Below are 226433 nucleotides of genomic sequence, written 5' to 3'. Positions count from 1 at the left end.
CGCAGGCGCGCGCCCGCGGCCTGAAGCCGGGCGACGCGGGCTGGCCGGAAGCCGCGTACAACGGCGAGTACATCGCCGACATCGCGCGCGACTACCTGAACGGCGAAACGGTCGCCGCATCGGACGGCGAGCCGGTCAAGGGCGCGGGCGACGTCGAGGATCTCGACGCGATCCGCAAGTTCGCGGTCACGTACCTGCGTCGCGAGCAGGACATGGACCTGCAGGCGTTCGGCGTGAAGTTCGACCAGTACTATCTCGAGTCGTCGCTGTACAGCGAAGGCCGCGTCGAGAAGACGGTCGACGCGCTGGTCAAGGCCGGCATGACCTACGAGCAGGACGGCGCGCTGTGGCTGCGCACGACCGACGAAGGCGACGACAAGGACCGCGTGATGCGCAAGTCGGACGGCACGTACACGTACTTCGTGCCGGACGTCGCCTACCACGTGACGAAGTGGGAGCGCGGCTTCACGAAGGTGATCAACATCCAGGGTTCGGACCACCACGGCACGATCGCGCGCGTGCGCGCCGGCCTGCAGGGGCTGCACGTCGGGATCCCGAAGGGCTATCCCGACTACGTGCTGCACAAGATGGTCACCGTGATGCGCGACGGCCAGGAAGTGAAGATCTCGAAGCGCGCGGGCAGCTACGTGACGGTGCGCGACCTGATCGAATGGTCGGGCGGCGCGGCGGCGGGCCAGGAAGCGGCCCCCGACCTGATCGACGAGGCGACCATCACGCGCGGCCGCGACGCGGTGCGTTTCTTCCTGATCTCGCGCAAGGCCGATACCGAGTTCGTGTTCGACATCGACCTCGCGCTGAAACAGAACGACGAGAACCCGGTCTATTACGTCCAGTACGCGCATGCGCGGATCTGCTCGGTGCTCAACGAACTGAAGTCGCGCTACAACGTCGACGTCGCGCAACTGCCGGGCGCTGACCTGTCGCAGCTGACCAGCGCACAAGCGGCATCGCTGATGCAGAAGCTGGCCGAGTACCCGGACATGCTCACGCACGCGGCGAACGAGCTGGCGCCGCACGCGGTCGCGTTCTACCTGCGCGATCTCGCTGGCGAATTCCACTCGTTCTACAATGCGGAGCGCGTGCTGGTCGACGACGAAGCGCCGCGCAATGCGCGCGCCGCGCTGCTCGCCGCGACCCGGCAGGTGCTGGAGAACGGTCTGGCGGTGCTCGGCGTATCCGCGCCCGCCAAGATGTAAGGATGTCAGCGCGGCCCCGAACCGGGCCGCGAATGGCCGCGGCAGCGCCCGCCGTCGGATTGCCGTCGTCGGATGCCCGTCGCCGGATGCCCGTCGCAGCCTTTTCACGATTCTTTTTGCAGGTAACTCAAGCAATGGCACAACCACGCCGAACTTCGAAGCAATCGAAACAAGCCGGAGGAACATTTCTTGGAATCGTGCTGGGCCTGATCGTCGGCCTCGCGATCGCCGTGGTGGTGGCGCTCTACATCACGCGTTCGCCGTCGCCGTTCGTGTCGAAGGTCGCGCCGCCGCCGGCCGACAACGGCGCGAGCCAGCCGCAGCAGTTCGACCCGAACCGTGCGCTGCAGGGCAAGACGCCCGGCCAGCCGGTGCCGCAGGCCGCCCAGCCCGCGCCGCCGAACACCGCGCCCGGCCAGGCCGCGAACCAGACCCAGGGCGGCGGCCTGCTGCCCGAGCCGCAGATCGTCGAAGTGCCGCCGTCGGGTAACACGAACGGCGCCACCGGCTCGAGCCCCCCCACCGCGTCGAACAATCCGTCGTCGGGCAACGGCGTCGCCGTCGCACCGAAGCCGGCCGACACCACGCCGCCGCCGAAGAAGACGCAACAGGCGCAGCAACAGCAGCAAGGCGGCGAGGACGACCTCGCGCGCTTCGCCGCGCAGAAGCAGGCGCAGCAGGCCGCCGCGCAAAAGCAGCAGCAACAGCAGCAGGCCGCGAACACGCCGAAGCCGACGTCGTCGGCCACGGCAGCAGCGGCAACAGCGAAGCCGCCGACCGCGAACGACGCGAACACCGGCTACTTCCTGCAGGTCGGTGCGTACAAGACGGAAGGCGATGCCGAGCAACAGCGTGCGCGCCTCGGCTTCCAGGGCTTCGAATCGAAGGTGTCGAAGCGCGACGTCAGCGGCGTGACCTATTTCCGCGTGCGCGTCGGCCCGTTCTCGAAATTCGAGGATATGAACTCGGCCCGTCAGCGCTTGTCCGATGCAGGTGTCGATACGGCGGTGATCCGTTTCACGAAGCAGTAAGCAGCCGGCCGCACCCACGCAGAACCCGTTACGTTTCGTAACCCGAGCAACTGATTCGACGTCCACAACATGAAAAAACTGCTTAGCACGCTCCTTCTGTCTCTCGGCCTGGTTGCCGGCCTGGCCCAGGCATCGCCCGCCGCGCCGGTGTCCGGCAAGGACTTCGAGGTGATGAAGTCGCCGCAGCCGGTGTCCGCGCCGGCCGGCAAGGTCGAGGTGATCGAGTTCTTCTGGTACGGCTGCCCGCACTGCTACGAATTCGAGCCGACGATCGAGGCCTGGGTGAAGAAACAGGGCAACAACATCGACTTCAAGCGCGTGCCGGTCGCATTCCGTGACGATTTCCTCCCGCACTCGAAGCTGTTCTACGCGGTGTCCGCGCTCGGCATCTCCGAGAAGGTCACGCCGGCGATCTTCAATGCGATCCACAAGCAGAAGAACTACCTGCTGACGCCGCAGGCGCAGGCCGACTTCCTGGCCACGCAGGGCGTCGACAAGAAGAAGTTCATGGACGCGTACAACTCGTTCAGCGTGCAGGGCGAGGTGAACCAGTCGGCCAAGCTGCTGAAGGACTACGCGATCGACGGCGTGCCGACGGTCGTCGTCCAGGGCAAGTACAAGACGGGCCCGGCTTACACGAACAGCATCCCGGGTACCGCCCAGGTGCTCGACTTCCTCGTGAAGCAGGTTCAGGACAAGAAGCTCTGATCCCCGCCCACGCGCCGGCATGACTACTCCGCTGAAGGTCTTCATCACCGGCGCGTCGAGCGGCCTCGGCCTCGCGATGGCCGAGGAATACGCCCGCCAGGGCGCCACGCTCGCGCTCGTCGCACGACGCACCGATGCACTCGATGCGTTCGCGCGGCGTTTCCCGAAGCTGTCCATCTCCGTCTATTCCGCCGACGTGCGCGACGCCGATGCGCTCGCGACGGCCGCCGCGTCGTTCATCGCCGCGCACGGCTGCCCCGACGTCGTGATCGCGAACGCGGGCATCAGCCAGGGCGCCGTCACGGGCCAAGGCGATCTCGCGGCGTTCCGCGACGTGATGGACATCAACTACTACGGGATGGTCGCGACGTTCGAGCCGTTCGTCGGCCCGATGACGGCCGCGCGCCACGGCACGCTGGTGGGCGTCGCGAGCGTCGCCGGCGTGCGCGGCCTGCCCGGCTCCGGCGCGTATAGCGCGTCGAAATCGGCCGCGATCAAGTATCTCGAATCGCTGCGCGTCGAGCTGCGCCCGGCCGGCGTCGGCGTCGTGACGATCGCGCCCGGCTACATTCGCACGCCGATGACCGCGCACAACCCGTACCGGATGCCGTTCCTGATGGACGCCGACCGCTTCGCCGCACGCGCGGCGCGCGCGATCGCAAAGCAGCACGCGTTCCGCGTGATTCCGTGGCAGATGGGCGTCGTCGCGAAGGTGCTGCACGTGCTGCCGCGCTGGCTGTACGACCGCCTGTTCGAAAAGGCACCGCGCAAGCCGAAGGCCGGCGCGCACTGAGTGCGTCGTGGATCCGGCGCGCGTCGCGCCGGATCGCTGTCAGGCCTCGGCCTGATCTGCATCGCCATACCGCGCGAATCCGCGCGGGTCTCTACCTTCGTGTCGCATCACGTACCGCGCACCGCTGCCGTGATCCTGTGCGTTCCGTCGCTCACACCGCGCCGCGCATTTCCGTCACGCGTTCGAAGCCGCCCACCCCGTCCCGCCCCCTCGCCTCCCGCGCCGCGCTCGCACTATGCGAACCGCCGCATCAACACCCGTTCCGTCGCTAACGCAGCCGTTTTTCGGTCAATTCGCCGCGTTCCGGCGCCTTTTTTCACGTGTCGCGCGCTTTGACGGTATGCTATTCGCCAGCCGCGCCGGCCCTGCCTGCTTCCGGGTCGCGCCTGCCTCCGTCACCAGCAAAAAACACAAGCCACGTGGGAGATCCTATGCACGTCAAGCTGTTCGCCGCGGCCGCCGCCGCCGCCGCCCTTGCCGCCCCCGGCCTCGCCGCCGCCAAGCCGCTCACCGTCTGCACGGAATCGAGCCCGGACGGCTTCGACGTCGTGCAGTACAACTCGCTCGTCACGACCAACGCATCGGCCGACGTGATCTTCAACACGCTCGTGTCCTACGACGAAGCCGCGAAGAAGGTCGTGCCCGCGCTCGCCGACAAATGGGAAGCCAGCGCCGACGGCCTCACGTACACGTTCCACCTGCGCCCGAACGTCGCGTTCCAGACCACCGACTATTTCAAGCCGGGCCGCACGCTCAATGCGGACGACGTCGTGTTCACGTTCACGCGGATGCTCGACGATGCGAATCCGTGGCACAAGGTGGCCGGCGCGAGCGGCTTCCCGCACGCGCAGTCGATGGGCCTCGTGAAGCTCGTGAAGTCGGTCACGAAGGTCGACGACAGCACGGTGAAGTTCGTGCTGAACGAATCGAACGCGACCTTCGTGCCGATCCTGACGATGGGCTTCGCGTCGATCTACTCGGCCGAATACGCGGACCAGTTGCTGAAGGCCGGCAAGCAGGCCGACCTGAACGCGAAGCCGGTCGGCACCGGCCCGTTCGTGCTGAAGAGCTATACGAAGGACGCGCTGATCCGCTACGACGCGAATCCGACGTACTGGGGCACGAAGCCGAAGGTCGACCGGCTGATCTATGCGATCACGCCCGACCCGTCGGTGCGCCTGCAAAAGGTGAAGGCCGGCGAATGCCAGATCGCGCTGTCGCCGAAGCCGCAGGACGTGCTCGCCGCGAAGGGCGAAAGCGCGCTGAAGGTCGTGCAGACGCCCGCATTCATGACCGCGTTCGTCGCGCTGAACACGCAGAAGAAGCCGCTCGACAACGACAAGGTGCGCGAGGCGCTGAATCTCGCGTTCGACCGCGCGACCTACCTGAAGGTCGTGTTCGACAACACGGCGACGGCCGCGAACAACCCGTATCCGCCGAACACGTGGAGCTACGCGAAGGACGTCGCGCCGTATGCGTATGACCCGGCGAAGGCGAAGCAGCTGCTCGCGCAGGCCGGCTTCCCGAACGGCTTCTCGACGACCATCTGGACGCGCCCGACCGGCAGCGTGCTGAACCCGAACCCGAAGGTCGGCGCGGAACTGCTGCAGGCCGACCTCGCGAAGATCGGCGTGAAGGCCGAAGTCAAGGTGATCGAATGGGGCGAGCTGATCAAGCAGGCGAAGCTCGGCCAGCATGACATGCTGTTCATGGGCTGGGCCGGCGACAACGGCGATCCGGACAACTACCTGTCGCCGCTGTTCAGCTGCAACGCGGTGAAGTCGGGCATCAACTTCGCGCGCTTCTGCGACGCGCAGCTCGACAAGCTGATCGCCGACGGCAAGTCGACCGCCGATCAGGCCAAGCGCGCGAAGCTGTATGAAAGCGCGCAGAAGATCATCCACGATCAGGCGCCGTGGATCCCGCTTGGCTACCCGACCGCGGCCGCGCTCACGCGCACGAACGTGAGCGGCTATCACGTGAGTCCGTTCGGGCGGCAGAATTTCACGACGGTCGCCGTGCAGTAACCGTGCGTGGCGCGCAAGCGACGGCGTGCACGCCGCTCGCTTGCGGCCCGCGCGCCGCGCTTGCTACACTGCGCGCCTATTCCTCCTACCGGACGCCAGCCAAAGTGAACAACTAAGCCTTCCCGAAATGTTTTCGCCGCCCGTGCCACGTACGCTGCGCGCGAAGGTCTTCACGCATTTTTGGAGGTGCTTATGGCTGCAGCCACGCCCACCGGCGCGCTCGTCGCGCTTCATCACGTTTCCTTCCGCTTCGACGACGGCGTCACGCTGTTCGATTCGCTCGACCTGTCCATCGACCGCACGCCGACCGGCATCGTCGGCCGCAACGGCGTCGGCAAGAGCCTGCTCGCGCAACTGATCGCGGGCCGCCGCGCGCCCAGCGCGGGCATGATCGAGCGGCATACGCACGTCGTCTACGTCGCGCAACAGCAAGATCACGACGATGCGGCCGCCGCCCCGCGGAGCGTCGCGCAGATCGCCGCGCTCGATGCGCCGCTCGGCGCGCTCGCGCGTCTCGCGGACGGCCGCGCCGAGCCGCACGACTTTGACCTGATCGGCGATCGCTGGGATCTCGCGGAGCGGCTGCGCACGGCGCTCGACGCGGCCGGCCTGCACGACGTCCACGCCGACACGCCCGCGCACGCACTGAGCGGCGGCCAGCTCGCGCGCGTCGCGCTGACCGGCGCACTGCTGTCCGGCGCCGGCCTGCTCGTGCTCGACGAACCGACCAACCATCTCGACGCACCGGGCCGCGCGTGGCTGCGCACGGCGCTCGACGGCTGGCGCGGCGGGGTCGTCATCGTGAGCCACGACCGTGCGCTGCTCGCCGGCGTGCAACGAATCGTCGAGCTGACGCCGCACGGCGCGCGCTCGTACGGCGGCAACTACGCGCTCTACCGCGCGCAGCGCGACGCGGAGCAGGAAGCCGCGCACGCGGCGCTCGACCATGCGCGCACCGAGCGCGGCCGCGTGCGGCGCAGGCTCGAACAGGAACACGACACGATCCAGCGCCACGCGGCCGCGTCGCTGCGCGACGCGAAGACGGCCAACCTGTCGTCGATGGCGCGCCAGAACCGCAAGGGCGCCGCGCGCGCCATCATGGGGACGGTCCGACGTCATCAGAGCGACTTCAAGGCGACGCTCGACGAGCGCGTGCAGGAAGCGGCCGCGCGCGTCGAGGCCGACGCACCCGTGCTGGTGTCGCTGCCGGGCACGGAGGTCAGCGCGCGCCGCCAGCTGTTCACGCTCGAACGCGCGCACCTTCCATGGCGCGTCGCGGGCGACACCGACGCGATCACTTGGTCGGCGAGCGGCGCCGTGCGCATCGCGCTGACGGGCCCGAACGGCTGCGGCAAGTCGACGTTGCTGAGGATGCTCGCGGGCGAGCTCACGCCGCGCTCAGGTACCTGCACGACGCACGTGAGCGCCGCGTATCTCGACCAGCGGCTCGCGCTGCTGGACCCGGAGCGCTCGATCGTCGAGCAGTTGGGCCTGCTCGATACGCCGCTCGCCGAAGGCGACCTGCGCAGCCGTCTCGCGCTGCTGCAACTCGACGCGACGCGTGCGACGCAACCGGCGCGGCAACTGAGCGGCGGCGAACGGCTGAAGGCCGCGCTCGCATGCGCGTTGTGGCGCGGCACGCCCGCGCAACTGCTGCTGCTCGACGAGCCGACCAATCACCTCGATCTCGAATCGGTGCGCGCGATCGAAGCGGCGCTGGCCGGCTTCCCGGGCGCGATCGTGGTCGCGTCGCACGACGCCACGTTTCTCGCGGCGCTCGAACCGACGCACACGATGCAATGGCAGCGCGACGGATGGCGTTACGAACCCGTCGTGTAACGACGATGAAGCGCGCTCAGTCGGCGGTGCGGAACCGCAGCACCCCGTCGTCCCCCTGCTCCCGCACGAGTTCGCCCGCGAGCCACAGCAGGTTCAGGTGCGCGAGCGCCTCGCCGAGCGCGAACGTCATCTGGTGGATGTCGAGCTCGCGGCGGCGGAACATGATCGGCACGATATCGGCCGCGCTCATCGGCTGCTCCGCGCACGCGACGCGCACTTCGGCCAGACGCGCATCGTGGTGTTCGCGCAGTTGCGCGATGCGCGTGCGCACGCCGCGGAACGGCTTGCCGTGCGACGGCAGCACGAGCGTGTCGGGCGCCATGGTCTCGTAGCGGCCGAGCGATTCGAGGTACAGCGCGAGCGGGTTCGCTTCCGGTTCGAGGTCGAACACCGACACGTTCGTCGAGATGCGCGGCAGCACCATGTCGCCGGAAATCAGCACGCCGTCCGCTTCGCTGTGGAGCGCGCAATGTTCAGGCGAATGGCCGAAGCCGGTGACCACGCGCCACGTACGCGCGCCGATCGTCACCGCGTCGCCTTCGCGCAGGCGCCGGTAGCGCGGCGGCACGGCAGGCACGAGGTCCGCGTAATAGCTGCGGCGGTTGCGCAGCTTGTCGAGCGCGGCCGGATCGGTCAGCCCGTGGCGCGCGAAGTGATCGGCGGCGGCCGCGCCGCCCGCGTTCGAACCGTTGCCGGCCGCCATCAGGCAGCCGAACAGGTATTCGCCGAGCGTCATCCACAGCCGCACGTTCCAGCGGCCTTTGTCGCCGCCTTCGCACAGCCAGTTCGCGAGGCCGAAGTGATCGGGGTGGCAATGCGTGACGAGTACGCGCAGCACGGGCAGGCCGTCGAGCTGCGTGTCGAAGATCTGCTCCCAGTGCGTGCGGATCGCATCCGACGCGATCCCGCAATCGACGACCGTCCAGCCGGCCTGCCCGTCGATCTCGTCGCGCAGCAGCCAGAGATTGATGTGATCGAGCGAGAACGGCAGCGGCATGCGCAGCCAGCGCACGCCGGGCGCGACCTCGAACGTGTCGCCCGCAGCGGGCAGCGTATCGGCGAAGGGGTAGTCGAGTTGGTGTTCCAGGGCATTCATCGGTGGGGCGTCTCGTCGTTATCGGTGCGAATGCGCGCCGGCGACAGGCGCGGCGGGCGGTGCGTCGATTCTATCGCCGTCGCGAAAAACGCGTGCCCGGCGAGCGCCGGGCGGCCCAAAAAAGTTCGTGTCAGAATCGGTTCTATACCCGTATCTTTACGCGAAGATGCACTGAACGGCGCCCAACGGCGATCAACACGCCGATTGGCGATCGTTCGCACATCACCTCAAAAGTCATTGAAACGCCGACTTGGGCGCTAAAATGGCGGGTGCTTACAGCCCCTTCCGAACGAGCCTGCACGCGATGAATCACTTCCCCAAACTGCTGTCGTCGCAGATCGGTTTCGACGTCGCGCAGACGATGCTCGAATACTTCGATCGCCATTACCGGATCTTCCGCGAAGCGGCGGTCGACGCGAAGACGCTGTTCGAGCGCGGCGACTGGCACGGGCTGCAGCGGCTCGCGCGCGAGCGGATCACGTCGTACGACGATCGCGTGAAGGAATGCGTCGAGGTGCTGGAAGACGAATACGACGCGGAGAACATCGACGACGAAGTGTGGCAGCAGATCAAGCTGCACTACATCGGGCTGCTCACGTCGCACCGCCAGCCCGAGTGCGCGGAAACCTTCTTCAATTCGGTGTGCTGCAAGATCCTGCACCGCTCGTATTTCAGCAACGATTTCATCTTCGTGCGCCCGGCGATCTCGACCGAGTATCTGGAAAACGACGAGCCAGCCGCGAAGCCGACCTACCGCGCGTACTATCCGGGCACCGACGGGCTCGCGGTCACGCTCGAGCGCATCGTCACGAACTTCCAGCTCGAGCCCCCGTTCGAGGATCTCACGCGCGACATCGGCTGCGTGATGCAGGCGATCGACGACGAATTCGGCCACTTCGACGAAGCGCCGAATTTCCAGATCCACGTGCTGTCGTCGCTGTTCTTCCGCAACAAGAGCGCGTACATCGTCGGCCGCATCATCAACGCCGACCGCGTGCTGCCGTTCGCGGTGCCGATCCGCCACGTGCGCCCGGGCCTGCTCGCGCTCGATACCGTGCTGCTGCGCCGCGACCTGCTGCAGATCATCTTCAGCTTCTCGCATTCGTACTTCCTCGTCGACATGGGCGTGCCGTCCGCGTACGTGGATTTCCTCTGCACGATCATGCCGGGCAAGCCGAAGGCCGAGATCTACACGTCGGTCGGGCTGCAGAAGCAGGGCAAGAACCTGTTCTACCGCGACCTGCTGCACCATCTGTCGCATTCGAGCGACCGCTTCATCATCGCGCCCGGGATCAAGGGCCTCGTGATGCTCGTGTTCACGCTGCCGTCGTTCCCGTACGTGTTCAAGATCATCAAGGATCAGTTCCCGCCGCCGAAGGAAACGACGCGCGCGCAGATCATGGAGAAGTACCAGCTCGTGAAGCGCCACGACCGCCTCGGGCGGATGGCCGACACGCTCGAGTATTCGAGCGTCGGGCTGCCGCTCGCGCGGCTCGATCACGCGCTCGTGCGCGAACTCGAGAAGGAAGTGCCGTCGCTGCTCGAATACGAGGACGACAAGCTCGTGATCAAGCACCTGTACATCGAGCGCCGGATGACGCCGCTGAACCTGTACCTGCAGAACGGCAGCGACGCGGACGTCGAGCACGGCGTGAAGGAATACGGCAACGCGGTGAAGGAGCTGATGAAGGCCAACATCTTCCCCGGCGACATGCTGTACAAGAACTTCGGCGTCACGCGCCACGGCCGCGTCGTGTTCTACGACTACGACGAGATCGAGTACCTGACCGACTGCAACGTGCGGCGCGTGCCGCCGCCGCGCAACGAGGAAGACGAGATGTCCGGCGAACCGTGGTATACCGTCGGCCCGCACGACATCTTTCCGGAAACCTACGGGCCGTTCCTGCTCGGCGACCCGCGCGTGCGCGGCGTGTTCATGAAGCATCACGCGGACTTTTTCGATCCCGCGCTGTGGCAGGCGAGCAAGGACAAGCTGCTGCAGGGCGAATTGCCCGATTTTTATCCGTACGACGCAGCGCTGCGTTTTTGCGTGCGCTACCCCGCGCGCTTCGGCGCGACGGGCCGGAACGACGGCGGAGGCGACGCGCAGCGCGCCGCCTGACGCCGGCAACACCGAATTCCATATCGACCCGATTTCCGCCAACGGAATCCACACCGATGACTACCCAAGACAATCCGCTTTCACATCTGTTCGACAACAACGATGCCTGGGTCAAGCGCCAGCTCGCCGACGATCCCGATTTCTTCGCACGGCTCGCCGACCAGCAGGCGCCGGAATATCTGTGGATCGGCTGCTCGGATTCGCGCGTGCCGGCGAACCAGATCATCGGCCTGCCGCCGGGCGAAGTGTTCGTGCACCGCAACATCGCGAACGTCGTCGTGCACAGCGACCTGAACTGCCTGTCGGTGATCCAGTTCGCGGTCGACATCCTGCGCGTGAAGCACATCATGGTCGTCGGCCACTACGGCTGCTCGGGCGTGAACGCAGCGCTGCACAACCGCCGTGTCGGCCTCGCGGACAACTGGCTGCATCACGTGCAGGACGTGCGCGAGCGCCATGCGGCGCTGCTCGACGAATGGCCGGTCGGCGAAGCGCGGTATCGGCGCCTGATCGAGCTGAATTCGATCGAACAGGTCGTCAACGTGTGCCGCACGACGATTGTCAACGACGCGTGGGCGCGCGGCCAGTCGCTGACCGTGCACGGGCTCGTGTACGGCGTGCACGACGGCCGGATGCGCAACCTCGGGATGTCCGTGTCGAACTTCGACGCGCTCGACGCAACCTACAGGCGCTGCGTGGCGGCGCTGACCGCACGCGGCCAGCATGCGCCCGACAACGACATGGTCGCGGCGGATGCCGCGCAACTCGACGGCGTCGCGCAGGCGGTCGCCGCCACGCTGAAGCCGTGCGACGACGCGCAGTAACCGGCGTCGATGCAATGCCGACGCGGCGCGCGCGCCGCGCGGCATCCGGCGGGACGCGCACCATGCCCGTGGCCGCGCCGCCCATCTGCGCTACCGGACCGGCACGACCGGCATCGAACTGAGCTGGCACTGGCACTGCCGCGACGGCGGTGCAACGACAAGGAGCGACGAGCATGAAAACCGTATTGATCATCGGCGCATCGCGCGGCCTCGGCCGCGAATTCGTCCGGCAATACCGGCGCGACGGCTGGAACGTGATCGCCACCGCGCGCGACGCGGCGTCGCTCGACGCGTTGCGCGCGCTCGGCGCGCAGCCGCATGCGCTCGACATCGCGCAGCCCGAGCAGATCGCGGCGCTCGGCTGGAAGCTCGACGGCGAGCGGCTCGATGCGGCCGTGCTCGTGTCGGGCGTGTACGGGCCGCGCACCGAAGGCGTCGAGACGATCACCGCCGAGGATTTCGACGCGGTGATGCATACCAACGTGCGCGGGCCGATGCAGTTGCTGCCGATCCTGCTGCCGCTCGTCGAGGACGCGCGCGGCGTGCTGGCCGTCGTGTCGAGCCGGATGGGCAGCATCGCCGAGGCGACCGGCACGACCGGCTGGCTGTACCGCGCGAGCAAGGCCGCGCTGAACGACGCGCTGCGCATCGCGTCGCTGCAGACGCGCCATGCCGCGTGCATTTCGCTGCATCCCGGCTGGGTGCGCACCGACATGGGCGGCGCGCAGGCCGCGATCGATCCGGAAACGAGCGTGACCGGCATGCGTCGCGTCATCGCCGAATCCGGTTCGGACGTGTCCCAGGCGAACGGCCGGTTCTTCCAGTACGACGGCGTCGAGCTCAGTTGGTGAGCGGCGCCGGCAACCAAGCGTTGTTAATTCACATTTCGCATGATTTTGAACCGACCTGACGCGTGCCCGTGCGGCGGCGCGTCACCCGCGCCCGCCGGCAAAGCGCCGGCGCCGCGCTACGCGGCCTGCTGCGGCCGCTTCATCGACGGCGGCGAAGCCGCCCCGACCGCGCTCGAATTGATGCGTTCGCGGTACAGCGCGTACGTGCTCGGCGCGACCGCTTACCTGCGCGCGACGTGGGCCGCGCGCACCTGCCCGCCCGATCTCGACACCGACCCCGCAGCGCCGGACGCGCCGCGCTGGCTGGGCCTCGCGGTCAAACGCCACGTGCTGCTCGACGACCGGCACGCGGAGGTCGAATTCACGGCCCGCTACAAGGTCGGCGGACGCGCGTACCGGCTGCACGAGACGAGCCGATTCGAGCGCGACGAGCACGGATTCTGGCGCTATGTCGACGGCGAAGTAAGTGAACGCTGACAAATAGTTGCCATGTCAGACGCCGGGTAATTCCCGCATTGCACAACCTGATTTTGTCGGGCTACGATGGCCTCGAATTGGTCATGTTGCGTGGCAGGGCTTACGGATGGCGTTCAGCAAGGTATTGGTGGGATGGATGGCGGCCTGTGCGCTGTCGGCCGCTCAGGCCGGTACGCTGCCGAGCGTCAATACGGGTGCAGGCACCCGCGGATCGCTCGCCCATGCCGAGCACTTCGATTACGGCGACTCGAACCTGCCGCAGGTCAGCGCCGACCTCAACGAACAGATCCTCCGCATTCCGGCCGACGCGTCGGGCGCCGTCACGCTCGAGGCGACGCTCTTCAAGCCGAACGGCCCCGGCCCGTTCCCGCTCGTCGTCTTCAACCACGGTAAAAATACCGGCGATCTCCATTTGCAGCCGCGCAGCCGGCCGCTCGCGTTCGCGCGCGAATTCGTGCGCCGCGGCTATGCGGTAATCGCGCCGAATCGCCAGGGCTTCGCCGGTTCGGACGGCACGTACCAGCAGGAAGGCTGCAACGTCGGCAAGAACGGCCTCGCGCAGGCCGCCGACGTCGATGCGACGGTGCGTTACATGTCGCGCCAGCCGTACGTCGATGCGTCGCGCATCGTCGTCGCCGGCACGTCGCACGGCGGGCTCGTGTCGGTCGCATACGGCACCGAAGCCGCGGCGGGCGTGCGCGGCATCATCAACTTCTCCGGCGGGCTGCGCCAGGACCTCTGCGACGGCTGGCAGCGCAACCTCGTCGAGGCGTTCGACCACTACGGCGCGCACACGGCCGTGCGGTCGCTGTGGCTGTACGGCGACAACGATTCGGTATGGACGCCCGCGCTCGTCGCGCAGATGCACGATGCGTACGTGTCGCATGGCACGCAGGCCCTGTTCATCGATTTCGGCCGCTACAAGGACGACGCGCACCGGCTGATCGTCGATCGCGACGGCGTGCCCGTGTGGTGGCCGGCCGTGCACGCGTTCCTCGCCGATCTGAACCTGCCGACCGCGGTGCGCTATGCGGTCGCGGACCCGCACGAGCCGAAGGCCACCGGCTATGCGTCGATCGATGCGGTCAACGCGGTGCCTTATGTCGACGAAGCGGGCCGCGAAGGCTATCGCCGCTTCCTGAACCAGCATCCGAGCCGCGCGTTCGCGGTGTCGTCGGAAGGCGCGTGGTCGTGGGCCGAAGGCGGCGACGACCCGATGGCGCTCGCGCTCGACAACTGCGCGAAACAAGGCGCAGGCGCGTGCCGGCTGTATGCGGTCAACGACCGCGTCGTGTGGAACGCCACCACGACGCAAACGGCCGACAACGGCGACGATCACACTCGCGACGCCGATACGCGCGCACTGGCTTCGCGCTGACGCGCGGCTGTCGTTCTTCCGGCTTCGCTCCCCGTCCATTCAAGGTCATCGCGGCGCGCCACCGCCTGCTCGTCAAATCGAGCACACACTGCGTAATGCTCGTTTTTACGAGCAATCGACTTGAATTCGCGCCGGATTTCGTCCCGTCGCCCGGCCTTGCGCCGCCCCCGTCGATCGGACAATCCGCGAAGCAGGATCGCCCCTTGTCGCCGCAAACACCGCACCCTCATCGCTCCCCATATTTCGCCGCTGAATCGCGCCCGTCCCGCGATTTTTTGCTGTCGGGGGTGTCACTCGAACGTCGTCATCTGCGTGCATTTCGCCCGATCCGCCGCGTTCCGTTCCGAGCACCGCCGAACTGCGGCGAACTCCCGCCCGACAAGGCTTTGCGGCGTTTGTAACCGCTAGTGCAACGTCCGGCGGAACACGCTAATCTCTGCGCGTTTCGTGTCCCGCCGCGCGGCATCCCGTCGATGCCGCGCGGTCGTTTTACCCCCGGAGTCGCCTTGAGTACGCCAGCCACCGACGACTGGGTCGCGCGCAGCCTGCGCGCGGTCTGGCATCCCTGCACCCAGATGAAGCATCACGAGCGCCTGCCGCTCATCCCCGTCGCGCGCGGCGCGGGCGTGTGGCTGTACGACCGTGACGGCCGCCGCTACTTCGACGCGATCAGTTCGTGGTGGGTGAACCTGTTCGGCCATGCGAACCCGGACATCAACGCGGCGCTGAAGGACCAGCTCGACACGCTCGAGCACGCGATGCTCGCCGGCTGCACGCACGAACCGGCGATCGAGCTCGCCGAACGGCTGCATGCGCTCACTGCGCGTACGCTGGGCCATGCGTTCTTCGCGTCGGACGGCGCGTCGGCCGTCGAGATCGCGCTGAAGATGAGCTTCCACGCGTGGCGCAACCGCGGCCGCGCGAACAAGCAGGAATTCGTCTGCGTCGCGAACAGCTATCACGGCGAGACGATCGGCGCGCTCGGCGTGACCGACGTCGCGCTGTTCAAGGATGCGTACGACCCGCTGATCCGCCACGCGCACGTGGTCGCGTCGCCCGATGCGCGCGGCGCGCTGGCGGGCGAGACGGCCGCCGACGTCGCGGGCCGCGCGCTCGCGGACGTGCGGCGCCTGTTCGTCGAACGCGGCGACCGGATCGCCGCGCTGATCGTCGAGCCGCTCGTGCAGTGCGCGGCCGGCATGGCGATGCACGATCCGTCGTACGTGCGCGGGCTGCGCGCGCTGTGCGACGAATTCGGCGTGCACCTGATCGCCGACGAGATCGCGGTCGGCTGCGGCCGCACGGGCACCTTCTTCGCGTGCGAGCAGGCCGGCGTCTGGCCCGATTTCATGTGCCTGTCGAAAGGAATCAGCGGCGGCTACCTGCCGCTGTCGCTCGTGCTCACGCGCGACGACGTGTTCGCCGCGTTCTACGACGACGACACGACGCGCGGCTTCCTGCACTCGCATTCGTACACGGGCAACCCGCTCGCGTGCCGCGCGGCCGTTGCAACGCTCGACCTGTTCGCGCGCGACGACGTGCTCGCGAGCAACGCCCGCAAATCGGCGACGCTGCGCGCGGCGCTCGCGCCGCTCGACACGCATCCGCACGTGCGCCACCTGCGCGAGCGCGGCACGCTGTTCGCATTCGACGTCGCGCTCGACGGCGACGCGGCGCGCGGCTTCTCGCGGCGCTTCTTCGAACAGGCGCTCGCGCGCGAGCTGCTGCTGCGCCCGATCGGCACGACCGTGTACCTGATGCCGCCGTACGTGATGAGCGACGACGACATCGCGTGGCTCGCGCAGCACACGCGCGACACGCTCGACGCCACGCTGGAGGACCTCGGCCGATGAGCCTGCTCGACACCCTGCAACGCGGCCTCGCCGAGCTCGACGCCCAGGGGCTGCGCCGCGTACGCCGCATCGCCGACACCGCATGCGACGCGCGCATGACCGTGAACGGCCGCGAAATCGTCGGCTTCGCGAGCAACGACTACCTCGGCCTCGCCGCGCATCCGGCGCTCGTCGCCGCCTTCGCGGAAGGCGCGCAGCGCTACGGCTCCGGCAGCGGCGGCTCACACCTGCTCGGCGGCCATTCGCGCGCGCACGCCCGGCTCGAGGACGAACTCGCGGGCTTCGCGGGCGGCTTCTCCGATGCGCCGCGCGCGCTGTACTTCAGCACCGGCTACATGGCGAACCTCGCCGCGATGACGGCGCTCGCCGGCAAGAATGCGACGATCTTCTCCGACGCACTGAACCACGCATCGCTGATCGACGGCATGCGGCTGTCGCGCGCGCACGTACAGGTCTATCCGCACGCCGATACGGCCGCGCTCGCCGCGCTGCTCGACGCATCGGAGGCCGAAACGAAGCTGATCGTCAGCGATACCGTGTTCAGCATGGACGGCGATATCGCGCCGCTCGCCGAACTCGTCGCGCTGGCCGAACGCCACGGCGCGTGGCTCGTCGTCGACGACGCACACGGCTTCGGCGTGCTCGGCCCGCAGGGTCGCGGCGCGCTCGCGGCCGCCGCGCTGCGTTCGCCGCATCTCGTGTACGTCGGCACGCTCGGCAAGGCGGCCGGCGTCGCCGGCGCGTTCGTGATCGCGCATGAAACCGTGATCGAATGGCTGATCCAGCGCGCGCGCAGCTATATCTTCACGACCGCCGCGCCGCCGGCCGTCGCGCATGCGGTATCGGCAAGCCTGAAGGTGATCGCGGGCGACGAAGGCGACGCGCGCCGCGCGCACCTCGCCGCGCTGATCGAACGCACGCGTGCGCTGCTGCGCAACACGCGCTGGCAGCCGGTCGATTCGCACACGGCCGTGCAGCCGCTCGTGATCGGCAGCAACGACGCGACGCTCGCGGCGATGCGTGCGCTCGACGCACACGGCCTGTGGGTGCCCGCGATCCGGCCGCCGACGGTGCCGGCCGGCACGTCGCGGCTGCGCGTGTCGCTGTCGGCCGCGCATTCGTTCGACGATCTCGCTAGGCTCGAAGCCGCGTTGACCCAGGCCAGCGAGGGGGCTGCAGCATGACCACCGCCCCGCTCTCCGTCTTCGTCACCGGCACCGACACCGAAATCGGCAAGACCTTCGTGTCGGCCGCGATGCTGCACGGCTTCGCGCGGCACGGCCTGCGCGCGGCTGCGCTGAAGCCGGTCGCGGCCGGCGCGTACGAACGCGACGGCGTGTGGCGCAACGAGGACGCCGACCAGCTCGACGCCGCCGCGAACGTCGTGCTGCCGCCCGAGCTGCGCACGCCGTTCCTGCTGAAAGCGCCGGCCGCGCCGCACATCGTCGCCGCGCAGGAAGGCGTGACGCTCGACCTCGACACGATCGTCGCGTGCCATCGCGAAGCGCTGACGCGAGCGGACGTCGTCGTCGTCGAAGGCGTCGGCGGTTTTCGCGTGCCGCTGAACGACACGCAGGACACCGCCGATCTCGCGGTCGCGCTCGGCCTGCCCGTGGTGCTCGTCGTCGGCGTGCGGCTCGGCTGCATCAGCCACGCGCTGCTGACGGCCGACGCGATTCGCCAGCGCGGCCTCACGCTCGCCGGCTGGGTCGCGAACCACGTCGACCCGGCCATGTCGTTCGCCGACGAGAACGTCGCGACGATCCGCGACTGGCTCGCGCGCGAGCACCGTGCGCCGCTCGTCGGCCGCATCGCGCACATGACGCCGGCCGCCCCCGAATCCGCCGCGGCGATGCTCGACATCGCCGCGCTCGTCGAGTCGCTGCGCGCCGCGCGGCATTGACCCAACCGATCCCCCAATCCCGCCCAGGACAGGAAAACGAAATGACCCAAGCCCAGACCGCCGCCGTGCAACCCGCCGCGATCCCCGTGGCCGCCCCGACGTCGCAGCGCTGGCGCGTCGCCGACGTCGTCGCGCTGTTCGAGCTGCCGTTCAACGACCTGATGTTCCGCGCGCAGCAGGTGCATCGCGAGCACTTCGACGCGAACGCGGTGCAGCTGTCGACGCTGCTGTCGATCAAGACGGGCGGCTGCGAGGAAGATTGCGGCTACTGCTCGCAGTCGTCGCATCACGACACGGGCCTGAAGGCCGAGAAGCTGATGGACGTCGACACGGTGCTCGACGCCGCGCGCGCGGCGAAGGCGAACGGCGCGAGCCGCTTCTGCATGGGCGCCGCGTGGCGCAACCCGAAGGAGCGCCACATGCCGGCGCTGACCGAAATGGTGCGCGGCGTGAAGGAACTCGGCCTCGAGACCTGCATGACGCTCGGCATGCTCGAGGACGAACAGGCGCAGCAGCTCGCCGACGCGGGCCTCGACTACTACAACCACAACCTCGACACGTCGCCGGAGTTCTACGGCCAGGTGATCTCGACGCGCACGTACCAGGACCGTCTCGACACGCTCGACCGCGTGCGCGACGCGGGCATCAACGTGTGCTGCGGCGGCATCATCGGGATGGGCGAATCGCGCCGCGAACGCGCAGGCCTGATCTCGCAGCTCGCGAACCTGAACCCGTATCCGGAATCGGTGCCGATCAACAACCTCGTCGCGATCGAAGGCACGCCGCTCGAAGGCACCGCGCCGCTCGATCCGTTCGAATTCGTGCGCACCATCGCGGTCGCGCGCATCACGATGCCGAAGGCGGTCGTGCGCCTGTCGGCCGGCCGCGAGCAGCTCGACGACGCGATGCAGGCGATGTGCTTCCTCGCGGGCGCGAACTCGATGTTCTACGGCGACCAGCTGCTGACGACGAGCAACCCGCAGACGCAGCGCGACCGCGCGCTGTTCGAGCGCCTCGGCATCCGCGCGAGCCAGGCCGGCGCGCTGGCGGAAAACGCGTAAGCGATAACGGCCGGCGGGCCGCGCCCGCCAACGAAAAAGCCGGGGCGTGCCCCGGCTTTTTTCATCCGATCGTCTGCACCGGATTGCCCTGCGCGTCGCGGATCACCGTCTTCTCCACGCGCCAGCGCACGCCGTCGAGCCCGTCGATCGCATACTCGCCGGCGCGCGGCTTCAGCGTGCGCGCGAGCGCCTGCACCGTCGCGTCGGTGAGCCGCAGCGTCAGCGTGCCGTCTTCGTCGGTCACGCCGTTCGCGTCGCCGCGCACGAACCGCACCGCGCCGTCGTGACCGACGAGGCGAAACGGCCGGTCGAACGGCAGCCGCAGCGGCAGCAGCGTGACGAGTTCGTCGACCTGCCGCGCGCCGACGGTGATCTCGATCACCGGCGCGCGCAGCAGCCGCTTGCGGGTGCCCCATCCGAGCACGTCGGTGAACAGGTAGCCGCTCGCCGAGCCGTCGCGCTGCGTGCCCGCGTCGACCTGCTCGCGCACGTCCGCGCGTTGGAGCAGCGACGCGCGGCCGAGATCGGTCACCCAGAGCGGCATGTGCGGCAGCAGCGTGTCGAGCAGCGCGCGCGTGCGCCAGCGCTTCGCGGCGCGCTCCTCGTCGAGCGTCAGCCCGACGACCTGCAGGAACGCGAGACGGCCGTGCGGTGTATCGATCGCCGGCAGTTCCGGATCGAACGCGAAGCCCATCGAGCAGAGCGCCGTATCGGTATCGAGCGCGATCGGGCCATTGGCCGTCATCCAGTGGCCATCGTCGAACGCGTTGCCGCTCTGGAACACGTAGCGCGCGAGATTCTGCAGGAAGCTGAACACCCAGCGCGGCGGTTCTGCGTCGTCGGCCGCGCATGCGACGCGCATCGTCAGCTCGAATCCGAAGCCGCTGACGGCCGGATCGTCCGATTCCTTCGCATACAGCTCGCTCAGCCCGTACGTGACGAAATGCCAGTGCGGCACGGGCGCCGTGCGCTGCCATACGCTGATCCCATCGAGCGGATCGGGGCCGCCGAACCGCCACTTGACCAGCGTGCCGTAGTGCTTCGGCTCCTGGCCCGGATAGAGGCGATCGAGCGCACCGTCGATCGCGTCCCAGCCCGGCGCGGCATCGTCGTCCGCACCGTCGTGCGTGTCGTGCGTGGCGTCGTTCATGTGGCCTTCTCTCCCCGATGATGTTCTGGCGTGTCGTGTCCGTGCGTGCGTCACACGTGCGACGCCGCGCCGTCGAGCGCCGCGCGCACGCGCTCGACGCGCTGCGCGTCGACGGGCGCCAGCACCTCGCCGCGCGGCCGCACGCCCGAGCCGAAATGCACCGCGCGCACGCCGGTGGCGCGCACGAAATCGCCGACCGCGTCGATCGTGAGCCCCGAGCCGGCCACCACCGTGCAGGTCGTGTCCGCCGCCTGCCGCACGAGCCGCGTGATCGTCGCGACCGCATCGAGCACCGACGGATGGCCGCCCGACGTCAGCACGGACGTGACGGCCGGCACGCGCAGCAGCGCGTCGAACGCGGCGTTCAGATCGCGCGCGACGTCGAACGCGCGGTGGAACGTGAGCGCGCGCCCGTCCGCGGCGGCCGCGATGCGGGCCAGCGCGCCGAGATCGACGTCGCCGCGCACATCGAGCGCGCCGAACACGACGCCGTTCGCGCCGGCCGCGACGGCCGCGCGCACGTCGCGCTCGATCACGCGCAGGTCGTCGGCGTCATAGACGAACGAGCGGCTGTGCGGACGCACGATCACGTTGACGGGAATCGGCACGGCGGCCACGACGGCCTCGATCAGGCCGACGCTCGGCGTCAGCCCGCCTTCGGTGATCGCGGTCACGAGTTCGAGGCGGTCGGCGCCCGCGCGGGCGGCGGCCTTCGCATCGCCGACGGTCGTGGCGATCACTTCGAGGAGAACGGAGGAAGCGGCGTGTCGGTTCATGGGCGGCCCGCGAATCGTCTGGACAATTCGCGCATCCTAGCCGAGCCGCGTGACGGACGCCAGCGTGCCGGCGGCCGCATGCTTCAGCGGCGTGCTTCAGCGGCGTATTTCAGCCCAGTACGTCAGCCGCGCCGCACGAGCCAGACGCCGACGAGCGCGGACAACGCCGTCACGCCGGTGCCGGGCACGAAGCGGAACATCCGCGCGTTGAAGTACGCGCCCTGCTGCTGCATCACGTCGACGATCGCCGGTGTGAGCACGAGCATCGCCCAGCCGATCATCCCGAGCGCGGTGATCGCAGCCGCGACGAGCAGCGCGACGCCCGCGCCGCGCGCACGCGGCCGGAACGCGCCGGCAAACGCGCCCGCCGCCAGCAGCACCGCCGACACCGCGAACAGCACGGCGACGAATATGACCGTCGCGCCCGCCTGGCCGACTTTCATGAACGCGACCATCTGCGCGGCGATCACGCAGAAGCCGGCGATCGAGAACAGCACGATCGCCAGCGCGTTGCGCACGAAGCTCACACGAGGGCCTGCCTGAAATACGCGGTCGCGGGGCGTCGGAACAGCAGGTAGATGAACAGCGCGAACAACAGGACGCCGGGGATCAGCACCGCGAGCATCGACACCGGCATGTTGATCAACGAGAACGCGATGCCGATCACGAACGTTACGATGTATGCCTTGCGCGACCACTCGCGCCCCTTGAGGATCGCGATGCCGATCACGACGTTCGCGGCTTCGATGATCACGCTGATGCCGAGCGTCGCCCAGACGGGCAGCAGGTAGTGCGACAGCAGCGCCTGGGTGGTCGGCATGCCGATCGAGAACGGTGTATAAACGCAGGTGATCGCGTTGGTCACGATGATGACCCACGCGAGGATGGTCAGCGAAAGCGGTCGCTTCATGGTGTTTTCCTTTTTTTATTCGCCGCCATGGTGGCCCCCGGGACGGCGCGAGCGCGGTCACGATGGCCGCGCTCGCGCCATTGTCGGGGAAGCGCGCGGCGAACGCAACGGCCGCCGCCGCGCGCCGATCGCCGCATGCGAACCGTGCGTCGCTACGCTGCTTCGGCCTCGTCGTCGACCCAGTCGATATCGCCGCACAGCACGCGCTGCGCATCGCCGACGCGCACGGCCACCGACAGCGTCACGCACGGCTGCGCCTCGTTGATCGACAGGTACGGCCGCGTGACCTGCACGCGCCCCGGTTCGGCGATCGCCGAGCGGAAATACGGCCGGCGCAGCCAGTTCGCGCCCTGCGCGTCCGCCAGCGGCGAAAAGCGCGCCTCGGCCAGCGCGCGATCGGCGCGCAGCACGACGTTGCGGCCCGACTGCCGGCCGTGTGCATCGAGCAGGAAACAGCGCGCGGCCGCGTCGAGCGCGAGGAAGTTCCAGCACACCTCGTCGAGCGGCTCGCCGGCCTCGAGACGCTCGGCCGCCCGTTCGAACGCGCGCAGGTACGGTGCGAGCCGCTGCGTGTCGCGCCGCTCGCGCGCTTCGGTCTGCTGACGAAAGCGCTCGGTCAGCTCGCCGATGCAGCCGGTCGCGGCCGCGCTGTCGGGCAGCCCCGGCGCCGGCCGGCCGAAGTAGTAGCCCTGCACGAAATCGGCCTCGCACGACAGCGCGATCTGCGCTTCGTGCTCGGTCTCGATCCCTTCGACGAGCACCAGCTTGCCGGCCTCGTGCAACAGCGTCACGAGCCCGTGCAGGATCGCGGTGAGCCCCGTGCGGTGCGCCGCGTGCGACAGCATGATCCGGTCGAGCTTCACGATGTCCGGGTTCAGCTGCCAGATCCGTTCGAGGTTCGAGTGGCCCGCGCCGAAATCGTCGAGCGCGATCAGGAAGCCGTGCGAGCGGAACTCGCGCACGGCCTCCGCGAGCCGCTCGACGTCGTCCGCGCGCTGTTCGAGCACTTCGAGCACGATGCGCCGCGCCGGCATGCCGAGCCGCTTCAGGTTCGCAAGCAGCGCGGCCGCCTGGAACGGGTCGGTGAGCACGCCCGGATTGACGTTGAGAAACAGCCACTCGCGCTCCGCGCCGAGCAGCGCGAAGTTCTCCAGATGCAGCGCCTGCGCGAGCCGGTCGAGCTGCAGCAGTTCGCCCCGGCGCGCGGCTTCGCCGAATACGTCGAGCGGCGACACGGCGCGGTCGAGCGCATCGTGCGCGCGCAGCAGCGCCTCGTAGCCCACCGCACGCTGGTGCGACAGGCTGAATATCGGCTGGAACACGGTCGTGAGCGTCAGGTCGCGGTGCTGCGTCGCCAGCCGTTCCAAGCCGGAGCTCATCTCCCGCTCGAACCGGTACGGCGACGCGGCGGCCGGACGCTCCTGTTGCACGATCGTCATGCCTTCCTCCTCGTGATGCACTCAGGCGCGACGTCCTGCGTAACGGACGACCAACGGAACGGCGCGCAATGTCATTGGTTGGACCCTCGGTTGCCCGGCGCAAGCCGGACGGCTGCTCTCCCTGAAGCAAGCTCCGTGCGAGGTGCCGACAACCCGTGCGCCACGCGGCTGTGCCGGGCTGCCGCACCACCGTGGCGCGCCTTCGACGCACCATTTCCGTGCGCACGCACCGACCGCTTGAGCGCATCCGTCACGTCGGCACGCTACACTCCGTACGATCGTTTCATTCCGCGTCATTCGCCGTATCGATGGAAATCGTTTTCACAGTCCTCATTCTGCTGCTGACCGTCGCGCTGTCCGGCGCCGTCACGCGCCTCCTGCCGTTGCAACTGCCGCTGCCGCTGATGCAGATCGCATTCGGCGCGATGCTCGCGTGGCCGAAGCTGAACCTGCACGTCACGTTCGACCCTGAAATCTTCATGCTGCTGTTCATTCCGCCGCTGCTGTTCGCGGACGGCTGGCGGATTCCGAAACGCGAGCTTTACCTGCAGCGCCGCGCGATCCTGATGCTCGCGTTCGGGCTCGTGTTCATGACGGTACTCGCAGTGGGCTACTTCGCGCATTGGCTGATTCCCGAGTTGCCGCTGCCGATCGCGTTCGCGCTCGCGGCGGTGCTGTCGCCGACCGACGCGGTCGCGCTGTCCGGCATCGCCGGCCGTGGCCGCATTCCGCCGCAACTGATGCACATCCTCGAAGGCGAGGCGCTGATGAACGACGCGTCGGGCCTCGTTGCGCTGAAGTTCGCGATCGCGGCCGCGCTGACGGGCGTGTTCTCGCTGCGCGCCGCGTCGGTCACGTTCGTGATCGTCGCGGCCGGCGGGCTCGTGACGGGCGCGATCGTGTCGTGGGTGTTCAGCGCGCTGTCGACGCGCTTCCTGAATGCCGAGCAGGAAGGCGACCCGGCCCCCGGCATCGTGATGACGCTGCTGGTGCCGTTCGCGGCCTACCTGTTCGCCGAGCATCTCGACCTGTCGGGCGTGCTCGCGGCCGTGTCGGCCGGGATGATGATGAATTACACGAGCTTCTCGCGCAAAAGCACCGTCGCGTCGCGCGTGCGCGCCGAAAGCACGTGGGCGATGATCGAGTTCGTGTTCAACGGCATGGTGTTCATCATGCTCGGGCTGCAACTGCCGCACATCATCGGCCGCGCGCTCGTCGACGCGCACCATACGAGCGACGCGCTGGTCGGCCGCATGATCTTCAACGTGTGCGCGATGATGCTCGCGCTGTATGCGATCCGTTTCCTGTGGGTGTGGCTGCTGCGCTGGTTCGCGAGCCGCCGCGCCGCACGCCGCGGCCTCGCCGGCACGATGGCCGGCGTGCGCACGATCGCGGTGATGACGGTCGGCGGCGTGCGCGGCGCGGTCACGCTCGCCGGCGTGCTGTCGATCCCGGTCGCGCTGTCCGATGGCACGCCGCTGCCGGGCCGCGACACCGCGATCTTCATCGCGTCGGCCGTGATCCTCGGCTCGCTGATCGTCGCGGTGATCGGCCTGCCGCTGCTGCTGCGCGGCGTGCGCTCGACGCGCAACCCGCTCGGCGACGAGGAACGCATCGCACGCTCGGCCGCCGCGCAGGCCGCGATCCGCGCGATCGATTCGTCGCACGACGCGATCTCGGCCGATCTCGACGAATCGGGCGCGGCACGCTGCGCGGACATTTCCGCACGCGTGATGGACCAGTACCGCCGCCGGCTGGCCGCGCTGGCCGAGGACGGCCCCACGCCGCGCGCGGAAGCGAAGCAGGCCGAAACGATGGAGCTGCAGATGCGGATCGCGGCCGTGCGTGCGGAACGCTCGGCGCTGTACCGGCTGCGCAGCGACAGCAAGATTTCCGACGAGACGCTGACGAAGCTGCTTCGCGAAATCGACCTGTCGGAAACCGCGCTGTCGACGCGCAAGAAAGGCATCGTCTGACCGTGAGGCAGCGCGGCGGCCTGCCGTGCTGCCGCGTTTGAAGCCGGCCCGAGGCCGAGCCCCGTGTTACCCGGGGCTCGGCCTTTTCATTTTGGCTCGTGCGTTCGCAGCCGCGTCTTCAGCAGGTTTCAAAAAAATTAAACAATACATCCTTATTATTTAATGCAGGCCGACACGATACCGGTTCCCGCTCGCGCGTCGACACGGTCGATGCCATGCGGATCGGTCGATTCATGCGTCGTCGGCAACGGGCGACGCCCGGAATCGCTGATCCGGTGCATGCGAAGCTTGCCCCGCCTCATTCCACTTTCGTCGCAATCCTAATCAAGACGCGTACGTCATCGTCCGCGAAACAACCCACCCCATGATCAAACCCCTCTCGCTCCAGAGCCGCCGACGCTTTCTCGCACAAGGCACCGCCATCCTCGGAAGCGGCATGCTGTCCGCCTGCGGCGGCGATTCGATCGACTCCGCCGACGCATCCGCCCGCTTCGCCGACGACTTCGTGTGGGGTGTCGCCACCGCGGCGCCGCAAATCGAAAGCCGCGACGGCCGCGGCCGAAGCAACTGGGACGTGTTCGCCGACCAGCCCGGCACGATCGCCGACGGCTCGACGAACGCACGCTGCATCGAATTCGAGCAGCGCTACCCGGGTGACCTCTCGCTGCTCGCGAACGCGGGCGTCCAGGCGTTCCGTTTCTCGACCGCATGGCCGCGCGTGCAGCCGGACGGCGCCGGCGCGCCGAGCGAAGCGGGCCTCGCCACCTACGACCGCATGGTCGATGCGATGCTGGCGCGCAACCTCACGCCGTACCTGACGTTGTTTCACTGGGACATCCCCGTATGGGCCGGCGATTTCCGCGACCGCGACATCGCGTACCGGCTGGCCGACTACGCGCAGATCGTGTCGCGCCGCGTCGGCGACCGGGTCAAGCACTGGATGATGCTGAACGAGCCGAACGGCGTCGCGCTGTCGGGCTACGCATACGGTGCGTCGCCGCCGCGCGCGCAGTCGATGGGTGCGATGTTCGCCGCGATCCACCATCAGAATCTCGCGCAGGGATTGATGTTCCAGGCCGTGCGCGCGAACGTGCGGGGCGTCGCGCAGGTCGGCACGACGATCAGCGGGCGGCCCGTTCTCGCGGTGACGAATTCGGCCGCCGACCAGGCCGCCGCCGCGCAGTTCGACGCGATCTGGCATCGCGCGTTTCTCGATCCGTTGTACGGCAAGGGCTATCCGGCCGAACTGCAGGCGGCGCTGGCGCCGCTCGTCCAGCCCGGCGACATGAGGACGATCGCCGCGAACCCGGATTTTCTCGGCGTGCAGTATTACAACTGCTTCTACGTGAAGGCCGGCGCCGGCGGCACGGGCTTCACGCTGGCCGCAAGCCCGGCGAACGAAATCCAGACGATGGGCTACCCGGTCGAGCCGTACGGGATGTCCGAGATGCTGCTGCGCGTTCACCGCGACTATGGCGCGCCACGCATCCTCGTCACCGAGACCGGCTTCGCGATCGCCGAACCCGCGCCGAGCGGCGGCTTCGTCGACGACGGCGCGCGCATCGACTATCTCGCCAGCTACCTGAACGCCGCGCACGATGCGTATCGGCAGGGCGTGCGCCTGCACGGGCTGTTCTACTGGGCCGGCATAGACAGTTGGGAATGGTCGAGCGGCTTCGCGAAGAAATTCGGGCTGATCCACGTCGACCCGGCCACGCAGGCACGCCTGCCGAAACGCAGCCTCGCGTACTACTCGCGCTGCATCGCCGGCAATCGCGTCGCGTAGGCGGCGAGAGCGGCAAGAGCGACGCGGACTGCACGGGCAGGCACGCCGCGAACCGATGTGCCCGTCTACCCGCGGCGTCCCGCCTGCCCCTCGCGTGACGCGGTGCCCCGTTGCCGCGCCGGCTTGCCGGCGCGGATCGCCGCGCCCGCACCCCGCGTTCGCGTTACTTCGCGACGACGACCGGAATCCCCTTCAGCATCCCTGCGCCCTTCATCTCGTCGAGTGCGTGCTGCACGGCCGCGCTCGTCGCCGCGTCGATGCCGAGCTGCAACGCGAGCTCGCGTTCCGCGCGCTTCACGCCGGCCAGGTTGCGCACCTTCACGTGGCCGAAGCCGCGCACGCGGGCGTGCAGGTCGGCCAGTTGCACGACCTGCGCCGCATTGCCGGGGGTCATCGCGGCGAACGCACGCGCGAGCGTGGTCTCGTAGTCGTCGGCCAGCGCGCGCTCCATCCTGCGCTCCGCGGTGCGGCCGAACGGATCGAGCCACGTGCCGCGCAGGCTGCGCACGCGCGCCAGCATGCCGAACACCGGCCACATCCACTGGCCGAACACGCGCTTCTTCGGCGCGCTGCCGTCGCCGCCGGCCTTCGCGACCGTCGGCGGCGCCAGGTTGAACTTCACGCGGTACGTCTGCCCCGGCACGCCTTCGAACTGCGCTTCGAGCGCCGTGCGGAACGCGTCGTCCGTGTACAGCCGCGCGACTTCGTATTCGTCCTTCACCGCGAGCAGCCGGTAGAACGTCGTCGCGACCGCGCGCGTCAGCGCGTCGTCGCCCTTCGCGGCCGCCGCGTTCACGAGCGCACGGTAACGCTCGACGTAGCGCGCGCCGCCGTATGCGTCGAGGCGCGCTTCGCGATCGGCGATCAGCTCGGCAAGCGTCTCCGGCGCGGCGTGGGCGGCCACCGCATGCCGCGCGTTCCACAACGCGTCGAGGCCCGCCGCGTCGCCGGCCGCCATCCGGCCGATCGAGAACGCGAGCTTGTTCATCGGCACCGCGACGTTGTTCAGCTCGATCGCACGCATCATCGCGGCGAGCGACACCGGTACGAGGCCGAGTTGCCACGCGTAGCCGAGCATCAGGATGTTCGCGCCGATCGAATCGCCGAGGAACTTCGCGGCGAGCGCCTGCGCGTCGCAGCTCGACAGGTAGCCGTCGCCGGCCGCGTGGCGCATCTTCTCGAGCAGCGCATCCGCGTGCAGGTTCGCGTCGGGGTTCTGCACGAACGACGCGTTCGGGATCCGGTGCGTGTTGACGACGATCCGCGAACGCGCGTGACGCACCGTCTGCAGCGCTTCGGCGCTCGCGCCGACGACCATGTCGCACGCGAGCAGCACGTCGGCCTGCTGCGTGTCGATGCGCACCTGGTTCAGCCAGCGGTCGCTCGATGCGATCCGCACGAACGACAGCACCGAGCCGCCCTTCTGCGCGAAGCCCATGAAGTCGAGCACCGATGCGCTCTTGCCTTCGAGGTGCGCGGCCATGCTGATCAGCGCGCCGACCGTCACGACGCCCGTACCGCCGACGCCCGTCACGAGCATGTCGAACGGCGCCGCGTCGAGATGCGTCGCCGGCACCGGCAGCGCGTCGACGCGCGCGGCGAGCGCCGCTTCGTCGAATGCGGCGCCGGCGGCCTTCTTCAGTGCCGCGCCTTCGACCGTCACGAAGCTCGGGCAGAAGCCGTTCACGCACGAATAGTCCTTGTTGCACGACGACTGGTCGATGCGGCGCTTGCGGCCGAGCGGCGTCTCGAGCGGCTCGACCGACAGGCAGTTCGACTGCACGCCGCAGTCGCCGCAGCCTTCGCACACCGCGTCGTTGATGAACAGGCGCTTGTCCGGGTCGGGGAATTCGCCTTTCTTGCGGCGGCGGCGCTTCTCGGCCGCGCAGGTCTGGTCGTAGATCAGCACGGTGACGCCCGGCGTCTCGCGCAATTCGCGCTGCACCGCGTCGAGTTCGCTGCGGTGATGGAACGTCGTGCCGGTCGGGAACTGCCCGTGATGGCCGTCGTACTTCTCCGGTTCGTCCGACACGACGACGAAGCGCGACACGCCTTCCGCCTCGACCTGCCGCGCGATCTGCGGCACCGAGATGCTGCCGTCGACCGGCTGGCCGCCCGTCATCGCGACCGCGTCGTTGTAGAGGATCTTGTACGTGATGTTCGTTTTCGCGGCGACCGCCTGGCGGATCGCGAGGATGCCCGAGTGGAAGTAGGTGCCGTCGCCGAGGTTCTGGAACACGTGCTTCGTGTTGGTGAACATCGCGTGCGCGGCCCAGTCGACGCCCTCGCCGCCCATCTGGATCAGGCCCGTGGTGTCGCGCTCCATCCACGACGCCATGAAGTGGCAGCCGATGCCGGCCTGCGCGATCGAGCCTTCCGGCACCTTCGTCGACGTGTTGTGCGGGCAGCCCGAGCAGAAGTACGGCGTACGCTTCACCGCGTCCGCCTCGTTCGACAGGATCTGCGGCGCGACGAGATCGACGACGCGTTCGCGGCGGTCGAGCGCCGGCTTGTGCCGCGCGAGCCACGCGGCGAACACCGGCAGGATGCGCGACGGACGCAGCTCGCCGAGCTCGGACAGCAGGCACGCGCCGGCCGCGTCGTGCTTGCCGAGCACGCGCGGGCGCGCGCCTTCGGTGCGGTTGTACAGGTAGTCCTTGATCTGCTGCTCGATGACCGGGCCCTTCTCCTCGATCACCAGCACTTCGGCGAGCCCGTCGACGAAGGTCTCGAGGCGCGTCATTTCGAGCGGATACGACAGGCCGACCTTGTAGATCCGCACGCCGGCCGCGTCGAGATCGGCGACCGTCAGGTCGAGGCGGCGCAGCGCTTCCATCAGGTCGAGGTGCGCCTTGCCGCAGGTGACGATGCCGACGTTCGCGTGCGTGCTCGGCGCGATCCACTTGTCGATGCTGTTGGCGCGCGCGAAATGGCGGACGGCGTCGAGCTTCGCGGCGAGGCGCGCCTCGATCGTGAGGCTCGGCAGGTCGGGCCAGCGATTGTGCAGGCCGCCCGCGGGCGGCGTGAAGCCTTCCGGCGCCGGCCAGCGCGTCTGCAATGCATCGAGGTCGACGGTGGAGCCCGACTCGACCGTTTCCGAGATCGCCTTGAAGCCGACCCACGCACCCGAGTAGCGCGACAGCGCCCAGCCGTACAGGCCGAATTCGAGCATGTCGGCGATGTTCGACGGGTTCACGACCGGCATGTGCCACGCCATCATCGCGAAGTCGCTCTGGTGCGGCATCGACGACGACACGCAGCCATGGTCGTCGCCCGCAACGACCAGCACGCCGCCGTGCGGCGACGAACCGTACGCGTTGCCGTGCTTCAGCGCGTCGCCCGCGCGATCGACGCCCGGGCCCTTGCCGTACCACATCGCATACACGCCCTCGACCGTGCGCTCGGGGTCGGCCTCGACCCGCTGCGTGCCGAGCACGGCCGTACCGCCGAGTTCCTCGTTGATCGCGGGCAGGAAGCGCACGCCGCTCGTGTCGAGCAGATTCTTCGCCTTCCACAGCTGCTGGTCGACCATGCCGAGCGGCGAGCCGCGATAGCCGCTGACGAAGCCGGCCGTGTCGAGCCCCTGTTCGGTATCGACCGTGCGCTGCATCAGCAGCAGGCGGACCAGCGCCTGCGTGCCGGTCAGGAAGATCCGGCCGCGCGTCGCGGTCAGGTTGTCGGTCAGGCGGTAGTCGGACAGGGCAGGCGGGCCGTCGACGGGCAGGCGGGCGGTCATGGGGGGAAGTCTCCGGATTGTGCTGTTCTGGGCCGTGCGCGGCGGAGCGTCGGATGACGCAGGGTGCCGGCAGCGAATGGCTCTATTTTTTCGCGCGCAGCCGAGAATGTTTTTCCTCATCTTGCTCGGACCGGCGCGCAGCGAGAAAAACTGCGCAGCTTTTTGCCGGGATTTGAGAGAGTTTTCGCGCGGGGTGCCGGCGCGCGATGGGTGGCGCGTCGGGGCGGTCGGATGGTTTGGCGGAAAAGGCGGTGTAGGTCGCAACGCTCGCGGTCTGCCCGGCGGATGGCGCTCGAACCCCGGCCGACAAGGGTTTCGGCGGCATCGGGCCGTCACCCTCACCGTTGAAATGCACAGCGTTCCGATTGGTCGGCGGCGACGGATGTCCACAATGCCGCACCCTTCGGCCGATCGGGCTCGCGCGCTCACCGTTCGATTGCACAGCATTTCGAGTGGCGTCGGGGCCGGGATGTCCACATCCGGAATCGGCACGCGGGGCGCTCGGGCAGAGACGCTCACCGTTGAAATTCACAGCTTGGCGAGTGGATGCCGGCGGCGGATATCCACATCGGACACCGCGCGTTTCGTCGGTCCGACTTTCACTCTCACCCTTCGAATACACAGGGTCGAGAGTGGGCTTCCCGATCGAATATCCCCGTCCGAACGCGCATGCCGCGCGCCTGCCGTCCCGCACTCACCGTTGAAATTCACAGGGCTTCGACTGGCTGCGGTGGCAGTTGTCCACGCGCGGATCTGCGTTGTCTCCCGGGCATACGCGGACCCTCACCGTTGAAAACCCCAGCACTCAGAGTGATTGGGCGGGCCGGATATCCGCGTCTGAACACGCAGGCCGCGCGATCGCCGACTCGCTCTCACCATCGAAATACACAGGGCTTCGTCTGGCCGCGGTGCCAGTTGTCCATGTCCGGATCCGCGTTGCCTCCCGGCCATGCGCGGACCCTCACCGTTGAAAACCACAGCGCGTCGAGTGATTAGGCGGGCCCGATATCCACATGGGCGAGCGCTCTCCAATCGATGGCAGAAGTATGTTTCGAAGGGTATCGACGAGGGGCAATCCATGCCGGGAGCGGCTCATCACCGGATCGGGCGCTGATGCTCACCGTCGAAATACACAGTGCCGCGAGTCGTTTCCACGGACGGATATCCACACGGACACGCGCGTCGTCGTTGCTCGCAACCTTGCGCCCGGCCTGACAGGAACACCGCTTCGCGCGGCTTCGGCGGTCGAACGGCCGCATCCTGACGGGCTGCGCGCCGATCGCGGGCTCAAGCTCACCATTGAATTGCACGGCGCGCCGAGTCGCTGGAGAAAGCAGATCGGTGCGTCGAAATCCGCACGTTGCGAACCACGCACCGGCGCTCACCGTTAGAATGCACAGCCCTTCGATTAGGGGCCGGAGCCGGATATCGACGTCGCGAGGCGCGCATCTGGTGGTCACGCACTCGCGCCATTCGGCTAGAATGCGCGGCGCTCCGAACCGCGGCAACGGCCGGAAACCCGCGCTGGTGCAGGCGCGCCGCCAGATCGGGGGCGACACTCACCATTGAATTTCACAGCATTTCGCTTCGTCTTGCCGCGAGTTGTCCACAACCCGCTTCATGTATCGCGCAGCATCCGGTCATCCTCACCTGTGAAAACCACAGGGCGCCGAGTCGTTTCGAGGCCCGGATATCCACAACCGGGCGCGCGACCGGATCTTCATCTGCCGCTCGACGGACGACTCGGGCGCGACAACCAGGAAAAGCCGGAAAGGCTTGTCCGATGGGCCTCGGCGGCACACTCACCGTTCAAATGCACAGCGTTTCGAGTGGCTGTGGCGATGGGTTGTCCACATCCCTCCCGCCGGGGTTTCATCGCGCCGGCGCGCGCCCGGGCGACGTTATTCCGCGATCGACCGGATGATCTTCGCCGGATTGCCGCCGACCAGCGTATTCGGCGGAACGTCCCGGGTGACGACGGCCGCGGCCGCGACGACCGCGTTCTCGCCGATCGTCACGCCGCCGATGATCGTCGCACCCGCACCGATCCATACGTTCCGCTCGATCACGATCGGCTTCGCGACCACGCAGTCGCGCCGCCGCGAAGGCTCGACCGGATGACCGGACGTGATGAGGCTGACGTTCGGGCCGATCATCACGTCGTCGCCGATCTCGAGTCCGCCCAGATCGTAGAACGTGCAGTTCTGGTTGACGAACACGTTGCGCCCGAGCTTCATGCCGGTGCCGCCCGTCGCATGGAACGGCGGGATCAGCACGAAGCCGTCGTCCACCTGCGTGCCGATCAGTTCACCGAACAATGCGCGCACGTCCGCCGCATCGTCGAACGTCAGCCGGTTGAGCCGCGCGGTGATCGCCATCGCCCGTTTGATCTCGGCCACCATGGCCGCCGATTCGGGTGTTCCGCGCGAAATGATCGTGGTGCGATCGTCGTTTGCCATGCGTGACTTGTCTCCGGTGTGTGCGGGGTTGCGTGATGCGTTGGCGAACGCGGGCGGGCGATTGCGTTGCCGTGTGCGGGTACCGCGGGATGGGCCGGGCACATTGTAGTGATGCCGATTTCCGGTGGGATTTTCTAGATTTTTTCATAACTAGTTTCAATATAACTAGTTATTTATCGAACTCCCGTCATATAAGGCTTCACGGCGCATTTCGCCCGCTTCACCGCATGCAACCGAATCGAACGCCCCTGGCCGGGCGCCCCTAGCCGGGCGCCCCTGTCCGAACCTCCTGCGCTCGGGTACGCTTGAGCATCCACCGGATCGACACCTGCATCCAAACGCGGAGGCGCGATGAAGCTCTACTACTGGCCGAAGACCCGGGCATTCCGGGCGCTGTGGATGCTCGAGGAAATCGGCGTGGTGTACGAACTCGTGCCGATCGACCTGCGCTCGCACGAACAGGGCAGCGATGCGTTCGTGCAGGTCAACCCGATGGCCAAGCTGCCCGCGCTCGACGACGGCAGCGCCCCGTTCGCCGAATCGGGCGCCGTGCTGCTCTATCTCGCCGACCGCTGCCCGGGTGCCGGGCTCGGCGTCGCGCCCGACGATCCGCTGCGCGGCCGTTTCCTGCAGTGGATGTTCTTCACGCCGACCTGCCTCGAGCCGGCGATGGCCGAGAAATTCACCGGCGCGTCGAGCAACCCGGTCGCGTTCGGCTGGGGCAACATCACACGCGTGCAGCGCGCCCTCGCGCAAGCGCTCGCCCACAGCCGCTGGCTCGTCGGCGAGCGCTTCACCGCGGCCGACCTGCTGCTCGCCAGCACGCTGAAGATCGCGTTCGACGCGCATCTGCTGCCGCACGAAGGCGTGCTCGGCGACTACGTCGCGCGCGCCGAGGACCGCGACGCGTTCCGCCGCGCGGTTGCGATCGAACAGCGCGAAGCGGCGCGTCTGCTGCACGCGTGACGCGTGAAGGGGCGGCGCCCCGCCGCCCTCGATCACGCCTGCGCGGCCGGCCCCGGCGCCGACGCGCCCGCGTCGATCACCACGCCCGGCGAACCGCGCTCATCGGTATCGACCTCGATCGGCACGACGTCGTGAAAATGCGTGTAATCGATGTGCGTGATGCCGTCCTCGTCGTGCATCAGGTCGACATAACGGTGGCGCCAGCGGATCTCGCCATGCGCCCACGCATGACGCGCCTGCATGACCTGCGCGGTGGTCTCGTCCGAGCCCTCGATCGTGATCAGCAGCGACGCGTCGCGCGCGGCGAGCGATTCGGGCGTCTCGCCGAACAGCGCGCTCGACTCGTCGATCACGTGCATCAGGTTCCAGCCGAGCAGGAAGATCGGATGCTCGTTGCGCACGAGCGGCAGGTCATGAAGCTTGCGCAGCGAGTAGCCCTCGTGCGTGCCTTCGACGCGCATCAGCCGCAGTTTCGCCTGCGCCTCGGCAATCACGTTCTGGCGGGCATTCGCGGCGCGCACCATCAGCGTCATCCGGCCGTTCAGCGGCCGCACGATCGCATAGCGCGCGAACAGGATCTTCGCCTGCGGCCGCGAAAACCGTGCGAACACGAGCCCCGTGGCCAGCGCGATGCCCGACATCCCGACGAAGATCTCGAACGTCGCGACGAGGTGCGCATAGACCGTCTGCGGATGCATGTCGCCGTAGCCGACGGTCGCGAGCGTCTCGACGCTGAAGAAGAACGCACCGCCGAAGCCGGGCGGCGACTGGTTCGCGATCGGCGCATGGCCGAGCAGGTAGAGCATCGCGAAGCCGCCGTTGAGCAGCAGGAACAGCACCGCGAGCGACAGGAAGAAAACGGGCCAGCTCACCGTCAGCGCGCGGTGATAGAAGTCGCGCCAGCCGAGCGGCGGCATCCCGTACGCGATCACCGGGCGGGTGCCCGACCAGATCTTGCGGCCACGGCCGCGGGAGGTTGGGGAGGACGAATCGACGTTCATCGCGCGGCGCCGGTTGCAGGGAGGCGATGAGCGTAGCACGCGCGACAGCGGCCGGGAATGCGGGCCGGTTCGGAACGGCAATCCGCCGCGTAACTACAAAAAAACCGGCCGCACAAGCGGCCGGCTGCATCGTCATGCGGACTCGCGCGTGGCGCGCGCCGCGATCACTTCCGGTCGACGATCACCTGATCGAACGTGCCGCCGTCGGCGAAATGGGTCTTCTGCGCGTTCGCCCAGTTGCCGAAGACCTGCTCGACGCTGAACGTCTTCAGCGCCTTGAACTCGGCCGCATGCTTCTTCAGCACGGTCGCGTCGCGCGGGCGCAGATGGTGCTGCGCGATGATCTCCTGCGCTTGCGGCGTGTACAGGTAGTCGAGATACGCCTGCGCGACCTTGCGCGTGCCTTTCTTGTCGACCACCTTGTCGACGACGGCGACGGGCGGCTCCGCGAGGATGCTCGCCGACGGATACACGGCGTCGAACTGCGCGCCCGATGCGCCCGTGTCCATCAGCGCGACCTCGTTCTCGAACGTGACGAGCACGTCGCCGATGCCGCGCTGCGTGAACGTCGTCGTCGCGCCGCGGCCGCCCGAATCGAGCACCGGCACGTTGCGGAAGATCGCCTTCTCGAAGTCGAGCGCCTGCTGGTCGGTCGCGCCCTTCTGCTTCTGGAAGCCCCATGCGGCGAGATACGCATAGCGGCCGTTGCCCGACGTCTTCGGGTTCGCGATGATCACCTGGACGCCCGGCTTCGCGAGATCGCTCCAGTCCTTGATCGCCTTCGGGTTGCCCTTGCGCACGAGGAACACCATCGTCGTCGAGTACGGCGAGCTGTTGTCCGGGAAGCGCGCGCGCCAGTCCTTCGGCAGCAGCTGGCCGCGCTCGGCGAGCAGGTCGATGTCGTTCGGCTGGTTCATCGTCACGACGTCGGCCTGCAGCCCTTGCAGCACCGACAGCGCCTGCGCGCTCGACGCGCCGTGCGACTGCTTGATCGTGACCGTCTCGCCGGTCTTCTGCTTGTAGGCGGCGGCAAAGCTCGTGTTGATGTCCTTGTACAGCTCGCGCGTCACGTCGTACGACACGTTCAGGATCGACGTGTCCGCATGCGCGGCCGTCGCCGCCACGACCAGCGCCGCCGCCGCGCCCGTGTGCAGCCAGCGGCCGATCCCCTTGATGCTTGCCATCGTGATATGCCCCGTTTCCAGTGGTGGTGAATGTGCGTGACCGCACGCGTACGCGCTGTCATCGAAACGTAAGCGGGCATTCTAGCGGCCGGGCGCGGTGGGTCTTCCAATCAGTCGTGGAAAGCAAATCTCGAATCCTGCTAAACGGCGGCCGGGGCTCGCGCGCGCCGCCGCCCCGGTGTTAAGATCGCCGCTCAGCCCACTCACGGTTCATCCATGTCCGCTCCCCTGCGCTCGCCCTCGATCCTCGCCGCCGTCGCGGCAGGTGCGCGCGCGGCCGGGCTGAAACTGAAAAAACGACTCCTCGACTGACGGGGACGTCGCGTCCCGTCAGGCGAATGCCGGACGGGATGCCCGCAGGTCGTTTCTTTCTCCTTGCACGCACGCCTCGCTCCGGCACGCCGCCGGCGGAACGGTTCCTTCCCACTCCGTTTCCACCATGAGGCTTTGCATGAACACACGTTTCGAAGGTATCTGGCTGCCGATCATCACGCCGTTCCACCACGGCGAGGTCGACCACGCGGCGCTCGCGCGACTCGCGCGCCACTATGCGGCCGCGGGCATCGCGGGCTTCGTCGCGGGCGCGACGACCGGTGAAGGCGTGCTGCTCGACGCGCGCGAACAGGACGCGGTATTCGCGACGCTGCGCGACGCGGCGCCCGGGCTACCGATCGTCGTCGGGCTGACCGCGAGCGCGACGCACTTCGCGGCCGCCCGCGCGCGCGAACTCGCGGCGCTGCGCCCCGACGGGCTGCTCGTCACGCCGCCCGTCTACGTGCGGCCGACGCAGGACGGCATCCGCCGCCATGTCGAGACGATCGTCGACGCGGCCGACCTGCCCGTGCTCGTCTACAACATCCCGTACCGCACCGGCGTGAACGTCGAACTGGACACGCTGCAGGCGCTTGCACGCGATCCGCGCGTCGCGGGCATCAAGGAATGCGGCGGCACGCTCGACCGGATGAGCCGGCTGGTGCACGACACGCCGCTCGCGATCCTGTCCGGCGACGACAACCAGAACTTCGCGGCGATGTGCGCGGGGGCGCACGGCGCGATCGCGAGCAGCGCGCACGTGCTGCCCGACTGGCATGTGCGGATTCATGCGTGGCTGCGCGACGGGCGGCTCGCCGACGCGCGGCGCCTGTCGGTCGCGCTGCAGCCGCTCGTCGCGGCGCTGTTCGCGGAACCGAACCCGGCGCCGGTGAAGGCCGTGCTCGCCGCGCAAGGATGGTGCGAGGACGGGTTGCGGCTACCGTTCGTGCCGGCGAGCGAGGGGCTGCGGGCGCGGTTGGAGGCGATCTGCGCGGCGCTCGAAGCAATCGAGCCGGACGTCGCCACGGCATAGGCCGCTACGCTGCGCATGGTGCCGGGGGCAGATGAATTCCGACCCGACAGATTATTTCAAACTGTCAGAACCAGAGACAGGCCGTACCGTGCAAGATGCGCATCCGCCGTCATGAGTCGAAGCGGTTCGTGTCGCGCCTGCGCGACCAGCAATCGATCGAAAGGATCGCGATGGTGGTGAGGTAAATCGCGCACCGCGGCTCCATGTACGGCCCGAACCGGCAACTCGCGAATCCCGCTTGCGCCGATTGCGCGGATCAGCTTGCCCACGTCGATGTCGAGCTTTCCCAGGCCGGCCTTGATGGCGGCCTCCCAGATGCTCGCGCTGCTGACGAAGCGTTCGTCAGCAGCCGAGATCAGTCTGCGCGCACGCGTGCTGAGCCTGGGATCGTTGGTCACGATCCACAGGAAGATGTGCGTATCGAGCAACAGGCGCATCACCGTCCTTCGAAAGCATCCAGCAGATAATCGGGGAGCGGCGCATCGAAGTCGTCCGCGATCCGGACCTGCCCCTGCAGGAGGCCAAACCGAACGGGTAGCGAAGCAGGGGCGGACTGATCGGCGGATTCCCCGTCACTGCGGCTCGAAACATCCGTCCGTTGCGCAGGATCGATCGCGCCGGCACCAGGAATGTTCGCTTTTTGCATGATGACCTCCGTTTCAGATGATCATCACTGTAGTCAGGTTCGCCCGATCGATCCATTCAGCCAATCGGCAGAGGGGATATCGGACGACCGCCTGCAGCGACCATCGCGAACGTGTCGTCAGGCCGCCAACGCCACGCCTCCCCCCTCCGTCGCCCCCCGCACCGCCTGCGTCACGATCCGTGCAAGCCGGTCGACCGTCGGCGTCGCCGACGACGTGCGCCGCAGCAGGATCAGCGGCAGGCCGGGCAGCGCCGGCAGCCCGCACGACGCGGCATCGAGCACGCGCACCGACGCCGGCAGCCCGTAATGCGAGCGCACCGTCAGCCCGAGGCCGGCCGCCGCGGCCGCCCATAGCCCGGCGAGGCTCGGCGTCGTGAACGCGACGCGCCACGGCACGCCGGCACGATCGAGCGCATCGGTCGCCGCGCCGAAGAACCGGCACGGCCGGTCGAACACGACGAGTGGCAACGGCTCGCCCGTCGCATGCATGGCACGACCGCCGGTTTCGCCCACACGGCGCTCACCCACCGCCCCGCCCTCCCCACCCGCGTCCCCGCCGCCATCCGGCACACCGAAACCGCCGCCCGCCACCGCGCCGATCCATTGCATCGGCACCTGCGCGATCGCTTCGCTGTCGATTCCCGCCCGCGACACGAGCGCCGCCGACACCGGATCGCCCCACACGAGCGCCAGATCGAGCTGGTTCGCATCGAGCCGGTCGAGCAGATCGGCATTGCGCGCCACACGCGCCTCGATCTTCACCTTCGGATGCGCGCGCGCGAACCGCCCGAGCACGTCCGGCAGGATCGCCTCGCCGAAATCCTCCTGCAGCCCGACCCGTACCCAGCCGTCGAGATTCACGCCGCGTACGGCTGCGGCCGCCTCGTCGTTCAGCTCGATCATCCGCCGCGCGTAGCGCAGCATCGCGTCGCCGGCGTCGGTCAGCGCGAGCCCGCGCCCGGCCTTCACGAACAGCGGCGTGCCGGCCTGCTCCTCGAGCTTGCGGATCTGCGCGCTCACCGCCGACGACGAGCGCGCAACGCGGTCGGCCGCCTTCGCGAAACTGCCGAGATCCACGCCCGCGACGAGGCTGCGCAGCGCCGCAACGTCGAAGTTGGGCCGCGCCAGCGTGGCATCGGCCACCGCGAGCGGCTCGCCGCCGTCGCGCGGAATGTCTTGTCCGGGCATCTCAATCATCCTGATTTATCGAACGATTCATCAAAAACTTTCCGATTTTCAGGACGAATGTAGGCCGCCAGACTGTGCACGTCAACTTCGAACCGGGCCTGCCGTCATGGATACCTCGTGCATCGCTTCCCCCTCTTCGCCTGCCCGCGACGTGCGCGGGCCGGCCCATCGCTGGCGCGTGCTGGCCGCCGGCGTCGCCGCGAACATGAGCTTTTCGGCCGCCGCGGCCGGCATTCCGACCACGGCCGTGTGGATGCGCACCGCCTATCGCCTCGACAACGGCGCACTCGGCCTCGTGCTCGGCGCGCTCGGCTTCGGCGTCGCGCTGTCCGAGCTGCCGTGGGGAATCGCCGCCGACCGCTTCGGCGACCGCCGCGTGCTGCTGACCGGGCTCGTCGCGACGGCCGCGATGCTCGCGTTGATGATGGGCACGATCGCCCCGACCGCGCACGCGGTGCCGCCGCTGATGCGCGTCGTCGCGGCCATGGGCTGCGTCGGCCTGCTCGGCGGCAGCGTGAACGGGTCGAGCGGGCGCGCGGTGATGCGCTGGTTCGGCGAGCGCGAACGCGGGCTCGCGATGAGCATCCGCCAGACGGCCGTGCCGCTCGGCGGCGGCTTGGGCGCGGCGCTGCTGCCGTCGCTCGCGTCGCATGTCGGCTTCGCCGCGGTGTTCGGCGCGCTGATGCTGCTGTGCGCGGGATCGGCCGCGCTCACGTGGCGCTGGCTGCACGAGCCGCCCGCCGAGCCGCCCGCGGCGAACCTCGCCACGCGTCACGCCGCCCAGTGGCCGCAGCCCGCCGGGCACGCGCGCAATCCGCTCGCGAGCGGCCCCGTGTGGCGCATCGTGCTCGGCATCGGCCTGCTGTGCGCGCCGCAATTCGCGGTGCTCACGTTCGCGACGGTGTTCCTGCACGACTTCGGCCGGCTCGGCCTCGCCGGCATCAGCGCGGCGATGGTCGCGCTGCAGCTCGGCGCGATGGTGATGCGCGTCTGGAGCGGCCGCCATACCGACCGGCACGGCAACCGGCGCGCGTACCTGCGCGGTTCCGTGTTCGTCGCGGCCGGATCGTTCACGCTGCTCGCGGCGGCGACGGCCGGCAGCCCGCATGTGCCGCTCGCCGCGATCGTCGCGATTCTCGTGTTCGCCGGCATCTGCGTGTCGGCATGGCATGGGGTCGCGTACACGGAGCTCGCGACGCTCGCGGGCGCGAATCACGCAGGCACCGCGCTCGGGATGGCGAACACGATCGTCTACCTCGGGCTGTTCGCGACGCCGCTCGCGATTCCGCCGCTGCTCGCCGCGAGTTCGTGGAGCATGGTGTGGCTCGCGGCGGCGCTGGTCGCGGGCGCGACCTATCCGCTGTTCGCGCGATGACGGGCACGCAGGGCGCGGTCAGAACTTGTACACGGCTGACAGCATTGCCGAACGGCCGTCGCCGAACTCGACCGCCGACGACCGCGACTCGCTGCCCGACACCTGTCGCACGCGTTCAACGTAAGCGCGATCGAACAGGTTGTCCACGTTCAGCTGGATGTGCAGCCGACGGCTCACGTCGTAGCTCGCCATCAGGTTGTGCACCCAGTATGCGCCGAGCTTGCCGTCGCCCTGCGACGTGACGTTGCGCCGGCCGACGAAGTGCGAACCATAGCCGACCGTCCAGCCCGCCGGCAACCGATAGGTCGTCCACACGTTGAACGCGTGCCGCGGCGTGTTGCCGAGCGCCTGCCCGTCGCGCCGCGGCGACGCAGGCGAGCTGAGCGTCACGCTCGCCAGGTACGTGTAGTTCGCGAACACGTCCCAGCGCGGCGTCACCTTGCCGGCGGCACCGAGCTCGATGCCGCGCACGCGTTGCCGGCCCACGAGCGCATAGCTGCCGTCGGCCATTCGTTCGCGCGCGTTCTTCTTTTCAGTCTGGAACAGCGCGCCGTTCAGCGCGATACCCGCGAGCCCTTCCCATTTCGCACCGAGTTCGAAGCTCTCGTTTTTCTCGGGCGCGAGCGCGCCGGTCGCCGCGCTCAGGCCGGAGCCGGTGGTCACGAGAAATTCGGCGGACGGGTTGAACGACGTGCCGTAAGCGAAATACGCGCGACCGTTGTCGGTCGGCTTGAACACGAGCCCCGCGCGCGTGCTCAGATGGCGATCGGCGGTGTCCGCGCGCTCGGTGGGCTTGCCCGCCGCGGTGCCTTCCGACCGGCCGTCGATCCAGTCGTGCCGCAGCCCGACATCGATGTCCCAGTAGCGGCCAACCGCGATCGTGTCGAACGCGTACAGCGCCTTCACGACCAGCACGGTGTCGTTGCGCGCACTGTCCTGGCGCTGCGCCGGGCCGCGCCACACGCCGGGCGGCGCGGCGAGCGGGAAGCCGTCGGCCGGGTAGAAGCGGTTGAGCCCGTACGAATAGGTCGTGCGGCCGTACGTCTCGCGCGAGATCTCGAAGCCCGTGACCAGCGTGTGTCCGATGCCGAACGTCGAGAACGCATTGGTGACGTTCGTCTGGTTCGCCCACATCGCGGTCGACGCATCGCGGCCATAGCCCTGCGGCCCGGCCGGCTTGTAGCGCCCCGGCGGCAGCCCCTGCAGGTTCACGTGCGATGCTGAAATCACCGTGTCGCGATTCAGGTGCGCATAGCGGCTCAGGTTCTGCACCTTCAGGCCGGATGACACGTCGTGTTCGGCCTTCACGGTGAACGTATCCGACGTGATGCGTTCGCGGTCGAGATTGCGCCAGCCGAAATAGCGGTCGCGCGACACGCCGGCCAGCACCTGGCCGTTGTGCGCAGGCAGCCCGTAGTCGGGCAGGTTGTTGTCGTACTGGTGGAAATAGCCGAGCGTGACGCGCGTCGGTGTGCCGAGACCGAACGCGAGCGACGGCGCGATGCCCCAGCGCCGCTTGCGGATGTCGTCGCGGCCCGGCACGTCGTTGACATGCGCCATCGCGTTCAGGCGGAACGCCGCGCGGCCGTCGGTGCCGGGCAGCGGCCGGTTCGCATCGAGCGTCATGCGTCGGTAGCCGGACGTGCCGAGCATCGTGCCGGCCTCGGTAAACACGCCGGCCTTCGGTGTCTTGCTGACCAGGTTCACCGAGCCGCCCGTCGTGCCGGCGCCGCCGAACACGGAGTTCGGCCCCTTGATCACCTCGACCGCCTCGACGTTGAACAGGTCGCTGCGATTGTTCTGTGCGCTGTCGCGCAGCCCGTCGAGCTGCAGGTTCGCGTTCGCGCCGAAGCCGCGGATATTGAACATGTCGCCCGACCCGCCGCCGCCCTCGCCGGCATTGAACGTGATACCCGCCACGTTCGACAGCGCCTCGCGCAGGCTCAGCGCCTGCTGTTCGTCGAGCACCGCGCGCGGCACGACGGTGATCGTCTGCGGCACGTCGAGCAGCGGCGTTGCGTACTTGGCGGAACCCGACCGGTCGACGCGCGAACCGGCGTCGCGCGCGCCATGCACGACGATCGGGTCCAGCCGCGGCGCGTGGCGCGGCTCGCCGTCTTCCGCGCATGCCGGCGCGGCCGCACTGGTCATCATCGCGAACGCGATGGATGCGGTCGCGCGCCGCGGCGGCGTCGCACTCGACTGGAAGCAACAGCTCATGTTCACTCCACTCCATTGATGAGAATGATTCTCATTCAATCGGATTGGGTGCGACATGACAATTGGACACGTCCGAACTTCGCGATCCGAACGAACTGCCGAACGAAACGGCCGGGCCACCGGCCGCCCACGTGCCGTCGCGTCAAACCGCCTCGCGCGCCAGCGCGCGCCGCGCGGCCGGCCGTTCGGCCTCGCGCTGCGCATGAGCCGTCCATGCCGGATGCCGCGTCATGTCCAGCCCGATCGCGACGCCCCAGCGATACAGCACGAGCAGGAACGGATCGACGATCGAATGCGCGCCCGGCTCGGCCCACCTGCGGCCGTCGGCGAGCGCGGTTTCGATCGACGCGTTCGCGGCGTCGATCGTGCCGCGCCCGTGCGCGCTGATCGCGCCGTGCAGGGCCGGATCGTCGATGAAGCGGCCCGGCCGCCACAGCGCGCCGTAGCCGACGCCATGCACCCAGCCGACCAGCCAGGCGAGCCATTCGTGGCACCGCGCCTCGCGCAGCGGATCGCCGAGCGGCAGCAGTTGCGCATCCGGGTAGCGGCGCGCGAGATACGTGAGGATCGCCGGCGTTTCGGTCAGCACGCGCGGCTCGCCCGGAATCGCGAGCACGGGCACGCGCGCCTTCGGGTTGATCGCGAGGTAGCGCGCTTCGAGGTTCTGTTGCTGCCTCACCGAGACGATCTCGACGTCGAACGGCGCGCCGGTTTCCTCCAGCGCGATGTGGGCGGCGAGCGAGCAGGCGCCCGGCGAAAGATAGAGACGATAGGCGTTCATGGTGGTGTGGCCCGACGGGCTGTGGAAGACGGAACCGAGTGTAGGAACGCCTGCCGATGCGCGGCAAACGATGAATTGTCGTGCTCAGACATTAGTGTTACTAATACCCGCATGCGACGCATCCACCTCCCTCCGCTGCAGACGCTGCGCGCGTTCGAGACCGCCGTACGGCTGCAGAGCTTCACGCGCGCGGCCGACGAACTCGCGCTCACGCAGGGCGCGGTCAGCCAGCACATCCGCGCGCTCGAGGCGCAGCTCGGCTATCCGCTTTTCACGCGCGAACGCAACGGCGCGACGCCGACCCACGCCGCGCACGCCCTCGCGCTGCAGGTACGTCAGGGCCTGAGCGTGCTCGAACGCGCGTTCGAGCCGGCGCTGGCGGTACGCCGCCGCCCGCGCACCTGCGACGCGACGCTGAACGTGAGCGTGCTGCCGAGCGTCGCCGAGCGCTGGCTCGCGCCGCGCCTGCCGCGCTTCTCGGCCGCGCATCCGCACATCGCGATCGCGCTGCATCCGGACGTGGCGCTCGCGCCGCTGCGCAAGCGCGACCGCATCGACGTCGCGTTGCGCTACGGGCCCGGCACGTGGCCCGGCGTCGTCGCCGAGAAGCTGATGAACGAGACGATCTTTCCGGTCGCGAGCCCCGCATACCGCAATCGCGACGGCGTCGCACCGCGCACGCCGGCCGACCTCGTGCGCGCGACGCTGCTGCGCCATCCCGCGCAGCCGTGGGAACCGTGGTTCCAGGCCGCGCGGCTCGACCTCACCGAATCCGCGCGCGCACCGCGCTTCACCGATGCGAACGCGTTGATCGACGCGGCGCTGAAAGGACGCGGCGTCGCGCTCGCGCGCCGCTCGCTGATCGAGCCCGAACTCGCGGACGGCACGCTCGTGCGCGTGTCGACGGTGCGCATCACCGACGTGTACGCGCACTACGTCGTGTGGCGTCCCGGCCATCGTCACGAAGCAGCGATCCGCACCTGGCTCGACTGGCTGCGCAGCGAAGTGCGGCGCAGGACGCCGCGGCGCTGACGCCGGGGCTCACGCGCGCATCGGCATCGCCACCTTGTCGAGCGTGATCGGCAGATCGCGCACCCGCACGCCGGTCGCGTGATAGACCGCACTGGCGATCGCGGCCAGCACGCCGGTGATACCGATCTCGCCGATGCCGCGAATGCCGAGCGGATTGAAATGCGTGTCGCTTTCGTCGACGAAACTCACGTCGAACTCGCCGATGTCCGCGTTCACGGGAACGTGATATTCAGCGAGATTCGCGTTCGTGAAGCGGCCGTGCCGCACGTCGGGATGCGAGCCCTCCTCGAGCGCGGTGCCGAGCCCCCACACCATTCCGCCGATCAACTGGCTGCGCGCCGTCTTCGCGTTGAGCAGGCTGCCGACGCTGTAGACCCCGACGATGCGCGGTACGCGAAGCGTGCCGAGCTCGGCATCGACGTGCACTTCGGCAAACAGCCCCTCGCCGTGGCCGGGTCGCGGCGCTGCGCGCCGTGTAAATGCGCGCAGCCTCCTCCGCTGCTGGAAAATTCCGCCACGCGTGCCGGCGGATCGCCGCGAAGGCATTCGGTAGTCAGCCTGACGAAAACATGTCGCGATCGCGCCCCGATCGCAAACGATTCACCGAAACGTCGCATCGCGGCGGCATACTCGAAAGCGTTTCCCGATCAGCCTGCCAGGAGAGAAGTCATGCGTCGCGTTTCCGTCGCCGTCGTTCTGTGTGCCGCCGTGTTCGCCGCCGCGTGCAGCGACGACGCACCGCACGACGCCAACGCGACCGACGCCGCGCCGCAGGCCGGCGCATCGAGCGGCGCCGCCAGCGCGTTCAACAGCGACGCGAGCGCGAACGCCGCCGCGTCCGATGCCGCGCCGCTCGCGCCGCCCGTCGTGCACTACCCGCCCGATGACGACGACGATGCGAAGCCCGCCGCGAACGCGGCCGCATCGAGCAGCGCCGCGTCGTCGCCGGGCTGATTCCGCCGCCGCGTGATATGAGTCAGTACCGCTCGGGGAGAGCGGTGGGCGCTCGCGTCGAGCCACCACGGGCATGACGTAACGGTCGGCGACGGCGCGAACGGCACCGTGTCACGCCGTTTCGCAGGCCACGTCGGGCACGGCCGGCCGAGCGATTCGGACCCGGCCGCCGTCAGGCCTGCCTGCGCGTCGCAAGCGCGACGGCGCGCCATGTCGCGACCGCCACCGCGCAGCCTGCGCCGCGCAACCCGCCGTCAGACCGCGTGCGCGAGCGCGCGGTCGACGAGCGCGGCCTCGAAGCCGTCGTCCGCGTCGCGAAAGCGCAGCGGCGCCGCGCAATGAACCAGCGTGTCGATGAAGTATTTCGCGCGCGGCCACGGCCCGAAGCCGGCCGCCGTGTTGATGTGCCCGGCATCGCCGAGGTTCACGAACGCGCTGCCCAGGCGCTGCGCGAGCGTGCGCGCATCGGCCAGCGGCATCCACGGGTCGGTCTCGCTGCCGATCACGATCGACGGCACCGCGAGCCGGCGCGCGTCGAACGGCCCGGCAAACGTGAATTTCTTCGGGCTGGCCGGCGCGACGAACAGCACGCCTGCCACATCGCCCACATGCGGCCACTGCGCGAGCGCATGCGCGGCCGCGAGGCAGCCGAAGCTGTGCGCGGCGAGCACGAACGGGCCGCGCTCGCGATCGAGCAGCGCGCGCACCGATTGCGCCCAGCCCGCGAGATCGGGCGCATCCCAGTCGTGCTGCTCGACGCGCAACGAGCGCGGAAACTGCCGCTCGAGCCAGGTCTGCCAGTGAGCGCCTTCACTGCCGTGCAGGCCCGGAACGGTGACGAGCCGCGGCGGCCACGCCGATTTGCTGCATGCGCGCATGATTGCCCTCGCTTGCTTGAAGACGAGATTCGATTGTGGCGTCGGGTACGCGGCGGCCGAACCAATATTTTGTGCTTTGCTTTTGCGCGGGGCGGTGACCGGTGGCGGCCCGGCGACGGCGTGACCGCCGCACGTCCCGCGCGGCGGCGCAATGGGCCGCGAAACCGTAGAATGTGGGCTTCCCGTCAGCTTCACACGGAACCGGTCCCGGCGCGTGACGCGCCGGCCGTCGTCAGGAGACGCCCGATGTCCGCTACGTCCGCCGGCGCGCCGCGCCCGGCTTCGCTCGCCGCTCCCGTGACGCGCCTCGCCGGCGCGCGCGCCGTCACGCCATGAAGATCCTGTTCCATTCGCCGCATCAGGATGCCGGCGCGTGGCGCGACGAGATCGCGCGTGCGCTGCCGGAAGCCGAACTGCGCGCGTGGCAGCCGGGCGATACGGCCGCCGCCGACTACGCGCTCGTGTGGCGCGCGCCGCGCGAGTTCTTCGCACCGCGCGACGGCCTGCGCGCGATCTTCAACCTCGGCGCGGGCGTCGATGCGCTGCTCGCGCTCGACCGCGCGCATCCGGGCACGCTGCCCACGCACGTGCCGCTGGTGCGGCTCGAGGATTCGGGCATGGCGCAGCAGATGGTCGAATACGTGACGCACGCGGTGCTGCGCTACCTGCGCCGTTTCGACGAATACGACCTGCAACAGCGCGAACGCCGCTGGCAGCCGCTCGAACCGCATGCGCGCGCGAGCTTCACCGTCGCCGTGCTCGGCCTCGGCGTGCTCGGCGCCGAAGTCGCCCGCGCGCTCGCCGCGCTCGGCCTGCCGGTGCGCGGCTACAGCCGCAGTGCGAAGCAGCTCGACGGCATCGCGACCTTCGCCGGCGACGGCGCGTTCGACGCGTGCATCGACGGCGCGAAGGTGCTCGTCAACCTGCTGCCGAGCACGCGCGACACCGACGGCATCCTGTCGACGCGCGCGTTCGCGCGGCTCGCGCGCGGCGCGTACGTCGTCAACGTCGCGCGCGGCGCGCATCTCGTCGAAGCCGACCTGCTCGACGCGCTCGCGAGCGGCCAGGTCGCCGCGGCCACGCTCGACGTGTTCCAGCACGAACCGCTGCCGGACGACCATCCGTTCTGGCACGCGCCGCGCATCACGATCACGCCGCACAGCTCGGCCGAGACGCTGCGCGCGGAAGCCGTCGAGCAGATCGCCGGCAAGATCCGCGCGTTCGAGCGCGGCGCGCCCGTCAGCGGCATCGTCGACTACGCGCGCGGCTACTGAATTCCGCCCTACACCAAACCGGAGACAACCATGACGTTCCCCACCGCCGTCAAGATCGTCGAAGTCGGCCCGCGCGACGGCCTGCAGAACGAGAAGACCTTCGTGCCGACCGACGTGAAGATCGCGCTCGTCGACCGGCTGTCGCGCGCCGGCTTCCGCAATATCGAGGCCGCGTCGTTCGTGTCGCCGAAATGGGTGCCGCAGATGGCCGACGGCGCCGACGTGATGGCCGGCATCGAGCGTCGTGCGGGCACCGTGTACTCGGTGCTCACGCCGAACCTGAAGGGCTTCGAGCATGCGCTCGCCGCACGCGCGGACGAAGTCGTGATCTTCGGCGCGGCGAGCGAGGCGTTCTCGCAGCGGAACATCAACTGCAGCATCGCCGAAAGCATCGCGCGCTTCGAGCCCGTCGCGAAGGCCGCGAAGGACGCGGGCCTGCGGCTGCGCGGCAGCGTGTCGTGCACGCTCGGCTGCCCGTACCAGGGCGAGGTGCCGGTCGCGTCGGTCGTCGACGTCGTCGAGCGCTTCGCGGCGCTCGGCTGCGACGAGATCGACATCGCCGACACGATCGGCGTCGGCACGCCGAAGCGCACGCGCGAAGTGCTCGCGGCCGTCACGCGCGTGTTCCCGCGCGAACGCCTGTCGGGCCACTTCCACGATACCTACGGCCAGGCGCTCGCGAACATCTACGCGGCGCTGTTCGAAGGGATCGAGATCTTTCACGCATCGGTCGCGGGCCTCGGCGGCTGCCCGTACGCGAAGGGCGCGACCGGCAACGTCGCGACCGAGGACGTGCTGTACCTGATGCAGGGCCTCGGCATCGAGACCGGCATCGATCTCGCGCAGGTCGTCGCCGCCGGCGATTTCATCTCGAACGCGATCGGCCGCGCGAATGTGTCGCGCGCCGGTCGTGCACTGCTCGCCAAGGCGCAGAGCGCGGCCGACGCCGCGAACTGCGTCTGATTACGCCATTCCACGGATTCCTCGACATGACGACACCCGCTTCATTCGATTCCCTGCCCGATTCCGCGCGACGCGTCGCGCTGCTGCTGCGCGAGCGCGGCCATGCGAAAGGCATCGTGATGCTCGCCGAAACCGGCAAGACGTCGGCCGAGGCCGCGGCCGGGCTCGGCTGCTCGGTCGCGCAGATTGCGAAGTCGATCCTGTTTCGCCGGCAGGCCGACGGCGCGCCCGTGCTGGTCGTCGCGAGCGGCGTCAACCGCGTGGATGAAAAGAAGGTCGCCGCGCAGGTCGGGCCGGTCGGCCGTGCGGACGCGAAGTTCGTGCGCGACAACACCGGCTATGCGATCGGCGGCGTCTGCCCGATCGGCCATCTGGTCGAACCCGTCACGCTGATCGACGCCGACCTGCTCGCGCTCGACAGCCTGTGGGCCGCCGCCGGCCATCCGCACGCGGTGTTCAACCTGTCGCCGCACGAACTCGTGTCGCTGACCGGCGCGCCGGTCGCGGACGTCGCGTTGCGGGAGTCCACATGAGCGACGTGATGGTGCCGGTCGCCACGGTCGCGTCGCCGTGCACCGACGTCTGCCGGATCGATCCGCGCACCGACTGGTGCGCGGGCTGCCTGCGCACGCGCGGCGAGATCAAGGGATGGCGTGAGTCGGACGACGACGCGAGGCGCGCGCTGCTCGCGCGGCTGGACGCGCGGCGGCGCCTGATCGCGGGCAGCGAAACATAAAAAAAAGCCGTTCAACCTCACGGGCGAACGGCATCGAGATCGGAATCCTGTGAACGTGATCAACGTCACAGCCCGCATCATACGAGCGACGCGGCCGCATCGCATCGGGTGTTTCCCTACAACTTCTTACAGCGCTTTTCACGGCTGTGCGCGACGGCATTCGGCGCGCAATCTTCATTCCACACACGTCCATTCGACGGGCCGCGGGCGACCGCGCAGCCGCGCCGAATCGTACGACCGTTTCAGTTGCCGACCGCCGCGCGACGTGCCGGCACGATGCGCCAGCCGAGGTTCACGCCGGCCGCCGCGAGCAGGATCAGCAGCGCGCCGAACACCTGCGTCCACGCAAGCGTCTGCCCGAACGCGACGCGATCGACGACGATCGCGACGACCGGATAGACGAACGACAGCGCGCCCGTCATCGCAGTCGGCAGCTTCTGGACCGCGCCGTACAGCAGCACGTACATCAGCCCCGTGTTGACGATGCCCAGCACGATCAGGTCGGCCCATTGCCCGCCCGTCGCCGGCAAGGTGTCGAAGTGCGCGAACGGCGCGAGCAGCAGGACGCCGAGGCCGACCTGCAGCAGCGCGAGCAGATGCGGCGGCGTGCCCTTCAGGTGCTTCGTGATGATCGACGAGATCGCATACAGGAACGCCGCGCCGAGCGACAGCGCGACCCCTTCCAGGTATTCGCCGGGCACCGCGAGCACGGCCGGTTCGACGCGCACCACGAACACCAGCCCGGCAAACGCGAGCACGAGCCACGCGACCGTCGACGCGGTGATCCGCTCGCGGAACACGATGGCGCCGAGCGCGACGAGCATGAAGGGCTGCGTGTTGTAGACGGCGGTCGCCATCGAGATCGACGCGCGCGAATAGGCGGCGAAAAGCAGCAGCCAGTTCGCGACGATCGCGAGGCTGCCGAGCGTCGTGAGCACGAGCATCCGCGGCGAGAACAGCGAGCGGCGCAGGAAACCGAGCGCCGCGCAGACGATTGCGAGCGTCGCGGCACCGAACACGCAGCGGAAGAACACGACATTGGTCAGCGGCTGCTGCGACGACATCACGAGCCAGCCGATCGTGCCGGACATCAGCATCGCGACGATCATCTCGGCGGCGCCGCGGCGAATTTCATTCGAGGCCATCATGAACTCCGTTGAAAAGCGTGGATGAGTTCGATTCTAGAAACTTGCTTTCGCCGCGACCACGGCTAAACTGAAGTGAATCAGCCGATTTACCTTCGAAAGCAAAGCGATCATGCCGAAACGCCTTTCCCCGCCTGCCATCGCGTCGCTCGACGCGACCGACCGCGCGATCCTCGCCGCGCTGGCCGACGACGCACGCATCGCGACCAGCGAACTCGCCCGGCAGATCGGGCTGTCGGCGCCCGCGACCGCCGACCGAGTGCGGCGGCTCGAGGCGCAAGGCGTGATCGCCGCGTTCACCGTCGAGCTCGACCCGCGCGCGCTCGGCTACACGCTGCAGGCGATCGTCCGCGTGAAGCCGCTGCCGGGCCAGTTGCATCTGGTCGAGGAGTTGCTGCGGCGGATCCCCGAATTCGTCGAATGCGACAAGGTCACCGGCGACGACTGCTTCATCTGCCGGCTCTACCTGCGCACGATCGAGCACCTCGACGACATCCTGTCGAAGGTGACGGAGCGCGCGGAGACGAGCACCGCGATCGTGAAATCGACGCCCGTGCCGCGCCGCCTGCCGCCGCTCGTCGAGGACGACCACGCGCACCGCTGAGTCGGGGCGGCGCACGTCGCTGAGCCGCAGACGGCGCACGCCGCCCGCTCGCACCGTCACGCGGCCGGGTCGCGCGCCTCGAAGAACGCGAGCAATTCGTCGATCAGCGCGGCGGGCGCCTCTTCCGGAATGTAGTGCCCGCAGTCGAGCGCGCGGCCGCTGACGTCGCGCGCGACGCGCCGCCACTCGTCGAGCGGATCGAAGCAGCGGCCGACGACGCCGTGCTCGCCCCACAGCACGCGCAGCGGGCACGCGACCTTGTTGCCGCGTTCGAGATCCGCACGGTCGTGCTCGAGATCGATCGTCGCCGACGCGCGGTAGTCCTCGCACATCGCATGCACGGCGCCCGGCTGCGCGAGCGCCGCCCGGTACGCGTCGAGCGCCTCGGGTGCGAACGGCGCGAGCCCGGCCGAGCGGTTGCCCATCACGCGCTCGATGTACGCATCGGTGTGCGCGCCGATCAGCGTCTCGGGCAGCGGCTCGGGCTGGATCAGGAAGAACCAGTGGAAATACGCGGTCGCGAATGCGCGATCGGTTTTCTCGTACATCGCGAGCGTCGGCGCGATGTCGAGCAGCATCATCCGCTCGACGGCCTCCGCGTGATCGAGCGCGAGCCGGTGCGCGACCCGCGCGCCGCGATCGTGCGCGCACACGTGGAAATGCTCGAAGCCGAAATGCCGCATCACGGCGACCTGGTCGGCCGCCATCGCCCGTTTCGAATACGGCGTGTGCTGTGCGTCGCTCGGCGGCCGGCCCGATGCGCCGTAGCCGCGCAGGTCGGTGGCGATCACCGTGAAGTGATCCGCGAGCGTCGCGGCAACGCGATGCCAGATCATGTGGGTCTGCGGATGTCCGTGCAGCAACAGCAGCGGCGGACCCGCGCCTCCTTTGACACCGAAAATGTCGGTGTCCTGCACCGTCACGCGAAACGGTGCAAACGCCTCAAACGACATGGTTTGTTTCTCGTTGGTTTGTTATGGCGGCTATTTTATGAGCGCTGGCGCGTCTTCACAGCGGGGTCGCAGCCAGAATCCCTAGAAAGAGAACACTCACTCGATTGCCGCCACACCGCACATTTTGTTAAGCTCGCGTAGAATCGCACGACCGTTCGTATTAATCCCGACGAACGACTTGGTTCCGCAGCTACACTCGAATCACCGTTCGACCGCAAAGCATGGTGTCGGCATCGACGCGACCGCGCCGGCGCCGACCGCCCCCGGAGACTGGAGACATCACATGGCATTGCCCACCGTCCTGCAGAACCTGACGCTCCCCGTCATCGCGTCGCCGATGTTCATCGTCAGCTATCCCGAACTCGTGCTCGCGCAATGCAAGGCGGGCATCGTCGGTTCGTTCCCCGCGCTCAATGCGCGCCCGGCCGAACTGCTGGACGAGTGGCTCACGCAGATCCAGTCGGAACTCGCCGATCACAAGGCGAAGCACCCCGAGGCGGTGATCGGGCCGATCGCGGTCAACCAGATCGTCCACCAGTCGAACGCGCGGCTCGAGCACGACGTGCGCGTGTGCGTCGAGCACAAGGTGCCGATCTTCATCACGAGCCTGCGCGCACCGGCGCGCGAAATCGTCGACGCGGTGCACAGCTACGGCGGCATCGTGCTGCACGACGTGATCAACCTGCGCCACGCGCAGAAGGCGCTCGAAGCCGGCGTCGACGGGCTGATCCTCGTCGCGGCCGGCGCCGGCGGCCACGCGGGCACGACGTCGCCGTTCGCGCTGGTCGGCGAAGTCCGCAAGATCTTCGACGGCCCGATCGTGCTGTCCGGCTCGATCGCGAACGGCGGCTCGATCCTCGCCGCGCAGGCGATGGGCGCCGACTTCGCGTACATGGGCACGCGTTTCATCGCGACGCAGGAAGCGCATGCGATCGACGACTACAAGCACGCGATCCTGAACGCGAAATCGTCGGACATCATCTACACGAACCTCTTCACGGGCGTGCACGGCAACTACATCCGCGAGAGCATCGAGAAGGCCGGCCTCGACCCGGAAGCGCTGCCGGAATCCGACAAGACCAAGATGAATTTCGGCGGCGACAAGACGAAGGCATGGAAGGACATCTGGGGCGCCGGCCAGGGCGTCGGCCTGATGGACGATCTGCCGAGCGTGGGCGCGCTCGTCGAGCGGCTCAAGCGCGAGTACGACGACGCGAAGGCGCGGCTCGGCATCCCGCGCTGACGGATGCGGCGGCCGTCGCGGCCGCCATCGACGCGAGATCGTCGAACCAAGCAAAAAGCGCGAACCGCAGCGGTTCGCGCTTTTTTATTGCCCCGCCGCGGCGGACGATGCGGCTCAGACCGCGCGCTTCATCCGCGTGATCGGCAGCACGCGCAGGCGCGATTCGATCGACGGGCATAGCGACTGCCCTTCGAAACGCGCGGCCAGGAAGTCGACGAACGAGCGCACCTTCGCGGAGACGTGACGACGGCTCGCGTACACCGCATAGATCGGCGCCTCGTGCGGCGGCACCGAATCGAGCAGCACCGGCACGAGCCGGCCCGATTCGATGTCGTCGCCGACCACTTCGGTGCCGAGCAGCGCGATGCCCGCGCCGGCGAGCACGGCCGCGCGCAGCCCTTCGAGATGGTTCACGATCAGGTTGCCGTTCAGGCTCACGCGCGACGCGGCGGCCGCGTCGATCACCAGCGAATCGAGCATCGTCGAATTCGAATCGCGCCGCAGGTAGTTGTGGTTCGCGAGATCGGCGATCGTCTGGGGCGTGCCGTGCTTCTCGAGATACTCGGGCGACGCGACCAGCAGGATGTGCGCGGTCGCGATCTGGCGCGCGACCAGCGACGACGATTTCAATCCGTTCGGCGCCGCGCGCACCGCGACGTCGTAGCCTTCCTCGATCAGGTCGACCACGCGATCGGACAGCGTCATGTCGACGGTCACGTCCGGGAAGCGGCCCGCGTAATCGGTGACGGCCTGCATCACGTGCCGCAGCCCGAACGCGGACAGCGACGTCACGCGCAGCCTGCCCTGCGGCACCACGCTCGCGGCGCCGACGGCCTGGCCCGCTTCGTCGAGTTCGGACAGCGCCTGCACGAGGCGCTCATAGTATTCGCGTCCCGCCTCGGTCGGCGCGACGCGTCGTGTCGTGCGATGCAGCAGCCGCGCGCCGAGCTGCTGCTCGAGGTGCATCACGTGCTTGCTCGCCATCGCCGCCGACATCTGCATGCGCTCCGCCGCGCCGACGAAGCTGCCCACTTCGACGACGTAGCGAAACACATTCATGCTGACGAGGGTATCCATCGAACTAGCTCGCAATCCCGGGGGAATCAACCAATTACGAGATAGGGTAACAAAGGCGAGGAAACAGAAAGGTCAAGAAAGGCAAAACGACGCCGCGAGTGGCGGCGCCGTTTCGGGCGGGAAAACATGCAGCCGAAACGCGCGATTGACGCGCGCGGCCGGCGCACCGATCGCGCGGGCGCGTCAGAACTTCGCGCGGATGCCAGCGCCGAACGTGTTGCCGTTCGACAGGCCGCTGATGTGGTCGTTCATGTAGGCCGCGTAGACGTCGGTGCGCTTGGACAGCGGATAGTCGTAGCCGACGGCCCAGGTCTGGCGCGTCTGGTCGAGGCCGCCCGCGTCGCGCGAGTACGCATACGACGCCATCGCGTTGCCCACGCCGAGCGGCACCGACACGCCGCCCTGCGCGGTGTTCACGTGCCAGCTGCCCGCGACCTGGTCGTTCTTCGTATACATGTACTGGCCGAACAGCTTCACGAGCTTCAGGTCGTAGGTCGCGCCGACCAGCGCGATACCCTGGCTCTTCAGGCCGGTCACGAGCGCGCTCAGATCCTGCGGGCCGTTGTTGAAGTTCACGTACTGATACACGGCGGTCGCCGCGAACGGGCCGTTCGCGTAGTTGAACTGCGCGCTCCACTTCTTCGAACGGTTGTCGCCGGCCTGGTTGCCGAGTGCGTACATCGCGCCGAAATTCAGGCCACCGAACGAAGGCGACGTGTACGACAGCGCGTTGTTCCAGCCCGAATCGCCGACCGCGCCCTGGTCGCTCGGATAGGTCGGGAACGTGCCGAGGCCGAGGAACACGTGGTACACCATCGGCGAGAAGGTGTACGAGTCGTAGAACGGGTTGAACAGGATCGTCGACAGGAACAGGTGCGTGGTCAGGCGGCCTGCCGTCACCGTGCCGTACGGCGAGCTGATGCCGACGTACGCGTTGCGCGCGAAGAACGTGTCGCCCTGGAAGCGGCCGTACTGGCCGTTCTGCGCACGGAAGAAGCTCTCCAGCGTGAAGATCGCCTTGTAGCCGTCGCCGAGATCCTCGGCGCCGTGCAGGCCCCAGTACGAGGTCGACATGCCGCCGCCCGACACGTTCCACGCACGATCGCTGCCCGGGAACTTGGTGGCGCCGACCCATTCGTCGACCTGCCCGTAGAGCGAGACGCTCGACTGCGCATGGGCGGGTGCGGCGGCCGCCACGCAGGCGGCTGCGGCGATCAGCTTGACGGACGTGCGCGACGCACGGCGGGCGAATGCTTTCATTGGATCTCCAGGTTTTGTCGAATAGTCGATAAGTGGCGCGAGCGTTGTTGTTTGGAGCCGAGTGCTTGCGTCGTATGGGGCGCAGCCATCTTTACGGATCATTTGTCCGGTCAAAATTGCGCACACTTATTGCGGGTATAGCGCCGGCATTAACTTCGCGGCATGTATCCATGGCCGGATGGACGGCGGCGGCCCGGCGCGAACGCGGTCGCACGGGCGGCGGCGGCGTGCCATGCGCGCACCGGGCGCGAAAGATAGCGCAATGCGGCGGGAAAATCAGCGGAAATCTGCGCGCGACTGTGGCGAATTCGCATCAGCCGGCAAGGGGACGAGCGCCGGGGCGCTCAGTTTCGGTAGAACGGGGAGAAAGAAGGCGAGTGCGCAGGTTCTTCCTGCGAGCGGGGCGGCGGCATCGGGCGACCGCCGCGCTCCTCGTTGTAGCGGGCGACGTCGGCGCGGATCGAGCCGGCCCGCAACGGGACATTGCCGCCGCCCGGCGGGCGCGGCATCTGGCGGACTTCGGCGCTGATCGGCCGATACGGACTTTGCGCGGCGTAATGGCCGTACGACGGCGTCGGGCGCAGCCCCCAGCGGGAGCCGGAGCCGCTCACGCCGCCGGGACGCATGCCGGCCGGCGGCGGAACGCGGCGCCAGACCGGACCACCGCTGGGGCCGCCGGCCGGCTGACCGTACGCGCGCATGTCGCCGCCGCCGAAGCCGTGGCCGCCGAACCCGTGACCGCCATGGGGCGGCTGGGCCAGCGCGAGCGGCATCAGCAGCGCGCCGAGCACGCCTGCCACCCATCGTCCGATCTTCCGTTTCACCCGTTCCGTCATCGTTCCGTGCCCATCCACGCCCGCCGTCGGCTCCTTTCGGCCGACCCAAGGCTTTCATCAGTAATTTATGAGCGGGCGGAAAGTGTGTCGAGCCAAAAAGTGTTATGTCGCGGGCATCGGTGTAACACCATGTTACTGCTAGGTTTTTCCGCTTCGGGACGCGATCGCGACAGAACATTCTTCTGCGGTTTCACGCTTGGCCGGACAGGTGCGGTGGCCGCCGCCTCATGCGATCGATTCATCAATCGATTTGCACAATGAATTTGTGTAGTGAATCGCCAACCGGGACAATAACGCCATCCGCGCGCGCGACGCGCGCCTTCGCCATTTCCGAATCGAGTTCCCGATGGCCCGTCCCCGTTTTCTTCCCGACAACTTCACGCTCGCGCTCGTCGGCACCGTGGTGCTCGCGAGCCTGCTGCCCTGCCGCGGCCCGGCCGCCCATGCGTTCAACTGGGCGACCAACATCGCTGTCGGCCTGCTGTTCTTCCTGCACGGCGCGAAACTGTCGCGCGAAGCCGTCGTCGCCGGCGCGACGCACTGGCGGCTGCACGCGGTCGTGCTGCTCAGTACGTTCGCGCTGTTCCCGCTGCTCGGCCTCGCGCTGAAACCCGTGCTGCAGCCGCTCGTCACACCGACGCTGTATGCGGGCGTGCTGTTCCTGTGCACGCTGCCGTCGACGGTTCAGTCGTCGATCGCGTTCACGTCGATCGCGAAGGGCAACGTGCCGGCCGCCGTGTGCGCGGCATCGGCGTCGAGCCTGCTCGGGATCTTCGTCACGCCGGCGCTCGTCGGGCTGATGATCACGTCGCAGTCGGCCGCGGCCGCATCGCCGTGGAGCACCGTCGGCAGCATCGTGATGCAGCTGCTCGTGCCGTTCATCGCCGGCCAGTTGCTGCGGCCCGTGATCGGCGGCTGGATCGACCGCAATCGCGGCGTACTGCGCTTCGTCGACCAGGGCTCGATCCTGCTGGTCGTCTACGTCGCGTTCAGCGAGGCCGTCAACGAGGGGCTGTGGCACCAGATTCCGCCGCGCGCGCTCGGCGGCCTGCTCGTCGTCAACCTCGTGCTGCTCGCGATCGCGCTGCTGCTGACCGCGTTCGTCAGCAAGCGGCTCGGCTTCAACCGCGCCGACCAGATCACGATCATCTTCTGCGGATCGAAGAAGAGCCTCGCGGCCGGCGTGCCGATGGCGAAGGTGATCTTCTCGGCGAACGCGGTCGGCGCGATCGTGCTGCCGCTGATGCTGTTCCACCAGATCCAGCTGATGGCGTGCGCGGCGCTCGCGCAGCGCTGGGGCGCGCGCGACACGAGCGGCGAGCACGAGGGCGACGCGACAGCCGCGTCCGGCGCGCTGAGCACGGGCAAGCGCTGACGCGTCCGGGGGCGCGATGGCCGCGGCTTTCCGCCTTCCGCCGCCCGCCTTCCGTCCACCGCCCCTTCCCGCCCCGCCCCCAGCCGTGTCCGGCGCGACGCACCAGCAGCGCCCATCGCGTCACGAAATCTTCATTCAATTCTCCGCGAGCGCTGCCGTTAAGCCGGTCGTCCCGTCGATCCGGCTGCCCTCGCCCATGCCCGCGCCCTCCTCCGATTCCGCCGCCACCCGCACCACGCGCCTGATCGCGGATCGCGCGCTCGCCGCCGTTTTCCAGCCGATCGTCGACCTCGGGTCGGGGACGGTCGTCGGTTACGAAGGGCTGATCCGCGGCCCGCGCGGCACCGACCTCGAGCCCCCCGCCGCACTATTCGCGCAGGCCGCGCGCGAAGGCGCAACCATCGCGCTCGAACAGGCCGCCGCGCTCACCTGCCTCGACGCGTTCGCGGCGCTCGGCTGCGACGGCAAGCTGTTCCTCAATTTCAGCGCGGGCACCATCCTCACGCTCGCCAGCGAACGCGAGCGCGCACGCCAGTTCCTCGGCCGCGCGCGGATCGGCGCCGAGCGCATCGTGATCGAGCTCACCGAGCAGAACGCGATTCCCGATATCGCGGACATCGGGCCGGCGGTCGCGTCGCTGCGCGACGCCGGCATCCAGTTCGCGCTCGACGACTACGGCACCGCGAACGCGAGCATGAACCTGTGGCTGCGCCTGCACCCGGACGTCGTGAAGATCGACCGTTTCTTCATCCACGACATCGCGCGCGACCCGCTCAAGTTCGAAGCCGTGAAGGCGATGCAGCACTTCGCGCACGCGAGCGGCGCACAGCTGATCGCGGAAGGCATCGAGAACGAATGCGACCTGATCGTCGTGCGCGACATGGGCATCTGCTGCGTGCAGGGCTTCCTGCTCGGCCGGCCGAACGCGCAGCCGTCGCGGGTGGTCGCGCCGGCCGCGCGCGACGCGATCCGCGCGCCGCACATCGCGGTGTTTCCCGGCGTGACGCGCGCGGTGCGGCCGGCCGGCACGATCGCCGGGAAGATGCTCGTGCCCGCCCCGGCGCTGCCGCGCGACGCGACCAGCAACGACGTGCTCGACCTGTTCAACCGGATGCCCGACCTGCACGCGGTCGCGCTCGTCGAGCGCGGGCGGCCCGTCGCACTCGTGAATCGCCGCGGCTTCATCGACCGCTTCGCGCTGCCGTATCACCGCGAGGTGTTCGGGAAGAAGCCGTGCCTGCAGTTCGCGAACGATGCGCCGCTGATGATCGACAACGCGACCACCTTCGAGCAGCTCGCGATGCTGCTCGCGCGCCACGACCAGCGCTATCTCGCGGACGGCTTCGTGATCACCGAACACGGCCGCTACGTCGGGCTCGGCACCGGCGAGAGCCTGGTGCGCACCGTGACCGAGATGCGCATCGAGGCCGCGCGCTACGCGAATCCGCTGACCTTCCTGCCCGGCAACATCCCGATCAGCGCGCACATCGACCGGCTGCTCCAGCGCGACGCCGGCTTTCACGCGTGCTACGTCGACCTGAACCAGTTCAAGCCGTTCAACGACCAGTACGGCTACTGGCAGGGCGACGAAGTGCTGAAGTTCGCCGCGACGGTGCTGGCCGGCGTGTGCGACCCGCAGCGCGACTTTCTCGGCCACGTCGGCGGCGACGATTTCCTGGTGCTGTTCCAGCGCGACGACTGGCGCGAGCGCGCCGCCGACGCGATCGCGCGCTTCAACGACGGCGCGCGGCTCTTCTACACGCAGGCCGACCGGCAGGCGGGCGGGCTGCGCGGCGAGGACCGCCACGGCAACCCGGCGTTCTTCGGCTTCGTGACGATGGCGATCGGCGCGGTCGGCGTGCCGGCCGGCGCGCACGGCGCGAAACGCTACGGCAGCGACGAGATCGCGTCGGTCGCGGCGCTCGCGAAGCGGCGGGCGAAGCAGCAGCCGGACGGGCTCGCGGTCGTCGATCTCGATGCCGGCCGCGCCGCGCTACGCCATCGCGGCGAACCGCCGGCCGTGGCGATGGCGGCGGGCTGAACGACGGACAGACAGTCGGCGAGGTGCGCACGGAAAACGCCCGCGCACCATGCGGCCAGCCCGATGCCCGTCCGGCGCAAGACCAGGCTGTTGCGTAACGGCTTCCCGCCGTCGCACGCGGAGGCCGCGGGGCGCCGCGCCCTCCTGCTGGCCCGCAAGCCCACGCGCCGGCTGCCGCCGCTTTTTCCTGCGCTCCGCCGGCACCGCCGGACACCCACACGCCCACCTTGCCTTTTTCGCGTTTTGTTTAGTATTTTTAGTAACGGCGTTTTCGCAGATTAGTGCATTAAAAGCCGTTATTCGCGGGTATTCCCCGGTTATCCGGCCCGAATTACGCGATACGTTTTACTATACAATCGCCTTCAACCTAAACAAACCGGACCCCGAACGATGGGTACGACCATTCGCGATGTGGCGCGGGCGGCAGAGGTTTCGATCGGCACCGTCTCCCGCGCGCTGAAAAACCAGCCCGGCCTGTCCGAAGCCACGCGTGCGCGCATCGTCGAGATCGCACGGCAGCTCGGCTACGATTCCGCCCAGCTGCGGCCGCGCATCCGCCGGCTCACCTTCCTGCTGCACCGCCAGCACAACCGCTTTCCCGCAAGCCCGTTCTTCTCGCACGTGCTGCACGGCGTCGAGGACGCCTGCCGCGAGCGCGGCATCGTGCCCACCCTGCTCACGGTCGGCCCGAACGACGACGTGCTGCGCCAGATGCGCCCGCATGCGCCCGATGCGATCGCGGTCGCCGGCTTCATCGAGCCCGAGACGATCGAGGCGCTCGCCGCCACTGGCCGGCCGCTCGTGCTGATCGACCTGTGGGCGCCCGGGTTGCGCTCGGTCAACATCGACAACGCGACGGGCGCGGCGCTCGCGATGCGCCACCTGCTCGCCACCGGCCGCTCGCGGATCGCATTCATCGGCGGGTCGGCCGCGCACTACAGCATCGCGCAGCGCGCGATCGGCTACCGGCGCGCGTTCTTCGAAGCCGGGCGGCTGTTCGATCCCGCCTACGAAGTGACGATCGATGCGGGCCTCGACCCCGACACGGGCGCCGCGCGTGCGATGGAGCAATTGCTCGACGCGCCCGGCCCACGCCCCGAAGCCGTGTTCGCGTACAACGACGCGGCGGCGCTGGCCGCGCAGCGCGTGTGCATCGCGCGCGGCCTGCGGATTCCGGACGACATCGCGATCGTCGGCTTCGACGACATCCCGGCCGCCGCGCACGCGAGCCCGCCGCTCACGACGCTCGCGGTCGACAAGGAAGCGCTCGGCCGCCGCGGCGTCGAACTGCTGCTCGCGGAAGCGCCCGAGCGCACCGAGATCTCCCTGCCGGTCGAGCTGATCGTGCGGGCCAGCAGCCAGCCCGCCGGCTCCCCGGCATTCGATACCGTAACGGCCACCGAATCATGAACATGCCCCCGGTCCAACCCTGCACGGCCGCGCCGGCCGCCCACACGCAAGCCGCACCGTTCGTCGCGAGCTTCCGCGATCCGTCGTTCCTGCTGTCGCACATCGAAGACACGCTGCGCTTCTACGCAACCAACGCATTCGACCCGACGGGCGGCTTCTACCATTACTTCCGCGACGACGGCAGCGTCTACAACCGCACGTCGCGCCACCTCGTCAGCACCTGCCGGTTCGTCTTCAACTACGCGATGGCGTACCGCCATTTCGGCGATCCGCGCCACCTCGACTACGCGCGCCACGGGCTGCGCTTCCTGCGCGACGCGCACTGGGACGACGCGCTGCAGGGCTACGACTGGGAACTCGACTGGCGCGACGGCGCGAAGCACGCGACGCTCGACGGCACGCGCCACTGCTATGGGCTCGCGTTCGTGCTGCTCGCGGCCGCGCACGCGACGATGGCCGGCATCGACGAAGCGCGCCCGCTGATCGCCACAACCTACGAGCTCGCCGAGCACCGCTTCTGGGATGCGGCCGCGGGCCTGTATGCGGACGACGCGACGCCGAACTGGAACGTGTCGTCGTACCGCGGCCAGAACGCGAACATGCACATGACGGAAGCGCTGCTCGCCGCCTACGAGGCGACCGGCCATCTCACGTACCTCGATCGCGCGGAAAAGCTCGCCTCCCACATCACGCAGCGCCAGGCCGCGCTGTCGGGCGGGCTCGTGTGGGAGCACTACCATGCGGACTGGTCGGTCGACTGGGACTACAACAAGGAAGACAGCTCGAACATCTTCCGTCCGTGGGGCTTCCAGCCCGGGCACCAGACCGAATGGGCGAAGCTGCTGCTGATCCTCGAGCGGCACCGCCCGCTCGACTGGCTCGCGCCGCGCGCGGCCGAACTGTTCGACGCGGCGCTCACGCACGCGTGGGATACCGATCACGGCGGCCTCTGCTACGGCTTCGGCCCCGACTTCACGATCTGCGACCACAACAAGTATTTCTGGGTGCAGGCGGAAACCTTCGCGGCGGCCGCGATGCTCGGCGCACGCACCGGCAGCGAGCGCTTCTGGGACTGGTACGACGAGATCTGGCGCTACAGCTGGGCGCATTTCGTCGATCACCGCTATGGCGCGTGGTACCGGATCCTCACCTGCGACAACCGCAAGTACAGCGACGAGAAGAGCCCGGCCGGCAAGACCGACTATCACACGATGGGCGCCTGCTACGACGTGCTCGCGACCCTCGCGCGCGCGCAACGCAGCGAGCCGACGCAATGAGCGGCGGCACGTTTCCGGCTTTCGTGTCGGCCGGCGACATCCTGACCGACATGGTGCGCGCGGGCGACGCGCAGTGGACCTCGGTGCCGGGCGGCGCCGGCTGGAACGTCGCGCGCGCGGTCGCCCGGCTCGGCGTGCCGAGCGCGCTCGCCGGCTCGATCGGCGAAGACTGCTTCTCCGACGTGCTGTGGCACACGAGCGAAGCGGCCGGGCTCGACCTGCGCTTCCTGCAGCGCGTCGCGCGCCCGCCGCTGCTCGCGATCGTCCACGAGACGCGGCCGCCCGCATACTTCTTCATCGGCGAAGCGAGCGCCGATCTCGCGTTCGATCCCGCGCGGCTGCCGGCCGGCTGGACCGATCACGTGCAATGGGCGCATTTCGGCTGCATCAGCCTCGTGCGCGAACCGCTCGCGGGCACGCTGGCCGCACTCGCGGCCGACCTGCACGCGCGCGGCGTGAAGATCAGCTTCGACCCGAACGTGCGGAACCTGATGACGGCCGCGTACCGGCCGACGCTGGAGAAGATGGCCGCCCTCGCCGACCTGATCAAGGTGTCCGACGAAGACCTGCGGCACCTGTTCGGCGGCGACGGCCCCGACGCGATCGCGGCGGTGCGCGCGCTGAACCCGCAGGCGGCCGTGCTCGTCACGCGCGGCGCGCTGGCGGCGACGCTCCACGCGGACGACGACGTGCACGAGGCCAGCCCGCCGCGCGTCGAGGTGGTCGACACCGTCGGCGCGGGCGACGCGTCGATCGGCGGCCTGCTGTTCAGCCTGATGGCCGCGCCGCAGCGCGGCTGGCGCGAGCATCTCGCGTTCGCACTGGCGGCCGGCGCCGCCGCGTGCCGGCACACGGGCGCGCACGCGCCGACGCTGGACGAGGTCGTCGCGCTACTCGAAGGTTGAAGGGAAGGTGACCGGTCGCTGATCGGTCACCGATAAACCGCACGCACCATGCTGCGCCGCAGTGCTACGATGAAGTGTCCTTTTGCGGGAGAGCACGATGGACACCAACACGTTCACGAAAGGCATCTACACGGCCAAGGCGCATACCCAGCATGCGGGCAACGGCCAGTTCCAGGGTTACGTGATCCTCTCGCGCGACGACGGGGACGACACCGAGAATATGCGCTACGACGTCCACTCGACGAGCCCCAGCGAGGAAGAAGCGTTCGACGAGGCGAAGGCCCTCGCGCACCGGATCCTCGGCGAGATCGAGCTGTGACGCGCGCCCCCTGTTCGGCGCGGCTCAGAGCAGCCGCGCCACCATCGATACCAGCATCGTCAGCACCAGCGTCGACATGAACGGGAACGGGTAGCGCCGCCCGCCGAGCGTCAGCGTGACGTCGCCCGGCATCCGCCCGATACCGAGCTTGCCGAGCCACGGCCAGCAGCGCGTCAGGATCATCACCGCGATGAACGTCGTCAATAGCCAGCGCAGCATCCCGGGTTCCTCGTCAGAGCGCGTGCGAGCGGTCGCCGCGCGCGAATGCGTCGAGCGTGCCGTCGATCCCGCGCGAAAACGCGATCACCTTGAACAGCTCGCCCATCTCGGCCTCCGAGATCAGTTTCTGCACCGCGTTCGCGGCCGGCAGGAAGGCGCGGGTGTCGGACGGGTCGATCGCGGCCAGCGCGTCGGTGATGCCCGCATTCAACAGGAAGCGCGCCTGCGACGTGTAGCCGAGCAGATCGGCGCCGGTCGCGACGCCCGCGTCGTAGATGCCGGTGAATTCGACGTGCGCGGTGATGTCCTGCAGGCCCGGGTACACGAACGGATCGTCGTGCGCGTGGTGACGGTAGTGGCACATCAGCGTGCCGCGGTCGCGCTGCGGGTGGTAGTACTCATGCGCGGGAAAACCGTAGTCGACCAGCAGCACCGCGCCGCGGCCAAGCATCGTGCAGACGGTGCGCGTGAACGCGAGCGCCGCCTCGTGCGTTTCGGTCACGTAGCCGTCGCCGACGTCGAGCGCCTCGAGCACCGCCGGCAGGCCGGCTGCGCCGACCGGCCGGTCGTCGAACACGAACGCCTGCCGCGCGTCGAGCGCAACGCCGCGCTCGCGCCACGCGCCGTCCGCCTTCGCGAACAGCCGCACCGGCATCGCGTCGAGCACCTCGTTGCCGACCACGACGCCGTCGAACCGCTCGGGCAGCGCATCGAGCCAGCGCACCTTCGCGGCCAGCGCCGGCACCGCGGCTTCGATCGTGTCGCGCTGCCGTTCGCGCAACTCGCCGGACAGGTCGACGATCAGGTATTCGTCGAGTTCGACGCCCCGCGCGTCGAGCGCCGCGAGCAGCCCGGCCGCGAGCTTGCCGGTGCCGGCGCCGAATTCCATCACGCGGCGCGTGCCGCTCGCCGCGAGCGCCTCGGCCACCGGTTGCGCGAGCGTCTGCGCAAACAGCGGCGACAGCTCGGGCGCGGTGACGAAGTCGCTGCCGTCGTCGGCGCGGCGCCCGAACTTGCGCGCGCCGCCGCTGTAATAGCCGAGGCCCGGCGCATACAGCGCGCGCTCCATGAAGCGGTCGAACGGCAGCCAGCCGCCGGCGGCCGCGATCTCGTCGCGCAGTTGCGCGGCAAGGGTTTCGGACTGCGCGAGCGCGTCAGGGCCGGGAGCAGGTAAACTAGCGGGTTCGTGAGCTTTCGGGTTCATCCCGGCATTGTAAATGACCGTTTCAGCCGATACGTCGACCCCACGCGTGGTGCTCGTCACGGGCGCCCTGGGCAGCGCGGCCGACGCCGCGTCGATCGGCCGCGCGCTCGCGACGGGTTTCGCGCGCCACGGCTGGGACGTCGCGCTGCAGCGCAGCCACGGCGCGCCGCGCGCGGCCGCCGACGCGCTCGTCGCCGAAGTCGCGGCGCTGGGCCGCCGCGCGGCCGTGCTCGACGCCGATCCGGCCCTGGAAGCCGATGCCGCGGCCCTCGTCGCCGCGTGCGGCGAAGCGCTCGGCCGGCCCGCGTGCGCGGTGTTCGTCAGCGCCAGCGCAGGCGCCGACGACGCGTACACGGTGGACGGTGCGTCGCTCGCCGCCGCGCTCGCGCGCAACGTGACGGCGCCGCTCGCGCTGGCCCGCGCGCTCGCCGACGCGACGCCCGACGCCGCGCGCGAGCACGAAGCGCTGCGCGCATGCGCGATCCACGTACTGGATCAGGCCCTGTTTCACCCGGCACCGGCACAGCTGTCGCACGCGCTGATGCAGGCCGCGTTGAACCGCGCGACGTCGGCGCTCGCACTGGCGCTCGCGCCGAAGGTGCGGGTCGCGGCGCTCGTGCGCGGCCACGCGCCGCACGCGGACGACATCGCGGCGGCCGCCTGCTATCTCGCGAGCGCGCCCGGCATCACGGGCGCGACGCTGACCGTCGACGGCGGCGAGCACCTGGTGCCGCCCGCCGCCGGCCCGAATGAATGAACCGCGCGGGCGCGGCCTGACCGCCGCCGCCCGCGCCGCTTTGCGTGCGCGCACGCCAATTTGACTGGGACGACCATGTTTTCCGCTCTCCTGCACCCCCGCCTCGCGGATTGCCGCAGGCTCTACCTGCGCGACTACGAGGTGCACATCAACATCGGGGCCTTCGAACACGAGAAGCGCGGCGAGCAGCGCGTCGTCATCAACGTCGACCTGTTCGTGCCGCTCGCTCAGTCGACGCCCGTCGACGACCGGCTGCACGAAGTCGTCGACTACGACCTGATGAAGCAGAGCGTCGCGCAGTGCCTCGCGCGCGGCCACATCCACCTGCAGGAAACGCTGTGCGACTCGATCGCCGCGCACCTGCTGGCGCACGATGCCGTGCGCGCGGTACGCGTCCGTACCGAGAAACCGGACGCCTATCCGGACTGCGACGCCGTCGGCGTCGAAGTCTTTCGCATCAAGGACGAGGAGCGCCCATGAACGCCCCCCACATGAACGACACGGCGGCCGACGCCGCCACGCTGGACGAAGCCGCCGCGCCGGCCACCCGCCAGGCGCTGACGCGCCGCGAGCAGAAGGAAGCGTACGAGAACAACAAGCTGTTCAAGCGGATCGTGCGCCAGGTCGGCCAGGCGATCGGCGACTACAACATGATCGAGCAGGGCGACAAGGTGATGGTGTGCCTGTCGGGCGGCAAGGACAGCTACGCGATGCTCGACGTGCTGCTGCGCCTGCGCGAGCGCGCGCCGATCGACTTCGACATCGTCGCGGTGAACCTCGACCAGAAGCAGCCGGGCTTCCCCGAGCACGTGCTGCCCGAATACCTGAAGCAGGTCGGCGTGCCGTTCCACATCGAGAACCAGGACACCTACAGCATCGTCAAGCGGCTCGTGCCGGAAGGCAAGACGACCTGCTCGCTGTGCTCGCGGCTGCGCCGCGGGATCCTGTACCGCGTGGCCGGCGAGCTCGGCGCGACCAAGATCGCGCTCGGCCATCACCGCGACGACATCGTGCAGACGCTGCTGCTCAACATGTTCTACGGCGGCAAGCTGAAGGGCATGCCGCCGAAGCTGCAGTCGGACGACGGCAAGAACATCGTGATCCGCCCGCTCGCGTACGTGAAGGAAACCGATCTCGAGAAATACGCGGAGTTGCGCGAATTCCCGATCATCCCGTGCAACCTGTGCGGCAGCCAGCCGAACCTGAAGCGCGCGGAAATGAAGGCGCTGATCCGCGAATGGGACAAGCGCTTCCCGGGCCGCGTCGAGAACATGTTCAACGCGCTCGCGAAGGTCGTGCCGTCGCACCTGATGGACACGACGCTGTACCCGTTCCAGTCGCTGCGCGCGACGGGCGAAGCCGATCCGCAAGGCGACATCGCGTTCGACGAGGAACCGTGCGCATCGGGTGACGACACCGCCACGCCGGGCGCCTCCCGACCGATCTCGATCGTCCAGTTCGACGACCTGTAAGCAGGGACCGAACACCCGCCGAAACCGGGGCCGGCGGCCTCGTTTCGGCGTTGTCGCCCCACCGCGACAGGCCCGGAGCGCCAGGGGCCGCATGCTAAAATGGACGGCTTCGAACTCCCTGACCAAGCGCGCGCCATGAATATCGTGATTTTGGCGGCAGGCACCGGCAAGCGCATGCGTTCCGCGCTGCCGAAAGTGCTTCACCCGCTGGCCGGCAGGCCGCTCCTCTCCCACGCCATCGCCACCGCGCGCACGCTGCAGCCGTCCCGGCTCGTCGTCGTCGTCGGTCACGGCGCCGAGCAGGTCCAGGCCGCCGTCGCCGCACCCGACGTCCAGTTCGCGGTGCAAGCAGAACAGCTCGGCACCGGTCACGCGGTGCGCCAGGCGCTGCCGCTCCTCGATCCCGCGCAACCGACGCTCGTGCTGTACGGCGACGTGCCGCTCACGCGCGCATCGACGCTGCAGCGCCTCGTCGATGCCGCGCGCGAGGGCCGCTACGGGATCCTGACCGTCACGCTCGACGACCCGACCGGCTACGGCCGCATCGTGCGCGACGCGTCCGGTTTCGTCACGCGCATCGTCGAGCAGAAGGATGCGTCGCCGGACGAGCTGAGGATCGCCGAGATCAACACCGGCATCATCGTCACGCCGACGGCCCAGCTGTCGATGTGGCTCGGCGCGCTGAAGAACGAAAACGCGCAGGGCGAGTACTACCTGACCGACGTCGTCGAACTCGCGATCGAGGCCGGCTTCGAGGTCGTCACGTCGCAGCCCGACGACGAATGGGAAACGCTCGGCGTGAACAGCAAGGCGCAGCTCGCGGAGCTCGAACGCATTCACCAGCGTAACGTCGCCGATGCGCTGCTCGTCGACGGCGTCACGCTCGCCGATCCGGCGCGCATCGACGTGCGCGGCACGCTGCGCTGCGGCCGCGACGTGTCGATCGACGTGAACTGCGTGTTCGAAGGCAACGTGACGCTCGCCGACAACGTGACGATCGGCGCGAACTGCGTGATTCGCAACGCGTCGGTCGGCGCGGGCACGCGCATCGACGCGTTCACGCACATCGACGGCGCCGTGCTCGGCGCAAATACCGTGATCGGCCCGTACGCGCGGCTGCGCCCCGGCGCGCAGCTCGCGGACGAAGCGCACGTCGGCAACTTCGTCGAGGTGAAGAACGCGGTGATCGGCCACGGCTCGAAGGCGAACCACCTCACGTACATCGGCGACGCCGACATCGGCGCGCGCGTGAACATCGGCGCGGGCACGATCACCTGCAACTACGACGGCGCGAACAAGTTCCGCACCGTGATCGAGGACGACGTGTTCGTCGGCTCGGACACGCAGCTGGTCGCGCCGGTGCGCGTCGGCCGCGGCGTGACGATCGCGGCCGGCACGACGATCTGGAAGGACGTCGCCGAAGGCGTCCTCGCGTTGAACGAGAAGACGCAGACCGCGAAGAGCGGCTACGTCCGCCCGGTCAAGAAGAAGAGCTGAACCTTTTGCGGGCGCCCGAGCGGCGCTCGCTTCGACTGACAGGATTGACCATACATGTGCGGCATTGTCGGCGCAGTTGCGCAACGTAATATCGTCCCGGTGCTGATCGAAGGATTGCGGCGCCTCGAATACCGTGGCTACGACTCGTGCGGCGTCGCCGTGCTCGAACCGGGCGCGCCGAAACGCGCGCGCAGCGTCGCGCGCGTCGCCGATCTCGATGCGCAGGTGCGCGAGACGCACCTCGAAGGCACGACCGGCGTCGCGCACACGCGCTGGGCCACGCACGGCGCGCCCGTCACGCACAACGCGCACCCGATCTTCTCGTCGAACGCGCTCGCGCTCGTGCACAACGGCATCATCGAGAACTTCGAGTCGCTGCGTGAAGCGCTGCGCGCGAAGGGTTACGAATTCGTGTCGCAGACCGACACCGAAGTGATCGCGCATCTCGTGCACAGCCTGTACCGCGGCAACCTGTTCGACGCGGTGCGTGAAGCCGTGCACCAGCTGCACGGCGCATATGCGATCGCCGTGATCCACAAGGACCAGCCGCACACCGTCGTCGGCGCGCGCCAGGGTTCGCCGCTCGTCGTCGGTCACGGCGACGGCGAGAACTTCCTCGCGTCCGATGCGCTCGCGCTCGCGGGCAGCACCGACCGCTTCACGTTCCTCGAGGAAGGCGACGTGTGCGAGCTGTCGCTCGACGGCGTGACGATCGTCGATCGCCACGGCGCCACCGTGCAGCGCGAGATCCGCGTCGTCAGCGCCTACGGCGGCGCGGTCGAGCTTGGGCCCTATCGCCACTTCATGCAGAAGGAAATCTTCGAGCAGCCGCGCGCGATCGGCGACACCGTGCCGCAGACGGAAGCGTTCGACGCGACGCTGTTCGGCGACGCCGCGCCCGCCGCGTTCGCGGAGATCGACAGCCTGCTGATCCTCGCGTGCGGCACGAGCTACTACTCGGGCCTCACCGCGAAGTACTGGCTCGAATCGATCGCGAAGATCCCGACCCAGGTCGAGATCGCCAGCGAGTACCGCTATCGCGAGTCGGTGCCGAACCCGCGCCAGCTCGTGCTCGTGATCTCGCAGTCGGGCGAGACGGCCGATACGCTCGCGGCGCTCAAGCATGCGCAGTCGCTCGGTCACACGCATACGCTCGCGGTGTGCAACGTCGCGACGAGCGCGATGGTGCGCCTGACCGACATGCAGTTCCTGACGCACGCGGGCACCGAGATCGGCGTCGCGTCGACGAAGGCGTTCACGACCCAGCTCGTCGCGCTGTTCGTACTGGCCGCGACGCTCGGCAAGCTGCGCGGGCACGTCGATGCTGCGCAGGAAGCGCAATTCCTGAAGGAGCTGCGCCACCTGCCGGCCGCGCTGAACAGCGTGCTCGCACTCGAGCCGCAGATCATCGCGTGGTCGGAGGAATTCGCGCGCAAGGAAAACGCGCTGTTCCTCGGCCGCGGGCTGCACTACCCGATCGCGCTCGAAGGCGCGCTGAAGCTGAAGGAAATCTCGTACATCCACGCCGAGGCCTATCCGGCCGGTGAACTGAAGCACGGGCCGCTCGCGCTCGTCACGGAAGCGATGCCGGTCGTCACGGTCGCGCCGAACGACACGCTGCTCGAAAAGCTGAAGTCGAACATGCAGGAAGTGCGCGCGCGCGGCGGCGAGCTGTACGTGTTCGCCGATGCCGACACGCAGATCGTCAACGACGACGGCCTGCACGTGATCCGGATGCCGGAGCACTACGGGCAACTGTCGCCGATCCTGCACGTCGTGCCGCTGCAAATGCTTGCTTATCACACCGCGTGTGCGCGCGGCACCGACGTCGACAAGCCGCGGAATCTCGCGAAGTCGGTGACGGTGGAGTAAGGCCGGTTTGCCGGACGGGCCGTCGCCGGCCCGTCCGGGCGTCGTATCGGCGTCGTATCAGCGTCGTATTGGCATGCAGCGGCCATTCGGCCAGGTCGAAATATGTACCACGTAGTGGTATATAATCCTGTGCCAACTCGACCGGCTCGACATGTCTGCTTCCGTACGACGCGTCTTCAAGACGAAGTGGTTTCACAAGGCAGCCGGGAAAGCGGGAATCGCCGATGGCGAGCTCTGCCGCGCGGTGCGGGAACTGGCCCGCGGCCAGGGCGTCGATCTCGGCGGCAACGTCTGGAAGAAGCGCCTCGACGGGAATCGGCAACGCGGGATCGTGCTGGGCAAGGTCGGGCACACGTGGGTGTTCGTGTTCCTGTTCGCGAAATGCGACCGCGACAACATCGACGCACGCGAGCTGCGCGCCTTCAGAAAGCTCGCCGCGGACGTGGGTCGACACACCGACAGCGACATCGCGACGCTGGTCGCACTGAAAGAGCTTGTGGAGATTTGCAATGGCTAAGGGTCGATTCAAGAGCGACGCGACGGAGGCGGTCCACAGCGCCGCGTCGGGGCTTTATCGCGCCAGCCTGATCGACAAGAAGACGATGCGGGAATACGACGATCTCTGCATCGAAGCCGCCCCGCAGTTCGATCCGGAAGCGATCGCCCGCATCCGCAAGTCGGTCAACGTCAGCCAGAGCGTGTTCGCGCTCTACCTGAACACGACGACATCGACGATCCGCCAATGGGAACAGGGCGACAAGCGGCCGAGCGGCATCGCCGCGCGCATGCTCCAGATCGTCGAGAAACACGGGCTCGAGGTGTTCTCCTGAGCCGGCTTCCCCGAATGCACAGGGTCGGCCCCGGCCGGACGCGCCGCAACGAATATGACGGAGAGACAATGGTAAGACTGTTTGGATGCGGATTGCTGGCGCTGACGTTCGCGTCGACGGGCTGGGCCGCCGAGCACTATGTCGAGGTCTGGAACCCGCCCGAGGCGCGGCAGCCTGCGGCACGTACGCCGGCTGCACGCACGGGTGCCGATGCGCGCACCGGCAAGAGCGCGGAGAAGCACGCGAGCGCCACGCCGAAAGCCGCCGCGAAACCGCCCAAGCGCCGCGTCGCGCAGGCCGTGAAAGCCGGCTCGCACCGCCCGGCCGCGGCCGCGACCGAAACCCCGGTCGCCCCGCGCCCCGTCGCGCAGCCCGCGCCCGGGCGTCTCACGGTGATGCAGCCTGCCGCGCCGGACGCGACACGCGCGCTCACCTTCTCCAACATCCCGCGTCAATACACGCCGGACGGCAACGTGCTGCAGGTCGGCACGCACGGCCGCTCCGCGGAGGTGACTCGATAATGGAAGCGCAGACCTACCACGGCTACCAGATCTGGGGCCACGCGATCCTGCAGCAGGACGAGATCATGCAGCCCGAGCGTTTCGCGGCGAGCGGCACGATCACGCAGAACAACCGGCTCGTCGAGGCGTCGGGCGTGCTCGGCGTGTTCGACACCGAAGACGACGCGCGCGATGCAGGGCTCGAATGGGCGCGCGCGTGGATCGACAACCACTGCTGATCGAAACCGACTGCATGCATCCCGAATGAAAGAAGGGGCGTCCATGACACCCCTTCTTTCATTCGAACCCGGAAACCCGGAAACAATCACGCCGCGGCGTGCGGCGGCCTCACCGTCTGCTGCGGCCGGCCGACGAGCCGTGCCAGCACGAGGATCGCCACCAGCGTCGCGACGTACGCGGCGATCTGGATGCCCGCCGGACGCGCGGTATAGCCGATCAGCGTATGCAGCGCCTTGCCGACGATGCTCGATTCCTTGAGCAGCCACGACGTGTCCCAGACCGCATCGCCCCACGACGGCACGAGGCCGGCGGCGAGCAGGAAGCCGACGCACTGGCTCGCCATGCCCGCGGCGAGCAGCACGATCAGCGCGTTGGTGACGGAGAACAGGCGCTTCAGCGGAATCTGCAGCAGGCCCGCATACATCGCGTAGCCGAGCCCCGCGCCACCGAGCACGCCGAGCAGCCCGCCGGCGATCATCTGCGGCGTCTGGCCCGGATCGCCTGCCGCGATCCCGTACAGGAACAGCACGGCCTCGGAACCCTCGCGCAATACAGCGACGCCGACCACGATCGCGAGCCCGGTCAGCGGCCGGCTGCCCGCCGCGACCGCCCGCCCGACCTCGCCCATGTGCAGCGCCATTTCGCGGCCGTGCCGGCTCATCCAGATGCAGTGCCACGCGAGCATCAGCGTCGCGACGGCCATCACGCCCGCGTTGAAGACTTCCTGGCCCATGCCGGACGCCCATTGCGAGATCGCGTCGGCGAACGCCGCGATCAGGCCGGCGCCGACCACGCCGCCGACCAGCCCGCCGCCCACCCACCAGCCGCGCCGCGGCACGCCCTTCGTGGCGGCCATCACGATCGAGACCACCAGCGCGGCCTCGAGCACTTCACGAAAGACGATCAGGGCAGTAGACAGCATGTCGGTATCGGCTTACTTGACGGTCAGGTGCGTCTTCGACTGCGCTTCGTGATACTCGTCGTGGAACTCGTAGGTCCCGGCCTTCAGCGGCCCGACCAGGATCTCGACCGACTTGCCGGCCGGCACGACCTTCTCCGCCTTGAAGTCGTCGCTCTCGAATTCCGCGGGCGTCGCGTCGAGGTTCTTCACGACGAACTTCACCTTCTTGCCGGCGGGGATCGTCACGCCCTCGGGCGAAAACTTGTGGTCCTTCAACGTCAGGTTGACGACGTCGTCGGCAGCGAATGCGGACGTGGCCGAGGCGCCCAGCAGGGCCAGTGCGAAACCGATAGCGAAGCGGGTCATGTGCGTAATGAGCGGAAATATAGAAGGGAATCGATACTAAGATCGATTCGCATTTTCACCTCGGAGTACCCTTACTCCGGTCATGGGGATCGTGCGCCATCGATCCCACCCGCTCGTTACCGCACAAGGCTCCGCCGGATTTCGCCCATAATGTGCGGCCGTCAATCGGGAAAAATTCGGACTGACGCGCGCACGCGAATGGCTATTCGTCAGACCTCAGCATTACAAATGGCTGATGCGATGCGCATCGCTGCGTGCGCCGCTTGACCTTCCCACCATGGCAAGCTTCATGCTGAACGTACTCGTCAACCATCCACCCGGGAGAACACGATGGAATTCGAAGTCCAGGACATGACCTGCGGCGGCTGCGCCAACGCAATCACGCGTGCGGTGACGGCCGCCGACCCCGCCGCGAAGCTCGACATCGACGTCGCGGCGAAGCTCGTCAAGGTCGACTCGGCGCAAGGCGCCGAGCGCGTGCAGTCGATCATCGAAGCCGCCGGCTTCCATCCCGCGCTGCGCTCCGCGTAACGCGCGCCGAAGGCCGCCGGTGCAGCGCCGGACGGCGCCGCGCCCGCGCCCGGCGTCGCGTCAGCGCAGCCGGATCAGCGTCGACTTCAGTTCGGTGTACTTCTCGAGCGCATGCAGCGACTTGTCGCGGCCGTTGCCCGACTGCTTGTAGCCGCCGAACGGGAAGTTCATGTCGCCGCCCTCGTCATAGCAGTTCACCCACACGGTGCCCGCACGCAGCCGGCGCGACACGTCGTGCGCGGTCGTCAGGTTCGACGTCCACACGGCGGCGGCCAGCCCGTATTCGGTGTCGTTCGCGATCCGCACGGCCTCGTCGACGTCGTCGAACACGATCACCGACAGCACGGGCCCGAAGATTTCCTCGCGCGCGATCTTCGCATCGGGCTTCACCTCGAACACCGTCGGCTCCACATAGAAGCCGCCCGGTTCCGCGTTCACGCGCGCACCGCCCGTGACGAGCCGGCCTTCGCTGCGCCCCGCGTCGATATAGCCGAGCACGCGCTCGAGCTGGATGCCGTCGACGATCGCGCCCATCGATACCGACGGATCGAGCGGATTGCCCGGCACGTATGCGCGCGCGGCCGCGACGAGCTTCTCGATGAACGCGTCCTTGATGTCGCGATGCACGAGCAGCCGCGAGCCAGCCGTGCACATCTCGCCCATGTTGTAGAAGATCGCGCCGGCCGCCGTCTGCGCCGCGCGGTCGAGATCGGGGCAGTCGGGCAACACGATGTTCGGCGACTTGCCGCCGAGCTCGAGCCACGCGCGCTTCAGGTTCGACTGCGCCGCGTACTGCATGATCAGCTTGCCGACCGCCGTCGAGCCCGTGAACGCGATGCAGTCGACGTCGCGATGCAGCGCGAGCAGCTTGCCCGGTTCGCCCGCGCCCGGCACGACGTTGAACACGCCGGCCGGAATGCCGGCTTCGAACGCGAGCTGCGCGACGCGGATCGCGGTCAGCGGCGATTTCTCCGACGGCTTCAGCACGACGCTGTTGCCGGCCGCGAGCGCGGGTCCGAATTTCCATGCGGCCATCAGGATCGGGAAGTTCCACGGCACGACGGCGGCCACCACGCCGACCGGCTCGCGCGTGACGAGGCCGACGAGATGGTGATCGGCCGGCGCGACCTCGCCGCCGACCTTGTCGATCGCCTCGGCGAACCATTCGACGCAGTAGGCGGCGCCCGGCACGTCGACCGTCGTCGTGTCGCCGATCGGCTTGCCCGCATCGAGCGTCTCGAGCAGCGACAGTTCGTCGAGATGCTCGCGCATCAGCGCGGCCCAGCGCAGCAGCACGGCCTTGCGTGCGCGCGGGTTCAGGCCGGCCCACACCCCTGCGTCGAACGCGCGCCGCGCCGCCGCGACGGCGGCATTCACGTCCGCTTCGCCGCAATCGGCGACCTTCGCCAGCACGCGGCCGTCGATCGGGCTCACGCAGTCGAATGTCCTGCCGCCGTGCGCGTCGCGCGACGCGCCATCGATGAATGCGCGCCCTTCGATCTCGAGCGACGCTGCCTTGTCTTGCCAGTCAGCCAAAGTCAACTTGTTCATCAGGATGCCTCAATGGTTTGACATTCGCGATGCGGCACGCCGCGCGCCTGGCACGCAGCCGGCCTGCAGCGAATGCGGTAACGCGCGGTCAGAAGGTCGCCGGCGAATTGGCCGAGACGACCTCGCAGAGCAGCTCCGCGCTGGGATTGCGAAAACGATGCGGCAAACGGCTTTCGAAGTAGTAGCCGTCTCCGGGGTCGAGCAGCCAGGTCGCGCCGTCGACGGTCAGCTCGAGCCGGCCCGACACGACGACGCCGCCCTCGTGCCCCGCGTGCACCAGCATCTCGGGCCCCGTGTCGGCCAGCGGCTGGTAGATCTCGCGCAGGATGCACATGTTGCGATCCTTCACGTTCGCGCCGACCAGGTGAAACGCAAGCGACTCGTTGCCGAGGTTCGGCATCTCGTCGCGACGCGACACGATCGCGCGCGATTCGACGAGCTCGAACGTAAAGAACTCCGCGAGACTCATCGGGATGCATTCGAGCAGTTTCTTCAGCGAGCCGACCGACGGGCTCACGCGGCCCTGTTCGATCAGCGAGATCGTGCCGTTGGTGACGCCGGCGCGTTTCGCGAGTTCGCGCTGCGACAGGCCATGCTTGTTGCGCACGAAACGCAGGCGCTCGGCGACTTCGGTGGACATCGATTCGGTTTCGGACACGATAGTAGTGCGGTGAAAAAGTGAAACGACGCGTGGAGCTGCCGTTGAATATTCTAATCACTTTATGCCGCACATCAGCGGGGAAAACCCTGAAAGGCGTTCGAAATAATGAACAGCGCGTCGATTATTCCTTTTGCGAATCTTTTGTTCTCACTGCTCGGGAAAGCCCTGATGCAGGACCATTAAAAAACATTTGACGCCGTTATTGGCTCGTATATGCTGGCTCTCAGGTCAGCGTCATCAAGCTTTCACAGGCATCGAAAAGCGTTATCGCAACGCAACAATCGATGCCCGTCAATGTAAATGATGCAGGACCGGCGCCTTGATTATTTTAAACGCCCCGCGCGTCGAAACGATCAGGTGTTCAATACTTTCAACAAACCAGTCGAGTGTAATCGTGAGAGTCCGTGGCCCTCTGGTGAGGTGGGATCGAGGCGATGTGCGAAGTTTGCGCAGCGCCGTTCCCGCTTCCGACGGCAGTTGCGGCTGGCATAGTCCTCGCCTGCTTCACCTGTCGATCTACACCATCCTGTCCCGTCGTTCCGTTCGGCGCCACAACGCCGTTTCCGCACGCGCATTCGTCGCCGTCGATACCGACGAAGTGGCGTCGCTGCTGCCGTAGCGCCTCTCCTTTCTTCACGTCGTTCGTTTCGTCCGTCGATTCGCCAACCGCATTGTCCGTGCGGTGACGGAATGCGTTCGCGCATTCGTTGGCGCGTCGCGTATCGCGATGAAACGAACGACGGCCTGACCGTCGCGCGCAGCGCGGATCGCCACGCCATCCTGTTGCGCCCATTCACCAGCGGCCGTGCGCCCAGCGCCCGGCTGCGGGGTCGTGTCGCGCCTGCGTTTTGCCGCATCCGGCTCGGCGCACGTCACGTCCCTACGGATTACTGATTGACGTCATGGAAAGGAAACCTCTCGTCGGCATCACCGCCGACCTCACCCAGATCGGCGCCCACGCGTCGCATACGGTCGGCGACAAATACGTCGCCGCGATCGTCGACGGCGCGCAGGCACTCGCGATGGTGCTGCCGGCCCTCGGCGAACGCCAGTCGACCGCCGACGTGCTCGACGCGGTCGACGGGCTGCTGTTTACCGGCAGCTACTCGAACGTCGAGCCGCATCGGTATGGCGGCGAACCGAGCGCACCGGGCACGAAGCACGACCCCGCACGCGACGCGACGACGCTGCCGCTGCTGCGCGCGGCGATCGTCGCGGGCGTGCCCGTGCTCGCCGTGTGCCGCGGCTTCCAGGAGCTGAACGTCGTCTGCGGCGGCACGCTGCACCAGCACGTGCACGACGTGCCCGGCTTCGCCGATCACCGCGAGGACGACGACGCGCCGATGGACACGCAATACGGCCCCGCGCACGTCGTGCGCCTGACGCCCGGCGGCACGCTGCATGCGCTCGCCGGCGGCCGCGACGAAGTGCACGTGAACTCGCTGCACAAGCAGGGCGTCGCGCAGCTCGGCTCAGGCCTCGCCATCGAGGCCGTCGCGCCGGATGGCCTGATCGAGGCCGTGAGCGTCGTCGATGCACCCGCTTTCGCGCTGGCCGTGCAGTGGCATCCGGAATGGCGACATGCGCAGGACCCGCTGTCGAGCGCGATCTTTCGCGCGTTCGGCGATGCCTGCCGCGCCCGCCGCGCCGCCCGCCCGTGCGAGACGGCCGCCGCCGCGCTCGCCTGAGCGCGCCGCCCCACAACCGAGAACAGACAGGCAAGACATGGAAGACTTTCTGAAGCAGCACCGGATCACCGAGGTCGAGGCGATCATCCCCGACATGGCCGGCATCGCGCGCGGCAAGATCACGCCGCGCAACAAGTTCACGTCCGGCGAATCGATGCGCCTGCCGCAGGCCGTGATGGTGCAGACCGTCACCGGCGAATATCCGGAAGACGGCTCGCTGACCGGCGTGACCGACCCCGACATGGTGTGCGTGCCCGACACGTCGACGATCCGCCTGATCCCGTGGGCCGTCGATCCGACCGCGCAGGTGATCCACGACTGCGTGCACTTCGACGGCTCGCCGGTCGAGATCTCGCCGCGCTACGTGCTGCGCCGCGTGCTCGACCTGTACAAGGCGAAGGGTTGGAAGCCGGTCGTGGCACCCGAGCTCGAGTTCTATCTGGTCGACATGAACAAGGACCCCGACCTGCCGCTGCGGCCGCCGGTCGGCCGCACGGGCCGCCCCGAAACGGGCCGCCAGTCGTATTCGATCGAGGCCGTCAACGAATTCGATCCGCTGTTCGAGGACATCTACGAGTACTGCGAAGCGCAGAACCTCGACATCGACACGCTGATCCACGAAGTCGGCGCGGCGCAGATGGAGATCAACTTCATGCACGGCGACGCGCTGTCGCTGGCCGACCAGGTGTTCCTGTTCAAGCGCACGGTGCGCGAGGCGGCGCTGCGTCACAACATGTACGCGACGTTCATGGCCAAGCCGATGGAAGACGAACCGGGTTCGGCGATGCACGTGCACCAGAGCATCGTCGACGAGGAAACGGGCCAGAACCTGTTCACGTCGCCGGAGACCGGCGGCGCGACGTCGATGTTCTACAACTACCTCGCGGGGCTGCAGAAGTACACGCCGGCGCTGATGCCGATCTTCGCGCCGTACATCAACTCGTATCGCCGCCTGTCGCGCTTCATGGCCGCGCCGATCAACGTGCAGTGGGGCTACGACAACCGCACGGTGGGGTTCCGCATCCCGCATTCGGGCCCGGCCGCGCGCCGCATCGAAAACCGCATCCCGGGCGTCGACTGCAACCCGTACCTCGCGCTCGCGGCGACGCTCGCGGCCGGCTATCTCGGCATGACGCAGCGCCTGGAGCCGACCGAGCCGCTGGTGAGCGACGGCTACAGCCTGCCGTACCAGTTGCCGCGCAACCTCGAGGAAGGGCTGACGCTGATGGCCGCGTGCGAGCCGCTCGGCGAGATCCTCGGGCACAAGTTCCTGAAAGCGTATTTCGCGCTGAAGGAAACCGAATACGAAGCGTTCTTCCGCGTGATCAGCTCGTGGGAACGCCGCCATCTGCTGCTGCACGTGTAAGCGTGCCAACCGCATACGGAATCACGGAGGAAAACATGACCTACCGCAACGAATCTGCCTGGATCCAGCCGGCCGCGCCGACGGCCGCGGCCGCCGCGCCGCGCGCGACGCAGGCACGCTCGACCGCCGAATACCGCGCGCTCGACGCCGCGCACCACATCCACCCGTTCTCGGACATGGGCGCGTTGAACCGCGCCGGCAGTCGCGTGATCGTGAAGGCCGACGGCGTCTACCTGTGGGACTCGGACGGCAACAAGGTGATCGACGGGATGGCCGGCCTGTGGTGCGTGAACGTCGGCTACGGCCGCAAGGAACTCGCCGACGCCGCGTATCGCCAACTGCAGGAACTGCCGTTCTACAACACGTTCTTCAAGACCACGCATCCGCCGGTGATCGAACTCTCCGCGATGCTCGCGGAAGTGACGCCCGCCGGCTTCAACCACTTCTTCTATTGCAACAGCGGCTCGGAAGGCAACGACACCGTGCTGCGGCTCGTGCATCAGTACTGGCGTGTGCAGGGCAAGCCGCAGAAGAAGTTCGTGATCTCGCGCAAGAACGGCTACCACGGCTCGACGATCGCAGGCGGCACGCTCGGCGGGATGGGCTACATGCACGAGCAGATGCCGTCGAAGGTCGAGCACATCGTGCACATCGACCAGCCGTATTTCTTCGGCGAAGCGCAGGCCGGCGAAACGCCGGAAGCGTTTGGCCTCGCGCGTGCGCAGCAGCTCGAAGCGAAGATTCTCGAACTCGGCGCGGAGAACGTCGCGGCGTTCATCGGCGAGCCATTCCAGGGCGCGGGCGGCGTGATCTTCCCGCCGTCGACATATTGGCCGGAAATCCAGCGGATCTGCCGCAAGTACGACATCCTGCTGGTCGCCGACGAAGTGATCGGCGGGTTCGGGCGCACCGGCGAATGGTTCGCGCACCAGCACTTCGGCTTCGAGCCGGACCTGATCACGATGGCGAAGGGCCTCACGTCAGGCTACGTGCCGATGGGCGCGGTCGGCATTCACGAGCGCATCGCGCGCCCGATCATCGACAACGGCGAATTCAATCATGGCCTCACGTACTCAGGGCACCCGGTGGCGGCAGCGGTCGCGGTCGCGAACCTGAAGCTGCTGCGCGACGAAGGGATCGTCGAGCGCGTGAAGACCGACACCGGCCCGTACTTCCAGGCGCTGATGCGCGAAACCTTCGCGCGTCACCCGATCGTCGGCGAAGTACACGGCCACGGCATGGTCGCGAGCCTGCAACTGGCCGAAGCGCCGGCCGAACGCCGCCGCTTCGCGAACGGCGGCGACGTCGGCACGATCTGCCGCGACTTCTGCTTCAACGGCAATCTGATCATGCGCGCGACCGGCGACCGGATGCTGCTGTCGCCGCCGCTCGTGATCTCGCGCCAGGAAATCGATGAACTCGTATCGAAGGCGAAGAAGGCCGTCGATGCAACCGCCCAGCAACTGGGTATTTCGTAACGGCCTTGCCTACAGGCGTGCGGCGGGCGCCGCACGCTGCCATCACCAGGGGAATTCCACCATGCGTGCCTGCATTCTTCGCCAAGCCTGTTCCGTCGCCGCCCTCGCCGCCGCGGCCGCGTTCACGTCGGTCGCCAGCCCGTCGGCGCATGCCGACGAGCTGAACGTCTACAACTGGTCCGACTACATCGCACCGGACACGATCCCGAACTTCCAGAAGCAGACGGGCATCCACGTCAAGTACGACAACTACGACAGCGACGACACGCTGCAGGCCAAGCTACTGGCCGGCAGCTCGGGTTACGACATCGTCGTGCCGACGTCGAACTACATGGCCAAGCAGATCCAGGCCGGCGTGTACCAGAAGCTCGACAAGTCGAAGATTCCGAACCTCGCGAACCTCGACCCGCTGCTGATGAAGATGATCGCCGACGCCGATCCGGGCAACCAGTACGGCGTGCCGTGGGCCTACGGCACGGACGGCATCGGCTACAACGCGCAGGCGGTGAAGAAGGCGCTCGGCGACAAGGCGCCGGTCGACAGTTGGGCGCTGGTGTTCGATCCGGCCAACATGGAGAAGCTGAAGAGCTGCGGCGTGTCGTTCCTCGACCAGGCCGTCGACGTGTTCGCCGCCACGCTGCAGTACATGGGCAAGGATCCGAACAGCAAGAACCCAGGCGACTACCAGGCTGCATTCGAAGTCCTGAAGAAAGTCCGCCCGTACATCACCCAGTTCAACTCGTCCGGCTACATCAACGACCTTGCGAACAACGACGTGTGCGTCGTGCTCGGCTGGTCGGGCGACGTCGGCATCGCGCACCGCCGCTCGGCCGAAGCGAAGCGCTCGTACGACATCAAGTTCTCGAACCCGAAGGAAGGCGGCCTGCTGTGGTTCGACGTGATGGTGATCCCGAAGGACGCGCCGCACCCGGAAGCCGCGCTGAAGTGGATCAACTACATTTCCGACCCGAAGGTCAACGCGGCGATCACCAACACGGTGTTCTACCCGACCGCGAACAAGGCCGCGCACCCGTTCGTCACGCCGGCCGTCGCGCAGGACCCGACCGTCTACCCGCCCGAAGACGTGCTGAAGAAGATGGTGCTGATGAAGCCGATGCCGGCCGACATCCTGCGCCTCGAGAACCGTCTGTGGGCCCAGTTGAAGACGGGCCACTGATCGCCATGCATCACGGCGGCGCAGGCATCGCGGTACGCCTGCCCGCCTGACATTCGCGGACCTCCGTCCGCCCGCGCGCACCGCGCGCTGTTCCATCCGGCACGAGCCGTCGTCCGCGAGTCGCGTTGCGCGCCTCGCGCGGGGACGCTCACGCCTGCAATCCGTGAAGAACGAATGGTGACTCCCATGCAATCGATACCCTCTTCCGCTGCTGCACGACAGACCCAACCGGCCACCGCGCCCCGCACGCAAAACGACGCGTTCGTGCGCATCGAAAACGTCGTGAAGAAATTCGGCGACAGCACGGCCGTCGACAACGTGAACCTGACGATCGCGAAGAACGAGCTGTTCGCGCTGCTCGGCAGCTCCGGCTGCGGCAAGTCCACGCTGCTGCGCATGCTCGCCGGGCTGGAAACGGCCACCTCCGGCAAGATCTTCGTCGACGGCGAGGACCTCGCGTCGCTGCCGCCGTACCGTCGGCCGGTCAACATGATGTTCCAGTCGTACGCGCTGTTCCCGCACATGACGGTCGAATCGAACGTCGCGTTCGGCCTGAAGCAGGAAGGCACGCCGAAGAACGAGATTAGGGAACGCGTGGCCGATGCGCTCGCGCTCGTGCAGATGAGCAAGTACGCGAAGCGCAAGCCGCACCAGCTCTCGGGCGGCCAGCAGCAGCGCGTCGCGCTGGCCCGCTCGCTGGTGAAGCGGCCGAAGCTGCTGCTGCTCGACGAGCCGATGTCCGCGCTCGACAAGAAGATCCGCCAGAAGACCCAGCTCGAACTCGTGAACATCATCGAGAAGGTCGACGTGACCTGCGTGATGGTCACGCACGACCAGGAAGAGGCGATGACGATGGCGAGCCGCCTCGCGGTGATGAGCGAAGGCAAGATCGTGCAGATCGGCTCGCCCGGCGAGGTCTACGAATACCCGAACAGCCGCTTCTCGGCCGAATTCATCGGCTCGACCAACCTGTTCGAAGGCCGCGTCGTCGAGGACGAGCCCGATCACATCTTCGTCGAAAGCGACGACCTCGAAACCCGCATGTACGTGAGCCACGGCGTGACCGGCCCGCTCGGGATGCCGGTCGGCATCTCGGTGCGCCCGGAGCGCGTGCACGTGTCGCGCGAAAAGCCGGGCTCGAAGCACAACTGGGCGCGCGGCGTCGTCACCGACATCGCGTACATGGGCAGCTATTCGCTGTACCACGTGCGCCTGCCGAGCGGCAAGACGGTGGTGTCGAACCTGTCGAGTTCGCACCTGATGAACGACGGCGCGCCGGCGTGGAACGACGACGTGTTCGTGTCGTGGTCGCCGGCCAGCGGCGTCGTGCTGACGCAGTGAGGACGCCACGATGAGAACCTCCGCTTCCACGCCTTCCGCGCCGGTGCCGACCGGCGCGACCGCCGCCACACCGGCTACCGGACGCCACCGCCGCTTCGCCGCGCTATCGCGCTTCCTGCCGTCGGGCCGCAGCGTCGCGATCGGCGTGCCGTTCCTGTGGCTGGCCGTGTTCTTCGCGCTGCCGTTCGTGCTGGTGCTGAAGATCAGCTTCGCCGACCAGGTGATGGGCATCCCGCCGTACACGTCGCTCGTCGAGTTCAAGGACGGCGTCGTGCACCTCGCGCTGCAGCTGTCGCACTACGCGTTCCTGCTGCAGGACGACCTGTACATCGCGACCTACCTCAGCTCGCTGAAGATGGCCGCCGTGTCGACGGTGCTGTGCCTGCTGATCGGGTATCCGATGGCGTACTACATCGCGCGCTCGGAGCCGAACCGCCGCAACGTGCTGATGATGGCCGTGATGCTGCCGTTCTGGACGTCGTTCCTGATCCGCGTGTACGCATGGATCGGTATCCTGAAGGACGACGGCCTGCTGAACCACACGCTGATCGCGCTCGGCATCATCCACACGCCGCTGCGGCTCTATCACAGCGATGCGGGCGTCTACATCGGGATGGTCTATTCGTACCTGCCGTTCATGGTGATGCCGCTCTATGCGCACCTCGTGAAGATGGACCTGACGCTGCTCGAAGCCGCGTACGACCTCGGTGCGAAGCCGTGGGTCGCGTTCACGCGCATCACGCTGCCGCTGTCGAAGAACGGGATCATCGCCGGCAGCCTGCTGGTGTTCATCCCGGCAGTCGGCGAGTACGTGATCCCCGAGCTGCTCGGCGGCGCCGACACGCTGATGATCGGCCGCGTGATGTGGGATGAATTCTTCAACAACATGGACTGGCCGATGGCGTCCGCGGTGACGGTCGCGATGGTGCTGCTGTTGCTGGTGCCGATGGCGCTGTTCCAGTACTACCAGGTCAAGGAACTGGAGGACGCGAAATGATCAAGCCGAGCAAACCGCTGTCGACGGGCGTTCTCGCCTTCGGCTTCCTGTTCCTGTACATCCCGATCATCAGCCTCGTCGTGTACTCGTTCAACGAGTCGAAGCTGGTGACGGTGTGGTCGGGCTTCTCGCTGAAGTGGTACGCGGCACTGCTGGACGACGACGAGCTGCTGACCGCCGCGTGGCTGTCGCTGAAGATCGGCCTGTTGACGGCCACCGCGTCGGTCGTGATCGGCACGTGGGCCGGCTTCGTGCTCGCGCGCTTCGGCCGCTTCAGGGGCTTCACGCTGTACACGGGGATGATCAACGCGCCGCTGGTGATTCCGGAGGTGATCCAGGGGATCTCGCTGCTGTTGCTGTTCGTCGCGCTGGAGCAGATGTTCGGCTGGCCGAAGGGGCGCGGGATGGCGACGATCTGGATCGGCCACGTGATGCTGTGCGTGTCGTACGTGGCGATCATCGTGCAATCGCGCGTGAAGGAGATGAACAAGTCGCTCGAGGAGGCCGCGCTGGATCTCGGCGCAACGCCGCTGAAGGTGTTCTTCGTGGTGACGCTGCCGCTGATCTCGCAGGCGCTGCTGTCGGGGTGGCTGCTGTCGTTCACGCTGTCGATCGACGATCTGGTGCTGTCGGCGTTCCTTTCCGGGCCGGGGTCGACGACGCTGCCGCTGGTGGTGTTCTCGCGTGTGCGGCTGGGACTGAACCCGGAGATGAATGCGCTGGCGACGCTGTTCATCACCGCCGTGACGATCGGCGTGATCGTCGTGAACCGGATGATGATCGCGCGCGAGCGGCGCCGGATGGCGGACTTGAAGGCTGCGTTCGCGCTGGCCTGACCGCTGGCCTCGTGCTTCAAAGATAACAAGCAGTGCAGACAAGCATGACGCGCTGCCCCAGGGGGGCGCGCGATTCGATCCCGATTTGACAGGCACACGACTAGGAGAATCCGCAATGAAGAAGAAACTGATCTGCCTGCTGGTGGCCGGCGCGTTGCCGGGCATCGCGCTGGCCGGTTCGACATCCGCCGAAATCAAGGCGCTGCAGGCGCAGGTCGCGGCGCTGCAGAAACAGATGAAGGCGATGCAGGCGCAGCTCGCCGCGAAGCCGGGCGGCGCGGCAGTCGCGACGTCCGGCGCGAGCGTCGGCATGGCTGGTGGCGGCAACGCCGTCGCGGTCGCCGCCGATCCGGGCTCGCCGGATTACGGCCGCGCACGGGCCACGCTGACCAACGACGAGGTCAGCGAAATGAAGCAGCAGATCGCGAACCAGCAGCTGAAGGTCGACTCGCTCACGGACGCGGCCACCACGGGCCCGCTCGCCGGCCTGTCGGTCACCGGCTACATCGATCCGACCTACATCTACAACCGCGCGGCCGGCACGTCGTCGTTCCTGTTCGCGAACCACGAGAACGCGTACAACTATTTCAACAGCACGTTCGGCGATCTCTATCTCGACATCAAGAAGACGTTCGGCGTCGGCCCGATGGCGCCGTCGGCCGAGATCACGTTGATGCCGAACCGCGGCAACGGCATCACACTGCTGCAGAACTCGCGCGGCTCGATCACCGACAACCTGCTGAACACGGCGGTCATCAACGTGCCGATCACCGCGGAAACGACGCTGGTCGCCGGCCTGATCCCGAGCTTCGGCGGCTACGAAGTGCAGCAGTCGAACCAGATGCTCACGCTCACGCACAACCTGCTGTACGATTTCTCCGATCCGGGCAGCTACGTCGGGATCGGCGCGAACTACACGAAGGGCGCCTGGGCATGGAAGTTCTTCCTCGGCAACGAGCAGTACCGCACGTACGGCTCGGTCACGCAGACGGGCACCAACGCGCTCGGCGACCCGATCACCACCAGCAACAAGGTGCCGACCTTCACCGCACGCGCGGACTACACGTGGTCGAGTGCGCTCGATCTCGGCGGTTCGTTCAACATCGGCCGGCAGACGCTGTCGAGCGCGATCGATTCGGACGGTGTGGTCCATTACGGCCCAGGCGGCGCGGCGCCGAGCGGCTACGGTTCGTTCTTCTTCGGCGAACTCGACGCGACCTACACGCTCGCCGACATTCAGTACAACGCCGAAGTCGACTACGGCCGGCAGCAGCATGCGGCGTTCAACGGCGGGCTTGCGCAGTGGTACGGGCTGTCGCTGCTCGCGCACCGCAAGTTCAACGCGCCGGTGGTCGGCCGCATGGGCGTGACGCTGCGCTACGACCTGCTCGCGAATTCGAAGAACGGCGGCGGCGGCGGCGGCATCGCGCTGAACGGCAACGGGATGGACCCGAGCAACGGCTTCGGCGTCGATGCGGACTGCCTCGCGCAGTCGAAGGCCGGCGGCGGCCTGGGCTTCGAGTGCAAGGGCGCCGTGCGCCAGGACGTCGCGCTCGACCTGCTGTTCTATCCGACCCAGCAGATCACCGTGAAGGTCGAATACCGGCACGACTGGGCGAACAACAAGGTGTTCCTGCGCAACGACGGCTCGTACGGCAAGTCCAACGACCTGCTCGCGACGCAGTTCATCTATTCGTTCTGATGCAGGACGCGCGGGGCGCCGTGCCGCACGCACGGCGTCCCGCGCCGTTTTCGAGGTGGCTGCGCGCAGGTTGCAGCCTTGTCGAGGGAGTCGGTTTCATGACGCAGTCTTTCACTCGCCGCGCCGACGCGCTCGCGCGCGACTCGTATTACGAAGCCACGGTCACGCGGCCTGTGGCGGATGATCCCGTGCTCGAAGCGGCGATCGACGTCGATGTCTGCGTGATCGGCGCCGGTTTCGCGGGCCTGTCGACGGCGCTCGACTGCCGCGCACGCGGGCTGTCCGTCGCCGTGATCGATGCACACCGGCCCGGCTGGGGCGCATCGGGCCGCAACGGCGGCCAGGCGATCACGGGCTTCGCGAAAGACGAAGTGATCGAGCGACAGCTCGGCATCGACGGCGCACGCGCCGCGTGGTCGCTGTCGCTCGACGGCGTCGCGCTGATCGCCGAGCGCATCGCGCGCTACGGGATCGATTGCGACTTCACGCGCGGCTACCTGACGGTCGCGACGAAGCCGCGCCGCATCGACGATCTGCGCGCGTGGATGAACGCCGCGACGTCGCGCTGGGGCCATCCATCGCTCGCGTGGCTCGATACCGGCGAGATCCAGGCGCGCATTGCATCGACGCGCTATCTGGCCGGCGTGCACGATCCGCTGTCGGGCCATCTGCATCCGCTCAAGTACTGCCTCGGCCTCGCCGATGCCGCGCGCCGCGAAGGCGTCGCGCTGTACGCACACACGCCCGCGCTCGACGTCGTGCGCGGCGCACGGCCCGTCGTGCGCACGCCGTCGGGCGAAGTGCGCTGCCGCTTCGTCGTGTCGTGCTGCAACGCGGGCCCCGGCGGCGTGCTGCCGGCCGCGACCGCCGCGCGCATCGCGCCGATCGCGTCCTACATCATCGCGACCGAGCCGCTCGGCCGCGCACGCGCCGACGCGCTGATCGCGCGGCGCGAAGCCGTGTGCGACAACAACTTCTTCCTCGACTACTTCCGGCTGTCGGCCGACCACCGGATGCTGTTCGGCGGCCGCGCGAATTCGGCCGGCGCGTCGCCCGCCGCGCTCGCCGAAGCGATCCGGCAGCGCATGGTCGGCGTGTTCCCGCAGCTCGGCGACGTGCGCGTCAACCACGCGTGGGGCGGCTTCGTCGACGTCACGCGCAACCGTGCGCCGGACTTCGGCGCGATCGATCCGAACTTCTTCTACGTGCAGGGCTTCAGCGGCCACGGCGTCGCGCTCACCGGCATCGCCGGACGCGCGGTCGCCGGCGCGATCGCGGGCGACACGCGCGCGTTCGACCTGTTCGCACGCTTGCGTCACCGGCGCTTTCCCGGCGGCGATGCATGGCGGCAACCCGCGCTCGAGCTCGGGATGCTGTACCACCGCGTGCGCGAGCTGTTCTGAGCCCTCTTTATCCGTTCTCCTACCATGCAGACATTCGCCAACCAGCCGCACGTCGCGTCGTACTACGCGGCGACCGCCAACGACACGACCCGCCACGCGCCGCTCGCCGGCACGACCGACGCCGACGTATGCGTGATCGGCGCGGGCCTCACGGGCCTGTCCGCCGCGCTCAACCTCGCCGAGCGCGGCCATTCGGTGACCGTGCTCGAAGCGTCGCGGGTCGGATGGGCGGCGAGCGGCCGCAACGGCGGCCAGTTGATCGGCGGCTTCGCGTGCGGCATCGACACGTTCGCGCAGTTCATGCCGGAAGGCGACGTGAAGCGCATCTGGGACATGGGGCTCGAAACGCTGTCGCTCGTGAAATCGCGCATCGCGCGGCACGACATCGACTGCGCGCTGGTGCCCGGCTACCTGACGGCGGCCAACACCGAACGCGACGCCGATGCGCTGAGACGGTGGCGCGACGAAGCCGCGAAGCGCTTCGGCTACGACCGCTTCCACTTCGTCGAAGCCGACGCGCTCGGCGACTACGTGCAGTCGGCCCGCTATTGCGGCGGCCTGTACGACCCCGACAGCGGCCATCTCCATCCGCTCAACTACACGCTCGGCCTCGCGCGGGCGGCCACCGATGCGGGCGTGCGCATCCACGAGGACAGCTGCGTGACGCGCGTGCGCGACGTGTCCGGCGGCCACGTCGTCGAGACGAGCGGCGGCAACGTGCGTGCGCGCTTCGTCGTGCTCGCCTGCAACACCTACGTCGGCACGCTCGCGCCCGCGCTGTCGAGGAAGATCATGCCGGTCGGCACCTACGTGATCGCGACCGAGCCGCTCGGCGAAGCGCGCGCCGCCGCGCTGATGCCCGCCCGCGCGGCGATCTGCGACAGCCGCTTCGTGCTCGACTATTTCCGGCCGGCGCCCGACACGCGGCTCGTGTGGGGCGGCAAGGTCAGCTATTCGACGCGCGAGCCGCGCGACCTCGCGGCGGCAATGCGCGCCGACATGCTGAAGACGTTCCCGCAGCTCGCGGACGTGAAGGTCGACTATGCGTGGGGCGGCTTCGTCGACATCACGATGAACCGCGCGCCGCACTTCGGCCGCCTCGCGCCGACGACGTACTTCGCGCAGGGGTTCTCAGGGCACGGCGTGAACACGACCGCGCTCGCGGGCAAGCTGATCGCCGAAGCGATCGACGGCCAGGCGAGCCGCTTCGACCTGTTCGACAAGATCCGGCATCGCGACTTCCCCGGCGGCGAGGCGCTGCGCACGCCGGCGCTGGTGCTCGCGATGAGCTGGTACCGGCTGCTGGATGCGTTCGGCGTGCATTGAGCGCGTCGCGCACTATTGCCGCGCAGAAGCAGAACGGCCGCTCGTTCGAGCGGCCGTTCGGTCGGGCGGCAGGATTTGCGTGTAGCAGCCGCGCGTCAGTCGGTACCGTACTTCGGCGAGCGCGGCCCGTACAGCAGCCCGTTCGGCGGGCCGGCCGACAGCAGCCGGGTGCTCGTCAGCCCGGCGACGTCATGCGCTTCGTCGGTCAGCGAATGCGCGACCTGCTTGACGGCCGCCTGCACGAGCGCCCCGACGACCCCGAACGCATTGACGCTCATGTTGTTGCCGATTTCCTTGCCGGTCGCCCGGCCCTCGCCCTGCCACAGCACGTCGCCGCTCTTCAGGTCGACGAGCTTCGCCGACGCGGAAACGATCGTCGTGCTGTCTACCAGCTGGTAGACGGAGCCGTACTGCGTGACCTTCGAATACAGCGCGGCGTCCGCGCCGAAGATCTCGCGCAGCTTCGCCGGCGACGTCGCCTGGATGTCGGTCGCATTCGTCAGGCCGTTCTGCTTGAACGTCTCGTCCATCACCGCGACAGGCACCACGTAGTAGCCCGACTCGGCGAGCGGCAGCGTCATTTGCGACAGCACGCCGTAAGTCGCGCCGACGTCGGTGGTTTCGTTGACCGGCGGCAGCACGAGGATCGAGCGCGGCTGGCTCTTCTTGAACGCCGTGTAGTCGGGACGTTGCACCGGCTGCGCGCACGCGCTCAGCAGCGCGGCGATCGACAGCACGGACAGCAGCTTGAATGAAAGTGTCTTGAACATGGCGGGCGTGTCACTGTTTGGCAGGGTTCGAATCGGCATTCTTCTGACCGGCAACCGTCTGGCCGGCTGCCGTCGGATTTGCGGCTTTCGATGTACCGCCCTTCTTCTTCATCAGGAAATCCATATACGACGCGGATTCCGGGAACAGTTGCTTTTCGGCCTGCAGTTCCTGCTCGGCCTGCTGCTCGTTGCCGACGCTCGCATACAGCATCCCGAGATGCGCATGGAAACCCGGCGGCGGCGTATGGCCCTTCGCGCGAATCTCCTGCAGCGCTTTTTCGAGCGCATCGATCTGCTGCTGCGGCGCTTGCTGCCCCTTGAAGTATTCGTACACCTGCGGCTGATAGCCGGTCCACTGATACAGCGGCGGCGTGGTCGGCGCCGCGCAGCCCGCGAGCAGCAAGGCAGCCGCCGTCGCCGGCAGCCAGATTCCCCGTTTCATGGTCTTGTCTCTTCTGGTTGGTGAGATGATTCGTTCGTCCCGCATCGCGCGCGGCACTTACTGCGCCGCCTTCAGCGCGCCGGCGTCGACCTGGTCGACGAGATGGTTGACGGCTTCCTGGATCGCGAGGTCCAGCACCTTGCCGTTGAGCGTCGAGTCGTAGCCGGCCGTGCCGCCGAAGCCGATCACCTCGCGGTTCGACAGGCTGAACTCGCCCGCCCCCTGGCTCGATGCGATGACTTCCGACGTCGTCGTATCGACGATGTTCAGGTTGACCTTCGCGTACGCGACCTGTGTCTTGCCGCGGCCGAGAATGCCGAACAGCTGATGATCGCCGACGTCCTTGCGGCCGAACTCGGTCACGTCGCCGGTCACCACGTAGTTCGCGCCCTTCACGGCCTGCGCTTTCTTCATGAAGCCGGCTTCCTGCTTGATCTCGTCGAGGTTCTCGCGATCGAGCACGTTGAAGCGGCGGCTCTGCTGCAGGCGCGTGACGAGGATCGTCTTCGCCTGTCCGCCGAGGCGGTCGATGCCGTCGGAGAAAATGCCGCGCATGTAGCTCGAGCGGTTGTCGAACTTGCCGACGGCGATCGCAACGGGCTTGCCCGCGTACGGCTTCTGCGCGCTGCTGACGGCCGGCACATCGAGCGTGCGCGACGATTCGGTCGCGCAGCCGGACAGCGCTGCGACGACCGCTGCCGCCACGAGGACGGTGCGTCGTGTCTGAATGTTCACTGCTGGTCTCCTTGCTGGAAAAGAGGGCACTACGCGGGCACGCGTTCATCGCCGGTTCGGCGATCGCGGTCAGTCATGGAGGGCGCGCGCAACGGATGCGTTACGGCAAAAAGAGGATGGGTATTGCGATGCGCGCCTGCATCGCGCGCACGGATGACTCCGTTATTCTGGTTACCGCGCTGTTGATCGCGCATGGTCGGCCCCGTATATGATTTTTCGCGATCATATCAAGCCTGTTTATCAAGACGGCGTATCTTGATAATAATTGACGATTTTCGCACTTATATTAAATACGCGACCCATTCGTGCGCGAAGCCTTGCAAGCACGGGCTCGCGCGACACACGACCGATACGCGTCGGCTTTTCCGTGTCGATATCGCCGGATTAACGAGCAATCCAACGATATCGGCACACGTCATCCGTACATTCGATCCGAACGATCAATATCTCGACAATAAGCCGTCCGGCATGCCAGCCGCACGCGCACCTGCATCGGTGCAAACGCGCGTGCGATTCCCGCTAGTCGGCCACCTTCTGCCGCATCGTCACGAACTCCTCGGCCGCGGTCGGATGAATGCCGATCGTGTCGTCGAACTGCGCCTTCGTCGCGCCCGCGCGAATCGCGATCGCGATGCCCTGGATGATCTCGCCCGCATCGCGGCCGACCATGTGCGCGCCGACCACACGCTGGCTGTCGCGCGCGACGACGAGCTTCATCAGCGTGCGCTCGTCGCGGCCCGACAGCGTGTGACGCAGCGCCTTGAACGACGTGCGGTAGATATCGACGTCACCCAGCGTGCGACGCGCATCGGCCTCGCTCAGGCCGACCGTCGCGACCTCCGGCTGGCTGAACACGGCCGACGGCACGTACGCGTGATCGACCGCGACGCGCGACCCGCCGAACAGCGTGCGCGCGAGCAGCCCGGCGTCGCGCGTCGCGACCGGCGTGAGCTGCGGCCGCGACGTGACGTCGCCGATCGCGTGGATCGACGGCACCGACGTCGCCGAATACGCATCGACGGCAATCGCGCCGCGCGCATCGAGCAGGATGCCCGCCTGCTCGAGCCCGATCCCGTCGACGTTCGGCACGCGCCCCGTCGCATAGAGCACCTGATCGTACGGCCCGTGCCGCGCGTCGCCGACGCGCACGAACAGCGTGCCGTCGCTCGCGCGCTCGATCGATTCGATCACCGCGCGCGGATGAATCGTGACGCCCTGCTTCGTCATCTCGTCGGTCAGGAACTGGCGCACGTCGTCGTCGAAGCCGCGCAGGATTCTTTCGCCGCGATAGAACACGTCGACGTGGCTGCCGAAGCCGTTGAAGATGCCCGCGAACTCGACCGCGATATAGCCGCCGCCGACCACCGCGATGCGTGCGGGCAGCGTCGCGAGCGACAGCGCCTCGCGCGACGTGATCGCATGCTCGATGCCGGGTCGCGGCGGCAGCGACGGCCGCGAGCCGGTCGCGATCGCGATGTGGCGCGCGCGGATCGTGCGCGCGCCGATCGCGACCGTGTGCGCATCGACGAGCGTCGCGCGGCCGGCGTGCATGTCGACGCCCGATTGCTGCAGCAGGTTGATGTAGATGTCGCTCAGCCGGTTGATCTCGCGATCCTTCGCGGCGATCAGCGCGGGCCAGTCGAGCGTGCCGGCGCCGAAGGTCCAGCCGAAGCCCTTCGCGTCGTCGACTTCGTGCGGGTAGTGCGATGCGTAGACGAGCAGTTTCTTCGGGATGCAGCCGCGCAGCACGCAGGTGCCGCCGATCTGCTCTTCTTCCGCAATGCCGACGCGTGCGCCGTATGACGCGGACATCCGCGCGAGCCTCACGCCGCCCGAGCCGGCGCCGATGACGAACAGGTCGTAGTCGAAATCCATCGCATCCCCTCATCGCAGTTCGGATGGAGGCACGATAGCAAGATTCGGGAATTCGTGCGGCGCATGGCGTGTGCGGCGCGCCCAATAAAAAACGGCGAGAGACGAGGCCTCTCGCCGGTCAAACCGGCTGGCGGTTGTACCATGCGTCACCGATCGACCGCATGCCCGACCTGCCGATTGCGCGGCACCGGTCGGCCCGGGCGCGCGAAGGGCGCGCCCGCGGCCGGACCGGCCGCCATGCTCATGCCTGCGACGTGTCGCTGCCGTCCGTCGCCTGCGTATCGTCTGCCTGCTGCGGCTGCTCGTCCTTCTTCTCGAGCAGGCCTTCGATCGCCTCGGCGCCCTTGAAACCGGCGACGGCCGCGGCCGCCTTGGTCAGCAGGCCCGCATCCGGATCCAGCTTTTCCGCGCCTTCGACGGCGGCGACCGCACCGGCGATTTCACCCACGACGTTCAGGATACCCATCGTCATCCCCTTTCAAGAAAATCGTGAGCGCATCGTCCCACGAAAAAAAACCGGCAGACCGTGTTTGTCATCACCGGATACACAAATTACGCACCAGGCCGGCCGCGCTCACCGAACACCGCCGGAACGACACACGCGCGCGCACGGCGGCACGCAGCGGGCGATGCACGCAGCGTAGCGGAAAGCCTGCGCGCGCACTGTAAAAGTATGTTCTGGAATGCCGACGGATCGCTTACGGCGCGGGGATGCCGTGATGAAGCGATTGCCGAATAGTCGTGTGCGCGTATGAATGCCGCATGACGAAAAAAAGAGGCTCCTCGCGGAGCCTCTTCGATGCGCGCCGGACGAAACCGGCGCATGCGTTCCGACGTTCGTCAGAAGATATTGCGCAGGCCGATCGCGATGCCCGTCTGGTTGCTGCGGCCGGGCAGTTCGACGTTCGCCGCGCCGTTCGTCTTGTTGAAGTCGACGGTGCCGTAGATTTCGGTGCGCTTGCTCAGCGCGTACTCGGCGATGCCGACGATCGCGTAGCGGTTGCCGCTCGCGAGCGTGCCGTTCGTGGTCATCGCATTGCGCATGTGGTCGTAGTAGAACGCGCCCGTCAGCGTCAGCGGCGCGCTGACCTGCCAGCTCACGCCCGCGAACGGACCGTCGTCGATGCGGCCGGTGCCCTTCGCGACCGGAATCGTCTGCTGCGCGAGCAGGCTGTCGACGAAGCCCGTGTCATCCTTCGAGCGCAGGTAGCCCGCGTAGATCTTCGCCTTGCTGAACGCGTACACGACGTTCGCGTGGTAGATCGTCTGCTTGCGCGCCGAGTTGTCGCTGTTCTGCTGCGCGCCGGCCGCGATGCTGAGCGGGCCCATCACGTACGACAGCGACACGCCCCACGCATTGCCCTTGCCGAGCGAGCCCGGAATCTGGCCCGAGAAGCCGCCGGCGCCGGTCGATTCGTAGTTGGTGCCGGTCGAGTACATCGCCTTCGCCGTCAGGCCCTCGAACTTGCCCGTGTACTTGATCTGGTTGTCCGCATACAGGCCGCCGCCGAGTGCGACCGGCAGCCATGCGTTTTCGAGGTAGTTGCCGACCGTGAGCGGATCGTAGGTATCCGACAGCAGGTCGAACAGCGGCGTCTTCTGGCGGCCGAGGGTCACCGTGCCGTACGGGCTCTGCAGGCCGACGTACGCCGCGCGGTTGAACAGGCGGCCGCTGTCGGCGAACGCGCCGTTCTGCAGGTTCACGCCGCTCTCGAGGTTGAACACGGCCTTCAGGCCGCCGCCGAGATCTTCCGTGCCGTAGATGCCGAAGCGGCTGTTCGTGATCGCGCCGTTGGTCATCGACAGCAGGCCGTCGTTCTTCGCGTTGGCGTTGGTCAGGTAACGGATGCTGGCATCGGCGACGCCCCAGAGCGTGACCGAGCTTTGTGCTGCTGCGTACTGGCTGGCGAAGGCCAGCGCCGCGCCCCCTGCGATGATTGCGAGTCGGGTGGTCTGCTTCATGAGCTTTCCTTTTTTAGGTGTCTCCATTCATGGCCGGCCGCGTGCGCAGCCGGGTGGCGATCGCGGACGTTCATGGCGGGCGCGATGTGGGCTGAATCATAAGACGAGTACGAACACTGAAAGAAATTGAAATACGCGGCAATCGCGCGATTGTCGTCCGGGAACAACGTTTCCCGCGCCGGGTCCGTCTCGCGCGGCGGCGGGACGGTGGGAGGGTGCGCGACGGCGGGCACGCGCGGCGCCGCAAGGTTCGTCGATGGTGCGGTGCGGTCACGCGGATCGTGGCGAAATGATCGGTGCGATCGTTGCGGCGGCCGGCCGGCCGCTTGCCGCTTGCCGCTTGCCGCTTGCCGCTTGCCGCTTGCCCGCTTGCCCGCTTGCCCGCTTGCCCGCTTGCCCGCTTGCCCAGGTCGCGAGCGTATCGAAGTTCAACAGGCGCAACACCCGCCGTCAGGCCGTTTGCGTCGCCCCGTCGCTGCCGTTGCCCGCGTCACCGTTGCCGCCCGCGTCGCCCGCACCGCCGTTCCCCGCACGCCGCCGAGCCCGCCGCACGATCTCCGCGAATGCGCCGACGAGCAGAAGCACGGCGCCCCACAGCGCGATGTCCGGCGCGAGCCGCGTCACGAGGCCGCCGACCACCGCACCGGCCAGGAAACAGAAACTGATCGTCGCGAGCAGCGCCGAGTCGTGCAGCGCACCGGCGTCGTAGCGCGGAATGAGCCCGACGAACAGCTTCTGCGCGGCGCGCCGCAGGTTGCCGGTCGTCATCACCGACGTGTACGACAGTTCCTCGAGATGGGTGAACGACAGCGTCTGCAGCGTCGCGACGAACGAGATGCCCGGAATCAGCCACGCACTCGACGCACCGACGAGGCCGCTCGCGGCGACGCCGAGAAACGCGATTTCGACGATCAGGCTCACGAACGCCGTATGCCGCATCCAGCCGCGCTGCGCGGCGAGGCCGAACAGGTGCGCGACGAACACTGCGATGACGAAGCCGCCGAGCGGCGGCACGTGATGCAGCGCGGCGGCCCATTCGCCGGCCGACAGGTTGATGCCGAGCAGCGCGACGTTGCCGGTCATCGTGTTCGCGAACACGTGGCCGTGGCCGACGTACGTGTAAGCGTCGAGGTAGCCGCCGGACAGCGTCAGCAATGCGGCGACAGTGAGATTGCGGCTGGCGCCGTCGAGATCCATCGATCCTCCGTGGTGCGCGCCGCCCGGCCGCGCGCGGCGGGCGGCGCGAATGTCAGTCGTGCCGGCAGGTGCGCCGCCGGCACTGCGCGGCCGGGCTTCGCCGCCTGCCGCACGCCAATATGATGTTCGCCGTCGGGGTACGGGCGAGCGCCGCGCATCGCACCCGGCCGGAACGAGCCGACCGCGCGCGTTTCACCGCCGCAAGACCGGCCGAGTATACCGGGCCGACCGGCGCCGGCCGCAGCCGCGCGCGTCGCCCCGCCCCGCTTCACCGGGCCTTCGAATGACACTCGCGAAGTGCTTCCTGCGCTACACGGTCATCCCGTTCGCCGCGATCGTGCTGGTGGCCGTCTGGGCGTTCAACCGCGAATCGGGCGAGATCGATGTGCGCCAGTACGCGGCGCTGGTGGCCGCCTATCCGTCGTTCACGCCGAAGCTGAAGCACGAGGTGGCCGACGCATTGCGCGGCGGCAGGCTTGCGAAGGCCGATTACGGCACGATCATGCGCGACGCGCTCGACGCGGGGTTCGTGATCGACTGGCCGGATCCGACGGACGACGTCGGCCGCGAGCGCAGCCGGCTGCTCGGCCTCGTGAACGGCGACCTGCCGGCATCGCAGTAACCCGCAACCGCCGCGGACAATGGCCGGCGGCACGACGCGCCGATCACTGCCCGATGCCCGTGAGCCCGATCAGCGCGCCGCCCGCGAGCAGCCACAGCGGATGGATGCGCGTGCGCCACGCCAGCACCGCGCACGCGGCCGTGATGCCCCACTGGATCGCGGTGCGGTTCGACGCCTCGGAAATCAGCACCGCGCTTGCCGCGACGAGCCCGGCCGTCACCGGCATCATCCCCTGCTGCACGTAGCGGCGCCACGGCCGGTCGCGAAAACGCTCCCACGCATGCAGCGCGAGCACGGTGACGATCGACGACGGCCCGAACTTCGCGAGCGACGCGACGAGCAGCCCGGCCCAGCCGGCCACGTGCCAGCCGACCAGCGACACGATCATCATGTTCGGCCCCGGCGCCGCCTGGGCCAGCGCGAACAGCGCGGTGAACTCGTGCGCGCTCATCCAGTGATGCACGTCGACGACCTGCCGCTGCATCTCCGGCAGGATCGTGTTGCCGCCGCCGAACGCGAGCAGCGATAGTTGGCCGAAGATCGTCGCGATGGCGATCAGCGTATCGCTCATGGCCGGCCCTCCTGTTGCGAGTGAGGCGAATCGGGCGAGTGGGGCGAGTGGGGCGAGTGGGGCGAGTGGGGCGCGTCAGCCGGCGCCGGCCGCGGCGTGCCCGCGTCGCGGCGGCGCGACGCGAGCCAGATGCTGACGGGCGTCAGCACGAGCATCGTGGTCAGCAGCGGCATGCGCAGCACCGCGATCGCGACGAACGCGACCACCGCAATCGCCGCCGCCGTGCGCGGCGCCCGAAGCAGCGGCTTTGCGACCTTCACGGCCATCGCGACGAGCAGGCCGGCCGCCGCCGCGGCGAGCCCCGCGAACAGGTGCTGCACGCGCGGATCGCTCTGGGTCTTCGCATACAGCACGCCGAGCGCGACGACGACCAGCGTCGGGCCGGCGATCAACCCGAGAATGCCGGCGAACGCACCGGCGACGCCGCGAAAGCGCATACCGACGGCGACCGACAGGTTGATCACGTTGCCGCCCGGCAGGAACTGGCACAGGCCGAGCAGATCGGTGAATTCGTCGGCGGAGAGCCACTTGCGCTCGTCGACGATCGTGCGCCGCGCGAACGGCAATGCGCCGCCGAACGACATCAGGCCGAGCGACAGGAAACCGGTGAACAACTCGGCGAGGCCGACGCTGCGGGAGGACGCGGCAGGCGGCGGGGAGGCAGGCGGAACAGCGGATTGCATGGGGCTCCTCATCAAACGGTGAACCGAGGTTACCGCCGTTCAGGATTCCGGCAAAACGATTTTATCGGCGCGCCCTTGTGATCTAGAATCACAAGCATGGCACGCGATCTCCCGCCCTTTTCCGCGCTTCGGGCCTTTGAAGCCGCGGCACGACATGAAAGCTTCAGCGCCGCCGGCGACGAGCTGCATGTGACTCACGGTGCCATCAGCCGGCAGATCGCCGGGTTCGAGGCGTGGCTCGGCAAGCCGGTGTTCCACCGCTACGGCAAGCGCGTGAAGCTCACCGACGAAGGCCGCCGCTATCTGGACACGGTGCGCGCGGCGTTCGACAGCATCGCGCACGCGACCGAGCAGTTGCGCCACACCGGCGCGGCGCGCGTGCTGCGCATCAATGCGCTGCCGACCTTCGCGATGAAATGGCTGCTGCCGCGCCTGTCGCGGTTCCAGCGCGACGTGCCGAACGTCGAGCTGAAACTGTCGACGTCGAATGCGCCGCTCGACACGCTGGACGGCTTCGACGTCGCGATCCGCCGCGGCCCTGGCCGCTGGCCGACCTGCACGAGCGGCCACTTCCTCGACGAAAGCGTGATTCCGGTGTGCAGCCCGGCGCTGCTCAAGCGCACGCCGATCACCCGCGCGGACGATCTCGCGCGACATGTGCTGCTGCATTCGGATACGCGGCCGGAAGGCTGGCGCGACTGGTTCGCGGCGGCCGGCGTCGCGATGAAGGGCCGCAAGCGGCAGTCGTTCGACCATTTCTATCTGGCGCTGCAGGCGGCCGTCGACGGGCTGGGCGTCGCGCTCGGCCCGCTACCGCTGATCGACGACGAACTCGCGAGCGGGCGCCTGGTGATGCCGCTCGACGGGCCGCGCATCGCGACGCGCAGCTACTGGTGGATCACGCCGGGCGCGCCGGCCGACGATCCGCTCGTCGCGCAGTTTTGCGCGTGGCTCGAAGCGCAGGCCAATGCGAACGCATGACGCGCCGCGCCTTCGATACCTGATCGACACGGCGGCGATGCCGCGCCGCCCGCCCCCGCACGCGATGCAAAAGTGAAACCGATCCGCGCGCAGCGTGTGCGTTTCTCCTGCGGAATCGCCACCGCTCGACACTGCGCTTGCACGGCCATTCCGGCCATTGCGCGCCAGACCTGATTCCCCCCCGACCGCCCCCGCCGCCTCATGTATCGCACCTGAAACATTTGCGCCGCCCCGGCGCTGCATGACGGCACGCAGCTACCGCTCAGCCCCGGTGCGCGCGGCCGTCCGCGTGCTGGCCCGTTGCTTGCTGATGCAGCCGTGCAGACAACGACGACTGCACGGGCAAGCGGCTCGATGCAGACACAAACAAAACATCAAGCGGGTCGGGGAAATCATGTTGACACTCATATCGGCCGTCACACGGCTGCTGTCCTGCATCACTGCTCCTGTTACGCATCCGTGGATGCCGACGGCGCGACTGCGCACCGTCGACGCCCGATGCGCGAACACGGTCCACCCCGTCACCCGACGTCACGACGCCCCGATTCGATAGGCGAACCCCGGAAAGCCCCCCTGCCGGGCGCATACGCGCCACGACGAGCCGCGCCCTTCGCGCGGGCATCGCCGCCGGCGACCGACCCATGCGCGGGCGGCGCCGGCCGCGACGGACGTCGTATGCGCCGCGCCGCGGCCGGGGTGCGCATGCCCGAGCTTCGCACCGGTCCGATTCCGCATACCGACACACAGGAGGTGCCCACCCAGCAAGCGAACCGATTCCGACGCATCCAGAAGATCCATCGCGCATCCGGACGATCGGGATTCCGTCCCGAATGACCCTCTCGTCGCACCGGCTGCACAGTCAGCTTTCAAGGGGAGAAACCCATCATGAAGCAGTCCGTATTGACCCACGCGGCACTTGCCGCATCGCTCGCCTGCGCCGCCGTCGCGGCATCGGCCGGCCAGACCTCCACGACGTTCGGCGTGTCCGCCACCGTCAACGCAACCTGCCTGATCGACTCGGCGGGCGCGATGACCTTCCCCGCCTATACGCCGGGCACCGGCGATCAATCGGCACAGTCGGCGATCACGGTCCGCTGCACGAACGGCACGAATTTCAACATCGGCCTGAATGCGGGCACCACGTCCGGCGCCACGGTTGCCAACCGCGTCATGACGAGCGGCTCGAACCAGCTCAACTACTCGCTGTACCAGGATTCGAGCCGCACGGTCGTCTGGGGCAACACGCCGCCGACCGACACCGTCACGGGCACGGGCGCCGGCATGGCGATGGCCCAGGCGATCACCAAGACCGTCTACGGCAAGGTGCCCGACCAGCCCAATGCGGTGCCGGGCAGCTACGCCGACACGGTGACGGTCACCGTGACGTTTTAGTGCCGCGCGGAGGGCTCGTCGCATCCCGCATGCGCGCGCCCTCCCGACCGGCCGCCGCCGCGCGTGGCGAAGCGAATCTCCTGGAGGTGGATCTGTCATGAAACCGAACGTGTGCAAACTCGCGACCTGGATCGCGGCCGTGACGCTCGCCGCCGCCTGCGTCGACAGCCGGGCCACCGACTTCACCGTATCTCCCGTTCGCGTCGAGCTCTCCGCCGCGCAGCGCAGCGTCGCGCTCATGGTCAGGAACGAGTCGCCCGACCAGCCGGTGATCGTCCAGCTGCGCACCGTGGCGTGGTCGCAGAACGCCGGCGACGACGTCTACGCGTCCACCGGCGACCTGATTGCCGCGCCGCCCATCTTCACGATCGCGCCCGGCGGCTCGCAGGTCGTGCGAATCGGCCTGCGGCACGCACCGGCCGCCGATCGGGAAACCGGCTACCGGCTCTATCTGCAAGAGATTCCGCCCGCGCCGAAGCCGGGCTTCGCCGGCGTGCAGATCGCGCTCGAAATGAGCCTGCCGATCTTCGTCAAGCCGGCCACCGACACCGCCCCGCGGTTGCGCTGGAGCGCGGAGCCGCGCCCGGGCGGCGCGGGCCTGCTCGCGCTGCGCGTGACCAACGACGGCACCGCGCATGCGCAGGTCGCGAACCTCGCGCTGTTCGCGCCGGGCAGCGACCGTCCCGTCGCCACGCATGCGGAATTCGCGTACGTGCTGCCGGGCCAGTCGCGGGAACTGATGTTCAAGCCCGGCGCCGCAACCGCGCCGGCCGTTGCTTCCGGATTGCATCTGGTCGGCTACTCCGATGCGGGCGACATCGACTCGACGGTCGCGCCGAGCGCCCGCTAACGCGGCGCTCCTGATCGCGATTCTCATGAGCGCGCAGACCACCCTCGCGGAAGAACGCCTGGTCACGGCCCCGGCGGTCGCGGCGCATGGCGCGGCGGGCGGCCCGGCCGAGCTGCTGTACCAGGTCGACATCAACCGGCAGGGGCTCGACGAAACCGCGCTGCTGATCAAGGCGGCCGACGGCGCGTTCTACGTGTCGGCCGACGACCTGAAACGCTGGCGGCTCAGGCAGCCGGACGTCCCGCCGCTGGCCGGCAACGACACCCCGTTCTATCCGCTGAAGGCGATTGCGGGGCTCACGTACACCGTCGACGAGTCGGGCCTGACGATGGCGATCAGCGTCCCGGCCCAGGCATTCGTCGGCGCGACCTTCGACGAGACCGACCGGCGCCGCGCGCCCGCGGTCGCGCCGGGCATCGGCGGCTTCTTCAACTACGACCTGCTCGCGGAGCAGGCTGCAGGTCAGACGCACGGCTCGGGCCTGTTCGAGCTCGGCTTCTTCAACCGCTTCGGCGTCGGCGTCGGCACGTTCCTCGCCGACGAATCGGGCCCGACGCGGCGCCTGACGCGCCTCGAAACCACCTGGACAACCGATCGGCCCGACAAGCTCGCCAGCCTGCGCTTCGGCGACGCGATCAGCCGCCCCGGCATGTGGGGCCGCGCGATCCGCTTCGGCGGCATCCAGTACGCGACCAATTTCTCGACGCAGCCCGGGCTCGTCACGATTCCGCTGCAGGGCGTGAGCGGACAGGCCGTGCTGCCGTCCACCGTCGACGTCTACGTCAACAATGCACTCACGTCGTCGCGCGACGTCGCGCCCGGCCCGTTCGCGATCAACAACGTGCCCGTGGTGACCGGCCAGGGCGACGTGCGCGTCGTGGTGCGCGACGTGATGGGACGCGAGCAGGTGATCACCCAGTCGTTCTATGCGAGCGCGAATCTGCTCAAGCAAGGCATGCAGGACTTCTCGTACGAACTCGGCAAGGAGCGGCGGGATTTCGGCCTCGCGAGCAACGACTACGGGCGCTGGTTCGCCAGCGCGACGCACCGGATCGGCATGACCGACCGGTTCACCGGCGAGATCCATGCCGAAGCCGAAGGGTCCCGGCAGAACCTCGGCGTCGGCGGCGTGATGCTGGCCGGGCCGCTCGGCGTCGTCAACGCGTCCGCGGCGGTGAGCCGCAGCGCCAATGGCCCGGGCGCGCTCGCGACGATGGGTATCGAAAGCCAGTCCGGCTTCGTCGAGATCGGCGCGCACGCGCAATGGGCCACGCCGCATTTCGCGCAGATCGGGCTCGAGCCGGGCACGCCCGCGCCGAAGCTGCTGACGAGCGTCAACCTCGGCATCGGGATGGGCCGCTTCGGCTCGCTCGGGCTCGCGCACGTGTTCCTCGACAATCGCGGCGGCTACAAGACCCAGTTGCTGTCGCTGAGCTACAGCGCGCAGCTCGGCCGCTTCGGCTTCGCCAACATCAGCGTCAGCAAGCCGCTGGGCGGCTCGGGCGCGACGCTGGTCGGCGTCGCATGGACGATACCGGTCGACAACCGCACGAGCGCGTCCGTCACGATGACGCACCAGCAGGGCGCCACCGAAGTGCTCGCGCAACTGCAGCGCAGCCTGCCGGTCGGCGAAGGCTTCGGCTACTCGCTGCAGGCCGGCAACGACACGCAGGACGCGAGCGCGACGCTGCAGACGCGCACCGGCACCTACAGCGTCGAGGCGGCGGCGTATCGCGGCCGCGCCGGCGTGCGTGCCAACGTCGCGGGCGGCGTCGCGTTCGTCGACGGCACCGCGCGCCTGTCGCGGCAGATCACCGACAGCTTCGCGCTGGTCAAGGTGCCGGGCTTCGCCAACGTCGGCATCCTCGCGGACAACCAGATCGTCGCGCACACCGACGCGAGCGGCGTCGCGCTGCTGCCGCGGCTGCGTGCGTATGAAAGCAACCCGATCTCGATCGAGCAGGCCGACCTGCCGTTCGACGCGACGATCGGCACGCTGAAGCTCGACGCGGTGCCCTACTTCCGCAGCGGCATGGCGCTCGCGTTTCCGATCACGCGCTCGCGCGGCGCGATGCTCACGCTCGATCTCGAGAACGGCGCGCACCTGCCGGCCGGCGCGATCGTCACGATCGCAGGACAGAAGGACGCATTTCCGGTCGGCCGCGACGGCGTCGTCTACTTGACCGGACTGTCGGAGCAAAACCAGCTGCATGCGGCGTGGCGCGACCGGCAGTGCGACGTGACCGTGCGCTTTCCCGCCGGCGACGACCCGCTGCCGGACCTGGGCACCCATCTTTGCAAGGGAGTCACACCATGAGACATCGCAAGCATGCCGGGCGACCGGTCCGGCTCGCGCGCCTTCGCGCCGCCGCGGCGCTCGCGGCCGGTGCGGTCATGCTGGTCGCCCTGCCCGCGCGCGCGGCGACGACCTGCACGATGAATGCGCCGTCGTCGATGGCGTTCGGCACGTACGACACGCTCAACGCCGCCACCTCCGCCGCCACGATCTCGATCAGCTGCTCCGGCAGCGGCAACGCGACGCCGACGATCACGGCGAGCGCGGGCGGCGGCACCTTCGCGAACCGCCTGATGACGCGGACCGGCGGCACCCAGACGCTGGGCTACAACCTGTATCTCGACAGCGCGCACACGTCGATCTGGGGCGACGGCACGAGCGGCACGTCGGCGATTTCGTGGGGCAAGATCTCGGGCGCCGGCACCTTCAGCGCAACCGTGTACGGGCTGATCCGCGGCGGCCAGAACGTCGTGCCGGGCGGATACGCGGACAGCAACATCACGATCCTGTTCAACTACTAGGCAACGACCCGGTGCGGTGGCAGCGGTGCGTGGCACGTACCGCCGTCGATCGCCACCACGGACTTGGACAACGGGGGCATACCATGAATCGAACCGAGACAGCGAGCGCCGCCGCAGCACGGTGCGGCCGCCGCGGGCCGACCCGCGCGGCGTCTGTCGCCCCGCAGCGGACCGCCCGCCGCGCGCGCGGGCTGCTTGCGGCCATCGCCGCGCTATCGATCGCACTGCTCGGCGCGGCGCCCGGCCCTACCGATGCGAAGCAGGCCAGCCGGTCGGTGCAGGTCGGTGCGACGGTGCAGGCGTATGCGCGGCTCAAGGCGGCCTATCCGGCCAAGCTCATGATCGCGAACAAGGACACGAGCACCGGCTACGTGGCCGTGCCGAACGTCAACAACACCACGGGGACGACGCTCGCGATCCAGACCAACGACCGGGCCGGGTACACGGTGCGGGTGCAGGTGGCCGCCGCCAGCCAGGCGCTGTTCAGTTCGATCGAGATCAGCGGATTCGGCGGCAAGGTCGTGCTGCCGGCGACGGGCGGCACGATCGTCGTGCCCTATACGGCGCTGAACACGACCTTCACGCTGACCTATCGTTTCGTGTTCGCGCCGAAGGCGAAGGACGGGACCTTTGCGTGGCCGCTCACGTTTTCGGTGCAGCCGAACCCGTGATGTCCGCCCTGCCCGTTCCCGTTCCCGCGGCCATGCGCCACGGCGCCGCTCACACCACCGGCCCCGGTTCCTTCTCCTTGCGCAGGATCGCGTACAGGATGATCGCGCCGAAGGTCGCGGTGCCGATCCCGCCGAGCCCGAAACCGCCGATCTTCAGCGAGAAGTCGCCGGCGCCGAGCACCAGCGTGACCGCCGCGACGATCAGGTTGCGGTTGTCGGAGAAGTCGACCTTGTTGATGACCCAGATTCGCGCGCCCGTCACCGCGATCAGCCCGAACACGACGATCGACACGCCGCCGAGCACGGGGCCCGGGATCGTCTGGATCACCGCGCCGAACTTCGGCGAGAAGCCAAGCCCGATCGCGATCAGCGCGGCGACCGCGAACACCAGCGTCGAATAAATCCGCGTGACGGCCATCACGCCGATGTTCTCCGCGTAAGTGGTCACGCCCGTGCCGCCGACGCTGCCCGACACGATCGTCGCGAGCCCGTCGCCGATGAACGCGCGGCCGACGTAGCGGTCGAGGTTGGTGCCCGTCATCGCGCTGACGGCCTTGATGTGGCCGAGGTTCTCCGCGACCAGGATCACCGCGATCGGCGCGAGCATCAGCATCGCGTGCGGATCGAACACCGGCGCGCGGAAGCCCGGTACGCCGAACCACGCGGCCTGCGCGACGATCGCGAAATCGATCGGCTTGCCGAGGCCCATTCCGTTGGTCGCGATCGCGTAGATCACGTACGCGATCACGAGCCCGACGAGGATCAGGAGGCGCTGCATCATCCCGCGCGCGAACACCGCGACGCCGCCGACGCACAGCACCGTGACGAGCGCCATCACCGATTCGAAGGTCGAGCCCGACACGCCCTTGACCGCGATCGGCGCGAGGTTCAGCCCGATCACCGCGACCACCGCGCCGGTCACGACCGGCGGCATCAGCGTCTCGATCCAGCGCGTGCCGATCGCCTGCACCAGCGCGCCGAGCGCCACGTACACGACGCCGCACGCGACGATCCCGCCGAGCGCGACCGGAATGTTCGGGTTCGGGCCGCTGCCGCCGTAGCCCGTCACCGCGATCACGAGGCCGATGAACGCGAAGCTCGAGCCGAGATAGCTCGGCACCCGGCCGCCGACCAGCACGAAGAACAGCAGCGTGCCGATGCCCGACATGAAGATGCACAGGTTCGGGTCGAAGCCCATCAGCAGCGGCGCGAGCACGGTCGAACCGAACATCGCGACGACGTGCTGCACGCCCATCGCGACCATCTGCGGCCACGCGAGGCGCTCGTCGGGGCCGACCACGCGCGCGGTCGCGCCGGTCGATTGGACCCGCCAGCGCGGGAAGTAGGAATCGGACATGGGGAAAGCGCTCCTGTCGGTCGTCGGTCGCCGGCTGCCAAGGATGCGCCGGTCTGGAATCTGGCGCGAGTTTACGGAGCGGGAATGGGGCTGGCAAGCGGCCTGACTCGCGGGGCCGCCAGGCGTGCGACGGCGTGTGCCGCGTGCGCGAACCGGTGCGCGGCCGCGCGGCCCGGCGAAACGGCCGCCCGCGCAGGGCACGCGGGAGGCGGATCGCGCCGGCGGCGACGCAAGCGTGCGCTCACATCGCCACCGGCGCGCCGTGCATCAAGGATTGATGTACTGGAACAGCGACATGTTCTGCAGTTGCACGTAGGCCTTCTGCGCGCCGGTCAGCGCGTTCTGCACCTGCAGGTACTGGCTGATCGTCGTGACCATGTTGGTGCTGGTCAGGTCCGACAGGTTGCTGGTCGTCTGCAGCGCCGCCGTCTGGTTGACGGCCTGCATCGCCTTGATTTCCTGCTCGCGGCCGCCGACCGATGCCTGGATCGTCGTCACGTTGCGCATCGTGTTGCCGAGCTTGATCGAGCCCGTCATCAGCGCGTTCTTCAGCGCCGCGCCCGCCACCGCATTGCCCGTCACGGGCGTCTGCAGCGCCGAGATCATCGCGTCGAGCGTCGAGAACACGTCGGAGCCGCCGCTCGCCTGCGGCGCGGGCGAGACCGCGAACGTGTCGCCCGCGGCCGGCGTGCCCGACACGGGCACCGTCATCCCGCCGCCGAGCGAGATCGCCGAGCCCGCCGAATAGGCCTGCGCCGGCGTGGTGGTCGGCGGGCTGGCCGAGTTGTCGGTCACCGTGTAGGTCGGTGCGGCGGCCGTGCCGCCGAACTTGATCGAATACTGATGGCCGTTCGTCGCGATCGACGGGTTCGTCACCGTGACCGTGCCGATCGTGCCGGTGCCCGTGTTGCCCGCGCCGGCCGACGGCACCGGCGAGCTGCCGATCGCCTGCACCGACATGAAGACGGCCGCGCCCGGGTCGCCCTGCGACACGGTGCTCGAATCGGCGATCTGCACCTGGCGCGTCCCCGTGTCGCCGACGTAGGCGACGCTGCCGCTCGGCGTCGTCGAGAACGGCGCCGCCGAATTCTTCGTGCCGGCGAACAGGTAATTGCCCGCGCCGTCGTTGGTGTTCGCGAGCGTCATCAACTGGTCGCGGTATCCCTGCAGCTGCGTCGCGAGCGCCGAGCGGTCGCTGTCGGCCAGCGAACCGTCGCCGGCGCGCACGAGCAGCGACTGCGCGCCCGTCAGCACGCCGCTGACGCTCTGCAGCGTCTGGTCCTCGGCCTGCAGCGACGCAAGCGCCGCGTTCTGGTTGGTCGCGTACTGCGACAGCGTCGCCGACGTCATCGACAGCTGCACGGCCTGCGCCGCGCCGGCCGGGTTGTCGGCCGCCGTCTGCAGGCTCACGCCGCTCCCGATCTGCTGATACAGCTGCGCGAGCTGGGCCTGCTGGTCGTTCATTTGTGAAACGTTCAGCTGGAAGAACTGGGCGCTGGAAATCCGCATCGCTTCTATCCCTCGAATCCGGTCAGTTGAACAGGCCCAGCACGGTCTGGAACAGCGTCGCCGCCGTCTGGATCACCTTCGCGTTCGCCTGGTAAAGCTGCTGGTACTGCATCAGGTTGGCCGCTTCCTCGTTCTGGTTCACGCCCGACACCGACTGCTGCGCCTCGGTGATCTGGCCGATCAGCCCGGTCTGCGCGGCGCTCGACGATTTCAGCTGGGTCGTCATGTTGCCGATGCCGTTCACGTAGCTCGCATACGCGCCCGTGAGCGTCGCCGTGCCGTTGCCGAGCGCCTTGGCATTGACCAGCTTCGACAGCGCGAGCGCATTGGAACCGTCGCTGGTGCCGCCCGCGTACGGCCCGATCGTGAACGAGTCGCCGGTCGCCGGTGCGCCGGACAGCGTGACGCTCACGCCGTTGAGCGCGCCCGCGGCCGTCCCCGACATCGCCATCGTCGCGCCGGCCGCCGGGTCGTACGGGACGGTGTCCGTCGGGTTGTTGATCGTGACCGACGTCGGCGGCGTGGTGCCGATCGTCACCGTGGTGCCGACCGGGAAGCCCGTCAGCGTCTTCGCCGTCGCGTCGTAGGTCAGCTTGGTCGTCGGCACCTGGTAGCCCGCGGTCACGCCGCCCAGCGCGATCTTGCCCGTGCCGGTGTTAGTGCTCGCCGCCGACGTGACGGCCGGCGACGCAGCCGCGATCGCCGACGCGCTCGTCGTCGCGAGACCGAAGCCGTTCAGCGCGCCGCGCGTCGGCAGCACGGTGAACTTGTCGCCGGCGTTCATCGAGCCGGACGGCGTCGAGAAATTCAGCCCGCCGAGCGAGACCGGCATCGGCCCCGACTTCTGGTCGACCACCGCGCCGCTCGCGCGGTCGGTCAGCGTGTAGTTCGTGCCATCGTACGACAGCGTGTAGTCGCTCGTCGTCGGCTGCGACGCGTTCGCGAACGACACGGACAGCGACGCGTTGCCGGTATTGCCCTGGTCCGAGTACACGGTCGGCGACGGCGTCGTGAACAGGTTGCCGCCCTTGTTGCCCGACAGGTCGATGCCGAGCGCGTTCTGCGCGTTGACCTGCGCGGCGAAGCTGGTCGCGATCGCGCCGAGCTGGGCCTGCGCAGGGTCGAGCGTCTGGCTGCGGAACGCGAGCAGGCCGCCGAGCGTGCCGCCCGACAGCGACGAATCGGGCAGCGCCTGGTTCGGCCCCTGCGGGTTCGCGCCGGCGATCCCCTGCGACACGACGGTCAGCTCGCTCGGGTCCGACGGCGACGTGACGGTCGCGAGGTGATAGCTCTTGTCCGCGACGACGAGCGGCTGGCCGCCCGACAGGAACACGCTGTAGCCGCTGTCGTTGCGCACGACCTGGATGCCGGCGAGGCCCGACAGGTTCGACACCGCGAGGTCGCGCTGGTCCATCAGCTGGTTCGGCGGCTGCCCCTGGCTGTTCGCCGCCCCGATCTGCTGGTTCAGCTGCGCGATCTGCGCGGTGTACGTGTTGATCTGCGACACGGTGCTGGTGAGCTGCGTGTTCACGCTCTGGCGCAGCGCGTCGTACTGCTGGCCGGCCGCGTTGATCTGGTTGGCCAGCGTCTGCGCGTTGCTGATCGCGGTCTGCCGCACCGACGGGTCGGACGCGTTGTTCGCGACGTTCTGCAGCCCGGTGAAGTAGCTCGTGATCCCGGTCGAGATCCCCGCCGTCGGGCTGCCGATGTAGTTGTTCAGCTGCGCGACGAGCGTGTACCACGTCGACAGCGCGCCGCCCTGCGTCTGCGCGGTGTTCAGCTGGTCGCTCAGGTGCTGGCTGTACTGGCGCTGCACGGTGACGGTGCTCACGCCCTGCGGCATGTAACCGCTGCTCGTGTACTGGCCGCTCGTTTCCGCATAGACCGGCCGCTCGACCGAATAGCCGGGCGTCGCGGCGTTGCTGATGTTCTGGCCGGTCGTCGTGAGGCCCCAGAGCGCGGCATTCAGGCCGCTGACGCCGAGGTTCATGAGTGTGTTGGACATGCGCGATCCTGATGAGCCGGCCGCGCTGCGGCCGCCGGGTTGCGTGACTCCCGGTATAACGGCCGCGGATCGAAAAAATTGAGGAAAAAATGCACGCGCGGCACACGGGCGTGCGTCGCCGGTCTAAGCGGCCGGCAGGTGCGCCGGCGCTGCTTTGCGGGCGGCCCGTGCGGGAGCCGCCAGCCGGGTGCGCGTCAGGCCCGCGCGAGCGAGCGGCGCTTCATTTCGAGCTGCGTGATCAGCCGCTGCAACGTGTTCTCCGCGCTGCCCGGCAGCGACATGTAGCGAAAGCCGAGCTGGTAGCGCCGCGACCCGTTCGGCAGCTGCGTCGAACGCTGCGACACCAGTTGCAGGTCGAGCGACAGCTTGCCGTGGCCGGTCAGCTCGAGCTCGACGTCCGGCAGCAGCGTGCCGACCTCGAGCGCCTCGACGCGCTCGTCGGCCGTGCGCAGCCCCACGCCGCCGAGCGACAGGTTGTGCACCTCGAACAGGAAGCCTTCGCCGTCCGGCAGCTTGCCGCGGCACAGAAACGGATCGACGATCGGCGCATCGACGCGGAAATATTCGCGGCGCTGGATGCAGACCAGCACGTCGGGGAAATCGGCGACGAACGCGGGCAGCCCCTCGTAGCGCGTCTCGCGCGGCGTGCCCGTGGTGAATTCGACCCGCACGCCCTCCGGCGCGGCCGCGAACGTGCAGTGCGACGCGCCGAGGATGCCGGCGTTCTGCTCGGACAGCGCGCCCCAGTCGAACGTGAACGTCCGTGCGCCGACATCGACCTCGAGCAGCCGCGTGACGAGCTGGCCGCCCGGGTACTGGACGGTCAGGAAATCGCCGCGATTCACCAGGTTGCGCAGCTGCACGCCGATTTCCAGCGGATTGCGGCGGGCATAGTCGGGCCCGGAGTGGCCTGCATCCAGGCTGGGGTCCGTCGACGTTTCGATATTCATGGCTAGCCGGTCTTTCTTGTCATGGGCGCCCGGGGCAACCGGTGCGCAATAAAACCGGGCCAGAACGGGGGCCCGGTCGCAGGTCTCTCACACTTAGCGGCAGTGCTGACCGAAAGTTTAGATCGAAACGGCGATTTATTTCGCGCAAACGTTGAAACCGCGCGCGGCGGGGTGCCGGGCGCGGTCCGAAGGGGGGATGAACCGGTGGCGGGTGGAGCCCGTCAGCCGATCTGCTGCATGATCGAGATCAGCTTCTTCGCGTAATTCGGGTCGGTTGCGTAGCCGGCCTTCTGCATGCCGTGCGCGAAGCCTTCGACGCTGCGGCTCGCGCTCAGCACGCCCGCGTAGCGCGGATTGTTCTTCAGCAGGTTCGCGTAATCGGTCATCGCGTGCTCGTACGAGTCGTACGCGCGGAACTTCGCGACCACACGGCGCGGCGTGCCGTTCACGTATTCGGTGGTCAGCGCCGATACGGTGCGGCCCGTCCAGCCCTTGTTCGCCTTGATGCCGAACACGTTGTAGCTGCTCGAGCCGTCGGCCGCGCGGATCTCGCGCTTGCCCCAGCCCGATTCGAGCGCGGCCTGGCCGACGATGAAACGCGCCGGGATGCCGGTCGTCGCACTGGCCGCCTGCGCGGGGGCCGCGAGGCGATCGACGAACGCGTCCGCGTCCTGCACGCCGCTCGCGCCCTTCAGCGGCGGCGTCAGCGCGCTGCCGGCCGAGTAGCCGCGCGCGCCGGCGAGCCCGCCGTTGTTCGCCGCGTTCGCATAGGCCTTCGCCATCGCGTTCATCGCGGCGAGGCTGCCTTCGTTGCCGGCCGTGCCGAGGCCGCCTGCGCCCATGCCGCCTGCACCGACGTCGGCCGCCGTGTCGCCGCCCGCGCCGCCGCCCGCATTGCGCAGCAACTGCTTCATCAGCGCGTCGGCGACGCCGATCCCGCGCGTCGACATCTGCTGCGCGAGCTGCTGGTCGAGCATCGACGTGTACATCTTCGACGTGTGCGAATCGAACAGCCCGCCGTCGGGCGACGCGTCGCGCATGCTCTTGAGCATCATCTGCGTGAACATCGCGTCGAACTGGCCGGCCACCGCCTTCGCGCCGGCCTGCGGCGACTGCTTCGCCTGCGCGCGCAGCGCATCGAAACCCTGCACGTCGAGCGCGAAGCGCTGCGTGAGGTCGTTCGCGTTCGGAAGGTTCGCCGCCATTTAGATCACCTCCAGGTCGGCGCGCAGCGCGCCGGCCGCCTTCATCGCCTGCAGGATCGACATCAGGTCCGCGGGCGTCGCGCCGAGCGTGTTCAGCGCCTTCACGACGTCGGCGAGATTCGCGCCGGCCGTCACCATCTTCAGCGCGCCGTTGTCCTGCTTCAGCTGGATCTGCGACTGCTGCGCGACCACCGTCTGCCCGTTCGAGAACGGCCCCGGCTGCGACACCACCGGCTGCGTGTTGACGACCACCGACAGGTTGCCGTGCGCGACCGCGCAGCTTTGCAGCGTGACCATCTGGTTCATCACGATCGAGCCGGTGCGCGCGTTCAGGATCACCTTCGCCGCGGCCTTGTCCGGGCTCACGTCGAGGTTCTGCAGCCGCGCCATGAACGCGACCTGCTGCGCCGAATCGGCCGGCGCCGCGAGCTGGATCGTGCGGCCGTCGAGCGCCGTCGCGGTGCCCGGGCCGAAGCTCGAGTTGACCGCGGACACGATGCGTTGCGCGGTGCCGTAGTCCATGTCGTTCAGTTGCAGTTGCAGCACGCCGTTCATCTGCGCGATCGCGTTCGGCACCGCGCGCTCGACGATCGCGCCGCCGACGATGCGGCCGGCCGCGAGCTGGTTCACCTGCACGCGGCTGCCGTTCGCGCTGGCGCCCGCGCCGCCGACCGCCATGTTGCCCTGCGCGAGCGCGTATACCTGGCCGTCCGCGCCCTTCAGCGGCGTGAGCAGCAGCGTGCCGCCGCGCAGGCTCTTCGCATTGCCGAGCGACGACACGGTCACGTCGAGCGCCTCGCCGGGCCGCGCGAACGGCGGCAGCGTGGCCGTCACCATCACGGCCGCGACGTTCTTCAGCTGCATGTTGTTCAGCGACGACGGGCCGCCGTTGGCCGAACCGTTGTTGATCGAGATGCCGAGGTTCGCGAGCATGTTCGCGAGCGTCTGCGTCGTAAACGGCGTCTGCATCGTCTGGTCGCCCGTGCCGTCGAGGCCGACGACGAGGCCATAGCCGATCAGCGGGTTGTCGCGCACGCCCTGGATCTGCGCGAGATCCTTCAGGCGTTCCGCATGCGCGGGCGCCGTGCCGAACGCGCAGGCGGCGAGCGCCAGCATGGCGGCGAGCCGCACGATTGCATGCGCACGCAACGATAGACGGTGGAAAAGGGGCTTGCGCATCGTCATCACCACGGCGCGATGTTGAGGAAGAAGCGCTGCAGCCAGCCCATCGTCTCGGCTTCGTTGATGTAGCCCTTCGACGAGTATTCGATCTTCGCGTCGGCGACCTGCGTCGAATAGACCGAGTTCGCGCCCGAGATCGTGTTCGGGTTGACGACCCCCGAGAAGCGCACGAATTCGTTGCCCTGGTTGATCAGCATCTGCTTCTCGCCGCTGACCACGAGGTTGCCGTTCGGCAGCACGTTGGTGACGGTCACCGTGATCGTGCCGTTGAACGTGTTCGCCGCGCTCGCGCCGCCGGTGGCCGCGAACTTGTTCGCGCCGGTCGCCGACAGATTCGCCTTCGCGAACAGCCCGCCGAGGAAGCCGGCCGTCGGCACGTTGAAGTCGGTGTTGCCCTGCCGGTTCGTGTTCGCGCCCGACGACTTGGTCGCGTTGATGTTCTCCGCGATCATGATCGTCAGGATGTCGCCGATGTTGCGCGGCCGCTGATCCTCGAACAGCGGCCGCCCCGCGTAGCCGGGGTTGTAGATCGAACCGGGCGCCTGCATCGACATCGGCGTCGGCGGCTGCGCCGTCATCGGCTGCTGGATGATCGGATCGCGCGGAATCTGCGCGCAACCGGCGAGCGCCGCCACCGCGACCGCGCAGGCGGCGCGGACGGTGGCTGACGAGGGGAGGCGAACCTGCTTCATGGCGACGACGGGACGTTCCGGTTAGCTCTTCATCTGCGTGACGGTCTGCAGCATCTGGTCGGACGTCGTCACGGCCTTGCTGTTGATCTCGTAGGCACGCTGCGTCTGGATCATGTTGACGAGTTCCTGCACGACGTTCACGTTCGACGCCTCGACGTAGCCCTGGTTGAGCACGCCCGCGCCGTTCAGCCCCGGCTGCGACACGTTCGGCGCGCCCGACGACGTCGTTTCCGCGAACAGGTTCTCGCCCTTCGCCTCGAGGCCGGTCGGGTTGATGAAGGTCGCGATCTGCAGCGAGCCGATCTGGACCGCGTTGCTCGAGCCCGGCTGCGTGACCGACACGACGCCGTCCTTGCCGATCGTCAGCGACTGCGCGTTCTGCGGCACCGTGATCGCCGGCAGGATCTGGTAGCCGCTCGACGTGACGAGCTGGCCCTGCGCGTTGGTCTGGAACGAGCCGTCGCGCGTGTACGCGTTGGTGCCGTCCGGCATCAGCACCTGGAAGAAGCCCGCGCCGTTGATCGCGACGTCCTTCGAGTTGCCGGTCTGCGTGAGGCCGCCCTGCGTGTACAGGCGCTCGGTCGCGACCTGCTGCACGCCGGTGCCGAGCTGCAGGCCCGACGGCAGCTCGGTCTGCTGCGTCGAGTTCGCGCCGGGCTGGCGGATGGTCTGGTACAGCAGATCCTCGAACACCGCGCGCGACGCCTTGAAGCCGTTCGTGCTGGTGTTCGCGAGGTTGTTCGAAATCACGTCCATCTGCGCCTGCTGCGCATTCATGCCGGTCGCGGCGATGTAGAGCGAACGATTCATTTGTCGATTCTCCTGCGTAAGCTGGCGCGGGCGCTCAGCTGAAGTTGAGCAGCTGGTTCGCCGTCTGCTCGTTCTGGTCGGCCGTCTGGATCAGCTTCGACTGAAGCTGGAATGCGCGCGCGTTGTCGATCATCGCGACCATCGCGGTCACCGGGTTCACGTTGCTGCCTTCGAGCGAATTCGGCGTGACGACCACGTTCGGATCGACGTCGGCCGGATTGCCGTCGGCGGTGCGGAACAACCCGTCGTTGCCGCGCGTGAGCGTGGCCGGATCGGGATTGACGAGCTTCATCTGGTCGACGATCGCGACCGCCGTCGGCGGGTCGCCCGGCATCAGCGCGGACACCGTGCCGTCCTTGCCGATCGTCACTTCCGCGTTCGGCGGCACCGAGATCGGGCCGCCGTTGCCGACCACCGGCAGGTTGCTCGCGTTGACGAGCTGGCCGTTCTCGTCGACATGCAGGTTGCCGGCGCGCGTGTACGCCTCGCTGCCGTCGGCCGTCTGCACCGACAGCCAGCCCGCGCCCTGCACGGCGACGTCGAGCGGATTGCCGGTGCGCGTGATCGGACCCGGCGCGTAATCGGCGCCGGGCGTGGACGCGAGCACGTAGGTGCGCGTCGTCGTCGGGTCGATGTTGCTGCCGTCGCCGAAATTCATCGGCACCGCGCGATACGTCGCGAGCTGCGCGCGAAAGCCCGTCGTCGACGCGTTCGCGAGGTTGTTCGCGACCACCGCCTGCTGGTCGAGCGACTGCGACGCGCCCGTCATCGCCGTATAGATCAGTCGGTCCATGGCTGCCGGTTATCCGCGCTTACAGGTTGATGAGCGTCTGATCGACGGTCTGCTGCGTCTTGATCGTCTGCGCGTTCGCCTGGTAGTTGCGCTGCGCGGTGATCAGGTTGACGAGCTGCGACGTGAGGTCGACGTTCGAGTTCTCGAGCGCGCTGCCCTGCAGCGTGCCGTGATTCGTGCTGCCCGGCGCCGACACCTGCGGCACGCCCGACGCGGAGGATTCCGCGTACTGGTTGCCGCCGAGGTTCACCAGCCCGTTCGGGTTGTTGAAGTTCGCGAGCGCGATCAGGCCGAGCACGGCGGTCTGGCCGTTCGAGTAGTTGCCGGTCAGCTTGCCGTCGGCGCCGATCGAATAGGTGGTGAGCGTGCCGCTCGCGTAGCCGTTCTGCGCGAGGTTGTTCACGCCGTCCTTGCCGCCGTACTGCGTCGTGCCGGTCAGGTCGAGCGTGAGCGATTGCGGCGTCGCCGAGCCGTCGGTGTTCGGCACCGTGAACTGAAACTGGCCGAGCGACGCGGTCGGCGCGGCCGGCGTGCCCGTCGTCGTGCTCTTGATCGCGCCCGACGTATCGAACGTGATCGTGCCGAGATCGGTCGTCGCGCCGCCCTGGACGCCCGCGTACGCTTCCCACGTGCCGGCCGCCGACTTCACGAAGTACATGTTGACCGGCTGCGAACCGCCGAGCGAGTCGTACACCTGGATCGCCGTCGAGTAGTTGTAGGTCGTGTTGTCGGTCGCGCTGAACGGCGTCTTGGCGGGCACCGTGTCCTGCGAGTTCAGGTTGAACTGGCCGGTGATCTTGGTCGTCGCGGTCGGCGCGATGTTGTTGGTCGGCGCCTGCAGCGGCACGGTCTGCGCGGTGTTGATCACGCCGCCCGCGTTGGCCGCGTAGCCCATCAGGTTACGGCCCTGCGAGTCGACGATGAAGCCGTTCTTGTCGCGCTGGAACGTGCCGTCGCGCGAGTACGTCGTCACGCCGTTGTTCGACATCTGGAAGAAGCCGTTGCCGTTGATCGCGACGTCGAGCGACGAGTTCGTCGTATTGATCGTGCCCTGGCCGAACTGCTGCTGCACCGAGTTCAGCGACGTGCCGATGCCGATCTGCGTGTTGACCGACGTCGCGACCGAGTTCGCGTACATGTCGGCGAACTGCGCGGTGCTCGACTTGAAGCCGACCGTGTTCGCGTTCGCGATGTTGTTGCCGATCACGTCGAGCGCGTTCGATGCGCCGGCGAGGCCGCTCAGACCCTGTTGATAACCCATTTCGGTCTCCGTTACGAGAAAACTCGATCAGTTGGTGGTGGTGTCGCCGGACGTGGACGACTTGGTGTTCGGGAAGATCGACGCAACCTGGGTGAGCCCCACCGTCGTGCCGTTCGACAGCACGAGCCCCGCGGTGCCGTCCGCCTGCTTGACCACGCTCTGCACCGTGGCGGCTGCCAGCACGGTCGGCGCGTAGGCCTTGCCGTCGGTGCCGGCGTACTGCGCGCTGACCGTGTACGCGCCGTCCGGCAACGCGTTGCCGGCCGCGTCGGTCGGCGTCCAGTTGAACGGCACCGTGCCGGCCGACTGCTTGCCCGCGTTGATCGTGTTGACGACGACGCCCGAGCTGTTCTTCACGGTGATCGTCAGGTTCGACACGTCGCTCGCGAGCGACACGCCGAACGGCGACGCCGCGCCGCTCTTCACCGCGACCGCGTTGCCCGGCGCGAGCACATTCGTGCCGATCAGCAGCGCCGCCTGCGTCTGCTGGCCGGCCGTGAGCTGCGTCGACAGCGACGTCAGCGACGTGTTCAGCTGCGCGATGCCGCTCACCGTGTTGATCTGCGCGAGCTGCGACGTCATCTGCGAGCTGTCGACCGGGCTCGTCGGATCCTGGTTCTGCAGCTGCGTGACGAGCAGCTTCAGGAACGTCGCCTGGAGGTCGCTCGCCGACGTGCCTTTGGTCGACGACACGTTGTTGGTATTCATCGTGTCGGTCGGCAGGGTCGACACGTTCGTGCCGTTGCTGCCGATCGTCGTGCTGGAGGAAGTCATCCTGGGTGGCCTTCTGTCGAAACTGTCGGGTCTGTGAGGTCGGTGGACGCGCGGCTTACGAGCCGATCGTCAGCGTCTTGAGCATCAGCGTCTTCGCGGTGTTCAGCGTCTCGACGTTGGCCTGGTACGAGCGCGACGCCGAGATCATGTTCACCATCTCCTGCACCGGATCGACGTTCGGCATCTGCACGTAGCCGTTCGCGTCGGCGGCCGGGTTCGCCGGGTCGTAGGTCGACTTCATCGGCGACGGGTCGTCCATCACCTTGGTCACGCGCACGCCGCCCACGCCCTGGCCGGACGCGGTGCGTGCACCGCCCACCGGGTCGGTCGCGAACACGACCTGCTTGGCCTTGTACGGCTTGCCGTCGGGGCCGGTCGCGCTGTCGGCGTTCGCGAGGTTCGACGCGGTGACGTTCAGGCGCTGCGATTGCGCGGACAGCGCCGAACCGGCGACGCCGAAGATGTTCATCAACGAAGGCATGGAGGCTCCTTGTGCTGGGGTCCGGATTCGAAAGCGGCGCTTACGAGTTCGTCGTGATCGCGGCGATCATCGCCTTGATCTGCTGGGTCATCACGGTCATTCCGGTTTCGTAGTGCAGCGCGTTGTTCGCGAACTGCACGCGCTCGACGTCGAGATCGACCGTGTTGCCGTCGAGCGAAGGCTGCAGCGGCATCCGGTATTGCGCGCGGCCGTAGTCGTCCGACGGGCCGCCGGTCGGGATCAGCTTCGCGGTGCCGGACATGTGGCCCGGCGCCGTCGACACCATCGACATGCCGCTCGTCACGCCGGCCGGCGGCGCCATCGGCAGTTGCGCGGCGTTGCTCGGCGCCACGCCGCCGCTCGTCTGCTTCAGCGAGCGCGCGAGCGTCGACGCGAAATCGACGTCGCGGGCCTGGTAGCCGGGCGTGTCGGCGTTCGCGATGTTCGACGACAGCAGTTCCTGCCGGTAGGCGCGCACGTCGAGCGCCTGTCGGCCGAACGCGAATTCCGCATCGAGTTTGTCCAGCATGTGTGCGTCTCTCCGTATGAAGCGCTGCACGCCCCTCGCACCGGATGGCGACCCGAGAGGCTTTTTTCCATGACAGCGATGGTAGGCGCGGGACGCAACTGGCAATCGGACGAATAACGCGGCAAAGGCCCCCTCTATTCATCGTTTGCGCGACGCCCCCGCTCCCTAGAATGCGAAGCGGATCAACGGATCGAGGACACGGCGATGACAGGCGGCGCACTTCGCGACAGGAACGGGCGGCTCACGCACGTCCGGCGTGCGTTCGCGCTCGCCGCGGCGCTGTGGATCGCCGCGCCCGCCGTGCACGCCGACGACGGGATGATCGTGATTCCCGGGCGCGGCGAGACGGCCGAAACCGCGCTCGCGCACGCCAACGCGGCGAGCGGCGGGCAGTTTGGCGGGAATGCGGGAGGCGCTGCGGCTTCGGGCGCGCAGCGCGTGGCCGGCGGGGCGAGCGCCGCGGCCGGCGGCGGCTACGCGGCGCAACCGCCCGGCCCGATGGTCGTGACGAGCGTCCCGCCGCCGGCCGCTGCGCCGGCCCACGCGCCGGCTCCCGTCTACGCAGCCGCCCGCGCGCACGCCGGGTACGGCGCGTCGCCGCGCGCGGCGGACCCTGCCGCCATCGCGACGGTCGTCGCCGGCACGGCCGAGCCGGCATCAACGCCCGCGCGGCCGGCGCCGCAACCGGCAGCCTCAGCCCGCCTGGCGGCGGCTCGCGCCGCGTCGGTCACAGCGGCGCCGCGCACGGCGGCGGCTTCCGCGAACCCGGCCCCGGCTGCCGCCGCGGCCCAGCCCGCGACGCCGCTCGGCCAGCAAGACCCCGAAACGATCCGGCGCGCGGCGCTCGCGTTCCTGCAGCAGCAGATCGCCGGCCTGCCCGGCAAGACCACCGCGACGGTCACGACCGCCTTTCCGCGCGGGCTCGCCGCGTGCACGACGCTCGAACCGTTCTTGCCGACCGGCGCGCGCCTGTGGGGCCGCACGACGGTCGGCGTGCGCTGCGCGGGCGAGCGGCCGTGGACCGTCTACCTGCAGGCGAAGGTCGCCGTGCAGGCCACCTATTACGTCGCCGCGCGCCAGATCGCGCCCGGCGAGCCGCTCTCCGCGGCCGACCTGGTCGCGCGCGACGGCGACCTGACGGTGCTGCCGCTCGCGGTGATCACCGATCCGGCGCAGGCCGTCGGCGCGACCGCGCTCGCGCGCATCTCGGCCGGGCTGCCGCTGCGGCAGGACATGCTGAAGAGCGCGGCGTCGGTGTCGGCCGGCCAGACGGTGCGGGTCGTCGCGGCCGGCCCCGGCTTCACGATTTCGGCGGAGGGCAGCGCGCTCGCGAATGCGGCGCCCGGCCAGTCGGTACGGGTGCGGATGGCGGCCGGGCAGATCGTCACGGCGATCGTCAAGGACGCCGGCACCGTCGAAATTCCGCTGTAGGGACGGTTCTGCCGCAAGAATGTAAAGAATTGTTTATTCGGAGCATTTCGGGCTCGCGATGCTAAAGTTCGGGCCGACCCGGCCGTTATCTGGGTCAAACCGTACAGGAAACCCATCGTGAAGATCGATTCCACTCCGAAACCGAGCCCCCTCGCGCCGACCGGCAACGGCGCGGCCCGTGCGCCGTCCGGCACGGCCCAGTCATCCGGGCAGGCAGCCGACGCAGGATCGACCGGCAGCGACACGACCGTGAACCTGTCGGGTCTGTCCGGCCAGCTGCGTTCGGTATCCGCGTCGGGCGACGCCGATATCGACGCGGGCCTGGTCCAGTCGATCAAGGACGCGCTGAACAACGGCACGCTGACGATCGACGCGAACAAGATTGCCGACGGCGTATTGAACACCGCCCGCGAACTGCTGCAGCAGCAGCGCCCGCAGGGCAGCTAATCCCGGCCTCGTGGCCGGTTCACCCGGTTTGCCGGCGCGCGCAGCACTTGTACGCACCGGCGTGACGAGCATGACGCGATGAGAGAAGAGCTGCTGGCCACGGTCAACGACGAACACGCGACGGTCGAAGCGTTCGCGTCCCTGCTCGTCTACGAGGAAAAGGCGCTGACGACGGCCGAGCCGCTCGAGATGCTGCCCGGGATCGTCGAGAAGAAAAGCGAACTGATCGACCGGCTCGCGCAGCTCGAACGCACGCGCGACACGCAGCTTTCCGCGCTCGGCTTTCCGGCCGGCAAGAAAGGCATGGACCAGGCGGCCGAGCACGATGCGCGCCTCGCGGGCCGCTGGCAATTGCTGCAGCAGGCCGCCGAACGCGCGCGTCAGGCCAACGCGAACAACGGAATGCTGATCCGGATCCGGATGGACTACAACGAACGCGCGCTCGCGGTGCTGCGCTCGGCACCCGCGCCGGCCGGCGTCTACGGCCCGGACGGACGCGTCTCGGCGCTGACGCGCTGACGTCGCGCCGCGCGGCCGCCCGGCGGCCGCGCCCCTGCCTTCCCCTTCGTTACAACAGCGGACACGCGGTGACCTGCGTGCCGCGCTCCACGCACAGCCGCTCGTAGTCGCGCAGGTACGCGCGCTCGGCGTCGTCCAGCAGATCCAGATCGATCAGGTCCCAGTCGTAGCCGACCGTCACGATGTTCTCGAACGTCACGGTGTCGGGCTGCGCGTCGTCCGGCCGCACGATCACGATGTTCTCGATCCGCACGCCGCCCTTGCCCGGCAGGTAGATGCCCGGTTCGACCGAAATCACCGCATTCGGCACCAGCCCGTACTGCGCGCCCGGCGCGAACCGCACGCCGCCCTCGTGGACGTGAATCCCGACGCCGTGCCCGGTGCCGTGGCCGAAATCGTGGCCATGATCGCGGCACACCTGCCGCACCAGCGCATCGACGTCGCCGCCCTTCGCGGTGGCCGGAAAGCGCGCGGCGAGCCCCTTGATGCAGGCCTTCAGCGCGACCGTGTAGATCTCGCGCTGCCACGGCTGCGCGACCGTGTCCGGCTGCGTGCGGCGCAGCACGACGCGCGTGCAGTCCGTCGCGAAGCCGGCTTCGTAGTACGCGCCGCTGTCGAGCAGCACGAGTTCGCCTTCGGTCAGCTCGACGTCGGCGCTCGCCGCCGTGTAATGCGCGAAGGCGCTGTTCGCGCCGTTCGCCGCGATCGACGGAAACGACAGCGCGACCGCCGAACGGGCGCCGTACGCGTCGTTGATCGTGCGCGCGAGGTCGTACTCGGTGTGGCGCACGCCCGGCTCGCCGGTCTTCGCCCAGCGCATCGTCTCGGCGATCGCCGCGGAGCTGCGCGCGAACGCGTCGCGAAAGTGCTCGAGCACGGCCGGCGTCTTGCTCGCCCGCAGCGCCTCGACCGGGTTGAAATCGGCGTGCCGCGCGTGCGGCCACACCCGGTTCACCGCGTCGACGAGCGCGCAGTTCACCGATTCGAAGCCGTAGCACACGTGCTCGACCGCGAACTGCGCGAGGAAGCGCTCGAGCGCCGCGACGTCGCGCCGGATCACGTGCAGCGCCGGATACGAATCGAGCGCGACCTCGCAACGGTCGCAGCCTTCCGGCAAGAACAACGCCACCTGCCCGCCGATCGCGAACAGGAAGCCGAGGTGCGACGACGCATTCGGGATGTGATAGCCGCGGCTGTTCAGCAGATACGCGAGATCGTCCGACGCGCAGGTGAAGAACGCCGTCTTGCCGTCGGCCGCGCCGGTATGCGCGGCGAGCTGCCGGTTCAGCGCGTCGAGGTTTTGCGCGACGCTCAGGCCGGTCATCGCGGCCGGGATCTCGAAGATCGGCCGCTCGACGTTCCAGCCCGGCAGCGCGATCGCGCGGTCGATCTCGCGATCGGCGAGGCTCGCCCAGTCGAGCGACGCGGCCTGCGTCTGCTCGAACAGCCGGTTGCGCTGCGCGACGCTGATCCGCCGCGCGTCGTAGCCGACCCGCGCGAGCCGGCTCGCGTGCGCGACCAGCCAGTCGGCCATCGCCTGCCAGATCGTCACGTTGATGCCGAGCTTCTCGACGCGCACGCGCGCCGGATCGCACTGCTCGTCGGCCTGGAAGTGATAGCGGCCGTCGACGAACAGCACGAACGGCGGCACACCGAGCGCCTGCGCGGTCGCCGCGCTCAGGAATATCCCGCAGCCGGCCGAGCCGTCGAAGCCGGACACCGCGTAGCGCGGGTTGTTGCTGCGCGGCAGGTACTCGGTCACGTATTCGTCCTGCGACGTGATCAGCACCGCATCAAGTCGCGCGGCATCGAGCAGGCGCGACAGGCCGGCCTGCGTATCGGCGACGGACGCGTCGTACGGGGGAAGGCCGGAGAAGCTGTATTTCAGTCGATCGATCATCGGATGCCCGTTATTCATCGTTGTCGGCGGCCGGCGGCGTGTCGCGGCGTCGCGCCTGCCTGACACGACACGTCGCCGCGGCGCAGGTCGCGCATGGCGCGACGCGCGGCCGGGCCGCGCCGCGGTTCCAGCGGCCGCCCTCGGCAAATTTTTGTCTCACTTAACTTTGTTTGATGCGCGACAGAATCTAGAGCAGGCCGAAATCGCGGTCAAGCCAAAATTTTCGTAGGACTAAAATCGGCGCGCGGCCTGCGGATCTCGGCACAGCGTCGTCACTTCGCCCGGCGACGCTGCGCGGTACAATGCGCCGGCCTCGCCGCCCCGGCGACCGCCCGCCGCTGCGCCCGCGCACCGACTCGTTGCCACGAAAGAGATTCATGGATTCAGACCTCATGCGTATCGGCCAGCGCATTCGCCGCCTGCGCCGGGAAGCGAAGAAGACGCTGCTGGAAGTCGCGACCGAAGCGAAACTGTCGGTCGGCTTCCTGTCGCAGGTCGAGCGCCATCTGACGGGCATCTCGCTGTCGTCGCTCGTCAACGTCGCGAAGGCGCTGGGTGTGCCGCTCGGCACGCTGATCGAGCAGCCGCGCCAGGCGCAGCCCGATTCGCACGAGGGCAGCCGCAAGCCGTACGCGCTCGACGCCGCGTCGCAATGGTACGAGCGGCTGTCCACCACGTTCGACGGCAGCCAGATCAATGCGCTGAAGGTGCAGATGATGGCTGGCTACCGGTCGGAATGGGTCGCGCACGGCGGCGACGAATTCGTGTACGTGCTGGCTGGCCGCGTCTGCTACACGGTCGGCAGGAAGGATTACCCGCTGACGTCCGGCGACTCGCTGCACTTCGACGCGCGCAAGCGGCATCGCGTGGCCAATGTCGGCGCGGGGCCGGTCGAGCTGATCACCGTCAGCACGCTGCCGCTGTTCGATGACAGTTCTGCGGAATTCGTGTCCGAGACGATGGATATCGGTCGGCCCGCCGCTGGCGAGCCGCGCGTGAGCCGCCGCGCGCCGGCGCCCAAACGGGATGATCGCGACGACGCCGCGGCACGACCGTCCAGGGCCGGCGCAGCCGACAAGAAGGTGTCGGCGAAGCCGCGCGCCGCTGCCGGCAAGCGCCCGGCGGCCGCGCCCCCGGCACGCAAGAAGAAACCGTAACGGCTGGCGGGCGCACATGCCGCGCGCCCGGTTCCGCGCCGCCTACTCGCCGATCGCGAGCGCCTGCGCGACGGCCTGGATCCGCGCGCGGTGCACGGCTTCCTTGATCTTCTCCGTGTCGTTGCCGATGCCGCGCGCGATCGCGCCGGCATCGACGCTGCGCGCCGCCGCGAGCGCGACGCGTAGCCGCTCGGCCTGTGGATACGGCTGCGCATCGAGCCCGAGCCGCCCGCGCGCATCCGATTCGCAGGCCTGCAGCAGCTCGGCGAAGCGAGCCGGCTTGCGCAGCGCGTCGCTGCGCTCGAACAGCCGCACCAGCGCGGCCGCGCCCATCTCCATCACGCGATGCAGGTTGCCGTGCTCGCGCGCGACCACCAGCGCGAGATCGCGGCATTCGTTCGGCACGCGCAGCCGCTCGCACAACGGCTTGAGCAGCTCGACGCTGCGGCTTTCGTGGCCGACGTGGCGCGGCAGCACGTCCGCGGGCGTCGTCCCCTTGCCGAGGTCGTGCGTCAGCGCCGCGAAGCGCACCGCCAGCGAATAGCCCTGCTTCGCCGCGTAGTCGACGACCATCATCACGTGCACGCCGGTATCGACTTCCGGGTGGTAATCGGCGCGCTGCGGCACGCCCCACAGCGCGTCGACCTCGGGCAGGATGCGCGCGAGCGCGCCGCATTCGCGCAGCACCGCGAACATCCGCGACGGCGTCGCCTCCATCAGCCCGCGCGCGATTTCCTGCCACACGCGTTCGGGCACGAGCGCGTCGACCTCGCCCGCGTCGACCATCCGCCGCATCAGCGCGAGCGTTTCGTCCGCGACCGTGAAATCCGCGAACCGCGCGGCGAAGCGCGCGATGCGCAGGATCCGCACCGGATCCTCGACGAACGCGTCGCTCACGTGCCGGAACACGCGCGCGCGCAGGTCGGCCTGCCCGTCGAACGGATCGATCACCGGGCCGACCAGCGTGCCTTCCGGGCTCACCTCGCGCGCCATCGCGTTGATCGTCAGGTCGCGCCGCGCGAGATCCTCGTCGAGCGTTACATCCGGCGCGTAATGGAACTGGAAGCCGTGATAGCCGGCCGCCGTCTTGCGCTCGGTACGCGCCAGCGCGTATTCCTCCTGCGTCTGCGGATGCAGGAACACCGGAAAATCCTTGCCGACCGGCCGGAAGCCCTGCGCGGTCATCTGCTCGGGCGTCGCGCCCACCACCACGTAGTCGCGGTCCTGCACCGGCACGCCGAGCAATTCGTCGCGGATCGCTCCGCCTACTGCGTAGATGTTCATGGCTGCGGTTCGTAGTCGGCGATCACGTTGGTTTCGCGGCGCGCGGCATCGATCCACCGCTGCACCGCCGGCAGCGCCGTCACGCGCGCCGAATAGCCGGCCGCCTCCGGCGACAGCGCCGGCGCATACGTGTTGAAGCGCATCACGACGGGCGCATACATCGCATCGGCAATCCCGAATTCGCCGAACAGGAACGGCCCGCCCGATGCCTCGATGCATTCGCTCCACAGCCCGTCGATGCGCGCGACGTCGGCGAGCGCATCGGGCGTCGCGCCGCGCCCCGGCATCGACGCGCGGATGCTCATGCCCATCTGCGTGCGCAGCGCGGCGAAGCCCGAATGCATCTCGGCGGATACGCAGCGCGCATGCGCACGCGCGAGCGGGTCGGCCGGCCACATCGGGAATTGCGGATAGCGCTCGGCGAGCGTCTCGGCGATCGCGAGCGAATCCCAGATCGCAAAGCCGTGATCGTCGACCAGGCACGGCACCTTGCCGGTCGGCGAGTATTCGCGGATGCGCGCGGCCGTGTCGTCGCGGCGCAGCTCGACCACGATCTCGTCGAACGGGATGCCGAAATGCGCGAGCAGCACCCACGGGCGCATCGACCACGACGAGTAGTTCTTGTCTCCAATGACGAGCTTCATGACGGGGTTCCGGAAAAAACGCGAAAAAGGAAAAGAAAGGCGCCGGCCCACGGCGCCCCGCGGATATCAGCGACGCGAGCGGAACCAGTCGAACCGCGAGCGCTTGGTCGCTTCGCCGAGATACGCGGGCGCAATGCTTTCGAGACTCGCGGGCGAGATCCCGAGTTCCGGCGCGAGCGGCCCCGACAGCACGTTCGGCACCGACATCGTCGCGAGATTGTCGCGCGTGAGCACCGGCTCGCCGGGCAGACATTCGAACACGCTCGCCTGCAGCCGCGCAAGCGCGTCGGGCAGCCGCACGATGCGTGCCTGCCGGCCGACCAGCGTGCCGCAATAGCGTACCAGTTGCTCGAGCGTGTAGACGGTCGGGCCGCCGAGCTCGTAGGTCTTGCCGTGCGCGCCCGCGAGATCGAGCGTGTTGACGAACGCGCGCACGACGTCGCCGACGAATACCGGCTGGAAGCGCGCGTCGGGCATCGCGAGCGGCAGCACGGGCACCGTGCGCTGCAGGTTCGCGAAAGTGTTAAGGAATGCGTCGCCGGGGCCGAACACGACCGACGGACGGAAGATCGTCAGCGCGAGCGAATCGGTGGCCGCGACCGCATGCAGCGCGGCCTCGCCGTCGCCCTTCGAGCGCTGGTACATGCTCGCGCCGTGCGAATCGGCGCCGAGCGCGCTCATGTGCAGCACGCGCTGCACGCCGACCTCCACGCACGCGGCTGCCAGCGCGGCCGGCAGCGCGACGTGCGCGCGCGCGAAGCCGGGCCCGTACGGCGTGCCGCGGCCGCCGTGCAGCACGCCGATCAGGTTGATCGCCGCCTGCGCGCCGGCGACGAAGCGCGCGAGCGTGCGCGTATCGAGCGCGTCGAGTTCGACGATCTCGACCGGCAGCATCTGCAGGTGGCGCGCGTGGTCGCGCCGGCGCGTGCCGATCCGTACCTGCTTGCCGGCGTCGATCAGCGCATTGACGAGCCGGCTGCCGATGAAGCCGGTGCCGCCCAGCAGCGCGACGGTCTGGCGATCCATGATGTGAGCCTCAAAAGAACACTGCCGCGTCTCGCGCGGCAGTGTGAAGATTGCTTATCAGGGCGAGATCATGCCTAGACGTTTCTTCAACGACTGCGGTTTGCCCTCGAAGAGCGCCGCGTAATAGACGGTGTTCGACAGCACGTTCTTCACGTAGTCGCGCGTCTCGTTGAACGGAATCGTCTCCGCGAAGATCGCGCCTTCGACCGGCTGCGTCAACACCTGGCGCCACTGGCGCGGCCGGCCCGGGCCCGCGTTGTAGCCGGCGGTGGCGAGCACCGGCGAGCTGTCGAAGTTGTTGTAGATGTCAGCCAGATACCAGGTGCCGAGCTGGATGTTGGTGTCGATGTCGTGCATCTGCGCACGCGAGATCGAGCCCATGCCGAGCTTCTTCGCGACCATCTGGGCCGTCGCCGGCATCAGCTGCATCAGGCCGCCCGCGCCCACCGACGAACGCGCGCTGATGATGAAGCGCGATTCCTGACGGATCAGCCCGTACGCCCATTCGACGTCGAGGCCCGTCGACTGCGCATAGCGCTCGACGGTCGTGCGGTACGGCGACGGATAGCGCAGCGTGAAGTCGTGCTCGGCCTTCGTGCGGTCGGCCGTGTTGACCGTGCGATCGAGCAGCTCGACGCGCTTGCCGTATTCGGCGGCCGCGAGCAGCTGGCGATCGGTCATCCCGCGCAACGGCCAGTTCCATTCGCGATTGCCCTCGAGGCGCAGGTTCAGCGCGTAGAAGCGTTGCGCGAGCGCGAAGCCCGGAATCTTGCCCATCGCGTCGATCTCGGCGTCGCTCACCTTCGTGCGCGGCGGGATCATCGTGCGCTGGCCGAGCTCTTCGCCGGCCAACTGCCCGTAGAAGTTGAACTGGCCGGCGACCTGCTCAAATTCCTGGTTCGCCTGCAGCGTGTCGCCGCTCTGCTTGAGCGCGCGCGCATGCCAGTAGATCCACGCCGGATCGTTGCGCAGCGACGGCGGCATCTGCTCGATCGACCAGCGCACCATCGGCCAGTTGCCGGCGAGCAGCGCGGCGCGCGTGCGCCATTCGTAGCCCGGGTTCGACAACTGCGCATTCGCCGATTTCGCGTACCAGACCGACGCCATCGGCGAGCGCTTGATCGCGCCCTGGTAGCCGATCGCGCCCCACGCGATCGCCTGTTCCTGCTTGGTCAGCGAAGGCGCGACCGTCGTCAGCATCCCGGCGGCCGCGTCCGGGTCGTTGCGCGCCATGCGGCTCAGTGCGATCAGCGCGATCTGATGCGACGCGGCATCGGGGCCGACGCCGCGCGCGAGATACAGCGGCGGCGCGCTCGTCGCCTGGTCGAAGCCAACCGGGCGCGGGCCGAGCGCGTCGACGATCTTGCCGCCGAGCGTCGTGTAGTTCTGCTCGTACGCGAGGCGCGCCTGCTGCCACACGTCGTCGCTCGTGAACTGCTGGTTGACGGCGAGCGCGGTGATCAGGTCGACACATGCGTCGCCGTAGTTCTTCGGTTCGACGAGCAGCGCGCGCGCCGCCTCGGCGACGTTCTCGTTGCGCGCCGCGCGCGATTCGAGCGCGTAGCACTTGACCTGCGTGTCGTCGTCGAGCACGAAGCGCTTGTACTGGTCGTCGAAATTGCGCCAGTCGTGGCGCGCGCCGAGCACGAGCAGGTAGTCGTTGCGCAGGCGATCGGCGATCGCCTGGCCATCGTAGCGCTGCAGGAACGACTGCACGGGCGCGTCCGGCGCATCGACGCGCGCGCGGCCCGTCGAATCGAACAACTGCGGCTTGATCTGGAAATACTCGACGTAGGACGGAACCGGATAGTTCGGGATCATCGACGCGAGCTGCGCGGCCTTCGCGGCGTCGTTGCGGCGTGCGGCTTCGCGAAGCTGCACGAAGATCTGGTCATCCCCGGGGAGCGTGTCGTCGTTCGGCGCGGCGCATGCGGCCGTGCCCGCGACGAGCGCGACGGCAGAAAGCGCCAGCGCGACCGCGCGATATACTCGGAAAAGGCTGTTCGACATCGTTTTGAATGGAGCACGAATTGAGCGAAAGCATAGCACGCAACCCTGTGCCGAACCCGAAGGTTGCGCTGCGCAAAACGCTGTCCGGCGCCCGTCGCGACGCCGCGTCGCAGCCCGCCGCGAACGCCGCGCTCGATGCGCGGCTGCGCACGCTGCTCGACCGCCTGGCGCCGCGCACGGTCGGGTTCTACTGGCCGCTGCCGGGCGAATTCGATGCGCGCGACGCGGTGCTCGCATGGTGCGCGGCGGGCGCCGGCCGGTGCGCCGCGTTGCCGGTGATCGGCGAGCGACACACGCCGCTCGCGTTCCACGCGTGGGACGCGCACACGCCGATGCGCGAAGGTCATCACCGGATTCCCGAACCGGCGTCGGGAATCGTCGTCGTGCCCGATCTCTTGCTGATTCCCTGTCTGGGATTCGATCCGCAGCGCTACCGGCTCGGCTACGGCGGCGGCTACTACGACCGCACGCTCGCCGCCTGGCCGGGCGACGCGCTGCCCGTGACGGTCGGCATCGCGTACGAAGCGTGCCGCGTCGATGCGCTGCCGGCCGAAGCGCACGATCTCGCGCTGCGCTGGATCGTCACCGACGGCGCGCTCTACCCGGCCGCCGGATAATGCCGCGCGCGGCGCCGCGATCGTCGCCGCCTGCCCGTGAGCGCGTCGCCGCGCCCGACCGTTTCCGCAATCGTTTACAGCGACGCCGCCGCGCGCGCGGCCGTGTCGTAGAGGCCCGATGCGTGGCGCAGCAACTGCGCCGCGTCGCCGATCTGCGCGTTGGTGAGGCCGCTGTCCTTCAGCGTCTCGATCAGGCAGTGCTCGCGCACCTCGCGATACTTCAGGCACAGGTCGCGACCCGCGTCGGTCGCGAAGAAGAACACTTCCTTGCCGTTTTTCTCGCTCTTCACATAGCCGCGGGCGATCAGTTTTTTCAGCGCATAGGTCGCGACGTGCGTATCCTCGATATTGAGCACGAAGCAGATGTCGGCGAGCTTCTTCTTGCGTTCGCGATGGCTGACGTGATGCAGCAGCGAGACCTCGACCGCCGTCATGTCCTTCGCGCCCGCCGCCGACATGCAGCGCACCATCCAGCGGTTGAACGCGTTGCCGGCCATGATGAGCCCGTATTCGAGCTCCGACAGCTCCGCGCTCGAATCGGAAACGAGGTGTTCGGATGACACGATCTTGGTCGCAGGACGCTTCATGGAAAGGCGGCGCAAGCCGGATGACAGGATGTGCCCGAGTGTACGCCAGAAGCCCCGGCATACGAGCTAGGCGAAAACGCTTATTGAGAAGTTGTCGATATTTTATCGACAATGTGCGCTAACATTGCCGTCCGAACCGTGCCAGTCCGATGACGCAACCCCGCATTTATCCGCTCGGCGATGCCGCCCTCGTCTGCGAGGTGCCGCCACCCGCCACGCTCGATTGCCAGCGCCGCGTCTGGGCCGTGGCCGAGGCCGCGCGCGCGTGGCCCGACGTGATCGACGTCGTCCCCGGCATGAACAACCTGACCATCGTGTTCGACGCGCTCGCCGCGACGGCCGACTCGCTCACGCCCGCGCTGCGCGACGCGTGGGAGACGGCCGACGTCGAGCACGCGGACGGCCGCGAGGTCGAGATCCCGGTCGAGTACGGCGGTGCCGCCGGCCCCGACCTGGCGGCCGTCGCCGCCCACACGGGCCTGTCGGCCGACGAGGTCGTCGCGCGCCACGCGGCCGGCGCCTACGTCGTGTTCTTCGTCGGGTTCCAGCCGGGCTTCGCGTATCTGGGCGGCCTCGACGCGTCGCTGCACACGCCGCGCCGCGCGGCGCCGCGCCTCGAGGTGCCGGCCGGCTCGGTCGGCATCGGCGGCGCGCAGACGGGCATCTACCCGGCCACGTCGCCCGGCGGCTGGCAACTGATCGGCCGCACGTCGCAGTTGCTGTTCGATCCGGCGCGGCCGCAGCCGACGCTGCTGCTGCCCGGCGACCGCGTACGCTTCACCATTGCGGGAGTCGACGCACGATGACCCAGAGCAACGCACCGGGCACCATCGAGGTCGTGCGGGCCGGCCCGCTGTCGACCGTGCAGGATCTCGGGCGCCGCGGCACACGCCATCTCGGCGTCGCGCAGGGCGGCGCGCTCGACAGTCTCGCGCTCGAAGTCGGCAACCGGCTGGTCGGCAACCGCCCCGACGCGGCGGCCGTCGAAATCACGATCGGCCCCGCCACGTTCCGCTTCACGCGCGCCACCCGCATCGCGATCACCGGCACCGAGTTCGGCGCGACGCTCGACGGCAAGCCCGTGCATTCGTGGTGGAGCCTGCCGGTCGACGCCGGGCAGACGCTCGTGCTGCCGGCCGCGAAACGCGGCATGCGCGGCTACCTGTGCATCGCGGGCGGCATCGACGTGCTGCCGATGCTCGGCTCGCGCAGCACCGATCTCGCGTCGCGCTTCGGCGGCCTCGGCGGCCGCACACTGCGCGACGGCGACCGGCTCCCGGTCGGCGTGCCGCCGGCCGGCGCGGGCTGCCTCGCGGCCGATGCGCCCGAATTCGGCGTGAAGGCGCCGGCGTGGTGCGCATTCGTGCGCGTCGACGAGCCGCCGCGCCGTCACCGCCCCGCGCATGCGCCGTGGGCGATGCCCGTGCGCGTGCTGCCGGGCCCCGACTACGCATCGTTCGCGGCCGATTCGCAGCAGGCGTTCTGGAACGAGGAATGGCTCGTCACCGCGAACAGCAACCGGATGGGCTATCGGCTCGCCGGTGCCGAGCTCGTGCGCGAGCGGCCGGTCGAGCTGCTGTCGCACGCGGTGCTGCCCGGCACGATCCAGGTGCCGCCGAACGGCCAGCCGATCGTGCTGATGCACGACGCGCAGACCACCGGCGGCTACCCGAAGATCGGCACGGTGATCCGCGCCGACCTGTGGAAGCTCGCGCAGGCGCGGCTCAACCTGCCGATCCGCTTCGTGCGCACGACACTCGACGCCGCGCGCGCCGCCCTCGTCGCGGAACGGGCGTACCTGCGGCAGATCGACGTCGCGATCGAGATGCGCGAGGAAGCGCGCCGCCGCGCGCAATCGCGCGCGGCGTGACAATGGCGGAAGCAGCAGCGAAAGACGCGCCACGCAACCAGTGGACGAGGAACATCATGGAAATCGATCTGAATGCCGATCTCGGCGAAGGATGCGGATCGGACGAGGCGCTGCTCGACCTCGTCACGTCGGCGAACATCGCATGCGGATGGCACGCAGGCGGCGCGAATGCGATGCGCGACTGCGTGCGCTGGGCCGTGCAGAAAGGCGTGTCGATCGGCGCGCACCCGAGCTTTCACGATCCGGAGAATTTCGGCCGCAAGGAAATGCAGCTGCCGGCCGGCGACATCTACGCGGGCGTGCTGTACCAGCTCGGCGCACTGTCGGCGATCGCGCAGGCCGAGGGCGGCCGCATCGTGCACGTGAAACCGCACGGCGCGCTGTACAACCAGGCCGCGCGCGACCCGATGATCGCCGACGCGGTGGTGTCCGCGATCCACGACTTCGATCCGTCGCTCGCAGTGTTCGGCCTCGCGAACAGCGTGTTCATCGCGGCCGCGCGGCGTGCGGGGCTCGCGGCGGTGGAAGAAGTGTTCGCCGATCGCGGCTACCGCGCGGACGGCTCGCTGGTGCCGCGCAGCCTGCCCGGCGCGTTGATCGACGATGAAGATGCGGTGCTCGCACGCACGCTCGACATGGTGCGCAACCGGCAGGTGCGCGCGTTGAGCGGCGAATGGGTGCCGCTCAATGCGCAGACCGTCTGCCTGCATGGCGACGGGCCGCATGCGCTGGCGTTCGCGAAGCGGATCCGCGCGGCGCTCGAGGCCGCCGGCGTCGACGTCGTGGCGCCCGGCGCGCTGCAGGCCGGCGAAGGCGCGTAACGCAGCATTCGGGAATGCATTCGGCGTATTCGGCGCATTGCCCGCACGCCGCACGTTTTCGCCGCACCAAAGAAAAAAGCGCCCTCGTGGCGCTTTTCCGTTGGCGCAATCGCTGCGGCTTCGCCGTCTGTCGATTCACCCCCCGAAACCGTCTTTCGACGGTGACCGGAAAAATATTCCGGATTAAAAAACGTCCGCCGCCGCCCGATCACTGCCTTCCCCGGTCAGACGACGGAACGTCGCTTATCTGCAAGTCGGCCCGCATGCATGTGTTGTTCGACGACGATTGGCCCCGCCGTGCATGCAGACTCTCCGCGGCCGGCACGTGCTTCACGTGCCGGCGACGCTCACCCCGCGCTTTATTTCTGCTACCCCGTAGAACTTATCTATTCTTTTCATTTTTTCAACTTGTGGGATGAAGAATAGATATCGGCCGAACGGGATGTCAATCGTTTTAAACGCTATTTTCCGACGATTCAAGGGTTTTCCTTATCGAGCGACGCCACCGCGCACGCGCCTCGCGCGGCGCGCGCGACGTCGATCAAACAGGGGAAGATCAATGCGGGCATCCGGGCGCGATCAGTTCGCGTCGACCCGGTATCCTTGCTGGCGCAACAATTCGAGCACGCCGCGCGAGCCGCCCAGATGCAGCGCGCCGATCGCGACGAACAGCGGCCGGTTCGGCGCGGCGATTGCCGTCATCCGTGCAACGAAGCGCCGGTTGCGCTCGTACACGATCTTGTTGTCGAGCGACGCCGACAACGCCTTCGAACGCGCGAGCCGTTCGCTCTTCGCGACGGCCCATGCGGAGATCGCATCGGCGTCGCCAATTCGCCACAGTCGGTGCAGCGCCTTGATGTCGTCGGCGTTCTGCGCGGGCGTCTGCACCATGTCCTGCGCGAGCATCTCGCGCTGCTCGGCGAGCGTCAGCCCGGTGAACGCGCGCATCTGTTCGGCGAGCGTCTCGAGCCCGATCACGCGGCCGCCCTTCTTCTTCAGGAACACGTTCTGCAGTTGCGCCTCGGTGCCGTATTCGGTCTGCAGGCCCGCCGACAGCGAATCGTAGGTCTCGACGACGAGCGCCGCGAGCCACGGCCGCATCTTGCGGATCTCGGCGAGCGCGGCCGGGTTGCCGCGCAGGCGCGCCGCGAGCCGCTGCCACAGCGGCTCGGGCAGCAGGCGCTGCAGGCACGGGTAGCGGCACACGCCGTACTTCGACACGTCGTCCTGCGATTCGAGCAGGTCGTCGGGCGACAGTTCGAGCGCAAGCGTCGGCGACGCGGCGAGCGCCGCGAGGATGCGTGGCCGGAACGGCTGCGCGCTCGGGTAATCGGACGGATCGCCCGTGTGCAGCGTGCCGAGCACGTAGAGCGTGACCTTGCCCTTGGTCGCGACGTAGAACGGCATGCGCGCCGGCTGCACGCGCACGGTGCCGCTCGACACCGTGCCGTCGGACACGGCCGGCGCATGGAAGCCCGGCAGGCTCATGCCGGGCGGCGGAACCTGCGACGGATGAATCGGCGAAGTCGCCGGTGCACGCCCTTCGGCGCGCGCCGGTTCGACGGGCACCACGACGCTGGCCGCCACGCACGCGCCGGCCAGCGCCGCGCCTGTGACGGTACGCACGCTCCAGCGCCGCGCGCAGCGGTACGCGCGCATCGCGCGCGCGCCGCCTGCCCCCGCACGGCGCACGCCGGACACGCGCGCCGCCAACGCTTCAGGCATTCGCCTCCCCGACCTCCTCGGCGCGATGGCAAGCCACGCGCCGGCCGTCCACTTCGCGCAATTGCGGCTCCTCGACGCGGCACCGCTCGACCGCGTACGGGCAGCGCTGGTGGAACGCGCAGCCCGACGGCGGATTGAGCGGCGACGGCAGCTCGCCCTGCAGCTTGATCTGCACGCGGCGGTCTTCCTCGAAGATCGCCGGCGTCGCCGACATCAGCGCACGCGTGTACGGATGGCGCGGATGCGCGTAGATCGTCGCCTTGTCGCCGAGCTCGGCGACGCTGCCGAAGTACATCACCATCACGTCGTCCGCGACGTGCTCGACCACCGACAGGTTGTGCGAGATGAACACGTAGCTCGTCTTGAACTGCTCCTGCAGATCCATGAACAGGTTCAGGATCTGCGCCTGGATCGACACGTCGAGCGCGGACACCGGCTCGTCGGCGACGACGATGCGCGGCTCGAGGATCATCGCGCGCGCGATCGCGACCCGCTGGCGCTGCCCGCCCGAGAACATGTGCGGATAGCGCTTCGCGTGCTCGGGCCGCAGGCCGACCGTGCGCATGATCTGCGCGATGCGCGCGGCGCGCTCGGCGGCCGTCAGGTTCGTGTTGATCTCGAGCGGCTCGGAAAGCGTCTGCTCGACGGTCTTGCGCGGGTTCAGCGACGCGAACGGGTTCTGGAACACCATCTGCACGCGGCGGCGCAGGTCGGCGACCGTCTCGCGGCTCGCACCGGCCACGTTCTTGCCGTCGATCGTCAGGCTGCCCGCGGTGGGCGTCTCGATCATCGTGAGCTGGCGCGCGAGCGTCGACTTCCCGCAGCCCGACTCGCCGACGACGGCGAGCGTCTTGCCGCGCTTCAGCGAGAACGACACGCCGTTCAGCGCCTTCACCGTGCCCTGCCCGAACATCCCGCGCTTCACCGAATAGTGTTTCGCGAGGCCGTCGGCCACCAGCACCGCTTCCTCGTCGTGCGATGCGCGAGGCGTTTCATTGACTACGTTCATCGTGAACTCCTGTCGACCGGAGTTTGCGCTTTAGCGCTTACTCCGGTCCCATGCAAAGCCGTCAGGTCGAGGTTGGAAACATTGAGCGGCTTGATGCAGCGCGCCCGCATCGCATCGTTGCCCGACACCAGCGTGTCGAGCGCCGGCCGCGCCTTGCGGCAATCGTCGACGACGTACTTGCAGCGCGGCGCGAACAGGCACCCGGACGGGCGATCATCGCGGCCCGGCACCATGCCGGGCAATGCGGCAAGGCGACGCGCCCCCTGATTGTGCTCGGGAATCGCCGCGAGCAGCGCTTCGGTGTACGGATGATGCGGCGCGCGGAAGATGTCGGGCACGCGGTTGGTCTCGATGATCTCGCCCGCGTACATCACCGCGACGCGATGCGCGACCTCCGACACCACGGCCAGATCGTGCGAGATCAGCACGAGCGCCATCCCGCGTTCCTTCTGCAGCTTCACGAGCAGATCCATGATCTGCGCCTGGATCGTCACGTCGAGGGCGGTGGTCGGCTCGTCGGCGATCAGGAGCTTCGGGTTGCACGCAACCGCCATCGCGATCATCACGCGCTGGTTCATCCCGCCCGACATCTGGTGCGGGAACGACGCGATGCGGTTCTTCGCATCGGGAATGCCGACCTGGTCGAGCAGTTCGAGCGCGCGCCGGTGCAGCGCGTCGCCGCGCAGCCCTTCGTGCAGCTTCAGCACCTCCTTGATCTGGTAGCCGACCGTGTAGCTCGGGTTCAGGCTCGTCAGCGCGTCCTGGAACACCATCGCGATGTCCTTGCCGACGATCTTGCGGCGCGCCTTCGGCGACGCCTTCAGCAGGTCGACGCCGTTGAACGTGACCTCGTCGGCCGTCACCTTGCCGGGCGCGTCGATCAGGCCCATCAGCGCCATCATCGTCACGCTCTTGCCCGAGCCCGATTCGCCGACGACGCCCACCACCTCGCCCGGCGCGACCGACAGGTTGATCCGGTCGACCGCGGGCAGGCCGTTGAAGTTCACCGCGAGATTGCGGATGGTCAGAAGATTCTGGGTCATGTCAGGCCATCCGCTTCAGTTTGGGATCGAGCGCGTCGCGCAGCCCGTCGCCGAGCAGGTTGATCGCGAGCACCGAAATCAGGATCGACAGGCCCGGCATCGTCACGATCCACCACGCGTTGTCGATGTAGTCGCGCGCGGAGGCGAGCATCGCGCCCCACTCGGCGGTCGGCGGTTGCACGCCGAGGCCGAGGAAGCCGAGCGCGGCCGCGTCGAGAATCGCCGACGAGAAGCCGAGCGTCGCCTGCACGATCAGCGGCGCCGTGCAGTTCGGCAGCACCTGCGAGAACATCAGGCGCAGCGTGCCGGCGCCGGCCACGCGCGACGCGGTCACGTATTCCTTCTGCAACTCGCCGAGCGCCGACGCGCGCGTGAGGCGCACGTAGGCCGGCAGCGCGACGATCGCGATCGCGAACATCGTGTTGGTGAGGCCCGGGCCGATGATCGCGACAACCGCGACCGCGAGCAGCAGCGACGGCAGCGCGAGCAGCACGTCCATGATGCGCATCACCGGCGTGTCGGCCCACTTCTGGAAGAACGCGGCGACCAGCCCGAGCACGATGCCGGGGATCAGCGCGAGCACGACCGACACGAAGCCGATCCAGAACGACATCCGCGCGCCGAACATCAGCCGCGAAAGAATGTCGCGGCCCGCTTCGTCGGTGCCGAGGATGAATTGCCAGTTGCCGCCGGCGAGCCACGCGGGCGGAATCTTCACGTAGTCGCGGTATTGCTCGACCGGGCTGTGCGGTGCGATCAGCGGCGCGAGCAGTGCGACGACGATCAGCACGATCACGACGATGCCCGCGCCGACGGCGCCGCGGTTGCGCGAGAAGTTGGCCCAGAACTCGCGCAGCGCGAGCGCACGGCCGCCGGCCGGTGCGGATTCGCTCGGCAGGGTATTTTGCAGATTGCTCATGGGATTACCTCGTGTGGCGGATGCGCGGATTCAGCACGCCGTACAGCAGGTCGACGACCAGGTTCACGACGATCACGAGCGTCGCGATCAACAGGATGCCGCCCTGGACGACCGGATAGTCGCGGCGGCCGATCGCATCGATCAGCCACTTGCCGACACCGGGCCACGAAAAGAGCGTCTCGGTCAGCACGGCGCCCGCAAGCAGCGTGCCGATCTGCAGGCCGATCACGGTGACGACCGGGATCAGCGCATTGCGCAGCGCATGCACGACGACCACGCGCACGGGCGACAGCCCCTTCGCGCGGGCGGTGCGGATGTAGTCCTCGCGCAGCACTTCGAGCATCGACGAGCGCGTCATCCGCGCGATCACCGCGAGCGGGATCGTGCCGAGCACGATCGCGGGCAGGATCAGGTGGCTCACCGCCGACTTGAACGAGCCTTCGTCCGGCGCGAGCAGCGCGTCGATCAGCATGAAGCCGGTCGGGTGCGGGAAATCGTATTCAACCGCGATGCGCCCCGACACGGGCGTCCAGCCGAGAGTCGACGAGAACACCATGATGAGGATCAGCCCCCACCAGAAGATCGGCATCGAGTAGCCGGTGAGCGCGGTGCCCATCACGCCGTGGTCGATCACCGAGCCGCGCCGCAGCGCGGCGATCACGCCGGCCGGCAGGCCGACCGCGAGCGCGAACACGAGCGCGCACAGCGACAGCTCGACGGTCGCCGGGAAGCGCGCGAAGAATTCGCCCGCGACGCTCGTATTGGTGATGATCGACGTGCCGAGGTCGCCGTGCAGCGCCCGGCCGATGTAGTGGACGTACTGCAGGGGCAGCGGCTCGTCGAGCCCGAGGCGTTTCATCGCCTCTGCGTGCATCGCGGGATCGACGCCGCGCTCGCCCATCATCACTTCGATGGGGTCGCCCGGTATCAGGTGAATCAGCGCAAACGCCAGGATGGTGATGCCGATGAAGGTCGGGATCACCATCCCCACGCGGCGCAACACGAATCTGAACATGATGCGTCTCGTATTTTCTTGTGGGAAATGTGCGACCGGCGACGAAGGGCTTTTGGCCCCTCGCCGCCGGATGATTTCAAGCCGGTTTTCTCAATGACGACAGCTTACGCCAGCCCGGTTACTTCACGCTGACACCGTCGAAGCGGGCATAGCCGAGCGGTTCGATACGCATGTCGACCACGGTCTTGCGCACCGGCTGATAGACCGTCGAGTTCGCGATCGGCGAGAACGGCAGCTGTTGCGCGAAGATCTGCTGCGCCTGCGTGTAGAGCTTCGTCCGTGCATCCTGGCCCGTCGTCGTGCGGCCCTTCTGGACCAGTTCGTCGAACGGCTTGTAGCACCAGTGCGAGAAGTTGTTGCCCTTGATCGCTTCGCAGCCGAGCAGCGTGCCGAGCCAGTTGTCGGGGTCGCCGTTGTCGCCCGTCCAGCCGATCAGCATCGTGTCCTGCTCGCCGCCGTGCGCGCGCTTGATGTACTCGCCCCACTCGTACGTGACGATCTTCGCCTTCACGCCGATCTTCGCCCAGTCGGCCTGGATCATCTCGGCCATCAGGCGGGCGTTCGGGTTGTACGCGCGCTGCACGGGCATCGCCCACAGCGTGATCTCGAAACCGTTCGGGAAGCCGGCCTTCGCGAGCAGCGCCTTCGCCTTCGCGGTGTCGTAGGCCGGCATCTTCAGGTTCTTGTCGTACGACCATTGGGTCGGCGGCATCGGCGCGGTCGCGGCCTGGCCGGCGCCCTGGTAGACCGACTCGAGGATCGCCTTCTTGTTGATCGCCATGTCGAGCGCCTCACGCACTTCGAGCTTGTCGACCGGCTTGTGCTCGACGTTGTACGCGAGGTAGCCGAGGTTGAAGCCGGCCTGCGACGGCATGTCGACGTTCGAATCGGCCTTCAGCGTCGCGATGTCGGCCGGGCGCGGATAGCTCATCACCTGGCATTCGTTGCGCTTGATCTTCTGCACGCGCACGCCCGGGTCGGGCGTGATCGAAAAGATCAGCTTCGAGACCTTCACCGCGCCCTTCTTCCAGTAATCAGGATTGCCGTCGAAGCGGATCGTCGCGTCCTTCGTGTAGCTGCGGAAGATGAACGGGCCCGTGCCGACCGGCTTCTGGTTGATGTCGGCGGCCTTGCCGGCCTTCATCAGCTGGTCGCCGTATTCGGCCGACAGGATCGACGCGAATTCCATCGCCATGTTCTGGATGAACGGCGCATTCGGCTCGGCCAGCGTGAACTTCACGGTGTACGGATCGACCTTCTCGATCTTCGTGATCAGCTTGTCGAGGCCCATGTCGGTGAAGTACGGGAACGACACCGGGTACGCCTTGCGGAAAGCATTGTTCGGGTCGAGCATGCGCTCGAACGAGAACACGACGTCGTCCGCATTGAATTCACGCGTCGGCTTGAAGAAGTCGGTCGTGTGGAACTTCACGCCGTGGCGCAGGTGGAACGTGTACACCTTGCCGTCGGACGACACGTCCCACTTCTCGGCGAGGCCCGGCTCGACCTTCGTGCCGCCGCGCTCGAATTCGACGAGGCGGTTGTAGACGGTGAACGTGGCGGCGGTGAAATCGACGCCGGTCGTAAATTGCGCGGAATCGAAACCCGCCGGGCTGCCTTCTGAGCAGTAGACGAGCGTTTTGTTCGGGATCTGTGCGAATGCAGAGCCCGCGACGCCGAGCGATGCCGCTGCCACGCCTGCAATGGCGGTAACACGCAGGGTGTGCAACAGACGGTTGTATTCCATGTTTCCTCCAGGTCTCCAGATCGGAACCGGTCCCGCCAGGGCCCGGCGTACGCGGATATTACTTGAGCTATCGATGTGGCAACAAGCTGGAGAAAAAACTCTTCTAGATGCCCGCCGGGTTTTTGCCGATGTTTAGTGTGGGTAAAAAATGCGACAACGCGCGCGAGCGACAATTCCGTTCATTTCGCGCATGTTTCGTTCGACGACTAAACAATTCGGGTGCGAACACGAAGGGGCGACGCAGCGTTTCGCCCGCGTTCTGCAGCACATCATTGCGTTTTGCGAAACGATTCGATGACCGTCTTCAAATCGTCATGTCGTCACGCCGGCGCATCGAGGTCGGCGCTGCGCGCGGGCACGAACGCGACCGCGACGATCGACAGCGCGAGCCCCGCCATCACGTAGTAGGTCGGCGCGAGCGGCGTGCCCGTCACCTTGATCAGCCACGTGACGATGAACTGGCCGAAGCCGCCGAACAGCATCACCGCGACGTTGTACGCGATCGACAGCCCGGTCGAGCGCACGTTGGCCGGGAACAGCTCGGCAATCATCGCGCCGAATGGCCCGTAGTATCCCGCGAGCGTCACCGACAGTACGGCCTGCACCGCGATCAGCCGCCCGATGCTCGGCGCCGCGTCGAGCCACGCGAACAGCGGATACATCAGCGCGAGCGTCAGCACGAGCGACCACAGCGATAGCCCCTTGCGGCCGATGCGGTCCGACCACGCGCCCGCGACCGGCGACAGCACCATCAGCAGCAGGTTGCCGACGATCACCGCGTAGAACGATTCCGCATAGGGCAGCTTCAGCTGCTTCACCGCGAAGGTCGGCAGATAGCTGATCAGCACGTAGATCGTCACGGTGAGCGCGATCACCGAGCCGAGCCCGCACAGCACCTCGCGCGGGTGGCGCGTGAACACTTCGCCGAGCGTCGCGCGGCGCCCGCTTTGCTGCGCATGCAGGAATGCTTCGGAATCCGCGAGATGGCGGCGGATGTAGAAGCCGATCGGGCCGATCACGAGCCCGAGGATGAACGGCACGCGCCAGCCCCAGCTGCGCAGCGCGTCGCGCGACAGCCCGCGCGTGACGGCCGCGCCGACGAGCGCGCCGATCAGCAGCGCGGCCGCTTGGCTCGCCATCTGCCAGCTGCCGTAGAAACCGCGTTTCGAGAACGGCGCCGCTTCGATCAGCAGCGCCGTCGCGCTGCCGAATTCGCCGCCCGCGGAGAAGCCCTGCAGCAGGCGGCCGAGCACGATCAGGATCGGGCCGCCGATGCCGATCGCCGCATACGGCGGCGCGATCGCGAGCAGGAAGATGCCGGCCGTCATCAGCAGGATCACGAGCGACAGCGCGGCCTTGCGGCCCGCGCGGTCCGCATACAGCCCGAACACGATGCCGCCGATCGGGCGCATGAAGAACGCGACGCCGAACGTCGCGGTGGTGAGCAGCAGCGACGAATATTCGCTGGAGGTGGGGAAGAACAGCTCGGCGATCACGACCGTCATGAAGCCGAACACCGTGAAGTCGTACCACTCGAGCGCATTGCCGATCACGGCGGCCACCACCGCGCGCCGGTTCAGCGCACGCTCGGGCCGGCTCGTTTTCGTTGAATTCGCAATCGTCGCCATGCGTGCCTCGTCCTCGTGAATGCGCCGTGTCGGGCGGTTCGGCGCGCGGGGTGCCGCGGCGCGCTGGTGTGCAGCGAGTGTAGAAAGCGACGGAACCGTTTTCAAGCAATAAAAAACGCCCGCCATCGTTCGATGGCGAGCGTGTTGCGGTTTTCGCCGCAATGCGGCATCGCACGATGCCGCACCGGCCTCAACCCATCTTCGAGAAGGCGCTGCACCAGCCCTTCGCCGACACCTGCTTGCCGGGGAATGCGCCGCACGGGCCCGAAGCCGAGCCCTTCTTGCCCTGGTACAGCATGCAGGCCGCACAATCCTGGCCCGCTACGTATTTCGGGTACTTCGTCTTGTCGACCTTCGTGGCATCGGCCTTGTAGCCGAGCGCCGCCGCGGTCGGATCGGTTTCCGACAGCATCGGCGCATCGGCCAGCGCTTCGCGCGACAGCGCCAGCGCGGACACGGCACCAATGCTCGTAATCAGGAAACTCCGACGGGATGTTTTCATGGGGGACTCGCTCCAACGTTATCGGTTTGAAAGCTGTTCTGGCGACAGCCGTTCGACAGAATAACGCCCAAGCGAATAAATGTGCGCGCCGAAATGCCGGAGATAAGGGATTTCACACGGGTTTCGCGCGGCCGGCCCGCGCGGCGGCGGGCCGTGCGTCACGCGCGCGACACCATGTCGCCGACGCGCTGCGCAAGCGCGAGCGCGGCGGTGAGCCCCGGCGACTCGATGCCGAACAGGTTCACGAGCCCGCGCACGCCGTGCTGCGCGGCGCCCTGCACGATGAAGTCGGCCGGCGGCTCGCCGGGCCCCGCGACCTTCGGCCGGATGCCCGCATACGCCGGCTGCAGCGCATCGTCGGGCAGGCCCGGCCAGAATGCGCGGATCGACGTGTAGAACGCACCCGCGCGCGCCGGATCGACTTCGTAGCGCAGCGCATCGCACCACTCGACGTCCGGGCCGAAGCGCGCCTGCCCGCCGAGATCGAACGTCAGGTGCACGCCGAGCCCCGCGCGATCGGGCATCGGATAGACCAGGTGCGAGAACGGCGCACGGCCCGACAGGCTGAAATAATTGCCGCGCGCGAGATAGAGCGGCGGCACCCAGCGCGGATCGAGGCCGCGCGTGCGGCGCGCGAGCGCCTGCGCGCCGAGCCCCGCGCTGTTGATCACGCAGGCGGCGTCGATCTCGGCCGGCGCGGCGCCGCCGGTGCGCACGATGAAGCGCCCGCCGCTCAGCACGTCGATCGCTTCGACCGGGGATTGCAGCGCGCACACGGCGCCGTCGCGTTCCGCATCGCCGAGCAGCGCGAGCATCAGCTGGTGGCTGTCGACGATGCCCGTGGACGGCGAGAACAGCGCCTCCACGCATTCGAGCGCGGGCTCGAGCGTCTGCGCCTCGGCGCGCGTGAGCGGCAGCAGGTCGAGCACGCCGTTTTCGGCCGCGCGCGCGGCGATCGCCTTCAACTGCTTCACCTGCGCGGCGCTCGTCGCGACGAGCAGCTTGCCCGTGCGCCGGTGCGGCACGTGATGCGTGTCGCAGAATTCGTACAGCAGGTCGCGCCCGCGCACGCACGATATCGCCTTCAGCGACCCGCGCGGATAGTAGAGCCCCGCGTGAATCACCTCGCTGTTGCGCGAACTCGTGCCCGTGCCGATCGCGTCGGCCGCCTCGAGCACGATCGTTTCACGCCCGCGCGCGGCAAGCTCGCGCGCAATCGCCAGACCGACGACACCCGCGCCGATCACGACACAATCCGTCTGCTCCATGGCTGTTCGCGCTGCTCGCGCGTCGAAGGGAGAGATAAGAATTGTACGTCCCGGTTCGCCCGCTTGCCGAACGCATGCGCATCGCGTCGCGACGACGCGGCCGGGCGCGCAACGAACGCCACGCGCGCACGCCGCAGCCGTGCGCGCGTGGCCGCATCAGAAGCCGATCGGCCGGCGCTTCGCCGCGCCTTCGTCGGCGCGGATGTCGGCCGGCCCGATCGCGTCGCGGCCGGCGAGCCGCGCGGCGCCGAACGCGTGCAGCAGCGCACGGCGCATCGTCCGCGGCGGCGTCGCGGCCAGCACGTCGAGCGCATCGTCGCCGAGCGTATCGGGGAAGCGCCGCCCCCACGCATGCGACGTGCGGATCTCGTCGTAGATCGTCTGCGCGATCCGGCGCGCGCCGGCCGCATCGGGCGCCGCGATCTCGTACACGTTCATCCGGTTGAGCAGCGGCTCCGGAATCGCCTGCGCGTCGTTCGCGGTCGCGATCCAGATCACGTTGCCCGCGTTGATCGGCACTTCCGCGAATTCGTCGACGAAGGCGCGCGCGGTGTCGTGCTCGAGCAACGCATACAGCGCGCCGAGCGGATCGTATTGCGCATCGCTGCCGGCCTTGTCGATCTCGTCGACCGCGATCACCGGGTTCGCGTAGCTGCCGTTCACGAGCGCGTCGAACACCTTGCCGGGCTTCGCGTTCTTCCATTGCGACGACGCGCCCGACAGGATCCAGCCGGCCGTCAGCGAACTCATCGGCACGTAGTGGTACGCGGTGCCGAGCAGTTGCGCGAGCGCCTTCGCGAAATGCGTCTTGCCGATCCCGGGCGGCCCGAGCAGCAGGATCGGCATCAGTTCGAGCCGGTCGTCCGTTTCGAGACACAGCGCGATCTGCTTGCGCACGTCGTCGAGCGGCTCGCCGAAATTCGGCAACGCTTCGCCGAGCGCGTCGAACGACGGCATCCGGTTCGGCTTCACGCAGAAGCGCAGATTCCCCGTCTTGAGCATCCTCTCGTAGGTCGAGCGCAGTGCGTCGCTTGCGCTCTCGTTCAGGTCGCTCAGCGCCGTCTCGACCTGCTCGAGGTCGTACACCGTGCTGAAGGACGCCACCGCCAGTTCCTGTTTCACCATCGCCGTCGTCGTCATACCACCCTCGCTGCACTTGCCGTCACATACTCATCAGACCCTTACGATTTCAGTGTAGCGATCCCGCATCGCCATGCAAGCAAGCAGCCGGGCGCGTCTGCTGCTAACAGCGCGCGCACGCTGCACGGCCGCGCGCCGCGGCGTATGATCGAACGTTCACAAGGCTCGCGCCGGGCTCGCCGATCGCGCCCGCGCGCCGCGCACACGCTGCGCCGCACCTCGCCTGACACTTCGCCCGAAGGGTTGCCGATGTCCGTCCCCGCTGCTTCCCCGCGCGTCGATTCCGACGCGATCCGTTCCGTCGATGCCGTCGACGCCGCGCTCAAGTCGCGTCGCTCAGTCCGGGCGTTCCTGCCGACGCCCGTGCCGCGCGATACGATCGAAGCGATCCTCGAAGCCGCGAGCCGCGCGCCGTCGGGCACCAACATCCAGCCGTGGCGCGTGTACGTCGCGACGGGCGCCACGCGCGACGCACTCGCCGCCGCGCTCACCGCGGCCTACGACGATCCCGCCCGCGACGAGAAATACGTCGCCGAATACGACTACTACCCGCGCGAATGGGTGTCGCCGTATATCGACCGGCGCCGCAAGGTCGGCTGGGATCTGTACGGCCTGTTGAACATCCGCCGCGACGAGAAGGCACGCATGCACGCGCAGCACGCGCGCAATTTCCGTTTCTTCGATGCGCCGGTCGCGCTGTTCTTCACACTGGACCGGGTCATGACACATGGCGCGTGGCTCGATTGCGGGATGTTCCTGCAAGGCGTGATGACGGCCGCGCGCGCCCGCGGCCTCGATACCTGCCCGCAGGCCGCGTTCGTGCCGTTTCACCGGATCGTCGCCGAACACCTCGGCATTCCGCCGAACGAACAGTTCGTCTGCGGGATGGCGCTCGGCCACGCGGACCCCGACGCGCTCGAGAACCGCCTCGTCACCGAGCGCGCGAGCGTCGCCGAGTTCACGCGCTTTTTCGCTTGAAAACGCATGACGCGGCCTTACCTGCCGAGCAGGACCGCATCGTGCTGCGAACCTGTCGCGGCACGTCCTGTCCCATCACGACCGCAATCGATCGGGCGTAAGATGTGCGTCCGTTCCCCGCTATTCCGCGTTTCCGGAGACGTTTCATGCTGAAACACGGCCTGGCCGTCCTGCTTGCGAGCGTCGTGCTCGCCGCCCATGCGCAGAGCCCCGCGCCGGCCGTCGTCGCTTGGGAAATCCAGGTGGTGCGCGACGGTCAGACGATCGACACGTTCCAGCAAAACACCACCGTGGGCCAGTCCCGCACCGATACCCATCGCTATCCGGCCTCCGTGCCAGTGGGCTGCGGCAATGCCGCGCGCGTCGTGCCGACCGAGCGCTCGCGCGCGGTGACGGTCGCCCCGCTCGCCGTCGACGCCAACGCGAACACCGTGTCGCTCGGGCTCGACGTGCAGGAAACGCTCGACGACGAAAACGCGACGCGCGGCGATCCGTGCCTGCCCGCGTCGCCGCGGCAAATCGTCGCGAGCCACCCCGGCCTGTCGGCCGGCGCCGACGCGTGGACCGACTGGACGCTCGTCGAGCAGCATCCGCATCTCGTGTACCGCGTGCGCGCGCACGTCGCGAAGGACTGAGCGTCATGTCCGCCGACGCCCTCTCCCTGCCGTTCGCCGAACCGCACGCCGCGCCCGACGAAATCACCGCCGTCAGCTGGAACCTGCACAAGGGCCGCTCGCCGCTCGGCTTCACCGCGTGGAACGCGATGCGCAACTGGATGCAGTCCATGCACGCCGACGTGTATTTCCTGCAGGAAGCGATGGCGCGCCGCATGCCGCGCCCGTTGCTTGCACCGGGCTTCGGCGCGCCGATGGACGACACGGTCGACGACGTGTGGCATTGCCAGGCCACCGAGATCGCGCAGGCGCTCGACTGGCAGATCGCGCTCGGGCCGAACGTGTTCAAGCCGTCGTGGCGGCACGGCAACGCGATCCTGTCACCGCATCCGCTCGACCTCGGCGGCCGCTGGGACATCTCCGCGCACCGCTTCGAGCGGCGCGGGCTGCTGGTCGCGCGCGCGACGCTCGCGGGCGCACGCCCGGTCACGCTGCTGTGCGCGCACCTCGCGCTCACGCGCGCCGCGCGGCTGCGCCAGATGCACTGGATCGCGCACTGGATCGTGCGCAACGCGGGCGACGGCCCGCTGATGCTCGCCGGCGACTTCAACGACTGGCGCAACGATTCGGTCGCGCTGTTCGGCGAGATCGGGCTGTCCGAGGTCGCGACGCTGCTCGGCGAATCGGGCCGCACGTTCCCCGCGTTCTCGCCGGCGCTCGCGCTCGACAAGATGTTCGTGCGCGGCCTGACGCCGCTCGAATGGCGCGCGCCGTCCGGCGAAGCCGCGTGGCTGTCGGACCACCTGCCGTACATCGCGCGCCTGCGCCTCGATCCGCAGTAACGCGGCCGGACGGTCGCGCCTCCCCGGTCACGGCGCCGCCACGGCGCGTCGGCCGCGGCGCGAAACTCGCCGCCGATCACTGAAAGTTCGTTGAAAGGATATGTTGCGCCAAATCCGCGCAGCCGCGGGGGTCAAGCCCGCGATCCGCGTCAACAGGGTAAAATAACGAGTTCCTCAAACGTCTGTCATCGAGAAGGCGCGTGTCCGACGCGCCGGCCGGCCGATCCGCGATCGGGCCGTCGCACTCGGTTTTTTTGCCCGTTTTTGGGCCCGTTACACGCGTTCGCCACGCGCGTCCGTTTTCAAAGCCATGAGCAAATACGACACCGCCACCGTCCAATCCGTCCATCACTGGACCGACACGCTTTTCAGCTTCACCTGCACCCGTGAGGCGAGCCTGCGCTTCAACAACGGTGAATTCACGATGGTCGGCCTCGAAGTCGACGGCAAGCCGCTCGCGCGCGCCTACTCGATCGTCAGCCCGAACTACGAAGAGCATCTCGAATTCTTCAGCATCAAGGTGCAGAACGGCCCGCTGACGTCGCGCCTGCAACACCTGAAGGTGGGCGACACGGTGCTGATCGGCAAGAAGCCGACGGGCACGCTGGTGGCCGACAACCTGCTGCCGGGCAAGACGCTGTGGATGCTGTCGACGGGCACGGGCCTCGCGCCGTTCATGTCGATCATCCGCGATCCGGACATCTACGACCGCTTCGACAAGGTGATCCTGACCCACACGTGCCGCCTGAAGGGCGAGCTCGCGTACATGGACTACATCAAGCACGACCTGCCGGGCCACGAGTACCTGGGCGACATCATCAAGGAAAAGCTCGTCTACTACCCGACGGTCACGCGCGAAGCGTTCGACAACGAAGGCCGGATCACCGACCTGATCGCCACCGGCAAGCTGTTCACGGATCTCGGCGTGCCGGCGTTCTCGCCGGAAAACGACCGCGTGATGCTGTGCGGCAGCACCGCGATGCTGAAGGACACGACCGAGCTGCTGAAGCAGGCCGGCCTCGTCGAAGGCAAGAACAGCGCGCCGGGCCACTACGTGATCGAGCGCGCGTTCGTGGACTGATCCGCCCCCGAAATTTGTGCCGCATCAAGAACCGGAGCAAAAGCTCCGGTTTTTTTTCGTCCGGACTTGGCGAATTCGTAACAAACTGGGACCATTCCATCTCAAATAGTTACATTTGGATACGTCATCGCCCGGTGGTCGGGTGTCAGTGTTTTTCCTACAACACCTTCATTCCGATTATTCACATTTACCCTTAAATGTCCGCCCGACATGACCTTTTCAGAAATTTTGAGATATTATTCGGCGCGCGTGGTTGCCGTTCGGATGAGCGTGAAAGGGTCGGATGCAAGTGTTACAAGACGTAACTTTTGTTACTTCGGCATGGAGCGATTCTCCGGCGGCGACCGTCATCGAAACGGCAGCCAGCCCACGCAGCCAGCCGGTGTCTGAACCGCTTTCTGACAGCAGGGAGAGTCATGGATACGTCGCTTAACGCGCCCTTGGGCGCCCACGCCCCGTTCCCGTCACGGCAGCGCATGGCTGCTACTCCGCCCATGGCCGACGAAGCACCGAAGCGCGACGCGTCCGCCGCGAGGATCGCGGCACTTTCTGCCCAGCTTCTCGCCGCCGACGAAGCGGCCCGCCGCCACCTGGCCGGCGAGCTGCACGACGGGCTCGGCGCCGAATTGACCGCCGCCCGCTTCGCGCTCGCAAACGTTCAAACGTGGCTGCCGGCCGATGCGCCGGAAGGCTGCCTGCGCGCACTGGCGCTGGCGCAGCAGGCGCTCGACGCCGCGACCGACGCGAATCGCCGGCTCATCGACGAGCGCGACACGCCGGCACTCGACGCCGGCATGATCGGTGCGCTGGCGTCTTGGATCGACACCCATGCGGCGCGCACCGGCCTGCGCACGAGCTTCGTGTGCGCGGCCGATGCACGCCTGACGCAGCTCGCCGGCGCCAGCGCGCTCGCGGTGTTCCGCGTCGCGCAGGAAGCGCTGTCGAACGTCGCGAAACACGCGCGCGCGACGTCGGTCGACGTCCGGATCGTCACCGACGGCACGCACCTGTCGCTGAGTGTCGCCGACGATGGGACCGGTTTCGCCGCCCGGCCCCGCCGCAACGGCTACGGCCTGGCCGGCATGCGCGCGCGCTGCGAAGCGTTCGGCGGCAGCTTCGAGACGGCCACGCCGGCCACCGGCCGCGGCACGCGCGTCACCGCGCGCTTCGCGTGGGCTTCGCTGCTCGCGGTGCCGGTCGCGGCCCGTCGCACGTCGCTTTCGTGAGGTCGCGATGAGCCTGAACATCCTGCTCGTGGACGATCACGCAATCGTCCGGCAAGGGATCCGCCAGTTGCTGATCGACCGCGGCGTCGCGCGCGACGTGACCGAGGCCGAGAGCGGCGGCGACGCGATGGCGGCCGTCGACAAGCAGGAATTCGACGTGATCCTGCTCGACATCTCGCTGCCCGACACGAACGGCATCGAGGTGCTCAAGCGCCTCAAGCGCAAGCTGACGCGCGCGCCGGTGCTGATGTTCTCGATGTACCGCGAGGACCAGTACGCGGTGCGCGCGCTGAAGGCCGGCGCGGCCGGCTACCTGTCGAAGACGGTCAACGCCGCGCAGATGATCGGCGCGATCCAGCAGGTCGCGGCCGGCCGCAAGTACGTGAGCCCCGCGATGGCCGAGGCGCTCGCCGAATACGTGTCGTTCGAGAACGAACCGCTGCCGCACGAGAAGCTGTCCGATCGCGAATACCAGACGCTCTGCATGCTCGCGTCGGGCAAGCGGCTCACCGATATCGCGAACACGCTGTCGCTGTCGGTGAAGACGGTGAGCGTGTACCGGTCGCGGCTGCTCGAGAAGATGCGGCTGTCGAACAACGCGGAACTCACGTTCTACGTGATGAGCAACCAGCTCGTCGACATGGCGCCCGCGGCCGGCGCCTGATCTCCCAGCCCACTCGAATTCGTCCGATCCGGCGACGCGGCGCCCGCCGCGCCGCGCTCGAACGCGCCCGTTTCGCGCGCAAACGCTTGTTTTATCGGCCGATTCCGCGGCGCCCCGCTGCGCCGCAGCCGGGCTTGCACGCCAAATCAGCTAAAATTATGGGTTTTCACTCAGTCGGCGCGCCGTGCCTGCGCGTGCTGGCGATCCATCCGCAATGTCTCTCTTCCGCAAGAAAAACGTCGATCGCATGATCGCCGGCGCGCAAGCCGCCGGGCTCAAGAAAGCGCTCGGCGCGATCGACCTCACCTTCCTCGGCATCGGCGCGATCATCGGCACCGGCATCTTCGTGCTGACCGGCACCGGCGCCGTCCAGGCCGGCCCCGCGCTGATGCTGTCGTTCGTGATCGCCGCGATCGCGTGCGGCCTCGCCGCGCTATCGTACGCAGAGTTCGCGTCGACGATCCCCGTCGCCGGCTCGATCTACACGTATTCGTACGCGACGCTCGGCGAGCTCGCCGCGTGGATCATCGGCTGGGACCTGATGCTCGAGTACGGCCTCGCGTCGTCGGCCGTGTCGGTCGGCTGGTCGGGCTACCTGCAGTCGCTGCTGCAGGGCTTCGGGCTGTCGCTGCCGGCCGTGCTGACGGCCGCGCCCGGCGCGGTGCCGGGCGTCGTCACGTGGTTCAACCTGCCCGCGTTCCTCGTGATGATCGTGATCACGACGCTGCTGTCGATCGGCATCCGCGAATCGACCCGCATCAACAACATCATGGTGTTCATCAAGGTGTCGGTCGTGCTGCTCGTGATCGCGGTCGGCCTGTTCCACGTGACGCCCGCGAACTGGAAGCCGTTCATGCCGCACGGCTGGAACGGCGTGTTCGGCGCGGCCGCCGTGATGTTCTTCGCGTTCATCGGCTTCGATGCGGTGTCGTCGGCGGCCGAGGAAGTGAAGAACCCGAAGCGCGATCTGCCGATCGGCATCATCGCGTCGCTCGCGGTGTGCGCGGTGCTGTACGTGACGGTCGCCGCGGTCGCGACCGGCATCGTGCCGTCGGCCCAGTACGCGAACATCTCGCACCCGATCTCGTACGCGCTGCAGGCCGCCGGCGAGAAGTGGGTGGCCGGCTTCATCGATCTCGGCGCGGTGCTCGGCATGCTGACCGTGATCCTCGTGATGAGCTACGGCCAGACGCGCGTGATCTTCGCGATGTCGCGCGACGGGCTGCTGCCGGCCGCGCTGTCGCGCGTGCACCCGCGTTATGCGACGCCGTTCCTGACGACCTGGCTGGTCGGCCTGTTCTTCGGGCTGATCGCCGCGCTCGTGCCGCTCAACGTGCTCGCCGAGCTGATCAACATCGGCACGCTCGCGGCGTTCTCGATGGTGTCGATCGCCGTGCTCGTGCTGCGCCGCACGCACCCCGAGCTGCCGCGCGCGTTCCGCTGCCCGGGCGTGCCCGTGGTGCCGATCCTCGCGGTCGCGGCGTGCCTGTTCCTGATGCTGAACCTGCAGCCCGTCACGTGGGCCGCGTTCGGCATCTGGCTCGTGATCGGCCTCGTGATCTACGCGCTGTACTCGCGGCACCACTCGAAGCTCGCGCACGGCCACCCCGACGCGCACTGAGCGCCGTCATGGCGCGCCTCCGCGGTGCGCCATGACGAACCCCGCGCGGGGCCGGCACCGGCTCCGCACGTCCCCTCTCCCGGCAGCAACCCTCTGCAACCGCGCGATCCCTGTCCGATCGTCGCGATGTCTTGCCCGATCCTCCGGATTTGCCCGCACGGGCCGGCGCGCCGCCTGCACGCGCGCGCCGAGCGGTTCATAATCCCGCCATCGAACGACGGCGCCGCGCGGCGGGCCGTCCGGCAACAGGAAAAAACGATGGAAAGCGTCGATCTCGATGTACTGAAATCCAGCGCGCGCTGGCTCGAAGAAGGCCGCCGCGTACTGCTCGTGACGGTCGTGAAGACGTGGGGCTCGTCGCCGCGCCCCGAAGGCGCGATGCTCGCGGTGCGCGAGGACGGCCTGGTGGTCGGCTCAGTGTCCGGCGGATGCATCGAGGACGACCTGATCGCCCGCGTGCATGCGAGCGGCATTGCGGTCGATGCGCGCCCGGAAGCGCTGAAGTACGGCGTGACGGCCGAGGAAGCGCACCGCTTCGGGCTGCCTTGCGGCGGCACGATCCAGCTGGTGCTCGAACCGCTCACGCGCGACAGCGGGATCGCCGCGCTGTGCGCGGAAGTCGAGGCCGGCCGCCTCGTCACGCGCACGATGACGCTCGCGACCGGCCGCGCGTCGCTGTCGCCCGCGCAGGCGGCCGACGGGCTCGCCTTCGACGGCGAGCGGCTCGTGACGATCCACGGGCCGCGCTACCGGATGCTCGTGATCGGCGCCGGCCAGTTGTCGCGCTATCTGTGCCAGATCGCGGTCGGGCTCGACTACCAGGTGACGGTGTGCGATCCGCGCGAGGAATACACGGATGCGTGGGACGTGCCGGGCACGCGCGTCGTCCGCACGATGCCCGACGATACGGTGCTCGACATGAAGCTCGATGCGCGTTCGGCCGTGATCGCGCTCACGCATGACCCGAAGCTCGACGATCTCGCGCTGATGGAGGCGCTGAAGACGCCCGCGTTCTACGTGGGCGCGCTCGGCTCGCGGCGCAACAACGCGGCGCGGCGCGAGCGGCTGCGCGAATTCGATCTGAACGAAGTGGAACTGGCCCGGCTGCACGGGCCGGCCGGCATCTACATCGGCAGCCGGACACCGCCGGAAATCGCGATCTCGATCCTCGCGGAGATCACCGCCGCGAAGAACAACGTGTCGCTGCCGACGATCCTGCAGGTCGAAGGCGCGAAGGCCGCCCGCGAAATCGCGGCGAACAGCGGCGCGGCCTGCGGCCTCTGACCCGCAGCGGCGGGCGGTAACGCTCGCCGGCCGCCCGCCGCTACCCCGGCGCGAACGTCGATCAGGTCAGGCCGGCTGCCAGCGCGGCGGCAACCGAACCGACCACCAGCACGACGCCGACCGTGCGGCGCTTGTTCAGCTCGGTCCACAGCAGCACGCCCGTCAGCGACAGCAGGATCAGCGAGCCTGCGATCGTATCCATCAGCAGCACCCAGCCGAGATTCATCCCGACGCCGCGATGCAGGTTGTTCAGCGTCGTCAGGAACGTGTTGCCCGTGCGCTTCACCGACACGTAGCCGTTGCCGACCCAGTACTCGGCCTGCAGGTTCTGGTGCGGCCCGAACACGCCGAATTGCCAGTGCTCGGGCTGCATCACGCGCTTGTCGCCCCACGCGACGGCCTGCGCGGGCTCCTTGCGCATGCGGCCCGGCTTGCCGTCGAAATGCAGCTCCTGCTGCAACCATTTCGTCATCGCGGCGGGCGTCTTCGGCACCGGATCGGGCAGCGCGATCTGCATCTCCTCGACCTGCGGCTCGCCGGTCGAAATCTTCAGCGGCGGCGCGCGGTGGTTCAGCAGCACGCCCGTCACGCCGAACAGCAGCCCCAGCACCGCGCCCCACAGCCCGACCCAGCCGTGCACCTTGCGCAGCCATTTGATGAAGGTCGCGCGGCGCGAGCGCTGGCGGCGCGCGGCCAGTTCGTCGTCGTTCAGCGGACGGCCCGCCGGGTGCAGCACGGTGACGCCGGCGCGCGGCATGCCCGTCTTGGGCGGGTCGATCGTTTCGGGCGCGTTCACGCGAAAGTATCCATTCGTTCAAAACGACGGGCGGCGCGCAGGGAGTGCGCGCCGCCCGGGCAACATGAAAATGAGAATGGATATCATTACATAAATCGAAAGCCGGCTCAATCCGTACGCGTACGGAGCGGCAGGTTCGGCGTGTGCGGGAACGCGGACGAAAGGCGCACGTTGCGATGCAATGACGATCGATAGACCGCAAATACCGGCGGAATGATCCCGCAAGCCGCGGACAGCCGTTCGTAAGAAGCCGCCCGTCGGCTGGCCGTTCAGCGCAACGGCGGCAACGGAAAACGCGGCGCGGCGTCGTCCGGCGCGGGCTCGGTGCGATCGAGCGCGTACAGCCACGCGAGCAGGTCCGCGACCGCCTGATAAAGCTGCGGCGGAATCCGGTCGTCGAGATCGACCTGCATCAGCAGCGACACCATCTCCGGCGCCGTATGCACGTACAGCCCCGCATCGTGCGCGCGCGCGACGATCATCTCGGCGAGCACGCCGTAGCCCTTCGCCACCACGCGCGGCGCCGCATCGCCGCCTTTCGGATCGTAGACGAGCGCGGCCGCGCGCTTGCGGGACGTCATGCTCATGGCAGCGCCTCGTCATCGTCGCCCGGCACCCGCGCGTCGGGGCCGCCGGCCGCGCCGCGCGCATACGCGGCGGCGGCTGCCTGGGCGGCGAACAGGTCGAAGCCGTCGGGTCCGTCGTCGACCGCGCGAATCGACAGCCCGCCCACCTTGAGCCCCGAGCCTTCGAGCCGCTGCCGCAGCGCGGCTTCGTGGCGCGTGAGACGGTCGGCGCCCGTCTGGTTCGCGCGCAGCCGAGCGACGAGCTGCGCGCCGTTCAGCACCAGCTCGGCATCGACCGTGCCGAGCGACGGCAGCGTCAGCGTCAGGCGCGTGCGCCATGCGATGCCGTCACCCGCGTCGTCGTCACCGCCGCCGCGCGGTGCGCGGTGGCCCGGCGCGTCGGGTTCGATCGTCCAGTCGAGCCGCGCGCCGGGCCACGCCTCGCCGGCCCAGCGAAACTGGTCGGTCGCGAGCGCATCGAGCTGCTGCCGGACGAGCGGCACGGCGGCCGGGTGCACGGTCGCGAGCGGCTGCGCCTGCGGATCGGACGATGCGGCGGCCAGCTCGGCACGCGCGGGCGTCCAGCGCGTATCGGCGTGCGCAGCCAGCGGATCGGCGGTGTCGGGCGGCAACGACGCGCCCGGCCGGGCGGCCGCCGGTGCGGGCTGCGCAGGGTCGCGCGCAGGCGCGCCGCCCTGGGCCGGCGGTGGCGCGCTTGCTCGCGCGGCGGCCGGCAGCGGCGGGCGCGGCGCGAGCAGTTCGTCGAGCACATCGGTCGATTCGGGCGGGACGGCTTCCGGGTCGGCCGGCGCGAGCGCGGTCGCGAGGCGCGCCTGCGGCTCGCGCAGCAGCGCCGCGAGCGGGCGCTGGCCGGCCAGCCACTGCGCGAGATGGGATTCGTAGAAGAGACCGCTTTCGCTCACGGCCTGCGCGAGCGCCGCACGCAGCGCGGCAACCGGCGGCGGCGCGGCCGCTTCGCGCGCCGCTGCGGCGGACGACGCTTGAGCGGAAGCCGGCGTGGCAGACGCAGCGGGACCGGACGCAGCGGGACCGGACGCAGCCGGCGCGCGCGCCGGCACGGGCGTATCGGTGAGCAGCACGGCGGGATCGGCCAGCAGCGGCAGCCGACCGACGATCGCCGGCGTCGCATCGCCGCCCGAGCGCGAGATCGCGTCGAGCGCGCGCCCGACCTCGGACAGCGCGGTCTGCGTGGAAGCGGGCGGCGCGGCGGGCGGGCTGCCGGCCGGCGGCGAGGACGACGCGCCGGCGCCCGGCGTGCCGACCTGCGCGGTCGCGCCGCCGCCGGCGGGCGCCGATACGGTGCCGGTCAGCAGGCTGTCGAGGCGGCTCGCCAGCAGCGCGGCCGCAACGGAGTCGATACCGGTCATGATCGGAGCCTGCTCACCTTAGGGTCTGTTTCGGGCATTCGCATGCGCGTTCCATATGCAAACAGACCCGACACATCGTTGCGAATCCGGGCGCGGCACGCCGATGCCGCCCGCGGGAACGGCGCGCGCCGCATGCGGCACCGGGCCGGGCGCGTCGCGCCCGTCTCCCGGCACACGGCACTACCCGCGCGCGCGGTACAGATCGGTCAATACCTGGGTCGAGCGCCGCGCCTCGAACAGCGCGGACAGCCGCGCGACGTCCGGGCTCGCGAGATCGCGGATCGCGGCGTCGTCGGCCAGGATGCGGCGGATCAGGTCGAGCTTGCGGCCGAGATCCGATTCGTCGAGCGCGACGCCCGGATCGGCCTCCTTCAACCCGTCGACGAGCTGCATGAATTCGGCCTGCAACCCCGGCAACGCGTTCCAGTCGGCGCCGCGCGCGGCGCACAGCATCCGGCCCGACACGGCGGCGAGCGCCTCGTAAAGCTCGAAGTATTCGGCCTTGTGATTCATCGTGATGCTTCCGCTACCTGTTGCGCAGCCATCCGCGCGACTTCCGGGGCGATGCCCGTCCATGCTTCCTCGAGCGTCGCGAGCAAGCCGTCGACCTCGACCAGCATCGCGTCGCTCGCCTGCGCGTTCGCTTCCAGCAGGCGCCGGCCGATATACGCATACAGCGCATGGAGCCGGTCGGCGATCTCGCCGCCCGCGTCGCGGTTCAACGACGCCTGCAGGCCGCTCTCGACGATCCGGATCGCCTTGCCGATCGCTTCGCCGCGCCCGGCTACGTTGTCCTGCTGCAAATGCATGCGCGCCAGCGCGATCGCCTGCCGCGCGCCCTGGTACAGCATCGCGATCAGCCGGTGCGGGGAGGCGCCCATCACCCCGGTCTCGACGCCGACACGCGCGTACGCACTGGCTCCAGCGTGTCCTGGGGAAAACATGCGCTTCTCCTTGTTATTTGCCTTGGCTAGTCGGGAGCCGCTGCCGTGCGTCGCACGGCGCGGCCTTCACCGGAGTTATCGGAAGGGATTTGAAAAGCTTTAGGTGCGCGGCGGCTGCCGCCGGGCAAGCGATGCCGGCTCGCCGGCCCCGTTCTGCACGCGCCGAACCGCCCCCCTGATGCCCGTCCCTGGATGCCCGTCGCCGGATGCCCGTCGCCGGATAGCCGTCCCCGGATGCCCGTCGTCGGATGGCCGCCCCCGGATGCCCGTCCCCTCACACCGACATCTGCATGATGTCGTTGTAAGCGCTCACTAGCTTGTTGCGGACCTGGAGCCCGAACTGGAAGCCGATATTGGCTTTCTGCATGTCGACCATCACGTCGTTCAGCGAGATGTTCGGCGCGCCGACCTCGAACGCCTTCGCCTCGCCGAGCGCGTGCTGCTGGTCGCCGCTGATCTTGTCGAGCGACGCCTTCATCGCGCTCGCGAACGTGCCGGCCGTCGCCGCACCCGAGCCGGCCAGCGCCGCCGTCGGGCTCGCGACGCCGCCGGACGCCTGCGCGGCCATCGACTGCATCTGTTGCAACACCGAACCGATTCCGCTGACGTTCGCAGTCATGCTGCCCCCAGACATAGAGAAGAGACCCGGACGCACCGGGTGATCCGCCGGCGCCGCACCACGCGCACCATGCCGGATCGCGAAAAAGGATAGCAGCGCGGCGCGCGTCAAAGCCGAGAAAGTACGGGGGAAACCCCGCTCTTTTCGGTCGATCGGAGTACGCCGCGGGTCACGATAATCACATCGTGTCATTGTCCGCCCGCTCGTCCGAGCGAGCTCAGTCGTCCCGCTCCGGAGAAACTCGACGCATGGATTCGCAGGCCAACTCGCTGATCAACCCAGACGCCCGCGCGGGCCTCAGCCCGGCGCCCGGCGCCGCCGCGGCCGCCGCGTTGCCGGGCGCGGGCGGCGCAGGCGCGGACTTCGGGCTGGGCGGCTTCGCCGAACGCATTCCCGGCATCTCGCGGATGAAGGGCAACCCGAAGCTGCCGTTCGTGATCGCCGTCGCGTTCGCGATCGCCGCGATCACCGCGCTCGTGCTGTGGAGCCGGGCGCCCGACTACCGCGTGCTGTACAGCAACCTGTCGGACCGCGACGGCGGCGCGATCATCGCCGCGCTCCAGCAGGCAAACGTTCCCTACAAGTTCGCCGATGCCGGCGGCGCGATCCTCGTGCCGTCGAACCAGGTGCACGAAACGCGCCTGAAGCTCGCCGCGCTGGGGCTGCCGAAGGGCGGCTCGGTCGGCTTCGAGCTGATGGACAACCAGAAATTCGGCATCAGCCAGTTCGCCGAGCAGATCAACTACCAGCGCGCGCTCGAAGGCGAGCTGCAGCGCACCATCGAATCGATCAATGCCGTGCGCGGCGCGCGCGTGCATCTCGCGATCCCGAAGCCGTCGGTGTTCGTGCGCGACAAGGAAGCGCCGAGCGCGTCGGTGTTCGTCGACCTCTACCCGGGCCGCGTGCTCGACGAGGGCCAGGTGCAGGCGATCACGCGGATGGTGTCGTCCGGCGTGCCCGACATGCCGGCCAAGAACGTGACGATCGTCGACCAGGACGGCAACCTGCTGACCCAGACCGCGTCCGCGTCCGGCCTCGACGCGAGCCAGCTCAAGTACGTGCAGCAGGTCGAGCACAACACGCAGAAGCGCATCGACGCGATCCTCGCGCCGATCTTCGGCGCCGGCAACGCGCGCTCGCAGGTCAGCGCGGATCTCGATTTCTCGAAGATCGAGCAGACGTCGGAAAGCTACGGCCCGAACGGCAATCCGCAGCAATCCGCGATCCGCAGCCAGCAGACCAGCAGCGCGACCGAACTCGCGCAGGGCGGCGCGTCGGGCGTGCCGGGCGCGCTGTCGAACACGCCGCCGCAGCCGGCTTCCGCGCCGATCGTCGCCGGCAACGGCCAGAACGCGCCGCAGACCACCCCGGTCAGCGACCGCAAGGACCAGACGACCAACTACGAGCTCGACAAGACGATCCGCCATACCGAACAGCCGATGGGCAGCGTGAAGCGGCTGTCGGTCGCGGTCGTCGTCAACTACCAGCCGATCGCCGACGCGAAGGGCCACGTGACGATGCAGCCGCTGCCGCCCGCGAAGCTCGCGCAGGTCGAACAGCTCGTGAAGGACGCGATGGGCTACGACGCGAAGCGCGGCGACTCGGTGAACGTCGTGAACAGCGCGTTCTCGACCGTGAGCGACCCGTACGCCGACCTGCCGTGGTGGCGCCAGCCCGACATGATCGCGATGGCGAAGGAAGCCGCGAAGTGGCTCGGCATCGCGGCGGCCGCGGCCGCGCTCTACTTCATGTTCGTGCGCCCGGCGATGCGCCGCGCGTTCCCGCCGCCCGAGCCGGCCGCACCGGCGCTCGCGGCGCCGGACGATGTGGTCGCGCTCGACGGCCTGCCGGCACCGGACAAGGCGGCGGAGGAAGCCGATCCGCTGCTGCTCGGCTTCGAAAACGAGAAGCACCGCTACGAACGCAACCTCGACTACGCGCGCACGATCGCCCGCCAGGATCCGAAGATCGTCGCCACCGTCGTGAAGAACTGGGTGTCCGATGAACGCTGAAGGCTTGACCAAGAGCGCGCTGCTGCTGATGTCGATCGGCGAGGAAGAGGCCGCGCAGGTATTCAAGTTCCTCGCGCCGCGCGAGGTCCAGAAGATCGGCGCCGCGATGGCCGCGCTGAAGAACGTCACGCGCGAGCAGGTCGAGGACGTGCTGCAGGAGTTCGTGAAGGAAGCCGAGCAGCACACCGCGCTGTCGCTCGATTCGAGCGAGTACATCCGCTCGGTGCTGACGAAGGCGCTCGGCGAGGACAAGGCCGGCGTGCTGATCGACCGCATCCTGCAAGGCAGCGACACGAGCGGCATCGAGGGCCTGAAATGGATGGATTCGGGCGCGGTCGCCGAACTGATCAAGAACGAGCATCCGCAGATCATCGCGACGATCCTCGTGCACCTCGACCGCGATCAGGCCTCGGAAATCGCGTCGTGCTTCACCGAACGGCTGCGTAACGACGTGCTGCTGCGGATCGCGACGCTCGACGGCATCCAGCCGGCCGCGCTGCGCGAACTCGACGACGTGCTGACGGGCCTGCTGTCCGGCAGCGACAACCTGAAACGCAGCCCGATGGGCGGCATCCGCACCGCGGCCGAGATCCTGAACTTCATGACGAGCGTGCACGAGGAAGGCGTGCTCGAAAGCGTGCGCCAGTACGACGCCGATCTCGCGCAGAAGATCATCGACCAGATGTTCGTGTTCGAGAACCTGCTCGACCTCGAGGACCGCGCGATCCAGATGGTGCTGAAGGAAGTCGAGTCGGAAACGCTGATCGTCGCGCTGAAGGGCGCGCCGCCCGCGCTGCGCCAGAAGTTCCTCGCGAACATGTCGCAGCGCGCGGCCGAACTGCTCGCCGAGGATCTCGACGCGCGCGGCCCGGTGCGCGTGTCCGACGTCGAGACGCAGCAGCGCCGCATCCTGCAGATCGTGCGCAACCTCGCCGAGAGCGGCCAGATCGCGATCGGCGGCAAGGCGGAAGACGCGTATGTCTGATTCGGCGAGCGATCGCGTGGGCACCCTCACCGCGTACCAGCGGTGGGAGATGGCGTCGTTCGACCCGCCGCCGCCCCCGCCGCCGCCCGACGACGCGGCGGCCGCTGCCGCCGCGCTCGCCGAGGAACTGCAGCGCGTGCGCGACGCCGCGCATGCCGAAGGCCATGCGGCCGGCCACGTCGAAGGTCAGGCGCTCGGCTACCAGGCCGGTTTCGAGCAGGGCCGCGAACAGGGTTTCGAGGCCGGCCAGGCCGACGCCCGCGAACAGGCCGCGCAGCTCGCGGCGCTCGCCGCGTCGTTCCGCGAAGCCGTCTCGGCCGTCGAACACGATCTCGCGTCCGACCTCGCGCAGCTCGCGCTCGACATCGCGCAGCAGGTCGTGCGCCAGCACGTGAAGCACGACCCGGCCGCGCTGGTCGCCGCCGTGCGCGACGTGCTCGCGGCCGAACCCGCGCTGTCCGGCGCGCCGCATCTCGCGGTGAATCCGGCCGACCTGCCCGTCGTCGAAGCGTATCTGCAGGATGACCTCGACACGCTCGGCTGGACCGTGCGCACCGACGCGTCGATCGAGCGCGGCGGCTGCCGCGCGCATGCCGCGACCGGCGAGGTCGACGCGACGCTGCCCACGCGCTGGCAGCGCGTCGCCGCCGCGATCGGCAAGGTGAGCACGTGGTGACGCGCTCGCCCGACGCGCTCGCGCACGACGGCATGACGCCGCTCGAACGCGAACTCGCGCTCGCGTCGTTCGGGCCGGCGGCCCCGCACGATCCTGCCCACGACGCCACGCCGCATGCAGCGGCCTCGGCCGGCGCCGCTCCGCGCGCGCCGCACAATCCGCATCTCGCGCACTGGCGCACGCACCTGAACGGGCTCGCCGCGCGCAGCCACCGCGCGCTGCCGCTGCGGCCGTGCGGGCGCCTCACGCGCGCGGCCGGCCTCGTGCTCGAGGCGATCGGGCTGCGCCTGTCGGTCGGCGCCGAATGCACGATCGAACTGCCGCCCGGCAGCACGCTGTCGCACGCGGAAGCCGAAGTCGTCGGCTTCGCCGGCGACCGCCTGTTCCTGATGCCGACCACCGACGTCGCCGGCGTGCTGCCCGGCGCACGCGTGTGGCCGCGCGAAAGCGCACCCGTCACCGATCCGCTCGCGGGCGCGAAGCGGCTGCCGGTCGGCTGGGAGATGCTCGGGCGCGTCGTCGATGCGTCCGGCCGCCCGCTCGACGGCCTCGGCCCGCTCGCGTCGAAAGTCGATGCGCCGCTGTCGGCGCCGTCGATCAACCCGCTCGATCGCGAGCCGATCCACCACGTGCTCGACGTCGGCGTGCGCGCGATCAACGCGCTGCTCACCGTCGGCCGCGGCCAGCGGATGGGCCTGTTCGCCGGCTCCGGCGTCGGCAAGTCGGTGCTGCTCGGCACGATGGCGCGCTACACGAGCGCGGAAGTGATCGTGATCGGCCTGATCGGCGAACGCGGCCGCGAAGTGAAGGAATTCATCGAACAGATCCTCGGCGAGGACGGGCTCGCGCGCTCGGTCGTCGTCGCGGCGCCGGCCGACGTGTCGCCGCTCTTGCGGATGCAGGGCGCCGCGTACGCGACGTCGCTCGCCGAGTATTTCCGCGACCAGGGCAAGCACGTGCTGCTGCTGATGGATTCGCTGACGCGCTATGCGATGGCGCAGCGCGAGATCGCGCTGGCGATCGGCGAGCCGCCCGCGACGAAAGGCTATCCGCCGTCGGTGTTCGCGAAGCTGCCCGCGCTCGTCGAGCGCACCGGCAACGGACCCGAAGGCGGCGGCTCGATCACCGCGTTCTACACGGTGCTGACCGAAGGCGACGACCAGCAGGACCCGATCGCCGATTCGGCGCGCGCGATCCTCGACGGCCACATCGTGCTGTCGCGTGCGCTCGCCGAGGCCGGCCACTATCCGGCGATCGACATCGAGGCGTCGATCAGCCGCGCGATGACCGCGCTGATCGACGAAACGCATCTCGACCACGTGCGGCAGTTCAAGCAGATGCTGTCGCGCTACCAGCGCAATCGCGACCTGATCGCGGTCGGCGCCTACGCACCCGGCCGCGACGCGCAGCTCGACCGCGCGATCGCGCTCTACCCGCGCATCGAGGCGTTCCTGCAGCAGGGCTTTCGCGAATGCGCGCCGTTCGCATCGAGCCTCACTGCGCTCGATGCGCTGTTCGACGCTTACGGAGGCTGATCCCGATGGCCCACGGCTTTCCCCTTCAGCTGCTGCTCGACCGCGCGCAGGAAGACCTCGATTCGGCCGCGAAGCAGCTCGGCACCGCGCAGCGCGACCGCACCGCGGCGGTCGAACAGCTCGACGCGCTGCTGCGCTATCGCGACGAATATCACGCGCGCTTCGCGCAATCCGCGCAGAGCGGGATGCCGGCCGGCAACTGGCGCAATTTCCAGGCGTTCATCGACACGCTCGATGCCGCGATCGCACAGCAGCGCACCGTGCTCGCCGCGGCCGACGTCCGCATCGACGAGGCGCGCCCGAACTGGCAGCAGAAGAAACGTACCGTCGGCTCGTATGAAATCCTGCAGGCGCGCGGCGTCGCGCAGGAAGCGACGCGCGAGGCCCGGCGCGAACAGCGCGACGCCGACGAACACGCCGCGAAGATCCTGCGCATGCGGGCCGATGCGGCCCGTTCGTCGTAACCGACCACCGCATTCGAACGAGAGAACCGTCATGCCTCCCCTGCCCCTGCTCGGTGCGCTGCTCGACACCGCCGGCGCCGCACTCAAGGCCGCCCGCGGCTCGGGTGCGTCCGCCGCCAACGATGCGTCGGCCGCCACGAGCGCCGTGCCGTTCGCACAGACGCTGAAGCAAAGCGTCGCCACGCGTGGCGATACGGCCAATGCCGGTACGCCGGACGTGTCGACCAAACAGGCTGCGTCGAAGCCGTCCGGCACGGACGACAAAGACGACGCGACCGACGACACGACCGCGAACGCCGCCGCCAACCCCGACGCCGCAGCGCTCGCGGCCGCTGCCGCCGTGCAGGTGCAACTGCAGGCGCGCGCGGACCATGCGACGCCGGCCGACGCGGCGACCGCTGCTGCCGCTGCCACTGCGCAAAAGACGGCCGTGTCCGGCCAGCCGGACGCCACGGCGACGCTCGCCAACCATGCCCCCCAGGACGCGGCCGCCCAGCCGACCGACCCGGCATCGAGCCGCGACGCGCTGCAAGCGGCGCTCGCCAAGCTGACGGGCGGCGCGGGCGCGATCGCGATGCCTGCGACCGGCACGGCTGCCGCCGCCACGCCGACGGCGCCGGCCGCGACCGCGTCGAACGCCACCGCGCCGCTGACGCCGAAAGTGCCGACGTTCGACCGCACGCTCGCCGACGCGAAAGGCGCGCTCGCCACCCAGCAGACGCCGACTCAGATCACGGCGCAGACGCTACAGGCCGACGCGAACGCGCAGTCCGGTGCCCAGCACGCGCTCACGGCGGCCAGCAACGCGACGGACCCGGCCGCCAGCGCGACGCTCGCGGCCGGCGCCACGGCTGCCGCCGCCGCGCAGGCGAACCTGCAACTGTCGCCGGCCGCCGGGGCGATCGCCGCCGCCAACGCACACGTGCTCGCACCGCACGTCGGCACGGCCGACTGGACGGATGCCCTGAGTCAGAAGGTCGTGTTCCTGTCGAATGCGCATCAGCAGAGCGCCGAGCTGACGCTCAACCCGCCCGATCTCGGCCCGCTGCAGGTCGTGCTGCGCGTCGCGGACAACCACGCGCACGCACTCTTCGTGTCGCAGCACGCGCAGGTGCGCGACGCGGTCGAAGCCGCGCTGCCGAAGCTGCGCGAGGCGATGGAAGCGGGCGGGCTCGGGCTCGGCAGCGCGACCGTCAGCGACGGCGGCCTCGCTTCGCAGCAACAGCAGCAAAACCCGCAGCAAACCTTCGCCGGCGGCCAGTCGTCGCGACGTGGGAACGGCGGACCGTCAGCCGTCGATGCACCCGCCGACGCCGCGCAATCCGCACCGGTCGCCGCGCGCGCGAGCCGCGCCGGCCTCGTCGATACGTTTGCCTGAGCATGGCCGCTGCCGTGCGCGCCGCGTCTAGCGGCCGTGCACCGCGGCAGCCGCCTCGCCGCGCGGCACGCCGCCCCGGCGCGCCGCGACGATGAAGTCCGCCGCGCGTTCGCCGATCATCACCGACGGCGCATTCGTGTTCCCGCCGATCAGCGTCGGCATCACCGACGCATCCACCACCCGCAACCCGTCGACGCCACGCACGCGCAGTTGCGGATCGACGACCGCGCGCGCATCGGCGCCCATCCGGCAGGTGCCGACCGGGTGATAGATCGTGTCCGCATGCTCGACGATCGTCGCGCGCAGCTCCGCTTCGCTCTGGTCCGGCCGCGTGTACAGCTCGCGCCCGCCCTGCGACGCGAGCGGCGCCTGCGACAGGATGCGGCGCATCGCCTGCGTGCCGCGCACCAGCAGGTCGAGGTCGCGTGAATCGCTGAAGAAGCGCGGATCGATCAGCGGCGCGTCGCGCGCATCGCCGCTCGCGAGCGCGACCGTGCCGCGGCTGAACGGCCGCAGCGCGCACACGTGCAGCGAATAGCCGAACCCCCAGTGCATCTTGCGGTTGTGATCGTCGACGAGCGCCGTGCAGAAATGCAGTTGCAGGTCGGGCCGCTCGAGCGACGGATCGCTCTTGATGAAGCCGCCGGCCTCCGCGACGTTGCTCGTCATCATCCCCGTGCGGCTCGAGAAATAGCGCGCGAGCGCCGGCGTCATCTTCGCGATGCCGCGCAGGCACACGCCGACCAGCTCCGACGAATTCACGCGCGTGTTGATGATGAAGTCGATGTGGTCGATCAGGTTGGTGCCGACGTCCGGTGCATCCTGCACGACCGCGATCCCGTGCCGACGCAACTGCTCCGCCGGGCCGATCCCGGAACACATCAGCAGTTGCGGCGAATTGAACGCGCCGGCCGACAGGATCACTTCCGCGCGCGCGCCGAGCGTCTCGACCCGCCCGTTGCGCGACGCGACGACGCCGACCGCGCGCTTGCCGTCGAAGCCGACGCGCAGCACCGTCGCATCGGGGACCACGTGCAGGTTCGGCCGGTTGCGGCCGTAGATATACGCGCGCGCCACGCTACAGCGCGAGCCGTCGCGATGCGTGACCTGATAGAAGCCGACGCCTTCCTGCGTCGCGCCGTTGAAGTCGTCGTTCAGCGGATAACCGGCCGCATGCGCGGCCTGGATGAATCGTTCGGAGAACGGATTGCGAAAGCGCAGATCCGACACCGACAGCGGGCCGTCCGCGCCGTGCCACGCGTCGGCGCCGCGCTCGTTGCCTTCCGCGCGGCGGAAATACGGCAGCACGTCCTGCCAGCCCCAGCCCGTCGCGCCGAGCTGCGCCCACTCGTCGTAGTCGCCCGGGTGGCCGCGCGTGTAGATCATCGCGTTGATCGCGCTCGAGCCGCCCATCCCGCGCCCGCGCGGCTGGTAACCGCGCCGCCCGCCGAGGCCCGGCTGCGGCACCGTCTCGTAACCATAGTTCGTGCCGAGCTTGAACGGCACCAGCGCCGCAATGCCGACCGGCATGTTGACGAGCAGGTTGCGCTCCGTATGCGAGCCGGCCTCGATCAGCGCGATCGTCGCATCGGGGCAGGCATCGGCGAGACGGCCGGCGAGGCTCGAGCCGCCCGAACCGCCGCCGACGATGATGTAGTCGTATTGCATGTCACGTCTCCGTCGTGTCATGGATGGCGCCCGGCACCGCCGCGCGACCGCGTCCCCTCTTGTGTTCGGGCATTGTAGGAATGGCCGTCCCGTGCGCGGCGCGCGGATTCAAGAGCGATTCCTCTAAACGCCCGCGTGAACTAAATTTAAGATGTACCGATGCGTTTCGCGCGATGCACCGGCCACGAGAAGCCGATTCGTCGCGAAACGGGAGGAACGACGATGCAGCGCCGGATTCTGCAGGCCGCGTGCCGACCGGGTGATCCGGAGTTCACGCGCGCGGCCCGCATTTCATTTCAAACGGCGGCCTGCGCGACGATGCACGGCGTCATGCGCGCGGTCGATCGAAATCGAACGGCGCGTGTCGTCGCCGACCGTTTGGACGGTGTGTCGCCGCCGCCGCACGATGCGCGGCGACCCGCCGTCGCGTACCCGTCGCGCTGTCCTGCTGCGGTGCACCGGCAGACGATCGCAAGACGGCATCGCGTGCCCGCTCGTCACCGTATCGGGTCGTGCGCGCAGGCCGTGCGGCACGATTTTCGAACGCGGACACCGTCGCGCGGATACGACGCCTGCCGCATGCCGCAACCGGTTTTCGAGCACCCGTCGCGTCCGGCCCCGCGCCGCGCGACACGCATCACCCGATCCGCGTCGCCGCGCTCGCCGAGCGTGCGCGTGCGGCGTGACGGCCGGCCGATCGGCCAGGCCCAACTGGAGGAGACGACATGAAGAACGACCTGCCCGAACTGGCCCCGCAAGCACTGCCGTCGGTCGATGCGCTGACGTCGCTGCTGCACGACCAGCGCGCGGCGTACCTGCGCGCACCGTACCCGGCATGGGACACGCGTGCGCAGTACCTGCGCGCGCTGCGCACGATGCTGATCGACCACGCGGATGCGCTCGCCGACGCGATCAGCGCCGATTTCGGCCATCGCGCGAAGCAGGAAGTGCTGCTGTCGGAAATCTGGATGGCGAAGGAAGAGATCGACGACGCGCTGAAGCACGGCAAGCGCTGGATGAAGCCGATCCGCAAGCCGATGAACAAGTGGCTGCGCCCGGCGCGCGCGAAGGTGATCCCGCAACCGCTCGGCGTGGTCGGCATCGTCGTGCCGTGGAACTACCCGGTGCTGCTCGCGGCGGGCCCGCTGATCTGCGCGCTCGCCGCCGGCAACCGCGCGATCATCAAGATGTCCGAACTGACGCCGCGCACGTCGGCGCTGTTCGAGCAGCTCATCGGCAAGACCTTCACGCGCGACCACGTCGCGGTCGTGAACGGCGACGCGGAGGTCGGCGCCGCGTTCAGCGCGCTGCCGTTCGACCATCTGCTGTTCACCGGCTCGACGCAGGTCGGCCGTCACGTGATGCGCGCAGCCGCCGACCACCTCACGCCCGTCACGCTCGAACTCGGCGGCAAGTCGCCGGCGATCGTCGGCCCGAATGCGCGCTTCGACGCGGCCGTCGACGCGATCGTCGCCGGCAAGACGCTGAACGCAGGCCAGACCTGCATCGCGCCCGACTACGTGCTGCTGCCGCGCGGGATGGAAGGCGCGTTCATCGAACGCGCGCGGACCCGCTTCGCGAAGCTGTATCCGGACCTGTCGGCCAACGGCGACTACACGACGATCGTGTCGCCGCGTCACTACGCGCGCCTGCAGCAACTTGCGAGCGACGCGCAGGCGGCCGGTGCGCAGTTGCATCCGTTGTCCGACACGCAGTCCGATCCCGCGTCGCGCCGCTTCGTGCCGTGCGCGGTCACGCAGGTGCCGGCCGCGTCGCCACTGATGCAGGAGGAAATCTTCGGGCCGCTGCTGCCGCTCGTGCCGTACGAGCGGCTCGACGAAGCGATCGCGTACGTCAATGCGCGCCCGCGTCCGCTCGCGTTGTACCTGTTCGACGAGGATGGCGGCACGATCGACCGCGTGATGCGCGAAACGGTCTCGGGCGGCGTATCGATCAACGAAACGCTGATGCACATCGCGTGCGGCAGTTTGCCGTTCGGCGGCGTCGGTGCGAGCGGCATGGGCGCGTATCACGGCTACGACGGCTTCGTGACGTTCTCGAAGATGAAGCCGGTGCTCACGCAGGCGCGGCTGAACGCACGCAACCTGCTCGCGCCGCCGTACGGCAAGCGCTTCGCCGCGCTGATCAAGCTGATGCTGACGTTCTGAGCCGGCCGGGCCGCACGCGTTGCGCCGCGGCCCCGGCAATAGCAAGCCTGCCGCGCGGCATCCATGCCGCGCACGCAGCCGTCACACCGGCCAGAGCGGCCCTTCCTGCATCGCGCCGATCTGCTCGCGCAATTCGAGCACGCGCGCTTCCCAGTAACGATGCGTGTTGAACCACGGGAAGGCGGCCGGAAACGCGGGGTCGTCCCAGCGCCGCGCGAGCCACGCCGCGTAGTGGATCAACCTTAGCGTACGCAGCGCTTCGACCAGATGCAGCTCGCGCGGCTCGAATTCGCAGAAATCCTCGTAGCCCGCGAGCAGGTCCGCCAGCGCGCGCGACGCGCCTTCGCGATCGCCGGGCAGCAGCAGCCACAGATCCTGCACGGCCGGCGCCATCCGGCTGTCGTCGAAGTCGACGAAATGCGGGCCGGCATCGGTCCACAGCACGTTGCTCGGATGACAGTCGCCGTGCGTGCGCAGCAGGCGAAGCTCGCCGGCGCGCTCGAACGCAGCCTCGACGCCTTCGAGCGCGAGTGCGACCGCGGTCGCGTACGCCGGTCTTACGTCATCCGGAATGAAATCGTGCGCGAGCAGATAATCGCGCGGCTCGTAGCCGAACGTATTGATGTCGAGCGCGGGACGCGCGACATACGGCTGCGTCGCGCCGACCGCATGAATGCGGCCGATGAAGCGGCCGAGCCATTCGAGCGTGTCGCTGCGGTCGAGATCGGGTGCGCGGCCGCCGCGCCGCTCGAAGATCGAGAAGCGGAAACCGTCGAACGCGTGCAGCGTGCGGCCGTCGAAGGGTCGCGCCGGCACCACCGGAATCTCGCGCGCGGCGAGTTCGGCGACGAACGCATGTTCTTCGAGAATCGCGTCGTCCGACCAGCGCGCCGGGCGATAGAACTTCGCGACGACCGGCGGGCCGTCTTCGATACCGACCTGGTAGACGCGGTTTTCGTAGCTGTTGAGGGCGAGCAGGCGCCCGTCGGTGCGCAGGCCGGCCGGCATCAGCACGCTGTCGAGCGCGTCGAGCACGCACTCGGGCGTGAGGCCGGCGAACGGCGGGCTGGCGGGAGAAGCGGGAGCGGAAGTGGCGTCTGTCATGCCCCGCATTGTGCCGCCAGCCGGACCGAAAGACGAGCGTCCGGTGCGATGCCCGCTTAGTGAAGCGCCGCGCCGGCCGGCAGGACGGATTCGCCGGTGTCGATCAGATCCTCGAGAAAGAACGGCTCGGTGTTGAGTTCTTTCGACTCACCCGGCACGCCCGCGTACCAGGTCACCATGGCCATGTCGCCCAGGATGCGCTGGACGATGCCGCGCGCGCCCTTCGGCACCGCGAGATGGGTAGTGCAGACAATCGACCCGATATGCATGATGGTTCCCCACTCTTGAATCTTGAAACCCGGCCCGCTGGCGAGCCGGCAAATGCACGATCCGCACTGCTCTCGGCGGAGCGTTGCGCGTGATCCCATTGTTCACGGTTTATCGAAGCGCGAAAAGAAGAAGAAGCAGGCGAAGTGCCGCGAATTCGTCGAATGTCTCCAATCAACCACTGCGCCGGGCACGTACTTGCCCGTCCGGTTACCCCCATCATACCCTGTCGAATGTGACTGCCCACCGAATCCGCCCGGCGCCGCCGCGCGCACGTGACTGGCACGTGATTGACGCAACGCGCGTACCGCTTCGCCTTGCCCGTGCGGGATCGTCGGAACACGCGCCGCGACCGCGGCTGACACCACCTCGCACGCGTCGCACCCCGAACGCTTTTCACCGTTCGTCGAATGCTTGCGTACGCACCGGCCGGTGCGCCCGGCGTCGACCCGCTTCGACGCCACCGATCGCCCGCGATGCGCAGCCGCCGACAGTGGTTGCGTTCGATGGCTGCCTTGCGGTACCTTAAGCTTTCATTCGCGTTCAACCGCATTCCGACACGATGTATCCGCACACGTCCGCCCTTGCCAAATCCCGGCCGCAGTTCGACTCGCGGCCGCAGGCGTGCGTGCATCCGTCGGTCCTTCCTCCTCCTGTCGCACCGCCGCTCGTCTGCGCTGCGCCGCCCCCGCCGGCGGCACACGCCGGCTGACCGGCCGGCTTCCGTTTTCGTCTTCCATTCGCCCCGTTGGCTGTAGCTGCGTGCGTCGTGACGCACGGCACGTTGCCGCGCGCGCGGATGGAACGTTTCGATCCGTTCGACAGGTGGATTCACATGGTTTCGTTCAAACGCGCGCTTGCCGCGCATGGCGCGACGTCGCTCTTCGTGCTGCTGTGGAGCAGCGGCGCGATCTTCGCTGAACTCGGTCTGCGTCACGCCTCCGCGTTCGCCTTTCTCACTGCCCGTTTCGCGCTCGCGTCGCTCGTGCTGCTCGCGCTGGCCTTCATGCGCAAGCGCTGGCTGCCGCCGCGCGGCGAGCGGCGCATGGCCGCGCTGACCGGCTTGCTGATGATGGGCGGCTATTCGATCTTCTACCTGCTCGCGCTCGAGCGCGGCATCGCACCCGGCGTGCTCGCGACGATCCTCGGCGTGCAGCCGATCCTCACGCTCGCGCTCGTCGAGCGGCGCTGGCAGCCGGTGCGCATCGCGGGGCTCGCGCTGTCGCTCAGCGGCCTCGCGCTCGTCGTCGGCCGTGGCGTGAGCGGCATAAGCGACGGTAGAGGCGGCCTGTCGGCCGCCGGCATCGCATGCGCGCTCACGGCGCTCGTCGCACTGACCGTCGGCTCGCTGCTGCAAAAGCGCGTGCGTGCGGCGCCCGCCGACGTGCTGCCGCTGCAGAATGCGATCGGCCTCGCGCTGTGCGTCGCGATTGTGCCGTTCCGGCCGGTGTCGTTCGACCTGAGCTGGGCGTTCGTCGTGCCGCTGCTGTGGCTCGGCATCGTGATTTCGGTGATCGCGCAACTGCTGTTCTACCGGTTGATGCAGCGCGGCGATCTCGTCAACGTGACGAGCCTGTTCTATCTCGTGCCCGTCGTCACCACGCTGATGGATGCCGTGTGGCTCGGCAACCGGCCCGAGCCGCTCGCGCTCGCCGGCATGGGCGCGATCATCGCCGGGCTCGCGCTCGTATTCCGCGCGCCGGCCGGCCGCCCGCAACCCGACCGCGCCTGAACGGGCGGGCCGCCGCGCCCGCGGGTGCGGCGGCCCGCATCGGACACATACGACGATTCCGCGAAAATCGAAAGGAACGGGAAAGATACGTGCAAGGCGTTCGTCTTGGTTGCACGAAAGACGCGTGATTCCCGGGGCTTTCCGCTGATTTTTAATGGTTCGGATAGCGAAAAACGCTGCCGGTTGCCTATACTCGAATGGACCGGCCTGCACGCAACGGGCCGGACCCACAATAGAAACCCGGCATGGGACCGGGGTGAGCGCACGCGTGCCGACTTCGGCCGACATCCCGCGAGGATGGAGCCCAGGCAAGCGCTGAAGCGCCCACTTCGGCCGACACTGGAGACACGCATGACGACCTATTTCACGATCGGCGACTTCATCCTGCTGATTCCGATGGCGCTGGCCGGAGCGCTATTTCTCGGCGCGGTGCCGTGCGCTACCCAATTCCGTCACAATCTGCTGCGCGTACTCGGCGTCATTCTCGGCGTCGGCGTCGCGGTGTTGCTCGTTGAAGGCCTGCCTGCGCTGATCTAGCGCCGCGCCCGCGCGTGACGTGCGTCGCTGCACCGCAGCGAGGCGACGGACTGCCCGCGAGCCGCGATACGGCACGCGATGTTTCGCATGCCGTATCGACTTCCGGTCAGATCGCCTGATCCGTGGACGGCTTTTCCCACAGATTGATGCCGCCTTCCGTCGCGTAACGATCGATCTCCGCGAGTTCCTCCGCCGAGAATTCGAGGTTCTTCAATGCGCCGACGTTCTCGCGCACCTGCTCCGCCCGGCTCGCGCCGATCAGCGCGGACGTCACGCGGCCGTTGCGCAGCACCCACGCCAGCGCCATCTGCGCCAGGCTCTGCCCGCGCCGCTCGGCGATCGCGTTGAGCTTGCGCACATGCTCGAGGTTGTCCGCGCTCAGGTGATCCTGCTTCAGCGAGCCGCCGCCCGGCTTGTTCACGCGCGCGTCGGCCGGCACGCCATTCAGGTACTTCGACGTCAGCAAGCCCTGCGCGAGCGGCGTGAACGCGATGCTGCCCGCGCCGACGTCGTCGAGCGTGCCGAGCAGGTCGTTCTCGATCCAGCGGTTCAGCAGGTTGTACGACGGCTGGTGAATCAGCAGCGGCACCTTGTATTGCGCGAGCAGCTCGGCCATCTCACGCGTCTTCGCGGCCGAATACGACGAGATACCGATATAGAGCGCCTTGCCCTGCTGCACGGCCGCGGCCAGCGCGCCCGCCGTTTCCTCGAGCGGCGTGTGCGCGTCGAAGCGGTGCGAATAGAAGATGTCGACGTAGTCGAGACCCATCCGCTGCAGGCTCTGGTCGAGACTCGCGAGCACGTACTTGCGCGATCCGCCGCCGCTGCCGTACGGCCCCGGCCACATGTCCCAGCCGGCCTTCGTCGAGATCAGCAGCTCGTCGCGATACGGCCGGAAATCCTCCTTCAGCAGCCGGCCGAAGTTGATTTCGGCGCTGCCGTACGGCGGCCCGTAGTTGTTCGCGAGGTCGAAGTGGTTGATGCCGAGGTCGAACGCGGTGCGCAGGATCTCGCGCTGCGTCTCGATCGGCGTCGAATCGCCGAAGTTGTGCCACAGGCCAAGCGACAGGGCGGGCAGTTTGAGCCCGGATTTGCCGCAGGTGCGGTATTGCATGCCGGCATAACGTTCGGAAGCTGCTTCGTAGGCCATGAGTCGGTTCCGTCAGGACATCGGGGGAAGGGACGCGCGCCTGCCGCGCACATGGCGCGACGGCGGCGAAGGAGTCATACGACGACTATGGTAGCGAAAGCGGCCGGATCGCGCACGGCGGCACGGCGATGGACGCGACCGCGGCCGTCGCCTACACTGCGGCGTCTCGAATCACCGTTTCAGCGAGGTTGGTATGTCCCGGGTCATCTCGGTTGCACTGCTCGTCGGCGGCATCGTGCTGCTGTATTTCGGCGGCCAGTCGTTCCATTCGATCAACGACAACGTGTCGCGCCTCTTCACCGGCTCGCCCGCGACGAAGACGATCCTGCTGATCGTCGGCGGCGCCGTCGCGTCGTTCGCCGGCCTGATCGGCCTCGCGATGCCGGGCAGCAAGCGCTGATCGCGACGCATCGCTACGCCCGCACGACCCGCGTCAGCGCACGGGCCGCATCAAATGAAACGGGCGGCCAGGCCGCCCGTTGCTTCATTCGCCCGCGATGCGCCGCATCGTCTGAGCATCGCGGCCTCGCCGCGCCGCCGATCCGCGCCTAGAACTGCACTTCCGGCTTCGACGCCGAGCGCGTGCCGGGCACCGGCCGGTTGCTTGCGCCGTGATACGTGTACACGAGCGAGAACTTCACCTGGTCGGAACGGTTCTGCCCGGCCGAATGCAGCGTGTTGCTGTGGAAGAACACGACGTCGCCCGTCTGCAGCGACGGGCACGTGGCCGCGTCGATCATCCTGCGGTTCTCCGGCAGATCGCCGCGGAAGAACTTCGCGTCGTCGAACGCTTCCGGCCCGAATTCGGCCGTATGCGAACCCGGCACGAGCCACAGCGCGCCGTTCTCGTTGGTTTCCGGCCCGAGCGCGAGCCACACCGACACCATGTCCGAGCGCTCGAACGCCCAGTAGCGGAAATCGCGATGCCAGCCGGTCAGGCTGCCGTACGCCGGGTGCTTCGTCATCATGCAGTTGTGATGCGCGCGTGACAGCACGGGCTCCTCCCCGAAATACTCGCGCATCCACGCGCCGATTTCAGGCGCGATCGCGCGCTCGGCAAACGCCGGATCGCGCGAGTACGCATCGAGCAGCCGTCGCACCGTATGCCCGCCCGGCGCATGCTTCGACTCGGGCGCGCCCGGGTAGCGCAGGTCGGCCTCGAACTCGATCGGCTCGGCGGCCTCCCGCAACTGGCGCTCCGCGATCTGCCTGAGCGCCGCGCACTGCGCTTCGCCGACGAGGCCGCGCGCGACGACGAAGCCGCGCTCGCGCAATTCCGCGACTTGCGCGCGGATCGATTCCGACTGCAATGGAGACGACATGGGATGCCAGACGTTTATTGTGTGAATGTGACGATTGTAAATCGGCGTCGGATACCGCGAACAGCACCATTGTCGTGCGCAGGGGCATGCCAATCGCGGATTTGATCCAGCTCAAGGGAACTGTGCGGCGCGGCACCTGCCTCAGCGACAGGCGGTATGCGGCACACGCCTTGCGGCACAAGGGTTTATCGCGACTTTTGCCCGTCACGAATCCCCTGTAGCCTGACGCGGCCTGTCAATTCTGGCGGGCGCGGCGCGCAGCGGGTTTCGGTAAGATCCGTTGCGCCATCCGAGGCCGTTCATACCAGTGCGCTCTCCAGGGCGCCACCCATACAAGCGAAGCATCGTTCACATGCCATTCCGTCTGACTTCCCGTTTCAACCGCGCTGCGAAGCGCGTCGTGCCGTCCGCTCCTGCCCGCTCGCTGCGCCATCACCGCGCACGCACGCAGGCGCTGGCCGAACGTACGCACACGCACAGCCGGCTGGACGGCATCCGTGCGTGGTTCCACGCGTTTTTCTCGATGATGAGCGCGCAGGCGTTCGCACGCCGCGCTGGGCTGCGCTCGCTGCTACAGAAGCCGTCGTCGCTGCGCGCGCTCGCGCTGCGCCGCACGCTCGGCCCGCAGCGCCGTATCAACCGCCCGCGCCGCCTCGCGGCGAGCAACGGCTGGTTCGGGTTCGGCGCGCGCTGATCAGGCGCCGGCGGGCATTGCCCGCACCTATCGCCGCCCTTGCTTCGGCGATCGAAATCCATAAAAAAACCCCGGCTTGGCCGGGGTTTTTCATTTCAGGCGAACGACGCTTACGCGACGCGTGCCGTCGGCTCCACGCCGGCCGCTTCGGCCAGCACGAGCGCCTTGTCGGTCGCTTCCCACGAGAATTCCGGCTCTTCGCGGCCGAAGTGGCCGTAAGCCGCGGTCTTCTCGTAGATCGGGCGCAGCAGGTCGAGCATCTTGATGATGCCCTTCGGACGCAGGTCGAAATGCTCGCGCACGAGCTTCGTGATCACCGCATCCGACACGCGGCCCGTGCCGAACGTGTTGACCATCACCGAGGTCGGCTCGGCCACGCCGATCGCGTACGACACCTGGATCAGCGCGCGCGACGCGAGGCCGGCCGCGACGATGTTCTTCGCGACGTAGCGGCCGGCATACGCAGCCGAACGGTCGACCTTCGACGGATCCTTGCCCGAGAACGCGCCGCCGCCGTGCGGTGCAGCACCGCCGTACGTGTCGACGATGATCTTGCGGCCGGTCAGGCCGCAATCGCCCTGCGGGCCGCCGATCACGAACCGGCCGGTCGGGTTCACGAGGAACTTGATGTCGCCCTTGATCAGGTCGGCCGGCAGCGTCGGCTTGATGATTTCCTCGATCACGGCTTCGCGCAGCGCGGGCAGCTCGATGTCCGGTGCGTGCTGCGTCGACAGCACGACGGTGTCGATCGAATCGGGCTTGCCGTCGACGTAGCGGACGGTGACCTGCGACTTCGCGTCCGGACGCAGCCATTGCAGGCGCCCGTCGCGGCGCAGGCTGGCCTGGCGCTCGACGAGGCGGTGCGACAGGTAGATCGGCAGCGGCATCAGTTCCGGCGTTTCGTCGCACGCATAGCCGAACATCAGGCCCTGGTCGCCCGCGCCTTGATCGAGGTTGTCGTCGTGTGCACGATCGACGCCCTGCGCGATGTCCGGCGACTGCTTGTCGTACGCGACGAGCACCGCGCAACCCTTGTAGTCGATGCCGTAGTCGGTGTTGTCGTAGCCGATGCGCTTGATCGTATCGCGCGCGATCTGGATGTAATCGATGTTGGCCGTCGTGGTGATTTCACCGGCGAGCACGACGAGACCCGTGTTGCACAGCGTTTCGGCCGCAACGCGGGAGTATTTGTCCTGCTCGAGGATGGCGTCGAGAATCGCGTCCGAGATTTGGTCCGCGACTTTGTCCGGATGGCCTTCGGAGACGGATTCGGACGTGAAGAGATAATCGTTTGCCACTTTTTCAGGCTCCTGTGTGGTTACGGTTGGTTTCACGTAGCCAGCTTCGTTGGGCCTGAAGCGGCGACGCTTTAGCGGATTACCAGGACCGGGCAGCGTGTGTCGCGCCAGCCGGCTTCGCCCCGCAAGTTGTCAGTTAACTCGGCGAAGCCCGTATTATAGCGGCTTTCCTGAATTGTCACAGAGCGCCGCCCGTGCTGCATCTTCCGCCGTCTTACCATCCTGTTCGCAACGTGCCGGCCAGCCGGCCCTACGGAGATTCCGCATGCTAGGCCGCCTCGGCACGCACCTCGCCATCGGCTTGCTGAAGCTGCTCGCCCTGCTGCCGTACGGTCTGACCGCACGGTTCGGCGATGGCCTCGGCTGGCTGCTGTATCAGATCCCCAGCCGGCGAAAGCGCATCGTACATACGAATCTGAAACTCTGCTTCCCGGACTGGAGCGACGAGCGGCGCGAGGAAGTGGCCGGCCAGCATTTCCGCCATGCGATCCGCAGCTACGTCGAGCGCAGCGTGCAGTGGTTCGGCTCGGAGAAAAAGCTCGCGAAACTGATCCAGGTCGACAGCGCGGTCGATCTCACCGATCCGAACCTGCCCCCGACGCTGTTCCTCGGCCTGCATTTCGTCGGCATCGAGGCCGGCTCGATCTGGCTGAACCGCTCACTGCAGCGCCGCTGCGGGTCGCTGTACCAGCCGTTCTCGAATGCCGTGCTCGAGGAAGAGGCGAAGAAGGCGCGCGGGCGCTTCGATGCCGAGATGGTCGGCCGCGCGGACAGCGCGCGCGTCGTGCTGCGCTGGCTGCGCGACCGCAAGCCGGTGATGCTCGGCGCCGACATGGACTACGGGCTGCGCAATTCGACGTTCGTCCCGTTCTTCGGCGTGCCGGCCTGTACGCTGACGGCCGTCGGCCGGCTCGCGAAGACGGGCCGCGCGCAGGTCGTGCCGTTCATCGGCGAGGTGCTGCCGAACTACAAGGGCTACCGTCTGAAGGTATTCAAGCCGTGGGATCACTACCCGACCGGCGACGACGATCTCGACGCGCGGCGGATGAACGAATTCCTCGAGGAACAGATTCCGCTGATGCCCGAGCAGTATTACTGGGTGCACAAGCGCTTCAAGACGCGCCCGCCCGGCGAGCCGAGCCTGTACTGACCCTGCCGCGGGACGTTCGCGGGTGCGCCGTCACGCGCGCACCCGCACTCTCGTCACCTTCGGCGCGCCCTTCGCGCGCGCCTGCCAGAGATCGTGGGCCGACTGCTGCGCGAGCCACAGATCGGCCCTTCCGCCGTTTTCCTCGCCGAGCCACGCTTCGAGCCGCAAGGCCATTTCCGGCGAGATGCCGGCATGGCCGTGCAGGATCCGCGACAGCGCGGCACGTGTCACGCCGAGCTGCGACGCGGCCTCGGTGACGGTCAGACCGAGCGCCGGCAGCACGTCGTCGCGCAGCGTTTCGCCCGGATGGGGCGGATTGAAGATGCGGGTCATCGCTTGAATCACCTTAGTGGTAGTCCTGGTAATCGACCAGAACGACGTCGCGGCCCTCGAATCGGAATGTCAGCCGCCAGTTGCCGTTGACGCCGACTGCGTAATATCCGTCCAGCCCGCCGGCGAGGCCGTGAAAACGCCAGCCGGGCACATTCATGTCGTGCGGCGTGCCTGCGACATCGAGACGCGCCAGCATGCGCCGCAGCTTGGGCGCATGATCGGGCCGAATGCCCGCCTTGCTCCCGGTGACGAAAAACGCTTCCAGTCCCTTGTGTACCCACGACTTGATCATGGACCTCCCACACTCGAGCGCGACGTCGACAGCATGGCCCGGATGTGTATAGCCAAACTATACGAATCACTTGATTTCCTCGTCAATCTGACCAGTACGAAAACGTTCGTCCGGGTCGCCTCATACCTTCGTCGTGTGTTCGGGCACGCATCGCCAGTCCCGCCTCCGTTGCACGCGCTACACCACGCCAATTTGTCTGCTCGCCACGCACCTGACCAGTCGACCCATCGACATATGCCGCCCGCCCGGCCCGCAAGGGGCGACCCGAAACCCCGCCCGCGCAGGACGCCCCTGTCGGCTGCATGTATCATTTGCGGTTGAGATCAGCACGACGAACGAGGCCGCCCCGGCATGGCCGCCGGCCGCCCGTGTCGTGCCGACCGCCTTGTTCGCCATGGAATTCCGGACCCAGTGAAACTCTCGTTCACCAAGATGCACGGCGCGGGCAACGACTTCGTCGTGCTCGACGGCTATTCGCGCGCGCTGCCGCCGCTCACCGAAGCGCAGGTGCGCGCCCTCGCCAACCGCCACTTCGGCATCGGTGCCGACCAGTTGCTGCTGGTCGAGAAACCGACCGTCGACGGCGCGGATTTCAAGTACCGGATCTTCAATTGCGACGGCGGCGAGGTCGAGCACTGCGGCAACGGCGCACGCTGTTTCGTGAAATTCGTCAGCGACCGCGGCCTGACCGGCAAGCGCAGCGTGCGCGTACAGGTCATGAAGGGCCTGATCACGCTGACGCTGCAGGACAACGGCGAAGTCGTCGTCGACATGGGCGCGCCCGTGTTCGCGCCGGCGCAAGTGCCGTTCGATGCTTCGGGCCTTGACGGCCGGACCGACGGCAACGACACGCTGTGGCCGCTCGACGTCGGCGGCCAGACGCGCTGGATCTCGACGGTATCGATGGGCAACCCGCACGCGGTGCAGGTCGTCGACGACGCCGAGGCGTATCCGGTGCTGGAAGAAGGCCCGCTGATCGAGCGCCATGCGCGCTTCCCGCAGCGCGTGAACGCCGGCTTCATGCAGATCGTGTCGCGCCACGAAGTGAAGCTGCGCGTGTACGAACGCGGCGCGGGCGAGACGCTCGCGTGCGGCACCGGCGCATGCGCGGCGGTCGCGGCCGGCATCCGGCGCGGCCTGCTCGATTCGCCCGTGACCGTGCACACCCACGGCGGCACGCTGACGATCAACTGGGACGGCGCGCGCGACGAAGCCGCCTCGCTGATGATGGCCGGCCCCGCCACGACCGTGTTCGAAGGCGAGATCGACCTGACCGCCTGACCCTGCAACGTCCTTGATAACTGAACGCTCCAGCCACATGAACGATCGCGAAGTCGCCGACTACCTGCTCGCCAATCCCGAATTCTTCGCGCAGCACGCCGAACTGCTCGCGACGATCCGTCTCGCGAACCCGCACGGCAAGGCCGCGATCTCGCTGCAGGAGCGGCAGATGGAGATGCTGCGCGACAAGAACAAGCATCTCGAACGCCGGCTCGCCGAGCTCGTACGCTACGGCCACGAGAACGACAGCCTGTCCGCGAAATTCAGCCGCTGGACCGCGCGCGTGATCGCGGAACGCGATCCGTACGCGCTGCCGCGCACGATCGCCGACGGCATCGCCGACGTGTTCGACGTGCCGCAGACGGCGCTGCGCGTGTGGGACGTGGCCGACACCTACGCGCAAGCCGACTTCGCCCGCCAGGTCGGCGAGGAAGTGCGCCTGTTCACGAACGGCCTGTCGACGCCGTACTGCGGCGCGAACACGGGCTTCGAGGCCGCCCAGTGGCTCGCACCCGCGCTCGCCTCCCCGGCCGCGAGCGCGGCGGAAGGCGCCGAAGCCGCGCCGGCCGGCGACGGCTCGGCCGCGTCGGTCGCGCTGCTCGCACTGCGCGCGCCGCTCGCCGGCAGCGACGCGCCCGCGTTCGGCCTGCTGGTCCTCGGTTCGCCCGATCCGCGCCGCTTCCACGACGGGATGGCCACCGACTTCCTCGCGCAGATCGCGACGCTCGCGAGCGCGGCGCTCACGCGCCTGCTGCCGCATTGATCCGCCGCCCGCGATGACCGACGATCCGATCGCCGCCTACCTGTCGAACCTGAAGCACGTCAGGCAGCTGTCGGAACACACGCTGCGCGCGTACACGCACGAACTCGACGAACTGAAGAAGCTCGCGGCCGGCCGGCCGCTCGAAGCATTGACCGCCGCCGACATGCGCGGCGCGGTCGTGCGCGCGCACGCGGCCGGACTGTCCGCGCGCTCGATCTCGCACCGGCTTTCCGCATGGCGTGCGTTCTATCGCTGGTTCGCGCAGCGCGTCGAGATGCCCGCGAATCCCGTCGCCGGGGTACGCGCGCCCAAACGCGAGAAATCGCTGCCCAAAGCGCTGTCGGTCGACGACGCGGTCGCACTCATGGATACGCCGCTGCCCGACACGACCGAAGGCATCCGCGACCACGCGATCCTCGAGCTGTTCTATTCGTCGGGGCTGCGCCTCGCCGAACTGGTCGGGCTCGACGTCAGGTACACGCAGGCCGACGGCTACCGTTCGACCGGCTGGCTCGATCTCGCCGAAGCCGAGGTCACCGTGCGCGGCAAGGGCAACAAGGAGCGCAAGGTGCCGGTCGGCCGCAAGGCGATCGACGCGCTGAACGCGTGGCTCGCGGTGCGCGGCGAATTCGTCAAGCACGATCCGCATCCGCTGTTCGTGTCGGTGCGCGGCAACCGGATGTCACCGGGCGTCGTGCGCGACCGCGTGAAGCGCGCGGCGCTCGCCGCCGGCATCCCCGCCAACGTCCACCCGCACGTGCTGCGCCACTCGTTCGCGACGCACGTGCTGCAGTCGAGCGGCGACCTGCGCGCGGTGCAGGAACTGCTCGGCCACGCGAGCGTCGCCGCGACGCAGGTCTATACGTCGCTCGACTTCCAGCATCTCGCGAAGATTTACGACAGCGCGCATCCGCGCGCGAAGAAGCGCGACTGACGCGCGTCCCGTGTTACCCGCCGCGCGCGGCGGCCGGCACCGGCCGGCGTCGCGCGCGGCCCCTTTCGATCTCATCATGCAAACCGTCACCCTCAAGCCGTCCAAGGAAAAATCGCTGCTGCGCCGCCATCCGTGGATCTACGCCAATGCGATCGACCGCGTCGACGGCAAGCCCGCGCCCGGCGCGACCGTGCTCGTGCGCGCGCACGACGGCCGCTTCCTCGCGCGCGGCGCGTACAGCCCGCAGTCGCAGATCCGCGTGCGGGTGTGGAGCTTCGACGAAAACGAGCCGATCGATCACGCGTTCTTCAAGCGCCGCGTGCAGCGCGCGGTCGCGCACCGCACGACGATGGTGTCGGGCACGGGTGCGGTGCGGCTCGTGTTCGGCGAAGCCGACGGGCTGCCGGGGCTGATCGTCGACTACTACGTCGCCGATACCGCCGAAGCCGGCGCGGCGCCGCGCGGCCAGCTCGTGTGCCAGTTCATGGCCGCGGGCGTCGAAGCGTGGAAGGACGCGATCGTCGCGGCGCTCACCGGCGCGACCGGCTGCCCGAACGTGTATGAGCGCTCGGACGTGTCGATCCGCGACAAGGAAGGGCTCGAACAGACGACCGGCGTGCTGGCCGGCGACGCGCCGCCCGCGACGCTGATCGCGAACGAAAACGGCGTGCGGTATCACGTCGACGTGCCGAACGGCCACAAGACGGGCTTCTACGTCGACCAGCGCGACAACCGCGCGCTCGTCGCGCAGTACGCGGCCGACCGCGACGTGCTGAACTGCTTCTGCTACACCGGCGGCTTCTCGCTCGCGGCGCTCAAGGGCGGCGCGAAACGCGTCGTGTCGATCGACTCGTCGGGCGACGCGCTCGCGCTCGCGCAGCAGAACGTCGTGGCCAACGGCTTCGACGCGGAGCGCGCGACCTGGCTCGACGCCGATGCGTTCAAGACGCTGCGCCGCCTCGTCGACGAAGGCGAGCGCTTCGACCTGATCGTGCTCGATCCGCCGAAGTTCGCGCCGACCCGCGACAGCGTCGACCGCGCGGCACGCGCGTACAAGGACATCAACCTGAGCGGCTTCAAGCTGCTCCGTCCGGGCGGCCTGCTGTTCACGTATTCGTGCTCGGGCGCGATCGACATGGACCTGTTCCAGAAGATCGTCGCCGGCGCGGCCGCCGACGCGAAGGTCGACGCGCGCATCCTGAAGCGGCTCGGCGCGGGCGTCGATCACCCGCTGCTCGCCGCGTTCCCGGAAGGCGAATATCTGAAGGGCCTGCTGTTGCAAATCGTCTGATCGCCCCGATCTAGCGCGGACAACCGTGCCCGCCCCCGTTGGCGGCACAGCGCTTTCGCCTGTCGTCCGGACGACGGGCGAGGGCTTGACAGGTATGTTTCAATGGATGGTTGTGCGCCCCGGCTGGCAAAGCGCGGGCGCGACGCACATCCTGGTTTTGACCCCGATTCACGAACCACAGGCGACCGACATGGCCACTCCCGTCACCATCCTCACCGGCTTCCTCGGCAGCGGCAAGACGACGCTGCTCAAGCGCATCCTGAACGAACAGCACGGCATGAAGATCGCCGTGATCGAGAACGAGTTCGGCGAAGAGAACATCGACAACGAAATCCTCGTGCAGGATTCGAACGAGCAGATCATCCAGATGAGCAACGGCTGCATCTGCTGCACGATCCGCGGCGACCTCGCCCGCGCGCTCGGCGATCTGGCCGCGAAGAAGCGCGAAGGCAAGCTCGATTTCGACCGCATCGTGATCGAGACGACCGGCCTCGCGAACCCGGGCCCCGTCGCGCAGACCTTCTTCATCGACAGCGAAATCGCCGACGATTTCCTGCTCGACGCGGTCATCACGCTGGTCGACGCGAAGCACGCGAACGCGCAGCTCGACGAACACGAGGTGGTGCAGCGCCAGGTCGGTTTCGCCGACCGCCTGTTCATCACGAAGTCGGACCTGGTCGACGACCAGACCGTCGCCGGCCTCAAGCATCGCCTGATGCACATGAACCCGAAGGCCGCGATCAAGGTCGTGAATTTCGGCGAAGCGGACATCAAGGAAATCTTCGATCTGCGCGGCTTCAACCTGAACGCGAAGCTCGAGATCGATCCCGATTTCCTCGCCGAGGACGATCACGCGCACGACCACCACGATCACGATCACGACCATGCGCACGATCACGCCGGTTGCGACCACGATCACGGCCAATGCGCGCACGATCACGACCACGGCCACCACAATCACCACCACGCGCACCACGACGACAAGATCAAGTCGTTCGTGTACCGCAACGACCGCCCGTTCGACCCGAACAAGCTGGAAGACTTCCTCGGCGGCATCCTGCAGATCTACGGCGAGCGGATGCTGCGCTACAAGGGCGTGCTGTACATGAAGGGCGTCGACCGCAAGGTCGTGTTCCAGGGCGTGCACCAGATGATGGGCAGCGATCTCGCCGCGAAGTGGCTGCCGGTCGAGAAGAAGACCAACAAGATGGTGTTCATCGGCGTCGACCTGCCGCAGGACCTGATCACCGACGGCCTCGACGCCTGCCTCGCCTGACCCGCGGCGGGCGCCTGCCGCCCCCGCTGCCCGGCCGCCTTCGCAGGCGGCTGCGGCGGCCGCGCGACGCCTTTTACGGGCAGGGTTTCGCCGTCATCGCTTTTTCGCGATTTGCGCGTTATATTTTCTAGATATCGGCGCGACCGACGGGGATCGACCCGATACGGCGCCCGCTTGCGATTCAGTTACAATACGTGCCCGCTGGAGTACGGCAACAAACAGGCCCGGTTCTTGCTGAACCAGTTTTCCGGGCATCGCAACCGCGCCGGATCGCCCATCCGCCTCCCGGCCGCGGCCGATGCGATCTGCCGCGCAGCACACCGGTTCGCAGCGCGCGCAAATCCGCGCCAGGCCTATCCTGGTATTTGAGAACCGGTTTTCCAGAGGCTTTCGGCCCCGCGGCGGCAAATCGCAAATGATTGCAAGGGCGGTTGCGGGTAATCCCAAAGTGCAGGCACTATCTCTTGATTTGCCGCACATTGAAGAAGCAAGCAGATGACGAAGAAACTCTTGACCGAAGCCGAAATCCTGAAGATGAGCGACAAGGATTACATGAATGAGGATCAGCTCGCCTTCTTCAAAAATCGGCTCGAACAGTTGCAGGCGGACATCCTCAAGAATGCAGGCCAGACGACCGAGAACCTGCGCGAGACGGTGATCGTCCCCGATCCCGCCGACCGCGCGACGATCGAGGAAGAGCACGCGCTCGAGCTGCGCACGCGTGATCGCGAACGCAAGCTCCTCAAGAAGGTTCAGCAGTCGCTCGCCCGCATCGATTCCGGCGACTACGGCTGGTGTGAGGAAACCGGCGAACCGATCGGCATTCCGCGCCTGCTCGCGCGTCCGACCGCCACGCTGTCGCTCGAGGCGCAGGAGCGCCGCGAGTTGCGCCAGAAGCTGTTCGGCGACTGATCGAGCGGCAATTCCGCTCAGACACGCTGCTTCCCGGAAGCGCGCGGCCTGCCGCGCGCTTTTTGTTTTTCCGGCACCGGTTCCCGGCCCGCCGGCCGATTTGCCTTCCCCTCTTGATATCCCGGCGCCCGCCCTAAAATGAAACGGACGCGCGCCGGGCCGCTTCCCGGCGCACTGCGGATTCACGCGGCGGCGCCTCGCGCCGCCCGACTCTTCCCCGTTTTTCTCAAGGAACGCAGATGGAGCAATTTCACGGCACGACCATCGTTTCGGTCCGACGCGGCGACCAGGTCGCGCTCGGCGGCGACGGCCAGGTAACCCTCGGCAACATCGTCATGAAGGGTGGCGCGCGGAAAGTGCGGCGGATCTACAACAACCAGGTTCTGGTCGGATTCGCGGGCGGCACCGCCGATGCGTTCTCGCTCCTCGACCGCTTCGAGGCGAAGCTCGAGAAGCACCAGGGCAACCTCACCCGCGCGGCCGTCGAGCTCGCGAAGGACTGGCGCACCGACCGGATGCTGCGCCGCCTCGAGGCGATGCTGATCACGGCCGATGCGACCACCACGCTCGTGATCACCGGCAACGGCGACGTGCTCGACCCGGAAGGCGGCATCTGCGCGATCGGCTCGGGCGGCGCGTACGCGCAGGCCGCGGCCCGCGCGCTCGTCGAGAACACCGAGCTGTCGCCGCGCGAGATCGTCGAGAAGTCGCTCGGCATCGCCGGCGACATGTGCATCTACACGAACCACAACCGCATCATCGAAACGATCGAGTAAGGACCGCCCCATGAGCACCATGACCCCTGCCGAGATCGTCTCGGAACTCGACAAGCACATCATCGGCCAGGCCAAGGCGAAGAAGGCCGTCGCGGTCGCGCTGCGCAACCGCTGGCGCCGCCAGCAGGTCGCCGACCCGCTGCGCCAGGAAATCACGCCGAAGAACATCCTGATGATCGGGCCGACGGGCGTCGGCAAGACCGAAATCGCGCGCCGCCTCGCGAAGCTCGCCGACGCGCCGTTCATCAAGATCGAAGCGACCAAGTTCACCGAAGTCGGCTACGTCGGCCGCGACGTCGACAGCATCGTGCGCGACCTGATCGAGATCTCGGTGAAGCAGACGCGCGAATCCGAAATGCGCAAGGTCCGCAGCAAGGCGACCGACCAGGCGGAAGACCGCATCCTCGACATCCTGCTGCCGCAACCGCGCGCGGTGGGCTTCGGCGGCAATGCCGATCACGCGAACGACGACAACAACGCGACGCGCCAGACCTTCCGCAAGCGCCTGCGCGAAGGCCAGCTCGACGACAAGGAAGTCGAGCTCGACCTCGAGCAGCCGTCGGTCGGCATGGACATCATGGCGCCGCCCGGGATGGAAGAGATGACCGAGCAGATCCGCTCGATGTTCTCGAACCTCGGCAGCGGCAAGAAGCAGCGCCGCAAGGTGAAGATCAAGGAAGCGCTGAAGCTGCTGACCGACGAGGAAGCGGCCAAGATGCTCAACGACGAGGAAGTGAAGACGAAGGCCGTGCAGAACGTCGAGCAGAACGGCATCGTGTTCCTCGACGAGATCGACAAGATCACGTCGCGCAACAACGAAGGCAGCGGCGGCGAAGTGTCGCGCCAGGGCGTGCAGCGCGACCTGCTGCCGCTCGTCGAAGGCACGACGGTCAACACGAAGTACGGGATGGTGAAGACCGATCACGTCCTGTTCATCGCGAGCGGCGCATTCCACCTCGCGAAGCCGAGCGACCTGATTCCCGAGTTGCAGGGCCGCTTCCCGATCCGCGTCGAGCTCGATTCGCTGTCGGTCGAAGACTTCGAGGCGATCCTCGATTCGACCGACGCGAGCCTCGTGAAGCAATACCAGGCACTGCTCGCGACCGAGGACGTGCAGCTCGAATTCGCCGACGACGGTATCCGGCGCCTCGCCGAGATCGCGTTCGCGGTCAACGAGAAAACCGAGAACATCGGTGCGCGCCGGCTGTACACGGTGATCGAGAAGCTGCTCGAGGAAGTGTCGTTCTCGGCCGGCAACCACGCCGGCGAGCGCGTGACGATCGACGCGAAGTATGTCGACCGCGCGCTCGGCGAAGTGGCGCAGGACGAAGACCTGTCGCGCTACGTGCTGTAACGCGCGCGGCGTCGGATGAAAAACGGGCGGCCCCTTCGTCGGGGGCCGCCCGTTTTCGTTGGTGCGGCCGGCCGATGCCGCCGCGCCGCTTACTGCCGTACCGGCTTCTTCGCGAGCTTGCGCTGCAGCGTGCGGCGGTGCATGTTCAGCGCGCGCGCGGTGGCCGAGATGTTGTTGTTGTTTTCCGCGAGCACGCGCTGGATGTGTTCCCATTCGAGCCGGTCGACCGACAGCACGACCGGATTCTCGAGTGCTTCATCGGCCTGCACTTCGCTCGCGTTGGTCTGCAGCGCAGCCAGGATCGACTCGATGTTCGCCGGCTTCGCGAGATAGTTGTCGGCGCCTTCCTTCACGGCCTGCACGGCGGTCGCGATGCTCGCGTAGCCGGTCAGCACGAGAATCCGCGCGTCGGGCTGCAGGTCGCACAGCGGCGCGATCAGGCTCAGCCCCGAATCCTCGCCGAGATGCAGGTCGACGGTGATGAACTGGAACTTGCCGCCGGCCGCGAGCCGCAGCGCCGCCTCCTTGTCGTGCGCCTGCTGGACCGCGTAACCGCGGCGCTCGAGGCCGCGCGCGAGCGTACCCGCGAACACCTCGTTGTCGTCGATCACCAGGAAATTGTTCTCGCTCATGTGGTTTCTCCGTCTACGTGTTGGTTGAGGCAGCCGGCGCCGTGATGCGCGCCACCGGCAGGCGCAGCACGGCGCGCGTGCCGCGGCCGGGGGCGCCGGCCGGGCGGCTGTCCGGCGTGGCTGCCGCTCGTTCGGTCGCGCGCTGGCCCGCCGCGGCAGCGGCGTGGCCATTCGCGCCGCCGGCGCGCCCGTTGCCGCCCGCCGTGCGCCGCACGACATCGGACAGCTCGATCTCGCCGCCGAGGCGCACGGCCGCGCTGAACGCCAGGTACAGGCCGACCCCGTGCCCGCCCTGCGTGCTGTCGACCGGCATCGCGCCGAGCGATTCGCGCAACGCGGCCGGAATGCCGGGGCCGTCGTCGCATACTTCGAATTCGATCTGGTCGGCCGCCCGCTCGTTGTGCGCGAGCTTCGCGGCCAGCGTCACGCGGTGCGGGCTCGCGCGCGCGGCGTTGTCGAGCAGGATCGTGAGAATCTGGCCGGCCGCGACCGTGTCGTCGAGCGCGACGCCCGACGGGCGCGCGCCGAGCAGGTCGAACTGCACGTGCGGGTGCCGCAGGCGCCAGTGCTCGACGAACGTGTCGAGCCAGTCGTCCACCGGCTGGCGGCTCGCCGGCGCGCTCGCGCGGCTGCGCAGGCGCGCGAGCGCCGACGTGCAGAGCGTCATCTGTTCCTCGAGCACCTTCAGGTCGGCCTCGTAGCGCGCGAGCCCCGGATCGGCGCGCGCCGCGTCGCGCAACTCCTCGGCAAGCATCGCGATCGTCGACAGCGGCGTGCCCATCTCGTGTGCGACGGTGGCGGCCTGCACGCCGAGCGCGACCGCCCGCTCGTCGCGCAGCAGGTGCGCCTGCGCTTCGCCGAGCGCCGCGTCGCGCTGGCGCAGCGCGTTCGACATGCGCGCGACGAACCACGCAATCAGCCCGACGCTGACCATGAAGTTCGCCCACATCCCGGTGCGGTAGTAGTCGAACAGGTTCGCCGGGTTATCCATGTTGAGCGGCACCGAATCGAAGCCGAGCGCCGCGTAGCAGGCAACCGCGAACGCCGCGAGCCAGATCATCAGGTGCCACGGCAGCACGGCCGCCGCGATCGCGAGCGACGGCAGGTACAGCGACACGAACGGGTTGGTCGTGCCGCCCGACAGGAACAGCAGCGCCGACAGCGCACCGAGGTCGACCCACAGCTGGCCGAGCAGCTCGAAATTGGTCTCGGGCCGCGCGCGGAGCACGCGCACCCAGGTCAGCGCGTTGAAAACGATTTCGAGCGCGATGACCATCAGCATCGCCGGCAGCGGCAGATGCACGCCGAAATAGGTCTGCACGACGCCGATCGTCACGAGCTGGCCGATGATCGCGAGATTGCGCAGCCAGAACAGGTGACTGAGGTTGACGCGCCCGGTGGTGGTGATTCGTTGCATCCGAGCAGTTTACCCGTTTAGCGCCCGGCGCCTCTACCGGGGGCCGGATCGGGACGGGCGAACGGACCGCCGTGCGGGCCGGCGCGGCATCCAGTAGCACCCGCCTGCGCCATCAGCCGGCCGCACCGGCCATGCGCTGCGCGATCTCGGCGGCGAGGCACTCGGGGCAGCAACAGCGCGCGCCGGCCGCGGGCGGCGCGCCGCCGGGCGGGACCGGCATCGACGCGCACCAGCAGTCGAACGGCTCCGTACGCGCGCCGCAGTCGAAGCCGCGCCCGCAGCGCGGACAGCGCGCGCGGTGCGGCTTCGAACGGGCGTCGGCGGCGGAATCGGTCATGGCGGAAACGCGGAAACGGGCATGAAAGTCACCCTACGCGACAAGCATAGCGCGGCGAACGGATTTTGCACGTCGGCCGTCCGGCCGATGCGTCCCCCGACAACCGCCGCACGCGCTGGGCGTCGCCCCGTCCGCACCGCAGCCACCGGCCCCGGCGCCATAGCCGGCGGGCCGCGGCGCGTGGTGCCAGCCCCGCGCGAGCGGCCGTCCGGCCGACCCAAAAACCCGATGCTGCGCTGCGCCACTCCTGTACAATTCGCCCTGTTTCAACCGTTCCCAGCCAGAGCCGCCGCCATGTCCGAGCCCATCGACCTCTCGCAGATCGCCCCGACGCTGAAAGCAGAAATCCTCGCCGAGGCACTGCCGTACATCCGCCGCTACCACGGCAAGACCGTGGTGATCAAATACGGCGGCAACGCGATGACGGAAGAGCGGCTCAAGCAGGGCTTCGCGCGCGACGTGATCCTGCTGAAACTGGTCGGCATCAATCCGGTGATCGTCCACGGCGGCGGTCCGCAGATCGATCACGCGCTGAAGAAGATCGGCAAGGCCGGCACCTTCATCCAGGGCATGCGCGTCACCGACGAAGAGACGATGGAAGTCGTCGAATGGGTGCTGGGCGGCGAAGTGCAGCAGGACATCGTGATGCTGATCAACCACTTCGGCGGCCACGCGGTGGGCCTGACGGGCAAGGACGGCGGCCTGATCCACGCGCGCAAGCTGCTGATGCCGGACCGCGACAACCCGGGCCAGTACATCGACATCGGCCAGGTCGGCGAAGTCGAGACGATCAACCCGGCGGTCGTGAAGGCGCTGCAGGACGACGCGTTCATCCCGGTGATCTCCCCGATCGGCCTCGGCCAGGACGGCCTGTCGTACAACATCAACGCGGACCTCGTCGCGGGCAAGCTCGCCACCGTGCTGAACGCCGAGAAGCTGCTGATGATGACCAACATCCCGGGCGTGATGGACAAGGACGGCAACCTGCTGACCGATCTGTCCGCACGCGAGATCGACGCGCTGTTCGAGGACGGCACGATCTCCGGCGGCATGCTGCCGAAGATCTCGTCGGCGCTCGACGCCGCGAAAAGCGGCGTGAAGTCGGTGCACATCGTCGACGGCCGGATCGAGCACTCGGTGCTGCTCGAAATCCTGACCGAGCAGCCGTTCGGCACGATGATCCGCTCGCATTGAGCACGCGCCGCCCGCCAGCGGGCTCCGATCTGCCGGCGTCGCTGCGACGCCGGCGCATCTCCCGCAGCCGGCCGCGCGCCGGCGCCCCCGTCTGGCTATTCGATCTCGACAACACGCTTCACCACGCATCGCACGCGATCTTTCCCGAGATCGACCGGGCGATGACGCAATACATCATCGACGCGCTGCAGGTCGGGCGCGCCGAAGCCGACCGCCTGCGCAACGGCTACACCGAGCGCTACGGCGCCGCGCTGCTCGGCCTCACGCGCCATCATCCGATCGACCCGCACGACTTCCTGCGCGTGGTCCACACGTTTTCCGACCTGCCCGCGATGGTGCGCGCCGAGCGCGGCCTCGCGCGCATCGTCGCCGCGCTGCCGGGCCGCAAGCTGATCCTGACCAACGCGCCGGAAAACTATGCGCGCGTGGTGCTGCGCGAGCTGGGCATCGAGCGCCTGTTCGAGCGCGTGATCGCGATCGAGCACATGCGCGACCGCCGCACGTGGCGCGCGAAGCCCGATCACACGATGCTGCGCCGGGCGTTGCGCGCCGCGCATGCGCGGCTGTCCGACGCAATCCTCGTCGAAGATACGCGCGGCCACCTGAAGCGCTACAAGCGTCTGGGCATCGGCACGGTATGGATTACCGGCCATCTGCCCGGCCATCTGCCGGCAACCGGACGCCCTCATTATGTCGACCAGCGCATTCGTTCGTTAAAATCGCTCCGACTGGGCACACGATCGGGGCGACAAAAATGCAGCCGACTTACCCGCAGGACCAAGCCGTAACGGAAAGCCAGGCCACACCCTCCCGCCCGCGCCCGAAGCCGGGCGAGCGCCGCGTCATGATCCTGCAGATGCTCGCGGCGATGCTCGAGGTGCCAAAACCCGAGAAAATCACGACCGCCGCGCTCGCGGCGCGGCTCGACGTGTCGGAAGCCGCGCTGTACCGGCACTTCGCCAGCAAGGCGAAGATGTACGAAGGGCTGATCGAGTTCATCGAGCAGGCGCTGTTCGGCCTCGTCAACCAGATCGTCGCGAAAGAGCCGAACGGCGTGCTGCAGGCACGCACGATCGCGTTGACGATGCTCAATTTCGCCGCGAAAAACCCGGGAATGACGCGCGTGCTGACCGGCGAGGCGCTGGTTGGCGAGGACGAGCGGCTGACCGAGCGCGTGAACCAGTTGCTCGACCGGATCGAGGCGACCGTCAAGCAATGCCTGCGGGTCGCGCGCACCGAGGCGAATTCGCCGCAGGACGGCGCGACGCCGTTCGTGCTGCCGGCCGACTATGATCCCGCCGCGCGGGCCAGCCTGCTCGTCAGCTACGTGATCGGCCGGTGGCATCGGTTCGCAAAGGGCGGATTCCAGAAACCGCCCGGCGAGCAGGCCGATGCGCATCTTCGGCTGATCCTGCAGTGAACACGTGACCCGGGTTGCGGCCGAAGGGCCTTTCACCCACTGACGTTGCGCGTATTACCACTCCGTCACGCGCGGGTGCTCGGTCAGACGAACCGGCGTCTCTACCCTATCGCTCTCGTCCGGCGCCGGTAGCGGCTTGCGGGCTTCCCAACGCTTCAGCTCGACCTGCCACGATCGCAGGGTGTCGCCGCATGGCCAGTCGGCGCCGCATTGGTCGTGGGCGCCTGATATCGGCGGCACTGCCTGCGCTGCCGGTCGAGACTTCGCCAATACGCGATGCAACGTGGCCCTTGCGGCTACGGGTCGTCCGGTTTCCCGTTCACGGCCGCGCATGCGTGCCATGTCGGCGGGCTTGGCCGGTATTGGCAGCAACGCGGGCGCTGTTGTGTGCGCATCCGTGTCGCGCGTCTGATGGGGCGACGTGGAAACCGGCGCTGGTGCTGGTGCTGGTGCTGGTGCTGGTGCCTGAGCCTGAGCCTGAGCCTGAGCCTGAGCCTGAGCCTGAGCCTGAGCCTGAGCCTGAGCCTGAGCCTGAGCCTGAGCCTGAGCCTGAGCCGCCGTTGGACGCGGCGCCGCAGCCGCCTCGGGGGCTACAGCACTAGCCGACGCAGATGTCGCGCTCCCCGCAGACACACTTCCCCGCACCGTGTAGCCGAAGCCCGCCTCGTAGTTCACCAGCATTGCGCCGAACAGCGCCGTCAACGCCGCGCCGAGCAATACGCCGCCGACTGCTGCCGATACGGCACGGCCGCGACCGCGCGGCGGCGGCTTGCAGCTCCAGGCAAGATTGTCGTGCCCGAAATCGGCCGCGCGCGCATCGGCGGCAACAGTCACCCCGGCCGACAGGTAGACCGCCCCCACGGACAGACGCGCGAAGCGATCCGTGACGTCGCGCCGAACACCGTAGGGTGCGGGCAGATAGGAAGCCGCCCTCGGCGGAGGCACCGCAAACCAGTTCTCGATCGATCCAGGATTCATGATTTCCCTCGCTGTCCGACCCGCGCCGGACCCGACGCGTCATCCCCCACGCAGCCATTGCATGAACATACCGGCCGAGGCGTAGCCGCGCAGCGTCGCGGCATAGCTGTCGAAGCGGTACGCCACTTCGTTGACGCGATTGTTGTAATCGTCGTTTTCCGCAATCAGCACGTCGAGCAACGAGCGGCGCCCGAGGTGATACCACTGGTCGAAGAACGCGCTGCGCACACGCGCCGACTCCACCGACAGGTCGCGATACTGATCCGCGCGCTCGCCGAACGCATGCGCATCCTCCTCGGCACTACGCACCTGGTATTCCAGATCCAGACGCATCTGCTCGACCTGACGCCAGTTCGCCGATGCGCGGAACGTAGCCGCGTCCGTCGCCGCCGTGGCGGCACCGCCCGTGAATGCGTTCCACGTCAGCGTGAGCATCGTCTGCCACGGCATCCGGCGCCCGATGGCGTCATGTCCGGTATTCGTACTGACGACCCAGTTCAACTGCGGCCTGGACGCCGCCCGCACCGCATCACGGTTCAGTTCGGCCGCACTGGCCTCGGCGCGCGCTTGCTGCAGTCGCGGATTCTCGTCGAGCGCGGACATCAGCCGGTCGAGATTGCCGGGATGCAGCGGCCAATGCGATTCCATCGGAATCGGCACCGGCCGCTCGCCCACCAGCTTGCGAAGATTCAGCTCGGCGGTCCGGCATTTCGCGAGCGCCGTGTCGCGACTCGCCTCGGCCTGCAACAAACGGGCCTTCGCCTGCGTCAACTCGCTGCCGCGACCGCGATCGACCGCGACGATTTCCTCGAGCATCCGCACGAGGCGCGCCATCCGGTCGACGAAGCGCTGACTCAGCGTTGCGATGTTGCGCTGTTTCGAGAGCTCGACGAGCGTGGCCGCGACCTGGTAGGCGGAGTCTTCCATCTGCGCGACGTAGCGCTCCTGGCCCGCACTCGCGAGATCCTGCCGGCTACCGATCGTCTTCGACGTGCGTCCCCAGTCGTACAGCGTCGTCGTCAAGTTCACGCCCAGCGCGTTGCCCGGATCGTAGGCACTGCCGGCGTTGGCGCCGAACTGCGCGGCACGCGTCTGACCGCTCAACTGCAATTGCGGCCAACGCGCGCCCTTCGCCTGATCGACGTCCGCCTGCGCGGCCTGATACTCCGCGTACAGGCGTCGCACCTGCGGACTGACGTCGACCGCCGCTTCAGCCGCGACATACAGCATTCGCCGCAACTCGCGCTCCGTCAGCGTGGATGCGGGGGCGGAGTCGGATACTGCGTCGTCCTGCGTTGGCCCGGAAGCATCCGCGCCCCCCTTCGCGCCGGTGGATGCCGCGCTCGCCCCAGCCGCCTCAACTACCTTACCAACTACCGACGCCGACACCGGCGCCGCAATACGCGGCGACACGACATTGGCGGCGTGCGCGGCCCCGGCCGGCTGCCACATCGACAGCGCGAGCAGCACTGCCGATGCGGCAACACGCAGCGCCGCACGACCTTCACCCGCATCGACGCGCGCGCGAAAAACTCGAAATCCGCTCATGCTCACCGCTCCCTGAAGGCCTCGCGGGCCTTGAAGATCGGCTTGAGCAGGTAATCGAGCACTGTCTTCTCCCCCGTGCGGATATCGACGGTTGCCTGCATGCCCGGCAATACCGGCAAACGCCTGCCGGCCGCGACCAGCGCGTCTGCATCCGTCTCGACCATGAGCCGGTAGTAGTTCGCGTCGGGACGCCCCATCGCCGCCTTCTGATCGTCCTTCAACGTATCCGGACCGAGGCTGACGACGCGCCCCTGCAGCCCGCCGTAGATCGAGAAGTCGTATGCGCTCAGCTTCACGAGCACCGGCAACCCCGGCCGCAGGAACGCGACGTCGGACGGCTTGATCCGCGCTTCGACCAATACCCGGCCGTCGAGGGGCGCGATTTCCATGATGTGTTCGCCCGACTGCACCACGCCGCCCGCCGTGCGGATGCGGATGTTCTTCACCACGCCGCGCATCGGCGCGACGACATCGGTGCGCGCCAGCACGTCCGCGCGCCCAGCCAGCACCTCGTTCGTTTGCGCAAGCTCCTGCTCGAGCCGCGACAACTCGGTACTGGCATCCGCGGTGAAGCGGCTCCGGCGCTCGGCGATTTGTGCGTCGAGGTCCGTCGCCTGCCGCCGCATGCGCAGGATCTCGACTTCCGAGATCAGCCCTTTCGCCGCAAGCGGCTCCGCCATCGCAATCTCGCGCCGCACCAGCGCCTGGCTCTGCCGCAATGCGGCAACCTGCTCGTCGAGCGCCTGGCGGCGGGCACGGTAGGTCGCGGTCGCCTGCGCGACGAGGCCCGGTTCACGCGTCACGTCCTCCGGAAAAGCCAGCGGTGCCCCATAAGCCTCGGCGCGCGCACGCGACACGTTCGCCTTCAGTTCCAGCGCCTTGGTCAACACTTCGCGATAGCTCGATTGCGCGCGCGCCGGATCGATTTTCGCGAGTAATTGCCCCTTTTCGACGACCTCGCCCTCGCGCACCGCCACGGACTGGACGATCCCACCCTCGAGGCTCTGGATCCATTGCTCGCGGCTCGGCGACACGACTGTCGCATCGCTGCGCGTGACCTCCTCGACGCGCGCGAAGTGCGCCCAAACGAGCGCGACGACCAGCACCACGGCAACCACGTACAGAATCGCCTGCGCACCGGCGGACGAGCGCACGAGCAGCGCCTCGCGAATGTCGCTCATGTAGGCGACGTCGCCCGCGCGCAGGCGCGGCGCCGGCTTGCGGCTCAGCATCGATCGCATGCGCTGCATCACGATGCCTCCGCCGCCGACGACGCCACGGCCTGCGCGGAATCCGCGGGCGGCGCGCCCGGTCCGACGCCCCGCTCGACCACCCGTACTGTCGTCGCGCGGCTTCGCTGCGGCCCTGACGACGCGTGACGCTCGGTTGACTCGGGCTGCCCGGACAGCGCTGCCAGCACATGCGCCTTTTCCCCGTCCATCACGACCTTGCCCTGATCGACGATCACGATCCGGTCGACCAGCGTCAGCAACGAGGTGCGGTGCGTGACGACGATCAGCGTCTGGCCGGCGCTCGCCTGCTTCAGATGCTCGATGAAGAGCGATTCCGTCTGCGTGTCCATCGCGCTCGTCGGCTCGTCGAGCAGCAGCGTGCGCGGACGCCCGATCAGGGTGCGCGCCAACGCGACGAGCTGGCGCTGGCCGCCCGACAGGTCGCGGCCGTTTTCGCCAACCTGCAGGTTCACGCCCAGCGGATGCCGGGCGACCAGCGCGTCAAGCCCCGTCAGTTGCAGCACGCGCAGCAGTTCCGCAGCCGGCACGTCGGGATGGCCAATCGTTACGTTCTCGCGCAGCGAACCGTAAAACAGCCGGCTGTCCTGGCCGACGTAGCCGAATGTGCGACGCCAGTCGGCCGGCGCGATCTGCGCGGCATCGAGCCCGTCGGCGAGCAGCTTGCCCTCCGTCGGCTGATAAAGCCGTGCGATCAAGCGCAGCAGCGTCGATTTCCCGCTGCCGACCCGGCCGAGTATCGCGACGCGTTCGCCCGGCCGGATCTCCACCGACACGTTGTCCAGCGCGGGCGCATTTTGCTGCAGGCCAGCCGACGGATAGGCGAACGACACGCCGTCGAGCTTCACATGGCCGCTGAGCGGCGGCTGCGCCAGATAATCCTGGCCCGGCTCATGCTCGACCGGCATCGCCATCAGTTCGTTGAGCGAATGCATGGCGGTCCTGGCCTGCTGAAAACGGAGCGCGAGCCCCATGACTTGGCCGAGCGGCGCCGTCACGCGGCCCGCCAGCATCACCGAGCCGATCAGCGCGCCCTGCGTGAGCTTGCCCTCGCCGATCAGGTACACGCCGAAGATCACGATCACCACCGTCTGCATCTGCTGCAGGAACGCGACACAACTGGTCGCCATGCTGGAGAGCTGACGCGACTGCATCGATGCAGCCGCCGTCTTCGCACTGAACGCGTCCCAGCGATGCCGCATCGCGCCTTCGCCGCCCACGGCCTTCAGCGTCTCGAGCCCGTCGACCGACTCGATCAGCACGCCCTGCTTGAGCGACGCTTCGCGCAGGTTTTCGCGCATCGCACGCGCGAGCGGCCACTGCACGATCGTGCCGAGCCCGACGATCAGCGGGATCATCAACAGCGGAATCCAGCCGAGCGGGCCGCCGACCGCAAACACCACCGCGACGAACAGGAACACGAACGGCAGATCGGAGATCGCCGACAGCGTCGCCGATGTCGCGAAATCCCGCACCGATTCGAACTCGCGCAGCCGGTGCGCGAACGACCCGGCCGACGCCGGCCGGCGCTCCATCCGGATCGCCAGCGCCTGCCGGAACAGCAGGCTGCCCAGCACCAGATCGGCCTTCTTGCCGGCGGTGTCCAGCACATGAGCGCGCACATGCCGCGACACCGCCTCCATCAGCATCGCGAGCACGACGCCGATCGCGAGTGACCAGAGCGTCACGTACGCCTGGTTCGGGACGACGCGATCGTAGACGTTCATCGTGAAGAACACGCTGGCGAGACCCAGCACGTTGATCAGAAACGCACCGAGCGCCGCGCTCGCGTAGTAGCTGCGATAGCGCCACAGCGTCCGCAGCAGCCAGTGGCCGGCCGGTTCGGTCGGCAGGTCGTCGGGACGCGCGTCGACCTTCGCCGCCGGCTTCACGAGCAGCGCGTAGCCGGAGTAGGTCTCGCTCAATTCCGCTTCCGTGCATTCGACCGGCGCCTCGCCGAGCTCGGGCAGCACGACGCGAAACCGGATCCGCGCGTCACGCTCCGTCGCATCGTCGATGCGCCAGCCAAGCAGTACGCACGCGCTGCCGTTACGACGCAACAGCACGACCGGCAGCAAATGCTCGGGCACGTTCGACAGCGTCGTGCCGCCTGCGCCTGCCAGCTTCACCGACTTGTAGTTCGGCGTACCGTCCGCGTTCTTGTCGTACGTCACCGCGGCGACCGACTTGCCATCCTCGCCGATCAGGCCCGACGATTTCAGTTGCGACACGTTCACCGCGTCCAGGTCGGCTTTACCCGCCGCAACGTTCGACAGCTTCGTGCCCGTCTTGCCCGACAGTGTCACCTTGTCCTTCGACGTGCTGTCGTACACCACCGCCAGCGATTCGCCCGTCGTCTTGTCGATGACACCGCCATCCGTCAGCGTGTCCTTCAGATTGCCGAGGTTCTCGTTCGTCGCAAACAGTTGCGAACCGTTCACCGCGTCCGTGCTCGTCGCCGACAGTGTGCCGGCCTTCACGTTCGTCAGCGTCGTGCCGGCCGTACCGGCCAGCGTCACCTTGTCCTTCGTATCGGTGTCGTACGCGACCGCGTTCGGATCGGAGCCGCCGCTCTTCGCCATTGCGTCCAGCGCATCGCCGACGTTGTTGTACATCGTGTCGCCGACCTTGTACGTCGGTGCCTTGATGCTGCCGTCCGTATCGATGCCCGCGCCGCCGCCGAGCGCGTTCGTCACGCCCGTCAACTGGCTCACGTTCACCGCGTCGTTGTTTTGCGTGCCCTTTGCGACGTTAACGATCTGGCGCTGGAGCGAATTCGACCCGACGGAGAGCGCATTGCCACGCTCGGCGATGGAATTGGCGCCCAGTGCGATACCAGCGTTATTGCCCGACTTCACGCTCGCGTTGGCGCCCAGTGCAATGGCATCCGTGACGTTTTGCGCAATGTTCGCAGACTTGCCCATCGCAATGCTGTTCACGGTACCCGCCGCCGCCAACGCCTTGTCGCCGATCGCGATCGAGCTCTTGCCCACGGCTGTCACGCCATTGTTGCCGACCGCCACCGCATTTTCGGCGTTGGCTTTTGCTCGAGAACCGATTGCCAGCGCGCCCGGGCCATTCGTCGTGACCATGCTGCCCATCGCGACCGAATACGGGTGGTCGACGCCGGTCTGGGCAATACTGCCGATCGCCACCGCGTAGTCGGAACTCGCGACCGCCTGCAGACCGACTGCGATCGAATTGATCCCGCCAGCGCCACTCCCCACGCCGATGGCGGCGGACGTTCCCAGACTCGGATCGCGACCGTTCATCGACGCAATATTCGGCATGCTGCCGTCCGCCCCCAACCCTTCGATCGCAACGAAGCTGCCCGGCTTCGATTCGACGTCACGCGTCATCCGCATCATCCGCTTGTCGAGCTGCGTATTGGTGGTGCGCATCGCATCGGCCAACTGCTTCATCGTGACGGCATCGGTTCCGTCGACGCCATCGCCGACGTTGACGAGCCGGCGCGTCGCTCCCGTGTCGCCTACCGACACGGTATTGGCCCCCGTGGCGACCGAGTTGATCCCGATCGCGACGGAGTTCATGCCCGACGCTCTCGAACCCGAACCGATCGCCAACGTATCGACGTTCGTCGCACTCGCTTGCGAGCCGATCGCCACGCTGTTCTTGCCGAGCGCACTGGCCTGCATGCCGGTGGCCCGAACCTTGATGTACTTCATGTCGAGCGCACCGTTGCCGAGATCCTGCTTGATCTCGTCCTTGACATCGCTCAGGCCGCTTTGAAGCTGGGCCACGTTGACGGCGTCGGTGCCGGCCGTGCCCGTCGCGACGTTCTTCAGCGCGACCGGCTTCGTGGTGCCCGTGCCGCCCAGCGTCACGCTCGACTTGTTCGCGCTGTCGTAGTGGACGGCATTCGCATCCTCGCCACCGCCGGCTCCCCCCGTTGCAGCCGCGGCCTGAAGCGCATCGCCGACGTTGTTGTAGGTCTTGTCGCCGACCTGGTAGGTCGGCTTCGACACGGTGCCGTCCGAATTGACGGTCGACGCGCCGCCGAGGGCGGACGCGACGCTCGACGATACGTCGTACAACTGGCCGCCGTTCACGGCGTCCTTGCTGGCCGACATGACCTTGCCCGCCTTCACGTTCGTGACGACGGTGCCGCCCGTGCCGCCCAGCGACACGGTGCTCTTCGTTGCATTGGTGTACGTGACAGCCAGCGATTCGCCGGTCGACGGATCGATCAGGCCGCTATCGTTCAGCGATTGCTCGACGTTGGTCACGCGGTTGTTGGTCGCGAACAGCTGCGCACCGTTGACGGCGTCCGTGCTGTTCGACGACAACGTGGCCGCCCGCACGTTGGTGAGTTTGACCGCGGCCGAACCGGTACCGCCGAGGGTCACTGAACTCTTCGCGTCGGAGTCGTACTCGACCGCGTTTGCCGACCCGCCGCCCGACGTCGAGGCGGCGAGCAGCGCGTCGCCGACGTTGTCGTAGGTCTTGCTGCCGATCGTGTAGGTCGGCTTCTTGATGTTGCCGTCCGCGCCGACGGTTGCGTTGCCGCCCAGTGCGTCGGTCACGCCCTTGAGCTGCGCGACGTTGACGGCGTCGGTCGCCTGCGTGCCGCGCCCGACGTTGACGATCTGGCGCTCGAAGCCGGCGGTGCCTACCGAGACCGTCTGGTTGCGGTCAGTTTCGGAATACGAACCGAGTGCCAGGGAGTCGGCACCGCGCGCCGCCGCGCTCTGACCGATCGCGATCGCGTTTTCCGCTGCGGCCGCAGCCTGCGCCCCGATTGCCATCGTGCCCTGGCGCGTCGCCATCGACGAATCGCCGATCGCCAGCGAGGATTCCGCGGTCGCCTTCGCCTTGCGGCCCAGTGCGTAGGCGCCCCAGCCGGTCGCCTGCGCCTCGTTGCCGAGCGCGATCGACGACTTGCCGCCCGCGTTTGCGCCCGCCCCCAGCGCGATCGCCCCTTCGTCGCCCAGTGCCGACGCGCTGGCGCCGAGCGCGACGTTGTTGCCCGCCGCCGTCGCCGCCCCTCCGATCGCCACCGCGCCGCCGAGGCCCGTCGGCGACGGACGCGTGCTCGCGCTGCTGCCGATCGCGATCGACTTCTCGCCCATCGCCGAGGCATTGTCCGAGCCGTCGCCCCTCGCGTCGATCTTCACGTACGCGCTGGTGTCCGGCACGACTGCCCGGGTGTTCGGGACGCTCCGCTTGAGGGTTTCCCGATCGACCGGCTTCGCGTCGGTCAGCAGAAGCGGATCGTCAACATCGTCCGCATACGCGGAGCCCATGGAAGCAACGATGAGCGCGGTGGCCGCCGCAATCTTCGACTTCGCTGAGCGCGACGACTTCGAGCGTCCGCGCGCAATTTCCGACGCCGCACACCAGGTGCTGGTCGAGGCGTTCCACACGACACGATATGACTTGTTCATACGAACCTTTTCCTTTGGGTAAACCTCTCCACGACGCGCATCGGTTTTGCATAGCGATGCCGATACGACGACGCGGCGAGAGCGGTGACAAGTAGCTCAACGCTTACGGTTTTCCGGAAAGAAATGCGAAACGTGCATGCTGAGAAATCACCCGAACAGGGGTGGAAGATCATGCCGACAAGGCCGCTGAATCGCGCGTTTCAACCGGATAGTGAAAGCTGGTTGAAACTCTATTGGCGAGCGTCCACATCGAAAACAGGACCGTTACTAAATCACCAGAAATTCAACTGGAACTCGTACTAATTGTTTTTGATATTCAATGGAATTTACAAGATTTGAAGGATTTACCCTTTCCAGCTGCCATTTGAATAATTTGATATTTTCTGTATTAAAAAAACGGTAAACGTCGTTTTGCAAACGCGAATCAGCCAGGACGACACGCGTCGACGCCGGACGCGTGCGCGGCCCTCCCGATCGCGCATGCGCCCGTCGGGAAAAATCCGCTATACTCTTCCGACCTGCCGCCTCCTAAGCGGCAGGTCGGAAGTGCGCCGATTTGCTGACTCGATTGCGGGCGCGCGAACCGACGGGGCCTTGATGTGTGAGGGTCCCGGCGGTTCACTACAAATGCGGCTAAAGAGGTCGTCAGCCGCGCACCTTCGCCTCCGCGCATCGCCGACGCCGTTTAGCCGCCCAGTCATAAGGCGGAACGAATGGAATCGATCGGCATCGTCGCTCCACAGACCATGCACTTCGCCGAACCGCTGCGCTTGCAAAGCGGCAGCGCGATCGGCAACTATCAGCTCGTCGTCGAGACGTACGGCGAGCTCAACGCCGCGCGCTCGAACGCGGTGCTCGTCTGCCACGCGCTCAACGCGTCGCACCACGTCGCCGGCGTCTACGCGGACGATCCGCGCAGCACCGGCTGGTGGGACAACATGGTCGGCCCTGGCAAACCGCTCGACACCAACCGCTTCTTCGTGATCGGCGTGAACAACCTCGGCTCGTGCTTCGGCTCGACCGGCCCGATGAGCATCGATCCGTCGACCGGCAAGCCGTACGGCGCGCGCTATCCGGTCGTCACCGTCGAGGACTGGGTGCATGCGCAGGCGCGCGTCGCCGATGCATTCGGCATCGAGCGCTTCGCCGCGGTGATGGGCGGCAGCCTCGGCGGCATGCAGGCGCTCGCGTGGAGCCTGATGTATCCGGAGCGCGTCGCGCACTGCATCGACATCGCGTCGACGCCGAAGCTGTCCGCGCAGAACATCGCGTTCAACGAGGTCGCACGCTCGGCGATCCTGTCCGATCCCGATTTTCACGGCGGCGACTACTACGCGCACGGCGTGAAGCCGAAGCGCGGCCTGCGCGTCGCGCGGATGATCGGCCACATCACGTACCTGTCCGACGACGACATGGCCGAGAAATTCGGCCGCGCGCTGCGCCGCGCCGACGGCGCGCTCGACGCGTACAACTTCAGCTTCGACGTCGAGTTCGAGGTCGAGTCGTACCTGCGCTACCAGGGCGACAAGTTCGCCGACTACTTCGACGCGAACACGTACCTGCTGATCACGCGCGCGCTCGACTACTTCGATCCGGCGAAGGCGTTCGACGGCAACCTGACGGCCGCGCTCGCGCACACGCAGGCGAAGTACCTGATCGCGAGCTTCTCGACCGACTGGCGCTTCGCGCCGGCGCGCTCGCGCGAGATCGTGAAGGCGCTGCTCGACAACAAGCGCACGGTCAGCTACGCGGAAATCGACGCGCCGCACGGTCACGACGCGTTCCTGCTCGACGACGCGCGCTATCACAACCTGATCCGTGCGTATTACGAACGAATCGCCATCGAGGTGGGAGCATGAACCAGCAAGCGCTGAATTCCCTGTCCGCGCGCGCGGACTTCCGCACGATCGCCCGCTGGGTCGAGCCGCGCTCGACCGTGCTCGACCTCGGCTGCGGCGACGGCTCGCTGCTCGCGCTGCTGATGGAGGAGCTGGACGTCACCGGCTACGGGATCGAGCTGAACGACGCGGGTGTGCTCGCGAGCGCGAAAAGCGGCATCAACGTGATCCAGCAGAACCTCGAGGACGGCCTGCGCCTGTTCGAGGACCACAGCTTCGACATCGCGATCCTGTCGCAAACGCTGCAGACGATCCACCAGACGGCCGCGATCCTGCGCGAAACGGCGCGCGTCGGCCGCGAGTGCATCGTGTCGTTCCCGAACTTCGGCTACTGGCCGCACCGGCTGTCGGTGCTGCACGGCCGGATGCCGGTATCGAAATCGCTGCCGTACCAGTGGCACAACACGCCGAACGTGCGGGTACTGACGATCAAGGATTTCGAGGCGCTCGCACCCGAAGTCGGCGTCACGATCCTCGACCGCGTCGTGCTGCACGAAGGCCAGCCGATTCGATGGGGAGCGAACTGGCGTGGTAGTCTTGCTGTCTATCGCGTCAAGCGCAGCTGAGCCGGGGAGCCGTTGACGGAAGATCCGGCCCGCCCACGCGCGCGGCCGCCCCTCCAGTGCCGTCCGCGCCGCCTGCGCTGCCGCCGCCATCAGTCAACGCTACCCAGTTCCAGTCCATGTCGAAAACGCCACACGAGGCGCCCGCACTCACCGCTCACGAGGATCACCCCGGCTGGCGCGCCTATCTGAACACGCACATGCTGATCTGCGTGTTCCTGGGCTTCACGTCGGGCCTGCCCCTCTTCACGCTCGTCTACCTCGTGCAGGCATGGCTGCGCTCCGAGGGCGTGAACCTGAAGGAAATCGGCCTGTTCGCGCTGATCCAGTTCCCGTATACGTGGAAGTTCCTGTGGGCGCCGCTGATGGACCGCTACATCCCGCGCCTGCCCGGCTGGCGGCCGGGCCGCCGGCGCGGCTGGCTGCTGCTCACGCAGTTGCTGGTCGCGGGCGCGATCGCCGCGCTCGGCTTCGTGTCGCCGCGCGACTCGATCTGGACGGTCGCCGCGCTCACGACGCTCGTCGCGTTCTTCGGCGCGAGCGCCGACATCGTGATCGACGCGTACCGCCGCGAGCTGCTGCGCGACACCGAGCAGGGCCTCGGCAACGCGGTGCACGTGAACGCGTACAAGCTCGCCGCGCTGATCCCCGGCTCGCTGGCGCTGATCCTGTCCGACCACATGCCGTGGGACGCCGTGTTCGCGATCACCGGCGCATTCATGCTGCCGGGCATCCTGATGACGCTCGTCGTGCGTGAGCCGGAAGTGGTCGGCGCGCCGCCGCGCAACCTGCGCGACGCGATCGTGCTGCCGTTCCGCGAATTCATCCAGCGCGACGGCTGGACCGGCGCGCTGCTCGTCATCGCGTTCATCTTCCTGTTCAAGATCGGCGACACGATGGCCACCACGCTGTCGACGTCGTTCTTCCTCGACATCGGCTTCACGCGTACCGAGATCGGCATCGTCGCGAAAACCACCGCGCTCGTCGCGAGCGTCGCCGGCGGCATCATCGGCGGCATCTGGCTCGTGAAGATCGGCATCGGCCGCGGGCTGTGGATCTTCGGCGCGCTGCAGATGGTGTCGACGCTCGGCTTCGCATGGCTCGCGCAGCTCGGCCCCGGCTCGCCGGTGCTCGCGATGCTCTACGACTTCACCGTGTCGACGAGCCACGCGGTCGCGTCCGCGCTGTCGGTGTTCGGCGTCGCCGTCACGCCGCAATTCAGCCCGATGACGGTCGCGCTCGCGATCGTCTACGGCTTCGAAACCTTCACGACCGGCCTGACGATGGCCGCGTTCGTCGCGTATATCGCGAGCACGACCGACCCGCGCTATACGGCCACGCAGTTCGCGCTGTTCACGAGCCTCGCGTCGGTGCCGCGCACGCTCGCGTCGGCCGCGAGCGGCTTCGTCGTCGCGAAGATCGGCTGGTACGACTACTTCATCGTGTGTACCGCGCTCGCGATTCCCGGCATGCTGCTGCTGTTCAGGATCGCGCCGTGGAACGGCGCCGCGCGCAACGGCGAGGCCAGCCGTGCGCGGTAGCCGCCTGCATCGTCTCGCACACGTGGCGGCTGCGTTGAGCGTCGGCGCCGCGGCACTCGCCGCGACCGGCGCGCACGCGACCGACACCGGCGCGACGGCGGCAGGCTCCGCATCGGCCGCGGCGCAGGCCTCGCCGCCCGCCCCTGCCACGTCCGCCGCGCCATCCGCCGCCGAAGGCGCGCAGCCGACCGGCGCCGCCGTGCCGGCGAAGGCCTATACACCGACGCCGCAGCAGGTCCGCTACGGCAACGCGATCGCGTTCCGCACGCTGATCCCGTCGCCGCTGCTCGAGCAGCTCACCGCGAACGAATACGCGCAGATCGTGCAGACGGCCACCGACAGCAACCGCCTGCTGCCCGCGAACCAGCCGCGCGTGAAGCGGCTGCGCGCGATCGTCGCGAAGCTCGCGCCGTATTCGGTGAAGTGGAACGACCGCGTGAAAAGCTGGGCATGGGACGTCAACGCGATCCGCTCGCGCGACATCCGCCTGACCTGCCTGCCGGGCGGCAAGGTGCTGGTGTACGGCGGCATGCTCGATCGCGTGCGCCTGAACGACGACGAGCTCGGCGTGCTGCTCGCGCACGGCATCGCGCATGCGCTGCGCGAGCACGCGCGCAGCAACTTCAGCGTGACCTCGCAGACGTCGCTGCGCGCGGCCGCGCTGCCGCCGCTGTTCGGCGTCGGCGATCCGCTGCCGCAGGCGCTGAACCTCGGCGAGCGCCTGCAGTCGCTCCATTACGATCCGACCGACGAGACCGAGGCCGACGTGATCGGCGGCGACATCGCCGCACGCGCGGGCTTCGATCCGCGCGCGGCGATCACGCTGTGGGACAAGCTCGCGGTCGCGACGCGCGCGAACAAGGCGTCGGGCTTCATCTACACGCACCCGTACAGCAACGCGCGCCGCCAGGATCTGCTGAACCGGCTGCCGGACCTGATGCCGCTGTACGCGAAGGCGACCGGCAAACGCGTCGAATCGCTGCCCGACTACGCGGGCATCAGCGCGCAGCGGCGCAAGATCGTGCGGCGCTGAGCCGCCGAGCGAAACGCCGGACGCTACGCGTCCGCGTCGGCCATCGCCGGCCGCACCCCGCTGTCACGCATCCAGCGCACTTCGTCTCCGGGGCTGCGGCCGAACAGCCGCTTGAACTCACGGCTGAACTGCGACGCGCTCGCATAGCCGACCCGCGCGGCCGCCGCGCCGGCGCCCACCCCGTCACGCACCATCATCAGCCGCGCCTGGTGCAGCCGCGCGGCCTTCACGTACTGCATCGGCGACGTCGCCGTCACGTGCTTGAACTGCGCGTGGAACACCGCCAGGCTCATCCCGGCTTCGCGGGCGAGCGTCTCGACGTCGAGATCGGCCTTCAGCTCGGCGTGAATGCGCCGCAACGCCTTCGCGATGCGGCCGAAATGATGCTGCTGCACGAGCGCCGCGCGCATCGCGTCGCCCTGCTCGCCGGTCAGCACGCGATACGCGATCTCGCGCATGATCGCCGGCCCCAGCACGCGCGTGTCGTGCGGCGACGCGAGCGCTTCGAGCAGCCGCACGACCGCATCGGCCAGCGGCGCATCGAGCGGCGTCGAATAGACGCCGAGCGGCTCGCTGACCGCCGCGCCGAGCGTCTCGTCGAGCAGGATCGCGAGTTCGGCGATCACCGCGAGATCGACGCGGATCGAGATCGCGAGAAACGGCTCCTCCATGCTCGCGAAGGTCTCGCATTCGAACGGCAGCGGCACCGACAGCACCAGGTATTGCTGCGCGTCGTACACGAACGAGCGATCGCCGAGATAGCCGAGCTTGCGCCCCTGGCACACGACGATGATGCTCGGCTCGTACAGCACGGGCATGCGCGGCGCGGGCCGGGTCACCCGGATGAAGCGCACGCCGTCGAGCGCCGCGAGCGTGTCGCCCTCGTTCGGCGCGAGGCGCGTGTGCAGCTCGATCATGCGGCGCTGCAGGCGCTCGCCCGCATCGGGCAAAAGGGGCTGGAAGCTCATCGGTGCGGTCCTGTCCGGCAAGAGAATCTGGCTCGCAATGTAGCACCTTGAATGCGTTTTGACGGCTGTTAGCGGGAAATTCGAGAGGAATAGGCAAATCTTCCAGACCTTCGGGTATTTCGCCGCGGCGGTGCGCTCCTTACGATAGGCACCTGTCTCGCCGCATCGCCACATGGTGCGGCGGCAGTCTGTTTCGCCGGATGTTTTCCGGACAAGGAGCCATTGCATGAGCACAACCTATGCCTACGCGGCGACCGATTCGCAGTCGCCGCTCGCCCCGTTCGAATTCGAGCGTCGCGCGCTGCGCGACCTCGACGTCCAGATAGACGTCCTCTACTGCGGCGTCTGCCACTCGGATCTTCACCAGGCGCGCAACGAATGGCGCAACACGATCTACCCGGTCGTGCCGGGCCATGAAATCGTCGGCCGCGTGACCGCGACCGGCTCGCAAGTGTCGCGCTTCAAGGTCGGCGAGCTGGTCGGCGTCGGCTGCCTCGTCGATTCGTGCCGCACCTGCGCGAGCTGCGAAGAAGGCCTCGAGCAGTACTGCGAGAACGGCTTCGTCGGCACCTACAACGGCCAGGATCGCGTGACGGGCGACATCACGTACGGCGGCTATTCGACGCAGCTCGTCGTCGACGAGGCGTTCGTGCTGCGCGTGCCGGACACGCTCGACCCGGCCGGCGCCGCGCCGCTCTTGTGCGCGGGGATCACGACCTACTCGCCGCTGCGGCAGTGGAACGTCGGCCCGGGCAAGAAGGTCGGGATCGTCGGTCTCGGCGGCCTCGGCCACATGGGCGTGAAGCTGGCGCGCGCGATGGGCGCGCACGTCGTGCTGTTCACGACGTCGCCGTCGAAGATCGAGGACGGCAAGCGGCTCGGCGCGCATGAAGTGGTGATCTCGAAGGACGAGGCGCAGATGAACGCGCACCTGAACAGCTTCGACTTCATCCTGAACACGGTCGCCGCGCAGCACGACCTGAACCCGTTCCTGCACCTGCTGAAGCGCGACGGCACGATGACGCTCGTCGGCGCGCCGGAGCACGACCATCCGTCGCCGCAGGTGTTCAACCTGATCTTCAAGCGCCGCCGCCTCGCGGGCTCGCTGATCGGCGGGATCGCGGAAACGCAGGAAATGCTCGACTTCTGCGCGGAGCACGGAATCACGTCCGATATCGAGACGATTCCGATGCAGCAGATCAATGCCGCTTACGAGCGGATGCTGAAGAGCGACGTGAAGTACCGGTTCGTGGTGGATATGGCGTCGCTCAAGCAGTAAGCCGCGCCCCAAGCGAAACGGGCCGCATGTTCGACATGCGGCCCGTTTTGCGTCATCGCGCTATCCGGCTGCGCGCCATGCGCAGCCCCGCGCATCACTTCGTGTAGTCGTAATCGATCGTCAGCGGCGCATGGTCGCTGAACTTGATGTCCTTGAAGATCGACGTGCTTTTCGCGGTACCGGCCACGCCCGGCGTCGCGATCTGGTAATCGATCCGCCACCCGACGTTCTTCGCGTACGCCTGGCCGCGATTGCTCCACCACGTGTACTGCTCGGCGCGCGGGTCGAGCGTGCGGAACACGTCGACGTAGCCGACGTCGTCGAACAGCTTCGTGAGCCACTCGCGCTCTTCCGGCAGGCAGCCCGAGTTCTTCTGGTTGCTCTTCCAGTTCTTGATGTCGATTTCCTTGTGGACGATGTTCACGTCGCCGCACAGGATCACCTCGCGCTTCTTCTTCAGCGCGGCGAGGTGCGGCATGAATTCGGCCATGAAGCGGTACTTCGCCTGCTGGCGCTCCTCGCCGCTCGAGCCGGACGGCACGTACACCGACACGACCGACAGCTTGCCGTAGCGCGCCTCGACGTAGCGCCCTTCGGCATCGAATTCGCTGCTGCCGAAGCCGATGATCACGTCGTCGGGCTCGCGGCGGCTGTACACGCCCGCGCCGCTGTAACCCTTCTTCTCGGCGTGGTGGAAATAGCTCTTGAAGCCGTGCGGCTCGACGAATTCGGCCGGCAGGTCGTCGGCCGATACCTTGATTTCCTGCACGCACACGCAATCGGCGTTCTGCTCGCCGAGCCAGTCGAAGAAGCCCTTCTTCGCGGCGGAGCGGATGCCGTTCAGGTTGGCGGTAATCACTCGCATCATGTCGGGTTCCGTTCAGTTCGATGTTTTTACAGGGTGGCAGCTTAACGGATCTTCACGCCTTCGAGCTCGGGCTTCGGCGGCGGGAATTCCAGCTTCATGTCGGTCATCGTGCGCAGCAGCAGCTCGGCGATCATCACGTTGCGGTGCGTCTTCGAATTCGCCGGGATCACGTACCACGGTGCGTGCTCGGCCGACGTCGCGGCGAGCGCGTCGCGGTACGCGGACTGGTAGGCGTCCCAGTGCTTGCGCGCATCGAGATCGGAGATGTCGAATTTCCAGTGCTTGGTCGGGTCGTCGATGCGCGCCTGCAGCCGCGCGCGCTGCTCGTCCTTCGATATGTGCAGGAAGCACTTGACGATGGTCGTGCCGTTCTCGAACAGCATCGTCTCGAAATCGCGGATCTGCCGGTAGCGGCGCTCGCACTCCTTGTCGCCGATCGCGCCGAGCACGCGCGGCACCAGGACGTCTTCGTAATGGCTGCGGTTGAAGATCGCGAGTTCGCCCGCCGCCGGCACCTGCGCATGCACGCGCCACAGAAAGTCGTGCGCGGCCTCGATCGGCGTCGGCGCCTTGAACGGCACGATGCGCAGGCCGAGCGGATCGACCTCGCGAAACACCGCGCGCACGGTGCCATCCTTGCCGCTGGTGTCCATCCCCTGCAGCACGAGCAGCACGCGCTTCTTCTGCTGCGTGTGCAGGCGCTCCTGCTGCACGTCGAGCTCGGTCGACACGACCGACAGCCGTTCGCGGTCGGCCTCCTTCGAGCCGGACGAAAACGGCTTCGCGGCCGGGTCGAACGCCTCGAGCTTGAATGCGGCGGCTTCCTTCTCGCGCGTGCCGTAGGGCACGCGAAAATCGTCGAGCGACGGTTGTTTCGCCATTCGTTCCTCCGTTGGACGGTGCGATGCATACGATAACGCATCCACCAAACGCAACGGGCCGCCCCGAACTGGTTCGGAGCGGCCCGTCGTCAAGCGCGGTTCAGGCGCGCGCGCATGCTCAGCCGAGCTTCTTCTTCAGCAGTTCGTTGACCTGCTGCGGATTGGCCTTGCCCTTCGTCGCCTTCATCGCCTGGCCGATCAGCGCGTTGAACGCCTTTTCCTTGCCCGCGCGGAATTCCTCGACCGACTTCGCGTTCGCCGCGAGCACTTCGTCGATGATCGCTTCCAGCGCGCCGGTGTCGGAGATCTGCTTCAGGCCCTTTGCGTCGATGATGCGGTCGGCCGCGGCTTCGTCGGTCGCCTTCTCGTCCCAGATCGTCGCGAAGATTTCCTTCGCGATCTTGTTCGAGATCGTGCCGTCGGCGATACGCTGCAGCAGCAGCGCGAGCTGCGCGGCCGACACCGGAATCGCGTCGATCTCGATGTCGTCGCGATTGAGCTGCGACGACACGTCGCCCATCAGCCAGTTCGCGACGATCTTCGCGTTCGCGGCGCCGGCCTTCGCAACCACCGACTCGAAGTACGCGGCCATCGCCTTGCTCGACGTCAGCACGCCCGCGTCGTACGCGGACACGCCGTATTCGTCGACGAAGCGCTGCTGCATCGCGGCCGGCAGCTCCGGCATGCCGGACTGCACGCGCTCGACCCAGTCCCGGCCGATTACGAGCGGCATCAGGTCGGGATCGGGGAAGTAGCGGTAATCGTGCGCGTCTTCCTTGCTGCGCATCGAACGCGTCTCGCGCTTGTCCGGATCGTAGAGGCGCGTTTCCTGCACGACTTCGCCACCGTCCTCGATCAGCTCGATCTGGCGACGCACTTCGTAGTTGATTGCTTCCTCGAGGAACCGGAACGAGTTCAGGTTCTTGATTTCCGCGCGCGTGCCGAACTTCTCCTGGCCGACCGGACGCACCGACACGTTCGCGTCGCAGCGGAACGAGCCTTCCTGCATGTTGCCGTCGCAGATACCGAGCCACACGACGAGCGCGTGCAGCGCCTTCGCGTACGCGACGGCCTCGGCCGCGCTGCGCATTTCCGGCTCGGTGACGATTTCGAGCAGCGGCGTGCCCGCGCGGTTCAGGTCGATCCCGGTCATCCCGGCGAAGTCTTCATGCAGCGACTTGCCCGCGTCTTCCTCGAGGTGCGCGCGGGTCAGGTTGACCGTCTTCTCGTACGCTTCCTTGCCGGCCTTTTCGTTGGCGGGCACCTGGATCGTGATCTGGCCGCCCTGCACGACCGGAATCTCGTACTGGCTGATCTGATAGCCCTTCGGCAGATCGGGGTAGAAATAATTCTTGCGCGCGAAGATGCTGCGCGGCGCGATGGTCGAGCCGATCGCGAGACCAAAGCGGATCGCCCGCTCGACCGCGCCGCGGTTCAGCACCGGCAGCACGCCCGGCAACGCCAGGTCGACCGGGCACGCCTGCGTGTTCGGCTCGGCGCCGAACTGCGTCGATGCGCCGGAGAAAATCTTCGAGACGGTCGACAGTTGCGCGTGCGTCTCGAGACCGATGACGACTTCCCATTGAGTCATGCTTACACCTCCGCCGGAACTTGCTTGTGCCAGTCGGTCGCGCGCTGGAACGCGTCGGCGACCTGCAGCATCCGGGCTTCGTTGAAATAGTTGCCGATGATCTGCAGGCCGACCGGGCGCTTCGCGTTCGCGCCCGCGCCGAAGCCGCACGGCACGCTCATGCCGGGCAGGCCCGCGAGGCTCACCGACAGCGTGTAGATATCCGCGAGATACATCTGCACCGGATCGTCGCCCTTCGCGCCGAGATCCCATGCGACCGTCGGCGACGCCGGGCCCATGATCACGTCGCAGGACTTGAACGCTTCCTGGAAATCGTTCGCGATGATGCGGCGGATCTTCTGCGCCTGCAGGTAATACGCGTCGTAGTAGCCGTGCGACAGCACGTACGCGCCGACGAGAATCCGGCGCTTCACCTCGGGGCCGAAGCCTTCGGCGCGCGACTTCTTGTACATGTCGAGCAGGTCGCCGTACTGCGCGGCACGGTGGCCGAAGCGCACGCCATCGAAACGCGACAGGTTCGACGACGCTTCCGCCGGCGCGATCACGTAGTACACGGGGATCGACAGTTCCGTCTTCGGCAGCGATACCGGCACGAGCGTCGCGCCGAGCGCTTCATAAGCTTTGAGCGCCGCGTCGATCGTCGCGCGCACGTCGTCGGCAAGGCCCGCGCCGAAATACTCGTTCGGCAAACCGATGCGCAGGCCCGCGAGCGGCTTGCCGGCGTCGTTGCCGGCCGCCCACGGCTGGCCGAGATGGCGCGTGAAATCCTCGTCGTCGCGCTCGAGGCTCGTCGAGTCGCGCTCGTCGAAGCCGGCCATCGCGTTCAGCAGCAACGCGCAGTCGGACGCGCTCTGCGCCATCGGGCCGCCCTGGTCGAGCGACGACGCGAACGCGATCATCCCGTAGCGCGACACGCGGCCGTAGGTCGGCTTGATGCCGGTCACGCCCGCGAACGACGCGGGCTGGCGGATCGAGCCGCCGGTGTCGGTGCCGGTCGCGGCCGGCGCGAGGCGCGCGGCGACGGCGGCCGAGCTGCCGCCCGAGCTGCCGCCCGGCACCGCGTTCGTGTCCCACGGGTTCTTCACCGCGCCGAACGCCGAATTCTCGTTCGACGAGCCCATCGCGAACTCGTCCATGTTGGTCTTGCCGAGCGTGACCATGCCGGCCGCCTGCAGGCGGGCGACGACGGTCGCGTCGAACGGGCTCTCGTAATTCGCGAGCATCTTGGAGCCGGCGGTCGAGCGCCAGCCGCGCGTGACGAACACGTCCTTGTGCGCGATCGGCAGGCCGGTCAGCGCGCCGCCCGCGCCGCGCGCGAGTTCGGCGTCGGCGGCTTTCGCCTGCGCGAGGGTGAGGTCGGCGTCGACGTGGACGAACGCGTTCAGGTCGCGCGCGGCGTCGATCCGTTTCAGATAGTGCTGCGCGAGCTCGACGGCCGAGCATTCCTTGGCGGCGAGCGCGGCGCGCAGTTCGGTCAGGCTTTTTGCGTGCATTGAGTGGTTTTCCTGGGAATTCTGGGTGGCGCGCGGCGCTGGACGGCCGGCGCGCTTGTCATCGAATGCTTACTCGATCACCTTCGGCACCAGATAGAGGCCGTCCTGGACGGCCGGCGCCGGACGCTGGTTGTCGTCGCGATTGACGACTTCCGTCACGGCGTCGTCGCGCAGGCGCTGCGCGACTTCCTGGATCTGTTCGATCGGGTGGGCGAGCGGCGCGATGCCGGCGGTATCGACCGCCTGCATCTGTTCGACGAGGCCGAAGAATTCATTGAGCTGGCCGAGCATGTGCTCGGCGTCGGCGTCGGCCATTTCGAGTCGCGCCAGGTGCGCGATGCGTTTCACATCGGTCAGGGTCAGGGCCATGCGATCACCGGAAAAACAAGGCTGCGCAGTGCATCGACAGCAGCACTGCGGCGGGGGGTTGGAGGGTGCGATCCCACCCTCAAAAATCGGGGCCGAAGCGGCAAAAATACCGCCCGTTTCGATTCAAATACCGTGAAATTATAAGGTATCATTACGCGTTCGACCCAAACCCGGCAGCCTTTTCCCGCACCGTTTCGCCCCACTTCGGCAAGCCGTGCGTGCTTCGTGCGATCCCCGGTAGACATCACTCGCAGCTTCGTGCGCCGCGGCGGCCGCTTCCGCCACGCTTCCCGAGGCTGTTATTTTTTCCGCTGCCGCCCTCAGCGCTCGCTATGCAGGGCCGGCCCAGAGCGAAACAGGATTCTGAATGTTCGGTTTTTTGCGCAGCTACTTCTCCAACGATCTCGCGATCGACCTCGGCACCGCAAACACCCTGATCTACATGCGCGGCAAGGGCATCGTCCTCGACGAGCCGTCCGTCGTGTCGATCCGCCAGGAAGGCGGCCCCAACGGCAAGAAGACGATCCAGGCGGTCGGCAAGGAAGCCAAGCAGATGCTCGGCAAGGTGCCGGGCAACATCGAGGCGATCCGCCCGATGAAGGACGGCGTGATCGCCGACTTCACCGTCACCGAGCAGATGATCAAGCAGTTCATCAAGACGGCGCACGAGTCGCGCATGTTCTCGCCGTCGCCGCGCATCATCATCTGCGTGCCGTGCGGCTCGACCCAGGTCGAGCGCCGCGCGATCAAGGAAGCGGCGCACGGCGCCGGCGCGTCGCAGGTCTACCTGATCGAGGAGCCGATGGCGGCCGCGATCGGCGCGGGCCTGCCGGTGTCGGAAGCCACCGGCTCGATGGTCGTCGACATCGGCGGCGGCACGACCGAAGTCGGCGTGATCTCGCTCGGCGGCATCGTCTATAAAGGCTCGGTGCGCGTCGGCGGCGACAAGTTCGACGAGGCGATCGTCAACTACATCCGCCGCAACTACGGGATGCTGATCGGCGAACAAACCGCCGAGGCGATCAAGAAGGAAATCGGCTCCGCGTTCCCGGGCTCCGAAGTCAAGGAAATGGAAGTGAAGGGCCGCAACCTGTCGGAAGGCATTCCGCGCAGCTTCACGATCTCCAGCAACGAAATCCTCGAAGCGCTGACCGATCCGCTGAACCAGATCGTGTCGTCGGTGAAGATCGCGCTCGAACAGACGCCGCCGGAACTCGGCGCCGACATCGCCGAACGCGGGATGATGCTGACGGGCGGCGGCGCGCTGCTGCGCGACCTCGACCGCCTGCTCGCGGAAGAAACCGGCCTGCCGGTGCTCGTCGCGGAAGATCCGCTCACCTGCGTCGTGCGCGGTTCGGGCATGGCGCTCGAGCGCATGGACAAGCTGGGCAGCATCTTCTCGTACGAGTGATCGTCTAAGCTGTTTCGTTGATATGACGCACCCGCGGCGTGGCCGGATCGCTCGTTTAGAACGAACCGCCGCGCCGTTTGCGCGTCTGAGCATTATTTAACCGATCACACGCGCCCGGCGCCGACCATGGAATACAGTCCGCCGCCCCTCTTCAAGCAAGGTCCGCCCGCGCTCGCGCGGCTCATCTTCTTCGTCGCCCTCGCCATCGCGCTCCTCGTGTCGGACGCGCGCTTCAGCACGCTCGAAATCGTGCGCGGCGTGCTCGGCACCGTGCTCTACCCGCTGCAACGCGCGGCGCTCGTGCCGCGCGACCTGTTCATGGGCGCGGCCGACATCGCCGTCACCGGCGCGTCGCTGCGCCACGAGAACGACGACCTCCGCAAGCGCAACCTGCAACTGTCCACGCAGGCCAACCAGGCCGCCGTGCTCACGCAGGAAAACGCGCACCTGCGCGCGGTGCTCGAACTGCGCCAGCACATCGCGACGCAATCGACGCCGGTCGAGATCCAGTACGACACGAGCGATCCGTTCACGCAGAAGATCGTGGTCGGGCAAGGCTCGCAGCAAGGCATCCAGGACGGCTCGCCCGTCGTCAGCGAGGACGGCGTGATCGGCCAGGTCACGCGCGTGTTCCCGCTGCAATCCGAAGTCACGCTGGTCACCGACCGCGATCTCGCGATTCCCGTGCAGGTGCTGCGCACCGGCCTGCGCAGCGTGATCTACGGCACGCCGAAGGGCGATTCGCTCGACCTGCGCTTCGTGCCGACGAGCGCGGATCTCGTCGCCGGAGACGAGCTCGTCACGAGCGGTCTCGACGGCGTCTATCCGCCCGGCCTGCCGGTCGCGAAGGTCATGCGCGTCGACAAGCTCGCCGATACCGCGTTCGCCCGCGTGACCTGCGCGCCGGTCGCGGCCGTGCGCGGCGCGCGCCAGATGCTCGTGCTGCATTACCGGAACGACATCCCGCCGCGCCCGGCCGAGCCCGATCCCGCCGCCGACAAGAACGCGAAGGGCAAGAAGGGCGCGAAAGCCGCCGCGAAGGCCGAGAAAGCCGACGCGAACGCGAAACCGGCCGCCGCGGCCCAGCCCGCCGTCGCGAAGCCGGCGCCGGCTGCCCCCGCCGCGCCGGCCAAGCCCGCCGCCGGGCAATCAGGAGCCCAGCGATGAACCGCCCGCAATACATCCTGCAGCCGGTCAATCCGTACTTCATCGTCTTCAGCCTCGCCGCCGCATTCCTGCTGAACCTGATGCCGTGGGGCCGCCTGCCCGGCGTGCCCGACTTCGTCGCGCTCGTGCTGCTGTTCTGGAACATCCACCAGCCGCGCAAGGTCGGGATGGGCGTCGCGTTCGCGCTCGGCATCCTGATGGACGTGCACGACGCGGGGCTGCTCGGCGAGCACGCGCTCGCCTATACGCTGCTGTCGTACGGCGCGATCACGATCCACCGCCGCGTGCTGTGGATGCCGATCGGCGTGCAGGTGCTGTACGTCACGCCGCTGCTGGTCGTCGCGCAGCTCGTGCCGTTCGTGATCCGCCTGCTGATGGGCGCCGCGTTCCCGGGCTGGCGCTATCTGGTCGACGGTTTCGTCGAAGCCGCGCTGTGGCCGATCGCGAGCCACCTGCTGCTGATGCCGCAACGCCGCCCGGTCGACCCGGACGATACGCGCCCGATCTGAGCCGGACCGACCTTGAATACCCGCCGCCCCCACGCCCGCCGCGCTCCGCGCTCCGGGGCGGCACCTCGCCCGCGCCCGCGCGCGGGCCAGATTGCCCTTAAATGACCGAATTCAACGACACCCAACAGCAGCTCTCGAAGTTCCGCCTGCGCGTCGCGGCGGCGGGCGTGTTCGTGTTCGTCTGCTTCGGGCTGCTCGCGAGCCGTTTCTTCTACCTGCAGTTGATGCAGCACGGCAAATACGCGCTGCAGGCCGAGGAAAACCGCATCTCGGTCGCGCCGATCGTGCCGAACCGCGGGATCATCACCGACCGCAACGGCGTGATCCTCGCGAAGAACTACTCGGCGTACACGCTCGAGATCACGCCGTCGAAGCTCGACGACACGCTCGACAACACGATCGACAAGCTGTCCGAGATCATCCCGATCGACGCCCGCGACCGCCGCCGCTTCAAGAAGCTGCAGGAAGACTCGAAGAACTTCGAGAGCCTGCCGATCCGCACGCGGCTCACCGACGCCGAAGTCGCGCGCTTCACCGCGCAGCGCTTCCGCTTCCCCGGCGTCGACGTGCGCGCGCGGCTGTTCCGCCAGTACCCGCTCGGCATGACCGCCGCGCACGTGATCGGCTATATCGGCCGGATCTCGAAGCGCGACCAGGATCGCATCGACGCGATGAGCGACGACAACGACAGCGACCAGGAACACTACGATCCGCGCCGCGACGCGAACAACTACAAGGGCACCGACTACATCGGCAAGATCGGCGTCGAGCAGAGCTACGAGACCGAGCTGCACGGGCTGACGGGCTTCGAGGAAGTCGAGGTGACGGCCGGCGGCCGGCCGGTGCGTACGCTGTCGCGCACCCAGGCGACACCCGGCAACAACCTCGTGCTGTCGCTCGACATCGGGCTGCAGCAGGTTGCCGAGCAGGCGTTCGCCGGCAAGCGCGGCGCGCTCGTCGCGATCGAGCCGAAGACGGGCGACGTGCTCGCGTTCGTGTCGTCGCCGAGCTTCGACCCGAATTCGTTCGTCGACGGCATCGACCAGCAGACCTGGGACGAGCTGAACAACTCGCCCGACAAGCCGCTGCTGAACCGCCCGCTGCACGGCACCTACCCGCCCGGCTCGACGTACAAGCCGTTCATGGCGCTCGCGGGCCTGACGCTCGGCAAGCGCACGCCGGGCTGGGGCTTCCAGGATCCCGGCTACTTCACGTTCGGCGGCCACACGTTCCGCAACGACGTGCGCTCGGGCCAGGGCTGGGTCGACATGAACAAGGCGATCATGGTGTCGAACGACACCTACTTCTACATGCTCGCGCGCGACCTCGGCGTGAACGCGATCGCGAACTTCATGAAGCCGTTCGGCTTCGGCCAGATCACCGGGATCGACATCCAGGGCGAGGCGCGCGGGATCCTGCCGTCGACCGACTGGAAGAAGAAGGCGTTCAAGAAGGCCGCACAGCAGAAGTGGTTCGACGGCGAGACGATCAGCCTCGGGATCGGCCAGGGCTACAACTCGTTCACGATCCTGCAGCTCGCGCACGCGACCGCGACGCTCGCGAACAACGGCGTCGTGATGAAGCCTCACCTCGTGAAGGAAGTCGAGGATCCGATCTCGCGGGCGCGCCATCTGACCGTGCCGAAGGAAAGCGAGGTGATCCCGCTGAAGGCGGGCGACATCGACGTCGTGAAGCGCGGGATGGAGAACGTGATCGAGAACCCGTCCGGCACCGCGTACAAGGTGTTCCGCGGCGCGCCGTACCTCGCCGCCGGCAAGACCGGCACCGCGCAGGTGTTCTCGCTGCAGGGCTCGAACTACAAGGGCCACCTGCTCGCCGAACACCTGCGCGACCACGCGCTGTTCATCGCGTATGCGCCGGTCGACCACCCGCAGATCGCCGTCGCGCTGGTCGTCGAAAACGGCGGCTGGGGCGCCCAGGCCGCCGGCCCGATCGCGCGTCGCGTGCTCGACTACTACCTCGTCGAGCGCCAGAACCCGAGGAACGAAGCCGCGGCCGTGGCCGCCGCCGCGTCGGCGACCGAGCCGGTGAGCGCGCCCGTGGTCGGCGACACCGCGAAGCCCGCCACCGTCGCGGCCGGCTTCACCGCGCTGCCGCAGCCGGTCGTGCCGTCGGCGGCCAGCGCGGTCGAGGCGGCATCGGCCGCGTCGGCTGCCTCGGGCGCCTCGGATACGGCCGGCGCCAGCGCCACGGCGCCCGCCGACGCGAGCGCCGCGGCACCGAAGGCCGCGAGCCTGCCGCCGATCCGGCGCCCGCACCGGCCGCGCCGGCCCGCCAGCGACGCGCAGCCGCTCGTCGCCACGCCGCGGGACGACAACCACCGTGCGACGGCCCCCGCGAAAGCGGCGGACGCCGGCACCGCTCATTAACGGAGAAAGGCATGCAATTCGACAAGCGCGCCTGGCTCGACAAGATCAAGCAGATGTTCGCGGGCTTCGACCGCCCGCTCGCCCTCATCGTGTTCCTGCTGCTGTGCGTCGGCATCGTCACGCTGTACAGCGCGTCGATCGACATGCCGGGCCGCGTCGAGGACCAGTTACGCAACATCCTGCTGACGTTCGTGCTGATGTGGGTGATCGCCAACATCCCGCCGACCACGCTGATGCGCTTCGCGGTCCCGCTCTACACGTTCGGGGTCACGCTGCTGATCGCCGTCGCGCTGTTCGGGATGACCAAGAAGGGCGCGAAGCGCTGGCTGAACGTCGGCGTCGTGATCCAGCCATCCGAAATCCTCAAGATCGCGACGCCGCTGATGCTCGCGTGGTACTACCAGCGCCGCGAAGGCGGGCTGCGCTGGTACGACTTCGTCGCCGCGTTCGCGATCCTGCTGGTGCCGGTCGGGCTGATCGCGAAGCAGCCCGACCTCGGCACGGGCCTGCTCGTGTTCGCGGCCGGCTTCTTCGTGATCTACCTCGCCGGCCTGTCGTTCAAGCTGATCGTGCCGGTGCTCGTCGCGGGCGTGATCGCGGTCGGCTCGATCGCCGTGTTCGAGGAACGCATCTGCCAGCCCGACGTGCAGTGGCCGCTGATGCACGACTACCAGAAACACCGTGTGTGCACGCTGCTCGACCCGACCTCCGACCCGCTCGGCAAGGGCTTCCACACGATCCAGGCCGTGATCGCGATCGGCTCGGGCGGCGTGCTCGGCAAGGGCTACCTGAAAGGCACGCAGGCGCACCTCGAATTCATTCCGGAAAAACACACCGACTTCATCTTCGCGGTGTTCTCGGAGGAATGGGGGCTCGCCGGCGGGCTCGTGCTGCTGACGCTGTACATGGCGCTGATCGCGCGCGGGCTCTACATCGCCGCGCAGGGCGCGACGCAGTTCGGCCGGCTGCTCGCGGGCTCGCTCACGCTCGCGTTCTTCGTCTACGCGTTCGTCAACATCGGGATGGTGAGCGGCGTGCTGCCGGTCGTCGGCGTGCCGCTGCCGTTCATGAGTTACGGCGGCACCGCGCTCACGACGCTCGGCATCGCGATCGGGATGATCATGAGCGTCGGGCGGCAGCGGCGGCTGATGAAGAGCTGACCGCGCGGCCTGCACCGCGGCACACGAAAACGGCGCCCCGGGGCGCCGTTTTTCATTGGGCGAGGGCCGCTTACTGCGGCGGCGCGTGCGGCTTGCCTGGCTCCCCGCCGGCGCCCGATGCCGGCCCCGGCGCCTTCAGCCGCGCGCTCAGCTCCTTGAATTTCAGCCCGGCTGTCTCGTCGCCCTGCGCGGCCGCCGCCGCGTAATACGCGCGCGCGATGTTCAGGTTCTGCGCGACGCCGTCGCCGCCGCGCTCGTAGAACGACGCGGTCACGTACTGCGCGATGGGCTCGCCCGCGTCGGCGGCCTGCTTGTACCACGCGAACGCCTGCCGGTTGTCGCGCGGCGTGCCGCGCCCGTCGAGGAACTGGTTCGCGAGCGACAGCTCGGCCTGCACGTGCCCCTGCTTCGCGGCCCGCAGGAACCAGCGATGCGCTTCGGCCGGGTTGCGCGCGACGAACTCGCCGTCGTCGAACATCCGGCCGTACACGTACTGCGCATGCGACATGTTCGCGTCCGCCGCGCGCTTCAGCCAGCGCAACCCTTCGTCGACGTTCGCCGTCACGCCTTCACCCGTCAGCAGCATCATCGCGTAGTTGAACTGCGCGAGGCGATCGCCGCGCTCGGCCGCATCGTGGAATTGCACGAGCGCCGCGCGATAGTCGCCGGCGTTGTAGTCGGCGACCGCCGATTGCGTCTCGTGCGACGGGTCGGGCTTCGCTTGCGGCGCACCCTGCGCGGCGGCCGCCGCACACGCGGCCCACAGGCCGACCATCGCCCCGATCCGCGCGCGCCTGCGGCACGCGCCGTCTGCGCCGTTCATGACCGTACCTCCTGCAACGCCTGCCGCGTCGCGCGCAACAGCCAGCTCACGTCGGCCGACACCGTGATCATCCGGTAGCCGGCCTCGCGATACTGGCGCGCGGCCGCCGTATCGCCGGCGAAGATGCCGACCGCGACGCCGGCCTGCTTGCCGGCCGCGAGCACGCGCGCCATCGCGGTTTCGACGTCCGGGTGGCGGATATCGCCGAGATGCCCGAGGCTCGCCGCGAGATCGGCCGGGCCGACGAACAGGCAATCGACGCCGGGCGTCGCCGCGATCCGCTCGACAGCGTCGACTCCGCGCGCCGATTCGACCTGCACGACCACCGCGACTTGCGCATTCGCCGTCTGCAGGTAGTCGCGGCGCATGCCGAACGCCGCCGCGCGTACCATGCCCGCCACGCCGCGCAGCCCGTCGGGCGATTCGGACGACGGGAAGCGCGTGAGCCGCACCGCGTGCGCGGCGTCGTCGGGCGTCTCGATACACGGGAACATCAGCGTGCGTGCGCCGGCGTCGAGCGCGCGCTTCACGAGCCACGGCTCGCGCGCCGGCACACGTACGACCGGCTCGCTCGGCAGGTGCGCCGCGGCGATCGCGCGCAGTTGCGACGCCACGTCGCGACTGTCGTTCGGCGCATGCTCCATGTCGATGCAGAGCCAGTCGTAACCGGCATGCGCGAGCGCTTCCGCGGCCGAGTCGCTGCCGAGCGACAGCCACAGGCCATACAGCGGCTCGTCACCGTCGCACAGGCGTTGTTTGAGGGAATTGGTGAGCGTGCTCATCGATACGGCCTCCGAAACGGAACGGCAATCGAACGGGGACAAGCAACAGGCGAAGCGAAACGCACGCCGCCGGGCAATCGAAGCATGGCGGCGGCGGCAGATCGCGCGCCGGAGAACGTGAGTCGGCCCGGGGCGGCCGATCTGACAACGCAGGCCGCGCAATGGCTCACGCGAGCGTTTTTCGGCGCCGCACGACGATCATAGCGCGGCGGGGTGCTCAATGCGGGAACAGACGGGGGAAGCCGTACCGATGCGGGACGGAAGGAGGCAAGGCCGCGGTGCGCGGCGACGGGCAGCCCGCGCCGGACGGCGGGGCTGCCTCGCGGGAAGGCAGGATCAGCGGCAGGGCTGGCGCTCGACGTCGGCCCAGCAGTTCGGCGTTTCGTACAGGCGCACGCGCTCGAGACGCAGATTCACGCCGTAGTGCGCGTCGTACACGTTCGCGAGGAGGTCGAACGCGATCGCCGCGAGGTTCTCGACGGTCGGGATCCGGTCGAGCACGACGGTCTTGTGGTCGGCCATCTGCTCGAGGAACGAGCGCACGACCTCGTCGCGCGCATAGACCAGGAACGCGTGGTCCCACTTGCTGACGAGGTGCTCCATCGCGAGCGCCTTCACGTCGGCGAAATCCATCACCATGCCGCGGTCGGGCGCCCCCTCGGTATCGACGAGATCGCCGCGCAGCGTGATTTCGAGCACGTAGCGATGGCCGTGCAGGTTCCGGCACTGGCTGCGGTGATCGGGGATGCGGTGGCCCGCGTCGAATTCGAGTTTTCGGGTAATCAGCACGATGTCAAAAGCCGTGGCTCAGGGAATGTTCAGATATTTATGGGTCTGCATCGACAGCCGCCACTGCGGATGACGCTTGCACCAGTCGATCGCGAGCTTCGTATTGAGGTCGCGCGACGGGCCGTCCATCGGCTGGACCAGGAAGTACTCGAAGTCGAGCTTCGCGTAGTCGGCCAGCCGCTGGTTGTCCTGCGGAACGACGACCTTCAGTTCGTTGCCCTTCGTGACGACGAGCGGCGCATCGGCCTTCGGGCTCACGCAGATCCAGTCGATCGATTCGAGCACCGGCAGCGAACCGTTGGTCTCGATCGCGATCTCGAAGCCTGCCGCATGCAGCGCGTCGACGAGCGGCTGGTCGAGCTGCAGCATCGGCTCGCCGCCCGTGCAGACGACGAAGCGGTGCGCTTCGCCCTCCGGCCACAGGCCGGCGATCGTCGCGACGAGCGCCGCGGCGTCCTTGAACTTGCCGCCGTTCTCGCCGTCGGTGCCGACGAAGTCCGTATCGCAGAAGCGGCACACGGCCTCCGCACGATCCTCTTCGCGGCCCGACCACAGGTTGCAGCCGGCGAACCGGCAGAACACGGCCGGCCGGCCCGCATTCGCGCCCTCGCCCTGCAACGTGTAGAAAATTTCCTTGACCGCGTAAGTCATCGTGCTTCGTCCGGCTCGCGCCGCTCGTTGTCGATCAGAATCCGTTGTCCATCAAGCGCTGCCCGCACAGCCGCGTCACAGCGGCGCTTCGGTCACCCGCTCGCCCTTCAGGTAGGCCTCGTAGCCGCGCTTGCGCAGCTTGCAGGCCGGGCATTCGCCGCAGCCGAAGCCCCAGTCGTGCAGTTCCGCGCGCTCGCCCACGTAGCACGTGTGCGTCTCGACGCGGATCAGTTCGACGAGCGCCTCGCCGCCGAGCTGTTCGGCGAGCTGCCAGGTCTGCGCCTTGTCGAGCCACATCAGCGGCGTCTCGAGCACGATGCGCGTATCCATGCCGAGATTCAGCGCGACCTGCAGCGCCTTCATCGTGTCGTCGCGGCAGTCCGGATAGCCCGAAAAATCGGTCTCGCACATCCCGCCGACCAGCACGCGCAGCCCGCGGCGATAGGCGATCGCCGCGGCGATCGTCATGAACATCAGGTTGCGGCCCGGCACGAACGTGTTCGGCAGGCCGTTTGCCGTCGTCTCGATCTCGATCGTACGCGTCATCGCGGTATCGCTGATCGCGCCGAGCACCGACAGGTCGATCATGTGATCGTCGCCGAGCCGGTCCGACCACGCCGGAAACTTGTGCTTCAGCGCTTCGCGCACGCCTTCGCGACACTCGAGTTCGACGCGATGACGCTGGCCGTAATCGAAGCCGAGCGTCTCGACCGTCTGGTAGCGCTCGAGGGCCCATGCCACGCACGTGGCGGAGTCCTGCCCGCCGGAAAACAACACGAGCGCGCCGTCTTTAGCGTCTGTCCGAATCACCGTGATACTCCGTGAATGTGTAGGCTCGCGTCGCACTGCGCCTCGAGGCCGGCTGCCGCCGGGCGGCCCGACGCGGCCGGCCTGCGCCGGCTCGACCAGTATAGGCAGCGCGATCGGCCGCGAATGCGGTGGCGCGCTTATACCGCTCATCGCGCGGCATCGTTGCCGCGCGCCACGGCAGGCGCGCCGCGGGCAGCCTGCCATGCGCATGAAGCGATGCGCTAAGTCATTGAGCGGGCACGGATTTTATCACGCCCCGGCGAATGCTGCCGGGCTCGCCGCCCACGACACGCGATACCCACCACAAACGAAAAACCCCAAGAACCTTCCGATTCTTGGGGTTTTAAATGCTGGTGGCCTGGGACGGAATCGAACCATCGACACGCGGATTTTCAATCCGCTGCTCTACCAACTGAGCTACCGGGCCAACGAAGAATGAAAGTATATCGAGCCCCTTTCACTTGAGCAAGGGGTTTCACAAAATATTTTTATAGCGCGCCTTCGGACGGCTTCTTGCCGAGCTCGACGCCGAGCTGCTTGAGCTTGCGATACAGGTGCGTGCGCTCGAGGCCCGTCTTCTCCGCGACGCGCGTCATGCTGCCGTTCTCGCGCGCGAGGTGATATTCGAAGTACGCGCGCTCGAACGCATCGCGTGCTTCGCGCAACGGGATGTCGAACGGGATCGCGGCCGTCTGGCCCGCGAGGCCGAGCGCCGACGCCATGTCGTCGCCGAGCGTCGGCAGCGCCGCCGCGGACGCGACCGCCGCCGGCCCCGCGGCCTGCCCGCCGGCCGCCTTCGCCGCCGCGTTCGCGGACACCGGCGCCGCGCCGCGCGCGAGACCGTGCTCGACCGACTTCAGCAGCTTCTGCAGCGCGATCGGTTTCTCGAGGAAATCGAGCGCGCCGATCTTGGTCGCCTCGACGGCGGTATCGATCGTCGCGTGCCCGGACATCATGATCACGGGCATCGTCAGCAGCCCCTGCGCCGCCCATTCCTTGAGCAACGTGACGCCGTCGGTATCGGGCATCCAGATATCGAGCAGCACGAGATCGGGCGCCTGATTCAGCCGGTATTCCCGCGCGGCCTGCGCGTTCTCCGCCGCCTCGACGACATGTCCTTCATCGCTGAGGATCTCCGAGAGCAATTCCCGGATGCCCATTTCATCATCTACCACCAGGATGGTTGCCATTTACGCTGCCTTTGTCTGCTCACTTGCTTTTGTCTTGGCGGGAGTCGCCCCGTCCTGTGCGCCCGGTTCGGCGCCTGGCGTATCGCTCGCCATCTGCAGGAAGAGGATCGACACCTGCGCACCCTCGACGGTCTCGCCGTGCATGCGATTGCGCAGATCGATCCGCGCGCCGTGCTCGTCAACGATTTTCTTGACCGTGGCCAGCCCGAGCCCCGTGCCCTTCGCCTTCGTCGTCACGTAAGGCTCGAACGCGCGGGTCAGGATGCGTGCCGGAAAACCGGGCCCGTTGTCGGACACGGTCAGACGTACCGCGACGCGCGTTTTGCCGTCGGCGTCGGGATCGCCATATTCTACTGTCTTGGTTTCGATCA

General features: G+C 68.2%; 210 protein-coding genes, 1 tRNA gene and 3 pseudogenes (2 of these 214 running past the window's edge). 112 read left to right on the top strand and 102 right to left on the bottom strand.

Annotation, left to right across the window (positions count from 1 at the left end; genetic code table 11):
• The 6 genes from argS to HWX03_RS15390 form a co-directional block, all read left to right on the top strand.
• Nucleotides 1-1217 carry the 3' portion of an arginine--tRNA ligase gene (argS, locus tag HWX03_RS15415; RefSeq protein WP_175871779.1) on the top strand. The gene continues 565 nt to the left of window position 1, outside the view, so only the last 1217 of its 1782 coding nucleotides appear in the window; its start codon lies off the left edge, out of view; the stop codon is at nt 1215-1217.
• Nucleotides 1218-1351: 134 nt separating this feature from the next.
• Nucleotides 1352-2248 carry an SPOR domain-containing protein gene (locus tag HWX03_RS15410; RefSeq protein WP_175871778.1) on the top strand — a complete coding sequence of 299 codons (897 nt, stop codon included), beginning with the start codon at nt 1352-1354 and terminating at the stop codon, nt 2246-2248.
• A 69-nt stretch (nt 2249-2317) separates the two neighbouring features.
• The gene (locus HWX03_RS15405) at nt 2318-2956 is read left to right on the top strand and encodes a thiol:disulfide interchange protein DsbA/DsbL (protein WP_174431741.1); all 639 of its coding nucleotides are present in this window, start codon (nt 2318-2320) and stop codon (nt 2954-2956) included.
• A 19-nt stretch (nt 2957-2975) separates the two neighbouring features.
• A complete protein-coding gene (locus HWX03_RS15400) occupies nt 2976-3749 on the top strand; it encodes an SDR family oxidoreductase (protein ID WP_174389888.1) in 774 nt (257 codons plus the stop codon).
• Between the two features lie 431 nt (nt 3750-4180).
• Nucleotides 4181-5776, top strand: coding sequence for an ABC transporter substrate-binding protein (locus HWX03_RS15395; RefSeq protein WP_175871777.1), 1596 nt, complete (start codon nt 4181-4183; stop codon nt 5774-5776).
• 192 nt (nt 5777-5968) lie between these two features.
• The gene (locus HWX03_RS15390) at nt 5969-7615 is read left to right on the top strand and encodes an ABC-F family ATP-binding cassette domain-containing protein (protein WP_175871776.1); all 1647 of its coding nucleotides are present in this window, start codon (nt 5969-5971) and stop codon (nt 7613-7615) included.
• 16 nt (nt 7616-7631) lie between these two features.
• Here the strand turns inward: HWX03_RS15390 and HWX03_RS15385 are convergent, their stop codons facing one another.
• Nucleotides 7632-8711: an MBL fold metallo-hydrolase gene (locus HWX03_RS15385; RefSeq protein ID WP_175871775.1), complete on the bottom strand. Its 1080-nt coding sequence runs from the start codon at nt 8709-8711 to the stop codon at nt 7632-7634.
• 304 nt (nt 8712-9015) lie between these two features.
• On the opposite strand from HWX03_RS15385, the gene aceK reads away from it, so the two are divergent.
• The 9 genes from aceK to bioB all read left to right on the top strand — a co-directional run bounded on the left by aceK (nt 9016) and on the right by bioB (nt 19180).
• The gene (gene aceK, locus HWX03_RS15380; RefSeq protein WP_175822874.1) at nt 9016-10833 is read left to right on the top strand and encodes a bifunctional isocitrate dehydrogenase kinase/phosphatase; all 1818 of its coding nucleotides are present in this window, start codon (nt 9016-9018) and stop codon (nt 10831-10833) included.
• A gap of 56 nt (nt 10834-10889) precedes the next feature.
• Nucleotides 10890-11657 carry a carbonate dehydratase gene (can, locus tag HWX03_RS15375; RefSeq protein ID WP_124464809.1) on the top strand — a complete coding sequence of 256 codons (768 nt, stop codon included), beginning with the start codon at nt 10890-10892 and terminating at the stop codon, nt 11655-11657.
• A gap of 173 nt (nt 11658-11830) precedes the next feature.
• Entirely contained in the window at nt 11831-12508 is a 678-nt protein-coding gene (locus HWX03_RS15370; protein ID WP_175871774.1) for an SDR family oxidoreductase, read from the top strand.
• 39 nt (nt 12509-12547) lie between these two features.
• Nucleotides 12548-12985: a YchJ family protein gene (locus HWX03_RS15365; protein ID WP_175871773.1), complete on the top strand. Its 438-nt coding sequence runs from the start codon at nt 12548-12550 to the stop codon at nt 12983-12985.
• Between the two features lie 106 nt (nt 12986-13091).
• On the top strand, nt 13092-14363 hold the full coding sequence (locus HWX03_RS15360) for a CocE/NonD family hydrolase (protein ID WP_175871772.1): 1272 nt from the start codon (nt 13092-13094) through the stop codon (nt 14361-14363).
• Between the two features lie 506 nt (nt 14364-14869).
• Nucleotides 14870-16216 carry an adenosylmethionine--8-amino-7-oxononanoate transaminase gene (gene bioA, locus HWX03_RS15355; protein WP_175871771.1) on the top strand — a complete coding sequence of 449 codons (1347 nt, stop codon included), beginning with the start codon at nt 14870-14872 and terminating at the stop codon, nt 16214-16216.
• Nucleotides 16213-17400 carry an 8-amino-7-oxononanoate synthase gene (gene bioF, locus HWX03_RS15350; RefSeq protein ID WP_175871770.1) on the top strand — a complete coding sequence of 396 codons (1188 nt, stop codon included), beginning with the start codon at nt 16213-16215 and terminating at the stop codon, nt 17398-17400. The genes bioA and bioF overlap by 4 nt, the downstream gene beginning before the upstream one ends.
• A complete protein-coding gene (gene bioD / locus HWX03_RS15345) occupies nt 17397-18119 on the top strand; it encodes a dethiobiotin synthase (protein WP_175871769.1) in 723 nt (240 codons plus the stop codon). The genes bioF and bioD overlap by 4 nt, the downstream gene beginning before the upstream one ends.
• Nucleotides 18120-18160: 41 nt before the next feature.
• On the top strand, nt 18161-19180 hold the full coding sequence (gene bioB, locus HWX03_RS15340; protein ID WP_175871768.1) for a biotin synthase BioB: 1020 nt from the start codon (nt 18161-18163) through the stop codon (nt 19178-19180).
• A gap of 61 nt (nt 19181-19241) precedes the next feature.
• Here bioB and HWX03_RS15335 read toward each other — a convergent pair whose 3' ends face one another.
• From HWX03_RS15335 to HWX03_RS15315, 5 genes are all read right to left on the bottom strand, one after another.
• On the bottom strand, nt 19242-20330 hold the full coding sequence (locus HWX03_RS15335) for a suppressor of fused domain protein (RefSeq protein ID WP_175871767.1): 1089 nt from the start codon (nt 20328-20330) through the stop codon (nt 19242-19244).
• 50 nt (nt 20331-20380) lie between these two features.
• Entirely contained in the window at nt 20381-21106 is a 726-nt protein-coding gene (locus HWX03_RS15330) for a copper homeostasis protein CutC (RefSeq protein WP_175871766.1), read from the bottom strand.
• A gap of 122 nt (nt 21107-21228) precedes the next feature.
• Nucleotides 21229-21633 (bottom strand): hypothetical protein, encoded by a 405-nt coding sequence (locus tag HWX03_RS15325; RefSeq protein ID WP_175871765.1) that lies wholly within the window; start codon nt 21631-21633, stop codon nt 21229-21231.
• Complete coding sequence (locus tag HWX03_RS15320) at nt 21630-22016, bottom strand: hypothetical protein (RefSeq protein ID WP_175822883.1); 387 nt, start codon at nt 22014-22016, stop codon at nt 21630-21632. Before HWX03_RS15320 ends, HWX03_RS15325 begins: the two co-directional genes overlap by 4 nt.
• Before the next feature lie 152 nt (nt 22017-22168).
• Nucleotides 22169-23455, bottom strand: a complete 1287-nt coding sequence (locus HWX03_RS15315) for an EAL domain-containing protein (RefSeq protein ID WP_175822884.1) — start codon at nt 23453-23455, stop codon at nt 22169-22171.
• A gap of 308 nt (nt 23456-23763) precedes the next feature.
• Here HWX03_RS15315 and HWX03_RS15310 point away from each other — a divergent pair, with 308 nt between their 5' ends.
• Nucleotides 23764-25431, top strand: a complete 1668-nt coding sequence (locus HWX03_RS15310) for a Na+/H+ antiporter (RefSeq protein ID WP_175871764.1) — start codon at nt 23764-23766, stop codon at nt 25429-25431.
• A 364-nt stretch (nt 25432-25795) separates the two neighbouring features.
• Nucleotides 25796-27217 carry a family 1 glycosylhydrolase gene (locus tag HWX03_RS15305; RefSeq protein ID WP_175871763.1) on the top strand — a complete coding sequence of 474 codons (1422 nt, stop codon included), beginning with the start codon at nt 25796-25798 and terminating at the stop codon, nt 27215-27217.
• A 163-nt stretch (nt 27218-27380) separates the two neighbouring features.
• Here the strand turns inward: HWX03_RS15305 and HWX03_RS15300 are convergent, their stop codons facing one another.
• Together HWX03_RS15300 and HWX03_RS15295 are read right to left on the bottom strand one after the other, a co-directional pair.
• Nucleotides 27381-30953 carry an indolepyruvate ferredoxin oxidoreductase family protein gene (locus HWX03_RS15300; RefSeq protein ID WP_175871762.1) on the bottom strand — a complete coding sequence of 1191 codons (3573 nt, stop codon included), beginning with the start codon at nt 30951-30953 and terminating at the stop codon, nt 27381-27383.
• Between the two features lie 1901 nt (nt 30954-32854).
• Nucleotides 32855-33412 (bottom strand): DapH/DapD/GlmU-related protein, encoded by a 558-nt coding sequence (locus tag HWX03_RS15295; protein ID WP_175871761.1) that lies wholly within the window; start codon nt 33410-33412, stop codon nt 32855-32857.
• A gap of 351 nt (nt 33413-33763) precedes the next feature.
• On the opposite strand from HWX03_RS15295, the gene HWX03_RS15290 reads away from it, so the two are divergent.
• A complete protein-coding gene (locus HWX03_RS15290) occupies nt 33764-34378 on the top strand; it encodes a glutathione S-transferase (protein ID WP_174434063.1) in 615 nt (204 codons plus the stop codon).
• 32 nt (nt 34379-34410) lie between these two features.
• Here HWX03_RS15290 and HWX03_RS15285 read toward each other — a convergent pair whose 3' ends face one another.
• Both HWX03_RS15285 and HWX03_RS15280 read right to left on the bottom strand, forming a co-directional pair.
• A complete protein-coding gene (locus tag HWX03_RS15285) occupies nt 34411-35379 on the bottom strand; it encodes an ion channel (RefSeq protein WP_175871760.1) in 969 nt (322 codons plus the stop codon).
• A gap of 164 nt (nt 35380-35543) precedes the next feature.
• A complete protein-coding gene (locus HWX03_RS15280) occupies nt 35544-36563 on the bottom strand; it encodes a sulfate ABC transporter substrate-binding protein (RefSeq protein ID WP_175871759.1) in 1020 nt (339 codons plus the stop codon).
• A 451-nt stretch (nt 36564-37014) separates the two neighbouring features.
• Here HWX03_RS15280 and dapA point away from each other — a divergent pair, with 451 nt between their 5' ends.
• Entirely contained in the window at nt 37015-37908 is an 894-nt protein-coding gene (dapA, locus tag HWX03_RS15270; RefSeq protein ID WP_175871758.1) for a 4-hydroxy-tetrahydrodipicolinate synthase, read from the top strand.
• Between the two features lie 56 nt (nt 37909-37964).
• Here dapA and HWX03_RS15265 read toward each other — a convergent pair whose 3' ends face one another.
• From HWX03_RS15265 to HWX03_RS15255, 3 genes are all read right to left on the bottom strand, one after another.
• Complete coding sequence (locus tag HWX03_RS15265) at nt 37965-38345, bottom strand: type II toxin-antitoxin system VapC family toxin (RefSeq protein ID WP_175871757.1); 381 nt, start codon at nt 38343-38345, stop codon at nt 37965-37967.
• Entirely contained in the window at nt 38345-38554 is a 210-nt protein-coding gene (locus tag HWX03_RS15260; protein WP_175871756.1) for a hypothetical protein, read from the bottom strand. The genes HWX03_RS15265 and HWX03_RS15260 overlap by 1 nt, the downstream gene beginning before the upstream one ends.
• 117 nt (nt 38555-38671) lie before the next feature.
• On the bottom strand, nt 38672-39742 hold the full coding sequence (locus HWX03_RS15255) for a LysR substrate-binding domain-containing protein (RefSeq protein WP_175871755.1): 1071 nt from the start codon (nt 39740-39742) through the stop codon (nt 38672-38674).
• A gap of 106 nt (nt 39743-39848) precedes the next feature.
• Here HWX03_RS15255 and HWX03_RS15250 point away from each other — a divergent pair, with 106 nt between their 5' ends.
• A complete protein-coding gene (locus HWX03_RS15250; RefSeq protein WP_175871754.1) occupies nt 39849-41117 on the top strand; it encodes an MFS transporter in 1269 nt (422 codons plus the stop codon).
• 18 nt (nt 41118-41135) lie between these two features.
• On the opposite strand, the gene HWX03_RS15245 is transcribed toward HWX03_RS15250, so the two are convergent.
• Both HWX03_RS15245 and HWX03_RS15240 read right to left on the bottom strand, forming a co-directional pair.
• Nucleotides 41136-43337 carry a TonB-dependent siderophore receptor gene (locus tag HWX03_RS15245; protein WP_175871753.1) on the bottom strand — a complete coding sequence of 734 codons (2202 nt, stop codon included), beginning with the start codon at nt 43335-43337 and terminating at the stop codon, nt 41136-41138.
• 142 nt (nt 43338-43479) lie between these two features.
• A complete protein-coding gene (locus HWX03_RS15240; protein WP_175871752.1) occupies nt 43480-44118 on the bottom strand; it encodes a glutathione S-transferase in 639 nt (212 codons plus the stop codon).
• A 111-nt stretch (nt 44119-44229) separates the two neighbouring features.
• Here HWX03_RS15240 and HWX03_RS15235 point away from each other — a divergent pair, with 111 nt between their 5' ends.
• The gene (locus HWX03_RS15235) at nt 44230-45150 is read left to right on the top strand and encodes a LysR substrate-binding domain-containing protein (RefSeq protein ID WP_175871751.1); all 921 of its coding nucleotides are present in this window, start codon (nt 44230-44232) and stop codon (nt 45148-45150) included.
• 9 nt (nt 45151-45159) lie between these two features.
• On the opposite strand, the pseudogene HWX03_RS15230 reads toward HWX03_RS15235, so the two are convergent.
• Nucleotides 45160-45588, bottom strand: a pseudogene (locus HWX03_RS15230) (molybdopterin cofactor-binding domain-containing protein); the annotation flags it as partial.
• Nucleotides 45589-45819: 231 nt separating this feature from the next.
• Between HWX03_RS15230 and HWX03_RS15225 the strand changes: the two are divergent.
• A complete protein-coding gene (locus tag HWX03_RS15225) occupies nt 45820-46104 on the top strand; it encodes a hypothetical protein (protein ID WP_175871750.1) in 285 nt (94 codons plus the stop codon).
• A gap of 254 nt (nt 46105-46358) precedes the next feature.
• On the opposite strand, the gene HWX03_RS15220 is transcribed toward HWX03_RS15225, so the two are convergent.
• On the bottom strand, nt 46359-46982 hold the full coding sequence (locus HWX03_RS15220) for an alpha/beta hydrolase (RefSeq protein WP_006488647.1): 624 nt from the start codon (nt 46980-46982) through the stop codon (nt 46359-46361).
• A gap of 332 nt (nt 46983-47314) precedes the next feature.
• Here HWX03_RS15220 and HWX03_RS15215 point away from each other — a divergent pair, with 332 nt between their 5' ends.
• Genes HWX03_RS15215 through HWX03_RS15200 form a run of 4 tightly spaced genes read left to right on the top strand, consistent with a single transcriptional unit; the run spans nt 47315 to nt 49955 of the window.
• Nucleotides 47315-48256: a glyoxylate/hydroxypyruvate reductase A gene (locus HWX03_RS15215; protein ID WP_175871749.1), complete on the top strand. Its 942-nt coding sequence runs from the start codon at nt 47315-47317 to the stop codon at nt 48254-48256.
• A gap of 30 nt (nt 48257-48286) precedes the next feature.
• Entirely contained in the window at nt 48287-49219 is a 933-nt protein-coding gene (locus tag HWX03_RS15210; protein ID WP_174390258.1) for a hydroxymethylglutaryl-CoA lyase, read from the top strand.
• 26 nt (nt 49220-49245) lie between these two features.
• Nucleotides 49246-49752: a YbaK/EbsC family protein gene (locus HWX03_RS15205; protein WP_175871748.1), complete on the top strand. Its 507-nt coding sequence runs from the start codon at nt 49246-49248 to the stop codon at nt 49750-49752.
• Nucleotides 49749-49955 (top strand): DUF1289 domain-containing protein, encoded by a 207-nt coding sequence (locus HWX03_RS15200; RefSeq protein WP_175871747.1) that lies wholly within the window; start codon nt 49749-49751, stop codon nt 49953-49955. Before HWX03_RS15205 ends, HWX03_RS15200 begins: the two co-directional genes overlap by 4 nt.
• 242 nt (nt 49956-50197) lie before the next feature.
• Here the strand turns inward: HWX03_RS15200 and HWX03_RS15195 are convergent, their stop codons facing one another.
• Nucleotides 50198-51100, bottom strand: a complete 903-nt coding sequence (locus tag HWX03_RS15195; RefSeq protein ID WP_175822903.1) for a DMT family transporter — start codon at nt 51098-51100, stop codon at nt 50198-50200.
• Nucleotides 51101-51212: 112 nt separating this feature from the next.
• On the opposite strand from HWX03_RS15195, the gene HWX03_RS15190 reads away from it, so the two are divergent.
• Nucleotides 51213-51704, top strand: a complete 492-nt coding sequence (locus HWX03_RS15190) for an Lrp/AsnC family transcriptional regulator (RefSeq protein ID WP_174390261.1) — start codon at nt 51213-51215, stop codon at nt 51702-51704.
• A gap of 56 nt (nt 51705-51760) precedes the next feature.
• On the opposite strand, the gene HWX03_RS15185 is transcribed toward HWX03_RS15190, so the two are convergent.
• The gene (locus HWX03_RS15185) at nt 51761-52657 is read right to left on the bottom strand and encodes an alpha/beta hydrolase (protein WP_175871746.1); all 897 of its coding nucleotides are present in this window, start codon (nt 52655-52657) and stop codon (nt 51761-51763) included.
• Between the two features lie 283 nt (nt 52658-52940).
• Between HWX03_RS15185 and HWX03_RS15180 the strand changes: the two genes are divergently transcribed.
• The gene (locus HWX03_RS15180) at nt 52941-53900 is read left to right on the top strand and encodes a nitronate monooxygenase family protein (protein WP_175822906.1); all 960 of its coding nucleotides are present in this window, start codon (nt 52941-52943) and stop codon (nt 53898-53900) included.
• 114 nt (nt 53901-54014) lie between these two features.
• On the opposite strand, the gene HWX03_RS15175 is transcribed toward HWX03_RS15180, so the two are convergent.
• From HWX03_RS15175 to HWX03_RS15165, 3 genes are all read right to left on the bottom strand, one after another.
• Entirely contained in the window at nt 54015-54977 is a 963-nt protein-coding gene (locus HWX03_RS15175; RefSeq protein ID WP_006477616.1) for a LysR family transcriptional regulator, read from the bottom strand.
• Nucleotides 54978-55160: 183 nt separating this feature from the next.
• Nucleotides 55161-56237: a porin gene (locus HWX03_RS15170; RefSeq protein WP_175871745.1), complete on the bottom strand. Its 1077-nt coding sequence runs from the start codon at nt 56235-56237 to the stop codon at nt 55161-55163.
• 344 nt (nt 56238-56581) lie between these two features.
• Nucleotides 56582-57073 carry a peptide-binding protein gene (locus tag HWX03_RS15165; RefSeq protein WP_175871744.1) on the bottom strand — a complete coding sequence of 164 codons (492 nt, stop codon included), beginning with the start codon at nt 57071-57073 and terminating at the stop codon, nt 56582-56584.
• Between the two features lie 346 nt (nt 57074-57419).
• On the opposite strand from HWX03_RS15165, the gene HWX03_RS15160 reads away from it, so the two are divergent.
• The 6 genes from HWX03_RS15160 to HWX03_RS15135 all read left to right on the top strand — a co-directional run bounded on the left by HWX03_RS15160 (nt 57420) and on the right by HWX03_RS15135 (nt 64400).
• Nucleotides 57420-58448: a bile acid:sodium symporter family protein gene (locus HWX03_RS15160; RefSeq protein ID WP_175822910.1), complete on the top strand. Its 1029-nt coding sequence runs from the start codon at nt 57420-57422 to the stop codon at nt 58446-58448.
• Nucleotides 58449-58644: 196 nt separating this feature from the next.
• Nucleotides 58645-60489, top strand: coding sequence for an EAL domain-containing protein (locus tag HWX03_RS15155; RefSeq protein ID WP_175871743.1), 1845 nt, complete (start codon nt 58645-58647; stop codon nt 60487-60489).
• Between the two features lie 390 nt (nt 60490-60879).
• Entirely contained in the window at nt 60880-61899 is a 1020-nt protein-coding gene (locus HWX03_RS15150; RefSeq protein ID WP_175822912.1) for a LacI family DNA-binding transcriptional regulator, read from the top strand.
• The gene (locus tag HWX03_RS15145; RefSeq protein ID WP_175871742.1) at nt 61896-63176 is read left to right on the top strand and encodes an AGE family epimerase/isomerase; all 1281 of its coding nucleotides are present in this window, start codon (nt 61896-61898) and stop codon (nt 63174-63176) included. The genes HWX03_RS15150 and HWX03_RS15145 overlap by 4 nt, the downstream gene beginning before the upstream one ends.
• Nucleotides 63173-64081, top strand: a complete 909-nt coding sequence (locus HWX03_RS15140) for a carbohydrate kinase (RefSeq protein ID WP_175871741.1) — start codon at nt 63173-63175, stop codon at nt 64079-64081. The genes HWX03_RS15145 and HWX03_RS15140 overlap by 4 nt, the downstream gene beginning before the upstream one ends.
• A 97-nt stretch (nt 64082-64178) precedes the next feature.
• Nucleotides 64179-64400, top strand: a complete 222-nt coding sequence (locus HWX03_RS15135; RefSeq protein ID WP_175822915.1) for a hypothetical protein — start codon at nt 64179-64181, stop codon at nt 64398-64400.
• 24 nt (nt 64401-64424) lie between these two features.
• On the opposite strand, the gene HWX03_RS15130 is transcribed toward HWX03_RS15135, so the two are convergent.
• Both HWX03_RS15130 and HWX03_RS15125 read right to left on the bottom strand, forming a co-directional pair.
• Nucleotides 64425-64619 carry a DUF2905 domain-containing protein gene (locus tag HWX03_RS15130; protein ID WP_011546377.1) on the bottom strand — a complete coding sequence of 65 codons (195 nt, stop codon included), beginning with the start codon at nt 64617-64619 and terminating at the stop codon, nt 64425-64427.
• 13 nt (nt 64620-64632) lie between these two features.
• Nucleotides 64633-65823 (bottom strand): SAM-dependent methyltransferase, encoded by a 1191-nt coding sequence (locus HWX03_RS15125; protein WP_175871740.1) that lies wholly within the window; start codon nt 65821-65823, stop codon nt 64633-64635.
• A 13-nt stretch (nt 65824-65836) separates the two neighbouring features.
• Here HWX03_RS15125 and HWX03_RS15120 point away from each other — a divergent pair, with 13 nt between their 5' ends.
• The 9 genes from HWX03_RS15120 (at nt 65837) to HWX03_RS15080 (ending at nt 72990) form a co-directional block, all read left to right on the top strand.
• Nucleotides 65837-66580 (top strand): SDR family oxidoreductase, encoded by a 744-nt coding sequence (locus HWX03_RS15120; RefSeq protein WP_175871739.1) that lies wholly within the window; start codon nt 65837-65839, stop codon nt 66578-66580.
• Between the two features lie 75 nt (nt 66581-66655).
• Nucleotides 66656-67060 carry a dihydroneopterin aldolase gene (locus tag HWX03_RS15115; RefSeq protein WP_175871738.1) on the top strand — a complete coding sequence of 135 codons (405 nt, stop codon included), beginning with the start codon at nt 66656-66658 and terminating at the stop codon, nt 67058-67060.
• Entirely contained in the window at nt 67057-68052 is a 996-nt protein-coding gene (ttcA, locus tag HWX03_RS15110; RefSeq protein ID WP_175822919.1) for a tRNA 2-thiocytidine(32) synthetase TtcA, read from the top strand. The genes HWX03_RS15115 and ttcA overlap by 4 nt, the downstream gene beginning before the upstream one ends.
• A 135-nt stretch (nt 68053-68187) precedes the next feature.
• Nucleotides 68188-69549: a bifunctional UDP-N-acetylglucosamine diphosphorylase/glucosamine-1-phosphate N-acetyltransferase GlmU gene (glmU, locus tag HWX03_RS15105; protein WP_175871737.1), complete on the top strand. Its 1362-nt coding sequence runs from the start codon at nt 68188-68190 to the stop codon at nt 69547-69549.
• A 54-nt stretch (nt 69550-69603) separates the two neighbouring features.
• A complete protein-coding gene (gene glmS / locus HWX03_RS15100) occupies nt 69604-71421 on the top strand; it encodes a glutamine--fructose-6-phosphate transaminase (isomerizing) (RefSeq protein ID WP_175871736.1) in 1818 nt (605 codons plus the stop codon).
• Nucleotides 71422-71572: 151 nt separating this feature from the next.
• Entirely contained in the window at nt 71573-71938 is a 366-nt protein-coding gene (locus HWX03_RS15095) for a type II toxin-antitoxin system RelE/ParE family toxin (protein ID WP_124639880.1), read from the top strand.
• Entirely contained in the window at nt 71931-72251 is a 321-nt protein-coding gene (locus HWX03_RS15090; RefSeq protein ID WP_174390770.1) for a DNA-binding transcriptional regulator, read from the top strand. Before HWX03_RS15095 ends, HWX03_RS15090 begins: the two co-directional genes overlap by 8 nt.
• Before the next feature lie 68 nt (nt 72252-72319).
• Nucleotides 72320-72772 (top strand): hypothetical protein, encoded by a 453-nt coding sequence (locus HWX03_RS15085; RefSeq protein WP_175871735.1) that lies wholly within the window; start codon nt 72320-72322, stop codon nt 72770-72772.
• Nucleotides 72772-72990: a hypothetical protein gene (locus tag HWX03_RS15080; protein WP_174390772.1), complete on the top strand. Its 219-nt coding sequence runs from the start codon at nt 72772-72774 to the stop codon at nt 72988-72990. The genes HWX03_RS15085 and HWX03_RS15080 overlap by 1 nt, the downstream gene beginning before the upstream one ends.
• A gap of 86 nt (nt 72991-73076) precedes the next feature.
• Here HWX03_RS15080 and HWX03_RS15075 read toward each other — a convergent pair whose 3' ends face one another.
• Nucleotides 73077-73913 (bottom strand): FTR1 family protein, encoded by an 837-nt coding sequence (locus tag HWX03_RS15075; RefSeq protein ID WP_175871734.1) that lies wholly within the window; start codon nt 73911-73913, stop codon nt 73077-73079.
• A 12-nt stretch (nt 73914-73925) separates the two neighbouring features.
• Nucleotides 73926-74258, bottom strand: a complete 333-nt coding sequence (locus HWX03_RS15070; RefSeq protein WP_014895831.1) for a cupredoxin domain-containing protein — start codon at nt 74256-74258, stop codon at nt 73926-73928.
• A 330-nt stretch (nt 74259-74588) separates the two neighbouring features.
• On the opposite strand from HWX03_RS15070, the gene HWX03_RS15065 reads away from it, so the two are divergent.
• Nucleotides 74589-74789: a heavy-metal-associated domain-containing protein gene (locus tag HWX03_RS15065; protein WP_175871733.1), complete on the top strand. Its 201-nt coding sequence runs from the start codon at nt 74589-74591 to the stop codon at nt 74787-74789.
• A 60-nt stretch (nt 74790-74849) separates the two neighbouring features.
• Here HWX03_RS15065 and HWX03_RS15060 read toward each other — a convergent pair whose 3' ends face one another.
• Together HWX03_RS15060 and HWX03_RS15055 are read right to left on the bottom strand one after the other, a co-directional pair.
• On the bottom strand, nt 74850-76340 hold the full coding sequence (locus tag HWX03_RS15060; protein WP_175871732.1) for an aldehyde dehydrogenase: 1491 nt from the start codon (nt 76338-76340) through the stop codon (nt 74850-74852).
• Nucleotides 76341-76428: 88 nt separating this feature from the next.
• A complete protein-coding gene (locus tag HWX03_RS15055; protein WP_174433323.1) occupies nt 76429-76980 on the bottom strand; it encodes a cupin domain-containing protein in 552 nt (183 codons plus the stop codon).
• Between the two features lie 457 nt (nt 76981-77437).
• Between HWX03_RS15055 and HWX03_RS36925 the strand changes: the two genes are divergently transcribed.
• The 11 genes from HWX03_RS36925 (at nt 77438) to HWX03_RS15005 (ending at nt 90315) form a co-directional block, all read left to right on the top strand.
• Entirely contained in the window at nt 77438-77620 is a 183-nt protein-coding gene (locus HWX03_RS36925; protein WP_006488040.1) for a hypothetical protein, read from the top strand.
• A gap of 283 nt (nt 77621-77903) precedes the next feature.
• The gene (locus HWX03_RS15050) at nt 77904-78689 is read left to right on the top strand and encodes a gamma-glutamyl-gamma-aminobutyrate hydrolase family protein (RefSeq protein WP_175871731.1); all 786 of its coding nucleotides are present in this window, start codon (nt 77904-77906) and stop codon (nt 78687-78689) included.
• 37 nt (nt 78690-78726) lie between these two features.
• Nucleotides 78727-80055, top strand: coding sequence for a glutamine synthetase family protein (locus tag HWX03_RS15045; RefSeq protein WP_175871730.1), 1329 nt, complete (start codon nt 78727-78729; stop codon nt 80053-80055).
• Nucleotides 80056-80090: 35 nt separating this feature from the next.
• Nucleotides 80091-81533 (top strand): aspartate aminotransferase family protein, encoded by a 1443-nt coding sequence (locus tag HWX03_RS15040; RefSeq protein ID WP_175871729.1) that lies wholly within the window; start codon nt 80091-80093, stop codon nt 81531-81533.
• Nucleotides 81534-81594: 61 nt separating this feature from the next.
• On the top strand, nt 81595-82710 hold the full coding sequence (locus HWX03_RS15035; RefSeq protein ID WP_175871728.1) for a polyamine ABC transporter substrate-binding protein: 1116 nt from the start codon (nt 81595-81597) through the stop codon (nt 82708-82710).
• 186 nt (nt 82711-82896) lie between these two features.
• Entirely contained in the window at nt 82897-84051 is a 1155-nt protein-coding gene (gene potA / locus HWX03_RS15030; protein WP_175822929.1) for a polyamine ABC transporter ATP-binding protein, read from the top strand.
• Between the two features lie 10 nt (nt 84052-84061).
• Nucleotides 84062-85048, top strand: coding sequence for an ABC transporter permease subunit (locus HWX03_RS15025; RefSeq protein ID WP_175871727.1), 987 nt, complete (start codon nt 84062-84064; stop codon nt 85046-85048).
• Nucleotides 85045-85884 (top strand): ABC transporter permease subunit, encoded by an 840-nt coding sequence (locus tag HWX03_RS15020; protein WP_175871726.1) that lies wholly within the window; start codon nt 85045-85047, stop codon nt 85882-85884. Before HWX03_RS15025 ends, HWX03_RS15020 begins: the two co-directional genes overlap by 4 nt.
• Before the next feature lie 115 nt (nt 85885-85999).
• Entirely contained in the window at nt 86000-87586 is a 1587-nt protein-coding gene (locus HWX03_RS15015) for a DUF3138 family protein (RefSeq protein ID WP_175871725.1), read from the top strand.
• 98 nt (nt 87587-87684) lie between these two features.
• Nucleotides 87685-88989 (top strand): FAD-binding oxidoreductase, encoded by a 1305-nt coding sequence (locus HWX03_RS15010; protein WP_175871724.1) that lies wholly within the window; start codon nt 87685-87687, stop codon nt 88987-88989.
• Nucleotides 88990-89013: 24 nt separating this feature from the next.
• On the top strand, nt 89014-90315 hold the full coding sequence (locus HWX03_RS15005) for an FAD-binding oxidoreductase (protein ID WP_175871723.1): 1302 nt from the start codon (nt 89014-89016) through the stop codon (nt 90313-90315).
• Between the two features lie 95 nt (nt 90316-90410).
• On the opposite strand, the gene HWX03_RS15000 is transcribed toward HWX03_RS15005, so the two are convergent.
• From HWX03_RS15000 to HWX03_RS14970, 7 genes are all read right to left on the bottom strand, one after another.
• Complete coding sequence (locus tag HWX03_RS15000) at nt 90411-91085, bottom strand: DUF799 domain-containing protein (protein WP_175871722.1); 675 nt, start codon at nt 91083-91085, stop codon at nt 90411-90413.
• A 10-nt stretch (nt 91086-91095) separates the two neighbouring features.
• The gene (locus HWX03_RS14995; RefSeq protein ID WP_174390299.1) at nt 91096-91527 is read right to left on the bottom strand and encodes a DUF4810 domain-containing protein; all 432 of its coding nucleotides are present in this window, start codon (nt 91525-91527) and stop codon (nt 91096-91098) included.
• Nucleotides 91528-91584: 57 nt separating this feature from the next.
• Nucleotides 91585-92256: a CsgG/HfaB family protein gene (locus HWX03_RS14990; protein WP_208449968.1), complete on the bottom strand. Its 672-nt coding sequence runs from the start codon at nt 92254-92256 to the stop codon at nt 91585-91587.
• A 525-nt stretch (nt 92257-92781) separates the two neighbouring features.
• Nucleotides 92782-94137 carry a glutathione-disulfide reductase gene (gene gor / locus HWX03_RS14985; RefSeq protein WP_175871721.1) on the bottom strand — a complete coding sequence of 452 codons (1356 nt, stop codon included), beginning with the start codon at nt 94135-94137 and terminating at the stop codon, nt 92782-92784.
• A 241-nt stretch (nt 94138-94378) separates the two neighbouring features.
• Nucleotides 94379-94603: a hypothetical protein gene (locus HWX03_RS14980; protein WP_175822936.1), complete on the bottom strand. Its 225-nt coding sequence runs from the start codon at nt 94601-94603 to the stop codon at nt 94379-94381.
• Between the two features lie 374 nt (nt 94604-94977).
• Complete coding sequence (locus HWX03_RS14975; protein WP_175871720.1) at nt 94978-96099, bottom strand: porin; 1122 nt, start codon at nt 96097-96099, stop codon at nt 94978-94980.
• A gap of 450 nt (nt 96100-96549) precedes the next feature.
• Nucleotides 96550-97296 carry a YoaK family protein gene (locus tag HWX03_RS14970; RefSeq protein ID WP_175871719.1) on the bottom strand — a complete coding sequence of 249 codons (747 nt, stop codon included), beginning with the start codon at nt 97294-97296 and terminating at the stop codon, nt 96550-96552.
• Nucleotides 97297-97579: 283 nt separating this feature from the next.
• On the opposite strand from HWX03_RS14970, the gene HWX03_RS14965 reads away from it, so the two are divergent.
• Nucleotides 97580-97918, top strand: coding sequence for a hypothetical protein (locus HWX03_RS14965; RefSeq protein ID WP_175871718.1), 339 nt, complete (start codon nt 97580-97582; stop codon nt 97916-97918).
• A gap of 43 nt (nt 97919-97961) precedes the next feature.
• On the opposite strand, the gene HWX03_RS14960 is transcribed toward HWX03_RS14965, so the two are convergent.
• Both HWX03_RS14960 and HWX03_RS14955 read right to left on the bottom strand, forming a co-directional pair.
• Nucleotides 97962-98489, bottom strand: coding sequence for a chromate transporter (locus tag HWX03_RS14960; RefSeq protein ID WP_175871717.1), 528 nt, complete (start codon nt 98487-98489; stop codon nt 97962-97964).
• On the bottom strand, nt 98486-99172 hold the full coding sequence (locus HWX03_RS14955) for a chromate transporter (protein WP_175871716.1): 687 nt from the start codon (nt 99170-99172) through the stop codon (nt 98486-98488). The genes HWX03_RS14960 and HWX03_RS14955 overlap by 4 nt, the downstream gene beginning before the upstream one ends.
• Nucleotides 99173-99268: 96 nt before the next feature.
• Here HWX03_RS14955 and HWX03_RS14950 point away from each other — a divergent pair, with 96 nt between their 5' ends.
• From HWX03_RS14950 to HWX03_RS14925, 6 genes are all read left to right on the top strand, one after another.
• A complete protein-coding gene (locus HWX03_RS14950; protein ID WP_175871715.1) occupies nt 99269-100153 on the top strand; it encodes a transcriptional regulator GcvA in 885 nt (294 codons plus the stop codon).
• Between the two features lie 885 nt (nt 100154-101038).
• Complete coding sequence (locus tag HWX03_RS14945) at nt 101039-101545, top strand: spore coat U domain-containing protein (RefSeq protein ID WP_174433306.1); 507 nt, start codon at nt 101039-101041, stop codon at nt 101543-101545.
• Nucleotides 101546-101642: 97 nt separating this feature from the next.
• Nucleotides 101643-102395, top strand: coding sequence for a molecular chaperone (locus HWX03_RS14940; RefSeq protein WP_175822942.1), 753 nt, complete (start codon nt 101643-101645; stop codon nt 102393-102395).
• 25 nt (nt 102396-102420) lie between these two features.
• The gene (locus HWX03_RS14935; protein WP_244132647.1) at nt 102421-104712 is read left to right on the top strand and encodes a fimbria/pilus outer membrane usher protein; all 2292 of its coding nucleotides are present in this window, start codon (nt 102421-102423) and stop codon (nt 104710-104712) included.
• Nucleotides 104709-105212 carry a spore coat U domain-containing protein gene (locus tag HWX03_RS14930; RefSeq protein ID WP_244132646.1) on the top strand — a complete coding sequence of 168 codons (504 nt, stop codon included), beginning with the start codon at nt 104709-104711 and terminating at the stop codon, nt 105210-105212. Before HWX03_RS14935 ends, HWX03_RS14930 begins: the two co-directional genes overlap by 4 nt.
• Nucleotides 105213-105295: 83 nt before the next feature.
• Complete coding sequence (locus tag HWX03_RS14925; protein WP_175871714.1) at nt 105296-105883, top strand: hypothetical protein; 588 nt, start codon at nt 105296-105298, stop codon at nt 105881-105883.
• Between the two features lie 49 nt (nt 105884-105932).
• Here the strand turns inward: HWX03_RS14925 and HWX03_RS14920 are convergent, their stop codons facing one another.
• The 13 genes from HWX03_RS14920 to flgB form a co-directional block, all read right to left on the bottom strand.
• Nucleotides 105933-107240: a solute carrier family 23 protein gene (locus tag HWX03_RS14920; protein ID WP_175871713.1), complete on the bottom strand. Its 1308-nt coding sequence runs from the start codon at nt 107238-107240 to the stop codon at nt 105933-105935.
• 267 nt (nt 107241-107507) lie between these two features.
• The gene (flgL, locus tag HWX03_RS14915; protein WP_175871712.1) at nt 107508-108749 is read right to left on the bottom strand and encodes a flagellar hook-associated protein FlgL; all 1242 of its coding nucleotides are present in this window, start codon (nt 108747-108749) and stop codon (nt 107508-107510) included.
• Between the two features lie 22 nt (nt 108750-108771).
• A complete protein-coding gene (gene flgK / locus HWX03_RS14910; protein ID WP_174433300.1) occupies nt 108772-110754 on the bottom strand; it encodes a flagellar hook-associated protein FlgK in 1983 nt (660 codons plus the stop codon).
• Nucleotides 110755-110948: 194 nt separating this feature from the next.
• A complete protein-coding gene (locus HWX03_RS14905) occupies nt 110949-111704 on the bottom strand; it encodes a flagellar brake protein (protein WP_174390310.1) in 756 nt (251 codons plus the stop codon).
• A 221-nt stretch (nt 111705-111925) separates the two neighbouring features.
• Nucleotides 111926-112909, bottom strand: a complete 984-nt coding sequence (flgJ, locus tag HWX03_RS14900; RefSeq protein ID WP_175871711.1) for a flagellar assembly peptidoglycan hydrolase FlgJ — start codon at nt 112907-112909, stop codon at nt 111926-111928.
• Nucleotides 112910-114088: a flagellar basal body P-ring protein FlgI gene (locus tag HWX03_RS14895; protein ID WP_279612228.1), complete on the bottom strand. Its 1179-nt coding sequence runs from the start codon at nt 114086-114088 to the stop codon at nt 112910-112912.
• A 5-nt stretch (nt 114089-114093) separates the two neighbouring features.
• Nucleotides 114094-114783: a flagellar basal body L-ring protein FlgH gene (gene flgH, locus HWX03_RS14890; protein WP_175822952.1), complete on the bottom strand. Its 690-nt coding sequence runs from the start codon at nt 114781-114783 to the stop codon at nt 114094-114096.
• A gap of 21 nt (nt 114784-114804) precedes the next feature.
• The gene (flgG, locus tag HWX03_RS14885) at nt 114805-115593 is read right to left on the bottom strand and encodes a flagellar basal-body rod protein FlgG (protein WP_174390313.1); all 789 of its coding nucleotides are present in this window, start codon (nt 115591-115593) and stop codon (nt 114805-114807) included.
• Nucleotides 115594-115627: 34 nt separating this feature from the next.
• On the bottom strand, nt 115628-116386 hold the full coding sequence (flgF, locus tag HWX03_RS14880) for a flagellar basal-body rod protein FlgF (RefSeq protein WP_175822953.1): 759 nt from the start codon (nt 116384-116386) through the stop codon (nt 115628-115630).
• Nucleotides 116387-116405: 19 nt separating this feature from the next.
• Nucleotides 116406-117647: a flagellar hook protein FlgE gene (gene flgE / locus HWX03_RS14875; RefSeq protein WP_175871710.1), complete on the bottom strand. Its 1242-nt coding sequence runs from the start codon at nt 117645-117647 to the stop codon at nt 116406-116408.
• Nucleotides 117648-117674: 27 nt separating this feature from the next.
• Entirely contained in the window at nt 117675-118421 is a 747-nt protein-coding gene (locus HWX03_RS14870; RefSeq protein ID WP_175871709.1) for a flagellar hook assembly protein FlgD, read from the bottom strand.
• A 55-nt stretch (nt 118422-118476) separates the two neighbouring features.
• Nucleotides 118477-118902 (bottom strand): flagellar basal body rod protein FlgC, encoded by a 426-nt coding sequence (gene flgC, locus HWX03_RS14865; protein WP_174433294.1) that lies wholly within the window; start codon nt 118900-118902, stop codon nt 118477-118479.
• A gap of 40 nt (nt 118903-118942) precedes the next feature.
• Nucleotides 118943-119431, bottom strand: a complete 489-nt coding sequence (gene flgB, locus HWX03_RS14860) for a flagellar basal body rod protein FlgB (protein WP_175871708.1) — start codon at nt 119429-119431, stop codon at nt 118943-118945.
• A gap of 204 nt (nt 119432-119635) precedes the next feature.
• Here flgB and flgA point away from each other — a divergent pair, with 204 nt between their 5' ends.
• The 3 genes from flgA (at nt 119636) to HWX03_RS14845 (ending at nt 121828) form a co-directional block, all read left to right on the top strand.
• Nucleotides 119636-120862 (top strand): flagellar basal body P-ring formation chaperone FlgA, encoded by a 1227-nt coding sequence (gene flgA, locus HWX03_RS14855; RefSeq protein ID WP_175871707.1) that lies wholly within the window; start codon nt 119636-119638, stop codon nt 120860-120862.
• 117 nt (nt 120863-120979) lie between these two features.
• On the top strand, nt 120980-121309 hold the full coding sequence (gene flgM, locus HWX03_RS14850; protein ID WP_175871706.1) for a flagellar biosynthesis anti-sigma factor FlgM: 330 nt from the start codon (nt 120980-120982) through the stop codon (nt 121307-121309).
• Nucleotides 121310-121387: 78 nt separating this feature from the next.
• Nucleotides 121388-121828: a flagellar protein FlgN gene (locus HWX03_RS14845; RefSeq protein ID WP_174390138.1), complete on the top strand. Its 441-nt coding sequence runs from the start codon at nt 121388-121390 to the stop codon at nt 121826-121828.
• Nucleotides 121829-121877: 49 nt separating this feature from the next.
• Here the strand turns inward: HWX03_RS14845 and HWX03_RS14840 are convergent, their stop codons facing one another.
• The gene (locus tag HWX03_RS14840; protein ID WP_175871705.1) at nt 121878-123728 is read right to left on the bottom strand and encodes a M24 family metallopeptidase; all 1851 of its coding nucleotides are present in this window, start codon (nt 123726-123728) and stop codon (nt 121878-121880) included.
• Nucleotides 123729-124105: 377 nt separating this feature from the next.
• On the opposite strand from HWX03_RS14840, the gene HWX03_RS14835 reads away from it, so the two are divergent.
• Complete coding sequence (locus HWX03_RS14835; RefSeq protein ID WP_175871704.1) at nt 124106-124885, top strand: XRE family transcriptional regulator; 780 nt, start codon at nt 124106-124108, stop codon at nt 124883-124885.
• Between the two features lie 42 nt (nt 124886-124927).
• Here HWX03_RS14835 and HWX03_RS14830 read toward each other — a convergent pair whose 3' ends face one another.
• From HWX03_RS14830 to HWX03_RS14815, 4 genes are all read right to left on the bottom strand, one after another.
• Nucleotides 124928-126169 carry a multifunctional CCA addition/repair protein gene (locus HWX03_RS14830; protein ID WP_175871703.1) on the bottom strand — a complete coding sequence of 414 codons (1242 nt, stop codon included), beginning with the start codon at nt 126167-126169 and terminating at the stop codon, nt 124928-124930.
• Nucleotides 126166-126813, bottom strand: a complete 648-nt coding sequence (locus tag HWX03_RS14825) for a glutathione S-transferase family protein (RefSeq protein ID WP_175871702.1) — start codon at nt 126811-126813, stop codon at nt 126166-126168. The genes HWX03_RS14830 and HWX03_RS14825 overlap by 4 nt, the downstream gene beginning before the upstream one ends.
• 66 nt (nt 126814-126879) lie before the next feature.
• The gene (locus HWX03_RS14820; RefSeq protein WP_175822963.1) at nt 126880-127839 is read right to left on the bottom strand and encodes a complex I NDUFA9 subunit family protein; all 960 of its coding nucleotides are present in this window, start codon (nt 127837-127839) and stop codon (nt 126880-126882) included.
• Nucleotides 127840-127896: 57 nt separating this feature from the next.
• A complete protein-coding gene (locus HWX03_RS14815) occupies nt 127897-129849 on the bottom strand; it encodes a lytic transglycosylase domain-containing protein (protein ID WP_175871701.1) in 1953 nt (650 codons plus the stop codon).
• An 8-nt stretch (nt 129850-129857) separates the two neighbouring features.
• Here HWX03_RS14815 and HWX03_RS14810 point away from each other — a divergent pair, with 8 nt between their 5' ends.
• Nucleotides 129858-130466: a 5-formyltetrahydrofolate cyclo-ligase gene (locus HWX03_RS14810; RefSeq protein WP_175871700.1), complete on the top strand. Its 609-nt coding sequence runs from the start codon at nt 129858-129860 to the stop codon at nt 130464-130466.
• Between the two features lie 74 nt (nt 130467-130540).
• On the opposite strand, the gene HWX03_RS14805 is transcribed toward HWX03_RS14810, so the two are convergent.
• Nucleotides 130541-131053, bottom strand: coding sequence for a winged helix DNA-binding protein (locus tag HWX03_RS14805; RefSeq protein WP_208449967.1), 513 nt, complete (start codon nt 131051-131053; stop codon nt 130541-130543).
• Nucleotides 131054-131202: 149 nt separating this feature from the next.
• Between HWX03_RS14805 and pxpB the strand changes: the two genes are divergently transcribed.
• The 3 genes from pxpB to pxpA are packed head-to-tail and all read left to right on the top strand — an operon-like array spanning nt 131203 to nt 133744.
• Entirely contained in the window at nt 131203-131859 is a 657-nt protein-coding gene (gene pxpB, locus HWX03_RS14800) for a 5-oxoprolinase subunit PxpB (protein ID WP_175822966.1), read from the top strand.
• Nucleotides 131856-132923, top strand: a complete 1068-nt coding sequence (locus tag HWX03_RS14795) for a biotin-dependent carboxyltransferase family protein (protein ID WP_174434773.1) — start codon at nt 131856-131858, stop codon at nt 132921-132923. The genes pxpB and HWX03_RS14795 overlap by 4 nt, the downstream gene beginning before the upstream one ends.
• A 56-nt stretch (nt 132924-132979) precedes the next feature.
• Nucleotides 132980-133744 (top strand): 5-oxoprolinase subunit PxpA, encoded by a 765-nt coding sequence (gene pxpA / locus HWX03_RS14790; RefSeq protein WP_175871699.1) that lies wholly within the window; start codon nt 132980-132982, stop codon nt 133742-133744.
• A 579-nt stretch (nt 133745-134323) separates the two neighbouring features.
• Here the strand turns inward: pxpA and HWX03_RS14785 are convergent.
• The 10 genes from HWX03_RS14785 to HWX03_RS14740 form a co-directional block, all read right to left on the bottom strand.
• Nucleotides 134324-135469, bottom strand: a complete 1146-nt coding sequence (locus tag HWX03_RS14785) for a TraB/GumN family protein (protein ID WP_175871698.1) — start codon at nt 135467-135469, stop codon at nt 134324-134326.
• On the bottom strand, nt 135462-136478 hold the full coding sequence (locus HWX03_RS14780) for a peptide ABC transporter ATP-binding protein (RefSeq protein WP_175871697.1): 1017 nt from the start codon (nt 136476-136478) through the stop codon (nt 135462-135464). The genes HWX03_RS14785 and HWX03_RS14780 overlap by 8 nt, the downstream gene beginning before the upstream one ends.
• Entirely contained in the window at nt 136475-137521 is a 1047-nt protein-coding gene (locus HWX03_RS14775) for an ABC transporter ATP-binding protein (protein ID WP_175871696.1), read from the bottom strand. The genes HWX03_RS14780 and HWX03_RS14775 overlap by 4 nt, the downstream gene beginning before the upstream one ends.
• A gap of 1 nt (nt 137522) precedes the next feature.
• Nucleotides 137523-138440 carry an ABC transporter permease subunit gene (locus tag HWX03_RS14770; protein WP_174390124.1) on the bottom strand — a complete coding sequence of 306 codons (918 nt, stop codon included), beginning with the start codon at nt 138438-138440 and terminating at the stop codon, nt 137523-137525.
• A 4-nt stretch (nt 138441-138444) separates the two neighbouring features.
• Nucleotides 138445-139455 carry an ABC transporter permease subunit gene (locus tag HWX03_RS14765; RefSeq protein ID WP_175822972.1) on the bottom strand — a complete coding sequence of 337 codons (1011 nt, stop codon included), beginning with the start codon at nt 139453-139455 and terminating at the stop codon, nt 138445-138447.
• Nucleotides 139456-139573: 118 nt separating this feature from the next.
• A complete protein-coding gene (locus HWX03_RS14760) occupies nt 139574-141202 on the bottom strand; it encodes an ABC transporter substrate-binding protein (protein ID WP_175871695.1) in 1629 nt (542 codons plus the stop codon).
• Between the two features lie 320 nt (nt 141203-141522).
• Nucleotides 141523-142830 (bottom strand): MFS transporter, encoded by a 1308-nt coding sequence (locus tag HWX03_RS14755; protein WP_175871694.1) that lies wholly within the window; start codon nt 142828-142830, stop codon nt 141523-141525.
• A gap of 190 nt (nt 142831-143020) precedes the next feature.
• Complete coding sequence (locus HWX03_RS14750; protein WP_175871693.1) at nt 143021-143332, bottom strand: high-potential iron-sulfur protein; 312 nt, start codon at nt 143330-143332, stop codon at nt 143021-143023.
• A gap of 158 nt (nt 143333-143490) precedes the next feature.
• Nucleotides 143491-144600: an NAD(P)/FAD-dependent oxidoreductase gene (locus tag HWX03_RS14745; protein ID WP_175822974.1), complete on the bottom strand. Its 1110-nt coding sequence runs from the start codon at nt 144598-144600 to the stop codon at nt 143491-143493.
• A 156-nt stretch (nt 144601-144756) separates the two neighbouring features.
• Nucleotides 144757-145725 carry an AAA family ATPase gene (locus HWX03_RS14740; RefSeq protein ID WP_175823063.1) on the bottom strand — a complete coding sequence of 323 codons (969 nt, stop codon included), beginning with the start codon at nt 145723-145725 and terminating at the stop codon, nt 144757-144759.
• Nucleotides 145726-145989: 264 nt separating this feature from the next.
• On the opposite strand from HWX03_RS14740, the gene HWX03_RS14735 reads away from it, so the two are divergent.
• From HWX03_RS14735 to HWX03_RS14700, 8 genes are all read left to right on the top strand, one after another.
• Nucleotides 145990-146718, top strand: a complete 729-nt coding sequence (locus HWX03_RS14735; protein WP_174434567.1) for a nitroreductase — start codon at nt 145990-145992, stop codon at nt 146716-146718.
• Nucleotides 146719-146864: 146 nt separating this feature from the next.
• A complete protein-coding gene (locus HWX03_RS14730; RefSeq protein ID WP_175871692.1) occupies nt 146865-147353 on the top strand; it encodes a hypothetical protein in 489 nt (162 codons plus the stop codon).
• A 5-nt stretch (nt 147354-147358) separates the two neighbouring features.
• Nucleotides 147359-148174 carry an endonuclease/exonuclease/phosphatase family protein gene (locus HWX03_RS14725; RefSeq protein WP_174434565.1) on the top strand — a complete coding sequence of 272 codons (816 nt, stop codon included), beginning with the start codon at nt 147359-147361 and terminating at the stop codon, nt 148172-148174.
• 310 nt (nt 148175-148484) lie between these two features.
• A complete protein-coding gene (locus tag HWX03_RS14720) occupies nt 148485-149255 on the top strand; it encodes a ferredoxin--NADP reductase (protein WP_027785701.1) in 771 nt (256 codons plus the stop codon).
• Nucleotides 149256-149671: 416 nt separating this feature from the next.
• Nucleotides 149672-150481: a quorum system sensor histidine kinase RqpS gene (gene rqpS / locus HWX03_RS14715; RefSeq protein WP_175871691.1), complete on the top strand. Its 810-nt coding sequence runs from the start codon at nt 149672-149674 to the stop codon at nt 150479-150481.
• A 7-nt stretch (nt 150482-150488) separates the two neighbouring features.
• Nucleotides 150489-151145, top strand: a complete 657-nt coding sequence (rqpR, locus tag HWX03_RS14710; protein ID WP_174434562.1) for a response regulator transcription factor RqpR — start codon at nt 150489-150491, stop codon at nt 151143-151145.
• Nucleotides 151146-151359: 214 nt separating this feature from the next.
• The gene (locus HWX03_RS14705; RefSeq protein WP_175822977.1) at nt 151360-152766 is read left to right on the top strand and encodes an amino acid permease; all 1407 of its coding nucleotides are present in this window, start codon (nt 151360-151362) and stop codon (nt 152764-152766) included.
• A 258-nt stretch (nt 152767-153024) separates the two neighbouring features.
• Nucleotides 153025-154050, top strand: a complete 1026-nt coding sequence (locus tag HWX03_RS14700) for an XdhC family protein (RefSeq protein WP_175871690.1) — start codon at nt 153025-153027, stop codon at nt 154048-154050.
• A 61-nt stretch (nt 154051-154111) separates the two neighbouring features.
• Here the strand turns inward: HWX03_RS14700 and HWX03_RS14695 are convergent, their stop codons facing one another.
• The 6 genes from HWX03_RS14695 to fliE all read right to left on the bottom strand — a co-directional run bounded on the left by HWX03_RS14695 (nt 154112) and on the right by fliE (nt 158363).
• Nucleotides 154112-154846 (bottom strand): PepSY-associated TM helix domain-containing protein, encoded by a 735-nt coding sequence (locus HWX03_RS14695; RefSeq protein ID WP_175871689.1) that lies wholly within the window; start codon nt 154844-154846, stop codon nt 154112-154114.
• 269 nt (nt 154847-155115) lie between these two features.
• Nucleotides 155116-155433, bottom strand: coding sequence for an EscU/YscU/HrcU family type III secretion system export apparatus switch protein (locus HWX03_RS14690; RefSeq protein ID WP_006477526.1), 318 nt, complete (start codon nt 155431-155433; stop codon nt 155116-155118).
• Nucleotides 155430-156800, bottom strand: a complete 1371-nt coding sequence (locus HWX03_RS14685; protein ID WP_175871688.1) for a flagellar hook-length control protein FliK — start codon at nt 156798-156800, stop codon at nt 155430-155432. Before HWX03_RS14685 ends, HWX03_RS14690 begins: the two co-directional genes overlap by 4 nt.
• 180 nt (nt 156801-156980) lie before the next feature.
• Complete coding sequence (locus HWX03_RS14680) at nt 156981-157313, bottom strand: flagellar protein FliT (protein WP_175871687.1); 333 nt, start codon at nt 157311-157313, stop codon at nt 156981-156983.
• Entirely contained in the window at nt 157310-157744 is a 435-nt protein-coding gene (gene fliS, locus HWX03_RS14675) for a flagellar export chaperone FliS (protein ID WP_174434737.1), read from the bottom strand. Before fliS ends, HWX03_RS14680 begins: the two co-directional genes overlap by 4 nt.
• A gap of 274 nt (nt 157745-158018) precedes the next feature.
• On the bottom strand, nt 158019-158363 hold the full coding sequence (gene fliE, locus HWX03_RS14670; protein WP_006486991.1) for a flagellar hook-basal body complex protein FliE: 345 nt from the start codon (nt 158361-158363) through the stop codon (nt 158019-158021).
• A 248-nt stretch (nt 158364-158611) separates the two neighbouring features.
• Between fliE and fliF the strand changes: the two genes are divergently transcribed.
• From fliF to HWX03_RS14640, 6 genes are read left to right on the top strand one after another with little or no spacing between them, the layout of a single operon-like run.
• Nucleotides 158612-160375, top strand: coding sequence for a flagellar basal-body MS-ring/collar protein FliF (gene fliF, locus HWX03_RS14665; RefSeq protein WP_175871686.1), 1764 nt, complete (start codon nt 158612-158614; stop codon nt 160373-160375).
• Nucleotides 160365-161360, top strand: a complete 996-nt coding sequence (fliG, locus tag HWX03_RS14660; protein ID WP_174391054.1) for a flagellar motor switch protein FliG — start codon at nt 160365-160367, stop codon at nt 161358-161360. Before fliF ends, fliG begins: the two co-directional genes overlap by 11 nt.
• Nucleotides 161353-162036 (top strand): flagellar assembly protein FliH, encoded by a 684-nt coding sequence (fliH, locus tag HWX03_RS14655; protein WP_174391053.1) that lies wholly within the window; start codon nt 161353-161355, stop codon nt 162034-162036. The genes fliG and fliH overlap by 8 nt, the downstream gene beginning before the upstream one ends.
• A complete protein-coding gene (gene fliI / locus HWX03_RS14650; protein ID WP_175822983.1) occupies nt 162030-163571 on the top strand; it encodes a flagellar protein export ATPase FliI in 1542 nt (513 codons plus the stop codon). Before fliH ends, fliI begins: the two co-directional genes overlap by 7 nt.
• A 5-nt stretch (nt 163572-163576) precedes the next feature.
• The gene (fliJ, locus tag HWX03_RS14645; RefSeq protein WP_175871685.1) at nt 163577-164035 is read left to right on the top strand and encodes a flagellar export protein FliJ; all 459 of its coding nucleotides are present in this window, start codon (nt 163577-163579) and stop codon (nt 164033-164035) included.
• Between the two features lie 31 nt (nt 164036-164066).
• Nucleotides 164067-165413 (top strand): flagellar hook-length control protein FliK, encoded by a 1347-nt coding sequence (locus HWX03_RS14640; protein WP_175871684.1) that lies wholly within the window; start codon nt 164067-164069, stop codon nt 165411-165413.
• A 27-nt stretch (nt 165414-165440) separates the two neighbouring features.
• Here HWX03_RS14640 and HWX03_RS14635 read toward each other — a convergent pair whose 3' ends face one another.
• On the bottom strand, nt 165441-167081 hold the full coding sequence (locus HWX03_RS14635) for a GMC family oxidoreductase N-terminal domain-containing protein (protein WP_175871683.1): 1641 nt from the start codon (nt 167079-167081) through the stop codon (nt 165441-165443).
• A gap of 159 nt (nt 167082-167240) precedes the next feature.
• Here HWX03_RS14635 and HWX03_RS14630 point away from each other — a divergent pair, with 159 nt between their 5' ends.
• Both HWX03_RS14630 and HWX03_RS14625 read left to right on the top strand, forming a co-directional pair.
• Nucleotides 167241-167810: a hypothetical protein gene (locus HWX03_RS14630; RefSeq protein WP_175871682.1), complete on the top strand. Its 570-nt coding sequence runs from the start codon at nt 167241-167243 to the stop codon at nt 167808-167810.
• Nucleotides 167807-169249: a coniferyl aldehyde dehydrogenase gene (locus tag HWX03_RS14625; protein WP_175871681.1), complete on the top strand. Its 1443-nt coding sequence runs from the start codon at nt 167807-167809 to the stop codon at nt 169247-169249. Before HWX03_RS14630 ends, HWX03_RS14625 begins: the two co-directional genes overlap by 4 nt.
• Nucleotides 169250-169330: 81 nt before the next feature.
• Here HWX03_RS14625 and HWX03_RS14620 read toward each other — a convergent pair whose 3' ends face one another.
• Together HWX03_RS14620 and HWX03_RS14615 are read right to left on the bottom strand one after the other, a co-directional pair.
• Nucleotides 169331-170353 (bottom strand): serine/threonine protein kinase, encoded by a 1023-nt coding sequence (locus HWX03_RS14620; protein WP_175871680.1) that lies wholly within the window; start codon nt 170351-170353, stop codon nt 169331-169333.
• Between the two features lie 56 nt (nt 170354-170409).
• Nucleotides 170410-170622, bottom strand: a complete 213-nt coding sequence (locus HWX03_RS14615; RefSeq protein ID WP_174391046.1) for a hypothetical protein — start codon at nt 170620-170622, stop codon at nt 170410-170412.
• A gap of 833 nt (nt 170623-171455) precedes the next feature.
• On the opposite strand from HWX03_RS14615, the gene HWX03_RS14610 reads away from it, so the two are divergent.
• Both HWX03_RS14610 and HWX03_RS14605 read left to right on the top strand, forming a co-directional pair.
• A complete protein-coding gene (locus HWX03_RS14610; RefSeq protein ID WP_175871679.1) occupies nt 171456-172352 on the top strand; it encodes a DMT family transporter in 897 nt (298 codons plus the stop codon).
• A gap of 351 nt (nt 172353-172703) precedes the next feature.
• Entirely contained in the window at nt 172704-172889 is a 186-nt protein-coding gene (locus HWX03_RS14605; protein ID WP_006482800.1) for a hypothetical protein, read from the top strand.
• Nucleotides 172890-172995: 106 nt separating this feature from the next.
• On the opposite strand, the gene mgrA is transcribed toward HWX03_RS14605, so the two are convergent.
• A complete protein-coding gene (gene mgrA / locus HWX03_RS14600; RefSeq protein WP_175871678.1) occupies nt 172996-174039 on the bottom strand; it encodes an L-glyceraldehyde 3-phosphate reductase in 1044 nt (347 codons plus the stop codon).
• 193 nt (nt 174040-174232) lie between these two features.
• Here mgrA and HWX03_RS14595 point away from each other — a divergent pair, with 193 nt between their 5' ends.
• Nucleotides 174233-174439 (top strand): DUF3185 family protein, encoded by a 207-nt coding sequence (locus HWX03_RS14595; RefSeq protein WP_175822990.1) that lies wholly within the window; start codon nt 174233-174235, stop codon nt 174437-174439.
• Nucleotides 174440-174587: 148 nt separating this feature from the next.
• On the opposite strand, the gene HWX03_RS14590 is transcribed toward HWX03_RS14595, so the two are convergent.
• Nucleotides 174588-175361: a phytanoyl-CoA dioxygenase family protein gene (locus tag HWX03_RS14590; RefSeq protein WP_175822991.1), complete on the bottom strand. Its 774-nt coding sequence runs from the start codon at nt 175359-175361 to the stop codon at nt 174588-174590.
• Between the two features lie 352 nt (nt 175362-175713).
• Here HWX03_RS14590 and HWX03_RS14585 point away from each other — a divergent pair, with 352 nt between their 5' ends.
• On the top strand, nt 175714-176055 hold the full coding sequence (locus HWX03_RS14585; RefSeq protein ID WP_174434858.1) for a hypothetical protein: 342 nt from the start codon (nt 175714-175716) through the stop codon (nt 176053-176055).
• A 110-nt stretch (nt 176056-176165) separates the two neighbouring features.
• Here the strand turns inward: HWX03_RS14585 and metK are convergent, their stop codons facing one another.
• Nucleotides 176166-177353, bottom strand: coding sequence for a methionine adenosyltransferase (metK, locus tag HWX03_RS14580; RefSeq protein WP_050017940.1), 1188 nt, complete (start codon nt 177351-177353; stop codon nt 176166-176168).
• Between the two features lie 265 nt (nt 177354-177618).
• Here metK and lpxL point away from each other — a divergent pair, with 265 nt between their 5' ends.
• The gene (gene lpxL / locus HWX03_RS14575; RefSeq protein ID WP_175871677.1) at nt 177619-178503 is read left to right on the top strand and encodes a lauroyl acyltransferase LpxL; all 885 of its coding nucleotides are present in this window, start codon (nt 177619-177621) and stop codon (nt 178501-178503) included.
• Nucleotides 178504-178533: 30 nt separating this feature from the next.
• On the opposite strand, the gene HWX03_RS14570 is transcribed toward lpxL, so the two are convergent.
• Both HWX03_RS14570 and HWX03_RS14565 read right to left on the bottom strand, forming a co-directional pair.
• Nucleotides 178534-178836 (bottom strand): HigA family addiction module antitoxin, encoded by a 303-nt coding sequence (locus HWX03_RS14570; protein ID WP_175871676.1) that lies wholly within the window; start codon nt 178834-178836, stop codon nt 178534-178536.
• Between the two features lie 13 nt (nt 178837-178849).
• Nucleotides 178850-179128: a type II toxin-antitoxin system RelE/ParE family toxin gene (locus tag HWX03_RS14565; RefSeq protein ID WP_175871675.1), complete on the bottom strand. Its 279-nt coding sequence runs from the start codon at nt 179126-179128 to the stop codon at nt 178850-178852.
• A 411-nt stretch (nt 179129-179539) separates the two neighbouring features.
• On the opposite strand from HWX03_RS14565, the gene dapF reads away from it, so the two are divergent.
• The 8 genes from dapF to hslU all read left to right on the top strand — a co-directional run bounded on the left by dapF (nt 179540) and on the right by hslU (nt 187715).
• Nucleotides 179540-180409 (top strand): diaminopimelate epimerase, encoded by an 870-nt coding sequence (gene dapF, locus HWX03_RS14560; RefSeq protein ID WP_175871674.1) that lies wholly within the window; start codon nt 179540-179542, stop codon nt 180407-180409.
• Between the two features lie 37 nt (nt 180410-180446).
• On the top strand, nt 180447-181172 hold the full coding sequence (locus HWX03_RS14555) for a DUF484 family protein (RefSeq protein ID WP_175871673.1): 726 nt from the start codon (nt 180447-180449) through the stop codon (nt 181170-181172).
• 13 nt (nt 181173-181185) lie between these two features.
• A complete protein-coding gene (xerC, locus tag HWX03_RS14550) occupies nt 181186-182106 on the top strand; it encodes a tyrosine recombinase XerC (RefSeq protein WP_175871672.1) in 921 nt (306 codons plus the stop codon).
• Between the two features lie 76 nt (nt 182107-182182).
• Nucleotides 182183-183397, top strand: coding sequence for a class I SAM-dependent rRNA methyltransferase (locus tag HWX03_RS14545; RefSeq protein WP_175871671.1), 1215 nt, complete (start codon nt 182183-182185; stop codon nt 183395-183397).
• 94 nt (nt 183398-183491) lie between these two features.
• Complete coding sequence (locus HWX03_RS14540) at nt 183492-184673, top strand: GTP-binding protein (protein WP_175871991.1); 1182 nt, start codon at nt 183492-183494, stop codon at nt 184671-184673.
• A gap of 495 nt (nt 184674-185168) precedes the next feature.
• Nucleotides 185169-185585: an RNA polymerase-binding protein DksA gene (gene dksA / locus HWX03_RS14535; protein ID WP_006477498.1), complete on the top strand. Its 417-nt coding sequence runs from the start codon at nt 185169-185171 to the stop codon at nt 185583-185585.
• 239 nt (nt 185586-185824) lie between these two features.
• Entirely contained in the window at nt 185825-186361 is a 537-nt protein-coding gene (hslV, locus tag HWX03_RS14530) for an ATP-dependent protease subunit HslV (RefSeq protein WP_047899301.1), read from the top strand.
• A gap of 10 nt (nt 186362-186371) precedes the next feature.
• A complete protein-coding gene (hslU, locus tag HWX03_RS14525; protein ID WP_175871670.1) occupies nt 186372-187715 on the top strand; it encodes an ATP-dependent protease ATPase subunit HslU in 1344 nt (447 codons plus the stop codon).
• An 89-nt stretch (nt 187716-187804) separates the two neighbouring features.
• Here the strand turns inward: hslU and HWX03_RS14520 are convergent, their stop codons facing one another.
• The 3 genes from HWX03_RS14520 to HWX03_RS14510 form a co-directional block, all read right to left on the bottom strand.
• Entirely contained in the window at nt 187805-188347 is a 543-nt protein-coding gene (locus tag HWX03_RS14520; RefSeq protein WP_011658200.1) for a response regulator transcription factor, read from the bottom strand.
• Nucleotides 188348-188360: 13 nt separating this feature from the next.
• Entirely contained in the window at nt 188361-189764 is a 1404-nt protein-coding gene (locus HWX03_RS14515) for an ATP-binding protein (RefSeq protein WP_175823001.1), read from the bottom strand.
• A 112-nt stretch (nt 189765-189876) separates the two neighbouring features.
• Complete coding sequence (locus tag HWX03_RS14510) at nt 189877-190101, bottom strand: cysteine-rich CWC family protein (RefSeq protein WP_175871669.1); 225 nt, start codon at nt 190099-190101, stop codon at nt 189877-189879.
• Between the two features lie 294 nt (nt 190102-190395).
• On the opposite strand from HWX03_RS14510, the gene argB reads away from it, so the two are divergent.
• From argB to slmA, 3 genes are read left to right on the top strand one after another with little or no spacing between them, the layout of a single operon-like run.
• Nucleotides 190396-191295: an acetylglutamate kinase gene (gene argB / locus HWX03_RS14505; protein ID WP_174390543.1), complete on the top strand. Its 900-nt coding sequence runs from the start codon at nt 190396-190398 to the stop codon at nt 191293-191295.
• On the top strand, nt 191292-192083 hold the full coding sequence (locus HWX03_RS14500; protein ID WP_175823003.1) for a pyrimidine 5'-nucleotidase: 792 nt from the start codon (nt 191292-191294) through the stop codon (nt 192081-192083). Before argB ends, HWX03_RS14500 begins: the two co-directional genes overlap by 4 nt.
• Nucleotides 192050-192715 (top strand): nucleoid occlusion factor SlmA, encoded by a 666-nt coding sequence (gene slmA / locus HWX03_RS14495; RefSeq protein ID WP_175871668.1) that lies wholly within the window; start codon nt 192050-192052, stop codon nt 192713-192715. Before HWX03_RS14500 ends, slmA begins: the two co-directional genes overlap by 34 nt.
• 54 nt (nt 192716-192769) lie before the next feature.
• Here the strand turns inward: slmA and HWX03_RS14490 are convergent, their stop codons facing one another.
• The 5 genes and pseudogenes from HWX03_RS14490 to HWX03_RS36915 form a co-directional block, all read right to left on the bottom strand.
• A complete protein-coding gene (locus tag HWX03_RS14490) occupies nt 192770-193693 on the bottom strand; it encodes a hypothetical protein (RefSeq protein ID WP_175871667.1) in 924 nt (307 codons plus the stop codon).
• A gap of 39 nt (nt 193694-193732) precedes the next feature.
• Complete coding sequence (locus HWX03_RS14485; RefSeq protein ID WP_175871666.1) at nt 193733-195241, bottom strand: TolC family protein; 1509 nt, start codon at nt 195239-195241, stop codon at nt 193733-193735.
• A gap of 2 nt (nt 195242-195243) precedes the next feature.
• Nucleotides 195244-196494 (bottom strand): HlyD family type I secretion periplasmic adaptor subunit, encoded by a 1251-nt coding sequence (locus HWX03_RS14480; RefSeq protein WP_208456805.1) that lies wholly within the window; start codon nt 196492-196494, stop codon nt 195244-195246.
• Nucleotides 196491-198581 (bottom strand): annotated as a pseudogene (locus HWX03_RS36920) (type I secretion system permease/ATPase); the annotation flags it as partial. The pseudogene HWX03_RS36920 and the gene HWX03_RS14480, both read right to left, overlap by 4 nt.
• 129 nt (nt 198582-198710) lie before the next feature.
• A pseudogene (locus tag HWX03_RS36915) lies at nt 198711-201896 on the bottom strand (ESPR-type extended signal peptide-containing protein); the annotation flags it as partial.
• Between the two features lie 713 nt (nt 201897-202609).
• Here HWX03_RS36915 and HWX03_RS14470 point away from each other — a divergent pair.
• The 4 genes from HWX03_RS14470 to HWX03_RS14455 all read left to right on the top strand — a co-directional run bounded on the left by HWX03_RS14470 (nt 202610) and on the right by HWX03_RS14455 (nt 206931).
• Nucleotides 202610-203755, top strand: a complete 1146-nt coding sequence (locus HWX03_RS14470; RefSeq protein ID WP_175871664.1) for a homoserine O-acetyltransferase — start codon at nt 202610-202612, stop codon at nt 203753-203755.
• Nucleotides 203752-204360: a methionine biosynthesis protein MetW gene (gene metW, locus HWX03_RS14465; protein WP_175871663.1), complete on the top strand. Its 609-nt coding sequence runs from the start codon at nt 203752-203754 to the stop codon at nt 204358-204360. Before HWX03_RS14470 ends, metW begins: the two co-directional genes overlap by 4 nt.
• 116 nt (nt 204361-204476) lie before the next feature.
• A complete protein-coding gene (locus tag HWX03_RS14460; RefSeq protein WP_174433999.1) occupies nt 204477-205898 on the top strand; it encodes an AmpG family muropeptide MFS transporter in 1422 nt (473 codons plus the stop codon).
• A complete protein-coding gene (locus tag HWX03_RS14455; RefSeq protein ID WP_175823012.1) occupies nt 205888-206931 on the top strand; it encodes a M48 family metallopeptidase in 1044 nt (347 codons plus the stop codon). The genes HWX03_RS14460 and HWX03_RS14455 overlap by 11 nt, the downstream gene beginning before the upstream one ends.
• Nucleotides 206932-206954: 23 nt before the next feature.
• Here HWX03_RS14455 and HWX03_RS14450 read toward each other — a convergent pair whose 3' ends face one another.
• Complete coding sequence (locus tag HWX03_RS14450; protein ID WP_175871662.1) at nt 206955-207899, bottom strand: AraC family transcriptional regulator; 945 nt, start codon at nt 207897-207899, stop codon at nt 206955-206957.
• 226 nt (nt 207900-208125) lie between these two features.
• On the opposite strand from HWX03_RS14450, the gene HWX03_RS14445 reads away from it, so the two are divergent.
• A complete protein-coding gene (locus HWX03_RS14445; protein ID WP_175871661.1) occupies nt 208126-209178 on the top strand; it encodes an NAD(P)-dependent alcohol dehydrogenase in 1053 nt (350 codons plus the stop codon).
• Nucleotides 209179-209272: 94 nt separating this feature from the next.
• Here HWX03_RS14445 and HWX03_RS14440 read toward each other — a convergent pair whose 3' ends face one another.
• The 5 genes from HWX03_RS14440 to gatC form a co-directional block, all read right to left on the bottom strand.
• A complete protein-coding gene (locus tag HWX03_RS14440; protein ID WP_174388643.1) occupies nt 209273-210046 on the bottom strand; it encodes an exodeoxyribonuclease III in 774 nt (257 codons plus the stop codon).
• A gap of 41 nt (nt 210047-210087) precedes the next feature.
• Nucleotides 210088-210927: a polyphosphate kinase 2 family protein gene (locus HWX03_RS14435; protein WP_175871660.1), complete on the bottom strand. Its 840-nt coding sequence runs from the start codon at nt 210925-210927 to the stop codon at nt 210088-210090.
• Nucleotides 210928-211045: 118 nt separating this feature from the next.
• Nucleotides 211046-212518 carry an Asp-tRNA(Asn)/Glu-tRNA(Gln) amidotransferase subunit GatB gene (gene gatB, locus HWX03_RS14430; RefSeq protein WP_175871659.1) on the bottom strand — a complete coding sequence of 491 codons (1473 nt, stop codon included), beginning with the start codon at nt 212516-212518 and terminating at the stop codon, nt 211046-211048.
• 2 nt (nt 212519-212520) lie between these two features.
• Nucleotides 212521-214011 carry an Asp-tRNA(Asn)/Glu-tRNA(Gln) amidotransferase subunit GatA gene (gene gatA / locus HWX03_RS14425; RefSeq protein ID WP_175871658.1) on the bottom strand — a complete coding sequence of 497 codons (1491 nt, stop codon included), beginning with the start codon at nt 214009-214011 and terminating at the stop codon, nt 212521-212523.
• A gap of 69 nt (nt 214012-214080) precedes the next feature.
• On the bottom strand, nt 214081-214380 hold the full coding sequence (gene gatC / locus HWX03_RS14420; protein WP_006477478.1) for an Asp-tRNA(Asn)/Glu-tRNA(Gln) amidotransferase subunit GatC: 300 nt from the start codon (nt 214378-214380) through the stop codon (nt 214081-214083).
• Nucleotides 214381-214747: 367 nt separating this feature from the next.
• Between gatC and HWX03_RS14415 the strand changes: the two genes are divergently transcribed.
• The 5 genes from HWX03_RS14415 (at nt 214748) to rodA (ending at nt 221017) form a co-directional block, all read left to right on the top strand.
• A complete protein-coding gene (locus HWX03_RS14415; RefSeq protein ID WP_004189550.1) occupies nt 214748-215791 on the top strand; it encodes a rod shape-determining protein in 1044 nt (347 codons plus the stop codon).
• Nucleotides 215792-215917: 126 nt separating this feature from the next.
• Nucleotides 215918-216958, top strand: coding sequence for a rod shape-determining protein MreC (gene mreC / locus HWX03_RS14410; RefSeq protein ID WP_175871657.1), 1041 nt, complete (start codon nt 215918-215920; stop codon nt 216956-216958).
• Entirely contained in the window at nt 216955-217467 is a 513-nt protein-coding gene (mreD, locus tag HWX03_RS14405) for a rod shape-determining protein MreD (protein ID WP_006482567.1), read from the top strand. Before mreC ends, mreD begins: the two co-directional genes overlap by 4 nt.
• Nucleotides 217468-217568: 101 nt before the next feature.
• Nucleotides 217569-219857, top strand: a complete 2289-nt coding sequence (gene mrdA, locus HWX03_RS14400) for a penicillin-binding protein 2 (protein WP_175871656.1) — start codon at nt 217569-217571, stop codon at nt 219855-219857.
• 11 nt (nt 219858-219868) lie between these two features.
• Nucleotides 219869-221017 (top strand): rod shape-determining protein RodA, encoded by a 1149-nt coding sequence (rodA, locus tag HWX03_RS14395; protein WP_175823021.1) that lies wholly within the window; start codon nt 219869-219871, stop codon nt 221015-221017.
• Nucleotides 221018-221087: 70 nt separating this feature from the next.
• Here rodA and HWX03_RS14390 read toward each other — a convergent pair whose 3' ends face one another.
• The 8 genes from HWX03_RS14390 to esaS all read right to left on the bottom strand — a co-directional run.
• On the bottom strand, nt 221088-221840 hold the full coding sequence (locus HWX03_RS14390) for a tetratricopeptide repeat protein (RefSeq protein ID WP_175871655.1): 753 nt from the start codon (nt 221838-221840) through the stop codon (nt 221088-221090).
• Nucleotides 221837-222622 carry an aldolase/citrate lyase family protein gene (locus tag HWX03_RS14385; RefSeq protein WP_175871654.1) on the bottom strand — a complete coding sequence of 262 codons (786 nt, stop codon included), beginning with the start codon at nt 222620-222622 and terminating at the stop codon, nt 221837-221839. Before HWX03_RS14385 ends, HWX03_RS14390 begins: the two co-directional genes overlap by 4 nt.
• A gap of 336 nt (nt 222623-222958) precedes the next feature.
• Entirely contained in the window at nt 222959-223411 is a 453-nt protein-coding gene (queD, locus tag HWX03_RS14380; protein ID WP_175871653.1) for a 6-carboxytetrahydropterin synthase QueD, read from the bottom strand.
• Between the two features lie 18 nt (nt 223412-223429).
• Complete coding sequence (gene queE / locus HWX03_RS14375; protein WP_006482565.1) at nt 223430-224062, bottom strand: 7-carboxy-7-deazaguanine synthase; 633 nt, start codon at nt 224060-224062, stop codon at nt 223430-223432.
• 75 nt (nt 224063-224137) lie between these two features.
• Nucleotides 224138-224872 (bottom strand): 7-cyano-7-deazaguanine synthase QueC, encoded by a 735-nt coding sequence (gene queC / locus HWX03_RS14370; RefSeq protein ID WP_175823025.1) that lies wholly within the window; start codon nt 224870-224872, stop codon nt 224138-224140.
• A gap of 351 nt (nt 224873-225223) precedes the next feature.
• Nucleotides 225224-225299 (bottom strand) — tRNA-Phe (locus tag HWX03_RS14365).
• A 61-nt stretch (nt 225300-225360) separates the two neighbouring features.
• The gene (esaR, locus tag HWX03_RS14360; protein WP_174388632.1) at nt 225361-226062 is read right to left on the bottom strand and encodes a response regulator transcription factor EsaR; all 702 of its coding nucleotides are present in this window, start codon (nt 226060-226062) and stop codon (nt 225361-225363) included.
• Nucleotides 226063-226433: the 3' end of a sensor histidine kinase EsaS gene (esaS, locus tag HWX03_RS14355; protein WP_175871652.1), read on the bottom strand. Its footprint extends 2044 nt past the window's final position; 371 of the gene's 2415 nt are visible here — the last part of the coding sequence; its start codon lies off the right edge, out of view; it ends in the stop codon at nt 226063-226065.

Source organism: Burkholderia sp. BCC0397, from assembly GCF_902832865.1.
In the GTDB taxonomy this organism is placed as follows: domain Bacteria; phylum Pseudomonadota; class Gammaproteobacteria; order Burkholderiales; family Burkholderiaceae; genus Burkholderia.
Note: the sequence above shows the minus strand (reverse complement) of the source record. Positions and strands in the feature narration are given on the sequence as shown.

Excerpts from the sequence above, each read along its gene's own strand:
- HWX03_RS15120 (WP_175871739.1), top strand. The coding sequence starts at position 65,837 with ATGACCGTTTCAGCCGATACGTCGACCCCACGCGTGGTGCTCGTCACG.
- HWX03_RS14540 (WP_175871991.1), top strand. The coding sequence starts at position 183,492 with ATGTTTCAATGGATGGTTGTGCGCCCCGGCTGGCAAAGCGCGGGCGCG.
- HWX03_RS15255 (WP_175871755.1), bottom strand. The coding sequence starts at position 39,742 with ATGCCCGGACAAGACATTCCGCGCGACGGCGGCGAGCCGCTCGCGGTG.
- flgF (WP_175822953.1), bottom strand. The coding sequence starts at position 116,386 with ATGGACCGACTGATCTATACGGCGATGACGGGCGCGTCGCAGTCGCTC.
- HWX03_RS14805 (WP_208449967.1), bottom strand. The coding sequence starts at position 131,053 with ATGAAGCGTCCTGCGACCAAGATCGTGTCATCCGAACACCTCGTTTCC.
- mrdA (WP_175871656.1), top strand. The coding sequence starts at position 217,569 with ATGACCGAATTCAACGACACCCAACAGCAGCTCTCGAAGTTCCGCCTG.
- HWX03_RS15025 (WP_175871727.1), top strand. The coding sequence starts at position 84,062 with ATGAGAACCTCCGCTTCCACGCCTTCCGCGCCGGTGCCGACCGGCGCG.
- HWX03_RS14680 (WP_175871687.1), bottom strand. The coding sequence starts at position 157,313 with ATGAATCACAAGGCCGAATACTTCGAGCTTTACGAGGCGCTCGCCGCC.
- HWX03_RS15310 (WP_175871764.1), top strand. The coding sequence starts at position 23,764 with ATGGAAATCGTTTTCACAGTCCTCATTCTGCTGCTGACCGTCGCGCTG.
- HWX03_RS15170 (WP_175871745.1), bottom strand. The coding sequence starts at position 56,237 with ATGAAAGCATTCGCCCGCCGTGCGTCGCGCACGTCCGTCAAGCTGATC.
- HWX03_RS14470 (WP_175871664.1), top strand. The coding sequence starts at position 202,610 with ATGGAATCGATCGGCATCGTCGCTCCACAGACCATGCACTTCGCCGAA.
- HWX03_RS14960 (WP_175871717.1), bottom strand. The coding sequence starts at position 98,489 with ATGAGCGATACGCTGATCGCCATCGCGACGATCTTCGGCCAACTATCG.
- gatA (WP_175871658.1), bottom strand. The coding sequence starts at position 214,011 with ATGCACGCAAAAAGCCTGACCGAACTGCGCGCCGCGCTCGCCGCCAAG.
- HWX03_RS15410 (WP_175871778.1), top strand. The coding sequence starts at position 1,352 with ATGGCACAACCACGCCGAACTTCGAAGCAATCGAAACAAGCCGGAGGA.
- fliF (WP_175871686.1), top strand. The coding sequence starts at position 158,612 with ATGGATTCGCAGGCCAACTCGCTGATCAACCCAGACGCCCGCGCGGGC.
- glmS (WP_175871736.1), top strand. The coding sequence starts at position 69,604 with ATGTGCGGCATTGTCGGCGCAGTTGCGCAACGTAATATCGTCCCGGTG.
- HWX03_RS14640 (WP_175871684.1), top strand. The coding sequence starts at position 164,067 with ATGCCTCCCCTGCCCCTGCTCGGTGCGCTGCTCGACACCGCCGGCGCC.
- HWX03_RS15365 (WP_175871773.1), top strand. The coding sequence starts at position 12,548 with ATGATTTTGAACCGACCTGACGCGTGCCCGTGCGGCGGCGCGTCACCC.
- xerC (WP_175871672.1), top strand. The coding sequence starts at position 181,186 with ATGACCGACGATCCGATCGCCGCCTACCTGTCGAACCTGAAGCACGTC.
- HWX03_RS14485 (WP_175871666.1), bottom strand. The coding sequence starts at position 195,241 with ATGAGCGGATTTCGAGTTTTTCGCGCGCGCGTCGATGCGGGTGAAGGT.
- HWX03_RS14835 (WP_175871704.1), top strand. The coding sequence starts at position 124,106 with ATGGATTCAGACCTCATGCGTATCGGCCAGCGCATTCGCCGCCTGCGC.
- hslU (WP_175871670.1), top strand. The coding sequence starts at position 186,372 with ATGAGCACCATGACCCCTGCCGAGATCGTCTCGGAACTCGACAAGCAC.
- HWX03_RS14450 (WP_175871662.1), bottom strand. The coding sequence starts at position 207,899 with ATGAGCTTCCAGCCCCTTTTGCCCGATGCGGGCGAGCGCCTGCAGCGC.
- HWX03_RS15250 (WP_175871754.1), top strand. The coding sequence starts at position 39,849 with ATGGATACCTCGTGCATCGCTTCCCCCTCTTCGCCTGCCCGCGACGTG.
- HWX03_RS14995 (WP_174390299.1), bottom strand. The coding sequence starts at position 91,527 with ATGAAACGGGGAATCTGGCTGCCGGCGACGGCGGCTGCCTTGCTGCTC.
- HWX03_RS15300 (WP_175871762.1), bottom strand. The coding sequence starts at position 30,953 with ATGACCGCCCGCCTGCCCGTCGACGGCCCGCCTGCCCTGTCCGACTAC.
- HWX03_RS15400 (WP_174389888.1), top strand. The coding sequence starts at position 2,976 with ATGACTACTCCGCTGAAGGTCTTCATCACCGGCGCGTCGAGCGGCCTC.
- HWX03_RS14515 (WP_175823001.1), bottom strand. The coding sequence starts at position 189,764 with ATGCAACGAATCACCACCACCGGGCGCGTCAACCTCAGTCACCTGTTC.
- HWX03_RS15405 (WP_174431741.1), top strand. The coding sequence starts at position 2,318 with ATGAAAAAACTGCTTAGCACGCTCCTTCTGTCTCTCGGCCTGGTTGCC.
- HWX03_RS14750 (WP_175871693.1), bottom strand. The coding sequence starts at position 143,332 with ATGAAAACATCCCGTCGGAGTTTCCTGATTACGAGCATTGGTGCCGTG.
- HWX03_RS15160 (WP_175822910.1), top strand. The coding sequence starts at position 57,420 with ATGGCCCGTCCCCGTTTTCTTCCCGACAACTTCACGCTCGCGCTCGTC.
- fliS (WP_174434737.1), bottom strand. The coding sequence starts at position 157,744 with ATGTTTTCCCCAGGACACGCTGGAGCCAGTGCGTACGCGCGTGTCGGC.
- flgG (WP_174390313.1), bottom strand. The coding sequence starts at position 115,593 with ATGAATCGTTCGCTCTACATCGCCGCGACCGGCATGAATGCGCAGCAG.
- HWX03_RS14445 (WP_175871661.1), top strand. The coding sequence starts at position 208,126 with ATGAGCACAACCTATGCCTACGCGGCGACCGATTCGCAGTCGCCGCTC.
- HWX03_RS15145 (WP_175871742.1), top strand. The coding sequence starts at position 61,896 with ATGAACATGCCCCCGGTCCAACCCTGCACGGCCGCGCCGGCCGCCCAC.
- HWX03_RS14920 (WP_175871713.1), bottom strand. The coding sequence starts at position 107,240 with ATGTCCGATTCCTACTTCCCGCGCTGGCGGGTCCAATCGACCGGCGCG.
- HWX03_RS14780 (WP_175871697.1), bottom strand. The coding sequence starts at position 136,478 with ATGAACGTAGTCAATGAAACGCCTCGCGCATCGCACGACGAGGAAGCG.
- HWX03_RS14795 (WP_174434773.1), top strand. The coding sequence starts at position 131,856 with ATGACCCAGAGCAACGCACCGGGCACCATCGAGGTCGTGCGGGCCGGC.
- esaR (WP_174388632.1), bottom strand. The coding sequence starts at position 226,062 with ATGGCAACCATCCTGGTGGTAGATGATGAAATGGGCATCCGGGAATTG.
- gatC (WP_006477478.1), bottom strand. The coding sequence starts at position 214,380 with ATGGCCCTGACCCTGACCGATGTGAAACGCATCGCGCACCTGGCGCGA.
- HWX03_RS14630 (WP_175871682.1), top strand. The coding sequence starts at position 167,241 with ATGCGTTTCGCGCGATGCACCGGCCACGAGAAGCCGATTCGTCGCGAA.
- HWX03_RS15385 (WP_175871775.1), bottom strand. The coding sequence starts at position 8,711 with ATGAATGCCCTGGAACACCAACTCGACTACCCCTTCGCCGATACGCTG.
- HWX03_RS14390 (WP_175871655.1), bottom strand. The coding sequence starts at position 221,840 with ATGAACGGCGCAGACGGCGCGTGCCGCAGGCGCGCGCGGATCGGGGCG.
- HWX03_RS15175 (WP_006477616.1), bottom strand. The coding sequence starts at position 54,977 with ATGGATACCCTCGTCAGCATGAATGTGTTTCGCTACGTCGTCGAAGTG.
- rqpS (WP_175871691.1), top strand. The coding sequence starts at position 149,672 with ATGGATACGTCGCTTAACGCGCCCTTGGGCGCCCACGCCCCGTTCCCG.
- HWX03_RS15020 (WP_175871726.1), top strand. The coding sequence starts at position 85,045 with ATGATCAAGCCGAGCAAACCGCTGTCGACGGGCGTTCTCGCCTTCGGC.
- lpxL (WP_175871677.1), top strand. The coding sequence starts at position 177,619 with ATGCTAGGCCGCCTCGGCACGCACCTCGCCATCGGCTTGCTGAAGCTG.
- flgH (WP_175822952.1), bottom strand. The coding sequence starts at position 114,783 with ATGAAGCAGGTTCGCCTCCCCTCGTCAGCCACCGTCCGCGCCGCCTGC.
- HWX03_RS15055 (WP_174433323.1), bottom strand. The coding sequence starts at position 76,980 with ATGTCCACCGAAGTCGCCGAGCGCCTGCGTTTCGTGCGCAACAAGCAT.
- HWX03_RS15190 (WP_174390261.1), top strand. The coding sequence starts at position 51,213 with ATGCCGAAACGCCTTTCCCCGCCTGCCATCGCGTCGCTCGACGCGACC.
- HWX03_RS15060 (WP_175871732.1), bottom strand. The coding sequence starts at position 76,340 with ATGAACAAGTTGACTTTGGCTGACTGGCAAGACAAGGCAGCGTCGCTC.
- HWX03_RS14775 (WP_175871696.1), bottom strand. The coding sequence starts at position 137,521 with ATGACCCAGAATCTTCTGACCATCCGCAATCTCGCGGTGAACTTCAAC.
- metW (WP_175871663.1), top strand. The coding sequence starts at position 203,752 with ATGAACCAGCAAGCGCTGAATTCCCTGTCCGCGCGCGCGGACTTCCGC.
- HWX03_RS14620 (WP_175871680.1), bottom strand. The coding sequence starts at position 170,353 with ATGACAGACGCCACTTCCGCTCCCGCTTCTCCCGCCAGCCCGCCGTTC.
- HWX03_RS15315 (WP_175822884.1), bottom strand. The coding sequence starts at position 23,455 with ATGACGATCGTGCAACAGGAGCGTCCGGCCGCCGCGTCGCCGTACCGG.
- mgrA (WP_175871678.1), bottom strand. The coding sequence starts at position 174,039 with ATGGCCTACGAAGCAGCTTCCGAACGTTATGCCGGCATGCAATACCGC.
- HWX03_RS14545 (WP_175871671.1), top strand. The coding sequence starts at position 182,183 with ATGCAAACCGTCACCCTCAAGCCGTCCAAGGAAAAATCGCTGCTGCGC.
- dksA (WP_006477498.1), top strand. The coding sequence starts at position 185,169 with ATGACGAAGAAACTCTTGACCGAAGCCGAAATCCTGAAGATGAGCGAC.
- HWX03_RS15035 (WP_175871728.1), top strand. The coding sequence starts at position 81,595 with ATGCGTGCCTGCATTCTTCGCCAAGCCTGTTCCGTCGCCGCCCTCGCC.
- HWX03_RS15130 (WP_011546377.1), bottom strand. The coding sequence starts at position 64,619 with ATGCTGCGCTGGCTATTGACGACGTTCATCGCGGTGATGATCCTGACG.
- HWX03_RS15115 (WP_175871738.1), top strand. The coding sequence starts at position 66,656 with ATGTTTTCCGCTCTCCTGCACCCCCGCCTCGCGGATTGCCGCAGGCTC.
- HWX03_RS15005 (WP_175871723.1), top strand. The coding sequence starts at position 89,014 with ATGCAGACATTCGCCAACCAGCCGCACGTCGCGTCGTACTACGCGGCG.
- queE (WP_006482565.1), bottom strand. The coding sequence starts at position 224,062 with ATGACTTACGCGGTCAAGGAAATTTTCTACACGTTGCAGGGCGAGGGC.
- rqpR (WP_174434562.1), top strand. The coding sequence starts at position 150,489 with ATGAGCCTGAACATCCTGCTCGTGGACGATCACGCAATCGTCCGGCAA.
- HWX03_RS14440 (WP_174388643.1), bottom strand. The coding sequence starts at position 210,046 with ATGATGCGAGTGATTACCGCCAACCTGAACGGCATCCGCTCCGCCGCG.
- ttcA (WP_175822919.1), top strand. The coding sequence starts at position 67,057 with ATGAACGCCCCCCACATGAACGACACGGCGGCCGACGCCGCCACGCTG.
- HWX03_RS14415 (WP_004189550.1), top strand. The coding sequence starts at position 214,748 with ATGTTCGGTTTTTTGCGCAGCTACTTCTCCAACGATCTCGCGATCGAC.
- HWX03_RS14605 (WP_006482800.1), top strand. The coding sequence starts at position 172,704 with ATGACGACCTATTTCACGATCGGCGACTTCATCCTGCTGATTCCGATG.
- HWX03_RS14955 (WP_175871716.1), bottom strand. The coding sequence starts at position 99,172 with ATGCAATCCGCTGTTCCGCCTGCCTCCCCGCCGCCTGCCGCGTCCTCC.
- pxpA (WP_175871699.1), top strand. The coding sequence starts at position 132,980 with ATGGAAATCGATCTGAATGCCGATCTCGGCGAAGGATGCGGATCGGAC.
- HWX03_RS15155 (WP_175871743.1), top strand. The coding sequence starts at position 58,645 with ATGCCCGCGCCCTCCTCCGATTCCGCCGCCACCCGCACCACGCGCCTG.
- HWX03_RS14845 (WP_174390138.1), top strand. The coding sequence starts at position 121,388 with ATGAGAGAAGAGCTGCTGGCCACGGTCAACGACGAACACGCGACGGTC.
- mreC (WP_175871657.1), top strand. The coding sequence starts at position 215,918 with ATGGAATACAGTCCGCCGCCCCTCTTCAAGCAAGGTCCGCCCGCGCTC.
- HWX03_RS14700 (WP_175871690.1), top strand. The coding sequence starts at position 153,025 with ATGGAAAGCGTCGATCTCGATGTACTGAAATCCAGCGCGCGCTGGCTC.
- HWX03_RS15285 (WP_175871760.1), bottom strand. The coding sequence starts at position 35,379 with ATGAACGTCGATTCGTCCTCCCCAACCTCCCGCGGCCGTGGCCGCAAG.
- HWX03_RS15390 (WP_175871776.1), top strand. The coding sequence starts at position 5,969 with ATGGCTGCAGCCACGCCCACCGGCGCGCTCGTCGCGCTTCATCACGTT.
- dapA (WP_175871758.1), top strand. The coding sequence starts at position 37,015 with ATGAACACACGTTTCGAAGGTATCTGGCTGCCGATCATCACGCCGTTC.
- HWX03_RS14755 (WP_175871694.1), bottom strand. The coding sequence starts at position 142,830 with ATGGCGACGATTGCGAATTCAACGAAAACGAGCCGGCCCGAGCGTGCG.
- HWX03_RS15305 (WP_175871763.1), top strand. The coding sequence starts at position 25,796 with ATGATCAAACCCCTCTCGCTCCAGAGCCGCCGACGCTTTCTCGCACAA.
- HWX03_RS14940 (WP_175822942.1), top strand. The coding sequence starts at position 101,643 with ATGAAACCGAACGTGTGCAAACTCGCGACCTGGATCGCGGCCGTGACG.
- HWX03_RS15195 (WP_175822903.1), bottom strand. The coding sequence starts at position 51,100 with ATGGCCTCGAATGAAATTCGCCGCGGCGCCGCCGAGATGATCGTCGCG.
- fliE (WP_006486991.1), bottom strand. The coding sequence starts at position 158,363 with ATGACTGCGAACGTCAGCGGAATCGGTTCGGTGTTGCAACAGATGCAG.
- flgC (WP_174433294.1), bottom strand. The coding sequence starts at position 118,902 with ATGCCTTCGTTGATGAACATCTTCGGCGTCGCCGGTTCGGCGCTGTCC.
- HWX03_RS15335 (WP_175871767.1), bottom strand. The coding sequence starts at position 20,330 with ATGAACGACGCCACGCACGACACGCACGACGGTGCGGACGACGATGCC.
- HWX03_RS14510 (WP_175871669.1), bottom strand. The coding sequence starts at position 190,101 with ATGACCGATTCCGCCGCCGACGCCCGTTCGAAGCCGCACCGCGCGCGC.
- flgA (WP_175871707.1), top strand. The coding sequence starts at position 119,636 with ATGACAGGCGGCGCACTTCGCGACAGGAACGGGCGGCTCACGCACGTC.
- flgL (WP_175871712.1), bottom strand. The coding sequence starts at position 108,749 with ATGCGGATTTCCAGCGCCCAGTTCTTCCAGCTGAACGTTTCACAAATG.
- HWX03_RS14770 (WP_174390124.1), bottom strand. The coding sequence starts at position 138,440 with ATGAGCAATCTGCAAAATACCCTGCCGAGCGAATCCGCACCGGCCGGC.
- HWX03_RS15150 (WP_175822912.1), top strand. The coding sequence starts at position 60,880 with ATGGGTACGACCATTCGCGATGTGGCGCGGGCGGCAGAGGTTTCGATC.
- hslV (WP_047899301.1), top strand. The coding sequence starts at position 185,825 with ATGGAGCAATTTCACGGCACGACCATCGTTTCGGTCCGACGCGGCGAC.
- HWX03_RS15135 (WP_175822915.1), top strand. The coding sequence starts at position 64,179 with ATGGACACCAACACGTTCACGAAAGGCATCTACACGGCCAAGGCGCAT.
- HWX03_RS14745 (WP_175822974.1), bottom strand. The coding sequence starts at position 144,600 with ATGGAGCAGACGGATTGTGTCGTGATCGGCGCGGGTGTCGTCGGTCTG.
- HWX03_RS14930 (WP_244132646.1), top strand. The coding sequence starts at position 104,709 with ATGAGACATCGCAAGCATGCCGGGCGACCGGTCCGGCTCGCGCGCCTT.
- HWX03_RS14980 (WP_175822936.1), bottom strand. The coding sequence starts at position 94,603 with ATGGGTATCCTGAACGTCGTGGGTGAAATCGCCGGTGCGGTCGCCGCC.
- HWX03_RS15085 (WP_175871735.1), top strand. The coding sequence starts at position 72,320 with ATGGTAAGACTGTTTGGATGCGGATTGCTGGCGCTGACGTTCGCGTCG.
- HWX03_RS15215 (WP_175871749.1), top strand. The coding sequence starts at position 47,315 with ATGAAGATCCTGTTCCATTCGCCGCATCAGGATGCCGGCGCGTGGCGC.
- HWX03_RS14965 (WP_175871718.1), top strand. The coding sequence starts at position 97,580 with ATGACACTCGCGAAGTGCTTCCTGCGCTACACGGTCATCCCGTTCGCC.
- HWX03_RS15140 (WP_175871741.1), top strand. The coding sequence starts at position 63,173 with ATGAGCGGCGGCACGTTTCCGGCTTTCGTGTCGGCCGGCGACATCCTG.
- HWX03_RS14765 (WP_175822972.1), bottom strand. The coding sequence starts at position 139,455 with ATGTTCAGATTCGTGTTGCGCCGCGTGGGGATGGTGATCCCGACCTTC.
- HWX03_RS14490 (WP_175871667.1), bottom strand. The coding sequence starts at position 193,693 with ATGAATCCTGGATCGATCGAGAACTGGTTTGCGGTGCCTCCGCCGAGG.
- HWX03_RS15080 (WP_174390772.1), top strand. The coding sequence starts at position 72,772 with ATGGAAGCGCAGACCTACCACGGCTACCAGATCTGGGGCCACGCGATC.
- HWX03_RS14585 (WP_174434858.1), top strand. The coding sequence starts at position 175,714 with ATGCCATTCCGTCTGACTTCCCGTTTCAACCGCGCTGCGAAGCGCGTC.
- HWX03_RS15280 (WP_175871759.1), bottom strand. The coding sequence starts at position 36,563 with ATGGCAAGCATCAAGGGGATCGGCCGCTGGCTGCACACGGGCGCGGCG.
- gatB (WP_175871659.1), bottom strand. The coding sequence starts at position 212,518 with ATGACTCAATGGGAAGTCGTCATCGGTCTCGAGACGCACGCGCAACTG.
- HWX03_RS15095 (WP_124639880.1), top strand. The coding sequence starts at position 71,573 with ATGTCTGCTTCCGTACGACGCGTCTTCAAGACGAAGTGGTTTCACAAG.
- HWX03_RS14820 (WP_175822963.1), bottom strand. The coding sequence starts at position 127,839 with ATGGATCGCCAGACCGTCGCGCTGCTGGGCGGCACCGGCTTCATCGGC.
- HWX03_RS14615 (WP_174391046.1), bottom strand. The coding sequence starts at position 170,622 with ATGCATATCGGGTCGATTGTCTGCACTACCCATCTCGCGGTGCCGAAG.
- flgB (WP_175871708.1), bottom strand. The coding sequence starts at position 119,431 with ATGCTGGACAAACTCGATGCGGAATTCGCGTTCGGCCGACAGGCGCTC.
- HWX03_RS15240 (WP_175871752.1), bottom strand. The coding sequence starts at position 44,118 with ATGAACGCCTATCGTCTCTATCTTTCGCCGGGCGCCTGCTCGCTCGCC.
- flgE (WP_175871710.1), bottom strand. The coding sequence starts at position 117,647 with ATGGGTTATCAACAGGGTCTGAGCGGCCTCGCCGGCGCATCGAACGCG.
- HWX03_RS14595 (WP_175822990.1), top strand. The coding sequence starts at position 174,233 with ATGTCCCGGGTCATCTCGGTTGCACTGCTCGTCGGCGGCATCGTGCTG.
- HWX03_RS14825 (WP_175871702.1), bottom strand. The coding sequence starts at position 126,813 with ATGAAGCTCGTCATTGGAGACAAGAACTACTCGTCGTGGTCGATGCGC.
- HWX03_RS15225 (WP_175871750.1), top strand. The coding sequence starts at position 45,820 with ATGCGTCGCGTTTCCGTCGCCGTCGTTCTGTGTGCCGCCGTGTTCGCC.
- flgK (WP_174433300.1), bottom strand. The coding sequence starts at position 110,754 with ATGTCCAACACACTCATGAACCTCGGCGTCAGCGGCCTGAATGCCGCG.
- fliJ (WP_175871685.1), top strand. The coding sequence starts at position 163,577 with ATGGCCCACGGCTTTCCCCTTCAGCTGCTGCTCGACCGCGCGCAGGAA.
- HWX03_RS14690 (WP_006477526.1), bottom strand. The coding sequence starts at position 155,433 with ATGAGCATGACGTCCCGCAAGCGCGCGGCCGCGCTCGTCTACGATCCG.
- HWX03_RS15165 (WP_175871744.1), bottom strand. The coding sequence starts at position 57,073 with ATGACGGAACGGGTGAAACGGAAGATCGGACGATGGGTGGCAGGCGTG.
- HWX03_RS15260 (WP_175871756.1), bottom strand. The coding sequence starts at position 38,554 with ATGCAAAAAGCGAACATTCCTGGTGCCGGCGCGATCGATCCTGCGCAA.
- HWX03_RS14925 (WP_175871714.1), top strand. The coding sequence starts at position 105,296 with ATGAATCGAACCGAGACAGCGAGCGCCGCCGCAGCACGGTGCGGCCGC.
- HWX03_RS15290 (WP_174434063.1), top strand. The coding sequence starts at position 33,764 with ATGAAGCTCTACTACTGGCCGAAGACCCGGGCATTCCGGGCGCTGTGG.
- HWX03_RS14610 (WP_175871679.1), top strand. The coding sequence starts at position 171,456 with ATGGTTTCGTTCAAACGCGCGCTTGCCGCGCATGGCGCGACGTCGCTC.
- HWX03_RS15040 (WP_175871729.1), top strand. The coding sequence starts at position 80,091 with ATGACCTACCGCAACGAATCTGCCTGGATCCAGCCGGCCGCGCCGACG.
- aceK (WP_175822874.1), top strand. The coding sequence starts at position 9,016 with ATGAATCACTTCCCCAAACTGCTGTCGTCGCAGATCGGTTTCGACGTC.
- HWX03_RS14565 (WP_175871675.1), bottom strand. The coding sequence starts at position 179,128 with ATGATCAAGTCGTGGGTACACAAGGGACTGGAAGCGTTTTTCGTCACC.
- HWX03_RS14840 (WP_175871705.1), bottom strand. The coding sequence starts at position 123,728 with ATGATCGATCGACTGAAATACAGCTTCTCCGGCCTTCCCCCGTACGAC.
- HWX03_RS14970 (WP_175871719.1), bottom strand. The coding sequence starts at position 97,296 with ATGGATCTCGACGGCGCCAGCCGCAATCTCACTGTCGCCGCATTGCTG.
- HWX03_RS15045 (WP_175871730.1), top strand. The coding sequence starts at position 78,727 with ATGGAAGACTTTCTGAAGCAGCACCGGATCACCGAGGTCGAGGCGATC.
- HWX03_RS15070 (WP_014895831.1), bottom strand. The coding sequence starts at position 74,258 with ATGACCCGCTTCGCTATCGGTTTCGCACTGGCCCTGCTGGGCGCCTCG.
- HWX03_RS15220 (WP_006488647.1), bottom strand. The coding sequence starts at position 46,982 with ATGCGCGCATGCAGCAAATCGGCGTGGCCGCCGCGGCTCGTCACCGTT.
- flgJ (WP_175871711.1), bottom strand. The coding sequence starts at position 112,909 with ATGGCGGCGAACCTTCCGAACGCGAACGACCTCACGCAGCGCTTCGCG.
- HWX03_RS14740 (WP_175823063.1), bottom strand. The coding sequence starts at position 145,725 with ATGGTGAAACAGGAACTGGCGGTGGCGTCCTTCAGCACGGTGTACGAC.
- HWX03_RS14810 (WP_175871700.1), top strand. The coding sequence starts at position 129,858 with ATGGAGCACGAATTGAGCGAAAGCATAGCACGCAACCCTGTGCCGAAC.
- mreD (WP_006482567.1), top strand. The coding sequence starts at position 216,955 with ATGAACCGCCCGCAATACATCCTGCAGCCGGTCAATCCGTACTTCATC.
- HWX03_RS14725 (WP_174434565.1), top strand. The coding sequence starts at position 147,359 with ATGTCCGCCGACGCCCTCTCCCTGCCGTTCGCCGAACCGCACGCCGCG.
- HWX03_RS14385 (WP_175871654.1), bottom strand. The coding sequence starts at position 222,622 with ATGAGCACGCTCACCAATTCCCTCAAACAACGCCTGTGCGACGGTGAC.
- HWX03_RS14555 (WP_175871673.1), top strand. The coding sequence starts at position 180,447 with ATGAACGATCGCGAAGTCGCCGACTACCTGCTCGCCAATCCCGAATTC.
- HWX03_RS15320 (WP_175822883.1), bottom strand. The coding sequence starts at position 22,016 with ATGAAGCGACCGCTTTCGCTGACCATCCTCGCGTGGGTCATCATCGTG.
- fliH (WP_174391053.1), top strand. The coding sequence starts at position 161,353 with ATGTCTGATTCGGCGAGCGATCGCGTGGGCACCCTCACCGCGTACCAG.
- HWX03_RS14950 (WP_175871715.1), top strand. The coding sequence starts at position 99,269 with ATGGCACGCGATCTCCCGCCCTTTTCCGCGCTTCGGGCCTTTGAAGCC.
- HWX03_RS15010 (WP_175871724.1), top strand. The coding sequence starts at position 87,685 with ATGACGCAGTCTTTCACTCGCCGCGCCGACGCGCTCGCGCGCGACTCG.
- HWX03_RS15180 (WP_175822906.1), top strand. The coding sequence starts at position 52,941 with ATGGCATTGCCCACCGTCCTGCAGAACCTGACGCTCCCCGTCATCGCG.
- HWX03_RS14905 (WP_174390310.1), bottom strand. The coding sequence starts at position 111,704 with ATGAATATCGAAACGTCGACGGACCCCAGCCTGGATGCAGGCCACTCC.
- rodA (WP_175823021.1), top strand. The coding sequence starts at position 219,869 with ATGCAATTCGACAAGCGCGCCTGGCTCGACAAGATCAAGCAGATGTTC.
- HWX03_RS15235 (WP_175871751.1), top strand. The coding sequence starts at position 44,230 with ATGCGACGCATCCACCTCCCTCCGCTGCAGACGCTGCGCGCGTTCGAG.
- can (WP_124464809.1), top strand. The coding sequence starts at position 10,890 with ATGACTACCCAAGACAATCCGCTTTCACATCTGTTCGACAACAACGAT.
- HWX03_RS15295 (WP_175871761.1), bottom strand. The coding sequence starts at position 33,412 with ATGGCAAACGACGATCGCACCACGATCATTTCGCGCGGAACACCCGAA.
- glmU (WP_175871737.1), top strand. The coding sequence starts at position 68,188 with ATGAATATCGTGATTTTGGCGGCAGGCACCGGCAAGCGCATGCGTTCC.
- slmA (WP_175871668.1), top strand. The coding sequence starts at position 192,050 with ATGCAGCCGACTTACCCGCAGGACCAAGCCGTAACGGAAAGCCAGGCC.
- bioB (WP_175871768.1), top strand. The coding sequence starts at position 18,161 with ATGACCCAAGCCCAGACCGCCGCCGTGCAACCCGCCGCGATCCCCGTG.
- pxpB (WP_175822966.1), top strand. The coding sequence starts at position 131,203 with ATGACGCAACCCCGCATTTATCCGCTCGGCGATGCCGCCCTCGTCTGC.
- HWX03_RS15065 (WP_175871733.1), top strand. The coding sequence starts at position 74,589 with ATGGAATTCGAAGTCCAGGACATGACCTGCGGCGGCTGCGCCAACGCA.
- HWX03_RS14815 (WP_175871701.1), bottom strand. The coding sequence starts at position 129,849 with ATGTCGAACAGCCTTTTCCGAGTATATCGCGCGGTCGCGCTGGCGCTT.
- HWX03_RS15265 (WP_175871757.1), bottom strand. The coding sequence starts at position 38,345 with ATGCGCCTGTTGCTCGATACGCACATCTTCCTGTGGATCGTGACCAAC.
- HWX03_RS14735 (WP_174434567.1), top strand. The coding sequence starts at position 145,990 with ATGTCCGTCCCCGCTGCTTCCCCGCGCGTCGATTCCGACGCGATCCGT.
- HWX03_RS15200 (WP_175871747.1), top strand. The coding sequence starts at position 49,749 with ATGAGCGACGTGATGGTGCCGGTCGCCACGGTCGCGTCGCCGTGCACC.
- HWX03_RS14870 (WP_175871709.1), bottom strand. The coding sequence starts at position 118,421 with ATGACTTCCTCCAGCACGACGATCGGCAGCAACGGCACGAACGTGTCG.
- HWX03_RS14625 (WP_175871681.1), top strand. The coding sequence starts at position 167,807 with ATGAAGAACGACCTGCCCGAACTGGCCCCGCAAGCACTGCCGTCGGTC.
- HWX03_RS14520 (WP_011658200.1), bottom strand. The coding sequence starts at position 188,347 with ATGAGCGAGAACAATTTCCTGGTGATCGACGACAACGAGGTGTTCGCG.
- HWX03_RS14785 (WP_175871698.1), bottom strand. The coding sequence starts at position 135,469 with ATGCCTGAAGCGTTGGCGGCGCGCGTGTCCGGCGTGCGCCGTGCGGGG.
- HWX03_RS14460 (WP_174433999.1), top strand. The coding sequence starts at position 204,477 with ATGTCGAAAACGCCACACGAGGCGCCCGCACTCACCGCTCACGAGGAT.
- HWX03_RS15185 (WP_175871746.1), bottom strand. The coding sequence starts at position 52,657 with ATGTCGTTTGAGGCGTTTGCACCGTTTCGCGTGACGGTGCAGGACACC.
- HWX03_RS15370 (WP_175871774.1), top strand. The coding sequence starts at position 11,831 with ATGAAAACCGTATTGATCATCGGCGCATCGCGCGGCCTCGGCCGCGAA.
- HWX03_RS15245 (WP_175871753.1), bottom strand. The coding sequence starts at position 43,337 with ATGAGCTGTTGCTTCCAGTCGAGTGCGACGCCGCCGCGGCGCGCGACC.
- HWX03_RS14570 (WP_175871676.1), bottom strand. The coding sequence starts at position 178,836 with ATGACCCGCATCTTCAATCCGCCCCATCCGGGCGAAACGCTGCGCGAC.
- HWX03_RS14935 (WP_244132647.1), top strand. The coding sequence starts at position 102,421 with ATGAGCGCGCAGACCACCCTCGCGGAAGAACGCCTGGTCACGGCCCCG.
- HWX03_RS15000 (WP_175871722.1), bottom strand. The coding sequence starts at position 91,085 with ATGTTCAAGACACTTTCATTCAAGCTGCTGTCCGTGCTGTCGATCGCC.
- HWX03_RS14435 (WP_175871660.1), bottom strand. The coding sequence starts at position 210,927 with ATGGCGAAACAACCGTCGCTCGACGATTTTCGCGTGCCCTACGGCACG.
- HWX03_RS15090 (WP_174390770.1), top strand. The coding sequence starts at position 71,931 with ATGGCTAAGGGTCGATTCAAGAGCGACGCGACGGAGGCGGTCCACAGC.
- HWX03_RS15210 (WP_174390258.1), top strand. The coding sequence starts at position 48,287 with ATGACGTTCCCCACCGCCGTCAAGATCGTCGAAGTCGGCCCGCGCGAC.
- HWX03_RS15330 (WP_175871766.1), bottom strand. The coding sequence starts at position 21,106 with ATGAACCGACACGCCGCTTCCTCCGTTCTCCTCGAAGTGATCGCCACG.
- HWX03_RS14720 (WP_027785701.1), top strand. The coding sequence starts at position 148,485 with ATGAGCAAATACGACACCGCCACCGTCCAATCCGTCCATCACTGGACC.
- HWX03_RS15075 (WP_175871734.1), bottom strand. The coding sequence starts at position 73,913 with ATGCTGTCTACTGCCCTGATCGTCTTTCGTGAAGTGCTCGAGGCCGCG.
- HWX03_RS15015 (WP_175871725.1), top strand. The coding sequence starts at position 86,000 with ATGAAGAAGAAACTGATCTGCCTGCTGGTGGCCGGCGCGTTGCCGGGC.
- HWX03_RS14685 (WP_175871688.1), bottom strand. The coding sequence starts at position 156,800 with ATGACCGGTATCGACTCCGTTGCGGCCGCGCTGCTGGCGAGCCGCCTC.
- HWX03_RS14705 (WP_175822977.1), top strand. The coding sequence starts at position 151,360 with ATGTCTCTCTTCCGCAAGAAAAACGTCGATCGCATGATCGCCGGCGCG.
- HWX03_RS15050 (WP_175871731.1), top strand. The coding sequence starts at position 77,904 with ATGGAAAGGAAACCTCTCGTCGGCATCACCGCCGACCTCACCCAGATC.
- gor (WP_175871721.1), bottom strand. The coding sequence starts at position 94,137 with ATGGATTTCGACTACGACCTGTTCGTCATCGGCGCCGGCTCGGGCGGC.
- potA (WP_175822929.1), top strand. The coding sequence starts at position 82,897 with ATGCAATCGATACCCTCTTCCGCTGCTGCACGACAGACCCAACCGGCC.
- bioD (WP_175871769.1), top strand. The coding sequence starts at position 17,397 with ATGACCACCGCCCCGCTCTCCGTCTTCGTCACCGGCACCGACACCGAA.
- HWX03_RS15395 (WP_175871777.1), top strand. The coding sequence starts at position 4,181 with ATGCACGTCAAGCTGTTCGCCGCGGCCGCCGCCGCCGCCGCCCTTGCC.
- HWX03_RS14895 (WP_279612228.1), bottom strand. The coding sequence starts at position 114,088 with ATGCGCAAGCCCCTTTTCCACCGTCTATCGTTGCGTGCGCATGCAATC.
- argB (WP_174390543.1), top strand. The coding sequence starts at position 190,396 with ATGTCCGAGCCCATCGACCTCTCGCAGATCGCCCCGACGCTGAAAGCA.
- HWX03_RS14730 (WP_175871692.1), top strand. The coding sequence starts at position 146,865 with ATGCTGAAACACGGCCTGGCCGTCCTGCTTGCGAGCGTCGTGCTCGCC.
- HWX03_RS15205 (WP_175871748.1), top strand. The coding sequence starts at position 49,246 with ATGACGACACCCGCTTCATTCGATTCCCTGCCCGATTCCGCGCGACGC.
- HWX03_RS14945 (WP_174433306.1), top strand. The coding sequence starts at position 101,039 with ATGAAGCAGTCCGTATTGACCCACGCGGCACTTGCCGCATCGCTCGCC.
- HWX03_RS14635 (WP_175871683.1), bottom strand. The coding sequence starts at position 167,081 with ATGCAATACGACTACATCATCGTCGGCGGCGGTTCGGGCGGCTCGAGC.
- HWX03_RS14830 (WP_175871703.1), bottom strand. The coding sequence starts at position 126,169 with ATGAACATCTACGCAGTAGGCGGAGCGATCCGCGACGAATTGCTCGGC.
- HWX03_RS15360 (WP_175871772.1), top strand. The coding sequence starts at position 13,092 with ATGGCGTTCAGCAAGGTATTGGTGGGATGGATGGCGGCCTGTGCGCTG.
- HWX03_RS15125 (WP_175871740.1), bottom strand. The coding sequence starts at position 65,823 with ATGAACCCGAAAGCTCACGAACCCGCTAGTTTACCTGCTCCCGGCCCT.
- HWX03_RS14590 (WP_175822991.1), bottom strand. The coding sequence starts at position 175,361 with ATGTCGTCTCCATTGCAGTCGGAATCGATCCGCGCGCAAGTCGCGGAA.
- HWX03_RS14760 (WP_175871695.1), bottom strand. The coding sequence starts at position 141,202 with ATGGAATACAACCGTCTGTTGCACACCCTGCGTGTTACCGCCATTGCA.
- bioF (WP_175871770.1), top strand. The coding sequence starts at position 16,213 with ATGAGCCTGCTCGACACCCTGCAACGCGGCCTCGCCGAGCTCGACGCC.
- HWX03_RS14975 (WP_175871720.1), bottom strand. The coding sequence starts at position 96,099 with ATGAAGCAGACCACCCGACTCGCAATCATCGCAGGGGGCGCGGCGCTG.
- fliG (WP_174391054.1), top strand. The coding sequence starts at position 160,365 with ATGAACGCTGAAGGCTTGACCAAGAGCGCGCTGCTGCTGATGTCGATC.